This window comes from Citrobacter sp. RHBSTW-00029, from assembly GCF_014104295.1.
In the GTDB taxonomy this organism is placed as follows: domain Bacteria; phylum Pseudomonadota; class Gammaproteobacteria; order Enterobacterales; family Enterobacteriaceae; genus Citrobacter; species Citrobacter youngae.
The window spans coordinates 4,481,871-4,711,078 of the sequence record NZ_JABXRT010000001.1 but is presented as its reverse complement, the minus strand read 5'-3'; the positions used below and the strand labels follow the sequence as shown (position 1 = coordinate 4,711,078).

The 229,208-nt window shown below is 52.4% G+C and carries 235 protein-coding genes, 1 tRNA gene and 4 rRNA genes (2 of these 240 cut by a window edge); 81 read left to right on the top strand and 159 right to left on the bottom strand.

Annotated features, from left to right (window positions below; genetic code table 11):
- The 4 genes from gltB to HV041_RS22800 all read left to right on the top strand — a co-directional run.
- Positions 1 to 557, top strand: the 3' portion of a protein-coding gene (gene gltB / locus HV041_RS22815) for a glutamate synthase large subunit (RefSeq protein ID WP_182294288.1). It extends 3,904 nt beyond the left edge of the window; the window shows 557 of its 4,461 coding nt (coding positions 3,905-4,461); its start codon lies beyond the left edge, outside the window; the stop codon is at positions 555 to 557.
- A gap of 12 nt (positions 558 to 569) precedes the next feature.
- Positions 570 to 1,988: a glutamate synthase small subunit gene (locus HV041_RS22810; RefSeq protein ID WP_016151062.1), complete on the top strand. Its 1,419-nt coding sequence runs from the start codon at positions 570 to 572 to the stop codon at positions 1,986 to 1,988.
- 352 nt (positions 1,989 to 2,340) lie between these two features.
- Complete coding sequence (codB, locus tag HV041_RS22805; protein ID WP_121585115.1) at positions 2,341 to 3,591, top strand: cytosine permease; 1,251 nt, start codon at positions 2,341 to 2,343, stop codon at positions 3,589 to 3,591.
- A complete protein-coding gene (locus tag HV041_RS22800; RefSeq protein WP_040234146.1) occupies positions 3,581 to 4,861 on the top strand; it encodes a cytosine deaminase in 1,281 nt (426 codons plus the stop codon). Before codB ends, HV041_RS22800 begins: the two co-directional genes overlap by 11 nt.
- A gap of 67 nt (positions 4,862 to 4,928) precedes the next feature.
- Here HV041_RS22800 and nanQ read toward each other — a convergent pair whose 3' ends face one another.
- From nanQ to nanR, 6 genes are all read right to left on the bottom strand, one after another.
- The gene (gene nanQ, locus HV041_RS22795; RefSeq protein ID WP_040234182.1) at positions 4,929 to 5,396 is read right to left on the bottom strand and encodes an N-acetylneuraminate anomerase; all 468 of its coding nucleotides are present in this window, start codon (positions 5,394 to 5,396) and stop codon (positions 4,929 to 4,931) included.
- 2 nt (positions 5,397 to 5,398) lie between these two features.
- Complete coding sequence (gene nanK, locus HV041_RS22790) at positions 5,399 to 6,268, bottom strand: N-acetylmannosamine kinase (protein WP_005121341.1); 870 nt, start codon at positions 6,266 to 6,268, stop codon at positions 5,399 to 5,401.
- Positions 6,265 to 6,954 carry an N-acetylmannosamine-6-phosphate 2-epimerase gene (locus tag HV041_RS22785; RefSeq protein WP_005121342.1) on the bottom strand — a complete coding sequence of 230 codons (690 nt, stop codon included), beginning with the start codon at positions 6,952 to 6,954 and terminating at the stop codon, positions 6,265 to 6,267. Before HV041_RS22785 ends, nanK begins: the two co-directional genes overlap by 4 nt.
- 47 nt (positions 6,955 to 7,001) lie before the next feature.
- Positions 7,002 to 8,492: an MFS transporter gene (locus HV041_RS22780; RefSeq protein WP_121585116.1), complete on the bottom strand. Its 1,491-nt coding sequence runs from the start codon at positions 8,490 to 8,492 to the stop codon at positions 7,002 to 7,004.
- A 111-nt stretch (positions 8,493 to 8,603) separates the two neighbouring features.
- Positions 8,604 to 9,497: an N-acetylneuraminate lyase gene (gene nanA, locus HV041_RS22775; protein WP_121585117.1), complete on the bottom strand. Its 894-nt coding sequence runs from the start codon at positions 9,495 to 9,497 to the stop codon at positions 8,604 to 8,606.
- Between the two features lie 259 nt (positions 9,498 to 9,756).
- The gene (gene nanR, locus HV041_RS22770) at positions 9,757 to 10,548 is read right to left on the bottom strand and encodes a transcriptional regulator NanR (RefSeq protein ID WP_040234156.1); all 792 of its coding nucleotides are present in this window, start codon (positions 10,546 to 10,548) and stop codon (positions 9,757 to 9,759) included.
- 360 nt (positions 10,549 to 10,908) lie between these two features.
- On the opposite strand from nanR, the gene dcuC reads away from it, so the two are divergent.
- Positions 10,909 to 12,276 (top strand): anaerobic C4-dicarboxylate transporter DcuC, encoded by a 1,368-nt coding sequence (gene dcuC / locus HV041_RS22765; RefSeq protein WP_121585118.1) that lies wholly within the window; start codon positions 10,909 to 10,911, stop codon positions 12,274 to 12,276.
- 44 nt (positions 12,277 to 12,320) lie between these two features.
- Here the strand turns inward: dcuC and sspB are convergent, their stop codons facing one another.
- The 5 genes from sspB to zapE all read right to left on the bottom strand — a co-directional run bounded on the left by sspB (position 12,321) and on the right by zapE (position 15,961).
- Positions 12,321 to 12,818 (bottom strand): ClpXP protease specificity-enhancing factor, encoded by a 498-nt coding sequence (gene sspB, locus HV041_RS22760; protein WP_005121347.1) that lies wholly within the window; start codon positions 12,816 to 12,818, stop codon positions 12,321 to 12,323.
- A gap of 5 nt (positions 12,819 to 12,823) precedes the next feature.
- Entirely contained in the window at positions 12,824 to 13,462 is a 639-nt protein-coding gene (gene sspA / locus HV041_RS22755; protein ID WP_003025132.1) for a stringent starvation protein SspA, read from the bottom strand.
- 316 nt (positions 13,463 to 13,778) lie between these two features.
- Complete coding sequence (gene rpsI / locus HV041_RS22750) at positions 13,779 to 14,171, bottom strand: 30S ribosomal protein S9 (RefSeq protein WP_003025138.1); 393 nt, start codon at positions 14,169 to 14,171, stop codon at positions 13,779 to 13,781.
- A 15-nt stretch (positions 14,172 to 14,186) separates the two neighbouring features.
- Positions 14,187 to 14,615, bottom strand: a complete 429-nt coding sequence (gene rplM, locus HV041_RS22745) for a 50S ribosomal protein L13 (RefSeq protein ID WP_003025141.1) — start codon at positions 14,613 to 14,615, stop codon at positions 14,187 to 14,189.
- A gap of 218 nt (positions 14,616 to 14,833) precedes the next feature.
- Entirely contained in the window at positions 14,834 to 15,961 is a 1,128-nt protein-coding gene (gene zapE / locus HV041_RS22740; RefSeq protein WP_121585119.1) for a cell division protein ZapE, read from the bottom strand.
- A 192-nt stretch (positions 15,962 to 16,153) separates the two neighbouring features.
- On the opposite strand from zapE, the gene zapG reads away from it, so the two are divergent.
- From zapG to degS, 3 genes are all read left to right on the top strand, one after another.
- Entirely contained in the window at positions 16,154 to 16,552 is a 399-nt protein-coding gene (gene zapG, locus HV041_RS22735) for a Z-ring associated protein ZapG (RefSeq protein ID WP_005121352.1), read from the top strand.
- 168 nt (positions 16,553 to 16,720) lie between these two features.
- On the top strand, positions 16,721 to 18,076 hold the full coding sequence (gene degQ, locus HV041_RS22730) for a serine endoprotease DegQ (protein ID WP_121585120.1): 1,356 nt from the start codon (positions 16,721 to 16,723) through the stop codon (positions 18,074 to 18,076).
- Between the two features lie 89 nt (positions 18,077 to 18,165).
- Positions 18,166 to 19,233 (top strand): outer membrane-stress sensor serine endopeptidase DegS, encoded by a 1,068-nt coding sequence (degS, locus tag HV041_RS22725; RefSeq protein ID WP_005121354.1) that lies wholly within the window; start codon positions 18,166 to 18,168, stop codon positions 19,231 to 19,233.
- Positions 19,234 to 19,375: 142 nt separating this feature from the next.
- Here the strand turns inward: degS and mdh are convergent, their stop codons facing one another.
- Positions 19,376 to 20,311, bottom strand: coding sequence for a malate dehydrogenase (gene mdh / locus HV041_RS22720; RefSeq protein WP_040234161.1), 936 nt, complete (start codon positions 20,309 to 20,311; stop codon positions 19,376 to 19,378).
- Between the two features lie 436 nt (positions 20,312 to 20,747).
- Here mdh and argR point away from each other — a divergent pair, with 436 nt between their 5' ends.
- Together argR and yhcN are read left to right on the top strand one after the other, a co-directional pair.
- Positions 20,748 to 21,218 carry a transcriptional regulator ArgR gene (gene argR / locus HV041_RS22715; RefSeq protein WP_003025162.1) on the top strand — a complete coding sequence of 157 codons (471 nt, stop codon included), beginning with the start codon at positions 20,748 to 20,750 and terminating at the stop codon, positions 21,216 to 21,218.
- Positions 21,219 to 21,595: 377 nt separating this feature from the next.
- Complete coding sequence (yhcN, locus tag HV041_RS22710) at positions 21,596 to 21,862, top strand: peroxide/acid stress response protein YhcN (protein WP_005121357.1); 267 nt, start codon at positions 21,596 to 21,598, stop codon at positions 21,860 to 21,862.
- A 49-nt stretch (positions 21,863 to 21,911) separates the two neighbouring features.
- Here yhcN and HV041_RS22705 read toward each other — a convergent pair whose 3' ends face one another.
- Positions 21,912 to 22,196, bottom strand: coding sequence for a hypothetical protein (locus HV041_RS22705; protein ID WP_048213449.1), 285 nt, complete (start codon positions 22,194 to 22,196; stop codon positions 21,912 to 21,914).
- 418 nt (positions 22,197 to 22,614) lie between these two features.
- On the opposite strand from HV041_RS22705, the gene xapA reads away from it, so the two are divergent.
- Genes xapA through HV041_RS22690 form a run of 3 tightly spaced genes read left to right on the top strand, consistent with a single transcriptional unit; the run spans position 22,615 to position 25,665 of the window.
- Positions 22,615 to 23,448, top strand: a complete 834-nt coding sequence (xapA, locus tag HV041_RS22700) for a xanthosine phosphorylase (RefSeq protein ID WP_048213450.1) — start codon at positions 22,615 to 22,617, stop codon at positions 23,446 to 23,448.
- A gap of 50 nt (positions 23,449 to 23,498) precedes the next feature.
- The gene (gene tsgA / locus HV041_RS22695; RefSeq protein WP_061068701.1) at positions 23,499 to 24,704 is read left to right on the top strand and encodes an MFS transporter TsgA; all 1,206 of its coding nucleotides are present in this window, start codon (positions 23,499 to 23,501) and stop codon (positions 24,702 to 24,704) included.
- A 58-nt stretch (positions 24,705 to 24,762) separates the two neighbouring features.
- Positions 24,763 to 25,665 carry a LysR family transcriptional regulator gene (locus HV041_RS22690; protein ID WP_048213452.1) on the top strand — a complete coding sequence of 301 codons (903 nt, stop codon included), beginning with the start codon at positions 24,763 to 24,765 and terminating at the stop codon, positions 25,663 to 25,665.
- Between the two features lie 40 nt (positions 25,666 to 25,705).
- On the opposite strand, the gene aaeB is transcribed toward HV041_RS22690, so the two are convergent.
- Genes aaeB through aaeX form a run of 3 tightly spaced genes read right to left on the bottom strand, consistent with a single transcriptional unit; the run spans position 25,706 to position 28,825 of the window.
- Positions 25,706 to 27,676, bottom strand: coding sequence for a p-hydroxybenzoic acid efflux pump subunit AaeB (aaeB, locus tag HV041_RS22685; RefSeq protein ID WP_048213453.1), 1,971 nt, complete (start codon positions 27,674 to 27,676; stop codon positions 25,706 to 25,708).
- A gap of 5 nt (positions 27,677 to 27,681) precedes the next feature.
- Positions 27,682 to 28,614 carry a p-hydroxybenzoic acid efflux pump subunit AaeA gene (gene aaeA / locus HV041_RS22680; protein ID WP_121585121.1) on the bottom strand — a complete coding sequence of 311 codons (933 nt, stop codon included), beginning with the start codon at positions 28,612 to 28,614 and terminating at the stop codon, positions 27,682 to 27,684.
- Positions 28,615 to 28,621: 7 nt separating this feature from the next.
- The gene (aaeX, locus tag HV041_RS22675; RefSeq protein WP_003025177.1) at positions 28,622 to 28,825 is read right to left on the bottom strand and encodes a p-hydroxybenzoic acid efflux pump operon protein AaeX; all 204 of its coding nucleotides are present in this window, start codon (positions 28,823 to 28,825) and stop codon (positions 28,622 to 28,624) included.
- Positions 28,826 to 29,009: 184 nt separating this feature from the next.
- Between aaeX and aaeR the strand changes: the two genes are divergently transcribed.
- The gene (gene aaeR / locus HV041_RS22670) at positions 29,010 to 29,939 is read left to right on the top strand and encodes an HTH-type transcriptional activator AaeR (RefSeq protein WP_182294271.1); all 930 of its coding nucleotides are present in this window, start codon (positions 29,010 to 29,012) and stop codon (positions 29,937 to 29,939) included.
- A gap of 86 nt (positions 29,940 to 30,025) precedes the next feature.
- On the opposite strand, the gene tldD is transcribed toward aaeR, so the two are convergent.
- The 8 genes from tldD to csrD form a co-directional block, all read right to left on the bottom strand.
- Positions 30,026 to 31,471: a metalloprotease TldD gene (gene tldD, locus HV041_RS22665; protein WP_003025183.1), complete on the bottom strand. Its 1,446-nt coding sequence runs from the start codon at positions 31,469 to 31,471 to the stop codon at positions 30,026 to 30,028.
- 162 nt (positions 31,472 to 31,633) lie between these two features.
- Positions 31,634 to 35,434, bottom strand: coding sequence for an AsmA2 domain-containing protein YhdP (gene yhdP / locus HV041_RS22660; RefSeq protein ID WP_115642776.1), 3,801 nt, complete (start codon positions 35,432 to 35,434; stop codon positions 31,634 to 31,636).
- Positions 35,435 to 35,545: 111 nt separating this feature from the next.
- A complete protein-coding gene (gene rng, locus HV041_RS22655; protein ID WP_003828822.1) occupies positions 35,546 to 37,015 on the bottom strand; it encodes a ribonuclease G in 1,470 nt (489 codons plus the stop codon).
- Positions 37,005 to 37,598 (bottom strand): nucleoside triphosphate pyrophosphatase, encoded by a 594-nt coding sequence (locus HV041_RS22650; RefSeq protein ID WP_061068704.1) that lies wholly within the window; start codon positions 37,596 to 37,598, stop codon positions 37,005 to 37,007. Before HV041_RS22650 ends, rng begins: the two co-directional genes overlap by 11 nt.
- Positions 37,599 to 37,606: 8 nt before the next feature.
- Complete coding sequence (gene mreD / locus HV041_RS22645; protein WP_040234168.1) at positions 37,607 to 38,095, bottom strand: rod shape-determining protein MreD; 489 nt, start codon at positions 38,093 to 38,095, stop codon at positions 37,607 to 37,609.
- Positions 38,096 to 39,118, bottom strand: a complete 1,023-nt coding sequence (mreC, locus tag HV041_RS22640) for a rod shape-determining protein MreC (RefSeq protein ID WP_040234170.1) — start codon at positions 39,116 to 39,118, stop codon at positions 38,096 to 38,098.
- 63 nt (positions 39,119 to 39,181) lie between these two features.
- Positions 39,182 to 40,225, bottom strand: a complete 1,044-nt coding sequence (mreB, locus tag HV041_RS22635; RefSeq protein WP_000913396.1) for a rod shape-determining protein MreB — start codon at positions 40,223 to 40,225, stop codon at positions 39,182 to 39,184.
- 306 nt (positions 40,226 to 40,531) lie between these two features.
- Positions 40,532 to 42,472: an RNase E specificity factor CsrD gene (gene csrD, locus HV041_RS22630; RefSeq protein WP_182294270.1), complete on the bottom strand. Its 1,941-nt coding sequence runs from the start codon at positions 42,470 to 42,472 to the stop codon at positions 40,532 to 40,534.
- A gap of 225 nt (positions 42,473 to 42,697) precedes the next feature.
- Between csrD and HV041_RS22625 the strand changes: the two genes are divergently transcribed.
- The 10 genes from HV041_RS22625 to fis all read left to right on the top strand — a co-directional run bounded on the left by HV041_RS22625 (position 42,698) and on the right by fis (position 51,951).
- Positions 42,698 to 43,672 (top strand): MDR family oxidoreductase, encoded by a 975-nt coding sequence (locus HV041_RS22625; RefSeq protein ID WP_116361144.1) that lies wholly within the window; start codon positions 42,698 to 42,700, stop codon positions 43,670 to 43,672.
- 119 nt (positions 43,673 to 43,791) lie between these two features.
- The gene (msrP, locus tag HV041_RS22620; protein WP_165712956.1) at positions 43,792 to 44,796 is read left to right on the top strand and encodes a protein-methionine-sulfoxide reductase catalytic subunit MsrP; all 1,005 of its coding nucleotides are present in this window, start codon (positions 43,792 to 43,794) and stop codon (positions 44,794 to 44,796) included.
- Positions 44,797 to 45,396, top strand: a complete 600-nt coding sequence (msrQ, locus tag HV041_RS22615; protein WP_048213461.1) for a protein-methionine-sulfoxide reductase heme-binding subunit MsrQ — start codon at positions 44,797 to 44,799, stop codon at positions 45,394 to 45,396.
- Between the two features lie 392 nt (positions 45,397 to 45,788).
- Entirely contained in the window at positions 45,789 to 46,259 is a 471-nt protein-coding gene (gene accB / locus HV041_RS22610) for an acetyl-CoA carboxylase biotin carboxyl carrier protein (protein ID WP_005121378.1), read from the top strand.
- A gap of 10 nt (positions 46,260 to 46,269) precedes the next feature.
- Entirely contained in the window at positions 46,270 to 47,619 is a 1,350-nt protein-coding gene (gene accC, locus HV041_RS22605; protein WP_003025213.1) for an acetyl-CoA carboxylase biotin carboxylase subunit, read from the top strand.
- Between the two features lie 107 nt (positions 47,620 to 47,726).
- Positions 47,727 to 47,969, top strand: a complete 243-nt coding sequence (locus tag HV041_RS22600; protein WP_048213462.1) for a YhdT family protein — start codon at positions 47,727 to 47,729, stop codon at positions 47,967 to 47,969.
- Positions 47,959 to 49,410, top strand: a complete 1,452-nt coding sequence (gene panF, locus HV041_RS22595) for a sodium/pantothenate symporter (protein ID WP_121585123.1) — start codon at positions 47,959 to 47,961, stop codon at positions 49,408 to 49,410. Before HV041_RS22600 ends, panF begins: the two co-directional genes overlap by 11 nt.
- A gap of 11 nt (positions 49,411 to 49,421) precedes the next feature.
- Positions 49,422 to 50,303, top strand: a complete 882-nt coding sequence (gene prmA / locus HV041_RS22590; RefSeq protein ID WP_005121381.1) for a 50S ribosomal protein L11 methyltransferase — start codon at positions 49,422 to 49,424, stop codon at positions 50,301 to 50,303.
- 360 nt (positions 50,304 to 50,663) lie between these two features.
- Positions 50,664 to 51,629 carry a tRNA dihydrouridine synthase DusB gene (gene dusB / locus HV041_RS22585; RefSeq protein ID WP_003025224.1) on the top strand — a complete coding sequence of 322 codons (966 nt, stop codon included), beginning with the start codon at positions 50,664 to 50,666 and terminating at the stop codon, positions 51,627 to 51,629.
- 25 nt (positions 51,630 to 51,654) lie between these two features.
- Entirely contained in the window at positions 51,655 to 51,951 is a 297-nt protein-coding gene (gene fis, locus HV041_RS22580) for a DNA-binding transcriptional regulator Fis (RefSeq protein ID WP_000462905.1), read from the top strand.
- A 157-nt stretch (positions 51,952 to 52,108) separates the two neighbouring features.
- On the opposite strand, the gene HV041_RS22575 is transcribed toward fis, so the two are convergent.
- The 10 genes from HV041_RS22575 to HV041_RS22535 all read right to left on the bottom strand — a co-directional run bounded on the left by HV041_RS22575 (position 52,109) and on the right by HV041_RS22535 (position 58,591).
- Positions 52,109 to 52,417: a DUF3892 domain-containing protein gene (locus tag HV041_RS22575; RefSeq protein WP_001547818.1), complete on the bottom strand. Its 309-nt coding sequence runs from the start codon at positions 52,415 to 52,417 to the stop codon at positions 52,109 to 52,111.
- Between the two features lie 150 nt (positions 52,418 to 52,567).
- Positions 52,568 to 54,229, bottom strand: a complete 1,662-nt coding sequence (locus HV041_RS22570; RefSeq protein WP_019077807.1) for a terminase large subunit — start codon at positions 54,227 to 54,229, stop codon at positions 52,568 to 52,570.
- Complete coding sequence (locus tag HV041_RS22565) at positions 54,213 to 54,569, bottom strand: phage terminase small subunit P27 family (RefSeq protein WP_174328896.1); 357 nt, start codon at positions 54,567 to 54,569, stop codon at positions 54,213 to 54,215. The genes HV041_RS22570 and HV041_RS22565 overlap by 17 nt, the downstream gene beginning before the upstream one ends.
- 3 nt (positions 54,570 to 54,572) lie before the next feature.
- Positions 54,573 to 54,716, bottom strand: a complete 144-nt coding sequence (locus tag HV041_RS25155) for a terminase (protein ID WP_233620337.1) — start codon at positions 54,714 to 54,716, stop codon at positions 54,573 to 54,575.
- Complete coding sequence (locus tag HV041_RS25150) at positions 54,698 to 54,850, bottom strand: hypothetical protein (RefSeq protein WP_233620335.1); 153 nt, start codon at positions 54,848 to 54,850, stop codon at positions 54,698 to 54,700. The genes HV041_RS25155 and HV041_RS25150 overlap by 19 nt, the downstream gene beginning before the upstream one ends.
- On the bottom strand, positions 54,843 to 55,286 hold the full coding sequence (locus tag HV041_RS22555; protein ID WP_174328895.1) for an HNH endonuclease: 444 nt from the start codon (positions 55,284 to 55,286) through the stop codon (positions 54,843 to 54,845). The genes HV041_RS25150 and HV041_RS22555 overlap by 8 nt, the downstream gene beginning before the upstream one ends.
- Entirely contained in the window at positions 55,286 to 55,579 is a 294-nt protein-coding gene (locus tag HV041_RS22550) for a head-tail connector protein (protein ID WP_048213272.1), read from the bottom strand. The genes HV041_RS22555 and HV041_RS22550 overlap by 1 nt, the downstream gene beginning before the upstream one ends.
- Positions 55,576 to 56,811, bottom strand: a complete 1,236-nt coding sequence (locus HV041_RS22545; protein WP_174328894.1) for a phage portal protein — start codon at positions 56,809 to 56,811, stop codon at positions 55,576 to 55,578. Before HV041_RS22545 ends, HV041_RS22550 begins: the two co-directional genes overlap by 4 nt.
- A gap of 1 nt (position 56,812) precedes the next feature.
- A complete protein-coding gene (locus HV041_RS22540) occupies positions 56,813 to 57,373 on the bottom strand; it encodes an HK97 family phage prohead protease (protein WP_001547826.1) in 561 nt (186 codons plus the stop codon).
- Between the two features lie 51 nt (positions 57,374 to 57,424).
- Complete coding sequence (locus HV041_RS22535; RefSeq protein ID WP_001547827.1) at positions 57,425 to 58,591, bottom strand: phage major capsid protein; 1,167 nt, start codon at positions 58,589 to 58,591, stop codon at positions 57,425 to 57,427.
- Between the two features lie 262 nt (positions 58,592 to 58,853).
- On the opposite strand from HV041_RS22535, the gene HV041_RS22530 reads away from it, so the two are divergent.
- Complete coding sequence (locus HV041_RS22530) at positions 58,854 to 59,366, top strand: hypothetical protein (protein WP_001547828.1); 513 nt, start codon at positions 58,854 to 58,856, stop codon at positions 59,364 to 59,366.
- A gap of 47 nt (positions 59,367 to 59,413) precedes the next feature.
- On the opposite strand, the gene HV041_RS22525 is transcribed toward HV041_RS22530, so the two are convergent.
- The 6 genes from HV041_RS22525 to HV041_RS22500 all read right to left on the bottom strand — a co-directional run bounded on the left by HV041_RS22525 (position 59,414) and on the right by HV041_RS22500 (position 63,524).
- A complete protein-coding gene (locus tag HV041_RS22525; protein WP_023293261.1) occupies positions 59,414 to 59,749 on the bottom strand; it encodes a hypothetical protein in 336 nt (111 codons plus the stop codon).
- 341 nt (positions 59,750 to 60,090) lie between these two features.
- On the bottom strand, positions 60,091 to 62,226 hold the full coding sequence (locus HV041_RS22520) for a DUF927 domain-containing protein (RefSeq protein ID WP_046275058.1): 2,136 nt from the start codon (positions 62,224 to 62,226) through the stop codon (positions 60,091 to 60,093).
- The gene (locus HV041_RS22515) at positions 62,226 to 62,591 is read right to left on the bottom strand and encodes a hypothetical protein (RefSeq protein ID WP_001549749.1); all 366 of its coding nucleotides are present in this window, start codon (positions 62,589 to 62,591) and stop codon (positions 62,226 to 62,228) included. The genes HV041_RS22520 and HV041_RS22515 overlap by 1 nt, the downstream gene beginning before the upstream one ends.
- Positions 62,588 to 62,956, bottom strand: a complete 369-nt coding sequence (locus tag HV041_RS22510) for a hypothetical protein (protein WP_040194363.1) — start codon at positions 62,954 to 62,956, stop codon at positions 62,588 to 62,590. The genes HV041_RS22515 and HV041_RS22510 overlap by 4 nt, the downstream gene beginning before the upstream one ends.
- 117 nt (positions 62,957 to 63,073) lie before the next feature.
- Entirely contained in the window at positions 63,074 to 63,262 is a 189-nt protein-coding gene (locus tag HV041_RS22505) for a hypothetical protein (RefSeq protein ID WP_044597561.1), read from the bottom strand.
- Entirely contained in the window at positions 63,255 to 63,524 is a 270-nt protein-coding gene (locus tag HV041_RS22500) for a host cell division inhibitor Icd-like protein (protein ID WP_119174737.1), read from the bottom strand. The genes HV041_RS22505 and HV041_RS22500 overlap by 8 nt, the downstream gene beginning before the upstream one ends.
- Positions 63,525 to 63,717: 193 nt before the next feature.
- Here HV041_RS22500 and HV041_RS22495 point away from each other — a divergent pair, with 193 nt between their 5' ends.
- Both HV041_RS22495 and HV041_RS22490 read left to right on the top strand, forming a co-directional pair.
- Positions 63,718 to 63,903: a YlcI/YnfO family protein gene (locus tag HV041_RS22495; protein ID WP_063930681.1), complete on the top strand. Its 186-nt coding sequence runs from the start codon at positions 63,718 to 63,720 to the stop codon at positions 63,901 to 63,903.
- 8 nt (positions 63,904 to 63,911) lie between these two features.
- The gene (locus HV041_RS22490; protein ID WP_023309427.1) at positions 63,912 to 64,145 is read left to right on the top strand and encodes a hypothetical protein; all 234 of its coding nucleotides are present in this window, start codon (positions 63,912 to 63,914) and stop codon (positions 64,143 to 64,145) included.
- A 166-nt stretch (positions 64,146 to 64,311) separates the two neighbouring features.
- On the opposite strand, the gene HV041_RS22485 is transcribed toward HV041_RS22490, so the two are convergent.
- From HV041_RS22485 to HV041_RS22470, 4 genes are all read right to left on the bottom strand, one after another.
- Positions 64,312 to 65,091, bottom strand: a complete 780-nt coding sequence (locus tag HV041_RS22485) for a phage antirepressor KilAC domain-containing protein (RefSeq protein WP_174328893.1) — start codon at positions 65,089 to 65,091, stop codon at positions 64,312 to 64,314.
- A gap of 8 nt (positions 65,092 to 65,099) precedes the next feature.
- A complete protein-coding gene (locus HV041_RS22480) occupies positions 65,100 to 65,384 on the bottom strand; it encodes an AlpA family phage regulatory protein (RefSeq protein ID WP_174328892.1) in 285 nt (94 codons plus the stop codon).
- A 94-nt stretch (positions 65,385 to 65,478) separates the two neighbouring features.
- Entirely contained in the window at positions 65,479 to 66,297 is an 819-nt protein-coding gene (locus tag HV041_RS22475; RefSeq protein ID WP_127348256.1) for a hypothetical protein, read from the bottom strand.
- Positions 66,298 to 66,389: 92 nt separating this feature from the next.
- The gene (locus HV041_RS22470; RefSeq protein WP_174328891.1) at positions 66,390 to 67,616 is read right to left on the bottom strand and encodes a site-specific integrase; all 1,227 of its coding nucleotides are present in this window, start codon (positions 67,614 to 67,616) and stop codon (positions 66,390 to 66,392) included.
- A gap of 276 nt (positions 67,617 to 67,892) precedes the next feature.
- Between HV041_RS22470 and yhdJ the strand changes: the two genes are divergently transcribed.
- Both yhdJ and HV041_RS22460 read left to right on the top strand, forming a co-directional pair.
- On the top strand, positions 67,893 to 68,777 hold the full coding sequence (gene yhdJ, locus HV041_RS22465) for an adenine-specific DNA-methyltransferase (protein ID WP_121585124.1): 885 nt from the start codon (positions 67,893 to 67,895) through the stop codon (positions 68,775 to 68,777).
- Positions 68,778 to 68,859: 82 nt separating this feature from the next.
- Positions 68,860 to 69,024 carry a DUF2556 family protein gene (locus HV041_RS22460; RefSeq protein ID WP_003025279.1) on the top strand — a complete coding sequence of 55 codons (165 nt, stop codon included), beginning with the start codon at positions 68,860 to 68,862 and terminating at the stop codon, positions 69,022 to 69,024.
- A 45-nt stretch (positions 69,025 to 69,069) separates the two neighbouring features.
- Here HV041_RS22460 and envR read toward each other — a convergent pair whose 3' ends face one another.
- A complete protein-coding gene (gene envR, locus HV041_RS22455; protein ID WP_121585125.1) occupies positions 69,070 to 69,726 on the bottom strand; it encodes an acrEF/envCD operon transcriptional regulator in 657 nt (218 codons plus the stop codon).
- Positions 69,727 to 70,134: 408 nt separating this feature from the next.
- On the opposite strand from envR, the gene HV041_RS22450 reads away from it, so the two are divergent.
- The 7 genes from HV041_RS22450 (at position 70,135) to HV041_RS22420 (ending at position 79,527) form a co-directional block, all read left to right on the top strand.
- Complete coding sequence (locus tag HV041_RS22450; protein WP_121585126.1) at positions 70,135 to 71,295, top strand: efflux RND transporter periplasmic adaptor subunit; 1,161 nt, start codon at positions 70,135 to 70,137, stop codon at positions 71,293 to 71,295.
- Positions 71,296 to 71,306: 11 nt separating this feature from the next.
- Positions 71,307 to 74,420 carry an efflux RND transporter permease subunit gene (locus HV041_RS22445; RefSeq protein ID WP_121585127.1) on the top strand — a complete coding sequence of 1,038 codons (3,114 nt, stop codon included), beginning with the start codon at positions 71,307 to 71,309 and terminating at the stop codon, positions 74,418 to 74,420.
- Between the two features lie 269 nt (positions 74,421 to 74,689).
- Entirely contained in the window at positions 74,690 to 74,911 is a 222-nt protein-coding gene (locus HV041_RS22440) for a membrane protein (protein WP_048213468.1), read from the top strand.
- Positions 74,912 to 75,371: 460 nt separating this feature from the next.
- Complete coding sequence (locus HV041_RS22435) at positions 75,372 to 76,397, top strand: amino acid ABC transporter substrate-binding protein (protein ID WP_005121390.1); 1,026 nt, start codon at positions 75,372 to 75,374, stop codon at positions 76,395 to 76,397.
- Between the two features lie 69 nt (positions 76,398 to 76,466).
- A complete protein-coding gene (locus HV041_RS22430; RefSeq protein ID WP_121585128.1) occupies positions 76,467 to 77,648 on the top strand; it encodes an amino acid ABC transporter permease in 1,182 nt (393 codons plus the stop codon).
- Between the two features lie 9 nt (positions 77,649 to 77,657).
- A complete protein-coding gene (locus HV041_RS22425; protein ID WP_048213471.1) occupies positions 77,658 to 78,761 on the top strand; it encodes an amino acid ABC transporter permease in 1,104 nt (367 codons plus the stop codon).
- Between the two features lie 7 nt (positions 78,762 to 78,768).
- On the top strand, positions 78,769 to 79,527 hold the full coding sequence (locus HV041_RS22420; protein ID WP_048213472.1) for an amino acid ABC transporter ATP-binding protein: 759 nt from the start codon (positions 78,769 to 78,771) through the stop codon (positions 79,525 to 79,527).
- 150 nt (positions 79,528 to 79,677) lie between these two features.
- Here HV041_RS22420 and rrf (HV041_RS22415) read toward each other — a convergent pair.
- From rrf (HV041_RS22415) to HV041_RS22395, 5 genes are all read right to left on the bottom strand, one after another.
- Positions 79,678 to 79,793 (bottom strand): 5S ribosomal RNA (gene rrf / locus HV041_RS22415).
- A gap of 39 nt (positions 79,794 to 79,832) precedes the next feature.
- Positions 79,833 to 79,908 (bottom strand) — tRNA-Thr (locus HV041_RS22410).
- Positions 79,909 to 79,922: 14 nt separating this feature from the next.
- Positions 79,923 to 80,038, bottom strand: a 5S ribosomal RNA gene (gene rrf, locus HV041_RS22405).
- Positions 80,039 to 80,137: 99 nt separating this feature from the next.
- Positions 80,138 to 83,044 (bottom strand): 23S ribosomal RNA (locus HV041_RS22400).
- A gap of 235 nt (positions 83,045 to 83,279) precedes the next feature.
- A 16S ribosomal RNA gene (locus HV041_RS22395) occupies positions 83,280 to 84,821 on the bottom strand.
- The 16S, 23S and 5S rRNA genes sit together here with 1 tRNA gene alongside, the layout of an rRNA operon.
- Positions 84,822 to 85,294: 473 nt before the next feature.
- On the opposite strand from HV041_RS22395, the gene HV041_RS22390 reads away from it, so the two are divergent.
- Positions 85,295 to 85,849, top strand: a complete 555-nt coding sequence (locus HV041_RS22390; protein WP_121585129.1) for a gamma carbonic anhydrase family protein — start codon at positions 85,295 to 85,297, stop codon at positions 85,847 to 85,849.
- Here HV041_RS22390 and HV041_RS22385 read toward each other — a convergent pair.
- The 6 genes from HV041_RS22385 to dprA are packed head-to-tail and all read right to left on the bottom strand — an operon-like array spanning position 85,825 to position 89,617.
- Positions 85,825 to 86,082: a DUF1488 domain-containing protein gene (locus tag HV041_RS22385; protein WP_121585130.1), complete on the bottom strand. Its 258-nt coding sequence runs from the start codon at positions 86,080 to 86,082 to the stop codon at positions 85,825 to 85,827. The two genes, HV041_RS22390 and HV041_RS22385, sit on opposite strands and share 25 nt — an antisense overlap.
- A complete protein-coding gene (gene aroE / locus HV041_RS22380) occupies positions 86,079 to 86,900 on the bottom strand; it encodes a shikimate dehydrogenase (protein ID WP_121585131.1) in 822 nt (273 codons plus the stop codon). Before aroE ends, HV041_RS22385 begins: the two co-directional genes overlap by 4 nt.
- Position 86,901: 1 nt before the next feature.
- Positions 86,902 to 87,474, bottom strand: coding sequence for an L-threonylcarbamoyladenylate synthase type 1 TsaC (tsaC, locus tag HV041_RS22375; RefSeq protein ID WP_121585132.1), 573 nt, complete (start codon positions 87,472 to 87,474; stop codon positions 86,902 to 86,904).
- Positions 87,475 to 87,478: 4 nt separating this feature from the next.
- Positions 87,479 to 88,021 carry a type I DNA topoisomerase gene (locus HV041_RS22370; protein ID WP_121585133.1) on the bottom strand — a complete coding sequence of 181 codons (543 nt, stop codon included), beginning with the start codon at positions 88,019 to 88,021 and terminating at the stop codon, positions 87,479 to 87,481.
- 26 nt (positions 88,022 to 88,047) lie between these two features.
- On the bottom strand, positions 88,048 to 88,521 hold the full coding sequence (gene smg / locus HV041_RS22365; protein WP_121585134.1) for a DUF494 family protein Smg: 474 nt from the start codon (positions 88,519 to 88,521) through the stop codon (positions 88,048 to 88,050).
- On the bottom strand, positions 88,493 to 89,617 hold the full coding sequence (gene dprA / locus HV041_RS22360) for a DNA-protecting protein DprA (protein WP_121585135.1): 1,125 nt from the start codon (positions 89,615 to 89,617) through the stop codon (positions 88,493 to 88,495). The genes smg and dprA overlap by 29 nt, the downstream gene beginning before the upstream one ends.
- A 129-nt stretch (positions 89,618 to 89,746) precedes the next feature.
- Between dprA and def the strand changes: the two genes are divergently transcribed.
- The 5 genes from def to mscL all read left to right on the top strand — a co-directional run bounded on the left by def (position 89,747) and on the right by mscL (position 94,514).
- On the top strand, positions 89,747 to 90,256 hold the full coding sequence (gene def / locus HV041_RS22355) for a peptide deformylase (RefSeq protein ID WP_121585136.1): 510 nt from the start codon (positions 89,747 to 89,749) through the stop codon (positions 90,254 to 90,256).
- A 14-nt stretch (positions 90,257 to 90,270) separates the two neighbouring features.
- Positions 90,271 to 91,218 carry a methionyl-tRNA formyltransferase gene (gene fmt, locus HV041_RS22350; protein WP_048213518.1) on the top strand — a complete coding sequence of 316 codons (948 nt, stop codon included), beginning with the start codon at positions 90,271 to 90,273 and terminating at the stop codon, positions 91,216 to 91,218.
- A gap of 53 nt (positions 91,219 to 91,271) precedes the next feature.
- Positions 91,272 to 92,561, top strand: coding sequence for a 16S rRNA (cytosine(967)-C(5))-methyltransferase RsmB (rsmB, locus tag HV041_RS22345; protein WP_121585137.1), 1,290 nt, complete (start codon positions 91,272 to 91,274; stop codon positions 92,559 to 92,561).
- A gap of 21 nt (positions 92,562 to 92,582) precedes the next feature.
- A complete protein-coding gene (gene trkA, locus HV041_RS22340) occupies positions 92,583 to 93,959 on the top strand; it encodes a Trk system potassium transporter TrkA (RefSeq protein WP_003031153.1) in 1,377 nt (458 codons plus the stop codon).
- A gap of 141 nt (positions 93,960 to 94,100) precedes the next feature.
- Entirely contained in the window at positions 94,101 to 94,514 is a 414-nt protein-coding gene (mscL, locus tag HV041_RS22335) for a large-conductance mechanosensitive channel protein MscL (protein WP_003031152.1), read from the top strand.
- Here mscL and arfA read toward each other — a convergent pair.
- The 31 genes from arfA to rpsJ all read right to left on the bottom strand — a co-directional run bounded on the left by arfA (position 94,511) and on the right by rpsJ (position 109,348).
- Complete coding sequence (gene arfA, locus HV041_RS22330; RefSeq protein WP_048213520.1) at positions 94,511 to 94,729, bottom strand: alternative ribosome-rescue factor ArfA; 219 nt, start codon at positions 94,727 to 94,729, stop codon at positions 94,511 to 94,513. The two genes, mscL and arfA, sit on opposite strands and share 4 nt — an antisense overlap.
- Before the next feature lie 57 nt (positions 94,730 to 94,786).
- A complete protein-coding gene (zntR, locus tag HV041_RS22325; RefSeq protein WP_048213521.1) occupies positions 94,787 to 95,212 on the bottom strand; it encodes a Zn(2+)-responsive transcriptional regulator in 426 nt (141 codons plus the stop codon).
- Between the two features lie 10 nt (positions 95,213 to 95,222).
- Positions 95,223 to 95,591 carry a DUF1992 domain-containing protein gene (locus HV041_RS22320; RefSeq protein WP_048213522.1) on the bottom strand — a complete coding sequence of 123 codons (369 nt, stop codon included), beginning with the start codon at positions 95,589 to 95,591 and terminating at the stop codon, positions 95,223 to 95,225.
- 107 nt (positions 95,592 to 95,698) lie between these two features.
- On the bottom strand, positions 95,699 to 96,082 hold the full coding sequence (rplQ, locus tag HV041_RS22315; protein WP_001216370.1) for a 50S ribosomal protein L17: 384 nt from the start codon (positions 96,080 to 96,082) through the stop codon (positions 95,699 to 95,701).
- Between the two features lie 40 nt (positions 96,083 to 96,122).
- Positions 96,123 to 97,112, bottom strand: a complete 990-nt coding sequence (gene rpoA / locus HV041_RS22310; RefSeq protein ID WP_003031139.1) for a DNA-directed RNA polymerase subunit alpha — start codon at positions 97,110 to 97,112, stop codon at positions 96,123 to 96,125.
- 25 nt (positions 97,113 to 97,137) lie between these two features.
- Positions 97,138 to 97,758: a 30S ribosomal protein S4 gene (rpsD, locus tag HV041_RS22305; RefSeq protein WP_003031138.1), complete on the bottom strand. Its 621-nt coding sequence runs from the start codon at positions 97,756 to 97,758 to the stop codon at positions 97,138 to 97,140.
- A 33-nt stretch (positions 97,759 to 97,791) separates the two neighbouring features.
- Positions 97,792 to 98,181, bottom strand: coding sequence for a 30S ribosomal protein S11 (gene rpsK / locus HV041_RS22300; protein ID WP_003031137.1), 390 nt, complete (start codon positions 98,179 to 98,181; stop codon positions 97,792 to 97,794).
- A gap of 16 nt (positions 98,182 to 98,197) precedes the next feature.
- On the bottom strand, positions 98,198 to 98,554 hold the full coding sequence (rpsM, locus tag HV041_RS22295) for a 30S ribosomal protein S13 (RefSeq protein WP_003031135.1): 357 nt from the start codon (positions 98,552 to 98,554) through the stop codon (positions 98,198 to 98,200).
- Positions 98,555 to 98,700: 146 nt separating this feature from the next.
- Entirely contained in the window at positions 98,701 to 98,817 is a 117-nt protein-coding gene (gene rpmJ / locus HV041_RS22290) for a 50S ribosomal protein L36 (RefSeq protein ID WP_000868187.1), read from the bottom strand.
- A gap of 30 nt (positions 98,818 to 98,847) precedes the next feature.
- Complete coding sequence (secY, locus tag HV041_RS22285) at positions 98,848 to 100,179, bottom strand: preprotein translocase subunit SecY (protein ID WP_001118864.1); 1,332 nt, start codon at positions 100,177 to 100,179, stop codon at positions 98,848 to 98,850.
- A 7-nt stretch (positions 100,180 to 100,186) separates the two neighbouring features.
- On the bottom strand, positions 100,187 to 100,621 hold the full coding sequence (gene rplO, locus HV041_RS22280; RefSeq protein ID WP_003031132.1) for a 50S ribosomal protein L15: 435 nt from the start codon (positions 100,619 to 100,621) through the stop codon (positions 100,187 to 100,189).
- 3 nt (positions 100,622 to 100,624) lie between these two features.
- A complete protein-coding gene (gene rpmD / locus HV041_RS22275) occupies positions 100,625 to 100,804 on the bottom strand; it encodes a 50S ribosomal protein L30 (protein WP_001140434.1) in 180 nt (59 codons plus the stop codon).
- 3 nt (positions 100,805 to 100,807) lie between these two features.
- The gene (rpsE, locus tag HV041_RS22270) at positions 100,808 to 101,311 is read right to left on the bottom strand and encodes a 30S ribosomal protein S5 (RefSeq protein WP_003031131.1); all 504 of its coding nucleotides are present in this window, start codon (positions 101,309 to 101,311) and stop codon (positions 100,808 to 100,810) included.
- 14 nt (positions 101,312 to 101,325) lie between these two features.
- Positions 101,326 to 101,679, bottom strand: coding sequence for a 50S ribosomal protein L18 (rplR, locus tag HV041_RS22265; protein ID WP_000358960.1), 354 nt, complete (start codon positions 101,677 to 101,679; stop codon positions 101,326 to 101,328).
- Positions 101,680 to 101,688: 9 nt separating this feature from the next.
- The gene (gene rplF / locus HV041_RS22260) at positions 101,689 to 102,222 is read right to left on the bottom strand and encodes a 50S ribosomal protein L6 (RefSeq protein WP_048213523.1); all 534 of its coding nucleotides are present in this window, start codon (positions 102,220 to 102,222) and stop codon (positions 101,689 to 101,691) included.
- Positions 102,223 to 102,234: 12 nt separating this feature from the next.
- Positions 102,235 to 102,627 carry a 30S ribosomal protein S8 gene (rpsH, locus tag HV041_RS22255; protein ID WP_003031127.1) on the bottom strand — a complete coding sequence of 131 codons (393 nt, stop codon included), beginning with the start codon at positions 102,625 to 102,627 and terminating at the stop codon, positions 102,235 to 102,237.
- Positions 102,628 to 102,657: 30 nt separating this feature from the next.
- The gene (gene rpsN / locus HV041_RS22250) at positions 102,658 to 102,963 is read right to left on the bottom strand and encodes a 30S ribosomal protein S14 (protein WP_003031125.1); all 306 of its coding nucleotides are present in this window, start codon (positions 102,961 to 102,963) and stop codon (positions 102,658 to 102,660) included.
- Positions 102,964 to 102,977: 14 nt separating this feature from the next.
- Positions 102,978 to 103,517, bottom strand: a complete 540-nt coding sequence (gene rplE, locus HV041_RS22245; protein WP_003031123.1) for a 50S ribosomal protein L5 — start codon at positions 103,515 to 103,517, stop codon at positions 102,978 to 102,980.
- A 14-nt stretch (positions 103,518 to 103,531) separates the two neighbouring features.
- Complete coding sequence (gene rplX / locus HV041_RS22240) at positions 103,532 to 103,846, bottom strand: 50S ribosomal protein L24 (protein WP_003031122.1); 315 nt, start codon at positions 103,844 to 103,846, stop codon at positions 103,532 to 103,534.
- A gap of 10 nt (positions 103,847 to 103,856) precedes the next feature.
- Positions 103,857 to 104,228 (bottom strand): 50S ribosomal protein L14, encoded by a 372-nt coding sequence (gene rplN, locus HV041_RS22235; RefSeq protein ID WP_000613954.1) that lies wholly within the window; start codon positions 104,226 to 104,228, stop codon positions 103,857 to 103,859.
- Positions 104,229 to 104,391: 163 nt separating this feature from the next.
- Positions 104,392 to 104,646 (bottom strand): 30S ribosomal protein S17, encoded by a 255-nt coding sequence (rpsQ, locus tag HV041_RS22230; RefSeq protein ID WP_003031120.1) that lies wholly within the window; start codon positions 104,644 to 104,646, stop codon positions 104,392 to 104,394.
- Positions 104,646 to 104,837 (bottom strand): 50S ribosomal protein L29, encoded by a 192-nt coding sequence (gene rpmC / locus HV041_RS22225; RefSeq protein WP_000644742.1) that lies wholly within the window; start codon positions 104,835 to 104,837, stop codon positions 104,646 to 104,648. The genes rpsQ and rpmC overlap by 1 nt, the downstream gene beginning before the upstream one ends.
- A complete protein-coding gene (rplP, locus tag HV041_RS22220) occupies positions 104,837 to 105,247 on the bottom strand; it encodes a 50S ribosomal protein L16 (protein ID WP_000941208.1) in 411 nt (136 codons plus the stop codon). The genes rpmC and rplP overlap by 1 nt, the downstream gene beginning before the upstream one ends.
- A 12-nt stretch (positions 105,248 to 105,259) precedes the next feature.
- Positions 105,260 to 105,961 (bottom strand): 30S ribosomal protein S3, encoded by a 702-nt coding sequence (gene rpsC, locus HV041_RS22215; RefSeq protein ID WP_000529945.1) that lies wholly within the window; start codon positions 105,959 to 105,961, stop codon positions 105,260 to 105,262.
- A 17-nt stretch (positions 105,962 to 105,978) separates the two neighbouring features.
- Entirely contained in the window at positions 105,979 to 106,311 is a 333-nt protein-coding gene (gene rplV / locus HV041_RS22210) for a 50S ribosomal protein L22 (protein ID WP_000448832.1), read from the bottom strand.
- 14 nt (positions 106,312 to 106,325) lie between these two features.
- Positions 106,326 to 106,604 carry a 30S ribosomal protein S19 gene (gene rpsS, locus HV041_RS22205; RefSeq protein WP_001138115.1) on the bottom strand — a complete coding sequence of 93 codons (279 nt, stop codon included), beginning with the start codon at positions 106,602 to 106,604 and terminating at the stop codon, positions 106,326 to 106,328.
- Positions 106,605 to 106,620: 16 nt separating this feature from the next.
- Positions 106,621 to 107,442, bottom strand: a complete 822-nt coding sequence (gene rplB, locus HV041_RS22200; protein ID WP_000301869.1) for a 50S ribosomal protein L2 — start codon at positions 107,440 to 107,442, stop codon at positions 106,621 to 106,623.
- Positions 107,443 to 107,459: 17 nt separating this feature from the next.
- Complete coding sequence (gene rplW, locus HV041_RS22195) at positions 107,460 to 107,762, bottom strand: 50S ribosomal protein L23 (RefSeq protein WP_000617546.1); 303 nt, start codon at positions 107,760 to 107,762, stop codon at positions 107,460 to 107,462.
- Positions 107,759 to 108,364 carry a 50S ribosomal protein L4 gene (gene rplD, locus HV041_RS22190; RefSeq protein ID WP_003031119.1) on the bottom strand — a complete coding sequence of 202 codons (606 nt, stop codon included), beginning with the start codon at positions 108,362 to 108,364 and terminating at the stop codon, positions 107,759 to 107,761. Before rplD ends, rplW begins: the two co-directional genes overlap by 4 nt.
- A gap of 10 nt (positions 108,365 to 108,374) precedes the next feature.
- Positions 108,375 to 109,004: a 50S ribosomal protein L3 gene (gene rplC, locus HV041_RS22185; protein ID WP_003031117.1), complete on the bottom strand. Its 630-nt coding sequence runs from the start codon at positions 109,002 to 109,004 to the stop codon at positions 108,375 to 108,377.
- 32 nt (positions 109,005 to 109,036) lie between these two features.
- The gene (rpsJ, locus tag HV041_RS22180) at positions 109,037 to 109,348 is read right to left on the bottom strand and encodes a 30S ribosomal protein S10 (protein WP_001181005.1); all 312 of its coding nucleotides are present in this window, start codon (positions 109,346 to 109,348) and stop codon (positions 109,037 to 109,039) included.
- Between the two features lie 380 nt (positions 109,349 to 109,728).
- Here rpsJ and HV041_RS22175 point away from each other — a divergent pair, with 380 nt between their 5' ends.
- Complete coding sequence (locus HV041_RS22175) at positions 109,729 to 110,196, top strand: A24 family peptidase (protein WP_048213524.1); 468 nt, start codon at positions 109,729 to 109,731, stop codon at positions 110,194 to 110,196.
- Here HV041_RS22175 and bfr read toward each other — a convergent pair.
- From bfr to fkpA, 11 genes are all read right to left on the bottom strand, one after another.
- The gene (bfr, locus tag HV041_RS22170; RefSeq protein WP_040232010.1) at positions 110,193 to 110,669 is read right to left on the bottom strand and encodes a bacterioferritin; all 477 of its coding nucleotides are present in this window, start codon (positions 110,667 to 110,669) and stop codon (positions 110,193 to 110,195) included. The two genes, HV041_RS22175 and bfr, sit on opposite strands and share 4 nt — an antisense overlap.
- Before the next feature lie 71 nt (positions 110,670 to 110,740).
- Entirely contained in the window at positions 110,741 to 110,935 is a 195-nt protein-coding gene (gene bfd, locus HV041_RS22165) for a bacterioferritin-associated ferredoxin (protein WP_003031111.1), read from the bottom strand.
- A gap of 185 nt (positions 110,936 to 111,120) precedes the next feature.
- Complete coding sequence (gene tuf, locus HV041_RS22160) at positions 111,121 to 112,305, bottom strand: elongation factor Tu (protein WP_003031109.1); 1,185 nt, start codon at positions 112,303 to 112,305, stop codon at positions 111,121 to 111,123.
- Positions 112,306 to 112,374: 69 nt separating this feature from the next.
- Positions 112,375 to 114,489 (bottom strand): elongation factor G, encoded by a 2,115-nt coding sequence (gene fusA, locus HV041_RS22155; RefSeq protein ID WP_003023659.1) that lies wholly within the window; start codon positions 114,487 to 114,489, stop codon positions 112,375 to 112,377.
- A 96-nt stretch (positions 114,490 to 114,585) separates the two neighbouring features.
- Positions 114,586 to 115,056 (bottom strand): 30S ribosomal protein S7, encoded by a 471-nt coding sequence (gene rpsG, locus HV041_RS22150; protein WP_003023657.1) that lies wholly within the window; start codon positions 115,054 to 115,056, stop codon positions 114,586 to 114,588.
- Between the two features lie 95 nt (positions 115,057 to 115,151).
- Positions 115,152 to 115,526, bottom strand: a complete 375-nt coding sequence (gene rpsL / locus HV041_RS22145) for a 30S ribosomal protein S12 (protein WP_003023654.1) — start codon at positions 115,524 to 115,526, stop codon at positions 115,152 to 115,154.
- Between the two features lie 125 nt (positions 115,527 to 115,651).
- The gene (gene tusB / locus HV041_RS22140) at positions 115,652 to 115,939 is read right to left on the bottom strand and encodes a sulfurtransferase complex subunit TusB (protein WP_008786292.1); all 288 of its coding nucleotides are present in this window, start codon (positions 115,937 to 115,939) and stop codon (positions 115,652 to 115,654) included.
- A 7-nt stretch (positions 115,940 to 115,946) separates the two neighbouring features.
- Complete coding sequence (gene tusC, locus HV041_RS22135; RefSeq protein ID WP_121585138.1) at positions 115,947 to 116,306, bottom strand: sulfurtransferase complex subunit TusC; 360 nt, start codon at positions 116,304 to 116,306, stop codon at positions 115,947 to 115,949.
- Complete coding sequence (gene tusD / locus HV041_RS22130) at positions 116,306 to 116,692, bottom strand: sulfurtransferase complex subunit TusD (RefSeq protein ID WP_005121677.1); 387 nt, start codon at positions 116,690 to 116,692, stop codon at positions 116,306 to 116,308. The genes tusC and tusD overlap by 1 nt, the downstream gene beginning before the upstream one ends.
- Entirely contained in the window at positions 116,692 to 117,414 is a 723-nt protein-coding gene (locus HV041_RS22125) for a transcriptional regulator (RefSeq protein ID WP_003023643.1), read from the bottom strand. Before HV041_RS22125 ends, tusD begins: the two co-directional genes overlap by 1 nt.
- Before the next feature lie 167 nt (positions 117,415 to 117,581).
- On the bottom strand, positions 117,582 to 118,400 hold the full coding sequence (gene fkpA / locus HV041_RS22120) for an FKBP-type peptidyl-prolyl cis-trans isomerase (protein ID WP_048213527.1): 819 nt from the start codon (positions 118,398 to 118,400) through the stop codon (positions 117,582 to 117,584).
- 232 nt (positions 118,401 to 118,632) lie between these two features.
- Here fkpA and HV041_RS22115 point away from each other — a divergent pair, with 232 nt between their 5' ends.
- Entirely contained in the window at positions 118,633 to 118,851 is a 219-nt protein-coding gene (locus HV041_RS22115) for a protein SlyX (RefSeq protein WP_003023639.1), read from the top strand.
- Positions 118,852 to 119,050: 199 nt separating this feature from the next.
- Here the strand turns inward: HV041_RS22115 and slyD are convergent, their stop codons facing one another.
- The 4 genes from slyD to kefG all read right to left on the bottom strand — a co-directional run bounded on the left by slyD (position 119,051) and on the right by kefG (position 122,317).
- Positions 119,051 to 119,656 (bottom strand): peptidylprolyl isomerase, encoded by a 606-nt coding sequence (gene slyD / locus HV041_RS22110; RefSeq protein ID WP_003023634.1) that lies wholly within the window; start codon positions 119,654 to 119,656, stop codon positions 119,051 to 119,053.
- Positions 119,657 to 119,750: 94 nt separating this feature from the next.
- A complete protein-coding gene (locus HV041_RS22105) occupies positions 119,751 to 119,951 on the bottom strand; it encodes a YheV family putative zinc ribbon protein (protein ID WP_048213528.1) in 201 nt (66 codons plus the stop codon).
- 9 nt (positions 119,952 to 119,960) lie between these two features.
- A complete protein-coding gene (kefB, locus tag HV041_RS22100; protein ID WP_048213529.1) occupies positions 119,961 to 121,766 on the bottom strand; it encodes a glutathione-regulated potassium-efflux system protein KefB in 1,806 nt (601 codons plus the stop codon).
- Entirely contained in the window at positions 121,766 to 122,317 is a 552-nt protein-coding gene (gene kefG, locus HV041_RS22095; protein WP_048213530.1) for a glutathione-regulated potassium-efflux system ancillary protein KefG, read from the bottom strand. The genes kefB and kefG overlap by 1 nt, the downstream gene beginning before the upstream one ends.
- Positions 122,318 to 122,449: 132 nt before the next feature.
- On the opposite strand from kefG, the gene HV041_RS22090 reads away from it, so the two are divergent.
- From HV041_RS22090 to HV041_RS22075, 4 genes are all read left to right on the top strand, one after another.
- A complete protein-coding gene (locus HV041_RS22090; protein ID WP_048213531.1) occupies positions 122,450 to 124,351 on the top strand; it encodes an ABC transporter ATP-binding protein in 1,902 nt (633 codons plus the stop codon).
- Between the two features lie 203 nt (positions 124,352 to 124,554).
- Positions 124,555 to 125,577 (top strand): hydrolase, encoded by a 1,023-nt coding sequence (locus tag HV041_RS22085; protein ID WP_121585139.1) that lies wholly within the window; start codon positions 124,555 to 124,557, stop codon positions 125,575 to 125,577.
- Positions 125,574 to 125,792 (top strand): YheU family protein, encoded by a 219-nt coding sequence (locus HV041_RS22080; RefSeq protein WP_048213533.1) that lies wholly within the window; start codon positions 125,574 to 125,576, stop codon positions 125,790 to 125,792. The genes HV041_RS22085 and HV041_RS22080 overlap by 4 nt, the downstream gene beginning before the upstream one ends.
- A gap of 53 nt (positions 125,793 to 125,845) precedes the next feature.
- Positions 125,846 to 126,715, top strand: a complete 870-nt coding sequence (locus HV041_RS22075; protein ID WP_048213534.1) for a phosphoribulokinase — start codon at positions 125,846 to 125,848, stop codon at positions 126,713 to 126,715.
- Between the two features lie 98 nt (positions 126,716 to 126,813).
- On the opposite strand, the gene HV041_RS22070 is transcribed toward HV041_RS22075, so the two are convergent.
- A complete protein-coding gene (locus tag HV041_RS22070) occupies positions 126,814 to 127,218 on the bottom strand; it encodes an OsmC family protein (RefSeq protein ID WP_043018552.1) in 405 nt (134 codons plus the stop codon).
- Positions 127,219 to 127,524: 306 nt separating this feature from the next.
- Between HV041_RS22070 and crp the strand changes: the two genes are divergently transcribed.
- Together crp and HV041_RS22060 are read left to right on the top strand one after the other, a co-directional pair.
- The gene (gene crp, locus HV041_RS22065; RefSeq protein ID WP_000242758.1) at positions 127,525 to 128,157 is read left to right on the top strand and encodes a cAMP-activated global transcriptional regulator CRP; all 633 of its coding nucleotides are present in this window, start codon (positions 127,525 to 127,527) and stop codon (positions 128,155 to 128,157) included.
- A gap of 51 nt (positions 128,158 to 128,208) precedes the next feature.
- Positions 128,209 to 130,296 (top strand): YccS/YhfK family putative transporter, encoded by a 2,088-nt coding sequence (locus tag HV041_RS22060; protein ID WP_121585140.1) that lies wholly within the window; start codon positions 128,209 to 128,211, stop codon positions 130,294 to 130,296.
- 43 nt (positions 130,297 to 130,339) lie between these two features.
- On the opposite strand, the gene HV041_RS22055 is transcribed toward HV041_RS22060, so the two are convergent.
- The 5 genes from HV041_RS22055 to ppiA all read right to left on the bottom strand — a co-directional run bounded on the left by HV041_RS22055 (position 130,340) and on the right by ppiA (position 133,676).
- The gene (locus HV041_RS22055) at positions 130,340 to 131,557 is read right to left on the bottom strand and encodes an aspartate aminotransferase family protein (RefSeq protein ID WP_121585141.1); all 1,218 of its coding nucleotides are present in this window, start codon (positions 131,555 to 131,557) and stop codon (positions 130,340 to 130,342) included.
- An 85-nt stretch (positions 131,558 to 131,642) separates the two neighbouring features.
- Positions 131,643 to 132,206 carry an aminodeoxychorismate synthase component 2 gene (pabA, locus tag HV041_RS22050; RefSeq protein ID WP_121585142.1) on the bottom strand — a complete coding sequence of 188 codons (564 nt, stop codon included), beginning with the start codon at positions 132,204 to 132,206 and terminating at the stop codon, positions 131,643 to 131,645.
- Between the two features lie 31 nt (positions 132,207 to 132,237).
- Entirely contained in the window at positions 132,238 to 132,840 is a 603-nt protein-coding gene (locus HV041_RS22045) for a putative adenosine monophosphate-protein transferase Fic (protein WP_061068723.1), read from the bottom strand.
- Entirely contained in the window at positions 132,830 to 132,997 is a 168-nt protein-coding gene (locus HV041_RS22040) for a YhfG family protein (RefSeq protein ID WP_071887396.1), read from the bottom strand. Before HV041_RS22040 ends, HV041_RS22045 begins: the two co-directional genes overlap by 11 nt.
- A gap of 106 nt (positions 132,998 to 133,103) precedes the next feature.
- Positions 133,104 to 133,676, bottom strand: a complete 573-nt coding sequence (gene ppiA, locus HV041_RS22035; protein WP_121585143.1) for a peptidylprolyl isomerase A — start codon at positions 133,674 to 133,676, stop codon at positions 133,104 to 133,106.
- Positions 133,677 to 133,940: 264 nt separating this feature from the next.
- Here ppiA and tsgA (HV041_RS22030) point away from each other — a divergent pair, with 264 nt between their 5' ends.
- The 6 genes from tsgA (HV041_RS22030) (at position 133,941) to HV041_RS22005 (ending at position 141,158) form a co-directional block, all read left to right on the top strand.
- Positions 133,941 to 135,122 (top strand): MFS transporter TsgA, encoded by a 1,182-nt coding sequence (gene tsgA, locus HV041_RS22030; protein ID WP_048213538.1) that lies wholly within the window; start codon positions 133,941 to 133,943, stop codon positions 135,120 to 135,122.
- A 271-nt stretch (positions 135,123 to 135,393) separates the two neighbouring features.
- Entirely contained in the window at positions 135,394 to 137,937 is a 2,544-nt protein-coding gene (nirB, locus tag HV041_RS22025; protein WP_101743306.1) for an NADPH-nitrite reductase large subunit, read from the top strand.
- Positions 137,934 to 138,260 (top strand): nitrite reductase small subunit NirD, encoded by a 327-nt coding sequence (nirD, locus tag HV041_RS22020; protein WP_005121659.1) that lies wholly within the window; start codon positions 137,934 to 137,936, stop codon positions 138,258 to 138,260. Before nirB ends, nirD begins: the two co-directional genes overlap by 4 nt.
- Positions 138,261 to 138,535: 275 nt before the next feature.
- Positions 138,536 to 139,345 carry a nitrite transporter NirC gene (nirC, locus tag HV041_RS22015; protein ID WP_003023587.1) on the top strand — a complete coding sequence of 270 codons (810 nt, stop codon included), beginning with the start codon at positions 138,536 to 138,538 and terminating at the stop codon, positions 139,343 to 139,345.
- A 15-nt stretch (positions 139,346 to 139,360) separates the two neighbouring features.
- Entirely contained in the window at positions 139,361 to 140,734 is a 1,374-nt protein-coding gene (gene cysG, locus HV041_RS22010; protein ID WP_115601370.1) for a siroheme synthase CysG, read from the top strand.
- A 256-nt stretch (positions 140,735 to 140,990) separates the two neighbouring features.
- Positions 140,991 to 141,158 (top strand): YhfL family protein, encoded by a 168-nt coding sequence (locus HV041_RS22005; protein ID WP_048213798.1) that lies wholly within the window; start codon positions 140,991 to 140,993, stop codon positions 141,156 to 141,158.
- Positions 141,159 to 141,228: 70 nt separating this feature from the next.
- Here HV041_RS22005 and trpS read toward each other — a convergent pair whose 3' ends face one another.
- The 12 genes from trpS to HV041_RS21945 all read right to left on the bottom strand — a co-directional run bounded on the left by trpS (position 141,229) and on the right by HV041_RS21945 (position 151,400).
- Positions 141,229 to 142,233 (bottom strand): tryptophan--tRNA ligase, encoded by a 1,005-nt coding sequence (trpS, locus tag HV041_RS22000; RefSeq protein ID WP_061068725.1) that lies wholly within the window; start codon positions 142,231 to 142,233, stop codon positions 141,229 to 141,231.
- Positions 142,226 to 142,984: a phosphoglycolate phosphatase gene (gene gph, locus HV041_RS21995; RefSeq protein ID WP_003837920.1), complete on the bottom strand. Its 759-nt coding sequence runs from the start codon at positions 142,982 to 142,984 to the stop codon at positions 142,226 to 142,228. Before gph ends, trpS begins: the two co-directional genes overlap by 8 nt.
- Complete coding sequence (rpe, locus tag HV041_RS21990) at positions 142,977 to 143,654, bottom strand: ribulose-phosphate 3-epimerase (protein WP_040231743.1); 678 nt, start codon at positions 143,652 to 143,654, stop codon at positions 142,977 to 142,979. Before rpe ends, gph begins: the two co-directional genes overlap by 8 nt.
- A 17-nt stretch (positions 143,655 to 143,671) precedes the next feature.
- The gene (gene dam / locus HV041_RS21985) at positions 143,672 to 144,508 is read right to left on the bottom strand and encodes an adenine-specific DNA-methyltransferase (RefSeq protein ID WP_048213543.1); all 837 of its coding nucleotides are present in this window, start codon (positions 144,506 to 144,508) and stop codon (positions 143,672 to 143,674) included.
- Between the two features lie 117 nt (positions 144,509 to 144,625).
- Complete coding sequence (gene damX / locus HV041_RS21980) at positions 144,626 to 145,918, bottom strand: cell division protein DamX (RefSeq protein WP_086523480.1); 1,293 nt, start codon at positions 145,916 to 145,918, stop codon at positions 144,626 to 144,628.
- Positions 145,919 to 146,014: 96 nt separating this feature from the next.
- The gene (gene aroB / locus HV041_RS21975) at positions 146,015 to 147,103 is read right to left on the bottom strand and encodes a 3-dehydroquinate synthase (protein ID WP_048213545.1); all 1,089 of its coding nucleotides are present in this window, start codon (positions 147,101 to 147,103) and stop codon (positions 146,015 to 146,017) included.
- A gap of 57 nt (positions 147,104 to 147,160) precedes the next feature.
- The gene (aroK, locus tag HV041_RS21970) at positions 147,161 to 147,682 is read right to left on the bottom strand and encodes a shikimate kinase AroK (protein ID WP_003023552.1); all 522 of its coding nucleotides are present in this window, start codon (positions 147,680 to 147,682) and stop codon (positions 147,161 to 147,163) included.
- A gap of 404 nt (positions 147,683 to 148,086) precedes the next feature.
- Positions 148,087 to 149,325, bottom strand: a complete 1,239-nt coding sequence (gene hofQ, locus HV041_RS21965) for a DNA uptake porin HofQ (RefSeq protein ID WP_121585144.1) — start codon at positions 149,323 to 149,325, stop codon at positions 148,087 to 148,089.
- Positions 149,237 to 149,641, bottom strand: a complete 405-nt coding sequence (locus tag HV041_RS21960) for a HofP DNA utilization family protein (protein WP_075551437.1) — start codon at positions 149,639 to 149,641, stop codon at positions 149,237 to 149,239. Before HV041_RS21960 ends, hofQ begins: the two co-directional genes overlap by 89 nt.
- Positions 149,631 to 150,098, bottom strand: a complete 468-nt coding sequence (locus tag HV041_RS21955; RefSeq protein WP_048213547.1) for a hypothetical protein — start codon at positions 150,096 to 150,098, stop codon at positions 149,631 to 149,633. Before HV041_RS21955 ends, HV041_RS21960 begins: the two co-directional genes overlap by 11 nt.
- The gene (locus HV041_RS21950; RefSeq protein ID WP_048213548.1) at positions 150,082 to 150,621 is read right to left on the bottom strand and encodes a PilN domain-containing protein; all 540 of its coding nucleotides are present in this window, start codon (positions 150,619 to 150,621) and stop codon (positions 150,082 to 150,084) included. The genes HV041_RS21955 and HV041_RS21950 overlap by 17 nt, the downstream gene beginning before the upstream one ends.
- A complete protein-coding gene (locus tag HV041_RS21945) occupies positions 150,621 to 151,400 on the bottom strand; it encodes a hypothetical protein (RefSeq protein WP_048213549.1) in 780 nt (259 codons plus the stop codon). The genes HV041_RS21950 and HV041_RS21945 overlap by 1 nt, the downstream gene beginning before the upstream one ends.
- Before the next feature lie 120 nt (positions 151,401 to 151,520).
- Between HV041_RS21945 and mrcA the strand changes: the two genes are divergently transcribed.
- Entirely contained in the window at positions 151,521 to 154,073 is a 2,553-nt protein-coding gene (gene mrcA, locus HV041_RS21940) for a peptidoglycan glycosyltransferase/peptidoglycan DD-transpeptidase MrcA (protein WP_161958613.1), read from the top strand.
- 112 nt (positions 154,074 to 154,185) lie between these two features.
- Here mrcA and nudE read toward each other — a convergent pair whose 3' ends face one another.
- Complete coding sequence (gene nudE, locus HV041_RS21935) at positions 154,186 to 154,746, bottom strand: ADP compounds hydrolase NudE (protein WP_048213799.1); 561 nt, start codon at positions 154,744 to 154,746, stop codon at positions 154,186 to 154,188.
- A gap of 322 nt (positions 154,747 to 155,068) precedes the next feature.
- Between nudE and igaA the strand changes: the two genes are divergently transcribed.
- The 4 genes from igaA (at position 155,069) to hslO (ending at position 159,250) form a co-directional block, all read left to right on the top strand.
- Complete coding sequence (igaA, locus tag HV041_RS21930; protein ID WP_048213551.1) at positions 155,069 to 157,204, top strand: intracellular growth attenuator protein IgaA; 2,136 nt, start codon at positions 155,069 to 155,071, stop codon at positions 157,202 to 157,204.
- A gap of 62 nt (positions 157,205 to 157,266) precedes the next feature.
- Positions 157,267 to 157,935: a GMP/IMP nucleotidase gene (gene yrfG / locus HV041_RS21925; protein ID WP_048213552.1), complete on the top strand. Its 669-nt coding sequence runs from the start codon at positions 157,267 to 157,269 to the stop codon at positions 157,933 to 157,935.
- Positions 157,936 to 157,945: 10 nt separating this feature from the next.
- The gene (hslR, locus tag HV041_RS21920; RefSeq protein WP_048213553.1) at positions 157,946 to 158,347 is read left to right on the top strand and encodes a ribosome-associated heat shock protein Hsp15; all 402 of its coding nucleotides are present in this window, start codon (positions 157,946 to 157,948) and stop codon (positions 158,345 to 158,347) included.
- A gap of 24 nt (positions 158,348 to 158,371) precedes the next feature.
- On the top strand, positions 158,372 to 159,250 hold the full coding sequence (gene hslO, locus HV041_RS21915) for an Hsp33 family molecular chaperone HslO (protein WP_121585509.1): 879 nt from the start codon (positions 158,372 to 158,374) through the stop codon (positions 159,248 to 159,250).
- 94 nt (positions 159,251 to 159,344) lie between these two features.
- Here the strand turns inward: hslO and HV041_RS21910 are convergent, their stop codons facing one another.
- Positions 159,345 to 161,063, bottom strand: a complete 1,719-nt coding sequence (locus HV041_RS21910) for a DUF4153 domain-containing protein (RefSeq protein ID WP_121585146.1) — start codon at positions 161,061 to 161,063, stop codon at positions 159,345 to 159,347.
- Between the two features lie 378 nt (positions 161,064 to 161,441).
- Between HV041_RS21910 and pckA the strand changes: the two genes are divergently transcribed.
- Positions 161,442 to 163,064: a phosphoenolpyruvate carboxykinase (ATP) gene (gene pckA, locus HV041_RS21905; protein ID WP_048213555.1), complete on the top strand. Its 1,623-nt coding sequence runs from the start codon at positions 161,442 to 161,444 to the stop codon at positions 163,062 to 163,064.
- Positions 163,065 to 163,175: 111 nt separating this feature from the next.
- Here pckA and envZ read toward each other — a convergent pair whose 3' ends face one another.
- A complete protein-coding gene (gene envZ, locus HV041_RS21900; RefSeq protein ID WP_048213556.1) occupies positions 163,176 to 164,528 on the bottom strand; it encodes a two-component system sensor histidine kinase EnvZ in 1,353 nt (450 codons plus the stop codon).
- Positions 164,525 to 165,244 (bottom strand): two-component system response regulator OmpR, encoded by a 720-nt coding sequence (ompR, locus tag HV041_RS21895; protein ID WP_001157751.1) that lies wholly within the window; start codon positions 165,242 to 165,244, stop codon positions 164,525 to 164,527. The genes envZ and ompR overlap by 4 nt, the downstream gene beginning before the upstream one ends.
- Positions 165,245 to 165,469: 225 nt before the next feature.
- On the opposite strand from ompR, the gene greB reads away from it, so the two are divergent.
- From greB to feoC, 5 genes are all read left to right on the top strand, one after another.
- A complete protein-coding gene (greB, locus tag HV041_RS21890) occupies positions 165,470 to 165,943 on the top strand; it encodes a transcription elongation factor GreB (protein WP_003023524.1) in 474 nt (157 codons plus the stop codon).
- Between the two features lie 98 nt (positions 165,944 to 166,041).
- On the top strand, positions 166,042 to 168,375 hold the full coding sequence (locus HV041_RS21885; RefSeq protein WP_182294269.1) for a Tex family protein: 2,334 nt from the start codon (positions 166,042 to 166,044) through the stop codon (positions 168,373 to 168,375).
- A gap of 374 nt (positions 168,376 to 168,749) precedes the next feature.
- On the top strand, positions 168,750 to 168,977 hold the full coding sequence (feoA, locus tag HV041_RS21880; protein ID WP_003023519.1) for a ferrous iron transporter A: 228 nt from the start codon (positions 168,750 to 168,752) through the stop codon (positions 168,975 to 168,977).
- A gap of 18 nt (positions 168,978 to 168,995) precedes the next feature.
- Positions 168,996 to 171,314 (top strand): Fe(2+) transporter permease subunit FeoB, encoded by a 2,319-nt coding sequence (feoB, locus tag HV041_RS21875; RefSeq protein ID WP_003023518.1) that lies wholly within the window; start codon positions 168,996 to 168,998, stop codon positions 171,312 to 171,314.
- Between the two features lie 11 nt (positions 171,315 to 171,325).
- Positions 171,326 to 171,562, top strand: coding sequence for a [Fe-S]-dependent transcriptional repressor FeoC (feoC, locus tag HV041_RS21870; RefSeq protein WP_003023516.1), 237 nt, complete (start codon positions 171,326 to 171,328; stop codon positions 171,560 to 171,562).
- Between the two features lie 96 nt (positions 171,563 to 171,658).
- Here the strand turns inward: feoC and bioH are convergent, their stop codons facing one another.
- On the bottom strand, positions 171,659 to 172,438 hold the full coding sequence (gene bioH / locus HV041_RS21865; RefSeq protein WP_048213559.1) for a pimeloyl-ACP methyl ester esterase BioH: 780 nt from the start codon (positions 172,436 to 172,438) through the stop codon (positions 171,659 to 171,661).
- 37 nt (positions 172,439 to 172,475) lie between these two features.
- Here bioH and gntX point away from each other — a divergent pair, with 37 nt between their 5' ends.
- The 3 genes from gntX (at position 172,476) to gntT (ending at position 175,475) form a co-directional block, all read left to right on the top strand.
- Positions 172,476 to 173,159 (top strand): DNA utilization protein GntX, encoded by a 684-nt coding sequence (gene gntX / locus HV041_RS21860; RefSeq protein WP_121585148.1) that lies wholly within the window; start codon positions 172,476 to 172,478, stop codon positions 173,157 to 173,159.
- A gap of 58 nt (positions 173,160 to 173,217) precedes the next feature.
- The gene (gene nfuA / locus HV041_RS21855) at positions 173,218 to 173,793 is read left to right on the top strand and encodes a Fe-S biogenesis protein NfuA (protein WP_003023509.1); all 576 of its coding nucleotides are present in this window, start codon (positions 173,218 to 173,220) and stop codon (positions 173,791 to 173,793) included.
- Between the two features lie 365 nt (positions 173,794 to 174,158).
- Positions 174,159 to 175,475 (top strand): gluconate transporter, encoded by a 1,317-nt coding sequence (gene gntT, locus HV041_RS21850; RefSeq protein ID WP_003023507.1) that lies wholly within the window; start codon positions 174,159 to 174,161, stop codon positions 175,473 to 175,475.
- 45 nt (positions 175,476 to 175,520) lie between these two features.
- On the opposite strand, the gene malQ is transcribed toward gntT, so the two are convergent.
- Both malQ and malP read right to left on the bottom strand, forming a co-directional pair.
- Positions 175,521 to 177,608 carry a 4-alpha-glucanotransferase gene (gene malQ / locus HV041_RS21845; RefSeq protein ID WP_121585149.1) on the bottom strand — a complete coding sequence of 696 codons (2,088 nt, stop codon included), beginning with the start codon at positions 177,606 to 177,608 and terminating at the stop codon, positions 175,521 to 175,523.
- 9 nt (positions 177,609 to 177,617) lie between these two features.
- Positions 177,618 to 180,011 carry a maltodextrin phosphorylase gene (malP, locus tag HV041_RS21840; RefSeq protein WP_121585150.1) on the bottom strand — a complete coding sequence of 798 codons (2,394 nt, stop codon included), beginning with the start codon at positions 180,009 to 180,011 and terminating at the stop codon, positions 177,618 to 177,620.
- A gap of 618 nt (positions 180,012 to 180,629) precedes the next feature.
- On the opposite strand from malP, the gene malT reads away from it, so the two are divergent.
- Positions 180,630 to 183,335 (top strand): HTH-type transcriptional regulator MalT, encoded by a 2,706-nt coding sequence (gene malT, locus HV041_RS21835; RefSeq protein WP_121585151.1) that lies wholly within the window; start codon positions 180,630 to 180,632, stop codon positions 183,333 to 183,335.
- A gap of 40 nt (positions 183,336 to 183,375) precedes the next feature.
- Here the strand turns inward: malT and HV041_RS21830 are convergent, their stop codons facing one another.
- The 3 genes from HV041_RS21830 to glpE form a co-directional block, all read right to left on the bottom strand.
- Positions 183,376 to 184,134 (bottom strand): DeoR/GlpR family transcriptional regulator, encoded by a 759-nt coding sequence (locus HV041_RS21830; protein WP_003023499.1) that lies wholly within the window; start codon positions 184,132 to 184,134, stop codon positions 183,376 to 183,378.
- A gap of 15 nt (positions 184,135 to 184,149) precedes the next feature.
- Positions 184,150 to 184,980 carry a rhomboid family intramembrane serine protease GlpG gene (gene glpG, locus HV041_RS21825; RefSeq protein WP_121585152.1) on the bottom strand — a complete coding sequence of 277 codons (831 nt, stop codon included), beginning with the start codon at positions 184,978 to 184,980 and terminating at the stop codon, positions 184,150 to 184,152.
- Between the two features lie 75 nt (positions 184,981 to 185,055).
- The gene (gene glpE / locus HV041_RS21820; RefSeq protein WP_016157651.1) at positions 185,056 to 185,382 is read right to left on the bottom strand and encodes a thiosulfate sulfurtransferase GlpE; all 327 of its coding nucleotides are present in this window, start codon (positions 185,380 to 185,382) and stop codon (positions 185,056 to 185,058) included.
- 198 nt (positions 185,383 to 185,580) lie between these two features.
- On the opposite strand from glpE, the gene glpD reads away from it, so the two are divergent.
- The gene (gene glpD / locus HV041_RS21815; protein ID WP_121585153.1) at positions 185,581 to 187,089 is read left to right on the top strand and encodes a glycerol-3-phosphate dehydrogenase; all 1,509 of its coding nucleotides are present in this window, start codon (positions 185,581 to 185,583) and stop codon (positions 187,087 to 187,089) included.
- Between the two features lie 90 nt (positions 187,090 to 187,179).
- Here glpD and glgP read toward each other — a convergent pair whose 3' ends face one another.
- From glgP to asd, 6 genes are all read right to left on the bottom strand, one after another.
- On the bottom strand, positions 187,180 to 189,627 hold the full coding sequence (glgP, locus tag HV041_RS21810; protein WP_048213566.1) for a glycogen phosphorylase: 2,448 nt from the start codon (positions 189,625 to 189,627) through the stop codon (positions 187,180 to 187,182).
- Positions 189,628 to 189,646: 19 nt separating this feature from the next.
- Positions 189,647 to 191,080 (bottom strand): glycogen synthase GlgA, encoded by a 1,434-nt coding sequence (gene glgA / locus HV041_RS21805; protein WP_121585154.1) that lies wholly within the window; start codon positions 191,078 to 191,080, stop codon positions 189,647 to 189,649.
- On the bottom strand, positions 191,080 to 192,375 hold the full coding sequence (gene glgC / locus HV041_RS21800; RefSeq protein WP_182294268.1) for a glucose-1-phosphate adenylyltransferase: 1,296 nt from the start codon (positions 192,373 to 192,375) through the stop codon (positions 191,080 to 191,082). The genes glgA and glgC overlap by 1 nt, the downstream gene beginning before the upstream one ends.
- A 13-nt stretch (positions 192,376 to 192,388) precedes the next feature.
- On the bottom strand, positions 192,389 to 194,365 hold the full coding sequence (gene glgX, locus HV041_RS21795) for a glycogen debranching protein GlgX (protein ID WP_121585155.1): 1,977 nt from the start codon (positions 194,363 to 194,365) through the stop codon (positions 192,389 to 192,391).
- Entirely contained in the window at positions 194,362 to 196,548 is a 2,187-nt protein-coding gene (gene glgB, locus HV041_RS21790) for a 1,4-alpha-glucan branching enzyme (protein WP_121585156.1), read from the bottom strand. Before glgB ends, glgX begins: the two co-directional genes overlap by 4 nt.
- A gap of 273 nt (positions 196,549 to 196,821) precedes the next feature.
- Positions 196,822 to 197,928, bottom strand: coding sequence for an aspartate-semialdehyde dehydrogenase (gene asd / locus HV041_RS21785; protein WP_003837862.1), 1,107 nt, complete (start codon positions 197,926 to 197,928; stop codon positions 196,822 to 196,824).
- Between the two features lie 318 nt (positions 197,929 to 198,246).
- Here asd and yhgN point away from each other — a divergent pair, with 318 nt between their 5' ends.
- Positions 198,247 to 198,840, top strand: coding sequence for an NAAT family transporter YhgN (gene yhgN, locus HV041_RS21780; RefSeq protein WP_003023480.1), 594 nt, complete (start codon positions 198,247 to 198,249; stop codon positions 198,838 to 198,840).
- Between the two features lie 1,024 nt (positions 198,841 to 199,864).
- A complete protein-coding gene (locus tag HV041_RS21775; protein WP_048213571.1) occupies positions 199,865 to 200,311 on the top strand; it encodes a hypothetical protein in 447 nt (148 codons plus the stop codon).
- Positions 200,312 to 200,393: 82 nt separating this feature from the next.
- Here the strand turns inward: HV041_RS21775 and gntU are convergent, their stop codons facing one another.
- From gntU to HV041_RS21750, 5 genes are all read right to left on the bottom strand, one after another.
- Positions 200,394 to 201,734: a gluconate transporter gene (gntU, locus tag HV041_RS21770; RefSeq protein WP_003023477.1), complete on the bottom strand. Its 1,341-nt coding sequence runs from the start codon at positions 201,732 to 201,734 to the stop codon at positions 200,394 to 200,396.
- The gene (gntK, locus tag HV041_RS21765; protein ID WP_003023475.1) at positions 201,734 to 202,264 is read right to left on the bottom strand and encodes a gluconokinase; all 531 of its coding nucleotides are present in this window, start codon (positions 202,262 to 202,264) and stop codon (positions 201,734 to 201,736) included. The genes gntU and gntK overlap by 1 nt, the downstream gene beginning before the upstream one ends.
- Positions 202,265 to 202,405: 141 nt before the next feature.
- Positions 202,406 to 203,401: a gluconate operon transcriptional repressor GntR gene (gene gntR / locus HV041_RS21760; protein WP_003023473.1), complete on the bottom strand. Its 996-nt coding sequence runs from the start codon at positions 203,399 to 203,401 to the stop codon at positions 202,406 to 202,408.
- 297 nt (positions 203,402 to 203,698) lie between these two features.
- On the bottom strand, positions 203,699 to 204,394 hold the full coding sequence (gene yhhW / locus HV041_RS21755; RefSeq protein ID WP_115642739.1) for a quercetin 2,3-dioxygenase: 696 nt from the start codon (positions 204,392 to 204,394) through the stop codon (positions 203,699 to 203,701).
- Between the two features lie 123 nt (positions 204,395 to 204,517).
- Positions 204,518 to 205,555 (bottom strand): oxidoreductase, encoded by a 1,038-nt coding sequence (locus HV041_RS21750; RefSeq protein WP_121585157.1) that lies wholly within the window; start codon positions 205,553 to 205,555, stop codon positions 204,518 to 204,520.
- A 458-nt stretch (positions 205,556 to 206,013) separates the two neighbouring features.
- On the opposite strand from HV041_RS21750, the gene yhhY reads away from it, so the two are divergent.
- On the top strand, positions 206,014 to 206,502 hold the full coding sequence (gene yhhY, locus HV041_RS21745) for an N-acetyltransferase (RefSeq protein WP_048213575.1): 489 nt from the start codon (positions 206,014 to 206,016) through the stop codon (positions 206,500 to 206,502).
- A 63-nt stretch (positions 206,503 to 206,565) separates the two neighbouring features.
- On the opposite strand, the gene ggt is transcribed toward yhhY, so the two are convergent.
- A complete protein-coding gene (ggt, locus tag HV041_RS21740; RefSeq protein ID WP_016151116.1) occupies positions 206,566 to 208,311 on the bottom strand; it encodes a gamma-glutamyltransferase in 1,746 nt (581 codons plus the stop codon).
- Positions 208,312 to 208,429: 118 nt separating this feature from the next.
- Here ggt and HV041_RS21735 point away from each other — a divergent pair, with 118 nt between their 5' ends.
- Positions 208,430 to 208,870, top strand: coding sequence for a DUF2756 family protein (locus HV041_RS21735; protein ID WP_003023456.1), 441 nt, complete (start codon positions 208,430 to 208,432; stop codon positions 208,868 to 208,870).
- Here HV041_RS21735 and ugpQ read toward each other — a convergent pair.
- The 11 genes from ugpQ to livK form a co-directional block, all read right to left on the bottom strand.
- Entirely contained in the window at positions 208,867 to 209,610 is a 744-nt protein-coding gene (gene ugpQ / locus HV041_RS21730; protein ID WP_048213577.1) for a glycerophosphodiester phosphodiesterase, read from the bottom strand. The genes HV041_RS21735 and ugpQ overlap by 4 nt on opposite strands.
- The gene (locus HV041_RS21725; RefSeq protein WP_115642737.1) at positions 209,607 to 210,677 is read right to left on the bottom strand and encodes a sn-glycerol-3-phosphate import ATP-binding protein UgpC; all 1,071 of its coding nucleotides are present in this window, start codon (positions 210,675 to 210,677) and stop codon (positions 209,607 to 209,609) included. The genes ugpQ and HV041_RS21725 overlap by 4 nt, the downstream gene beginning before the upstream one ends.
- A gap of 2 nt (positions 210,678 to 210,679) precedes the next feature.
- Positions 210,680 to 211,525: a sn-glycerol-3-phosphate ABC transporter permease UgpE gene (ugpE, locus tag HV041_RS21720; RefSeq protein ID WP_003023450.1), complete on the bottom strand. Its 846-nt coding sequence runs from the start codon at positions 211,523 to 211,525 to the stop codon at positions 210,680 to 210,682.
- Positions 211,522 to 212,409, bottom strand: a complete 888-nt coding sequence (gene ugpA, locus HV041_RS21715; protein WP_003837841.1) for a sn-glycerol-3-phosphate ABC transporter permease UgpA — start codon at positions 212,407 to 212,409, stop codon at positions 211,522 to 211,524. The genes ugpE and ugpA overlap by 4 nt, the downstream gene beginning before the upstream one ends.
- A 100-nt stretch (positions 212,410 to 212,509) precedes the next feature.
- Positions 212,510 to 213,826 (bottom strand): sn-glycerol-3-phosphate ABC transporter substrate-binding protein UgpB, encoded by a 1,317-nt coding sequence (gene ugpB, locus HV041_RS21710; RefSeq protein ID WP_016154831.1) that lies wholly within the window; start codon positions 213,824 to 213,826, stop codon positions 212,510 to 212,512.
- Between the two features lie 246 nt (positions 213,827 to 214,072).
- Complete coding sequence (locus tag HV041_RS21705; RefSeq protein ID WP_121585158.1) at positions 214,073 to 214,354, bottom strand: hypothetical protein; 282 nt, start codon at positions 214,352 to 214,354, stop codon at positions 214,073 to 214,075.
- 102 nt (positions 214,355 to 214,456) lie between these two features.
- Positions 214,457 to 215,170, bottom strand: a complete 714-nt coding sequence (gene livF / locus HV041_RS21700; RefSeq protein WP_086523486.1) for a high-affinity branched-chain amino acid ABC transporter ATP-binding protein LivF — start codon at positions 215,168 to 215,170, stop codon at positions 214,457 to 214,459.
- A 17-nt stretch (positions 215,171 to 215,187) separates the two neighbouring features.
- On the bottom strand, positions 215,188 to 215,955 hold the full coding sequence (gene livG / locus HV041_RS21695; RefSeq protein WP_048213581.1) for a high-affinity branched-chain amino acid ABC transporter ATP-binding protein LivG: 768 nt from the start codon (positions 215,953 to 215,955) through the stop codon (positions 215,188 to 215,190).
- Positions 215,952 to 217,229 (bottom strand): branched chain amino acid ABC transporter permease LivM, encoded by a 1,278-nt coding sequence (gene livM, locus HV041_RS21690; protein ID WP_121585159.1) that lies wholly within the window; start codon positions 217,227 to 217,229, stop codon positions 215,952 to 215,954. The genes livG and livM overlap by 4 nt, the downstream gene beginning before the upstream one ends.
- The gene (gene livH / locus HV041_RS21685) at positions 217,226 to 218,152 is read right to left on the bottom strand and encodes a high-affinity branched-chain amino acid ABC transporter permease LivH (RefSeq protein WP_003023435.1); all 927 of its coding nucleotides are present in this window, start codon (positions 218,150 to 218,152) and stop codon (positions 217,226 to 217,228) included. Before livH ends, livM begins: the two co-directional genes overlap by 4 nt.
- Positions 218,153 to 218,213: 61 nt before the next feature.
- Positions 218,214 to 219,323, bottom strand: coding sequence for a high-affinity branched-chain amino acid ABC transporter substrate-binding protein LivK (livK, locus tag HV041_RS21680; protein WP_086523487.1), 1,110 nt, complete (start codon positions 219,321 to 219,323; stop codon positions 218,214 to 218,216).
- A 423-nt stretch (positions 219,324 to 219,746) separates the two neighbouring features.
- Here livK and panM point away from each other — a divergent pair, with 423 nt between their 5' ends.
- On the top strand, positions 219,747 to 220,130 hold the full coding sequence (gene panM / locus HV041_RS21675) for an aspartate 1-decarboxylase autocleavage activator PanM (protein ID WP_115602373.1): 384 nt from the start codon (positions 219,747 to 219,749) through the stop codon (positions 220,128 to 220,130).
- A gap of 195 nt (positions 220,131 to 220,325) precedes the next feature.
- On the opposite strand, the gene livJ is transcribed toward panM, so the two are convergent.
- The 5 genes from livJ to ftsY all read right to left on the bottom strand — a co-directional run bounded on the left by livJ (position 220,326) and on the right by ftsY (position 226,057).
- Positions 220,326 to 221,429: a branched chain amino acid ABC transporter substrate-binding protein LivJ gene (gene livJ / locus HV041_RS21670; RefSeq protein WP_140168316.1), complete on the bottom strand. Its 1,104-nt coding sequence runs from the start codon at positions 221,427 to 221,429 to the stop codon at positions 220,326 to 220,328.
- Positions 221,430 to 221,700: 271 nt separating this feature from the next.
- The gene (gene rpoH, locus HV041_RS21665) at positions 221,701 to 222,555 is read right to left on the bottom strand and encodes an RNA polymerase sigma factor RpoH (RefSeq protein WP_003023425.1); all 855 of its coding nucleotides are present in this window, start codon (positions 222,553 to 222,555) and stop codon (positions 221,701 to 221,703) included.
- Between the two features lie 253 nt (positions 222,556 to 222,808).
- Entirely contained in the window at positions 222,809 to 223,867 is a 1,059-nt protein-coding gene (gene ftsX / locus HV041_RS21660; protein WP_182294267.1) for a permease-like cell division protein FtsX, read from the bottom strand.
- Positions 223,860 to 224,528 carry a cell division ATP-binding protein FtsE gene (ftsE, locus tag HV041_RS21655; protein WP_006687468.1) on the bottom strand — a complete coding sequence of 223 codons (669 nt, stop codon included), beginning with the start codon at positions 224,526 to 224,528 and terminating at the stop codon, positions 223,860 to 223,862. Before ftsE ends, ftsX begins: the two co-directional genes overlap by 8 nt.
- Positions 224,529 to 224,530: 2 nt before the next feature.
- Positions 224,531 to 226,057 carry a signal recognition particle-docking protein FtsY gene (gene ftsY, locus HV041_RS21650; RefSeq protein ID WP_121585160.1) on the bottom strand — a complete coding sequence of 509 codons (1,527 nt, stop codon included), beginning with the start codon at positions 226,055 to 226,057 and terminating at the stop codon, positions 224,531 to 224,533.
- Between the two features lie 151 nt (positions 226,058 to 226,208).
- Here ftsY and rsmD point away from each other — a divergent pair, with 151 nt between their 5' ends.
- Together rsmD and HV041_RS21640 are read left to right on the top strand one after the other, a co-directional pair.
- On the top strand, positions 226,209 to 226,805 hold the full coding sequence (gene rsmD, locus HV041_RS21645; RefSeq protein WP_048213587.1) for a 16S rRNA (guanine(966)-N(2))-methyltransferase: 597 nt from the start codon (positions 226,209 to 226,211) through the stop codon (positions 226,803 to 226,805).
- The gene (locus HV041_RS21640; RefSeq protein WP_121585161.1) at positions 226,795 to 227,070 is read left to right on the top strand and encodes a DUF1145 family protein; all 276 of its coding nucleotides are present in this window, start codon (positions 226,795 to 226,797) and stop codon (positions 227,068 to 227,070) included. Before rsmD ends, HV041_RS21640 begins: the two co-directional genes overlap by 11 nt.
- Positions 227,071 to 227,170: 100 nt before the next feature.
- On the opposite strand, the gene HV041_RS21635 is transcribed toward HV041_RS21640, so the two are convergent.
- Positions 227,171 to 227,530 carry a DUF2500 domain-containing protein gene (locus HV041_RS21635; protein ID WP_115601351.1) on the bottom strand — a complete coding sequence of 120 codons (360 nt, stop codon included), beginning with the start codon at positions 227,528 to 227,530 and terminating at the stop codon, positions 227,171 to 227,173.
- Positions 227,531 to 227,671: 141 nt separating this feature from the next.
- On the opposite strand from HV041_RS21635, the gene HV041_RS21630 reads away from it, so the two are divergent.
- Positions 227,672 to 228,298, top strand: coding sequence for a lysoplasmalogenase (locus HV041_RS21630; protein ID WP_101742580.1), 627 nt, complete (start codon positions 227,672 to 227,674; stop codon positions 228,296 to 228,298).
- Between the two features lie 74 nt (positions 228,299 to 228,372).
- On the top strand, positions 228,373 to 229,208 hold the beginning of the coding sequence (zntA, locus tag HV041_RS21625; protein ID WP_121585162.1) for a Zn(II)/Cd(II)/Pb(II) translocating P-type ATPase ZntA. 1,363 nt of this gene lie beyond the right edge of the window; only the first 836 of its 2,199 coding nucleotides appear in the window; the start codon lies at positions 228,373 to 228,375; its stop codon lies beyond the right edge, outside the window.

Here is a 229,208-nt window from a genome sequence, read left to right as displayed (position 1 = left end):
TGGCGGGTGGTCTGCTGGCAGTGCGTCCTCCGGTTGGCTCTGCTTTCCGTAGCCATGAGGCGAGCATCATCGGTAACACCTGCCTGTATGGCGCCACCGGTGGTCGCCTGTTTGCTGCGGGTCGTGCGGGTGAGCGCTTTGCAGTGCGTAACTCCGGCGCAATCACCGTGGTTGAAGGGATTGGCGACAACGGCTGTGAATACATGACCGGCGGCATCGTCTGTATTCTCGGCAAAACCGGCGTTAACTTTGGCGCAGGCATGACCGGCGGATTCGCCTACGTGCTCGACGAAGACGGTGAATTCCGCAAACGCGTAAACCCGGAACTGGTCGAAGTGCTGAGCGTGGACTCGCTGGCGATCCACGAAGAGCACCTGCGCGGCCTGATTACCGAGCACGTACAGCATACCGGCTCTTCTCACGGCGAAGAGATCCTGGCTAACTGGCCAGCATTCTCGGCGAAATTCGCGCTGGTAAAACCAAAATCCAGTGATGTGAAAGCACTGTTGGGTCACCGTAGTCGTAGCGCAGCAGAGCTGCGTGTGCAGGCGCAGTAAGGGGTAGCAGCAATGAGTCAGAACGTATACCAATTTATCGACCTGCAGCGTGTTGATCCGCCGAAGAAGCCGCTGAAGATCCGTAAGATCGAGTTTATCGAAATTTACGAGCCGTTTTCCGAAGGTCAGGCCAAAGCACAGGCAGATCGCTGCCTGTCCTGCGGTAACCCGTACTGCGAGTGGAAGTGCCCGGTGCATAACTACATCCCGAACTGGCTGAAGTTGGCGAATGAGGGACGTATTTTTGAAGCGGCAGAGCTTTCGCACCAGACCAACACCCTGCCGGAAGTCTGTGGCCGTGTATGCCCGCAGGACAGGCTGTGTGAAGGATCCTGTACGTTGAACGATGAATTTGGCGCGGTAACTATCGGCAACATCGAGCGCTATATCAACGATAAAGCATTCGAGATGGGCTGGCGTCCGGATATGACCGGCGTTCGCCAGACGGACAAGCGCGTGGCGATTATCGGTGCGGGTCCGGCGGGCCTGGCCTGTGCTGATGTGCTGACCCGCAACGGCGTAAAGGCGGTGGTATTTGACCGTCACCCGGAAATCGGCGGCTTGCTGACCTTCGGTATCCCAGCCTTCAAGCTGGAAAAAGAGGTCATGACCCGTCGCCGTGAAATCTTCACCGGCATGGGCATTGAGTTCAAACTGAACGTGGAAGTGGGCCGTGACGTACAGCTCAACGATTTGCTGAAGGATTACGACGCTGTGTTCCTGGGCGTCGGAACCTATCAGTCAATGCGCGGCGGGCTGGAAAACGAAGACGCTGAGGGCGTGTTTGATGCCCTGCCGTTCCTGATTGCTAATACCAAGCAATTGATGGGTTTTGGCGAAAGCAGCGACGAGCCATACATCAGCATGGAAGGCAAACGCGTCGTCGTGCTCGGCGGTGGCGATACCGCGATGGACTGCGTGCGCACTTCGGTTCGCCAGAATGCTGCACACGTCATTTGCGCCTATCGTCGCGACGAAGAGAACATGCCGGGTTCGAAACGCGAAGTGAAAAACGCGCGCGAAGAAGGCGTCGAGTTCCAGTTCAACGTCCAGCCGTTAGGTGTGGAAGTGAATGCCAACGGGAAAGTGTGCGGCGTGAAAATGGCGCGCACTGAAATGGGCGAACCGGATGCGAAGGGACGTCGCCGTGCGGAGATCGTCGCTGGCTCCGAGCACGTTGTTCCGGCTGATGCGGTGGTCCTGGCGTTTGGTTTCCGCCCGCACAGCATGGAATGGTTGAAAGAGCACAGCGTCGAACTGGATTCACAGGGGCGCATCATTGCCCCGGAACGTAGCGACAACGCTTTCCAGACCAGCAACCCGAAAATCTTCGCCGGTGGCGACATCGTGCGCGGTTCGGATCTGGTGGTCACCGCGATTGCCGAAGGTCGTAAAGCGGCAGACGGGATCCTAAATTACCTGGAAGTGTAATACTTCTGGCTCCCCTGACGCTGATGGATGGGGAGCCAATATTCCTCCACTAAATACATGCGGAATCATTTTTCGAAAGCCGCTCACAAATACAGCTGTATATTCAGTACATTGAAATTCCGCAGACAGTGTCTGCAGAATCTTACCATTTGGCGTAACTGACTTAATCTTTTCCACTACCCTGGTCGGCGTTTGTCCGCTTCTTATCGGTTAAAAATGTCGAGCCCAAAAATCAACGCAATCATCAACACCATAAATAATAACCATGTAAAGATTATACGTAATCGTTTGCTTTATTCTGAGAACTGTATATGATGCGGCGGATTTTTTGGGCAAAATTCAAGGAGGCGTTGTGTCGCAGGACAACAATTATAGCCAGGGCCCCGTCCCTCTGGCGGCGCGGAAAGGCGTGGTTCCACTAACATTTGTCATGTTGGGGCTTACATTTTTTTCCGCCAGTATGTGGACCGGTGGCACACTCGGTACCGGTCTTTCCTATAATGATTTCTTCCTGGCAGTTCTCTTCGGTAATCTTCTCCTCGGTATTTACACTGCATTTCTCGGTTTTATCGGCGCAAAAACAGGGCTCTCAACCCACCTTCTGGCGCGTTACTCATTTGGTTTGAAAGGTTCATGGCTTCCCTCACTGTTGTTAGGCGGCACACAGGTGGGCTGGTTTGGCGTCGGCGTGGCAATGTTCGCCATCCCGGTGGGTAAAGCGACGGGTATTGACGTCAACATCCTGATTGCAGTTTCCGGTCTGCTGATGACCATGACCATCTTCTTTGGTATCTCGGCACTCACCATTTTGTCCATCATCGCCGTCCCCGCCATCGTCGTTCTTGGCAGTTACTCTGTCTGGCTGGCAGTGAGCGATGTGGGGGGATTGGATCATTTAAAAGCAATTGTGCCACAGACACCGCTGAATTTTTCCACAGCACTGGCGCTGGTCGTCGGATCGTTTGTCAGCGCAGGAACATTAACCGCCGACTTCGTTCGCTTTGGTCGCAACGCCAAAGGCGCAGTGCTGATCGCCATGGTGGCGTTTTTCCTTGGCAACTCGCTGATGTTTATCTTCGGAGCCGCCGGAGCCGCCGCGGTAGGACAGGCGGATATCTCTGACGTGATGATTGCCCAGGGACTGCTGCTGCCCGCGATCATCGTTCTCGGCCTGAATATCTGGACAACCAATGACAACGCGCTGTACGCCTCCGGTCTGGGATTTGCCAATATTACCGGCCTTTCCAGCCGTACGCTGTCGGTGGCTAACGGTATTATCGGCACATTGTGCGCGCTGTGGCTTTACAATAACTTTGTCGGCTGGCTGACCTTTCTGTCGGCAGCAATTCCCCCCATTGGCGGGGTGATCATCGCCGACTATCTGCTGAACCATCGCCGCTATGCCGACTTCAGCAAAGCGCAATTTATTTCCGTAAACTGGATAGCGATCCTGTCCGTTGCATTGGGCATCGCCGCCGGTCACTATATTCCCGGTATTGTGCCGGTCAACGCCGTACTTGGCGGCGTATTCAGCTATATCCTGCTGAACCCACTTTTCAATCGCAGCCTTGCTAAATCCCCGGAGGTCAGCCATGCAGAATAACACCATCACCCTAACTCAAACCCGTCTGCAGGGGCGTGAAGGATTGTGGCAAATCACGATTGAAAACGGGCGTTTTAGCCGTATTGCCCCCCAGGAAACAGCATCTGCGCCACAGGGCGAGGTGCTTGATGCTGAAGGCGGGCTGGCCATTCCCCCTTTCGTTGAACCACACATCCACCTCGACACAACGCAAACGGCAGGGGAGCCCAGTTGGAACCAATCGGGTACGTTGTTTGAAGGTATTGAGCGCTGGGCCGAACGCAAGGCGATGCTCACCCACGAAGACGTGAAGACCCGCGCCATGCAGACCCTCAAGTGGCAGATGGCCAACGGCATCCAGTATGTCCGAACTCACGTAGACGTTTCCGATCCTACGCTGACGGCACTGAAAGCCATGCTGGAGGTGAAGCAAGAAGTCGCGCCGTGGGTAGAGCTGCAAATTGTCGCCTTCCCGCAAGAGGGTATTCTTTCTTACCCCAACGGCGAAGCGCTGTTAGAAGAAGCCGTGCGTTTGGGTGCCGACGTCATTGGCGCAATTCCTCACTTTGAATTCACGCGTGAATATGGCGTTGAATCGCTGCACAAAACTTTCGCCCTGGCGCAGAAGTATGACCGACTTATCGATGTGCACTGTGACGAGATTGATGATGAGCAATCGCGCTTTGTTGAAACCGTCGCGGCGCTGGCACATCGCGATGGCATGGGATCGCGCGTGACAGCCAGCCACACCACGGCGATGCATTCCTACAACGGCGCATATGCTTCCCGCCTTTTCCGTCTGTTAAAAATGTCAGGTATTAACTTCGTAGCGAATCCGCTGGTGAATATTCACCTGCAAGGACGTTTTGACACCTATCCTAAGCGCCGTGGCATCACCCGCGTCAAGGAGATGCTGGAGGCGGACATCAATGTTTGCTTTGGCCATGATGACGTTTTTGACCCGTGGTACCCGTTGGGAACCGCGAATATGCTGCAAGTTCTGCATATGGGATTACACGTGTGTCAGTTGATGGGGTACGGACAAATCAATGATGGGCTAAATCTCATCACCACCCACAGCGCGAAAACCCTACACTTACAGGACTACGGTTTAACTATTGGAAATTCCGCTAACCTGGTGATTTTACCTGCAGAAAATGGATTTGATGCGGTTCGCCGCCAGACACCGGCACGTTATTCAATTCGCCATGGGCGGGTTATTGCCGAGACCGTGCCAGGTCAGACAACGCTCCATCTGGCACAGCCAGAAGCAGTAACGTTTAAGCGCTAGATTTTCTTTTCGGAAATAGCCGCAGACTCACAGCCTGCGGCAAAAACTTATGGCGAAATATTTTCTGTCAGGCAGCTAACAAACTGGCGCGCACCTTCACAACAACTTTTTTGATTTCCGCTGGAGTCCCCGCCACACAGCCCGGTTTATGTGGTTCACCCGGCATGAAAATTGCGAACGTACCAGGGATGAGCGTAATGGCCTGTTCATCATGAATTTCAGCGCACAGCTGGTAATCCTCTGCAATATGCATCTCTTCACACTGCCGGGCAGACCCCGTCATACCAAACAGAATACGCTCTTCACCCGCCAGCAGTACCTGAATATCAATATATTGCTCGTGCAACTCCGCTTTCTTTTGCTCCGGTTGCTGCGTAACAAACTGCATAACGTTCATAAAGACATTCTCGCCTTGCAGCTCATAGCGCCCCGGTGCTTTATCCTGCGGTTTTGCCGCAACAGCCTGCGTTAATGCCTGCTGCAATACCGGATGCAATCCAGCAGAAAGCTGAGACTGTAAATCCCCTGACATCATCATCATTCTCCCTGGGCCAACAGCGCGGCCCCCAGTAGTCCAGCGTCATGACGGTAATGTGCCGCCAGTAATTTCACGTGATAAGCCGCGGGTTCCTGTACCAGCCAGGCTTTCACCTGCGCCAGATAACCTTCAGCCAACCCGACGCTTCCGCCAATAACAACGCACTGGCAGTCGGTTGTTGCCTTCACATCGGCAATCAGACGTGCCAACGTGCATGCCGATCGTTGGATCAATTGACACGCCTGCTCGTCCCCCTGTCCGGCCCGGCTAAAAATAGTTTTTGCATCACATCCAGCAAGTGAGCCTTCGGCTGCCGCTGCAATCCCACGGCCAGAAGCGATAGCTTCCACGCACCCCACACGTCCACAACCACATTGCGGGCCATTCGGATCCGCCAGTGTATGACCTACATGCCCCGCCAGCCCCCCGGCCCCGGTTAACAACTTTCCGTTGCTAACCACGCCGCCACCAACACCGGTCGAGACAGTAATAAACGCCATATCGTGGTATTCCCCGCCAAGTGCATGATATTCAGCCCACGCAGCGGCCTGTGCGTCATTCACCGCCAACGTCGGGAGACCGGTGAGAGACTCCAGCGTTTGCACCAGCGGGAAATGCATCAATCCCCCCAGATTTAATGGATTCAGTGCCAGGAGCGCGCCCTCACGGATGATGCCGGTCGAGGCAATCGCCACGCGCTGAGCCTGCGCCAGCAACGGCTCAATCAGCGCTTCCAGGGCAGCTCGCAGCGCTTGTGGTGTTTTGCTGGCGGGTGTCGGAAGTTCGTGACGGTCACGCATTTGCAGGCGACCATCCACCAGTGCAGCGGCCAGTTTAGTGCCGCCGATATCAATCGCCAGGGTGGTCATAGCGCGGCCTTCTTCATCGCCGTGGTGTACCACTGGCAAATGTGTTCCAGTCGGGTAATAGCAGAACCCACTGTCACCGCCCAGGCCCCGTGACGCATGGCTTCAGCTGCTTGTGCTGGCGTGTTATAGCGTCCTTCGGCTATCACCCGACACCCGGCATCACGTAACGCTTTCACCAGCGCCAGATCCGGCTCATCTGGTGTTTCTGGTGTCGTATAACCCGACAGCGTCGTACCAATAATTTCCGCGCCGAGTTGCCGGCAGGCCAGGCCGTCTTCCAGCGATGAACAGTCGGCCATGGCCAGACAGTGATGTTGATGAATTCGTGCCAACAGTGCGGCGACGGGAACAGGGCGCACGCGGTCTGTACCATCAATCGCTATAATGTCAGCGCCCGCCTGCGCCAACGCATCGACATCATCTAAAAATGCAGTGATGCGTACCGGGGAGTCAGCAAGATCGCGTTTCAGAATACCTATAATTGGCAGCGAAACGACCGCCCGGGTCGCCCGCAGGTTCTCCACGCCTTCAATACGCAGCGCCACCGCACCCGCCTGCTCGGCTGCCAGCGCCATGGCGGCGACAATTTCAGGTTTATCCAGCGGGCTGTCAGGAACGGGCTGGCAGGAGACAATCAGTCCGCCATCAGCGGCAATTTTTTTATCCAGTAGCTCAAGTAACGACATACATCTTCCCTTTCGAATCTTGCCCGGCTCAACGCCGGGCAAGCGGATTAACTTTTTGATTTCACCATGGTGCTTTTATCGCCGCCAAACGGCACTGCCCCACTAAACGGTTTACCATCAATGGCATCATGTGTACGTAGTGCTTCAGGCCGCAGCCAGCGCTGTACACGAGACGGCATATCAAGACCAATCAGCAGGATCACGACAAAGGTCAGGCCGAAAGAGAGCGATCCCAGCGCAGTACCCAGATCCAGACGTTGTGCAATCAGCGCTCCGATGATCGGCGCCAGTGCCCCACCAAGTGCCCCGACGTTGTAGGTAAACCCCAGGCCTGCGGCACGTTGGTCGGTATCGAAATAACCACCAATGAGTTTTGGTAAGATCCCGGAGATCCCCTGCCCAAGCATTTGCTGGAAAAACAGCAGTAAACCCAGGACCCAGACGTTGGCTCCGCCAATCGCAAACACAGGGATAATCAGCAACTGCGAGGCCAGCAGACTGCACACATAAGCCTTACGGGTACCCAGCCAGTCGCCAAGGAAACCACCGACGCAGCAGCCAACCGCCGCACCAAAGCCGCTAAAGAACAGGACCCTGGCAACCGTTGAAGGGTCATACATCAGTTCAGTTTTCAAATACGTTGGCAGCAGCGCCTGAATCGGCCACGAGTAGAGAAACGCGAACAGCACGACAACCATCAACATCACCCCCGTCGGCCAACGTTTACCGCTGCTTTGCACCATAAAGCTAATGAAGATGAAGGCACACATCAGCCCGAGGATCGCCACGATTGCCGCATTTTGCAGGTCGCCCGCAAAACAAAACCACAGCGCAGTCGCCGCTACGATGGTCATCAAGATATTGATTACCCGATGTTCGCCCCGATAGAGAATGTCCACCATCGTGCGTACCGGCGCTTTACCTTCGTGTTTTTCTTTCCAGTCCTCTGCCTCCGGAATATTTTTACGCAGCCAGAGGGCAAAGATAATCGGCAGAATGCCGATGAAGAACAGCGCACGCCATCCCCAGACCGGAACCACCAGGCTATAAACCTGGGCGGCAATCACTGCGCCAACGGAGAAACCGGAAATCAGGAAGCCACTGGCTTTGTTTCGCAGGTGCTTAGGCCAGCTTTCAATAACGTAGGTGGCGCTGGAGCCGTACTCGCCGGCCATTCCCATACCGATAACCAGGCGGGCGATAAACATGGTGGTGTAGCCCGGTGCGAAGCCGCAAGCCAGCGTCCCCACAGAGAATAGAATGATGCTGGTGACCATTGCCAGGCGACGTCCATAGCGGTCGCCCATCGCCCCCAACATTAACCCGCCAAACCAGCGGGAGATAAAGGCGGCGGAGATCAGACTGGCCGCCTGCACCGTCGTCAGTCCGAATTCGCCTTGTACTTCCGTCAGTACAAGGGCGATTAATACAAAATCAAAACCATCAAGCAAATATCCCAGCCAGGCGGCGGAGAATGCCCGCCATTGTGCCCGATTGAGATGGCGATACCACGGGATGCTCTGGGTAGAAGTACTCATTTTACTCTCCCGACGATCTTTGTTGTTGAGCCGGATGGCGGCTTTGCCTTTTTCCGGCCTACGGTCGAAAAATCCAGGCCGGGCAAGCAAAGCGCCCCCGGCTACCCGCGGTTACGCTTTTTCCGCCAGCAGTTGGTTTGCCAGCGCTTTCAGCTCCGGCAAGTATTGTTCATCTACCGGGGCAAATGGTTTACGGCACAGAGGAACAGAAACCACGTCCATATAGTGCAGTACCGTTTTCAGGCCGCGGAACACGCCAACTTTAATGAGCAGATCGATAACCTTATTGCACTCGGTTTGCAGCTTTTGTGCCGTCCGGATGTCGCCTTCTTTGAGCGCTTTCACAATTCCCTGATAACGCCACCCCATGATGTTGTAAGTGCTACCGATACCCCCATCTGCACCCGCCAACAGACCCGAAGCGAAGATCTCGTCATAGCCGTTATAAAGCACCAGATCGGGGTGAGCGCGGCGGATCTGTTCCATCTGATAGAGATCGCCTGAGGTTTGCTTCAGCGCGCCAACGCCCGGCAACGTCACCAGCGTGTTGATCTGATCCAGCGTCAGTTTTACGCCGCTCAGTGCCGGGATGTTATAGACCACCATCGGTAAGCCATCGGCGGAATCAATAATTGCGCGGTAGTGATCGCAGTGCTCTTCAAAGCTGAACGGATAGTAAAACGGCGTGACGGCCGAAACCGCATCAAATCCGTAGCGATGCGCAGCGCTCGCCAACTGCTGGCTCTCTTCGGTGCTCACCGTGCCGACGTGGGCGATCAGCGTCACCTTACCTTTTGCTTCTTCAGCAACAATTTCCAGAACCTGCTCTCTTTCAGCGCGGTTTTGGACAAAGGCCTCACCCGTTGAGCCACCGACATAGAGCCCATCGATCCCCTGCCCAATGTTGAAACGCACCAGACGGCGCAAGCTCTCGATGTCCAGTTTCTGTTGGTTATCGAATGGAGTTAACAACGCTGGCATTACGCCTTTTAAATTTCTTGCCATGACGACCTCTGACGATGATTAGTGTTATCTGACTGCATACCTTTATACCTGTTATACCAGATCAAATAAGCAGCAATACAATACAGAACGCTTATAGTGCGATCTACCTCACTAAACACTTCATCCTTCGAGCCGCCTCTGCGTTGGTTGCGTTCGCTCCCCCCTGTCACAGAGTTATCTATGCTCCAGGGGGCTCGCTCTCTTGCCGCCTTGATGCAGCTTGAATGATTTTGTGTTTAAACGATCGTCGGGATCGCGATCACTTACGCAATTTTTTGTTTTTACTGAGGGCGTGCCAGGTGGCGGAAACGCTGTTGAGATGTTCTTGTAATGCGCGGTCGGCTTCATCAGGATCATGCTGACGAATAGCCTCAACAATATCAATGTGTTGTTGATAACTCACGTTATTGTGCTCGTACAGCTCTTGATCGGGGACGGTTGGACGTGCGGCAATCAGCCAGTCCAGCAGCGCGACGTGGATCGCCATAAAGATAGGATTACCGGGGATCTCTGCCAGCACACGGTGGAAGTCAACGTCTGAACGGATGAAGAGCGCATTGTCTTCCAGCGACTGACTGTTGATCTCCAGTGCTTTCGCCAGTCTGTCGATTTGCTCGTCAGTGGCATGCTCTGCGGCATAACGCACCAGGCTGGATTCAAAGAACAAGCGCAGCTGCTCAAAATGGGAAATACCACCAGGATGTGAGAGAAAATCTTTCGCCATGCCGGACAGTTCACTGATAATCGTATCGGCCGAAGGACGTGAAACGCGGGCGCGTTCACCGTTGTTAATTTGCACCAGACCTTTGCGTTTTAACGCGGCCAGGGCTTCTCGTACAGAAGGACGGCCAACATTGAAGAAAGCCATCAGTTCTCGTTCTGACGGCAACTGTTCCCCTTCGCCAAATTCCCGACGGCGAATCATCTGCTCCAGTTCTTCTTCAACCATTTCAGACAGTTTTTTACGCGCCAGCGGGCGGCTGCGTAAGCTACGGCCAATGGTGGATGGAGAGTCTTCAGCTTGCGAATCAAATGCGTTCATAGGGTCCATTCAGCTAAGTCGTGGTGACAAATAACAGCGGGTTCATCGTAACACAGGATCGAAAGCAGGGTGAAATGGTGGTCAGTGGGGGATAAGCTCATACAAATAATATATAAAATTTCTATATTTAAATATGAATGATTGAGTGGACAGTTTTTTATTACCATGGAGGAAAACTAACTTTATGAAATCTGCGAATATGATCTTTAAAATAAATCATAAAGCACTATTTTTAAACGAAAAATAACCAATGCTCGATTATAAAAACACGATATCCACTCCAAAATACATGCCAGAAAAAATATAACATCCGCATTTAAAACAGCGTTATTACCGGATTTATCTTCTTCTCTGGCATGGAGTGAAAAAATGTTCGGCATTATTATCTCTGTCATCGTTTTATTAACGATGGGTTACCTGATCCTCAAAAACTACAAACCACAGGTAGTACTGGCAGCAGCCGGGATCTTCCTGATGATCTGCGGCGTCTGGTTGGGGTACGGCGCACTGGTCGCCAGCGACAAAAGCAGCGGTTATCTGCTGGTCGATATTTATAATGAAATTCTACGTATGCTTTCAAACCGGTCGGCAGGCCTTGGGCTGTCCATCATGGCAGTAGGCGGTTATGCCCGCTATATGGACAGAATGGGAGCCAGCCGGGCAATGGTCAGCCTGTTGAGCCGCCCACTCAAGCACATCCGCTCACCCTATATTGTGCTTGCCGCGACGTATGTAATTGGTCAAATCATGGCACAGTTCATCACCAGTGCTTCCGGATTGGGCATGCTGCTGATGGTTACGCTCTTCCCAACGCTGGTCAGCCTGGGCGTGAGCCGTTTATCCGCGGTAGCGGTCATTGCCACCTCGATGTCGATTGAATGGGGCATTCTGGAAACTAACTCAATTTTCGCCGCACAGGTTGCGGGGATGAAAATAGCCACTTATTTCTTCCACTACCAACTTCCTGTCGCATCCTGCGTCATCATCGCCGTCGCCATCGCACATTTTTTCGTTCAACGCCGGTTTGATCAAAAAACACAACCAGACAGCACAGGCTTCAGTGAACAAAAGACGCTGGAAGATGTGCCGCCACTCTATTACGCCATTTTACCGGTGATGCCGCTGCTCCTGATGTTGGGTTCGCTGTTGCTGGCGCATATGGGATTAATGCAGGCAGAGTTGAATCTGGTGGTGGTGATGCTAATGAGCTTGACGCTGACCATGTTTGTGGAGTTTCTTCATAAACATAATCTGCGTGAGACTATGGATGATGTGCAGGCGTTTTTTGACGGCATGGGAACACAATTTGCCAACGTCGTCACACTGGTGGTGGCCGGTGAGATCTTTGCCAAGGGTTTAACCACTATCGGCACCGTTGATGCGGTGATTAAAGGTGCGGAACACTCCGGGCTTGGCGGTATCGGTGTGATGATCATTATGGCCGTGGTTATCGCCACCTGTGCAATTGTAATGGGATCCGGGAATGCACCGTTTATGTCATTCGCCAGTCTGATCCCGGATATTGCTGCGGGGCTGCATATTCCTGCGGTTGTGATGATTATGCCGATGCACTTCGCCACCACGCTGGCACGTGCGGTTTCACCGATTACCGCTGTGATTGTCGTGACATCCGGTATTGCTGGCGTGTCGCCTTTTGAGGTAGTAAAACGGACAGCCATCCCAATGGCGATAGGATTTGTGGTCAATATGATTGCCACTATCGCGCTGTTTTATTGATATCTGACGCAGAATGCAAAACAGGCCCGCAAGGGCCTGTTTGATTATTTCACTACGCGTAGCGCCGGACGCCCACCGCGAGGAGGCGGCGGTGTGTCGTCAGGATCGTCATCGTGATTATCCGGTTTATCGCCATCAATCACCGACATCACCGTTTCGTTTTCGCCTTCCGGCACGACATCGTCATCATTGAGGCTGTCGACATCTTCGTCATAGGCCGCTTCAGGTTCAAACATCGTTCCTGCGCCGTTTTCACGGGCATAGATCGCGAGTACCGCCGCCAGTGGTACGGAAACGTTGCGCGGCACGCCGCCAAAGCGCGCGTTAAAGCGCACTTCGTCGTTTGCCAGTTCCAGATTGCCCACGGCACGCGGCGCAATATTCAAAACAATTTGCCCGTCACGTGCATATTCCATCGGAACCTGCACGCCCTGGAGCGTCACATCCACCACCAGGTGCGGCGTGAGCTGGTTGTCTAGCAACCACTCATAGAATGCGCGCAGCAGATACGGACGGCGTGGTGTTAGCTGTGGCAAATCCATACAGGTTAACCCCGGCCCAGACGCATTTCACGTTCAGGCTCAGTCAGAGAAGCCAGGAAAGAGTCACGTTCGAAGACGCGAGTCATGTACCCTTTCAGTTCTTTCGAACCTGCACCGTTGAATTCAATACCCAGCTGCGGTAAACGCCACAGCAGCGGCGCCAGGTAGCAATCTACCAGGCTGAACTCATCGCTCAGGAAGTAAGGTTTCTGGCCAAATACTGGCGCAATTGCCAGCAGTTCTTCGCGCAGACGCTTACGCGCGACTTCGGCTTCAGAAGCAGAACCGTTCACGATGACGTTCATCAGCGTGTACCAGTCTTTTTCAATACGCTGCATGTACAGGCGGCTCTCACCACGCGCAACCGGGTAAACCGGCATCAGCGGCGGATGCGGGAAACGCTCATCCAGGTATTCCATAATGATGCGAGATTCCCACAGGGTCAGCTCACGATCCACCAGTGTCGGGACGCTCTGATTCGGGTTGAGGTCGATCAGATCCTGCGGTGGATTGTCCTTTTCCACGTGCTCAATCTCGAAACTAACACCTTTTTCAGCCAGCACGATGCGGACCTGATGGCTATAGATGTCAGTAGGACCAGAAAACAGCGTCATTACCGAACGTTTGTTGGCAGCGACAGCCATGAAAACCTCCAGGTATATTCAGAATTTTTACTGCTACCAGCCACTATGTGACCAGCCAGAAGTGATGTCACCCAGATTCGGGAAAGTCATTACTGTTCAAAATACAAACAAAAAATGAACAATACCGGATATTTGGGCAGAAAATTGGATGATAGTTTACCAGATTTTGTGACCTTTGTGGTGAGTCGATTCTGGAAATGGGGAAAAAGAGGTGGCAATCAGCGGATTACCGTGGTTCTACGCGGAGAAATAACCATAAAAAAACCCGCCGAGGCGGGTTTTTTTGCAAATTGTCGTCTGCCGGAGCAGAGTACAATTAACGTTTGGAGAACTGAGGACGACGGCGTGCTTTACGCAGACCGACTTTCTTACGTTCAACCTGACGAGCATCACGGGTAACGAAGCCAGCTTTACGCAGTTCGCCACGCAGGGATTCGTCGTACTCCATCAGAGCGCGGGTGATACCGTGACGGATCGCACCAGCCTGACCAGAGATACCACCACCTTTAACAGTGATGTACAGATCCAGTTTCTCAACCATGTCGACCAGTTCCAGCGGCTGACGAACTACCATGCGGGCAGTTTCACGACCGAAGTACTGTTCCAGAGAACGTTGGTTGATTACGATTTTACCACTGCCCGGTTTGATGAAAACGCGAGCTGCGGAACTTTTGCGGCGACCAGTGCCGTAGTATTGATTTTCAGCCATTGCCTATAATCCCGATTAGATGTCAAGAACTTGCGGTTGCTGTGCCGCGTGGTTGTGCTCGTTGCCAGCGTAAACTTTCAGTTTACGGAACATAGCACGACCCAGCGGGCCTTTTGGCAGCATGCCTTTAACCGCGATTTCAAGCACACGCTCAGGACGGCGAGCAATCATCTCTTCAAAGGTCGCTTGTTTGATACCACCGATGTGGCCGGTGTGGTGATAGTACACTTTGTCAGTACGCTTGTTGCCGGTTACAGCAACTTTGTCAGCGTTCAGAACGATGATGTAATCACCGGTATCTACGTGCGGAGTGTATTCCGCTTTGTGCTTACCGCGCAGGCGCAGAGCCAGTTCGGAAGCCAGACGGCCCAGAGTTTTACCGGTCGCGTCAACAACATACCAGTCGCGTTTTACGGTTTCTGGTTTAGCTGTAAAAGTTTTCATTAAAAGCTTACCCAAATAAATAAGTTACACGTTGGTGAACACCCAAACGTTTTGTCAGTTGAGGTTCACACGACATTGTCCAGCAAACCTACCCCTTCGAATAGCCTATGCCGGCGCATAGAAAGTTTTGGGAAAAAAACTCTCTCGTAACGTGGGGTCGCAAGATTATAGAGAAGTCAGGGTCAAAGATCGACCCCTTTATGTGATTTGCGGCAGGTTTAACCGGCTAAATGTTCCCGCTTCAGATACTCCTCGCTTTGCATCTCCTGCAAACGCGACAAACAACGCTGGAATTCAAACTTCAGGCGCTCGCCCTGGTAGATTCCATATAAAGGCGCTGCGGCGCTGACCACCAGCTTAACGTGGCGTTCGTAGAACTCATCAACCAGCGCGATAAAGCGTCGTGCCTCACTCTCCATCAGCGTCGTCATGACCGGTACATCAAACAACAGCACAGTGTGGAACAGGCGCGACAGTGCAATGTAGTCATGCTGGCTACGCGCATCGACACAGAGCGTAGTGAACGATACCGCCAGCGTTTGGTTCTCAACGGCCAGCGTCTGCATCGGACGATGATTGATCTCCAGCATCGGCGCATGTTCACCTTTGGTTCCCGCTAATGCCAGCCAGAGTTTATCCATCTGTTGGCGGGTTTCCTCATTCAGTGGCGACAGCCACAAATGCGCCTGCGTTAAGGTGCGCAGACGATAATCGACGCCAGCATCAACATTCATGATGTCGCAATGCTGTTTGATAGCATCAATGGCAGGAAGAAAACGCGCACGTTGCAAACCGTTACGATACAGTTCATCTGGCGGAATATTGGAGGTCGCGACCAGCGTAATGCCACGGGCAAACAGCGCCTTCATCAGGCCGCCGAGCAGCATGGCATCGGTGATGTCAGAAACAAAAAACTCGTCAAAGCACAGCACATCCGTTTCGGTTTTGAAGCGGTCAGCAATCACTTCCAACGGGTCGGTCTGGCCTTGCAGAGCCGTCAGCTCTTCATGCACGCGCAGCATGAAGCGGTGAAAGTGCAAACGCTGTTTACGTCCGCCAGGCAGGCTATGGTAGAACAAATCCATCAGCCAGGTTTTCCCGCGCCCTACGCCCCCCCACATATACAGACCACGCACTGGCGTGTTTTCTTTCGGCTCACGTTTACCCAGCAATTTACCAAAGCGGGCCATCAGTCCACTCTCCTGCGCCGCTGGAGGTGCAATCGTCGTGAGCTCCTGGTAAATCGTTTCCAGTCGATTCACCGCTTCTTGTTGTACGTTGTCGGGTTGATGGCTGCCGTCGTTAAGGGCCTGCAGGTATCGCGATGTCGGGGAAAGGCTTTGCATGATGTTATTGTTATTCCTTGAGAATCGATGTGCCGTCGCTCACGGTTGACGAAAAAAAGGCCGTTCTACATTACGTGATATAAACACGGGATTCCACTTCTACGGGATTAGCGGTTATAGTGGCATAATCAGGCGCAGGCATGGAGCCTAAAGCCAACACCCTACGGAAACACAAGACAACGGGAGATGTTCATGACCTGGGAATATGCGCTAATTGGGTTAGTCGTCGGTATCATTATTGGTGCTGTAGCCATGCGTTTTGGTAATCGTAAATTACGCCAACAGCAGGCATTACAGTACGAACTGGAAAAGAACAAAGCTGAACTGGAAGAGTACCGCGAAGAGCTGGTGAGTCATTTCGCCCGCAGCGCTGAGCTACTGGATAACATGGCTGATGATTATCGTCAGATCTATCAGCATATGGCGAAAAGCTCCAGCAGCCTGCTGCCGGGCATGTCAGCGGAAAACAACCCATTCCGCAATCGTCTGGCTGAGTCTGAAGCAGGTAACGATCAGGCGCCGGTTCAGATGCCGCGTGACTATTCCGAAGGGGCTTCCGGCCTGCTGCGTAGTGGCGCAAAGCGCGACTAACCGCACATCGTTAAGAAATTTATTGGGCGCAGCAATTGCGCCCTCCGCTTCTCTTCCCGTCCCAGCTATTATTTAGTCGTTAGCCTCATTGTGACCAAACCGAAAATTCAATAACATCAAACTGTTTTGAATCATCTTCCGTTTACTCAAGGTACGAGAGCAGGATCCATGAAAAAACAAACCCAGCTGTTGAGTGCATTAGCGTTAAGTGTCGGGTTAACTCTCTCGGCGCCATTCCCGGCCGCAGCGTCGATTCCCGGTCAGGCTGCGCTCCCCAGCCTCGCCCCGATGCTGGAGAAAGTGTTACCTGCCGTGGTGAGCGTAAGGGTCGAAGGTACCGCCACTCAGGGGCAGAAAGTCCCGGAAGAGTTCAAAAAGTTTTTTGGTGATGATCTTCCCGATCAACCTTCCCAACCTTTTGAAGGGTTAGGTTCCGGGGTCATTATTGATGCCGCCAAAGGCTACGTCCTGACCAATAACCACGTCATTAACCAGGCGCAAAAAATCAGCGTCCAGCTTAATGATGGCCGTGAGTTCGACGCTAAGCTTATCGGCAGCGACGATCAGAGCGACATCGCTCTGCTGCAAATTCAGCATCCCAGCAACCTGACGCAAATTGCCATTGCCGACTCCGACAAACTCCGCGTGGGTGACTTTGCTGTCGCCGTCGGTAACCCGTTTGGCCTGGGACAAACTGCCACCTCTGGCATTGTATCGGCTTTGGGGCGCAGCGGGTTGAACCTCGAAGGTCTGGAAAACTTTATTCAGACTGACGCTTCCATCAACCGGGGTAACTCTGGCGGTGCATTGCTTAACCTCAACGGTGAGCTGATTGGTATTAACACCGCGATTCTGGCTCCCGGCGGCGGCAGCATTGGGATCGGCTTTGCTATCCCCAGTAACATGGCGCGTACGCTGGCGCAGCAGTTAATGCAGTTTGGCGAAATCAAACGCGGTCTGTTGGGTATTAAAGGGACTGAAATGACCGCTGACATCGCTAAAGCATTCAAACTGGATGTACAACGTGGCGCGTTTGTCAGCGAAGTTCTGCCTAACTCTGGCTCCGCAAAAGCGGGGGTGAAATCCGGTGATGTTATTACCAGTCTTAACGGCAAACCGCTCAGTAGTTTCGCCGAACTGCGTTCACGTATTGCGACAACCGAACCGGGGACCAAAGTCAAACTGGGCCTGCTGCGTAACGGTAAACCACTGGACGTTGAAGTGACGCTGGATACCAGTACATCATCTTCCGCCAGTGCGGAAATGATTGCTCCGGCGTTGCAAGGAGCCACGCTCAGCGACGGGCAGCTAAAAGATGGTGCCAAAGGCATTCGAATTGATAACGTTGAAAAAAGTAGCCCAGCTGCACAGGCCGGCCTGCATAAAGATGACGTTATCATCGCCGTTAACCGCGATCGGGTGAACTCGATTGCCGAAATGCGCAAAGTGCTGGAAACGAAACCGTCAATCATTGCTCTGCAGGTCGTTCGTGGAAACGAGAGTATTTACCTGCTTTTGCGTTAACCAGGACAACCGGACATCAGCCCCCCGTGTGATGTCCGGTAAACTCGTGATATGCTGCTGCCGTTCCCTTTTTTAATGACGCCGCCATCATGTTTGTGAAGCTTTTACGTTCGGTCGCGATTGGTTTAATCGTCGGCGCCATTCTGCTGGCCGCGATGCCCTCTTTGCGAAAAATTAATACGCTTACCGCACCACAGTTCGACAGCACAGATGAAACACCTGCCAGCTATAACCCGGCAGTTCGCCGTGCTGCGCCTGCCGTGGTCAACGTGTACAACCGCAGTATGAACAGCACGACGCATAACCAGCTTGAGATCCGCACGCTCGGTTCAGGCGTGATCATGGATCAGCGCGGCTATATCATCACCAACAAACATGTCATTAATGATGCCGACCAAATCATCGTCGCATTGCAGGATGGGCGTGTCTTTGAAGCGTTGCTTGTTGGCTCCGATACCTTAACCGACCTTGCGGTGCTGAAAATCAACGCAGCAGGCGGGCTGCCGACGATCCCGATTAATAACAAACGTGTACCGCATATTGGTGATGTCGTGCTTGCCATTGGTAACCCGTACAACCTCGGGCAAACCATCACTCAGGGGATCATCAGCGCCACGGGTCGTATTGGCCTGAACCCAACGGGTCGGCAAAACTTCCTGCAAACAGATGCATCCATTAACCATGGTAACTCTGGCGGTGCGCTGGTTAATTCTCTGGGTGAGTTGATGGGGATTAACACACTGTCGTTTGATAAAAGCAATGATGGTGAAACGCCGGAAGGGATTGGCTTTGCCATTCCGTTTCAGTTGGCGACGAAAATCATGGATAAGCTGATCCGCGACGGGCGCGTTATTCGTGGCTACATCGGCATCAGCGGGCGTGAAATTGCACCGCTGCATGCACAAGGTAGCGGCATGGATCAAATTCAGGGAATTGTCGTGAACGAAGTGGCACCGGATGGCCCTGCGGCCCAGGCCGGAATTCAGGTCAACGACCTCATCATTTCGGTAAATAATAAACCGGCAGTATCAGCGCTGGAGACCATGGATCAGGTCGCTGAGATTCGCCCCGGTTCGGTTATCTCCGTGGTCGTGATGCGCGATGACAAGCAGTTGACGCTGCAGGTCACGATTCAGGAATATCCGGCGACGAACTAACGCGGATATAAAAAAACCGGAAATCATCCGGTTTTTTTAACATTTCGATGGGCTTGTAGGCCAGATAAGGTGTTTACACCGCATCCGGCATCTGTATGCCTGATGGCGACGCAAAACGTCTTATCAGGCCTACCGAAAAGAGTTATTTAACGAACTCTTCGCCCAGCGTGATATCTTTCTTCAGCGTATCCAGCATGCCTTCCAGCGAGCTTTGTTCGAACGCGCTCAGTTTACCGATGGACTGACGTTCTTCTACGCCATTTTTGCCCAGCAGCAGCGGCTGAGAGAAGAAGCGAGCATACTGGCCATCGCCTTCAACGTAAGCACATTCCACCACACCTTTTTCGCCGCTCAGCGCGCGAACCAGTGACAGACCGAAACGTGCCGCAGCCTGACCCATAGACAGGGTTGCAGACCCGCCACCGGCTTTTGCTTCCACAACTTCAGTACCCGCGTTCTGGATACGTTTGGTCAGGTCGGCCGCTTCTTGTTCAGTGAAGCTTACACCAGGGATTTGTGACAGCAGCGGCAGAATGGTCACACCAGAGTGTCCACCGATAACCGGGACTTCAACGTCGCCAGGCTGCTTGCCTTTCAGTTCCGCCACAAAGGTGTTGGAGCGGATGATGTCCAGCGTAGTTACGCCAAACAGTTTGTTCTTATCGTATACGCCTGCTTTTTTCAGCACTTCAGCAGCAATAGCAACGGTCGTGTTCACTGGGTTAGTGATGATACCGATACACGCTTTCGGGCAAGTTGTAGCAACCTGCTGCACCAGATTCTTCACGATGCCAGCATTCACGTTAAACAGGTCAGAACGGTCCATACCTGGTTTACGTGCAACACCCGCAGAAATCAGCACCACGTCAGCACCTTCCAGTGCAGGGGTCGCATCTTCACCGCTGAAGCCTTTGATTTTCACAGCAGTAGGGATATGGCTCAAATCAACGGCCACACCAGGCGTTACTGGAGCGATGTCGTACAGGGAGAGTTCTGAACCTGAAGGCAGTTGGGTTTTTAACAGTAATGCTAGCGCCTGACCGATACCACCAGCAGCGCCGAGGACTGCAACTTTCATCCTAAACTCCTTATTATATTGATAAGCAAAATGTCTATTGCTCCGCGGCGGCGACCTTAATTCACAAATCCAACGAATTCAATAACCACGCGTCAAGAATGCGTAGTCACGCAAATTTGGCTTTTATGCATTTAACTTACGTAAAATAAAACCTAAGTTACGTAATTCAAAACCACTCGCACAGTAGAGCAACTTTCCAACAGGTGCTGACAATATACCCTACAGCCATCTCAAAACAACATCAATTTGATAACATTTAATTTACTTTTAATCTTATTTGCGAGCCGTGACACAGGCATGTTTCTTGATAACGAAATTTGATAAAATTCCGCTCTTTCATAACATTATTTCAGCCTTGAACGAGGCAGACCGTTTGCATAAAAATTCATCTGTATGCACAATAATGTTGTTTCTACCGCCATATTACGGGTGACTTATGCGAAGCTCGGCAAAACAAGAAGAATTAGTAAAGGCGTTTAAAGCGCTGCTTAAAGAAGAAAAATTCAGCTCTCAGGGCGAAATCGTCCTCGCGTTGCAGGATCAGGGCTTTGATAATATCAACCAGTCCAAGGTTTCACGCATGCTGACCAAGTTTGGTGCCGTGCGTACCCGCAATGCGAAAATGGAAATGGTGTACTGTCTGCCTGCAGAGCTGGGAGTCCCGACAACGTCAAGCCCGTTGAAAAATCTGGTGCTGGATATCGACTACAACGATGCCGTTGTCGTTATTCATACCAGCCCAGGCGCTGCGCAGCTAATTGCCCGCCTGCTGGATTCACTGGGTAAAGCAGAAGGTATTCTTGGAACGATTGCTGGTGACGATACCATCTTCACCACACCGGCCAAAGGTTTTACGGTCAAAGACCTGTACGAAGCCATTCTGGAACTGTTTGAACAAGAACTGTAATCCCCTTCCCCGTCACGCCCTGTGGCGGGGAAAAATCTCTCTTTTCTGCTCCCCTTCTCAACTTTCCACTACCGAACATTTAACAAATAGTGCGTTTCACCGCCAAAATACATTCACACAGTGAATGATCCCAATCAAAAACGCACAATTTGCAAAATATCATATCCTCATGAATTTATTGATTTTATTTTCAAAAATAAGTTCTAACCTGTATTTTTAATTCCATATAGTTATAAAAAAAAATTTTTTTAACACTTGATTACCATAGAAACAATTAGCGTGGTATTAATTTATCGCGTGATTAGTGTATACTTGATTTTGTGATGAGGGTCACGAAACAAAGACCCCTAGTAAAAGAATTCGACGAGGTAAGTATCATGAAAATCAAAACCACTGTTGCAACTTTAAGCCTTCTCTCAGTTCTCTCTTTCGGTGCAAGCGCCGCTGTTAATCAGGTGAACTCGCAAGAAGCACAGAATCTGCAATCCATGGGTACCATCTCTGTATCTCAGATCGGTAGCTCACCAATGGATATGCGTCAGGCAATCGCCGCTAAAGCAGAAAAAGCGGGCGCCAGCAGCTATCGTGTCACTGAACTCCGTGAAGGTGCTCACTGGCATGCAACCGCAGAATTGTACAAATAAACCCTCGTCGTCTAGTCCGACGACTTGCCCCCGCCTGCCGGGGGCTTTTTTATACCTGTTTTGAGTGACGAACGTTAAAGCGTAACTGTCCTTCGAGCTCTTCTTCTGCTTCATCGAACAGTAAAATCAGCGCGCCATATCGCCTGCGTAACTTATCCGGTAAATGAACAAATTCGATTTCCAGAGGTAAAGGCAAGATTTCCCCAACCACAACCTCCCACAAAGAATCTAAATCAACCACCTTTTCCCGGGCCAGACCGAATGTACGTGCAAACTCACGGTAGAAATCACTCTGATTTTCAATCTCGTCAAAATCAAACGTATAGATATTCATCTATAGCCACCATCCCGACGCCAGTTACTCCACAGACCACCGATATGCAGGGTCTTCCTCAACCTGTTTCCCCTATCCCGCCAGCAAAATTTTATATTCCTGCGGTCCAGGCATCGTTTACCACCCCCAGCTAAATACTCGTCTTAAGTATAGCCCTGCCTCAGTGTGCGTAATACGTCAGGAATGAACTGTTCATCGTTTAGACAAAGAGAGATACATCACATTTTTGTGCAATCCTATGACTGCGTTTCGGAAACAGTATGAAACAGGTTGGCCATAACTTTCTGAAAAATAATAGATCCGATATTTATCTGATTTTTTCAATATAAAAATCATATCAATAACCGCATTTATCATATTGGATTTGTAATTGAAGCCTCCACAAAATGCATGCAACTGAATAGTCTCTGGAGTCGATATGTCCATGTCTGTTGTCAACGATACCCCGTATGAAGCGGCTGAAATTCTGCGTTCTGCAAAACCCAATTTTCATCCACGTATCGCTCTGATACTTGGGTCAGGTCTGGGGGCACTTGCCGATCGCATGGAAAATAAAACCACGCTTTCATATCAACAATTACCTGGGTTTCCGGTCAGCACCGTAATCGGCCATGCCGGGGAAGTGGTGATGGGAACGCTTTATGGTATCGACCTCATCTGCATGAAGGGACGTGGGCATTTTTATGAAGGGCTGGGAATGGGCATCATGACCCATGCCGTACGTACCTTTAAACTGTTGGGCTGCGAATTTTTATTCTGTACCAACGCCGCGGGTTCGCTGAACGTAGATATTCCTGCAGGTAGTCTGGTCGCCCTCAACGATCACATCAACACCATGCCATCTACCCCACTTGTCGGGCCGAACGATGAACGCTTTGGTCCTCGCTTCTTTAGCCTCGCTAACGCATACGATCGCGAACTGCGCCAGCAGCTTCACGGTGCCGCAGAGCAGTTGGGTATCACGCTTCATGAAGGGGTTTTTGTCTCTTATCCTGGACCTAATTTTGAGACGGCTGCGGAGATTCGCATGATGCAGCGTATGGGCGGCGATGTCGTCGGTATGTCGGTGGTACCGGAAGTGATAGCTGCACGCCACTGTGGCCTGAAAGTACTGGCCGTTTCAGCCATCACAAATATGGCTGAAGGTCTCAGTGATGTTGAGCTTTCCCATGAACAAACGCTGAAATGCGCTGCCATGGTAACCGAAGATTTTATTCGTTTGATCAGCCAGTTCCTCAAGCAGTACGCCTGATCGTGGTTCCGTAGACGGACAGGTCGCCCTGCTCCATCTGGAGAAAAGTTATGCCAGACAATCAGTTTTCTCGCGCAAATCTCAATGCCGTTTCGTACCTGAGCTATTACTTTGTTGGCGCACTGGTGTCGACACTGGGGATTGTGCTTGGGCCACTTTGTGCCGCTTTTCATAAAGACCCCAGCTTTATCGGGCAGGTCTTTACTCTGATGAACATCGGAATGTTTGTGCCTATTATGCTTGGCGGCATTCTGATGAAAAAATGGGGGCTGAAAAAACCATTAGTTATTGCTGCAACGCTCACCGTGATTATCAGCGTAGTACTTTTTATCCAACCAACCTTAACGCTGTTTAGCGTTGCAGTGGCCGGAATTGGTGCCTGCGGGGGCGTGTTTATGACCATCGGCAGTTATCTGGTGGTCCGTATTAATCCCGATGAAAAGAGCCGCTCTTCCAGCCTGATTTTTACCGATTTCTTTTTCAGCTTTGCCGGAGCAACCCTTTCCTTACTGTTAGCCTGGATGTTTAAACTGGGTGCCAGTTGGATTGCGATGTATGGGATTATGGGCGGTCTGGGCGCGTTGATGTTGGCTCTTACTCTGCGTTGTCGCTTCCCATCGACAGAGGCTGCGCAGCCGCAGCAACACGAGAAAACGGAAGAGTCAGAACCCTGGGGGATCTCTGTCTATTTGATCTGTTTTACTCTCTTTGCTTTCCTGCTGGCTGAACCCATTTTTACCATGTGGACACCGGGCTACCTGCAATCGCGTTTTACACTTCAGGCGCAGGATGCCGCGCTATTCACTACTGTGTATTGGGTGACGAAAGCCATTGGCCTGTTCCTGAATCAGTTCACCGTGAAATGGATGAAACTGCGCACTTTCCTGCTGATCTGCGCAAGCATTGGTCTGGTCTCTATTGCGCTGATTGCCAACAGCAACAATACCACGCTGATTCTGATAGCGTGCGGCGTGTTTGGTTTCTTTAACTCCGGTTTATTCTCCGGCCTGATGAGCTATGGTTCACTGCAGGTGAGTCGCAGTTCACCAACCTTGATCTCCGCCTTGTTGACGTGCGGCACAGTGGGCACGCTACTGTTTGCCAGCGTCTCCTCCATGGTAAACAGCCACTTTGGTCTGCAGGGGGCGGTGAATACGTCAACTGTCGCCTATTGTGTGTTACTGCTGACGCTGGTTATCGCTGTCACCTGCAGCCAGGCCGAGCGTCTCGCCCGCCCGCCATCCGCTGCGGTTTGACAAGCTTTGGGGAGGACGGCATGATGCCGTTTCTCTCCCTCTCTTACGCGTAACCAGCATGATTGATCTCCAGGCCAATAGCCGAATTCGTCTTCGAACATTGCGTTATTTTCAGGTTCTCGCTGACGAGCTGCACTTTGGCCGGGCCGCGGCCCGGTTAAACATCTCTCAACCGCCGTTGAGTATGCAGATTAAAGAACTGGAAGAGATCCTTGAAACGACGCTATTTGAACGTACCAGCCGTAAAGTGGTTCTCACGCGAGCCGGGCAGGTATTGAAAACGGAAGTCGATCGTATCCTGAGTACCACCGATCAATCCCTCAATTATGTGCGACAGATTGGCCGTAGCGAACATCAGCATTTCAACATTGGGATAGTCGGTAGCGCATTGTGGGGAACGCTGCTGACACGTCTAAAGGACTTTAAGAAGCAACAGCCGTACGTAAACTGGAGTTTGCAGGAGCTTTCCCAACATCAGCAAATTGAAGCCTTGCATGCCCGGACGATTGATATTGCGATTAGCCGGAACGTACTGCCCCAATCCGAGACGAATATTCGTAGCCAATTGATTTCCCGCGAAGCGGTTGCTCTCGCCGTACCTGAACACGATCCTCTCTGCCAACACCAAAGCGTCTCACTGGCGATGCTCGCTGAACGCCCCATCATTTCGCTTTCATTCAATCAAAGCAATTTCGCCCGTCAGGTACATGACCGCTGTGTTGAGGTAGGATTTTATCCTCTGATTACCCACCAGGTTAACGAACCGCAAACAGCGCTGGCGCTGGTTAGCGCAGGAATTGGTCTCTCTTTGCTGCCAGAAACCTGCGGATTGATCCACTGGCCAGGCGTTCGTTTCTTACCGTTGAATGACCCTATTCCAGCCGATCTTTATGCCTACTGGTACGACGAACAGCTCTCCACATTAATGAACGCGTTTATCATGACATTACAGGGGCGGTAAAACTGAAACCGGAAGAGATATCCTCTTCCGGTTAGATGAGTTATGAATTGCTGGTCAGCGCATGCTGGTATTTGTGCAACATTCCCGTGAGTCGTTTCACTGGCTCCGTCACCTGAGGCGGGGCTTCCCAAAGCGTTAATTTTTCCTGGTAGATATCAAGCTCCTCCAGCAACTGACCAAAGTAGCGTCGGCGTTTGTCATCATTGACTGCAGAAATAACTTGATCGGCGGTACGGCGAAGCTGGCGATGAAACGCCGATAAATCGTCGTTTACCGGTACAGGCGCATCACGTAAACGCTGGTGAGCAATAATCATCGTCAGTGCCAGGCGGAACTTTGCCAGATCGCCGGGGAATTTGTTCATCAGTAAAAACAGCTGCTGATACAACGCCGGAAGGTGGTTTTCTTTACGGCGCACAACATTGGTGGTCATTGCGGAAACCGCTGCCGACACAAACTGGTTAAGCAACACACGACCTGTTCTGTCACGCGAGTTATCCCGCACCAACAGAATAACGATAAACGCCAATACGCAGCCGACAATCTGCCCCAGTGCACTGTCGAGGAACTGACTAAAGTGGAACGTCATCGGGTTATCAAGCACGATAATGTTAATGGTGCTCGCCAGCGCCCCCATTGAGCCCAGACGCCGCTTCTGCACCTCAATACCCAGAAAGAATCCCAGCACCGCCAGACTCAGACACAGCAACAACATGCTTTGCTGGGTATTGGGGATAATCACCAGAAAATAGAGCGCCCCCAACGGCAATGCTGCCAGCGTGCCATAGATAAAGTCGATGGCCACCATGCGGGGGTTAGGCAAACGCATGGCCAGCGAGGTGACGACTGCTATCATGACCATCGCGCCGCTACCTGATGTCCAGCCGGTCCACAACCAGAATAAGGTTCCCAGCACACAGGACAGCGTAGTACGCCAGAAGTTGACCAGCGCATGGTGATGTTCGGCGGATTCCACCTTCACCACCGGTTCGCCTTGCAGGATCTCTTCTTCAATAGCGCTAATTTTGGTATTGCTGACCACACCGCGTTTCAACAGCAGGTAGCGCGTCGCCGCGCCGGCCCAGCTATAGATCGTCACTGGCGTATCACGCTCACCGGTCCAGACAATCACGCGGCGCATCCGCTTCAATTGTTTATGTACGTCCTGCACCGTTTCAACCGGCGTATCAAACAACTCGCGGAAGGTATCTGTAATCAGTTCTGGTCGCGTATTCTGAATAAGATAGGTTTCGCAGGACTGCGTGATGAGTGTGAGCGACAGCGTATTCAATGCCTTGAGTCTACGATTGGCGCGCACCCAGCGTGAGGATTCCATGTTCAGGTTGCTGCGCATACCTTCCAGCGCCGCCGTACGACGAACTAAAGCGCCCCAGGCCTTGTCCACCTCTTCGCTATCGCCATGCTTTATACACAGTTGCATAAGCTGATATTGCGCCACCAGAAGACTGTCTAACTCGACATCTATCTCCTGTTTCACTGAACGGGGCGAAAAGAGCAGGTCGGCGATGATAGCGCAGACAATCCCCATCACAATCTCGCTGCAGCGTTCAAGCGCAAATTGTGGCGTCAGCAGAGGCTCCGCCTGAATGGTAATGACGATAATCAGAGCCGTGTAACCCGAAAGCCCCCAGGCATAGGAGTTTTCGATCTTTACCAGTGAAGAGATCCAGGTACAAAAACCGGCCCAGATACAACACACCAGGATCATCAATAGCGGGGCGCGGATCATGCTGATGATAATGATCAGTGCGGCAATACAGCCGATAAATGTCCCGACAATACGCAACATGCCGCGATAGCGGATAGCGCCTGAATAAGGTTCTCCGCCAGCGGCAAAGGCCGGGCCTGCCGCCACAATGGCTGCGGTCAGTACCGCCCAGCGAGGGGTCTCAAGCTGGAAGTGAAAGCCAACGAACAGCGCCAGTACAATCGCGCAGGCCAGTTTTACCGCAAAGCGGATATGCTGGTTGGCAATGGAGAAAATACCCATCGCGATTAACCAAACTCGCGCAGGCGGTGCGCCATTTTACGGAAGAAAGATTCCTGGCTGGCATCGCGATCCTGCTTGCCGGTAATGACGACGGTCGCCGTCGTCCCGGCAGGCCACAAGGTTCCCTGCTGCTCATCAAGACGAATTCGCACCGGCACGCGCTGCGCCAGACGCACCCATTCAAGATTGGAATCAATGGTCGCCATACCCTTTGCGTCCCGCGTGCTGCTGGCATTCGTTACGCCAGCCGCCACGCTATCAACGGTGCCTTTCAGCACATTATTACTGCCAAGCGGGATGATTTCAGCGCGATACCCTGGGCGAACGCCTTCCAGTTTGGTCTCTTCCATATACGCCAGTACATAGAATGAGTGCTGTTTTACCAGTGCCACCGCCGTGGAGCCGCGCGTAATAAATTCACCGCTATAGACGTTCAGGTTAGTCACCCATCCGTCTGCAGGCGCACGGATAACGGTACGTTCCAGATCTAATTTTGCCAGGTCGCGGGTCGCTTGTGCTTTCGCAAGCTGGTGTAATACGGTTTGCAGGACGTTGTTTGACTGGTCGATCTCTTCGCGAGACATAGCCTGCACGCCCAGTCGGTTACGACGACCGGCCTCCTGGCGCTTTTCCTGCGCCAGAACCTGATAATAAGCGACGTCAGCTTCGGCCTGCTCAAGGGCTTTCTTATAGCGTGGCTGGTCGATGGTGAACAGGATCTGATCCTTTTTCACCAGTTGGTTATCATGGATGTTAACGTTGGTAATAAGCCCCGCAACATCCGGCGCAATCGCGACGACATCGGCGCTGAAACGCGCATCACGCGTCCACGGCGACTCGGTGTAGAACACCCATGCGCGGAAAATAGCGATGAAGGCCAGAATGACCAGTATCACGGTAATGGCCGTGCGGGAGAGTTTTCTTGTTAGTGTTTTCACTTCAACCTCAAACGAACAGGCGCGTTATTAAATAGAACAGACAGCAATACAGCGCAGTGTTAAACAGAGCCGGATGCCAGACAAAATCATAGATGCCAGTCGGAACAAGCACCCGGCGCACCAGCCAGAAAATCGCCAGTGACAAAAGTAATTCGAAAAAAATCGGTGGGAAGGACAGACCAAACACCACGATAACGGGAAACAGACTCATGTTGACCTTGGTAACGTAAGAGAGTGCAGATGATAGATTTTCTAGCGTATGTCACCGCAGAGAAGGGCAAGGATGAGCCAGGCGAGAGCGACATAGCCGTTATTTGAATAATAATATATTAACGTAACTGTTATGCTGTTATCTATATTATGTGATCTAAATCACTTTTAAGCCAGAGTGAACAATGGAACGATTAAAACGTATGTCGGTGTTCGCCAAAGTTGTCGAACTGGGCTCCTTCACCGCCGCCGCAAGACAGCTACAAATGAGCGTTTCATTGATAAGCCAGACGGTCTCAAAACTGGAAGATGAGCTACAGGTCAAGCTGCTAAACCGCAGCACGCGTAGCATTGGGCTAACTGAAGCCGGTAAAATTTATTATCAGGGCTGCCGCCGGATGCTGCACGAAGCGCAGGATGTTCACGAGCAACTGTATGCTTTTAACAACACGCCCATCGGCACGCTGCGCATTGGTTGTTCTTCAACCATGGCACAAAATGTCCTCGCCGGACTGACCGCAAAAATGCTCAAAGAGTATCCTGGGCTGACGGTAAATCTGGTGACGGGAATACCGGCACCCGACCTGATTGCCGACGGTCTGGACGTGGTTATCCGCGTGGGTGCCCTGCAGGACTCCAGCCTTTTTTCGCGTCGTCTGGGGGCTATGCCGATGGTGGTCTGCGCGGCAAAAAGTTATCTCGCCCAGTTTGGTGTCCCGGAGAAACCCGCCGATCTCAGCAATCATTCGTGGCTGGAATACAGCGTTCGTCCGGATAATGAGTTCGAATTAATTGCCCCGGAGGGGATTTCTACCCGTCTGATCCCAGAGGGACGTTTTGTGACCAACGATCCGATGACATTGGTGCGCTGGCTGGCCGCAGGCGCGGGCATTGCCTATGTACCGCTGATGTGGGTGATCAATGAGATCAACCGCGGCGAAGTGGAGATCCTGCTCCCCCGCTACCAGTCAGATCCACGTCCGGTGTATGCGTTGTATACCGAAAAGGATAAGCTGCCGCTCAAGGTGCAGGTGGTGATTAACTATCTGACAGACTATTTCGTCGATGTGGCGCAGCTGTTTCAGGGAATGTACGGTCGGGGAAAAGAGAAATAAAAAGAGTCCAGGCCAGATAAGGCGTTGACGCCGCATCTGGCAAGATGCCCGATAGCACTGGTGCTTATCGGGCCTGAATCATGATGTTACGCGGTGCCACCTACGGTCAGGTTATCCACCTTCAGCGTCGGCTGGCCCACGCCAACCGGCAGACTCTGTCCTTCTTTACCGCAAACACCCACGCCGTTATCCAGTTTCAGGTCGTTACCCACCATCGAAATCTGCTGCATTGCTTCGATACCGGAGCCAATCAGCGTCGCGCCTTTCACCGGTTTGGTCACTTTACCGTTTTCAATCAGATACGCTTCGGAGGTAGAGAAGACGAATTTCCCGGAGGTGATATCCACCTGGCCACCGCCGAAATTAGGCGCATAAATACCGTATTCAACGGATTCGATGATTTCCTGCGGCGTGGATTTGCCCGGCAGCATATAGGTGTTGGTCATACGCGGCATGGGCAGATGCGCGTAAGATTCACGACGACCGTTACCCGTTGGCGCCACGCCCATCAGGCGCGCATTGAGTTTGTCCTGCATATAGCCTTTCAGAATGCCGTTTTCGATCAGCACGTTGTACTGACCCGGCGTTCCTTCGTCATCAATGGCTACTGAACCACGACGATCAGCCATCGTGCCATCATCAACGACGGTACACAATTCTGACGCCACCAGCTCACCCATGTGACCGCTGAATACCGACGTGCCACGGCGGTTAAAGTCACCTTCCAGACCATGACCGACCGCTTCATGCAGCAGAACGCCCGGCCAGCCAGCGCCGAGTACCACCGGCAGCGTACCGGCAGGCGCGGCTACCGCAGAGAGATTGACCAGCGCCATGCGTACGGCCTCTTTCGCCCATGCGTCAGCACGAACTTCGCCATCAAGGTCGCCAAGGAAATAGTCATAGCCAAAACGACCGCCGCCACCGCTGGCGCCACGCTCGCGTTTGCCATCCTCTTCAACCTGTACGCTTACGGACAAACGCACCAGAGGACGGACGTCAGCGGCCAGCGTACCGTCGGTCGCCGCCACCAGAATCAGTTCATACACACCGGTCAGGCTCGCCGTCACTTCCTGCACACGCTTGTCGGCGGCACGCGCCACGCTGTCTACGCGGCGCAGAATATCCAGCTTCTCTTCGCGGCTCATGCTCTGCAGGGGATCGACTGAGGTATAAAGCGCCTGATGCTCTACCGCCCCCAGCGTTTTTACTTTGCCATCACCGCTGTCGCGCACGATAGTACGCGCGGCATGAGCACTTTGCTCCAGCGCCAGCAGGCTAATCTGGTCTGCATAGGCAAACCCGGTTTTTTCGCCGCTGATGGCGCGCACGCCAACGCCCTGATCGATATTGTAAGAACCATCTTTAATGATGCGGTCTTCTAAAACCCAGGATTCGTGATAGCTCGACTGAAAATAGAGATCGCCGTAATCAAGACGGCGTTCGGCCAGTTGGCCCAGGATGGCAAACAGATCCTGATGTTTCAGGCCATTCGCCGCTAGCAATTGTTCACTTACCAGGTTCAGACTCATCGTTTTGCTACTCATTAGTTACTGTTGTAGGCCTGATAAGACGCGCCAGCGTCGCCATCAGGCGCTTCAATGCCCGGATGGCGGCGTAAACGCCTTATCCGGCCTACGGACTGCGGTAGAAGTTCTATGTTGAGATTGGGGCAATTACTCGCCCCCGTCAAATCATTGCTGGCTTTCTTTGCGCGGCTGGCGCAGAACTTCGTTGATCTGTGGCTTATCGACCGGACCGGTAATGCGATAGCGCAGAATTGAAACTTTGCTCCACAGCGGTCCCAAAACTTTACTGGCGGCAAATACCGCCGCGCCGACAATTGGGTTGACGGCAAACGCCGCGGCCACCCCAACGGTGGCAGAAATTTCAGGTGCGACAACGGCTTCCATATCCAGTTCGCGACGCACCAGATTCACCGAACCTTTCATGGCGATGTCAGCTTCCAGGCCATCCACCAGCGTATCATCAGTGTGCATCACACCGTCTTTGATCCACGCCGTACTGCGGATAGAGTCAAAGTAAAAACCTTCGCTGAACGTATCGCTAAAATCAAAACGCAGTTTACGTAATAGCGCATCAAAGCTCAGCAGACGTAACAGTTGTCCCGCATGTCCGGTGCTAAGTTCAGTCAATTCACCTTTGCCCAAACGGGTACGCAAAATCCCATTCAGTGAAGCTTCATCCGGATCCCAGGGCGGATTACGCCAGTGCAGATCGTACTCGACGTTAAAGGAAGAGTTACGAATCGGGGTAGATACGCCAAAGAAACCCGCGGCTGAATCAATCTTGTTGCCATTCAGCTTTCCTTTCAGTGACGTACGCTCCTTGCCCGGCACATTGACCCATTCGCCATCGGCGGTCAGCCGGGCAAACCCGGTATCCAACAGACCATTGCTCAACGTTAATGTGTCACCTTTTATCGCGACATCGGCATCAATGCGCCCATACTTTTGCCCCCACATCCAGCACTCTTCGCAGCGTATCTGCGCATCCGGCCAGCCACGGAAACTGACGTTACTGATAGCAGAGAACGGCGAGGCTGGTGTTGTATTTGGCGATGACGTTGCAGCGTTCGGGTTGTAATACAGGTACTTGATATTGGCAAGCCACGGAGCATTATTGCGCATAGCCAATGTGGCGTTAATCTCACGCCCCTGTGCCCGTACGCTGGTACCATTAAGCCCAGGTTCAGACACAATGCTCAGGTTATTCCACTGCTGGCCGCCCAGGGATAAAGAAGGCGTGCGCACCGCAATACGCTGCGGGAAGTTCGCATTACTTCCGACGTTATCTGCCGCGCCTTTCTGGAACAATGCCAGCCATTGCGCACCGTCCATGGGCGGAAGATTAAGTTCGATGCCCTGCTGGTCAGGAAGCGCTGGCACGGTACGGCTTTCCGAAGTCCAGATTGCGCGGTCAAGCGTCAGTTTCTGATTCAGCAACCAGTGGCTGTTAAAGTGGTTCTTGCTTCCGGCGTTACCGGTCAGATCGAAGCTGCGCAGGTTACCATCTGCCTTAACATTAACCGGTAGCGACTCACCGGCGACTTTGTTTAACGGAGCAGGTAAGTGACTGCTTACATTTTTCAGGTCGCCTTTCAGCTCAATGTTGTAGGTCGCTCCGGCATGATATGGCAGGTCAATGCCAACCTTACCGTTCCACGCCATACTGCCGCTTAAGGCATCATTCACCTGTGCGGGGAGTATCCCCATGCGAGTTGGCTGCCAGTCACCGTTCAGATTCACAGCAACCTGGTAAGCTTTTGCACCCTCGGTAGTGGAAAAGTCGACGTTCAGCGGCTGATTAAACCAGTTCGCCGTCATCGGCTCACTCTTGAGATCGCCGTTGATAAAGCTGAATTTACCGTTCAAATTCTTCAGCGTGCTATCAAGCGGCTTGATAAACAGACTGTTATTACGCAGGTTCACGTCGCCTTTGGCCGTAACCAGCGAACCATCTAACGGGATATCAAGATGTAAGCGAGCACTCACATCACCGTCAATTTGCAGCTGTTCCAGCGTGGCACCAAGCGACTCTTTCAGCGGTGTTTCGTCGAAATAAGGCCCAACCGCTTTGCCCGGCCCGTTGATGTCGGCATCAATCAGCAGTTTTTCTTTTGCGTAGTCAGGGATATTTGCCGTCAGGTTAGTGGCTTTTACCCCCCCTAAATTGACGCTATCCGTCTTCATCCACAGGCCATCGTTAATGAAGTTCAGTTCAATATTGAGGTCAGTCAGTGCGGGCCAGTCCGGCTGGAAGGCAAATTTTGCATTACGCAGCGGCACCAGCACCTGGAACTGACCTTCGTTATGCAAATACGGGAACAGATGTGGGTTACCGCCATAAACCAGTGTTGCGTTATCCGCCTCACCGCCCTGAATTGCCCCACTGAGATAATCAACCAGCTCTTTTCCCATCAGATTTTCCGGGAAATAGCGCCAGGCCTGGGAGCCATCGTGAGTGCTAATCCCCGCCAGAATCCCCAGCCACGGTTCATCACCGGTTGGTTGCAGATAACGAAAACCGCCGCGCGCATGTACCGCTTTCGCTTTAACGTCAATATTGCGCCCGTCTAGCTGAAAGCCATTTTCATTCTTCAGCCAACTGAGCGTTGCCACGCCATCTTCTATCTCCAGCGGGGCACGAAAGACGGTTTCATACGGCATTTTTGCCTGCTTCATGGAGGCCGTTAATGCGCCATTTTCCACGCTGCCAGACAATGTACCGGAGAAATGTTCTGCCCCCGGCAGCAGCTTCCACTGTTTCCAGGCCAGATCGGTCCACGAGGACTGGAAACGGGTTTTTTCGGTCGCCTGTAACGGGATATCCAACGCCAACACGTTTATCTTGCCGCTCGGTTGCGTGGCCCGCCAGATATCACCCAATGCCGGAGATAACTTAGCGGCCATCGGGCGTAGCCCCTCTAACCCGGCTAGCTCCAGGTTACTGGCGCGAATACGTAATTCGTCGCTGCGCTTATTATTGGCGCCCCCCACTTCCTGCCCGGGGAACCAGGCCAGCGTTAATGCCCCACTCGGCCAGGGTTTGTCATCCATCGTGATGCGCGTATCCGGGATAGCAAACAACCAACCGGAGTGCTCACGGCTGATATGCGCAGTCAGGTTATCGACGGACAGCGTGTGGATGTTGCTCTCTCCCTTCCAGCTTGCGCCGCCCTTTTTCAACCAGACATCGCCACCAGAGATTTCGCCTTTGTTGAGCGTCATCCAGCCTTCCAGGCTAAAGCGCGCAGTTTGCAGCGCAACATTATCCTGCATCCATTTTCCCAACCACGGCTTAACGTCGATGTCGTCAGCCTGCAGCCAGACTCGACCATTATTCAGCAGGCCGTCATCATCACGCAGATCCATACGCACCTGCATAACACCGTGCTGCCCGGTCAGGCTGGAGAGGCTGACCTGGCCTTCAGCACGATGCCGGTTTTTACCGTTCAACCAGGTTAGCTGAGGGATCGCCAGTTCCGCACGCTGGCCTGACAGGGTCAAAAAACTAACCTGGCTGTCGCGAAGATCAAAATGATCAAACTGGCGCAGGAACAGATCGCTGATGTGGCTGGTTTCAATCCCGTCGCCGCTATCGCTGCGCTGGATCGGTGTATTGGTGCGCAACTGCAGTTGCCAGAAGGTGAGATCGCGAAACTGCCAGCGCATGTGCAGCAAACTTTGCCAGACATCCAGCGCCAGCGTGACACGCTTTACCGAGAATTCGCCACCGTCTTTCAGCTGTGCATGAATATCGCGAGCTTCGAGCGTAGGGCCAAAATTTTGCCAGTTAGCAGAAAGCTGGCTGGCGGAAACGGGCATACCGGTGGCAGATTCGATCTTGCCCAGAATGGTCGGACGCCAGCTATCGAGATGCGGTAGAGCAAGGCGCAGCCCACTGACCAGCAGCGCTGCGATGACAACGAATGCGGCTCCAGTGAGCAGTAAAATCCCCGGCAATCGCCTCACGCGCCTCTCCTTGTCTGCCAAAAAATGTGACTCACACCCCTTGAGTGAATATTGCCGGATAGCGGCGTTTGTGCCTTATCCGGCCTACATGCGCGGGTGCCACTACACGATTTACATCATTACCACGTCAAACTGCTCCTGGTTATAGAGCGGTTCGACTTGTACTTTGACCTGTTTGCCGACAAAGATTTCCACTTCCGCCAGCGCATGCGACTCTTCCCCTTTCAGGGTTTCAGCCACTGCCGGAGACGCATACACCAGGAAACGATCGGAGTCGTAAGCATGGTGCACGCGGACGATTTCACGCATGATTTCATAACATACGGTTTCGACCGTTTTCACCGTGCCACGTCCGTGGCAGGTTGGGCACTCGTTACACAGCACATGCTCCACGCTTTCACGCGTGCGCTTACGTGTCATCTCTACCAGACCCAGCTGTGAAAAACCGTTAATGCTGGTTTTTACGCGATCCTTGCTCAGCGCCTGCTCCAGAGAGTGCAGCACCCGGCGGCGGTGATCTTCATTATTCATGTCGATAAAATCGATAATGATTATGCCGCCCAGATTACGCAGACGCAGCTGACGAGCAATGGCCTGCGTTGCTTCAATATTAGTATTAAAGATAGTGTCGTCGAGATTACGATGCCCAACAAATGCGCCGGTGTTGATGTCGACGGTAGTCATCGCTTCGGTTTGGTCGATGATCAAATAGCCGCCGGATTTCAGCTCAACCTTGCGCTCCAGCGCGCGTTGGATTTCATTCTCAACGTCGAAGAGATCGAAAATCGGTTGGCGTCCGCTGTAATGTTCCAGTTTGCTGGTCATCTCCGGGATGTATTCCGCCGTAAATTCCAGCAACGCTTCATAAGTCAGACGGGAATCAACGCGAATTCGGTCTAACTGAGCATCAGCAAAATCACGCAGAACGCGCTGTGCCAGTGCCAATTCACCATACATCTGGTAGCGCGTTTGTGGCCGCTTCTTACGCTCCATGACCTTCGTCCAGACACGCTTCAGGTAGGCAGCATCCGAAGCCAGATCCTCTTCACAGACGCCTTCAGCCGCCGTACGAATGATGAATCCGCCCTGTTCGTCGCAGTAATCCGCCACCACCTTTTTCAGGCGTTCGCGTTCGGTTTCGCTCTCGATTCGCTGAGAAACCCCCACGTGCGACGCCCCCGGCATAAAGACGAGATAACGGGAAGGTAGCGTGATGTCCGTTGTCAGGCGTGCGCCCTTCGTGCCCAGAGGATCTTTCACCACCTGTACCATCAGGTCTTGCCCCTGACGCACAAGTTCGGAGATATCGCGTACAGTGAACTGTTTTTGTTCTTCACCCGCTACGCATTCGGTATGCGGCATGATGTCTGATGCGTGGAGAAATGCGGCTTTATCCAGCCCAATATCTACAAAAGCCGCCTGCATACCCGGAAGTACACGACTTACACGACCTTTGTAGATATTGCCTACGATTCCGCGTCGCGCCTCACGTTCAATATGAATTTCCTGCAGAATACCGCCATCAATGTACGCCACCCGCGTTTCCGATGGCGTTACGTTTACCAACAATTCAGCCGTCATGTTTATCCCTTTTCTCACGCAGTGCGTTAAAATTGCTCAGCAACTCATACGTTTCTACCAGCGGTAAGCCGACTACGGCGTGATAGCTGCCATTGATCTTCCTGACAAAACAGCCACCCAACCCTTGAATACCGTATGCACCTGCTTTATCCATAGGCTCACCGCTGGCAACATAACCGGCGATGTCCTCATCTGTTAGTGTTCTGAATGTCACTTCCGTCACCACCAGACAGTCCAGGTTGTGCTGGCGATCGGCTAATGCGACAGCCGTCATGACCTGATGCGTTTTGCCTGACAGTTTGTGCAGCATCGCTGCTGCATGGTCGGCATCATGCGGTTTTTCCAGCACTTCGCCATTAAGGATAACAATGGTATCCGCCCCCAGCACAGGTAAATCGCGCACAGCCATTGCTACGCCTGCCTGCGCTTTTTCACGCGCCAGACGAACAACATACTGCTGAGCGCTTTCCTGCGGGTGCCGCTGTTCTTCAATTCCAGGAACCAGCCGTTCAAACGTAACACCAAGCTGAGCGAGCAACTCCTGACGACGTGGAGAACCTGAAGCAAGATACAGAGTATTCATATCAACCTTTATTGCACCGCAAACTGCTGGCGGACTTTACGCATCAGTAAGAATAGCCATGGCCAAAGCACACCATTTACTACACTACTCCAGAACACTTCAGGTCTGAAAGAGACGTTGATCACTAAAAACTCGGCCCAGAAAACAATAATATCCACGACCAGTGACAACAACATAACTACCAGCGCCTGCTGCCAGAGCGCGAGGTTACGGAAGAGCTGAAATTTCAGTGCGACCAGATAAGCAATGATACTCATCGACAATGCCCGCACACCAAGCGTAGAGCCGCTAATGAGATCCAGTATGGCACCCACGATAAATCCTGTGCCCACATTTACGCGATGCGGCAGCGCCAGGATCCAGTACAGCAGAATGAGCAGCACCCAGTTCGGCCGGAAAACGAGGATCTCGTCCGGCCAGGGCATGACTTGCAGCAGAAATGCAATTAGGAACGAGAGCCAAATGACCCAACGTCCCTGGTGACGGATGCTTGCCACTTACTGTCCTCCCGGCTTACGCGGAGCAGGTTGTGACGGCGTGGTTGTTGCAGGAACCGGCGTTACACCTGTCGCCGGAGCAGGAACTGGCGCAGGAGGCCCCATGGCATCCGGTGCCGGCAGGACTTGCGGCATCATTTGCATCAGACGTTCATTAGCTACACGGTGCACTTCTTCTGGCGTCATCGGGTTAGCACCATTACGATCGGCTCCCCACAGCAGCAGCAGATAGCGCAGACGCTGCAAACCCGCCGTCGGGCGCGCCTGAATCACGGTGTATGCGCGCTGGGTATCCAGCTTCACAGAGGAAACGACACCGACTGGATAGCCTTCAGGGAAACGCCCACCCAGACCGGAGGTAACCAGCACATCGCCAACGCGAATGTCAGTATTAGCCGGCAGGTGTTCAAGCTGAAGATCGTCCGTGCAGCCGTTACCGGCAGCGATCACGCGAATATCGTTACGCAATACCTGGATTGGCAGTGCATGCGTCGCGTCACAAATCAGCAGTACGCGGCTGGTCAGTTTGGCCACCGCAACAACCTGGCCCACTACGCCTTTATCGCTGATGACTGGCTGACCTTCATAAACGCCGTTAACACTCCCTTTGTCGATCACCACCTGATCGCTGTAAGGATCGTTAACCGTTGAGATGACCTGCGTCACCATTTTTTGTTCGTCCTGGCGCAGCGGCGATCCCAGCAGCTCACGCAAACGCGCGTTCTCCTGTTTATATTGCCCCAGCATCAGCAGTTCACTGTTTTTCAGCAGCAGTTCCTGACGCAACGCCCGGTTTTCAAGTTCGAGTTGGTCACGAGAAGCCAGCGTTTGCGACACGCCGTCGAGTAATTCACGGGGACCATTAGAGATAAAGTAGAAAGGACTGACGGCGGTATCCATGTACGTTCGGATTTGACTAAACGTACCCAGGCGGCTGTCGGCAATAATAACGCCGAGCGCCACCAGCACCGCCAGAATAAGGCGAATCTGTAGCGACGGGCCACGGCTAAAAATTGGCTTCATAGTCTATGCGTATTCTCGCATCAGAGCGGAAGAGCAACCCAGGGCTACCCTTCCTGCATCCGATTACTCTTCGCTGAACAAGTCGCCGCCGTGCATATCGATCATTTCCAGTGCTTTACCGCCACCGCGAGCCACACAGGTCAGCGGATCTTCGGCAACAACAACTGGAATACCGGTCTCTTCCATTAACAGACGGTCAAGGTTACGCAGCAGCGCACCGCCGCCGGTCAGGACCATACCGCGTTCTGAGATGTCAGACGCCAGTTCTGGCGGACACTGTTCCAGTGCAACCATCACCGCGCTTACGATACCGGTCAGGGGTTCCTGCAGCGCTTCAAGGATCTCGTTAGAGTTCAGGGTAAAGCCACGTGGAACACCTTCTGCCAGGTTACGACCGCGAACTTCGATCTCGCGTACTTCGTCGCCAGGATAAGCAGAACCGATTTCGTGCTTAATACGTTCCGCGGTAGCTTCACCGATCAGAGAGCCGTAGTTACGGCGAACATAATTAATGATGGCTTCGTCGAAGCGGTCACCACCAATACGCACGGAGGAGGAGTAAACTACGCCGTTCAGAGAGATAACGGCGACTTCTGTGGTACCACCACCGATATCGACAACCATTGAGCCGGTTGCTTCAGAAACTGGCAGGCCCGCACCGATCGCTGCCGCCATCGGCTCTTCGATCAGGAACACTTCACGTGCACCTGCACCCTGAGCGGATTCACGGATGGCACGGCGTTCAACCTGAGTTGCTCCAACCGGTACACACACCAGTACGCGCGGGCTTGGGCGCATGAAGCTATTGCTGTGCACTTGTTTAATAAAGTGCTGGAGCATTTTTTCAGTCACGAAGAAGTCAGCGATAACGCCATCTTTCATTGGGCGAATTGCAGCGATATTGCCCGGCGTACGACCCAGCATCTGCTTCGCATCATGACCTACTGCAGCCACGCTTTTCGGCGAACCGGCACGATCCTGACGAATGGCCACAACGGAAGGCTCATTCAATACGATGCCTTGTCCTTTTACATAAATAAGGGTATTCGCGGTACCCAGGTCAATGGACAGGTCATTGGAAAACATGCCACGAAATTTTTTCAACATACTAAGGGATAATCCTGAAAGCTGGGGCGGAAAACAAAATCCGCTTACTTTACCAACCACACGCAGCAGCGACAAGGCGCAAAAATCATCTGCTACGGTGAAAATTAGTGCAGTTCGTTTCCTTTGTTACAAAACCGGCCTGAGTCCATCAGGGCTGAAAAACTCAGCAGCAGTCCTCGCTTTTGTTTGCAACCTGTCAAAGGTCATTCACCTGCATGTTTGCTGTTACAACCTGGCGAGCAGACAAGCACACCCCCAGAAGGCACAGCGCGCGTTATTCTACGTGAAAACAAATTAAACGGCAGGTTAAACCGAGTATCTTTGCGAATATTTTTTCACGTTTGTGTCAAGTGGCTGTGATGCGGCAAAAAAATCACCCTGCCCACCCGCGACTCCACGTTCTGTCAGGGTATGCCACTCGCTGCGCGAACGTACGCCCGTGGCATAAACCTGCGTTGGCGTTCCGGTACACGTCTCTACCAGGCTTTGAACCAGCAGCTGATTTTCCGTTCGCTTATCAATGTTTCTCACCAGACTGGGATGAAGCTTCAACAATTCGACATTCAGCTCTTTGATCCAACTGGTACTCACCAACGTTAAACCGGCCTGCGTAACGGCAATACGTACGCCAAGCGCATCCATCAATCGGATAACCGGTTGTAACCGGCTGATGTGTTGACAAACATCCGCCTCAGCAAGTTCAATAATTATGCGTTTACGTAGCGATTTTTCGCACTGCATCAGCGTATCTCGCAGCCAACGCTGAAAACGTGGGCGAATGAGCGATTCAACCGTCGTCTGCATCGCCAGGCTTTCCTGCGGCCAGTACCCCAACAACAGGATCAAACGGCTGATTTGCAGACGGTCATACTCTTCCGCCAGACCAAATTGCAGCACCATCGGCATATATTCCGCCGAAATAACCTCTTCGCTGCCATCGAAAATACGGCACATCAGCTCGCGATGGTGCACCCGCCCTTCACGCGTTACGGCAGGTTTTTGATAAATTCGCGGTCCGCCCCGACTGAGCATCTGTTCAATCAGCGTTCGCCAGCGCACATTGCCCCGGCCTTTTTCCGGCAGAGAGTCGTCATACACCGACCAACTGTTCCCGCCTTGTAATACTGAATTCCGGGTGGCGGCTTCAGCGTGATCCATAACTTGTTCAGTCGACTGACCGCTGCGACAGACACAAATGCCAATATGAACCATATCGGCACGATCGATCATTTTGTTAGCCGGAAGTGCATCCACCGCCTTTAAGAGTTGCCCGGCGATACTTTCCGCTTCTTTTAACGTGCGGTGTGGCAGCAGGATGGCAAAATCGCTTCGGTGGTAACGCGCTAACAGTGCGCCCGGATAGCGCATCATAAAGGTAGACAACAAATTGATAAGCGTTGAAATTTGTTCTTCCGCCTGGGTAATGCCCCAGCTCTCGCGTAGCAGCGTAAAGTCCGGCAAACGAACCATCATCACCACACCATGCGAGCCGACTTTTTCCTGATCTTCCAGCAGCGTCGCCAGTTGGTTATCAAAGAACAAGCGGTTGCTCAGCCCCGTTTTTGTATCCTGCGCGACATAGGAGCGAATTAGCGTATCCAGCCTGCTGCGCTGCTCACGAGCATTTTGAATTTCGGTCAGTAGCATGTCGAGCGCACTACTGGTACGCGCTGGCCACTCATAGACCGTTCCCCGCACGTTTGGCCCGCGTTCACCGTTGAGGATCCGCGTTGAACGAATCTCCAGTAATTCCTGTCCGGAAAGTTGACGTTGAAGCCAGCGCACCGACAAAAACAGCATCAGGATAATAAAGCCTATCGATAGCGTGAGCGGTGCCGTAGTCATCAACGAATGGAAATAGTTGCCCATCGGATCCTGGTAAACCATACGCAGCGACATCCCCGGATGCTTGACCAATGGCACGGTGAGATTGCGATAAAGGTTATTCGTCCCCGCCGGGCGGTAGCTACTGGTTCGGGAATGGCTATAAACAACGCAGTCATCCTGAAGCAATTCAATACGGACGATATCAACCGAAATCATCAGTTCATCAATTTGCGGCGTTAAGGACACGACATCCCTGGTGACCAGATGGGTATCGATCGCCGTCGCGACGGCATGGACGCGGGTGGTGAACTTATATTGAATAGCGTTATAGAAACTCAGCGAGCAACCTATCAGCGTCACGAAAATCGTTAACCCGGTAAGCAGCGTGACAAAGGCTGAAAATTTCGTCGTTAATCGCATCCTTGTGTTAACTCCGACAGTGATGAATCAGGTGTGAAAGTGAAAAAGCGACACGAAAATGCAAAACTGAACGCGAAATCCGTCAATTTACACAAATAATGTGGGCATACTACCAAATCAGGTATATCTGGCAATTTATTGCGCAGAATCGGCATCATGTTTTAATTAGCGAGTATAGTCTTCACAGATAATTTTCCAATCCACTATATGAATTGAGGACAGGTTATGCAGGCTTTGATCTTAGAACAGCAGGACGGAAAAACCCTCGCATCCGTTCAACCCCTCGACGAAAATCAGCTACCTGAAGGCGATGTGACGGTGGATGTTCACTGGTCGAGCCTGAACTATAAAGATGCCCTCGCCATCACCGGTAAGGGTAAAATTATCCGCAATTTTCCGATGATTCCTGGTATCGATTTCGCCGGTACCGTACGCGCAAGTGAAGATCCTCGTTTTCATGCAGGTCAGGAAGTCTTACTGACCGGATGGGGCGTGGGTGAGAATCATTGGGGGGGACTGGCCGAACGCGCTCGTGTGAAAGGCGATTGGCTGGTTGCGCTGCCAAAAGGACTGGACGGTCGCAAATCCATGGTCATCGGTACCGCCGGTTTTACTGCCATGCTGTGCGTCATGGCGCTTGAAGATGCCGGTATCCGCCCGGAAGACGGCGAAATCGTCGTCACTGGTGCCAGCGGTGGCGTAGGCAGTACTGCCGTTGCGCTGCTGCACAAACTGGGTTACCAGGTTGCGGCAGTATCGGGCCGCGAAAGCACCCACGACTACCTGAAAAGCCTGGGAGCCAACCGCATTCTGGGTCGTGATGAGTTTGCTGAATCTCGTCCGCTGGAAAAACAACTGTGGGCGGGTGCCATTGATACCGTTGGCGACAAAGTGCTGGCAAAAGTACTGGCGCAGATGAACTATGGCGGTTGTGTTGCCGCCTGTGGTCTGGCTGGCGGTTTTGCGCTACCCACCACGGTGATGCCGTTTATTCTGCGCAACGTGCGCTTACAGGGCGTCGACTCCGTGATGACGCCTCCGGATCGTCGTGCACAGGCCTGGCAACGTCTGGTTAACGACCTGCCAGAGTCGTTCTTTACCCAGGCAGCGACAGAAATCACGCTTGCCGATGCGCCGAAGTTCGCCGATGCCATCATCAATAACCAGGTGCAGGGCCGTACGCTGGTGAAAGTGAAATAAAACAATTTGCAGATACAAATTTACATTTAATTAACTAAATTTCTCTGCACATTGACGGACTCCCTGCCATAGTAACTACGCGCCAGTATGAGCCTTTGCGCGTATGTCGGGAGTCCGTTATGAAGAAAATACGTCCATTCACTGAAGCCGATGTAACAGCCGAGTCGGCTTTTTTTATGCAGCGCCGCCAGGTGCTGAAAGCGCTGGGTATCAGCGCCGCCGCTTTGTCTTTGCCCTTTTCTGCCGAGGCCGATCTTCTGAGCTGGTTTAAAGGCAATGACCGTCCGCCCGCGCCTGCCGGTAAACCCCTTGATTTCACCAAGCCGGCAGCCTGGCAAAATACACTTCCTTTAACACCAGAAGATAAGGTTTCTGGCTATAACAACTTCTACGAATTCGGCCTCGACAAAGCCGATCCTGCAACCAATGCCGGCAGTCTGAAAACCGATCCCTGGACGCTGAAAATCAGCGGTGAAGTCGCTAAACCGTTGACGCTCGATCATGATGCCTTAACCACCCGCTTCCAACTGGAAGAGCGTATATATCGAATGCGCTGTGTTGAAGCCTGGTCGATGGTCGTACCGTGGATTGGTTTTCCTTTACATAAACTGTTAGCGCTGGTTGAACCCACCAGCAATGCAAAATATGTCGCGTTCGAAACACGTTATGCCCCTGAAGAGATGCCGGGACAGAAAGATCGCTTTATTGGCGGTGGGTTAAAATATCCTTATGTTGAAGGGCTACGTCTGGATGAGGCCATGCACCCGCTCACGCTGCTTACAGTGGGCGTGTATGGCAAGGCACTTCCACCACAAAATGGTGCCCCTATTCGCTTAACGGTGCCATGGAAATACGGGTTTAAAGGCATTAAGTCGATCGTCAGTATTAAACTGACGCGTGAACGCCCGCCAACCACCTGGAATATGGCTGCGTCCGATGAATACGGTTTTTATGCCAATGTGAATCCTCATGTCGATCATCCCCGCTGGTCACAAGCGACTGAACGCTTCATCGGCGCGGGCGGCATACTGGATGTACAGCGCCAGCCCACGTTGCTGTTTAACGGCTATGCAAAGGAAGTCGCTTCCCTGTACCGAGGTCTCGATCTGCGGGAGAATTTTTAAGTGCGCTTGACTGCAAAACAGATTACCTGGCTGAAAGTTTGCCTGCATCTTACCGGACTTTTACCGTTTCTCTGGCTATTTTGGGCGGTAAATCATGGGGGACTGAGCGCCGATCCGGTCAAAGACATTCAGCACTTTACCGGTCGGACAGCTCTGAAATTCCTACTGGCTACCTTGCTGGTGGCGCCGTTGGCGCGCTACGCTAAACAGCCATTATTGATACGCACTCGTCGCCTGTTAGGGCTATGGTGTTTCGCCTGGGCGACGTTACATTTAACCAGCTATGCGCTACTGGAATTAGGCATTAATAACCTGGCATTGCTGGGGCGGGAACTTACTACTCGACCTTATTTGATGTTGGGTATTTTCAGCTGGGTCATTTTATTCGCCCTCGCCTTGACCTCTACACAGGCAGCCCAGCGAAAACTGGGTAAATATTGGCAGTATCTGCACAACTTCGTCTATCTTGTGGCGATCCTGGCACCCATACATTATTTGTGGTCGGTAAAAATTATCTCTCCGCAACCGATTATTTATGCCGCACTTGCAGCGGTGCTGTTAGCCTGCCGCTACAAGAAGTTTCGCCAGTGGTGGCGGTAGTTACACGATATGTGCAGTACGTTGCAAAACACAGACGAACCCATGTTCTTTACATGCCAGCGGTTGATTATCTTCCCTGATAAGACCAGTATTTAGCTGCCAATTGCTACGAAATAGTTATAATGTGCGCCTTTGCTCTCCCCGGTAGCGTTTTTACAGCGCAGAAAGGGTGACAATCGCATATTGAAGGTATATTTTGTCTTTTACCCGAAAATGGCAGAAGATAGCCGCACAATGACTAACAAGTCTGGCAATCTCATATAATGGCCGCAGCACGCAGTGCAACGCCTGAGATGCGTGGCATCTTGTCACTCACTGTTATAAAAATGCTATACAGACGGCGGTAAAACGCCTGTCACAATCTCACTAAACAAAGAGTACGGAACCCACTCATGGATATTCGTAAGATTAAAAAACTGATCGAGCTGGTTGAAGAATCAGGCATCTCCGAACTGGAAATTTCTGAAGGCGAAGAGTCTGTACGCATCAGCCGTGCAGCGCCAGCTGCAAGTTTTCCAATGATGCAACAGGCTTATGCTGCACCAGTGATGCAGCAGCCAGCTCTGTCTAACGCTGTCGCACAAACTGCCACTCCAAGTATGGAAGCGCCGGCAGCAGCGGAAATCAGTGGTCACATCGTACGCTCCCCAATGGTTGGTACGTTCTACCGCACCCCGAGCCCGGATGCTAAAGCGTTCATCGAAATCGGCCAGAAAGTGAATGCGGGCGATACCCTGTGCATCGTTGAAGCCATGAAAATGATGAACCAGATCGAAGCCGACAAATCCGGCGTAGTGAAAGCGATTCTGGTAGAAAGTGGTCAACCGGTAGAATTTGACGAGCCGCTGGTCGTCATCGAATAACGAGGCGAACATGTTGGATAAAATTGTCATCGCTAACCGCGGCGAGATTGCCTTGCGTATTCTTCGTGCCTGTAAAGAACTGGGCATCAAGACTGTCGCCGTGCACTCAAGCGCGGATCGCGATTTAAAACACGTATTGCTGGCGGATGAGACGGTCTGTATTGGCCCGGCTGCGTCCGTAAAAAGCTATCTGAACATCCCGGCAATCATTAGCGCCGCTGAAATCACCGGCGCAGTGGCAATCCACCCGGGTTATGGCTTCCTCTCTGAGAACGCCAACTTCGCTGAACAGGTAGAACGTTCTGGTTTTATCTTCATCGGCCCGAAAGCCGACACTATCCGCCTGATGGGCGACAAAGTGTCCGCGATCACCGCGATGAAGAAAGCTGGCGTACCGACCGTTCCAGGCTCTGACGGCCCGCTGGGCGATGACATGGACGCTAACCGCGCTCATGCTAAACGTATCGGCTACCCGGTTATCATCAAAGCCTCCGGCGGCGGCGGCGGTCGCGGTATGCGCGTCGTGCGCAGCGATGCCGAACTGGCACAATCCATCTCCATGACCAAAGCGGAAGCGAAAGCGGCTTTCAACAACGACATGGTTTACATGGAGAAGTACCTGGAAAACCCACGCCACATCGAAATTCAGGTGCTGGCTGACGGTCAGGGTAACGCGATTTATCTGGCTGAACGTGACTGCTCCATGCAGCGTCGTCACCAGAAAGTCGTCGAAGAAGCACCTGCGCCGGGTATTACCCCGGAACTGCGTCGCTACATCGGCGAGCGTTGCGCCAAAGCGTGCGTTGATATCGGCTATCGCGGGGCAGGTACTTTCGAGTTCCTGTTCGAAAACGGCGAGTTCTACTTCATTGAGATGAACACCCGTATTCAGGTTGAACACCCGGTAACCGAAATGATCACCGGCGTTGACCTGATCAAAGAGCAGCTGCGTATCGCGGCAGGACAACCGCTGTCCATCAAGCAGGATGAAGTTGTGGTTAAAGGCCATGCGGTAGAATGCCGTATCAACGCCGAAGACCCGAACACCTTCCTGCCAAGCCCGGGTAAAATCACGCGTTTCCACGCGCCGGGTGGCTTTGGTGTGCGCTGGGAGTCTCATATTTACGCAGGCTACACTGTACCTCCGTACTATGACTCAATGATCGGTAAGCTGATTTGCTACGGCGAAAACCGCGACGTAGCGATCGCCCGTATGAAAAACGCATTGCAGGAACTGATCATCGACGGTATCAAAACCAACGTTGATCTGCAGATCCGCATCATGAATGACGAGCACTTCCAGCATGGTGGAACCAATATCCACTATCTGGAGAAAAAACTCGGACTTCAGGAAAAGTAAGCATGTGTTAACCGAAAAGGCCGGAAATTCCGGCCTTTTGTTTTTCTCCCCTCCCGAACGCGCCATAAGGTACAATCCCCGCTTTCTTTATCCACAAGGGACAAAAAATGGACGCTCGTTTTGTTCAGGCCCATAAAGAGGCGCGCTGGGCGCTGTGGCTGACCCTTTTATATCTTGCCACATGGTTAGTAACCGCTTACTTACCAGATTCCACGCTCGGTTTTACCGGCTTACCGCACTGGTTCGAAATGGCCTGCCTGCTAACGCCGCTGGTTTTCATCGTACTGTGCTGGGCGATGGTGAAGTTTATCTATCGCGACATTCCGTTGGAGGATGACGATGCAGCTTGAAGTTATTTTGCCGCTGGTCGCCTATCTGTTGGTGGTCTTCGGTCTCTCTGTTTACGCTATGCGTAAGAGATCGACCGGTACTTTCCTGAACGAATATTTCCTCGGCAGCCGCTCGATGGGCGGGGTCGTGTTAGCCATGACGCTAACGGCAACCTACATTAGCGCCAGTTCGTTTATTGGCGGCCCTGGCGCGGCTTATAAATACGGATTGGGATGGGTATTACTGGCGATGATCCAGTTGCCTGCCGTCTGGCTCTCTTTGGGGATCCTCGGGAAGAAATTCGCCATTCTGGCGCGCCGTTATAATGCCGTTACCCTTAACGACATGCTGTTTGCCCGCTACCAGAGCCGTCTACTGGTGTGGCTGGCAAGTCTTAGCCTGCTGGTCGCGTTTGTCGGAGCAATGACTGTACAGTTTATTGGCGGCGCACGTTTGCTGGAAACGGCTGCGGGTATTCCTTACGAAACCGGTTTGCTGATCTTTGGCGTCAGTATCGCTTTATACACGGCATTCGGCGGATTTCGCGCCAGCGTACTGAACGACACCATGCAAGGCATGGTAATGCTGATTGGGACTATCGTTCTGCTGGTCGGCGTCGTTCATGCCGCCGGCGGCCTTAGCAATGCGGTAGTAACCCTGCAAACCATCGACCCGAAACTGGTCTCACCGCAGGGCGCGGATGACATTCTGTCACCCACGTTTATGACCTCATTCTGGGTACTGGTGTGTTTTGGCGTGATTGGACTTCCGCATACGGCGGTACGCTGTATCTCCTATAAAGACAGTAAAGCGGTACACCGTGGGATTATCATCGGCACCATCGTGGTGGCGATCCTGATGTTTGGCATGCATCTGGCGGGTGCGTTGGGACGTGCGGTGATCCCTGACCTGACGGTACCGGATCTGGTGATCCCGACCCTGATGGTCAAAGTGTTGCCACCGGTAGCTGCCGGGATCTTCCTCGCGGCACCCATGGCCGCGATCATGTCAACGATCAATGCCCAATTGCTGCAAAGTTCCGCTACGATCATTAAGGATCTGTACCTGAACCTTCGTCCGGAACAGTTGAAAAACGAAACCCGGCTGAAGCGCATGTCCGCTGTGATCACCCTACTGCTGGGCGCGTTACTGCTGCTGGCCGCCTGGAAACCGCCAGAGATGATTATCTGGCTCAACCTGCTGGCGTTTGGCGGGTTGGAAGCGGTCTTCCTGTGGCCGCTGGTGCTGGGCCTGTACTGGGAGCGCGCAAACGCGGCAGGCGCATTGAGCGCGATGATTGTCGGCGGCGTGTTGTATGCCGTACTCGCGACCTTTAACGTTCAGTACCTGGGCTTCCATCCGATCGTGCCCTCGTTGCTGATAAGCTTGCTGGCTTTCCTGATCGGCAACCGTTTCGGTTCCACCGTTCCGCAAGCCACCATATTGACTACTGATAAATAAAGAGTTTTGCCATGCCATGGATCCAACTAAAACTGAACACGACCGGTGCCAACGCTGAAGAGTTAAGCGATGCGTTGATGGAAGCGGGCTCCGTTTCCATCACTTTCCAGGATACGCATGATACGCCAGTGTTCGAGCCTCTGCCGGGCGAGACTCGCCTGTGGGGCGATACCGATGTTATCGGCTTGTTCGACGCAGAAACCGACATGAAAGAAGTCGTTGCCATTCTGGAGCAGCATCCGCTGCTGGGTGAAGGCTTCACGCATAAAATCGAACAGCTTGAAGATAAAGACTGGGAACGCGAATGGATGGATAACTTCCATCCGATGCGCTTTGGCGAACGCCTGTGGATTTGCCCGAGCTGGCGCGATGTCCCGGATGAGAACGCCGTCAACGTGATGCTGGACCCGGGTCTGGCGTTTGGTACCGGCACTCACCCCACCACCTCTCTGTGTCTGCAATGGCTGGATGGTCTCGATCTTAACGGCAAAACGGTTATCGACTTTGGCTGCGGCTCCGGCATTCTGGCCATTGCGGCACTGAAACTGGGCGCAGCGAAAGCCATCGGCGTGGATATCGATCCACAAGCGATTCAGGCCAGCCGTGATAACGCCCAGCGTAATGGCGTTTCTGAGCGTCTGGAGCTTTATCTGCCGAAAGACCAGCCAGAAGCGATGAAAGCCGACGTAGTGGTCGCCAACATCCTCGCGGGCCCATTACGTGAACTGGCGCCGTTAATCAGCGTACTGCCCGTTGAGGGAGGTTTACTGGGGCTTTCAGGCATTCTTGCCAGCCAGGCTGACAGTGTCTGCGAAGCCTATGCCGATCTCTTTACGCTCGATCCGGTCATCGAAAAAGAAGAGTGGTGTCGTATTACCGGTCAGAAAAAATAATCTTCACTCGTTACTATCGCTAGCCCCAAAATCGCTTTCGTTTTCGCAAAATGATTTGCGGAAATGAGAGCGAGATCGCATTACAAAGTCACTATTTGTTCACAAAAACAGCTTTTTATCCTGATATCCTGAGCCTGAGCGCAATAAAAAAAGAGAAGTTTTCGGAATTTATAAACAGATGATAAATCAGCGCAACTACGTATCCAAATGATTATTAAAGCTTTTAATTTGAAACTGTGTACTTAGTCAGCAATTCATTGATCCACCTCAGTGGATTGGTCAAAGTTTGGCCTTTCATCTCATGCAAAAAATGCGTAATATACGCCGCCTTGCAGTCACAGTATGGTCATTTCTTAACTCATGCGCATCGGACAATACCAGCTCAGAAATCGCCTGATCGCAGCACCTATGGCTGGCATCACTGACAGACCATTCAGGACGCTGTGCTATGAGATGGGAGCAGGATTGACGGTATCCGAGATGATGTCTTCTAACCCGCAGGTTTGGGAAAGCGACAAATCTCGTTTACGTATGGTGCACGTTGATGAGCCAGGAATTCGCACGGTGCAAATTGCCGGTAGCGACCCTGTTGAGATGGCTGATGCCGCACGTATTAACGTGGAAAGCGGCGCCCAGATTATTGATATCAATATGGGGTGTCCGGCTAAAAAAGTGAATCGTAAGCTCGCAGGTTCAGCCCTCTTGCAGTACCCGGATTTAGTGAAATCGATACTAACCGAGGTCGTCAATGCAGTGGACGTTCCTGTCACACTCAAGATTCGCACCGGCTGGGCTCCGGAACACCGTAACTGCGTAGAGATTGCCCAACTGGCTGAAGACTGTGGCATTCAGGCTCTGACCATTCATGGACGCACCCGCGCCTGTTTGTTCAATGGAGATGCTGAGTACGACAGTATTCGGGCAGTTAAGCAGAAAGTTTCCATTCCGATTATCGCGAATGGCGACATTACTGACCCGCATAAAGCCAGAGCTGTACTCGACTATACGGGGGCGGATGCCCTGATGATAGGACGTGCAGCTCAGGGAAGACCCTGGATCTTTCGGGAAATCCAGCATTATCTGGACACTGGGGAGCTGCTGCCCCCGCTGCCTCTGGCAGAGGTGAAGCGCTTGCTTTGTGCGCATGTTCGGGAACTGCACGACTTTTATGGTCAGGCAAAAGGGTACCGAATTGCGCGTAAACACGTATCCTGGTATCTCCAGGAACACGCTCCGGATGACCAGTTTCGGCGCACATTCAACGCCATTGAAGATTCCAGCGAACAGCTGGCGGCGTTGGAGGCATACTTCGAAAATTTTGCGTAAACAGAAATAAAGAGCTGACAGAACTATGTTCGAACAACGCGTAAATTCTGACGTACTGACCGTTTCTACCGTTAACTCTCAGGATCAGGTAACTCAAAAACCCCTGCGTGACTCGGTTAAACAGGCACTGAAGAACTATTTTGCTCAATTGAATGGTCAGGATGTTAACGATCTCTATGAGCTGGTACTGGCTGAAGTAGAACAGCCCCTGTTGGACATGGTGATGCAATACACCCGCGGTAACCAGACCCGTGCTGCCCTGATGATGGGCATCAACCGTGGTACGCTGCGTAAAAAACTGAAAAAATACGGCATGAACTGATACATTTCAGCTATGTTATTGAATAAAAAGGCGCTACTCGGCATGGGGATGCGCCTTTTTTATTATTGTTTATACAGATGTTTATACAGCTTTGGCTGAACAAACAAAAAAGCACCAGAACAATTCTGATGCTTTATGCCTTTAGTAACCAAAGTGTTTAGTACTCAGGAAGGTTTTCTAAGTTATCCTTGGATGTACCATTAGGTCTAGTAGTAATGTAATCAGTACCGTTGACACGGTCCTTAACCACTTTTTGACCTTTCTTCCACTTACCGTCATCACCTTTGAAAATGGTGTAAAAGGTATAGCCGCTATCGATTTTATTCACTACCCACTGCCGTGTTTCTGATGTCCCTTCTCCAACAGTATCGCCATTATCGACATGCACATACACATGGGTAATGTGAGTGTGTTTATCGTTATATCGGACTTTAGAAATAAGGTAATCAGCCCATTTATCAGTCATATTTCACCAGAAGTTTGAACAGGAAAAGCCCTGCAATACATTTATAAACAACAAAACAGACTCTTCCTATTCCACGACAGCAATGTAGTGATCTAGAGCAATTTTATATTCCTGATAACCTCAAGATAATTCTGCCTTTACGCTTTATGCTCAAATCCCATTAAATAAAGCCAGTCGCTCTTTGTGACTGTCGCTCATATCGAAAGCAAAATCTTCGTGTTCTGCCAGGAATGTGCCGAACGCCATGAGTGCAGAAACCGCCGGGTCTATCTTGTTGGAGGATTTCTTTTTGTTAGGTTTGATATTGGCGTTGGCATCGGACTCCATCACCACGTTACCAATCGCCCAGGCCAGAACCGGATCGCCACGATGGCGCACCACCTTGCGGTTAACAAAAACCTCAAAAGATTTCGCTACCGGACTGAATTTCAGATAGGTTTGCGGGAACGGCTCCACATCGAGGCCAGCCCCCTGTAACTGGGTTCGCAAGTGTGTCGCGTTCCACGTATCAAAGCCCACCAGCCGGATATTGAATATTTCAGCGTCGCGCAGGATATCGTCACGGATGCGATCATAGTCAATACAGTCGCCGGGGGTGGTGCGTATCCAGCCCGCTTTTACCCACTGCCGATAGATGGCGCGGTTTTTGTTAGCAACGTTAAGTAGTTGTGCTTCGGGCAGATAGTGCCGGGTAAGAAGCCTGATCTCGCGTTCAAACGGGAAAGCGTAACTCACACTGGTAATATCGCTGGTTGAGGACAGGTCAAATCCGGCGTAACACTCCATCCCGGACAGATCTTCTTCGGCATAATCGAGTGCACAGGCATCCCATGCCCCGGCACCCATCCACGGAGTGGAACCCTGACACCAGATATTGAAACGCTTGGTCAGCATCTCCACCCATTGTGACGGTATACCCCGCGCTTTTTGGATGGTGGATTCCAGCTTCGCCGCGTCAACGGACACATGCAGGTTAGGGTTGGCCTTGATCCACATTTCAGGCTGCTCAACCTCGCTTTCGTCGTCCAGTTCGTAGATCAGGACAAACAGCGAATCGTTGCTCTCTTCCCCGGCCAGAATCTGACAGCAGTAGTCGTAATGCTGTTTACAGGCTGAGACAACGTTACTCCCGGCGGTCGTTATGGCGAACAAAATAGCCTCAGGACGTGCGCCCATACCCAGCTCAAGGGCGGAATAAACGCCGTTATCCGGGTGAAGGTGGTACTCATCGACAATCGCTAGGCTGGGGTTAGTCCCTTCAATGGTGGCCGCTTTCGCCGCCAGCGGCTTTAGCAGGCTGTTGCTCTTCGGGAAAATGACCTTATGCGCCTGAATATTGACGCGCTTTTTCAGCGGTTTTGACAGCAGGCACATCTGGCGGGCATCGTCGAACACAATCCGGGCCTGATCCCGGCTCACCGCCGCCGTGTAGATATCCTGCTGCCCCTTCTCCATCACAAGAAACCAGTTAGCCAGCATCGCAGCCACGGTGGATTTGGCATTCTTGCGCGGTACTTCGATAAAGGCGCTGCTGTACTTCCGGCGACCTGACTCCCTGACCTTAAAGCCCAGCAGGTTAGCAAAAGCGAACTGCTGCCACGGTTCCAGTTCGATTGGCTGGCGGCGCAACGGGCCTTTGACGTGTGGGCAGAGCCGAGAGAACGCAATAAATCGCTCGACAGTCGCTGTATCGAACTCATAACGGGAGTCATTCAGGTCTGAAAAGTACCTTTCCACGGCCTGTTTAACCCGCTTACAGGCCGGAATTTCTCCAGATTTAATGGCGTTTGCGTAATCATTCCAGACGGTCAATCTCGTCTTCCTCTTCCGTTTCTACCTGGTTACGGCGACGGCTTACCGGATCAAAGCCCAGCAGCGACGACATTTTAATCATGATTTTTTCAGCATCAGCCTTTGCACTCAGTGCCGGGTTCCGGCTCTCTCCGCCCTGGCTGTTCACAATGCTGAACCCACGGCTGGCAAGGTCTTCCACGGCTTTGCGGTACATCGAATAGTTGACGCAATAAAGCTCAAGGCTGTTCCAGTCGGCAGGCGTCAGATCACCACGTTCCGCCAGTTGCTTCGCCTTTGCTTTCCACTGCTGCGCCGCGATTTCATCAAGGTAAGCGGGCGGTTTTGGTGGTCTTGGCATAACTCACTGTTTTCCTTTTCGTTTTATTTTCAAAAAAATCACCGTGCATAAAAATTTGAGGGGGCGGGCGGTGCCTTGCAGCAGCGGGTTTGTCTTTAAAACCTCCCCCACCCCATCCATGCGTCCTGTCATCGGTTGCGAAAGCATTCCATAAGCTCCCGGTCACGCTGGCTCATACGCTTTGCTACGGGCTTCGTATGCGCTCTCTGTCTGACTGGTTGCCATGCCTCGCGCTGCTTTATAAGCCCACTAATCAGCCGCTGCTGTTCCTGCTCAATCATTGTCAGCCTCATACATCCAGTCATTGCGATGGGCTGCACGCTCTTCCTGCTCACGGTACAGCCCTGCTTTGCGCTTCGCTTTGGTGGTTGGGTCTTGCTGTGTGGTCTTCTGGTTATGATGTGTCTGGCATAACGGCTGGTGATTCCACTCAGGCCAGAACAGAACATCATCACCGCCGTTGATAGGGATGATGTGATCGACAATCTTTGCAGGTACGTAGAGGTCCAGCTTCAGACACTCAACGCATAGCGGATAGCGCTTAAGGTACTGAGTACGGTACTTCTCCCATGATGCTGAGTAACCACGGGCGCGACGGTGGCCGCGTCTGGCATCCTCTGCCCGCCAGGCTTCCCGCTTATGCTCATCACACTTGCCGGATTTCACCCGCTTATTACATCCCGGCTCTGTGCACCGGCGCAACGGCTGCCACGGCATCAGTAGATCCCCACATCACGATAGACTGACCACAAAGCTGAGATAGTCAGGGGCACCTCTGTAGACTCAACATCGCTAATCATCGTGCGATATTCATACAGCTGAGAGACGTATAGCAGACAGCCAATCTTGATCGCCGGTGTAAACTCCAGACCTTTATCAAATCGCTTGCCTATATGCTTCTGACAGACCTCCAACGCCGCAGCGATATAAGCCTGGATCAACACGTCTTCATAGTTGTCATCAATCCGACAATGCATCTTTGCTTCATCAAGGGGGATTAACTCGCTCATTCGTCGCCTGCCTTATCGTCTTTGCTGACCTTAAATTCCTGTTTCCATGCCTGGCTGAACTCGTCGCCACCGTCGCGCGGCGGCATACCTTCGCGTTCTCGGGCTTCGTTAGGGTTCATGATCCCGTTCTTAATGCCGCGCTCATAAGTTGCGTAACGTTCGGTTGGAGTGGCTCGAAGAAGATCGGCAGAGTCGAACTCCACCTGATAACGAATTCCGGGTACAGGCGATGCCACCAGCAACGCGGATTTAATCTGCTGCTCAAAGTTCGCCAGCCACGGACGCATCGTCATGGTGAGAAATGCGCGGCTCGCCTCACTAAAGTTGCTGTAGGTGCTGTTGCTGTATTCCTGCAGGAAGATGGGGGACACGTTGAACATGCGGGCAATGTCTTCAATGGAGAAGCGCCGGGAGGCCAGCCACTCAGCATCCTGATTGCTCATGCCAAGCTGCTTATAGTCCATGCCACCTTCAAGGATCGGTGTTTTACCGGCATTTCTGGCACCTTTGTAGCGCTCAAGCGCGTCCAGCGCCTGTTTACCCTTCACACTATCGAGCCATTCAGCAGTAGTGACTACGCCCGCCGCCATCATGCCATCTTTCATAATGCTGGCGCCGTGGCGCTGCTGGGCCAGACCTAACCCCAGCGCCTCACGGCAGATGGTGATCGGCGAGCGCCCCAGAAAACCATCATCGGTCGAGTAACGCAGGTGCAGAATCTCTTCCTGCAGGTAGGTGCGCACTGCCCCGGTAAACGGTTCAGTAACGGTGTATTTGTACTTATGCTGGCCGATACGCTCAGGAACAACCGCCCCCGGCGCATACGGATGCAGGGATTGCGGCTGGCCGTCACGGCCCCACTGGATCACCGCATAGGCGTTACCATTCAGCAGGCAATGACGCATCATCGTGCGCTTGAACTGGTAAGGCGTCTGACAGTCGTTCGGTTGCTCGTTAAGGAGAAAATCCACCGGGTGATTGCTTAGCCACTCCCGCGCTTCTCGGCCGTTATCGTTGCGCACGCGGTAGAGGTAGCAGGGCATTGTTGCCACTGCCTCGCTGATAACTGATATGGCGTTCATGACCGCCGGCAGAGATTCCGCAGTACCGGCAGACACATATTCGCCTGATCCGGTATTTGGAATCCCTGCCATCGCCAGAAACTCATCAATCGTCATGCTGCGCTGTTCGGATGGCTCAGATTTACGGCCAAAAGGCCAGATATTCCACATATCACAGCCCCGCTAAGTCAGCCCAGCGTCGGCGGTTATCACCAGCACGGCGCAGTTCAGGATGTTGGGAGAACAGAGAACGGTGCGCAATTTCCACGCCGGACTCAGGGTAAGCAGGCATAGAAGTAACGGTGATCTCCCGCAGCTCGGCAGCGGTAACAGTGCGAATATACGGTGTAGGAGTAATATCCCAGGACTCTTTCAGCGCACGGAATCCGAAGCTCATGCCGGAAATGTCTCCACGCTCCACCAGCTCCAGCACATCATTGCCAAGTTGGGTGTTTGGCGGGGTCAGCTCGAAACGCAGCCCGGTATCATCTTCGGACAACACCAGCGTGCCGGATTTGGTACGCCCCAGCAGTTGGGTATAGTTATGCTCGTACAGTGCACGCACATCGCTACCGGATGCCAGGCTGTCTTTAAACGCCCCCGGCGCAAACTGCTCGCGGAACTCATCCCAGATCACCTCTGACAGGCTGTTCCAGCGCACGGCATAGCCCACCAGCTTTTTGTTGCTGGCGCTCAGTTCGGAGGTACGGATTTCAAAATCGATTGTTTTCATTGTTGGACTCCACAGAGGGCAAAAAGGGGCCGAAGCCCCTTAAACGTCAGATCAGGAACCGGAACCGGAAAGCTCAAGCACCTTGATGGCGTTGGAGTCCACCACACCACCGCCTAGGTATTTATCGGTGTGCACCTTGTAGAAACCAGGTTCGGTGATGTTGTCGGGGCGGGTACGCACGCCAGTGGTGTGATCCACGATGAAGTAACCGCGCTTAAAGTCGCCGACTGCCAGGAACGCTTCACCCGCAGCCGCATCAGGCATGGTTTCCAGGTATTGAACCGGACGGCCAAGGAGGGTATCGGGAGAGTCAGCGACGAGACGATCACGCCAGATGTAATCCCCGTTGCCGTTTTTCAGCTTTTGCAGCGTAGCGGCAGTGTTGGAGTTCATCACCCATACGGCATTTTTGCGGTATTTGGCTTTCAGCTTATACAGCAGGTCGATAAGACCATCAGAGGAAACGGCAGCAGCCTCCATCTTCTCCAGCGTGCCGAACGGACGGGTTTTATCGCTGGTGGCCGCACGCGGATAGGACAGGAACCCTTTGGATTTTTTATCACCGTCGCCGTTCACAAAGTCGGTTTCTTCGGTAGCAGTGAAGGTGTCGGTAATTTCGGAAGACAGCCAGCCCAGAATATCAACTTCGGAGAAGTCGAGAATTTCCTGAGTGGTTTTCGGGTAGGCGTAGATCGGGTTGAGTTTGATATCAACGCGCTCCATCTTCGGTGTGCTGGTTTCGGTACGCGCTTCGCCTTCGGTGCCGCGCTTAACGGTAGTGCCGCCCACTGACACCAGCTTCTGGTATTCGTTGGTTTTGGTGGTCTTCACCGTGGCGATGGAGCGCATAACGCTGTCATCCTGCAACTGGCGCATGATCTCTTTGTCCAGCTCAGGGATAACGGTATAGCCGCCGTCAGCCTGCACTAACGTGGAGAGAGAGCGGGTATCGCCGGTCATGATGTAGTGGCGCAGCTCATCGTTGCTTACACCTTTACCTTCAACAGAAGTACCAGGCAAATTGCGCTGATCATCAGCGACAGCTTCAAGGCGGGTAATTTCAACTTCAAGCGCATCAGCCTGGGCGCGGAGTTCGTCGAACTGCTTTCCCTCTTCATCGTTCAGGCTTCGCTTTTCGCTGTCAGCTTTTTCCAGCATGGAACGCATCTGGGTTTTGAGTGCGGTTTTCTGCTGGCGTAATTCAAGTAATTTCTTCATGGAGTGGTTTCCGTAACAATTAATGTTGAGACGTGAAACCTGCGCTTGGAGGGATGTCCACCTGGAAAGGAAACCGTCGCAGAACGGGAAAAAACCAGGTGGACAGTGGCGGCTCACGTCTGAGTGCCACTCTTCAAGATATACATAATAATCAATGAGTAAACAGCTCTATGTTGTCGCAAACAGCAGCGAAAACAGGAGAACAAATAATTTACAAAGTTTGATAATATGAACGGGAAAAAAACCACTTCTGGGGGATTTTATGGACTTCGATTTTGATGATATGGCATACCCGGATATTTTTTTAATTTCCGGCGAGGAGTTTAAAGGAAGCCGGAACACAGGAAAAAATCAGGTAGATATCCCGTTTACTGACGAACCGCAAATTGAATTGGGCGATATTCTGATTCAGAAGATTGGAAGCCGTGAGTTAAGCCTTAAAGTTGTCGATCTTTCAATATCAAAGAATGGAACGCTGAACGTGGGTACAACGCATCCTCACTTACTTACGTTATCCGTAGAGAATCTTTCTTCCAACGCACACAGGACAGCAAAGAGTATGAATACTTTTAATATTGGCTCCGTCAGTGGTGAGCAAGTTCAAATAGGTGAAAGTAATCATATGCTGGTGAATATCAGTATTACTGAACTTGTCGAGAAAGTGGCTAACTCTGGCGATCCACAGGCTAAATCAATGTTGAAACAGTTACTGGAAAATAGCACCGTTGCCAGTATCGTTGGCGCTGGCGCTTCTGCGCTATTAGGTCTGCTTTAAAATATGGCCTGGGAAAAACCAGGCCTTTAGCTTATATGGCTGGATGATTATTCTTTATCCAGCCCCCACTGATAGAAAGCCCAGCTTGCCGTTGATTGTGCGCTATGGATAGCGTTCTCAAGGCCAGAGGTTGGGTACGACAAATCAGCCGCCATCCTCTGTAGAAGATCGAGGTAAGCGCTGGCGTCTTTCGACAACTCTTGCCCCCCTTCTTCCAGCCCAGACTGGTACGATTCCAGATCAAGCTTTTCAGAAGTGACAAACGCACTCAGAGCCAGAAAATCCGTCACTGTAATCTCATCTTTATTTGAAAGCTCATCAACGGCGCTGTAGAGAAACTTAAGATCGCTCATATGCCCGTTATCTTTGCCAATCAGTTTCATTAATGACCTCTTTATTTTTCACGTATATATACAGAACTATGTTGGTTCAGTTAGTTCAGTTGGTTCAATTTGTAAAGATGATTGTTTTATAATGATTATTTCCCGTTGAGTGAACCAACAAAGCCCCGATTTGAACCAACATTGGGTATTTTCATGTTGGTTCAGTCCATGAGGTTCTAAAATGTTGGTTCAAACTGCCCGTTTGTTGGTTCAAAACTGCTATTTGTTGGTTCAGTGTTGGTTCATTTTTTGACATTAAACCCATATAAAACAGCCACATGAACATAACCCATAGACACTGAACCAACTGAACCAACATTAATAACCCTCACATGTGTAATTTATTCTTCTCCATCTTCCGCAACCTGGTGAAGCACATAAACGTTGATTTGACGCCCATCAATACGCGGGGATTTCTGCTGGTATCCACGCCCGCTGGACGGCTCAGAAAGCAAGCCAGCAGCGGCAAGCACGCGGGCAAACTGCCTGGCGTTAAAGCCCTGAGCTATCTCCTTCTCAAACGTTGCGGGGAACGTATAGAACACCAGCGGCGAATCATCATGGCTGCTTTTGCGCTTTCGATACCCGGCCAGATCGCGAATCGGCATACTGGACGGATCATAGGGCAACGGTGCAAAGCGGCTTAAACCGTAGGCATTCAGGAACGCCTCGCACTGCTCGATGATCTGCTGGTGCTCTTTGTTACCCGTGCCGAACTCTTTCACCCAGGCGTTAAAGCTATGCTGGATAGCGTCACGGCTGGCCTGTTCACTCCATCCGGTGATTGATGCACCAGTTACCAGCGCGGCTTCGAGGATTGCAAAGCGTTCGGCCACGCGGTGTACCTGCTCACCGTAATCCGCCGGGATGAGGCCGCGCCAGCGCGTTTGCGCGTCACGCACCGCCTGTTTAGCCTCCTGCTGGTTAGCCGCCAGCCATTTAACCCACTCACGCCCCGCCGCCCCGTGGTTATCAATCCAGGCTTCTTTCAGTGCGTCAGCATGAGCCTTGCCGTTTGGCAGACCGTTAAAGGCCGTCGATTTCTCCATAGGGATGTTGAGCAAGCGCACCAGTTGGCCCGCTTTCACTTTCAGCCCACCAGCAGCCAGGAAGGTTTCAATATCCATTTCCCCGGTGCTGATCGCCACAGTGCGCCAGCGTTTAAGCTCCCGATTGCCGCCCTCTTTGGCTCCCTGCAACTTTCCGGCACCGTTAAACAGGGTGTAAGCAGACGTGGCAACATCTTTGGCACTGCTGCCCTGTCCTACCTCATCAAGCGGTAACAGGCTGTCGTTATGCGCCTCCGCTTCGTTTGCTATGCCAAGCGCAGTACCGTACCAGGTAAGCCGCAACGCATCAGGCTCACCCCACAGGCTGCTCGCAATATTGGCGGTAGTGGTCTTACCGGCGCTCGACTGCTCGAACAAATGGACGCCGAAACCATCAGCACCCACCAGGCCAATAAGCGGCGCGGATAATGCCGCTGCCACGCCCAGCATCATGGACGGATTGCCCCCGGCCAGACGGGCGACGGAATCCCGCCAGGTGGCAGCTGTACCAGCAATGGCATACCCGGAAGATGCAGCGCTGCGACCGTTAAAGAGAATGGGCGTCTCTGGATCACCAATCACTTCACCATCAGGCATGATATATGCGCCATGATGCCAGCCAGTGGTATGGGTGATAATCCATTCCCGATCAGTGCCGCTTTGCTGCAACCAGTCGGCCAGAATCGCCCGGAAGGTGCTTTTAGTGGTCACATTCACCCCACCAGCTTTAAGTGAGCGCCAGCCGTCGCGCTCACCGATATCAGCACAGGGGATCGCCCTGGTAATATCTTCGTGGCCACGCGGCGAACGCCAGCGCAAAACAAGATAGCGCTCTGCCCCGTCACTACCGGAACCGACTACCTCAAGAGGCGAGCACAGCCACGTTTCGTTATTGATGATCTCGCCACTATCCTTGTCCACCTTTGGCGTGATCCAGTACAGACCATCGCTGCGGCTTTCCACGCGGGGTTTGAGTTCATCGCCCGGTTCAGGCTTTGGCTCCCGTTTTTTCACAGGCAAGTTCACCACAATACTTTCCCCGCGTTCGGCCTCTTCTTTGAGAAGTGGAAGCCTGCCCGTCCAGTCCTCCTTCGGCTGAGGCTCAAACATGCCATTAAACAGCCGGGCCTCTTTCACATCCGCCAGCGCCAGTTTGGTTGCGATAGTGCTTATCTGCATTTCGGAAAGCTCGCCAGCGCGGATCACACGAACACTGCGACGGCCGTTATCAACGATGTTTAATCGTTCCAGTTCTGCCAGTTGCCTTTTGCCCAGATAAACAGGCGGCACATCATCCCACGCCCTTTTACCTTCGCTCTCGATCCAGTGCTGCACATGTGAATAGGCATCTTCACCCGCAAAGATAATCGCCTCAGTAAATTTATCTTTCGGCAGAAATTTGATATTCGGGGCATTCTTCATCTTCATCAGTGCAACACCTTATTGGACATATCCGCGCCCAGGTCTTCATGCAGGTACTCAAGGTGGCAGCTTTTCACTATCTGCAACCCCATTTCGTTAATATCGCCATCGTCGGTAAAGCAGGTCAGCAGAATATCCCGCAAACGCCTTAACCCCTCATCGCGCCCGAATTCTTCAAAGCAGCCAAAAATCATATATTTCATCAATACGTTTTCAGTTACGCGCGGCTCCAGCGTGAAGCGATAGCGGGCCATATACTTATCGCTTTCCACCAGCAAGGTTGCCGAACCGGTTTCCGCTATCTGGTGAGCAATACAGGTTTCGGTCAGTTTGCGGAACAATGGGCCTATCACTTCAAAAATATCGGTCATTGCGGGATACCTCCGCTCATCTGAAATTTGCCAAGTAATGGGTGATACCAGTACGCCGATCCATATTTGCGCTTCGCGCTGCGCAGAACCTGCCTCGCCACCTCTCTGAACTTGTTATCCGGCGCGATAAAGCCACCAGCTTTCATTCTGACCAGCATCACGCCCGTGTTTTTTGCCAGCTCTTCGGCTTTTTTCGTCGATATGCCGAACTCAGCCGCCAGCGTGGCGACCGGAGCCATACCGGGAGGAATATCTCCCCCCTGGCTTTCGGTGAGTGTGCGCACCTGCTGCTCTAACTCCAGAACGCGGTTAACCAGCAAATCGACTCGGTTTTCAAGCTCGTTAAATTTCAAGTGACTGATCATGATTGCTCCCCTGCTTTATTACGCTGGGTACGCACATAATCCGCAGCATCACTACTCTGATTGAGTGCTTGCGCCATTCTGGGAAGGTGACGCAATGCATGGCTTACAAGGATCAAATCACGCATGGGTCACCTCACTTGCCGCTTTTAGTTCACGAATGCGGGACAACGACATACTGATCAGATCCATCGCAACGCTGTACTCGGTTTCATCATCAAAATTCATATACAGCGATGTTGAGAGCAACGCTTCCAGGCGGCGCAGTTCATCTTCAATGTCAATTTCCGACCATTTGACCTTACGCATGGCGCACCTCCTGAATCGCGGCACTGTCGAACTCCCAGCCACGGCGGGTGGTGTAATCGAAGAAGGCAACGCGGCAAGGAGCCTGAGCACGGATTTTGGCGGCAAAAACTAAATCCCAGCCGGGAAAAGCAGCGCGGGCTTTATCTTCCGTATCAGCATCAAAGCGAAGCACTACTGGTGTGCATTCAGGAGTGTGATCGGGGGTTGCCAGGAATAACCATGTAAATTCCGGGCGAGTTTGGGTAGACTGATTGTCAGCCATAACTGTTACCTCACTTAACGGTTTGTGGTTAGACGCCTCGGTACTGCTCCAACAGTCCGGGGCGTTGCCATTTCTGCACCTTGCTTTAATCAAGGTGCTATTCACCATATTACTAGGTGAATAGCACGTCAAGCATTGAATATGATTTTTTTTTGCGTATAGTGAATAGCACCTAACGCATGGAGATCCAGTAATGGCAACGGGTTCAATAAACAACAAATCAAAACAAGTAAATGTTCGAGTTCCGCATGAAGTGTTAGAGGATATCGAGTCAGTGAAAGATAACGGTGAGAGTACCGCCGGTTTTCTTATCGCCGCCGCCATGGGCGAGATCAAACGCCGCCAGCGCAAGCTGTCAAAAAAATCCACAACGGAGTAAAAATTACAATGGCTAAGATTACCCGTAATCAAGCAATTGAAATTATTAAAAATTATTTCCTTCCACTTGAAGTGATAGACGATGGAAATACTAATGAGGGTGATCCGATTTCCTTTTGTGTTTACCTTTCCGAAAACAGTGATGAACGTATTGGGCCTTTTTCCATAAATCGCACAGATTTTATAATTCAGGAAAGGCTGATAAAAGGCATTGAATTTATTAAGAAAGATCGCATCAAATAACGAACATTGTTCGTTTGATGTGATATTTTTTTTAACTCTCTGATTTCGTTGCAAAGCGTATTCTTGCGCTCTGTTTAGACTTTGACCACCAGCATTAACCCTGGTATGCTTAATCTGTTTCGGTTTTTCGTAGTGACATTGGCAGCTCTGCAAAGCTGCCTTTGTTTTATTCAGCGTCAGCATTCGGCACCTCCGGCAATACGCCACCAGCGATCAGTTTCTTCGTTAACCACTGCTCACCCTTCCCCGTCAGCATCGTTGTGAATGAGGCTCTTACCTCGCCATTCGTTTCATACGTTCCCTGGCGAACGGCAAAATAACCGCTATCGATATAACGCTGCATAGGCAGGTTGTGGCGCTGGCCGCCGTTGATGAGAATCCCCTGTTGCCTCATCCAGCCGAATAATTTGATGGGGCCAAGCCCTACGGCTTTGGCATAGTTGGGAATGGAAATACCCTTGCTGATCTCCGCCACGCGATCAGCGAAATCAACCTTTGGCGCAGCGGCCACCAGCCGGTTTTCAAGTTCGCTTGCCTTTTCGGCCAGATCAGCAGCAAGGCGCAGGGCTTCCGGCAACGTCTGGGGGATATTAGCGGCGGCTTTTGCCTGGCGTTCGCAGCTGATGAAGTAGCGGCGCACCTCCCGCCCTTTTTCGTTGCGCTCAACCATTGCCAGCTCTTTGCCCATATCAATAGTGATCAGGTAGTCATGTTCCATCTGCTGCCGAGATTTTGCGCTCGCCCGTTTTGGCGTGCTCAAACTTTCAACAATGATGTAATCGACTCCAGTAGTGAAGCTGTACTGGCTAATACGCCCTTTAATCCAGTTGGTGAAATCACGCCCAACGCCGAGAAACTCATGGAGTTTTTTTGCACTGACCAGCGATACCGTCACACCGCCAATATTTCCGGGGTTAACCGGAACCAGCTCATTTAATTTTTGCATAGCGCCCCCTACGCAGATCTACGGTTGTAAGGGGTATTGACGTTCTCAACAGCAGGTGGATTACGAACCCACCAGAGCACATCCGAAAGAAGCCAGGCACAGCTATTGCGGCCAAAGTGGCAGCGGGGAGGAAAGCGGCCCTCTTGCTCCATCTTCCAACGGCTGGAACGGGAAAGACTGGTCATTTCACTGCACTCATCTTCACGAATACGGCGATCGAACTTGAATCCGTACTCTTCCAGAAGGCTGCGGCGTTGCTCAGGATTTGGCGGGGTAAAGATGATATTTGACATGTTGCCTCCACTGTTTCTGCGTTTTGTGGAGGCTATTGTTACGTCTAGAAAAATGCTCTGCTGGAATTTTCCGGAAAATTACTGGATTTTCCAGTTATGATTTTCCTTCAATGAAGGGAATATCAACCATACTTAACCAAGCTTGCACAGTCCTGCCATTGGGAGCCTTTATTCCTTTTGCTTTAAAAAGCTCACTTATTTCACTATCAGGATTATCAAAGTATTTTCTTGGATTTTCAGCAACATCAGAATCGTACATTGTGTATAAAAGTGACTTGATAAATTGCGCACGGCTATTTATTGTTTTGGTCGATAATTTATCTTCATGTCTCACCAATAATTCACCATTGGGCTTAACATTGATATTATCGATATGTTCATCCGATCTATCAGGCAATCTCTTCCCTGCATAATTTATAATTTTTTCGATGTCAGCACCTAATATATACATATCTTCCGGTTGTATGTTTAATAATTGTTCAACACCCCACTCCGAACCGGGAAAATCTAGAATTGCAAGAAATGGCCTGTCAGTACCAGTCAAGACCACCATACCTTCACAGGGAATTTGTGTAAATGGTTGACCAAAATCAGAACAACGCAACATACCCCACAGGCCACTGATAAAAGCAGGAATTCTAAACTCATATTCATAATCCTCTGCATGTTCCATTGGTTCATCAACAGTCACAAACTCAGAGTATTTTCCGCGAGAAGACCATTCTGCTTCAATATCATAAACGGTTTCTTCATCTTTTTTGAAGACATGAACCATTGCCTTTGTTGATGAAGGTACTTTAATACAAATAGTTACCGTACCAATCTCACCAAAATGTAGTAAGTCGCCAATCTCACAGCCAATTAACTTTGATGCTCGCTCTAAAGTACAATATTCTGGTATTGGAATATTCATGACGCCACCCTCAACGCCCCTAAATAACTTGCGAGCCAGACGGGTAGGGTTTCCCGCTTTTCGGTTGGCCGACCTAGACCCGCAATATCAGTTTAATCTCTATTCATTACAGGTAACAGAACCACATTTTGATGATTACCCGCAAGAAGTTCTAAGCGGTCATACCACTTGTTCAGCGCGTCCAGCTTCTCTGGCAAGTACAGACTACGGTTATAAATCGCCATAACTCCCGGCATTGAATGGCCCAGCAACTGTTCAACAACGTGCGGAGCGATACCCATATTATTCATATGCGTTGCAAGCGTTCGCCGTAGATCATGCAATGTCCAGGGTTCAGAATGCCCCAGTTTTTTATAAACACTACGGCCCCACTGGCTAACCGCTTCGCTATTCTTCACAACCCCAAGAAGGTAACCGGATGATTTTGTTTCATCGTGGAGCATTTCAATAAATGAACGCATCGCCTCAGGAACTGGACGCACAATCTTTTCACCACCTTTACTATGCGCTTTTGGTACTGTCCACACCCACGCCTCCATATCCCATTCGGCCCACTCTGACAATCTGGCCTCCTGGGTGCGGCAACCAAACAAAGTAGTGATCCTGAGCAAGTTTGTGTAGTAAGGCAGAAAAACATCGCCGGACGATATAGCAGCCCACAATCCCCCAACCTCTTTATCTTTCAGTACACGATCTTTTTTCGCCTGCTTTTTACCAACATCGGGAATACTCAAATCTTCAAGGGCGGTACTGACGGCGTAACGGCGAACGCGGCAGAATTTCAGAGCCTGCTTACACATCTGGAATACATAACCAGCAGCAACCGGCGTTTTCTTTTTCATCCTGTCAAAGCAGTCAAGCCAGTAACGGGTTTCGCAGTCAGCGAGCGCCATTTTCCCAATATAAGGGTAAATGTGTTTGCGCAGCTCCGCTTTATGCCGCTCAACGTTCGCACGGTTTTCTTCCGCATATTCGCGTATCCAGTATTCGATAGCTTCCTGCACCGTGACCGGTTTAAGCGTTTCCTGAGTAGTTAGCGCCAACTGGTGCTTTGGGTCTTTACCAGAGGCCAGCCACTGACGACATTTATCACGCGAGGAACGGGCCTCTTTGAGACTCATATCAGGGTAGCGCCCCAGAGTCAGCCGATGCAGCTTCTGCCCGTCGAGTCGGTAAGTAAACACCCAGCTAATGCCACCAGCTTTCGTTACCTTAGCGCTCAACCCGGCACCATCAGCATAAAACTCAATCTTACTGGCCGGGATGCCATGTAATCCCTTTAACTTCCTGTCGCTCAGTTTGTTAAGTTCGCCAGCCATAGACCATCACCCAGCCCAAAGTGTTTATACAAATGTTTATACAGAATTGCTTGCATAATAGCATAAACAACAAAAAGCACTGGAACAATATACAGTTACATTTTCATTTAACTGATTGATTTTAAATAAAATATAAAAACCACCGCAAAGCATGAAAACAGCTAATCTGACAGTACGGCATGAACTGATACTAATCAGTTAAGTGTTTGTTTTAAAAGGCGCTACTCGGCATGGGGAAGCGCCTTTTTTATTGACGTCATACGGGAGGCTTTGGCGATGAACGCGAGATGTGAACCTGTCTATTTTGGCGATGAATCTAAAAAGATAATCCTGGGTGATGCGCTGACCGAACTGAAAAAGCTGCCGTCTGAAAGCGCCGAGCTCGTTTTTGCCGACCCACCTTATAATATCGGTAAAAACTTTGACGGAATGGTGGAATCCTGGGATGAAGAGAGCTTTTTGGCATGGCTGTTTGAATGCATTGACGAGTGTCATCGGATTCTCAAACCACACGGCACCATGTACATCATGAACAGTACGGAGAACATGCCGTACATCGACCTCAAATGCCGCCAGCTTTTTACCATCAAAAGCCGTATTGTGTGGGCCTATGATAGCTCAGGGGTGCAGGCCAAAAAGTACTTTGGTTCGATGTATGAACCGATCCTGATGATGGTAAAAGATCAGAAAAACTATACGTTTAATCGCGATGATATTCTGGTGGAAGCCAAAACGGGCGCTCAACGCGCGCTGATAGACTACAGAAAGAACCCACCCCAGCCATACAATCAGAAAAAAGTGCCTGGCAATGTCTGGGAGTTTCCCCGCGTTCGCTATCTGATGGACGAATACGAAAACCACCCCACGCAGAAACCCAAAGCCCTGCTGGAGCGCATCATTCTGGCTTCCTCCAACCCAGATGACAAAGTGCTGGATCCGTTTGCCGGTAGCTTCACAACCGGTGCCACTGCCGTGGAATTAGGTCGCAAGTTTGTCGGGATTGAAATCAATGCCGAATACGTAAAAATGGGGCTCAGAAGATTGAGTATTGGTTCTCATTTTTCAGAGATTGAACTTGCAAAGGTGAAAAAGCGTAAGACCAAAAATCTGTCTAAAAAGAGTCGATTACCAGAAAAGAGCGGTGAAATTTCAGCAAAGTAAAAGCATTGTAAGTCTGCTTTTCAGCTTTTAGATTTCGTGTATATTCCCTGCACGCTTGGGCATGAATACACAGGATTTGGTAATGATTCGCAAGTATTGGTGGCTGGTTGTTTTTGCGGTTTTCGTTTTTCTTTTTGATGCGCTACTTATTCAGTGGATAGAGCTGATGACGACAGAGCACGACAAGTGTCGGAATATGAACTCGGTGAATCCCCTTAAGCTGGTCAACTGCGTCGATCTCGAATAGCGCCACCAACCCCGCTTCAGCAGCCGTCAGGCCTGGCGGCTAAAACTACCCTACCTGACTCTCACTCTGCGTTAATTGCCTTACGATACCATCTGGGTTTAACATTTTTAATACATTATCAACTAATACTGGCGCTTGTTTATAAAGATCATAACTCATTGGATTAATGAGCCAGTTTTTAACGATGCCACTAAAACTGCCATGAAGAATAATTATTATAATGTCTAAATCAAGACCGGTGGCGATAAGCCCGTCGTCCATACATTTCTGCAAGGCAATACGCATACCAAGATGGTTGATACCAATTTTTTCACGAATAGCCTGTTCCGATATCATATCATTATGGAATTCACATTTATGATATAAAATCTGCATTAATGCCTGCTGTCGAGGATTCTCAGCAATATATTGCAAACCCACAACTAATCTTTCTTGTAGCCGCTGTAATGGGTTATCTCCCCAACGGCCCACAAGCCGCTCTTGAATAAGATCGCGCAAGGGCGGCTGCTGTAACCAAAGCTCATTAAAAAGCTGCGTTTTATTTTCGAAATGCCAATAGAGCGCTCCCCGGGTAACGTTGGCCGCATCCGCGATGTCGTTGAGCGTCGTATTACTCACACCACGCGCGGCGAACTGTACAATCGCTGTTTCAATCAGGAGCTGACGCGTTTTGAGGGCATCAGCTTTCGTTTTTCTGACCATAGTTTCGAATGCCTGAGGCAGAGTAGAGAATGATTAACTTTCTTATTTAATATTTACTATACGGAATAAATGTACCACCGGGCAATTATTTAAACGAGTTCTAAACTATTTCATTGCGTGGATTACACACAAATAATCAAAACGAATAAAAAACATCAATCCATTCACCAATTATATAATCATTTCAATATGTATTTATACGCATCATAACATTGCGATTAACAACATAATAAATCAGTACTTGATTACTCTTTTTTGTTTTTATGTGCCGTGCATCGTCCCCGTAAATAAGTATTGCTTACATCGCAAGCTAATAATTTGTAGGATAGCCAACTATTATTTTTGTGCACGTTATCTCCCTTGCCTCACCCGGTAAATAACGAGCTTTCGGTTTTTTAAGGAATCGTAATGACGAAAAATGCCAGGTTCTCACTCCTGCCCTCATTCATCATCATCTCCGCTGCATTACTCGCCGGTTGTAACGATCAGGGGGATACACAAGCTCATCCTGCCGAGCCACAGGTTACTGTCCATGTCGTTGAGTCGGCCCCTTTAGCCGTGACGACTGAATTACCGGGACGAACAACCTCATTCCGTATTGCTGAAGTCCGTCCTCAGGTCAGCGGGATTGTACTTAAACGGAATTTCACCGAAGGGAGTGATGTTGAAGCAGGTCAATCGCTTTATCAGATCGATCCCGCAACCTACCAGGCAGACTATGACAGCGCCAAAGGTGAGCTGGCGAAGAGTGAAGCGGCTGCTGCAATTACGCATTTAACGGTAAAACGTTATGTTCCGCTGGTTGGCACTAAGTACATCAGCCAGCAAGAGTACGATCAGGCCATTGCTGATGCCCGCCAGGCCGATGCATCCGTAATAGCAGCAAAAGCCGCGGTCGAAAGTGCACGTATTAACCTGGCCTACACCAAAGTGACATCGCCCATTAGCGGACGGATCGGTAAATCTAACGTCACCGAAGGCGCATTAGTCACGAATGGTCAGGCAACAGAGTTAGCCACCGTTCAGCAACTTGATCCTATTTATGTCGATGTCACGCAGTCCAGCAACGACTTTATGCGCCTCAAGCAATCAGTTGAGCAAGGGAGCCTGCATAAAGACGATGCCAGCAGTACCGTCGAACTGGTGATGGAAAATGGCCAGTCGTACCCGCTGAAAGGCTCTTTGCAATTTTCTGACGTGACGGTTGATGAAAGCACCGGTTCGATCACCCTCAGGGCCGTATTCCCTAACCCGCAGCACACGCTGCTACCGGGCATGTTTGTGCGCGCGCGCATTGATGAAGGCGTCCAGCCGAATGCCATTCTTGTTCCGCAACAGGGAGTAACGCGTACGCCTCGCGGCGATGCCACCGTGATGATCGTTAACGACAAGAGTCAGGTTGAGTCTCGCGCCGTCGTTGCCGCACAAGCCATTGGCGACAAGTGGCTCATCAGCAAAGGCCTGCAACCGGGAGACAAAGTTATCGTGAGCGGCTTACAGAAAGCACGCCCTGGCGTTCAGGTTAAAGCAACCGCCGATACCGAAACCCCAGCCACGAAAGCCCAATAAGGTAACCGGACATGGCTAACTTTTTTATCAGGCGTCCTATTTTTGCCTGGGTACTGGCCATCATTCTGATGATGGCGGGGGCTCTGGCAATCATGCAACTCCCTGTGGCACAGTACCCGACCATTGCTCCCCCTGCGGTTGCCATTACCGCCACCTATCCAGGTGCGGATGCGCAGACGGTACAGGACACTGTTACGCAGGTTATCGAACAGAATATGAACGGTATCGATAACCTGATGTATATGTCCTCCACCAGCGACTCCGCCGGGAGTGTGACCATCACGCTGACCTTCCAGTCTGGTACCGACCCCGATATCGCCCAGGTTCAGGTGCAAAACAAACTGCAACTCGCCACGCCGTTACTGCCGCAGGAAGTCCAGCAGCAGGGGATCGGCGTTGAGAAATCCAGCAGCAGCTTTTTAATGGTCGCGGGGTTTGTTTCTGATAACCCGCAAACCACGCAGGATGACATTTCCGACTACGTCGCCTCAAACGTTAAAGACTCAATCAGCCGTCTTAATGGCGTGGGTGACGTGCAACTGTTTGGCGCGCAGTACGCTATGCGTATTTGGCTGGATGCGAACTTGTTGAACAAGTACCAGCTTACGCCGGTTGATGTGATCAATCAGTTGAAAGTCCAGAACGATCAAATTGCCGCGGGTCAGTTAGGGGGGACGCCTGCATTACCTAACCAGCAGCTTAACGCTTCTATCATTGCGCAAACGCGACTGAAAGATCCTGAAGAGTTCGGCAAAGTCACTTTACGTGTGAACAGCGATGGTTCGGTTGTTCACCTGAAGGATGTTGCGCGGATCGAGTTGGGTGGTGAGAACTACAACGTCGTGGCGCGTATTAACGGTAAGCCTGCATCTGGCCTCGGTATTAAGCTGGCAACCGGGGCAAACGCGCTGGATACCGCTAACGCCATCAAAGCCAAGCTGGTTGAGCTGCAACCGTTCTTCCCGCAGGGAATGAAGGTAGTCTATCCGTACGACACCACGCCGTTTGTGACCATCTCCATTCATGAAGTGGTGAAAACGCTGTTTGAGGCGATCGTACTGGTGTTCCTGGTCATGTATTTGTTCCTGCAGAACATCCGGGCAACACTCATTCCAACTATCGCGGTACCCGTCGTGTTGTTGGGTACATTTGCCGTACTTGCCGCGTTTGGCTACTCGATAAACACCCTGACGATGTTCGGGATGGTGCTCGCCATTGGTCTATTGGTCGATGATGCGATAGTGGTGGTGGAAAACGTCGAACGTGTGATGATGGAAGATAATCTGCCTCCTAAAGAGGCGACGGAAAAATCCATGTCACAAATTCAGGGAGCGTTGGTCGGTATCGCCATGGTGTTGTCTGCGGTCTTTATCCCGATGGCCTTCTTTGGCGGATCAACCGGGGCTATCTACCGGCAGTTCTCCATCACCATCGTCTCCGCCATGGCGCTTTCTGTACTGGTCGCACTGATCCTGACTCCCGCACTTTGCGCAACGCTGCTGAAGCCGTTATCAGCCGAGCATCACGAGAAAAAAAGCGGTTTCTTTGGCTGGTTTAATGCCAAATTTGATCACAGCGTCAATCACTACACCAATAGCGTCAGCGGTATTGTGCGTAAAACCGGGCGTTACCTGGTTGTCTACCTGATCATCGTGATCGGCATGGCGGTGCTGTTTATGCGTCTGCCGACCTCCTTCCTGCCGGAAGAAGATCAGGGCGTATTTATGACCATGATCCAGCTCCCGGCGGGGGCAACACAAGAGCGCACCCAGAAAGTGCTGGATCAGGTCACCCAGTATTATCTGAACAATGAGAAAGCTAACGTCGCAAGCGTCTTCACGGTTAACGGCTTTAGCTTCAGCGGTCAGGGGCAAAACTCCGGTCTGGCGTTCGTCAGCCTCAAGCCCTGGAATGAGCGTAGCGGAGAGGAAAACAGCGCCGAAGCGGTCATTGCGCGCGCCACTCGCGCCTTCAGCCAGATCCGCGATGGCCTGGTCTTCCCCTTCAACATGCCGGCTATTGTTGAGCTGGGTACCGCAACCGGCTTCGACTTCGAGCTGATCGATCAGGGTGGTCTGGGACATACGGCGTTAACGCAAGCACGTAACCAACTGCTGGGTATGGTGGCAAAACACCCAGATTTGTTAGTCCGCGTGCGTCCGAACGGCCTGGAAGATACTCCCCAGTTCAAACTGGACGTCGATCAGGAGAAAGCGCAAGCGCTGGGCATTTCGCTGTCGGACATTAACGAGACGATCTCTGCATCGTTGGGCGGCTATTACGTCAATGACTTTATTGACCGCGGCCGGGTGAAGAAAGTGTACGTTCAGGCGGATGCTAAATTCCGCATGCTGCCAACGGACATCAGTAATCTGTATATCCGCAGTGCCAATGGTGAGATGGTTCCGTTCTCTGCGTTCAGCGCATCGCATTGGATCTATGGTTCACCCCGCCTGGAGCGTTACAACGGTATGCCATCCATGGAAATACTGGGGGAAGCCGCGCCGGGTCGAAGTACCGGTGAAGCGATGGCGCTGATGGAAAGCCTGGCGGAAAAACTGCCAAATGGCATTGGTCATGACTGGACGGGTATGTCCTATCAGGAACGACTGTCAGGTAACCAGGCGCCTGCGCTGTATGCCATCTCGCTAATCGTTGTCTTCCTTTGCCTTGCTGCATTATATGAAAGCTGGTCGATTCCCTTCTCGGTTATGCTGGTTGTACCGCTCGGTGTGGTTGGTGCGTTGTTAGCTGCATCGCTGCGTGGGATGAATAACGACGTCTACTTCCAGGTGGGTCTGCTAACCACTATTGGACTCTCGGCTAAAAACGCCATCCTGATCGTTGAGTTTGCCAAAGACCTGATGGATAAAGAGGGCAAAGGGTTGATCGAAGCCACTCTGGAGGCATCGCGCATGCGTCTTCGCCCTATTCTGATGACATCCCTGGCATTTATTCTGGGGGTTATGCCACTGGTTATCAGCCATGGTGCAGGTAGCGGTGCGCAGAATGCTGTTGGTACCGGTGTTATGGGGGGGATGCTCACCGCAACATTGTTAGCGATCTTCTTCGTTCCCGTCTTCTTCGTTGTCGTTAAACGGCGTTTTAGCCGGCACCACGAATAATTTGTAAAAAAAGGCGTCCATGGACGCCTTTTTACATGGTGATGAGTTCTTTATTTATTAATAAGATAGACATTTAATTCTGCTGAAACATTGCAGAAAGAACTTTCAGGCGCACCCATTTCATCCATTATATTTACAATCCACATGAATTGAGATTATTCCTCATGTCAGTCTTTTTTTAAGCAGTGGTAAAATAGAGATCGAGTTCGCAGATGGCTGAGCGTTTACCTTTGCTCAATTAGCGAAACGCTTATTTTTGAGGTAACACCATGAAAAGATTAATACCCGTTGCACTGCTTACCGCATTACTGGCTGGCTGTGCACACGATTCCCCTTGCGTGCCTGTCTATGACGATCAAGGGCGTCTGGTTCATACCAATACCTGTATGAAAGGCACCACGCAGGATAACTGGGAAACTGCAGGCGCGATAGCCGGTGGTGCAGCCGCAGTTGCCGGCTTGACGCTTGGGATAGTTGCCTTGACGAAATAAATAATCATAAAAGCGCGGCCGTTGCCGCGCTTTTAGCCATAATGATTAAATCTTTATATAAGACAAAACGTTGGTTCATAGCATCGCTCATAAAATAAAATTATTATAGATTCGCTTCACATATCCATGACCTCAAATTAGCATTTTCTCTATTCTTCGTTATAACGCACATCCCTTTCATTATTCTCACGCTACGGATATTCACGCCCGAAATTGTTATCATGCGTCCAGTCTGATTTTTAAATTTTTTGCGCCAAAATGTGGCTTACGTTTCAATTTTGCACCACTTCAGGGCGCTGCATTTATTTTTTCCTGTCTACACTCTGCATATTGCGTCGAATAATCGTGCGCAAAAACCTGGCACTACCTTTGCTTAGAAGAGTATGGCCATAGCCACAGACAGGAAAAAGACGTTTTCAGAACGTTTCCATAACAATAATTCCTCCACACAGGATGCTCTATGAAAAAGATGATAATAGCCAGCCTGGCTACGGCCGGCGTGCTGCTTGCGGTTGCAAATCAGGCACATGCCGGCGCAACTCTCGATGCCGTAAAGAAAAAGGGGTTTGTGCAGTGTGGTATCAGTGATGGCCTGCCTGGTTTTTCTTACGCTGATGCAAGCGGTAAATTCTCTGGTATTGATGTCGATGTATGTCGTGGCGTTGCCGCTGCCGTATTTGGTGATGACAGCAAAGTAAAATATACCCCACTCACCGCCAAAGAACGCTTTACCGCACTACAATCTGGCGAAGTCGACATGCTCTCTCGTAATACCACATGGACCTCCTCTCGTGATGCAGGAATGGGAATGTCTTTCACTGGCGTAACGTATTACGACGGCATTGGTTTTCTTACCCACAATAAAGCGGGCCTGAAGAGCGCTAAAGAACTGGATGGCGCAACGGTTTGTATTCAGGCAGGAACAGATACTGAACTGAATGTGGCCGACTACTTTAAAGCCAATAACATGAAGTATACCCCTGTCACCTTTGATCGTTCTGATGAGTCCGCTAAAGCGCTGGAATCAGGGCGCTGCGATACGCTTGCTTCCGACCAGTCTCAGTTGTACGCCCTGCGGATCAAACTGAGCAACCCCGCAGAATGGATTGTACTGCCAGAAGTTATTTCTAAAGAACCACTGGGGCCAGTCGTGCGTCGTGGTGACGATGAGTGGTTCTCGATTGTTCGCTGGACGTTGTTCGCTATGCTGAACGCCGAAGAGATGGGTGTTAACTCAAAAAATGTTGACGAAAAAGCGGCAAATCCTGCAACACCGGATATGGCGCACCTGTTAGGTAAAGAGGGGGACTATGGCAAGGATCTGAAACTTGATAACAAATGGGCTTACAACATTATCAAGCAGGTAGGTAACTACTCGGAGATCTTTGAACGTAACGTTGGATCGGAAAGCCCGTTGAAGATCAAGCGTGGACAGAACAACCTCTGGAATAACGGCGGCATTCAATATGCGCCACCAGTGCGCTAATGCGTAGTGATGTAATGGGCGCCGCTTCCGCGGCGCTCAGTCCAGAGTCATAGTTACCGAGGTTTTCTTATGTCCCATCGCCGCTCAACCGTAAAAGGATCGTTATCCTTTTCTAACCCTGCGGTCCGCGCCTGGTTATTTCAAATACTCGCTGTGATTGCAGTCGTTAGCATTGCGGTCTATCTCATTCATAACACCATTAATAACCTGAGCAGTCGCGGTATTACCTCGGGCTTTTCTTTTCTCGAACGCAGTGCCGGATTTGGTATCGTCCAGCATCTGATTGATTACGAGCAAGGCGATACCTATGGCCGCGTCTTTATCGTCGGTCTGCTTAACACACTGCTAGTCTCCGCATTGTGCATTGTTTTCGCATCATTTCTTGGCTTTTTTCTCGGACTGGCAAGGCTGTCGGATAACTGGTTACTGCGAAAGCTCTCTACGATTTATATCGAAACGTTCCGCAATATCCCGCCATTGCTGCAGATCTTCTTTTGGTATTTTGCCGTATTGCGGAATTTGCCCGGACCGCGGCAGGCTGTTAGTACCCTGGATCTGGTCTTTCTGAGCAATCGCGGGCTCTACATTCCGGCACCACAGATGGGAGAAGGTCTGATTACCTTCTGTGCCGCAATCATGCTTGCCGTCATCATCACCATTGGGTTATTTCGCTTCAACAAAATGCACCAGACCAAAACAGGCCAGTTGCGCCGAACATGGCCAACAGCCCTGATGCTAATCGTGTTTCTACCGATGATTTCACATTGGATTTTCGGTGCGGCGCTGCACTGGGATATCCCTGAACTGCGCGGGTTTAACTTCCGTGGCGGTATGGTGCTTATTCCCGAACTGGCTGCCCTGACGCTGGCGCTTTCGGTGTATACCTCAGCGTTTATTGCTGAAATTATCCGGGCGGGGATTCAGGCTGTTCCTTATGGCCAACATGAAGCAGCACGCTCGCTGGGCCTGCCAAATCCGGTAACGCTGCGCCAGGTGATCATCCCACAGGCGCTGCGCGTCATCATTCCCCCATTGACCAGCCAGTATCTGAATATCGTCAAGAACTCGTCTCTCGCAGCCGCCATTGGCTATCCGGATATGGTGTCATTGTTTGCCGGTACTGTGCTCAATCAAACAGGACAGGCCATCGAAACTATCGCCATCACCATGTCGGTGTACCTGATCATCAGCCTGAGCATTTCTCTGTTGATGAATATTTATAACCGCCGCATCGCACTGATTGAGCGCTAAGGAGCCATGATGACAAAAGCACTGCTGTCTCGCCCCGCGCGCCCGAGCAGTAACCAGGCAAGTCGCATTCTATTTTGGGTACGTAAAAACCTGTTCTCTAGTTGGTCAAACAGCCTGCTCACATTGCTATGCGTGTGGCTTATTTGGTCGTTCCTTCCCCCGCTGTTGAACTGGGCATTCCTGCAGGCCAACTGGGTCGGTTCTAGCCGGGCCGATTGTACAAAAGCAGGGGCTTGCTGGGTTTTCATCCATGAACGCTTCGGGCAATTTATGTATGGACTGTATCCACACGATCAACGCTGGCGCGTCAATCTGGCTCTGATTATTGGTCTGCTTTCCTTCATCCCGATGTTCTTGAAAATCATCCCCCACCGTGGCCGCTATATCGCCGTCTGGGCCGTCATTTATCCAGTGGTGGTTTGGTGGCTGATGTACGGGGGTTTTTTCGGGCTTGAGCGCGTAGAAACTCGCCAGTGGGGTGGATTAACACTGACGCTTATCATCGCATCCGTGGGTATTGCAGGCGCGCTTCCGTGGGGCATTTTACTGGCGTTAGGCCGCCGTTCTCATATGCCGATCGTGCGTGTTTTATCGGTCATTTTCATTGAGTTCTGGCGTGGTGTGCCGCTTATAACCGTCCTGTTTATGTCCTCAGTCATGCTCCCGCTATTTATGTCAGAGGGTACAACTATCGACAAACTTATTCGGGCACTGGTTGGTGTCATTCTCTTCCAGTCAGCCTATGTTGCTGAAGTGGTACGCGGAGGATTACAGGCCTTACCAAAAGGTCAATATGAAGCGGCTGAATCACTGGCGCTTGGGTACTGGAAAACGCAGGGGTTGGTTATTCTTCCCCAGGCGCTGAAGCTGGTCATTCCCGGCCTGGTCAATACCATCATCGCGCTATTCAAGGATACCAGCCTGGTCATTATCATCGGCCTGTTTGATCTCTTTAGCAGCGTCCAGCAAGCAACTGTCGACCCGGCCTGGCTGGGAATGTCGACAGAAGGATATGTTTTCGCTGCACTGATTTACTGGGTTTTCTGTTTCAGCATGTCGCGTTATAGCCAGCATCTGGAAAAACGTTTTAACACCGGGCGTACACCGCACTGAGGAATTTATGAGCCAAATAGTAATGCCATCCACTGACGCGATGATTACGCTGGAAAACGTCAACAAATGGTATGGGCAGTTTCATGTCCTGAAAAATATCAACCTACAGGTAAAACAGGGAGAGCGTATCGTATTGTGTGGGCCTTCTGGTTCCGGAAAATCGACGACTATTCGCTGTATTAACCATCTGGAAGAACATCAGCAAGGGCGTATTGTCGTGGATGGAATCGAGCTCAACGAAGATATCCGCAATATCGAACGTGTCAGACAGGAAGTTGGCATGGTCTTTCAGCACTTTAATCTCTTCCCTCATTTAACGGTTCTGCAAAACTGCACACTGGCTCCTATTTGGGTGCAAAAGATGCCGAAGAAAGAAGCCGAAGTGCTGGCAATGCACTACCTTGAGCGTGTCCGCATTGCTGAACATGCACATAAATATCCCGGGCAAATTTCCGGTGGTCAGCAACAGCGTGTCGCTATTGCGCGCTCGCTGTGTATGAAACCCAAAATCATGCTGTTTGACGAACCCACGTCAGCGTTAGATCCCGAAATGGTAAAGGAAGTGCTGGATACGATGATTGGCCTGGCGCAATCGGGAATGACAATGCTGTGTGTAACACATGAAATGGGGTTCGCCCGCACGGTAGCGGATCGGGTGATCTTTATGGATCTTGGAGAGATTGTCGAACAGGCGCCTCCAGATGAATTTTTTGCCCATCCTAAATCCGAACGAACCCGTGCCTTTTTATCGCAGGTTATACATTAACGCCCAATTGCCTGCACGTATCAGACCGACAGAAATATCAACCTCGTGGGGCCGGGTAAAGCGTTTACGCGTATCCGGCCTCTTTTCCGTGATACGTTAAAGACGCAAAAAGGCCCGGTCTTTCGACCGGGCCTTTCGCTTTTATTTGATGCCTGGCAGTTCCCTACTCTCGCATGGGGAGACCCCACACTACCATCGGCGCTACGGCGTTTCACTTCTGAGTTCGGCATGGGGTCAGGTGGGACCACCGCGCTACAGCCGCCAGGCAAATTCTTTACTAAGTGCCAAACTTTAACCCGAAAAACTGGTGCTGATACCCAGAGTCGAACTGGGGACCTCACCCTTACCAAGGGTGCGCTCTACCAACTGAGCCATATCAGCACACTAAATTTGATGCCTGGCAGTTCCCTACTCTCGCATGGGGAGACCCCACACTACCATCGGCGCTACGGCGTTTCACTTCTGAGTTCGGCATGGGGTCAGGTGGGACCACCGCGCTACAGCCGCCAGGCAAATTCTGTTTATCAACACACCTCTTGGGCATGTCGATGTAATCTGTAATCAAGCTGAAATCGATGTCTGTCTTTCGCCAAAACACCTTCGGCGTTGTAAGGTTAAGCCTCACGGTTCATTAGTATCGGTTAGCTCAATGTATCGCTACACTTACACACCCGACCTATCAACGTCGTCGTCTTCAACGTTCCTTCAGGAGACTTATAGTCTCAGGGAGAACTCATCTCGGGGCAAGTTTCGTGCTTAGATGCTTTCAGCACTTATCTCTTCCGCATTTAGCTACCGGGCAATGCCATTGGCATGACAACCCGAACACCAGTGATGCGTCCACTCCGGTCCTCTCGTACTAGGAGCAGCCCCCCTCAATTCTCCAGCGCCCACGGCAGATAGGGACCGAACTGTCTCACGACGTTCTAAACCCAGCTCGCGTACCACTTTAAATGGCGAACAGCCATACCCTTGGGACCTACTTCAGCCCCAGGATGTGATGAGCCGACATCGAGGTGCCAAACACCGCCGTCGATATGAACTCTTGGGCGGTATCAGCCTGTTATCCCCGGAGTACCTTTTATCCGTTGAGCGATGGCCCTTCCATTCAGAACCACCGGATCACTAAGACCTGCTTTCGCACCTGCTCGAGCCGTCACTCTCGCAGTCAAGCTAGCTTATGCCTTTGCACTAACCTCCTGATGTCCGACCAGGATTAGCTAACCTTCGTGCTCCTCCGTTACTCTTTAGGAGGAGACCGCCCCAGTCAAACTACCCACCAGACACTGTCCGCAACCCGGATTACGGGTCCACGTTAGAACACCAGCCATTAAAGGGTGGTATTTCAAGGTTGGCTCCATGCAGACTGGCGTCCACACTTCAAAGCCTCCCACCTATCCTACACATCAAGGACCAGTGTTCAGTGTCAAGCTATAGTAAAGGTTCACGGGGTCTTTCCGTCTTGCCGCGGGTACACTGCATCTTCACAGCGAGTTCAATTTCACTGAGTCTCGGGTGGAGACAGCCTGGCCATCATTACGCCATTCGTGCAGGTCGGAACTTACCCGACAAGGAATTTCGCTACCTTAGGACCGTTATAGTTACGGCCGCCGTTTACCGGGGCTTCGATCAAGAGCTTCTCCTTACGGATAACCCCATCAATTAACCTTCCGGCACCGGGCAGGCGTCACACCGTATACGTCCACTTTCGTGTTTGCACAGTGCTGTGTTTTTAATAAACAGTTGCAGCCAGCTGGTATCTTCGACTGATTTCAGCTCCATGAGTAAATCACTTCACCTACATATCAGCGTGCCTTCTCCCGAAGTTACGGCACCATTTTGCCTAGTTCCTTCACCCGAGTTCTCTCAAGCGCCTTGGTATTCTCTACCTGACCACCTGTGTCGGTTTGGGGTACGATTTCGTGTTACCTGATGCTTAGAGGCTTTTCCTGGAAGCAGGGCATTTGTTACTTCAGCACCGTAGTGCCTCGTCATCACACCTCAGCGTTAGTAGTGTTCCGGATTTACCTAAAACACCCGCCTACATGCTTAAACCGGGACAACCGTCGCCCGGCTAACATAGCCTTCTCCGTCCCCCCTTCGCAGTAACACCAAGTACAGGAATATTAACCTGTTTCCCATCGACTACGCCTTTCGGCCTCGCCTTAGGGGTCGACTCACCCTGCCCCGATTAACGTTGGACAGGAACCCTTGGTCTTCCGGCGTGCGGGTTTTTCACCCGCATTATCGTTACTTATGTCAGCATTCGCACTTCTGATACCTCCAGCATGCCTCACGACACACCTTCAACGGCTTACAGAACGCTCCCCTACCCAACAACACATAGTGTCGCTGCCGCAGCTTCGGTGCACAGTTTAGCCCCGTTACATCTTCCGCGCAGGCCGACTCGACCAGTGAGCTATTACGCTTTCTTTAAATGATGGCTGCTTCTAAGCCAACATCCTGGCTGTCTGTGCCTTCCCACATCGTTTCCCACTTAACTGTGACTTTGGGACCTTAGCTGGCGGTCTGGGTTGTTTCCCTCTTCACGACGGACGTTAGCACCCGCCGTGTGTCTCCCGTGATAACATTCTTCGGTATTCGCAGTTTGCATCGGGTTGGTAAGTCGGGATGACCCCCTAGCCGAAACAGTGCTCTACCCCCGAAGATGAGTTCACGAGGCGCTACCTAAATAGCTTTCGGGGAGAACCAGCTATCTCCCGGTTTGATTGGCCTTTCACCCCCAGCCACAAGTCATCCGCTAATTTTTCAACATTAGTCGGTTCGGTCCTCCAGTTAGTGTTACCCAACCTTCAACCTGCCCATGGCTAGATCACCGGGTTTCGGGTCTATACCCTGCAACTTAACGCCCAGTTAAGACTCGGTTTCCCTTCGGCTCCCCTATTCGGTTAACCTTGCTACAGAATATAAGTCGCTGACCCATTATACAAAAGGTACGCAGTCACCCCATAAAGAGGCTCCCACTGCTTGTACGTACACGGTTTCAGGTTCTTTTTCACTCCCCTCGCCGGGGTTCTTTTCGCCTTTCCCTCACGGTACTGGTTCACTATCGGTCAGTCAGGAGTATTTAGCCTTGGAGGATGGTCCCCCCATATTCAGACAGGATACCACGTGTCCCGCCCTACTCTTCGAGTTCACAACCTGTGCATTTTGGTGTACGGGACTATCACCCTGTACCGTCGGACTTTCCAGACCGTTCCACTAACACACAAGCTGATTCAGACTCTGGGCTGCTCCCCGTTCGCTCGCCGCTACTGGGGGAATCTCGGTTGATTTCTTTTCCTCGGGGTACTTAGATGTTTCAGTTCCCCCGGTTCGCTTCATTACGCTATGGATTCACGTAATGATAGTGTGACGAATCACACTGGGTTTCCCCATTCGGAAATCGCCGGTTATAACGGTTCATATCACCTTACCGACGCTTATCGCAGATTAGCACGTCCTTCATCGCCTCTGACTGCCAGGGCATCCACCGTGTACGCTTAGTCGCTTAACCTCACAACCCGAAGATGTTTCTTTCGATTCATCATCGACTTGCAAAAATTTGAGAGACTCGAACACACTATTTTTCATTTCTTATTACGGAGAAATGAAACAGTGTGTCGTTTCAATTTTCAGCTTGATCCAGATTTTTAAAGAGCAAAACTTCTTAATGCACTCGAAAGTACATTCAGAAGTTCATCATTCATCAGACAATCTGTGTGAGCACTACAAAGAACGCTTCTTTAAGGTAAGGAGGTGATCCAACCGCAGGTTCCCCTACGGTTACCTTGTTACGACTTCACCCCAGTCATGAATCACAAAGTGGTAAGCGCCCTCCCGAAGGTTAAGCTACCTACTTCTTTTGCAACCCACTCCCATGGTGTGACGGGCGGTGTGTACAAGGCCCGGGAACGTATTCACCGTGGCATTCTGATCCACGATTACTAGCGATTCCGACTTCATGGAGTCGAGTTGCAGACTCCAATCCGGACTACGACGCACTTTATGAGGTCCGCTTGCTCTCGCGAGGTCGCTTCTCTTTGTATGCGCCATTGTAGCACGTGTGTAGCCCTACTCGTAAGGGCCATGATGACTTGACGTCATCCCCACCTTCCTCCAGTTTATCACTGGCAGTCTCCTTTGAGTTCCCGGCCGAACCGCTGGCAACAAAGGATAAGGGTTGCGCTCGTTGCGGGACTTAACCCAACATTTCACAACACGAGCTGACGACAGCCATGCAGCACCTGTCTCAGAGTTCCCGAAGGCACCAATCCATCTCTGGAAAGTTCTCTGGATGTCAAGAGTAGGTAAGGTTCTTCGCGTTGCATCGAATTAAACCACATGCTCCACCGCTTGTGCGGGCCCCCGTCAATTCATTTGAGTTTTAACCTTGCGGCCGTACTCCCCAGGCGGTCGACTTAACGCGTTAGCTCCGGAAGCCACGCCTCAAGGGCACAACCTCCAAGTCGACATCGTTTACGGCGTGGACTACCAGGGTATCTAATCCTGTTTGCTCCCCACGCTTTCGCACCTGAGCGTCAGTCTTTGTCCAGGGGGCCGCCTTCGCCACCGGTATTCCTCCAGATCTCTACGCATTTCACCGCTACACCTGGAATTCTACCCCCCTCTACAAGACTCTAGCCTGCCAGTTTCGGATGCAGTTCCCAGGTTGAGCCCGGGGATTTCACATCCGACTTGACAGACCGCCTGCGTGCGCTTTACGCCCAGTAATTCCGATTAACGCTTGCACCCTCCGTATTACCGCGGCTGCTGGCACGGAGTTAGCCGGTGCTTCTTCTGCGAGTAACGTCAATTGCTAAGGTTATTAACCTCAACACCTTCCTCCTCGCTGAAAGTACTTTACAACCCGAAGGCCTTCTTCATACACGCGGCATGGCTGCATCAGGCTTGCGCCCATTGTGCAATATTCCCCACTGCTGCCTCCCGTAGGAGTCTGGACCGTGTCTCAGTTCCAGTGTGGCTGGTCATCCTCTCAGACCAGCTAGGGATCGTCGCCTAGGTGAGCCGTTACCCCACCTACTAGCTAATCCCATCTGGGCACATCCGATGGCAAGAGGCCCGAAGGTCCCCCTCTTTGGTCTTGCGACGTTATGCGGTATTAGCTACCGTTTCCAGTAGTTATCCCCCTCCATCGGGCAGTTTCCCAGACATTACTCACCCGTCCGCCACTCGTCACCCAAGGAGCAAGCTCCTCTGTGCTACCGTTCGACTTGCATGTGTTAGGCCTGCCGCCAGCGTTCAATCTGAGCCATGATCAAACTCTTCAATTTAAGTTTGATGCTCGTGAATTAAACTTCGTAATGAATTACGTATGTTCACTCAAGAGACTTGGTATTCATTTTTCGTCTTGCGACGTTAAGAATCCGTATCTTCGAGTGCCCACACAGATTGTCTGATAAATTGTTAAAGAGCAGTTGCGACGCGCTTTAGCGCTCTGTCGCGAGGTGGCGTATATTACGCTTTCCTCTTTCAGAGTCAACCTCTTATTTTCAGGTTTTTCTCTTCAACCGAACCGGCTGTTTGTGTGAAGTGATTCACATCCGCCGTGTCGATGGAGGCGCATTATAGGGATCCCATTTTTTAGCACAAGTGTTTTTTGGATCTTTTTTGCCGAATGTTTGTTTTTCACTCCTTTCGCTACATTCCTGTGCAATTTGGCTGATTTTTGATAACTAAATCACTTGCGCAGTCTCAATAATCCAACCAAAGTCTTCATTACCGCCCTATTTTCATTGAGGTAAACATGTCTGATGTACTGCGTCCTTATAAGGATCTTTTCCCACAGATCGGCAAACGCGTCATGATCGATAGTAGTAGCGTTGTCATTGGTGATGCTCGTCTGGCTGATGATGTCGGGATTTGGCCACTGGTTGCGATTCGTGGCGACGTGAACTACGTACAGATTGGTGCCCGTACAAACATTCAGGATGGCAGCGTGCTGCATGTCACACATAAATCCACATCTAATCCGCAGGGTAACCCTCTGATCGTAGGCGAGGATGTGACTGTAGGTCATAAAGTCATGTTGCACGGCTGCATCATTGGCAACCGCGTTTTAGTCGGTATGGGATCGATTTTGCTGGATGGCGTAGTAGTAGAAGATGACGTCATGATCGGAGCGGGAAGTCTGGTCCCGCAAAACAAGCGCCTGGAGAGCGGATATCTGTATCTGGGAAGCCCGGTTAAACAAATCCGCCCACTAACTGATGAAGAGAAAGCAGGCCTACAGTACTCTGCTAACAACTACGTAAAGTGGAAAGATGAGTATTTAGGTCAGGATAACCAGACCCAACCTTGATAATCTTCCTGCTGGGCCAGGATCAATGCTTCAGCCTCTTCTTCCAGATCCCAGCGATATTCGCGAAAATTTTCAAGCCACTGTTCAGGCGTGTCGCCGCCAAAGCGATGCGCCAGCGTCTCTCCTTTGATGGCACATTTTAGCTGCATACCATGAACCATCGCCGGGAAGACGACGGAATTAATATCCGCTACCCACTCTTCCCTATCAGGAAATTGAATCGCCTGATTCATGCAGAAAGTTCCTGTTGCAGTGTTTTGATCACAGGCTCAATCTCCGGCAGTACACCATGCCAGAGCAAAACAGCATGTGCCGCTTGCCCCACCAGCATTCCCAAACCATCGGCACAATGTTTTGCACCATGTGATACGCACCAGGAAAGGAACGGGGTATTCCCCTTTTGGTAGAACATGTCGTAGCAATAAACCGAAGAATGAATAAGCGATGCAGGAATGGCTGGAACATCACCGCTAATACCACTGGACGTTGCGTTGATGATCAGATCGAAGGCATCATTATCCAGATCATCCATTCCCACCGCCTGAACGCTGCCGGTATGGGAGAAGATCTGCGCCAATTCTTCAGCACGTGAGGCGGTACGATTAACAATAGTCACCGCGCAATCCATAGAGAGGAGGGGCAGCAACACGCCACGGGACGCTCCACCAGCCCCAATCAGCAGGATACGAGACCCGGGATGAATGAAAGACAAACGCTCAAGATCGCTAAGCAGGCCGATACCATCGGTGTTATCACCCAGTAAACGCCCATCATCCAGCCGTTTTAGAGTATTGACCGCCCCAGCCAGCGATGCCCGCTCTGTGAGTTCATCAGCGCGCGCAAACGCCTCTTCTTTAAAGGGAACGGTAACATTAGCCCCTTTCCCCCCACCAGCAAAAAAGGCATTGAGCGTATTCACAAAGTTATTGATGGGCGCCAACACCCGACCATAAGAGTGATCAATCTTCAGCTGCTCTGCAAATTGCTGATGAATAAAAGGCGATTTGCTGTGCGCTACCGGATTACCAAAAACAGCATAGGCTTCTTTCATATTACCCCTGTCGAAACTGTTCACCCGTCAAAGCATCTCTGATTTCCGAGGGATTCAAACGTCCGCCGGTATGACCTTCAACCACTGGAAAATCTTCCCCGAACTGCGCTCGTACTTCCTCTACCGTTCTGCAGGGTGGCAGTCCACTCAGGTTGGCACTAGTAGAAACTAACGGCTTGCCATAAGCCTGGCACAATGCAACCACCAGCGGGTGATCCGTGACGCGCACGGCGAGCGAATCAAAACGGCCGGTCAGCCAACGCGGCGTTGTCGCAGGCGCCGGGAACACGAAGGTGACAGGGCCAGGCCAGCGCGCGAAAACAGCTTCACGTTGAGCATCGGTGAGCATGCTGTCATCAATATACGGTTTGAGTTGATCAAAGTTTGCCGCAATCAAAATCAAACCCTTATCTATTGGACGTTGTTTGAGTTCCAACAAACGCGTTACCGCCGTTTCACTGTCAGGATCACACCCGACACCAAAAACGGCTTCTGTTGGATAAGCGATGACATTTTCTTGTTGCAGAACCTCTATCGCGGCAGCGATGGGGTCCGTGGGCAGGTTTTTATTCACTTTTTTATTCCGCCGGGATCGGCTTTCCACATTGTTTACTGGCACAGAAATGCTTCACACCCTGCGCGGTTTTCTTTTCGATGAGAAGCGGATAATGACACTCAGGACATTCTCCGGATAACGGTTTGAAGTTAATGACAAACTGGCACTCCGGATAGCGATCGCAGGAGTAAAAGGTTTTGCCATAGCGGGAACGCCGCTGGACAAGATGACCAGTCTGGCATTGAGGACAGACAATTGCTGTTTCATCAGGCTTGTCGATGAGCTCGGTGTGCTCGCACGCAGGATAGTCACTGCATCCAATGAACATACCGAATCGTCCCTGTCTCAGCACCAGTTCAGCGCCACATGCAGGACAAAGCTTACCCTCCAGAACTTTGACAATATGTCCGTCCGCGGAAGATTTCAGCGGACGGATGTAATCGCATTCTGGATAGTGTGAACAACCGAGAAACGGACCGTGTTTCCCGGAACGAATAACCAATTCAGCTCCGCATTGTGGGCAGGGCTCATTTTTACGCACCGTGAACAGTGCTGATTTAGCCATAACAACTCATACTGAATGAAGATTGATTAATGCAGCATACCTTCATTCACTTCAAAGAGTAATTCTTCCATTTGCTGATAGGCATTTTCACAACCTGGAATGTTGAATAGCACCATCAGGATTACCCACTTCAGGTCTTCCAGATCGAACTCTGCCGTATCCAGCGCGAGTACGCGCTCAATGACCATTTCTCGCGTTTCGAGGTTTAGCACCTGAATCTGCTCCAGGAATAGCAGGAATCCTCTACAGCTTGCATCCAGTCGATCGCACTCTTCCGCAGTATAAATACGTAAAGAAAGAGGGTCAGATGCCAGCTGCATAGGTTCAGCAAGACCATCCTGATAGTCAGCAAGCTTTTCCAGCCAAAGTAACGCGTTGTAAATGTCTTCACGATCAAAACCAGCGTCGGTAAGATCCCGTTCCAGTTTGTCCTGATCCACACGCAGCTCAGCTTCGTTATGGATATATGTCTCAAACAAATACATTAGTACGTCGAACATGGCATGCCCTCCTCAATCGGACATAGCCGCCGGGTACAGCTGCGATCCACCCTGCTAACTCCAGTTCGAGCAGTTGAGCCACTACCTCTGGCACAGGTTGGCCGGCACGTTCAGCGACGACGTCAACAGGTGTTACCTCATCTCCTACGTTAGCCAGGAGCTCCGGAAATGGCAATGCCACCTCTTCGTGATCTGGCGAATAAATTGATTTTTCAGGTTCATCTGGCAACCATTGCAGCCCATATTGCAAATTTTCAAGAATTTCCTCTGGTGTCGTCACAAGCATGGCTCCCTGCTGAATAAGCCAATGCGGGCCTTCACTTCCTGGGCTCCCAATGGGCCCTGGTAAAGCAAACACCTCCCGCCCTTGTTCCAGTGCACAGCGAGCAGTAACCAGTGACCCACTACGCTGTGCAGCTTCGACGACCAGTACACCTTTACTTAGACCACTGATAATGCGATTTCGTCGGGGAAAATTGCGTGGCAAAGGGAGCGTATCTAATGGGAACTCAGACACCAGTGCGCCACCTGCCTCAATCAGTCGCTGAGCAAGACGGATATGCTGTCGTGGGTGAATGGTCTCAAGTCCATTTCCCAGCACCGCAATACTTGTGCCTTGTCGGTTTATCGCAGCATTGTGCGCCACGCCATCAATTCCCCGGGCCAGACCGCTGGTGATCGTCACACCACATGCTGCAAGCTTTTCACAAAACAATCGCCCCCAGCGTTCGCCATACCAGGAGTGCTGTCTGCTGCCGACAACGGCCACCTGGAACGAACGGAGACATGCGGGATTTCCTGCGACAAAAAGCCCCCCAGGATAATCCTCAATTGCACGGAGCTGTCGCGGATAATGCTCACTGTCTGCAACCACAAAATGGTGGTTAGGCTGTTCAAGCCAGTGCAGCGTTTTTTCCAGCGTCAGATCCGAAAAGGTTAAAAAGCGCCTTGCCTGGCGTGGAGAGAATCCTGCCTGCAGGAGTACCGCGTTGCTAATCGACGGTTGAGTATTGAGCCAGTGGGCAATGCGCACCATCTCATCACCATACAGTTCATTCACTTGCGCTAAACGTAGCCAAATTTCGATTTGGGTCATCCCTGTCCCCTTGCCACAAGCAGTCCTGGCAATCTTTGCGATTGGTCACTGATGCTGTCAATCAGAGGGGGTTTTGTCTAGAATAGAGGTAATAATCTTTTCAACTCCTGAACACAACTCTGGATAACTATGTCAGTTTTGCAAGTGTTACATATTCCGGACGAGCGCCTTCGCAAAGTCGCAAAACCGGTCGAAGAAGTGAATGCAGAAATTCAGCGTATCGTTGATGATATGTTCGAAACGATGTATGCCGAAGAAGGTATCGGTCTGGCAGCAACACAGGTTGATATTCATCAGCGCATCATTGTTATTGATGTCTCTGAAAATCGCGACGAGCAGTTGATACTCATTAACCCAGAACTGCTGGAGAAAGACGGCGAAACCGGCATTGAAGAAGGCTGTCTGTCTATTCCTGAACAGCGTGCGTTAGTACCGCGTGCAGAGAAAGTAAAAATTCGTGCGCTCGATCGCGATGGCAAATCTTTTGAACTGGAGGCCGATGGCCTGTTGGCTATCTGCATCCAACATGAAATGGATCACCTGGTCGGTAAACTGTTTATCGATTATCTGTCTCCGTTGAAGCAACAACGTATTCGTCAGAAAGTTGAAAAACTCGACCGCCTGAACGCCCGAGCTTAAGGACAAGAATCAACGTGTCAGACTCACTACGTATTATTTTTGCGGGTACACCTGACTTTGCAGCGCGTCATCTCGACGCGCTGTTGTCTTCTGGACATAACGTCGTTGGGGTGTTTACCCAACCGGACCGCCCTGCGGGACGTGGTAAAAAGCTGATGCCCAGCCCGGTAAAAGTGCTGGCGGAAGAAAAAGGGATACCCGTTTTCCAACCTGTATCTCTTCGTCCCCAGGAAAACCAACAACTGGTTTCTGATCTGCACGCTGATGTAATGGTGGTGGTGGCATATGGCCTGATTCTGCCAAAAGCCGTACTGGACATGCCGCGTCTGGGTTGCATCAACGTTCATGGTTCTCTGCTTCCACGCTGGCGTGGGGCCGCACCGATCCAGCGTTCATTGTGGGCAGGCGACACCGAAACAGGTGTAACCATCATGCAGATGGATGTCGGTCTGGACACCGGAGATATGCTGCTTAAGCTGTCTTGCCCGATTACGGCGGAAGATACCAGCGGTTCGTTATACGATAAGCTGGCAGATTTGGGGCCGCAGGGGCTGATTGAAACGCTAAAACAGCTTGCTGCTGGCACAATAAAACCAGTTGTTCAGGATGAATCTCTGGTTACGCATGCAGAAAAACTCAGCAAAGAAGAGGCACGTATCGACTGGTCGCTTTCGGCCACTCAGTTGGAACGCTGTATCCGCGCCTTTAACCCGTGGCCAATGAGCTGGCTTGAAATCGAAGGTCAGCCAGTGAAAGTCTGGAAAGCTTCTGTTATTGCTGTGAACACACAGTCTGCACCAGGCACCATCCTCGAGGCGACAAAGCAGGGCATCCAGGTCGCAACAGGCGACGGCATCCTGAATCTCATCGCTTTACAGCCTGCCGGTAAGAAAGCGATGAGCGCACAGGATCTGCTCAATTCGCGTCGGGAGTGGTTTGTGCCCGGGAATCGTCTGATCTGACGGTTCATCTCTTTTAAAGCCCGGAGCCTCCGGGCATTTTTATTTTTGCGCTTATGAAAAAACATCTTAATTTACGCAGTATGGCGGCCCAGGCTGTCGAACAGGTTGTCGAAAAGGGCCAATCGTTGAGTAACGTACTGCCCGCCATGCAGCAAAAAGTAGCCGACAAAGATAAGGCGCTGTTGCAGGAACTTTGCTTCGGCGTATTACGCACGCTCTCCCAACTGGAGTGGATGATCCAGCAACTGATGGAACGTCCAATGACGGGCAAACAGCGCACCGTTCACTATCTGATCATGGTGGGCTTCTACCAGCTACTGCATACCCGTATTCCACCGCACGCTGCGCTGGCTGAGACTGTCGAAGGTGCGGTTGTCATAAAGCGTCCGCAGCTTAAAGGGTTGATCAACGGCGTGTTGCGCCAGTTTCAGCGTCGTCAGGATGAACTGCTGGCCGAGTTCGCGCAAAGCGATTTACGTTTCTTACACCCTTCCTGGCTGGTGAAACGTATTAAGGCCGCTTATCCGCAGCAGTGGGAAGCTATTCTTGAAGCCAATAATCAGCGACCACCGATGTGGCTGCGTGTCAATCGTAACCACCATACGCGCGACGCCTGGCTGGACCTGCTTAGCGAAGCAGGATTAACCGGCTTCCCACATCCGGATTATCCGGATGCAGTGCGTCTGGAAACACCGACTCCTGTACACGCCCTCCCAGGCTTTGATGAAGGCTGGGTGACCGTCCAGGATGCTTCAGCTCAAGGATGCGCAACCTATCTGTTGCCGGAGGACGGCGAACAGATCCTTGACCTGTGCTGCGCGCCGGGCGGTAAAACGACGCACATTCTGGAAGTTGCTCCGCAAGCTAACGTGATGGCCGTCGATGTCGATGAGAAACGCTTATCGCGCGTTTACGACAATCTGAAACGCCTCGGCATGAAGGCAACCGTAAAACAGGGTGATGGTCGATATCCACAACAATGGTGTGGCGAACAACAGTTTGACCGTATTTTGCTGGATGCTCCGTGTTCTGCCACCGGGGTGATTCGTCGCCATCCGGATATCAAATGGCTGCGCCGCGACCGGGATATTGCCGAACTTGTCCAATTGCAGGCCGAGATCCTGAATGCAACCTGGTTACATCTTAAACCTGGCGGCACGCTGGTTTATGCAACGTGCTCTATCCTGCCAGAAGAAAACCAGCTGCAAATTGCTGCCTTCCTGGCACGCACGCCGGATGCGGTATTAAGCGAAACCGGTACGCCGGAAAAACCCGGACGTCAGAATTTACCAAGTGCGGAAGATGGCGATGGCTTCTTTTACGCTAAGCTAATCAAAAAGTGATGAGATAACGGGTCGCGACTGATGAAAATTATCATTCTGGGCGCAGGGCAAGTTGGCGGTACGCTGGCTGAAAACCTGGTCGGAGAAAACAACGATATCACGGTAGTCGATACCAATGGTGAACGCCTGCGCAGCCTGCAGGACAAGTTTGATCTCCGCGTCGTGCAAGGGCACGGTTCACATCCTCGCGTACTGCGTGAAGCTGGGGCCGACGATGCCGATATGCTGGTTGCCGTAACCAGCTCAGATGAAACAAATATGGTTGCCTGCCAGGTAGCTTATTCACTGTTTAATACGCCTAATCGCATCGCCCGTATTCGTTCACCGGATTATGTTCGTGATGCGGACAAGCTATTCCAATCCGATGCGGTACCTATCGATCACCTGATTGCGCCGGAGCAACTGGTTATCGATAGCATTTATCGACTGATTGAATATCCGGGTGCATTACAGGTAGTCAATTTTGCCGAAGGTAAAGTCAGTCTGGCAGTAGTAAAAGCCTATTACGGCGGACCATTGATCGGCAATGCACTGTCGACAATGCGCGAACATATGCCACACATCGATACCCGCGTTGCGGCGATTTTCCGTCATGATCGACCAATCCGTCCACAAGGTTCTACGATCGTTGAAGCGGGTGATGAAGTGTTCTTTATTGCGGCATCACAGCATATTCGCGCCGTAATGAGTGAACTGCAGCGTCTGGAAAAACCCTACAAGCGTATTATGTTAGTGGGTGGCGGTAATATCGGTGCTGGTCTGGCCCGACGTCTGGAAAAAGATTACAGCGTCAAACTGATCGAGCGCAATCAGCAACGGGCATCCGAGCTTGCGGAGAAATTGCAAAATACGATCGTCTTTTTCGGTGATGCCTCGGATCAAGAGCTGCTGGCTGAAGAACATATTGATCAAGTTGATCTGTTTATCGCAGTGACCAACGATGATGAAGCGAATATCATGTCGGCGATGCTTGCCAAACGGATGGGTGCCAAGAAAGTGATGGTGTTAATCCAACGCAGAGCATACGTCGATCTGGTGCAAGGTAGCGTGATCGATATTGCTATTTCACCGCAGCAGGCGACCATCTCCGCGCTGCTCAGTCACGTACGTAAAGCTGACATTGTCGGCGTTTCTTCACTACGCCGTGGCGTCGCGGAAGCCATTGAAGCCGTCGCACACGGGGATGAAACAACATCTCGGGTTGTGGGACGCTCAATTGATGAAATTAAACTTCCACCCGGTACCATTATTGGTGCGGTAGTGCGAGGTAACGACGTGATGATAGCCAATGACAACCTGCGTATTGAGCAGGGTGATCACGTTATCATGTTCCTGACAGACAAAAAGTTTATTACTGACGTCGAGCGACTATTCCAGCCAAGTCCTTTCTTCCTGTAATAATTTGGGCGCGAATACAGCGCCCTTTTTATTTCCCTTTATATTTCATGGTCTAATAAATTTTCCTTTCGGCAATACATAAATGGAAATTGCCTAAACATTTGTTAAACTTATAAACGTCAGCTGCATAGGGAGAATAAAATGAGCATTATTAAAGAGTTTCGCGAATTCGCGATGCGCGGGAATGTTGTCGATTTGGCAGTGGGTGTCATTATTGGTGCGGCATTCGGTAAGATTGTTTCATCGCTGGTTGCCGATATCATCATGCCGCCACTGGGGTTGTTAATTGGTGGGATCGATTTTAAACAGTTTGCTTTGACATTACGCGATGCGCAGGGAGACATCCCGGCTGTCGTTATGCATTACGGTGTATTTATTCAGAACGTATTTGATTTCATTATTGTGGCGTTTGCTATCTTTATGGCAATCAAACTGATCAACAAACTGAATCGTAAAAAAGCGGAAGAGCCGGCTGCACCGCCAGCTCCCTCGAAAGAAGAAGTATTGCTGAGTGAAATTCGTGACCTGCTGAAAGAACAAAATAACCGTTCTTAAGCACTCACTGAAACCAGAAGGCCAGTGGTAAAAAAGTGATTCACTTTCTTGCCACTGGCCTCCCAGTTACCCCGATTGCCATGTTTACCTTTACGCAGATAACTACCTTTACCTTTTTTATTCTTCTCAACGCGCTGTCTGAACAGTGGGTCATGCAGAAGCGCCTCAATGGCGTTGTCTTTTATCTGCCCTTTGGTGTGCTGATAACGACTCATAATATCTCCAGTTTGTAGTAATTTACGCCGCGAGTGTAGACCCGGCAGTTCAAGAAATCAACAGCCTGATATTGTTCCACTGGCGCCTTGCTCAAGAGCTTCAAGAATAGAGCAGTACACGCTGCTATGTGCCTTGCCGCAGCATGCATCATTCAATCGCTGCAGAGACCGCTGCATCGTCTGAAGTTCGGCAATACGTGCTTCGACTTCTTGCAGTCTTTCCTGGACGATCCCTTTTGATTCCTGACAGGTATGGTGTTCGGGATCAACACGGATCGAAAGAAGCTCACGGATCGATTCCAGAGTGAAACCAAGCTGGCGGGCATAACGAATAAACTTCAGGCGCTGAAGATCGCTTTCTGTATAGAGGCGAAATCCGCCTTCAGTACGCACTTCATGCTCCATCATCTGCTGCTTTTCATAGTAGCGGATAGTATCTGGCGTCACGTCAGCCAGTTTCGCTATTTCACCAATTCGGTACATGCTCTCTCCGCTATTCATCGTTGATCTTTTTTAGCAGCTTATCTGCGTAGTCACCGCGCAAAAACTCGATACTGAGTCCAGCCTGCCGAAGTTTAAGTTCCAGCAGTGACAGTCTTCGGCTCACCTCCGGATAACTTGGATCATCTTTGCGGATCCCCGCGAGTATTTCAAGCAGCTGTATTGCTTCTCTGCGTTGCTCGAGCTCAGGAGGGAGGCAACCTGCATTTTTTAATAAACGGTATCCGGCTCGCAGTTCAGGCGGGACATGGGAGTCATCGTCAAGAGTCAGCGGTTCGCCCGTTCCCGGTAAATCATCAAACTCGCCTTTAGCTTGTGCATCAATAATATGGCGCTCTGCCCACTGGTCCAGTAACCACATACAACACTCCAGGGGATGAACAAAAAGAGTACAGATATTGTAGATAAGTGGGGATATGACGGATATAAAAAAACCCGCCTAGGCGGGTTTTTTTACGTTACTACAGATTACTCTGCAGCAGCTTCTGTTTTCTCTGAACGATCAACCAGCTCGATGTATGCCATCGGCGCGTTGTCGCCTGCACGGAAGCCACACTTCAGAATGCGAGTGTAACCACCGGCGCGGCTCGCGAAACGCGGGCCCAGTTCGTTAAACAGTTTTGCCACGATCTCGTTATCACGAGTGCGGGCGAATGCCAGACGACGATTAGCTACGCTATCAGTCTTGGCAAGAGTAATCAGCGGCTCAACTACGCGACGCAGCTCTTTCGCTTTCGGCAGAGTCGTCTTGATGATTTCATGACGAACCAGTGAACCTGCCATATTGCGGAACATAGCCTGGCGATGGCTGCTGTTGCGGTTCAGTTGACGACCACTCTTACGATGGCGCATGACCTTATCCTTCTCAGTAAAACCTTAACCTGTGATCCGGTTACTCGTCAGCGATGCTTGCCGGTGGCCAGTTTTCCAGGCGCATGCCCAGAGACAGTCCACGGGAAGCCAGCACGTCTTTAATCTCGGTAAGAGATTTTTTACCAAGGTTAGGCGTCTTAAGAAGCTCAACCTCAGTACGCTGTACCAGATCACCGATATAGTGGATAGCTTCTGCTTTGAGGCAGTTAGCAGAGCGGACAGTCAATTCCAGATCGTCAACAGGGCGCAGCAGGATCGGATCGAATTCTGGTTTCTCTTCTTTAACTTCCGGCTGACGTACATCACGTAAATCAACGAAAGCTTCCAGTTGTTCAGCCAGAATGGTCGCCGCACGACGAATCGCCTCTTCAGGATCGATTGTGCCGTTGGTTTCCATTTCGATGACCAGCTTGTCCAGGTCGGTACGCTGTTCTACACGCGCTGCTTCAACATTGTAGGCAATACGCTCTACAGGGCTGTAGCATGCGTCGACCAGCAGACGGCCGATTGGGCGCTCATCTTCTTCCGAATGAATTCGGGTAGAAGCCGGCACATAACCACGACCGCGCTGAACTTTGATACGCATGCTAATAGATGCATTCTCATCGGTCAGGTGGCAGATCACGTGCTGTGGCTTGACGATTTCGACATCCCCATCATGGGTAATGTCGGCTGCAGTCACAGGGCCAATGCCAGATTTATTCAAGGTAAGAATAACGTCATCTTTACCCTGAACTCTCACCGCCAGCCCTTTCAGGTTGAGCAGGATTTCCAGGATATCTTCCTGAACGCCTTCTTTGGTGCTGTACTCATGTAGTACACCATCAATCTCAACCTCGGTCACCGCGCAACCCGGCATCGATGAGAGCAGAATACGGCGCAGTGCGTTACCCAAAGTATGGCCAAAGCCACGCTCTAAAGGCTCAAGGGTCACCTTGGCGTGCGTCGAACTCACTTGCTCGATATCTACCAGGCGCGGTTTTAGAAACTCTGTCACAGAACCCTGCATTGTGTCCTCTCTTTGGTACTAAGCTTTACTTGGAGTAAAGCTCGACGATCAGGTGTTCGTTAATGTCCGCAGACAGATCAGAACGCTCCGGCTTACGCTTGAACGTACCTTCCATCTTGCCAGCATCAACTTCCAGCCAGGTTGGCTTTTCACGCTGCTCAGCCAGCTCCAGAGCGGCTTTCACGCGAGACTGCTTCTTCGCTTTCTCACGAATGCTAACAACGTCATTCGGACTAACCTGATAAGAAGCGATGTTAACAACACGACCGTTTACCATAATTGCTTTATGGCTGACCAGCTGACGTGCTTCTGCACGAGTGGCACCGAAGCCCATACGGTATACAACGTTGTCCAGACGACCTTCCAGCAGACCCAACAGGTTTTCACCGGTGTTGCCTTTCAGACGCGCTGCTTCTTTGTAGTAGTTACGGAACTGACGCTCCAGCACACCGTAGATACGGCGAACTTTTTGCTTTTCACGCAACTGCACACCATAGTCAGACAGACGCGGTTTACGCGCACCGTGCTGGCCAGGAGCTTGTTCAATTTTACACTTGGTATCGATCGCGCGAACGCCAGACTTAAGGAATAAGTCAGTGCCCTCACGACGGCTCAGCTTGAGCTTAGGACCCAAATATCTTGCCATTTTCTTTCTCCAACAATCCTAGAAACGACAGCGTTATACGCGACGTTTTTTCGGCGGACGACAACCGTTATGAGGGATCGGAGTCACATCAGTAATATTAGTGATGCGGAAACCAGCGGCGTTCAGAGCACGAACAGTAGATTCGCGACCTGGACCCGGTCCTTTGACCATAACTTCCAGATTCTTGATACCGTATTCTTTTACGGCTTCAGCGCAACGCTCTGCTGCAACCTGAGCTGCAAACGGAGTGGATTTGCGAGAACCACGGAAACCGGAACCACCGGCTGTTGCCCAACCCAGTGCGTTACCCTGACGATCAGTAATGGTAACGATGGTGTTGTTAAAAGAAGCATGGATATGAGCCACGCCGTCAGAGACTTGTTTTCTTACACGTTTACGTGCACGAATTGGTGCCTTTGCCATTATTCAATCACCCCGATTATTTCTTGATCGGTTTGCGCGGACCCTTACGGGTACGTGCGTTGGTCTTGGTACGCTGACCGCGAACCGGGAGACCACGACGATGACGCAAACCGCGATAGCAACCAAGATCCATAAGGCGCTTGATGCTCATGCTAACTTCACGGCGCAGATCACCTTCAACGACAAATTTGGCAACTTCGTCACGCAGCGTGTCGATTTGTTCTTCAGACAGCTCACTGATCTTAACATCTTCAGCGATACCCGCGGCAGCCAGAATGGCTTTAGAACGGGTCTTGCCGACGCCGTAGATCGAAGTTAATGCGATCACAGCATGTTTCTGATCAGGAATGTTAATGCCTGCTATACGGGCCACTATGCACTCCTACTATTTAATATGTACGCACCATGCTGAAAAGCCCGTTTTCAGGATACTCAAATGGAAACGCACAGACATACAAAAGATTGGCTGGCTAATCTAGCCAGCTCAACCCAACTTTGCAAGAAAAATATGCGAATAAATCAGCCTTGGCGCTGTTTATGCTTCGGCTCGGCACTGCAAATCACACGGATGACACCATCACGCTTAACGATTTTGCAGTTACGGCATAATTTCTTGACGGAAGCACGAACTTTCATTTTTACTCTCCGTAACTTCTCGGGCGACTGTTAACGGCCGTAGCCTTTCAGATTCGCCTTCTTCAATGCAGACTCGTACTGACTTGACATCATCAGAGTTTGCACTTGAGCCATAAAGTCCATAATCACGACAACAACGATAAGCAGTGAGGTCCCACCGAAGTAGAACGGTACTTTCATTGCATCACGCATGAACTCCGGGATCAGGCAGATAAAGGTAATGTAGAGCGCACCAACCAGAGTCAGGCGGGTCATTACTTTATCGATATACTTCGCCGTTTGCTCTCCCGGACGAATTCCTGGTACAAATGCACCGGACTTCTTCAGGTTATCTGCTGTTTCACGCGGGTTGAAAACCAACGCCGTATAGAAGAAACAGAAGAAGATGATTGCAGACGCATAGAGTAACACATAAAGCGGTTGCCCAGGCTGCAAATACAGCGAAATTGTTGTCAGCCAGTTCCAACCAGTCCCGCCCCCGAACCATGACGCGATGGTCGCCGGGAACAGAATAATACTGGAAGCGAAGATTGCCGGGATTACCCCCGCCATATTCACTTTCAGCGGTAAATGTGTGCTCTGTGCAGCATAGACACGACGACCTTGCTGACGTTTCGCGTAGTTTACCACAATGCGGCGTTGACCACGCTCAACAAATACAACAAAGAACGTCACTGCGAATACTAATACTGCAACCAACAGCAACACGAGGAAGTGCAGGTCGCCTTGACGCGCTTGCTCGATAGTATGGGCAATGGCTGGCGGGAGTCCCGCGACAATACCGGCGAAGATAATGATTGAGATACCGTTGCCGATACCACGTTCAGTAATCTGTTCACCCAACCACATCAGGAACATCGTCCCTGTAACCAGACTTACAACAGCGGTGAAATAGAATGCAAAGCCTGGGTTCATCACCAGGCCCTGCATACCAGGCATATTCGGCAGACCGGTAGCAATACCGATCGACTGGAATATAGCCAGCACCAGAGTACCGTAACGGGTGTACTGGCTGATCTTACGACGACCAGACTCCCCTTCTTTCTTAATTTCTGCCAGCGTTGGATGAACCACCGTCAGCAGCTGGATAATGATCGACGCCGAAATATACGGCATGATCCCCAGAGCAAAGATAGAAGCACGGCTGAGTGCACCACCAGAGAACATGTTAAACATTTCAATGATGGTGCCTCGCTGTTGCTCAAGCAGTTTGGCAAGTACAGCGGCATCAATACCAGGGATCGGAATGAAAGAGCCAATACGGAACACAATCAGCGCGCCGATTACAAACAGCAGTCTGCGTTTCAGCTCGCCTAAGCCACCTTTGGCACTTTGAAAATCTAATCCCGGTTGTTTAGCCATCTGCTACTTATTCCTCGATTTTACCGCCAGCAGCTTCGATAGCAGCACGAGCGCCTTTAGTAACACGCAGGCCACGAACAGTTACCGGAGTAGTGACTTCACCAGCCAGGATCACTTTCGCGAACTCGATCTGGATACCGATAATGTTGGCTGCTTTCAGCGTGTTCAGGTCTACAACACCGCCTTCAACTTTAGCCAGGTCAGACAGACGAACTTCGGCTGTAATCGCTGCTTTACGTGAAGTGAAGCCGAATTTCGGCAGACGACGGTACAGAGGCATCTGACCACCCTCGAAACCGCGACGTACGCCACCGCCAGAACGAGACTTCTGACCTTTGTGACCACGACCACCGGTTTTACCGAGGCCAGAACCGATACCACGACCCAGGCGGCGAGCCGCTTTTTTAGAGCCTTCGGCCGGAGACAGAGTATTTAAACGCATCTCTTACTCCTCAACTTTAACCATGAAGGAAACCGCGTTGACCATACCACGAACAGCAGGAGTATCCTCGCGCTCTACGGTGTGACCAATACGACGCAGACCCAGGCCAAGCAGCGTTGCCTTGTGTTTCGGCAGACGACCGATTGCACTGCGGGTTTGAGTAATTTTAATAGTCTTTGCCATGGTTTATTTCCCCAGAATTTCTTCAACGGATTTACCACGCTTGGCAGCGACCATTTCCGGAGATTTCATATTTTCCAGACCATCGATAGTTGCACGAACCACGTTAATCGGGTTAGTGGAACCATACGCTTTAGCCAGAACGTTACGAACTCCAGCGACTTCCAGAACGGCGCGCATTGCACCACCGGCGATGATACCGGTACCTTCGGAAGCCGGCTGCATGAAGACACGAGAACCCGTGTGAGTACCCTTAACCGGGTGCTGCAGGGTGCCGTGGTTCAGCGCGACGTTAATCATATTGCGACGGGCTTTTTCCATCGCTTTCTGGATCGCTGCTGGAACTTCACGCGCTTTACCGTAACCAAAACCAACGCGACCGTTACCATCACCAACTACAGTCAGAGCTGTGAAGGAGAAAATACGACCACCTTTAACGGTTTTAGATACGCGGTTAACCGCGATCAGCTTTTCCTGCAGTTCGCCAGCTTGTTTTTCGATGTGAGCCATCTTACACCTCTACCTTAGAACTGAAGGCCAGCTTCACGGGCAGCATCTGCCAGTGCCTGGACACGACCATGATATTGGAACCCGGAACGGTCAAAGGATACATCTTTGATGCCTTTTTCCAGAGCGCGTTCAGCAACAGCTTTACCTACAGCTGCAGCAGCGTCTTTGTTACCGGTGTACTTCAATTGTTCAGCGATAGCTTTTTCTACAGTAGAAGCAGCTACCAGAACTTCAGAACCGTTCGGTGCAATTACCTGTGCGTAAATATGACGCGGGGTACGATGTACCACCAGGCGAGTTGCACCCAGCTCCTGGAGCTTGCGGCGTGCGCGGGTCGCACGACGGATACGAGCAGATTTCTTATCCATAGTGTTACCTTACTTCTTCTTAGCCTCTTTGGTACGCACGACTTCGTCGGCGTAACGAACACCCTTGCCTTTATAAGGCTCAGGACGACGGTAGGCGCGCAGATCTGCTGCAACCTGACCGATCAGCTGTTTATCAGCGCCTTTCAGCACGATCTCAGTCTGAGTCGGACATTCTGCAGTGATTCCCGCAGGCAGCTGATGGTCAACTGGGTGAGAGAAACCTAAAGCCAGGTTTACTACATTCCCTTTAACCGCTGCACGATAACCTACACCAACCAGCTGAAGCTTCTTAGTGAAGCCTTCGGTAACACCGACAACCATTGAGTTCAGCAGGGCACGCGCGGTACCAGCCTGAGCCCATCCATCTGCGTAACCATCACGCGGACCGAAGGTCAGTGCATTATCTGCATGATTTACTGCAACAGCATCGTTGAGAGTACGAGTCAGCTCGCCGTTTTTACCTTTGATCGTAATAACCTGACCGTTGATTTTTACATCAACGCCGGCAGGAATAACGACCGGTGCTTTAGCAACACGAGACATTTTTTCCTCCGATTAGGCTACGTAGCAGATAATTTCGCCACCAAGACCAGCCTGGCGCGCTGCACGATCAGTCATAACACCTTTAGAGGTAGAAACAACTGCGATACCCATGCCAGCCATAACTTTCGGCAGCTCGTCTTTACGCTTATAAATGCGCAGACCTGGGCGACTGACACGCTGAATGCTTTCTACAACAGCTTTACCCTGGAAATACTTGAGAGTAAGTTCCAGTTCCGGCTTGGTGTCGCCTTCAACTTTAAAATCTTCAATAAAACCTTCTTCCTTCAGCACGTTGGCAATTGCCACTTTCAGCTTGGAGGAAGGCATGGTGACCGCAGCTTTATTCGCGGCCTGACCGTTACGGATACGGGTCAGCATATCCGCGATCGGATCTTGCATGCTCATCTGTCTTTACTCCCGTGATTCAATTGGTAATTACCAGCTAGCCTTTTTCAAGCCTGGTACTTCACCGCGCATGGCGGCTTCACGCAGTTTGATACGGCTCAACCCGAACTTGCCCACATAGCCATGCGGACGACCTGTTTGACGGCAGCGGTTACGCTGACGGGACGGGCTGGAATCACGCGGCAGAGACTGCAGCTTGAGAACTGCGTTCCAACGATCTTCGTCGGTCGCGTTCACATCAGAGATAATAGCTTTCAGTTCAGCGCGTTTTGCGAAGTACTTATCAGCTAAAGCTACGCGCTTTACTTCGCGTGCTTTCATTGATTGCTTAGCCATTCAGTAACCCTACCTTACTTGCGGAACGGGAAGTCAAAGGCAGCCAGCAGAGCACGGCCTTCTTCGTCAGATTTCGCAGTAGTGGTAATGGTAATATCCAAACCACGCACGCGGTCGACTTTATCGTAGTCGATTTCTGGGAAGATGATCTGCTCACGGACACCCATGCTGTAGTTACCACGACCGTCGAAAGACTTAGCGGACAAGCCACGGAAGTCACGGATACGTGGAACAGCAATAGTGATCAGGCGCTCAAAGAACTCCCACATGCGTTCGCCACGCAGAGTTACTTTACAGCCGATCGGATAGCCCTGACGGATTTTGAAGCCTGCAACAGATTTGCGTGCTTTGGTGATCAGCGGTTTTTGACCGGAGATTGCTGTCAGGTCAGCTGCTGCGTTATCCAGCAGTTTCTTGTCAGCGATCGCTTCACCAACACCCATGTTCAGGGTGATCTTCTCGACCCGAGGGACTTGCATGACAGAATTGTAGTTAAACTCAGTCATGAGTTTAGCGACTACTTCGTCTTTGTAGTAATCATGCAGTTTCGCCATCGTACTACTCCAAATTACTTGATAGTTTCGCTGTTAGATTTAAAGAAACGGACTTTTTTGCCGTCTTCGAATCTAAAGCCTACACGGTCAGCCTTGCCGGTTGCCGCGTTGAAGATAGCAAGGTTAGAGATCTGAATAGCTGCTTCTTTCTCTACGATGCCGCCTGGTTGGTTCAGGGCCGGAACCGGCTTCTGATGTTTCTTAACCAGGTTGATACCTTCAACAATGACCTTGCCGGAAGACAGGACATTCTTAACTTTACCGCGTTTACCTTTATCTTTACCGGTTAACACGATAACTTCGTCATCACGACGGATCTTCGCTGCCATGATTCGCTCCTTAGAGTACTTCTGGTGCCAGAGAGATAATTTTCATGAACTTCTCGTTACGAAGTTCACGAGTTACCGGCCCAAAAATACGCGTACCGATAGGTTGCTCGCTGTTATTGTTTAAAATAACGCATGCATTTCCATCGAAGCGAATGACAGAACCGTCCGGGCGACGAACACCCTTCTTGGTGCGCACCACTACCGCCTTCAGCACATCACCTTTTTTGACCTTACCACGCGGAATTGCTTCCTTGATGGTGATCTTGATGATATCGCCGACGCCTGCGTAGCGACGGTGCGAGCCACCCAGAACCTTGATACACATTACGCGACGTGCACCGGAGTTGTCGGCGACGTTCAGCATAGTCTGTTCTTGGATCATTTTAGTGCTCCGCTAATGTCAACTACTACTGAGACCCGAAAATCAGGTCGTTAAAAAAGCCCCATATCGGGGGCGCGGCATTATAACACCGCTTCAACGATATGGGTAGAAAAAATAAACGGCTCATCGCTGAGCCGTTTATTCGTTGAGAATGCCTACTGTATTACAGAACGGCTTTCTCTACAACGCGAACCAGCGTCCAGGACTTGGTCTTGGACAGCGGACGGCATTCGCGGATTTCAACCACGTCACCAGTACCGCATTCGTTGTTCTCGTCATGTACGTGCAGTTTGGTCGTACGCTTAATGAATTTACCGTAGATCGGGTGTTTCACAAAACGTTCGATAGCAACAACGATGGATTTCTCCATTTTATCGCTAACAACGCGACCTTGCAGAGTACGGATTTTATCGGTCATTACGCACCCGCCTTCTCAGTCAGTAAAGTCTTAACGCGTGCGACGTCACGACGCACTTGCTTCAACAGGTGAGACTGTTGCAGCTGGCCACTTGCAGCCTGCATACGCAGGTTGAACTGCTCACGCAGCAGATTCAGCAGCTCGGTGTTCAGCTCTTCAACACTCTTCTCACGCAGCTCTTTTGCTTTCATTACATCACCGTCTTAGTTACAAAGGTGGTTTTAATCGGCAGTTTCGCTGCTGCCAGCTTGAATGCTTCACGGGCCAGCTCTTCCGGTACGCCGTCCATTTCATACAGGACTTTACCCGGCTGAATCAAGGCAACCCAATACTCCACGTTACCTTTACCTTTACCCATACGCACTGCCAGCGGCTTTTCAGTGATCGGTTTGTCCGGGAATACACGGATCCAGATCTTACCTTGACGCTTAACTGCACGGGTCATAGCACGACGTGCTGCTTCGATCTGACGGGCAGTCAGACGACCACGGCCAACAGCTTTCAGACCGAAGCTGCCGAAGCTAACATCCGCGCCAGCAGCCAGACCGCGGTTACGGCCTTTGTGCATTTTACGGAATTTTGTACGCTTTGGTTGTAACATCAGCGACGCTCCTTATTTACGGCCTTTACGCTGCTGCTTTTTAGGTTGCGCAGCCGGTTTTTCCGGTTGTTCAACAGCAGCCATACCACCCAGGATCTCGCCTTTGAAGATCCACACTTTAACGCCGATTACACCGTAAGTGGTGTGCGCTTCAGAGGTGTTGTAGTCGATGTCAGCACGCAGAGTGTGCAGAGGTACGCGACCTTCGCGGTACCATTCGGTACGTGCGATTTCCGCGCCGCCCAGACGGCCGCTAACTTCAACTTTGATACCTTTAGCGCCCAGACGCATTGCGTTCTGTACAGCACGCTTCATAGCACGACGGAACATAACGCGACGTTCCAGCTGAGAAGTGATGCTGTCAGCAACCAATTTTGCGTCCAGTTCAGGCTTACGCACTTCGGCGATATTGATCTGAGCAGGAACGCCAGCAATATCCGCTACGACTTTGCGCAGTTTTTCTACGTCTTCGCCTTTCTTACCGATAACGATACCCGGGCGAGCAGTGTGAATGGTCACACGGATGCTCTTAGCCGGACGCTCGATAACGATACGAGATACAGACGCTTTCGCCAGTTCCTTAGTCAGGTACTGACGTACTTTAAAATCGCTGTCCAGGTTGTCAGCGAATTCTTTGGTGTTCGCAAACCAGGTTGAGTTCCATGGTTTTACAATACCCAGGCGAATACCATTAGGATGTACTTTCTGACCCATTGCTAGTCTCCAGAGTCTCAGCGATCGGACACAACCACAGTAATGTGGCTGGTGCGCTTCAGGATGCGATCTGCACGACCTTTTGCACGCGGCATAATGCGCTTCATGCTCGGGCCTTCGTCTACGAAAATTTTCGTAACTTTCAGATCGTCAATGTCAGCGCCATCGTTGTGTTCAGCGTTAGCAATGGCAGATTCCAGGACTTTCTTAACCAGTACAGCCGCTTTCTTATTGGTGTAGGTCAGAATATCAAGGGCCTGCGACACTTTCTTACCGCGAATCAGGTCTGCAACAAGGCGAACCTTCTGAGCAGAAGAACGAGCATGGCGATGTTGAGCTAAAGTTTCCATCTCTTCCTCCTACCTTATTTCTTCTTCGCTTTTTTATCAGCAGCGTGGCCGCGATAAGTACGAGTCGGTGCGAATTCACCCAGTTTGTGACCGACCATTTCGTCGGAAACAAATACCGGAACGTGCTGACGACCATTATGGACAGCGATGGTCAAACCGATCATGTTAGGAAAGATCGTTGAACGACGGGACCAAGTGCGCAGGGGCTTCTTGTCTCCGCTTTCCACCGCTTTCTCTACCTTCTTCAGCAAGTGCAGGTCAATAAAAGGACCTTTCTTGAGAGAACGTGGCATGGCTTATCCTCTAAAATTATTTGCTACGGCGACGTACGATGAATTTATCAGTACGCTTGTTGCTGCGGGTCTTCTTACCTTTGGTCTGAACGCCCCACGGAGTTACCGGGTGCTTACCAAAGTTACGACCTTCACCACCACCATGTGGGTGGTCGACTGGGTTCATCGCAGTACCGCGAACGGTAGGACGAACACCACGCCAGCGTGCAGCACCTGCTTTACCCAGAACGCGCAGCATATGCTCAGCATTGCCAACTTCGCCCAGAGTCGCACGGCAATCTGCTTCGACTTTACGCATTTCACCAGAACGCAGACGCAGGGTGACATAAGCACCATCACGAGCAACGATCTGAACGTAAGTACCAGCGGAACGTGCCAGCTGACCGCCTTTACCTGGTTTCATTTCTACGTTATGAACGGTAGAACCAACCGGGATATTGCGCATCGGCAGGGTGTTACCTGCTTTGATTGCAGCATCAACGCCAGACTGAATCTGGTCGCCAGCTTTCAGGCCTTTAGGGGCCAGAATGTAACGGCGTTCACCGTCTTTGTACAGAACCAGCGCGATGTTCGCGGAACGGTTCGGATCGTACTCAAGACGTTCAACAACTGCCGGGATACCGTCTTTGTTGCGTTTGAAGTCAACAATACGATAAGCCTGCTTGTGACCACCACCGATGTGACGAGTGGTGATGCGGCCATTGTTGTTACGACCACCGGATTTGCTGTTTTTTTCAACCAGCGGAGCAAAAGGTTTGCCCTTGTGCAGCTCTGGGTTGACCACTTTAACAACGTGGCGACGACCCGGAGATGTCGGTTTACATTTAACAACTGCCATTGTATTACTCCTCCGACTTACTCAGCGCCGCCGACGAAGTCCAGATTCTGGCCTTCCTTCAGGGTGACGTAAGCTTTTTTCCAGTCGCTACGACGACCGATACGCTGTCCGTGACGTTTAACTTTCCCTTTAACTACCAGGGTGTTAACGACTTCGACTTCGACTTCAAACAGTTTCTGCACAGCAGCTTTGATTTCTGCTTTGGTCGCGTCTTTAGCAACTTTGAGAACGATGGTGTTAGTTTTTTCCATCGCAGTAGACGCTTTTTCAGAAACGTGCGGTGCGCGCAGCACTTTCAGCAGACGTTCTTCACGAATCATGCCAGCATCTCCTCAACTTGCTTAACAGCATCAGCAGTCATTACGACTTTGTCGAAGGCGATCAGGCTAACCGGGTCGATACCAGTTGCATCGCGTACGTCAACCTTGTGCAGGTTGCGCGCAGCCAGGAACAGGTTCTCGTCCAGCTCACCGGTGATGATCAGCACATCTTCCAGAGCCATGTCTTTCAGTTTCTGTGCCAGCAGCTTAGTTTTAGGCGCTTCAACAGAGAATGATTCGACAACGATCAGACGATCCTGACGTACCAGTTCGGACAGAATGCTTTTCAGCGCGCCGCGGTACATCTTTTTGTTTACTTTTTGACTGTGGTCCTGTGGACGAGCAGCGAAGGTCACGCCACCTGAACGCCAGATCGGGCTCTTGATAGAACCTGAACGCGCACGGCCGGTACCTTTCTGGCGCCACGGCTTTTTGCCTGAACCAGTTACTTCAGCACGAGTCTTCTGAGCACGAGTACCCTGACGAGCACCAGCTGCATAAGCAACAACAACCTGGTGAACCAGCGCTTCGTTGAAATCACGACCGAAGGTAGTTTCGGAAACAGTCAGCGCGCTCTGCGCGTCTTTCAATACTAATTCCATTGCTATCCCCTTACGCCTTCACAGCTGGTTTAACGATCAGGTCGCAACCGGTCGCACCCGGAACACCACCTTTAACCAGCAGCAGGTTGCGCTCAGCGTCAACACGTACTACGTCCAGGCTCTGAACGGTTACACGTTCGTTGCCCAGCTGACCTGCCATTTTCTTGCCTTTGAACACTTTGCCCGGAGTCTGGTTCTGACCGATAGAACCCGGAACGCGGTGAGACAAGGAGTTACCGTGAGTAGCGTCCTGGGTACGGAAGTTCCAGCGCTTAACGGTACCAGCGAAACCTTTACCTTTAGAGGTACCGGTTACGTCAACTTTTTTAACGTCAGCAAACAGTTCAACGCTAATGTTCTGACCAACGGTGTATTCTTCACCATCTGCCAGACGGAACTCCCACAGGCCGCGGCCAGCTTCTACGCCAGCTTTAGCAAAGTGGCCAGCTTCCGGCTTAGTTACGCGGTTAGCTTTTTTAGCACCGGTGGTAACCTGAACAGCGCGATAGCCATCGTTAGCCAGATCTTTAACCTGAGTAACGCGGTTTGCTTCAACTTCGATAACGGTTACTGGGATAGATACGCCATCTTCAGTGAAGATGCGGGTCATACCCACTTTTTTACCGACTAAACCAATCATTGTATCAACCTCTCAATCGCTCGATGACCTGATTAACCCAGGCTGATCTGCACGTCTACACCGGCAGCCAGGTCCAGACGCATCAGAGCATCAACGGTTTTTTCAGTTGGCTCAACGATGTCAACCAGACGCTTGTGAGTACGGATCTCGTACTGATCACGCGCGTCTTTGTTGACGTGCGGGGAGATCAGAACGGTGAAACGCTCTTTGCGGGTCGGCAGCGGGATCGGACCACGAACCTGCGCACCAGTGCGCTTGGCAGTCTCGACGATTTCCGCGGTTGATTGATCGATCAGACGATGATCAAACGCTTTCAAACGGATACGGATTCTTTGGTTCTGCATGAGACCAGAGCTCCAATTATTTTATAGACGAAATAGTTACTCCTCAAACCCATTACGATTGATGGGAGAGTGTAACCGTTCTTACAGAGTTCCCCGATTGGGAACATTGTCTGGTATTGCTTTCGCAGTACCGGTGGCTCATATCGAACCGCTGTCAATATTAGACAAGCCCGCGCATTATACGTAAATCTCAGTCTTAAGCAAGTGCCGCGTAGAAATTAATCACTCTTACGCAGATGCGAGTGCTATTCCACTCTGATTGTATACGCTTTTACGCGGCGCAAATTCCCTGGAAAGACGCCAGCAAAATGGATATTCGGGCGTTGTGCAGTTAGCGCTACTTGCCTGATAGTTAGCTCTTTCTCGCATCGGATTGAGACATGAATACTGAACTTCCCTTTTTGCTGATTTATATCTCTCTATCCGGACTGCTTGGGGTTCAGGATTTGCGTACTGGCCTATTGCCCGACAAATTCACCTGCCCTCTTCTCTGGAGTGGTCTTCTTTTTCATCAATGTTGCAACCCCACACAGTTGTCCGATGCACTTTGGGGAGCCATTGCAGGGTATGGTGTATTTTCTCTGTTCTATTGGGGATACCGCCTGGCATGGCATCAAGAAGGATTAGGCTATGGAGACGTAAAATTTCTCGCCGCACTTGGCGCGTGGCATCGATGGGACTCATTACCTCTGTTGATCTTACTTGCCGCCGGGCTGGCTTGCTGCATGACAGGTGTAGCATTTATAACGCATGGAAAAAAGAAACTAAAAAACCCGCTGCCTTTTGGGCCATATCTGGCGGCTGCGGGTTTTGTTGTTGGCTGGCTAAATCTGATACAGGGCGGTTAGTCGCTGACCTTAATTTGCGATTGCAGATAGTTTTGCAATCCAAGTTTTCCAATCAGATCCAACTCCGTTTCGAGCCAATCGATATGCCCTTCTTCTTCGGTCAGGATCTCAATCATCATGTCCCGACTAACATAGTCATGAACGCTATCGGCGTAAGCAATGGCTTCGCGTAAATCTTTCGCACCATCAAGCTCGAGTCGAAGATCGGATTGCAGCATCTCTTCAACATCTTCACCAATCCCCAACTTACCTAGATCTTGTAAGTTTGGGAGACCTTCTAAGAATAAAATACGCTCAATATATTTATCAGCGTGTTTCATCTCATCGATAGATTCATGGTACTCAACATCATTGAGGCGAGTCAGTCCCCAGTTTTTAAACATACGAGCATGGAGAAAATACTGGTTGATCGCGACAAGCTCATTTCCCAATAGTTTATTGAGATAATTTATGATTTTAACATCACCTTTCATTTTATAGTCCCTCCGCTTCCACTCTTAGAGCGTAGATGGGGCTACAGGGATGTCAAAAAAAAGAGTGTGACTTAGGCGATCTCTTTAAATTCTGGCATTTGAGTTAATTCATCCTGCATGACTTCACGCGCAGCACGAATGCACTTACCGCACTGATTTCCAACAGGAATAAACTTACGTAATTGCTGAAAGGACTGAGGATGAAACTGGCGAACAGCCTGACGAATTTTTTTATCACTTATCGCATTACACAAACAAACGTACATGATCGCTCCCGTTCAATTTCTGCGCAAAGTGTAAATGAGAATAGTTATGATTACAATAGCACAACGCTATTTACGCGGCGGGAGAATGAATAAAAAATGCGAATAAATATGACAGCTACTAAATTGCAGGCAGCAAAAAGGGCGCCTAAGCGCCCTTTTTAAGCTCAAAGCCAATTAATCAATAATTAGCTCATTACTTTAGCAACAACGCCCGCACCTACAGTACGGCCGCCTTCACGGATTGCGAAACGCAGACCGTCGTCCATCGCGATCGGGTGGATCAGGGTAACAACCATTTTGATGTTGTCGCCCGGCATTACCATCTCTACGCCTTCCGGCAGTTCGATGGTACCAGTCACGTCAGTAGTACGGAAGTAGAACTGCGGACGGTAGCCTTTGAAGAACGGAGTATGACGGCCGCCTTCGTCTTTGGACAGAATGTACACTTCAGATTCGAACTTGGTGTGCGGCTTGATAGAGCCCGGCTTAGCCAGTACCTGACCACGTTCGATTTCTTCACGTTTGATACCACGCAGCAGAACACCAACGTTCTCACCAGCACGGCCTTCGTCCAGCAGTTTGCGGAACATTTCAACGCCAGTACAGGTAGACTTAGCAGTCTCTTTGATACCAACGATTTCAACTTCTTCACCAACTTTGATGATACCGCGTTCTACACGACCGGTAACAACGGTACCACGACCGGAGATGGAGAATACGTCTTCGATTGGCAGCAGGAACGGCTTATCGATAGCACGTTCTGGTTCCGGGATGTAAGAATCCAGGAAGCCAGCCAGTTCGATGATTTTCGCTTCCCACTCTGCTTCGCCTTCCAGCGCTTTCAGAGCAGAACCACGAACGATCGGAGTGTCGTCGCCCGGGAAATCGTACTGAGACAGAAGTTCACGAACTTCCATTTCTACCAGTTCCAGCAGCTCTTCGTCATCAACCATGTCGCATTTGTTCAGGAACACGATGATGTACGGAACGCCTACCTGACGACCCAGCAGGATGTGCTCACGAGTCTGCGGCATCGGGCCGTCAGTCGCAGCAACAACCAGGATCGCGCCGTCCATCTGCGCAGCACCGGTGATCATGTTTTTAACATAGTCGGCGTGGCCCGGGCAGTCTACGTGTGCGTAGTGGCGAGTCGGGGTGTCATATTCAACGTGAGAAGTGTTGATGGTGATACCACGAGCTTTTTCTTCCGGCGCGTTATCGATCTGGTCGAATGCACGAGCAGCACCGCCGTAGGTTTTAGCCAGTACGGTAGTGATTGCAGCGGTCAGGGTAGTTTTACCGTGGTCAACGTGGCCGATGGTGCCGACGTTAACGTGCGGTTTTGTACGTTCAAATTTTTCTTTAGACACGGCTATATTCCTTACTATAGTGCTCTCCCCTATGGAGAGAGCACGGGACTTAGGTTTTAATCCTGTGGATTATTTACCACGGGCTTCAATAACGGCCTGAGCAACGTTGTTCGGCGCATCGTCGTACTTCAGGAACTCCATGGAGTAAGAAGCACGGCCTTTGGTCAGAGAACGCAGCTGGGTTGCATATCCGAACATTTCAGACAGCGGAACTTCAGCATGGATAACAACGCCAGTGACGTTGGATTCCTGACCACGAAGCATACCACGACGGCGGCTCAAGTCACCGATTACGTCACCGGTGTTCTCTTCCGGAGTCTCTACTTCAACCTTCATGATAGGCTCAAGCAGAACTGGTTTCGCTTTCTTAAAGCCATCTTTGAAGGCGATAGAAGCGGCCAGTTTAAACGCCAGCTCAGAGGAGTCAACGTCATGGTAAGAACCGAAGTGCAGACGCACGCCCAGATCAACAACCGGGTAACCAGCCAGCGGGCCAGATTTCAGCTGTTCCTGGATGCCTTTATCAACGGCCGGGATGTATTCGCCAGGAATTACACCACCTTTGATGTCGTTGATGAACTCGTAGCCTTTCGGGTTTGAACCCGGCTCCAGCGGGTACATGTCGATAACAACATGACCGTACTGACCGCGACCACCAGACTGCTTAGCGTGTTTACCTTCGATATCGGTAACTTTCGCGCGAATCGCTTCACGGTAAGCAACCTGAGGTTTACCGACGTTCGCTTCAACGTTGAATTCACGCTTCATACGGTCAACGATGATGTCGAGGTGCAGCTCACCCATACCAGCGATAATGGTCTGGTTAGATTCTTCGTCAGTCCATACGCGGAATGACGGGTCTTCTTTAGCCAGACGGCCCAGAGCCAGACCCATTTTTTCCTGGTCAGCTTTGGTTTTCGGTTCTACCGCGATGGAAATTACCGGCTCAGGGAATTCCATACGTTCCAGAATGATCGGGTGATCCGGGTCACACAGAGTGTCACCAGTGGTCACGTCTTTCAGACCGATAGCAGCAGCGATATCGCCCGCGCGAACTTCTTTGATCTCTTCACGTTTGTTAGCGTGCATCTGTACGATACGGCCGAAACGTTCACGTGCAGTTTTCACGGAGTTCAGGATGGTGTCACCGGAGTTAACCACACCAGAGTACACGCGGAAGAAGGTCAGGTTACCCACGAACGGGTCGGTAGCGATTTTGAATGCCAGAGCAGCAAACGGCTCGTCATCGCTAGCATGACGCTCAGCAGGAGTATCTTTACCGTCGTCCAAAATACCGTTGATCGCAGGTACGTCGACTGGGGATGGCAGGTAATCAATTACCGCATCCAGCATCGCCTGAACACCTTTGTTCTTGAACGCAGAACCACAGGTTACCAGGATGATTTCGTTGTTCAGAACACGCTGACGCAGAGCTTTTTTGATCTCTTCTTCAGTCAGTTCTTCACCACCCAGGTATTTCTCCATCAGCTCTTCTGAAGCTTCCGCAGCGGACTCGATCAGGTTCTGGTGCCATTCTTCAGCCAGTTCCTGCATGTCAGCCGGGATATCTTCATAAGTGAAGGTTACGCCTGCATCTTCTTCGTTCCAGTTGATGGCTTTCATTTTCACCAGGTCAACAACACCGGTGAACGCTTCTTCAGCGCCAATTGCCAGCTGCAGCGGAACAGGGTTCGCGCCCAGACGGGTTTTGATCTGACCAACAACTTTCAGGAAGTTCGCACCCATACGGTCCATTTTGTTAACGAACGCAATGCGCGGAACTTTATATTTGTTTGCCTGACGCCATACGGTTTCAGACTGAGGCTGAACACCACCAACTGCGCAGTAAACCATTACTGCACCATCAAGCACACGCATGGAACGTTCTACTTCGATTGTGAAGTCAACGTGCCCCGGGGTGTCGATGATGTTTACGCGATGCGGTTCGTACTGCTTAGCCATACCAGACCAGAATGCAGTAGTCGCTGCGGAGGTGATAGTAATACCACGCTCCTGCTCCTGCTCCATCCAGTCCATGGTGGCTGCGCCGTCATGAACTTCACCGATTTTATGGTTTACACCGGTGTAGAACAGAATACGTTCGGTAGTAGTGGTTTTACCGGCGTCGATGTGCGCACTGATACCGATGTTACGGTAGCGCGCGATGGGTGTTGTACGAGCCATTTGATTCCTCGTTTATCTTTTAGGCGTTCAATTTAAGTAGCCCAAAGCGGGCTGCTTACTAGAAGCGCCCGCCTGGTGACTAAAACTCCGAAGGGATTACCAACGGTAGTGTGCGAACGCCTTGTTGGCTTCTGCCATACGGTGAACGTCTTCACGTTTCTTAACTGCAGTACCTTTGTTTTCTGCAGCATCAGAAAGTTCGTTCGCCAGGCGCAGAGCCATGGATTTATCACCGCGTTTACGAGCAGCTTCAACGATCCAACGCATTGCCAGAGCATTACGACGGACCGGACGGACTTCAACTGGTACCTGATAAGTAGAACCACCAACGCGGCGAGACTTAACTTCGACAGTCGGGCGCACGTTTTCGAGAGCTACTTCGAAAGCTTCCAGTTCGTTTTTACCAGAACGCTGAGCCAGGGTCTCCAGCGCGCTGTATACGATAGTTTCGGCAGTAGATTTTTTACCATCTACCATCAGGATATTTACAAATTTAGCCAGCAGTTCTGATCCGAACTTCGGATCCGGCAGAATTTTACGCTGACCAATGACGCGACGACGTGGCATGGAAATACTCCGTTGTTAATTCAGGATTGTCCAAAACTCTAAGAGTTTAGTTTGACATTAATATAAAACGTTTGGCCTTACTTAACGGAGAACCATTAAGCCTTAGGACGTTTCACGCCATACTTGGAGCGTGATTGCTTACGGTCTTTAACGCCGGAGCAGTCAAGCGCACCACGAACGGTGTGGTAACGAACACCCGGGAGGTCTTTTACACGACCGCCACGGATCAGGATCACGGAGTGCTCCTGCAGGTTGTGACCTTCACCACCGATGTAGGAAGTCACTTCAAAACCGTTAGTCAGACGAACACGGCAAACTTTACGCAGTGCGGAGTTCGGTTTTTTAGGAGTGGTAGTATATACACGAGTACATACGCCACGTTTCTGCGGGCATGCTTCCAGCGCAGGCACGTTGCTTTTTGCAACTTTGCGTGCACGTGGTTTGCGTACCAGCTGGTTAACTGTTGCCATTAAATAGCTCCTGGTTTTAGCTTTTGCTTCGTAAACACGTAATAAAACGACCTCATACAATATGAGGACGCAGAATTTTAGGTCGGTGTCGAAAAGGTGTCAAGAAATATACAACGATCCCACAATTACCAGGACATCTGGCTGGGATGCTTCACCGTAAGTCTGACGAAGTCAGTATAGCTAACCCTGACGACACTGTCTGAAATTTGACCACTCAAACCGCGAGCCTTAATGTCTTCTTCCAGCACATAAACCTTAATGGAGGCATTTTGCAGACTTTCAAGGAAACGGCTTCCTTCGATTGCTGCCGTCACGCCATCCTGGAGCAATAAAAGCTCATCGTCTTTATCTACCAGGCGAAGAAGAGAGGAGAAATCGGTAAGCCACGCGGAGCGATGTAGTGTGTGCAGCATGGGAGTCTCAAAACCTTAAAATGACGTCATAGTTGCCTAACTCACGGCGTAAATCTTCCGGTTCAAGCGCCGTCGCATCAACCACAAAATTCGCCCCCTCTGCCAGGCCTCGCTCACGCAATGAGGCCGCACAAAGCCAGCATTGTTCTATATCGTACAATCCTAACAGTTTGAAAGTAGCAATATAGTCTCGCGCCAGAACGACATCCGGTTGTTGACCCTGGAGGATCTGGAAGACACCATCACCGATAAAGAACACGCCGAGATCTTCCGTTAATGCAGATGTCGCCAGTAAAGCATCCAGTCCTTCGCGGCCGGATGCGCTGCCGTGCGGCACAGTAGAAAAAACAAAGGCAACACGTTTCATTAAAACTGCACCACGCGATCGCACGTCAGGGATGCTTCAGCCAGCGATCCAAGACCGCTGAGAGTAAATCCTGATTGTAAATTAGCACCAGACAACCCTAGCCGTGTTGCTTCAGTCTCATCAACAACACCACGCCGCAAGGCTGCCGCAACACAGATATTCAGCGCCACACCATGCTGTTGGTGAAGCTTTTGCCAGGCTCGAACTAAATCAAATTCATCACTGGCGGGCGATGTCAGAACGTTCGCGTTATACACGCCCTCACGATAAAAGAAAACGCTACACAACTCGTGTCCTTCTTCGAGTAGCGCATGCGCAAATTGCAATGCGCTACTCGCTTGCTGTGTGCCGTAGGCGGGCCCGGTTACCATGATGGCAAAACGCATTACTTATCTTGCCCCTGGAAATCACCGCTTTTGAACTGGCGAATATAGAGGTAGACCGTGTGCTTAGAGATGTTCAGACGATCGGCGACCTGGTTGATGGCATCTTTAATATCGAAGATGCCTTTCTCATACAAATTCAGGACGATCTGGCGGTTCTTCGCGTTGTTGGAAACATTGCGATCGGCATTTACTTCTTCGATTGTGAATTCCAGCGTCTGGGTAACCAGATCTTCCACCGAAGAAGCGAAGTTGACGGCAGAGCCCACTTCCGGGGTTTCCGGTGGGATAAAGGTATTCATTATCTGCGAGAAAGGGACATCAAGGTTCATGTTGATGCACAGCAGACCAATCACGCGATGCTCACGGTTGCGAATGGCAATCGTCACCGACTTCATCAAGACACCGCTTTTCGCGCGTGTGAAATAACACTTCGACACGCTGCTATCCGCACCCGTCATATCATGCAGCATACGCAACGCAAGGTCGGTAATCGGCGAGCCAATTTTACGGCCCGTGTGTTCACCGTTAGCGATGCGAATGGCCGAGCATTTCAAATCCTGCAAAGAGTGCAATACGATTTCACAATGGGAACCAATGAGCATCGCCAACCCGTCCACTACCGCTTCATAGGATTTAAGGATATCGAAGTCGGTTTGATCGAAAGGACGTTGATCCAGTAAATCTAGCTCACTGGTTTCGTTGGTTAAAAGCGACCTGGACATGAAAAAAAGCACTCCTTTTCAGGAGCCTGTCGTTATGTTGTCAGGGCAGGCTCATCACTATTATAGGGGCATCTAAAGTAATACAGCGCACAAGGCGCTTTCCAGTATTAATTATATCCTGTCGATAATAAAAAACCGCCGCCCTGTGGGCGGCGGTTTTTGTTCTCTTACTTTTTGCTGCTGTCTGCAGCTTTATCAGCCGGTGCAGCTTCTGGCTGCGCATCGGCTTTTGGTGCCGGTTTGATATCTAACAGCTCAACATCAAAGACCAGCGTGGAGTTTGCCGGGATGCCCGGAACGCCAGTTTTACCGTATGCCAGATCCGGTGGGATAACCAACTGGATTTTGCCGCCTTTCTTGATGTTTTTCAGGCCTTCAGTCCAGCCCGGGATCACGCCGTCAAGACGGAAAGAGAGCGGCTCACCACGGGTGTAAGAGTTATCAAACTCTTTACCATCGATCAGCGTACCTTTGTAGTTTACGACTACAGTATCGCTGTCTTTCGGAGCGGCACCGGTACCTTCTTTCTCTACTTTGTAGACCAGGCCAGTGGCAGAGGTTTTAACGCCTTTCTCTTTAGCAAATTTCTCGCGGTATACTTTACCTTTGGCTTCGTTGTCAGCCGCGTCTTTTTCCATTTTTGCCTGAGCGGAGCTCTTCACGCGCGCTTCAAATGCCTGCAGAGTTTGTTCGATTTCCTGGTCAGACAGTTTGCTCTTATCTGCAAACGCATCCTGAACACCCGCGATCAACTGATCTTTATCCAGTTTGATGCCCAGTTTTTCCTGTTCTTTCAGGGAGTTTTCCATATAACGACCCAGGGACGCGCCCAGCGCGTAAGCGGCTTTTTGGTCGTCATTTTTGAATGCTGCTTTGCTGTCAGCAGTAGCGGCTGGTTTCGCGGCATCAGCAGCGAAGGTGATCGGGGCATGCAGTGCAACGGCCATTGTGGTCGCCAGCAGCGTTACTTTAAACAGTGATTTCATCCATCTCTCCAGGGCCGGGGCATCTCACCCCAGGGTTAACTAACATAAAAATGTACTATAAAGCGTTGCAGAACAAATCAACATACAGGCACGCCCTATTATCACCACTTTTCAGACTCTTTTTGTTTAAATTAGTTTCGTGACCGAAGATTGTGTGCTGTGCAAACAGGCAAAGTTAAGTAGAATTCGCCGCAGTCCGCGATCTGCCGGAGAAAAACAGAAGAGGTGAATCATGCAGGATACAACGATGGAAACTCGCCTGGCTGAGCTGGAGAGTCGCCTGGCGTTTCAGGAGATAACCATTGAAGAGCTGAACGTAACCGTGACCGCGCATGAACTGGAAATGGCCAAACTGCGCGACCATCTGCGTCTGCTGACAGAGAAGCTCAAAGCCACTCAGCCGTCTCATATCGCGTCACAGTCTGAAGAGACCCCTCCGCCACATTATTGAGACGTAAAAAAAGCGGGGATATCCCCGCTTTTTTTGTGTCCGAAAGCGCTAACACTTATCGGATCTACTCACATATACCCAAAGGATTTCAAATCACAGCAAGGCGGCAAGCTTGAGGAAGTCCTGGGAGCATAGATAACTATGTGACCAGGATTCGAAAGCGCAGCCAACACCGCTGTGGGTTGAAAGACGAAGGGTATTAGTGGCAACCGCAGCCGCCGCCGTTACCTTTACCACCACCGCCGCAGCAGCCTTCGCCGCCGTGCTCGTGACCATGGTCGTGACCGTGACCACCGCAGCAACCGTCATGACCGTGGTCATGATCGTGGTCGTGGCCGTGCGCGCCGTGAACGTGGCCATGAGCCAGTTCTTCTTCGGTCGCTTCGCGGATCGCGACAACTTCGACGTTGAATTTCAGATTCTGGCCAGCCAGCATGTGGTTACCGTCAACCACAACGTGGTCGTCTTCCACTTCGGTAATTTCTACCGGTACCGGCCCCTGGTCAGTTTCAGCCAGGAAACGCATGCCAACCTGCAGTTCGTCAACGCCCATGAAGACGTCTTTAGGAACGCGCTGCACCAGATTTTCATCATACTGACCGTAAGCGTCGTTTGCGCCTACAGCAACGTCGAATTTATCGCCAACTTCATGACCGTCCAGCGCTGTTTCCAGGCCAGAAATCAGGGAACCGTGACCATGCAGGTAGTCCAGCGGTGCACTCACCGGAGACTCATCAACCAACACACCGTCTTCTGTACGTACCTGATAGGCCAGGCTGACCACCAGGTCCTTTGCTACTTTCATGATATCTCCTGAGCATGGAAAGAATAGTGGCGCAGATTGTAGCGGAATTCTGCACCCGTGTACCCTCTAGCTTAAAAAAAGCTGCGGCATATCGCTAGTCCGGATGAAAAATCCCGATCACTTGCTCTTCTTTGCGAACGTGCTCGCGGGCCTGTTTATCGGCCTCGCGCATCTGATGACCGCACTTAACACACTCAACAATATCGATATTATTTTCACGCCACATCGCCAGCGAATCCTGCGCCTGGCAGGACGGACATTTTGCACCTGCAATAAAACGTTTACGAATTGCCATGGTTATCCTCTACTCAAATTCATCCCAGCCATCCAGTTGGCGCCGTTCTTTCTGCATCTCCCGCTGGAAAATCTCCTCCAGCTCGCGTCGGGCCTCTCTGGCACGAGAGATTTGCACCGTATCGGTGTGCATTGGGATCAATTCCCGTAGCATGTGCATATCGAGTCGACGAAAATGCAACTGGGCACGCTGCGCCTGATGCGGATGCATCCCCAACGACACCAGCGCTTTGCGCCCCAGTTCCAGTGCGCTCGAGAAAGTTTCACGGGAAAACTGCGTGACACCTGCCTGTAATAACTCATGCGCCTCTACACGTCCGCGCGCTCGCGCAAGAATATGCAGATGCGGAAAATGTTGTTGGCACAATTCCACCAGCTTCATCGTGTCTTCAGGTTCATTGCAGGTGATCACAATAGACTGCGCCGCCTCTGCGCCAGCGGAACGTAAAAGCTCCACCTGTGTGGCATCGCCGTAATAGACTTTATAGCCATATTTACGCATCAGATTCACCGCACTAATATCCCGTTCCAGAACGGTAATACGCATCTTATTGGCCATTAACAGGCGACCGATGACCTGACCAAAGCGCCCAAACCCCACCACAATAACCTGCGGCTTATCGTCTTCCACCCAGGGTTTTTCATCTTCTTCATCCGGGCCGTTAAACTGGCGGGAGAGCCATTTATCAATCAGCTTCATCAGCAGTGGCGTGGTCATCATCGACAGCGTGACGGTTACCAGCAAAAGTGCCATTTGATCGCCCTGAAACAGCCGCTGGGAAGATGCTGTTGAAAAAAGCACGAAGGCAAATTCTCCGCCCTGGCTTAGCACCCCCGCAAATTGCATCCGCTCCGAGCTTCTCATGCCGTTCAGTCGCGCCAACACATAGAGCACCAGCGTCTTCACGATGACCAGTACTATCACGCTCGCCACTACCCACAAAATATGGGTATAAAGCACGCCAAGGTTAAGTGACATCCCCACAGAGATGAAAAATAACCCGAGCAAAAGCCCTTTAAAGGGATCAATCGCCGTTTCCAGTTCATGTCGGTATTCGCTTTCCGCCAGCAGCACGCCAGCGATAAACGTTCCCAGCGCCATCGACAGCCCCAGCGCATCCATAAATAAAGCAGAACCCAGCACCAACAGCAGCGTCGCAGCGGTGAATACTTCCCGCACGCCGGACCCCGCAATAAAGCGAAATACAGGACGCAGCAGATAGCGTCCGCCAATCAACATGCCAGCAAAAGCCAACACTTTCATGCCCACTTTGATCCAGTCAAAATGTTCATCGGCTGATCCTGCTAACAGCGGAACCAGCGCCAACGCCGGGATCACCGCCAGATCCTGGAACAACAGCACCGAAAAGCCCAGTTGTCCGGATTCGCTGCGGTTCATCCCTTTTTCCCGCATCAGCTGTAACGCCATTGCGGTCGATGACATCGCCAGACCAATGCCGCCAACCACTGCCGCCTGCCAGGAAAAGTCAGTGAGCATCAATAACCCTGCCAGGACAAGCGCGCTAAGTAACACCTGCGCGGCACCGACACCAAAAATTGAACGCCGCAATTGCCATAGTTTGGCCGGGTTAAGTTCCAGCCCGATGATGAACATCAGGAAGACCACGCCCAGCTCGGAGAAGTGCAGAATTTCATCCACATCGCTGATGAATCCAAGTCCCCATGGGCCAATAGCGATCCCCGCCAGCAAATAACCCAACACCGGTCCAATACCCAGCCGCGATGCCAACGGCACCGCAGCCACCGCCGCGAAAAGGAACAGCACTCCCGCAGTCAATAAATCAGAACCTTCCATCAGCGGCCTCCCACAGGGATCGGATTCGCCAGCCAGTCACCATACGCTTTCGCATGGCTGTCCAGCTCCTGCTTCGTTTGCCGTCTGGCCCAGTAAACGATGATGGGGCTCATCCAGTGCATCCGGCACATTCCTGCCGTCAGCTCGAAAGGGCGTAGCACATCACTCATCGGATAGCGGTTTAGCGCGTCATAGCGGTAGGCGCTTTCCGGTTCGCCGGTAGTGATCACACTCCGCCAGTACTTTCCCGCCAGTTGATTCCCTCCGGGGCCACTGGCAAACCCGCGGCTCAGTACGCGGTCAAGCCACTCCTTTAGCAGGGCCGGGCAGCTATAGGTATAGAGCGGATGTTGAAAAACAATCACATCATGCTCACGCAGCAGTTCCTGCTCGTGAGAAATATCGATAAAAAAATCGGGATAGTGCGCGTATAGGTCGTGCACGGTAACATTACTGAGCTGTATGGCCGGTTTAAGCAGAACCCGGTTCGCGACCGAGTCCTGAGATTCCGGATGGGCATACAGCAGCAACACTTTCGCTGGCTGGGACATCATCCCCCTCCCGGTTTTGTCTTTTGTCTATTTTCGGCGTTTTGGGCTACCATTGCGCCTCGGTGCGGCAAACGGCCCACACATTACATTATCATAATGATAAATTAACATAGTCTGAACATACGGCGCCTTATGATTGTTTTCTCATCGTTACAAATTCGTCGCGGCGTGCGCGTCTTGCTGGACAATGCCACGGCCACCATTAATCCCGGGCAGAAGGTTGGCCTGGTGGGTAAAAATGGCTGCGGTAAATCTACCCTGCTGGCATTGCTGAAAAATGAAATCAGCGCTGACGCCGGCGGATTTACGTTCCCGGGAAACTGGCAGCTCGCATGGGTGAATCAGGAAACGCCTGCGTTACCACAGCCTGCGCTGGAATACGTGATTGATGGCGACCGCGAATATCGCCAACTGGAAGCCCAGTTAAACGATGCCAACGAACGTAACGATGGACACGCCATTGCCACCGTCCATGGAAAACTGGATGCCATTGACGCCTGGACCGTACGTTCACGCGCCGCCAGTCTGCTGCATGGCCTCGGCTTCTCCAACGAACAGCTCGAGCGCCCGGTCAGCGACTTCTCCGGTGGCTGGCGTATGCGTCTCAACCTGGCACAGGCGCTGATTTGCCGTTCAGACCTGCTGCTGCTCGATGAACCGACCAACCACCTCGATCTCGACGCGGTGATCTGGCTGGAAAGATGGCTGAAAAGCTATCAGGGCACGCTGATTTTGATCTCCCACGACCGCGACTTCCTCGATCCGGTGGTGGATAAAATTATCCATATCGAACAACAAACCATGTTCGAGTACACCGGCAACTACAGCGCGTTTGAAATCCAGCGTGCGACCCGCCTCGCGCAGCAACAGGCCATGTACGAAAGCCAGCAGGAGCGTGTGGCGCATCTGCAAAGCTATATCGATCGTTTCCGTGCTAAAGCCACCAAAGCAAAGCAGGCGCAGAGCCGTATCAAAATGCTGGAGCGTATGGAGCTTATCGCTCCAGCCCATGTCGATAACCCGTTCCATTTCAGCTTCCGTGAACCTGAAAGCCTGCCTAATCCGCTGCTGAAAATGGAAAAAGTGAGTGCTGGCTACGGCGATCGCACAATCCTCGACTCCATCAAACTGAATCTGGTGCCGGGTTCTCGCATCGGCCTGTTAGGCCGCAACGGTGCGGGTAAATCAACGCTGATTAAGCTGCTGGCCGGCGAACTGGCCCCCATCAGCGGCGAGATTGGCCTGGCGAAAGGCATCAAGCTGGGCTACTTCGCTCAGCACCAGTTGGAGTTTTTACGCGCCGATGAATCGCCTATCCAGCACCTGGCGCGCATGGCGCCGCAGGAGCTTGAGCAGAAACTGCGAGACTACCTCGGCGGATTCGGCTTCCAGGGCGATAAAGTCAGCGAAGAGACTCGCCGCTTCTCCGGTGGCGAAAAAGCGCGTCTGGTGCTGGCGTTGATCGTCTGGCAGCGCCCGAACCTACTGCTGCTCGATGAACCGACCAACCACCTGGATTTAGATATGCGTCAGGCGCTGACCGAAGCGCTGATCGATTTCGAAGGCGCGCTGGTCGTGGTTTCGCACGACCGTCACCTGATTCGCTCCACCACCGACGACCTCTATCTGGTACACGACAAGAAAGTCGAGCCGTTTGACGGCGATCTGGAGGATTATCAGCAGTGGCTGAGCGATGTGCAAAAACAGGAAAGCCAGGGCGACGAACCGGCGAAAGAGAGCGTTAACAGCGCCCAGGCGCGCAAAGACCAGAAGCGTCGCGAAGCGGAGCTGCGCACCCTGACGCAACCGCTGCGTAAAGAGATTACTCGTCTGGAAAAAGAGATGGAGAAACTGCACGCACAGCTGGCACAGGCGGAAGAGAAACTCGGCGACAGCGAACTGTACGACCAAAGCCGTAAAGCTGAGCTCACGGCATGTCTGCAACAACAGGCAAGCGCGAAGTCCGGGCTGGAAGAGTGTGAGATGGCCTGGCTGGATGCGCAGGAACAGCTTGAGCAGATGCTGGCCGAGTAGCCCTGCCGGATAAAGCGAAGCTGCCATCCGGCACCGGAGCCGAAAATGCCTGATGGCGACGTTCGCGCGTCTTATCAGGCCTACGTTTCGGTCCCGGCTCGCGTAACCTGCTGACTGACTGGCGACAAAATCACATATTGGCTAACCCGCACGCGCTGCGCACGGTATAGTTATTCTTTCCGATTATTAATTGCTCTGGTGTTATGGTTGAAATCACGTCCACAGAAATGACCCCACCTACCGACGATTCGCGAGAATTCCGCCCGATGCGCGGTATCAGTAACCGTCATTTACAGACGATGCTGCCGCGTTTAATTCGCCGCAAGGTGAAGTTCGATGCCCACTGGCAGCGTCTGGAATTGCCTGATGGTGACTTTGTCGATCTGGCATGGAGCGAAGATCCGCAACAGGCGAAACACAAGCCGCGCCTGGTGGTTTTTCACGGTCTGGAAGGCAGCCTGAACAGCCCGTACGCCCACGGCCTGATTGAAGCAGCAAAAAAGCGCGGCTGGCTGGGCGTGGTGATGCATTTTCGCGGCTGCAGCGGTGAACCCAATCGTCTGAACCGAATTTATCACTCCGGTGAAACAGAAGACGGCACCTGGTTTTTACACTGGCTGGAGCGTGAGTTCGGTCGTGTACCCACCGCTGCGGTTGGCTATTCGCTCGGTGGAAACATGCTGGCCTGCCTGCTGGCAAAAGAAGGGAACACGATCCCCATTGATGCCGCGGTTATCGTCTCCGCGCCTTTCGTGCTGGAAGCCTGTAGTTACCATATGGACAAAGGATTCTCCAAGGTCTATCAGCGCTACCTGCTTAACCTGTTGAAAGCCAATGCCTCGCGTAAGCTTGAGGCTTATCCTGGCTCGCTGCCGGTGAGTCTGGCCCAGTTGAAATCTCTGCGTCGCATTCGCGATTTTGACGATCTGATCACCGCCAAAATTCACGGTTTCGCCGATGCGATAGACTATTACCGTCAGTGTAGCGCCATGCCGCTGCTTAATCAGATAGCCAAACCCACGCTGATTATTCATGCCAAGGACGATCCGTTTATGGATAGTCATGTGATCCCTGAACCGGAAAATCTGCCCTCACAGGTGGAATATCAACTCACCGAACACGGCGGCCATGTCGGATTCATTGGCGGTACGATACGCCATCCGGAGATGTGGCTGGAATCCAGAATCCCGGACTGGCTGACAACGTATCTGGAGGCGTCATCATGATCATCCCCTGGCAAGACATCTCCCCGGACGCGCTGGACAATCTGATTGAAAGCTTTGTCTTGCGCGAAGGCACCGATTATGGTGAACATGAACGCTCGCTCGAACAAAAAGTCGCCGACGTCAAACGCCAACTACAATCAGGTGAGGCCATGCTGGTGTGGTCCGAACTGCATGAAACGGTCAACATTATGCCGAGGAAGCAGATTCACGAGTAACCCGTAGCCGCCGGCCGACTTTACTATAATTACAACCATTTCATGGAGTTGTTATGTCTGCCAAACATCCGGTGATTGCGGTAACAGGATCCAGCGGCGCGGGGACCACCACCACCAGCCTTGCGTTTCGTAAAATTTTCGCGCAGTTAAATCTGCGCGCCGCCGAGGTGGAAGGTGACAGTTTTCATCGCTATACCCGTCCGGAAATGGACATGGCGATTCGCAAAGCACGCGATGCCGGGCGGCATATCAGCTATTTCGGCCCCGAAGCTAACGACTTCGGTCTGCTGGAGCAAACCTTCATTGAATACGGCCAGACGGGCAAAGGTCAGTCGCGTAAATATCTGCACACCTACGATGAGGCCGTACCGTGGAATCAGGTTCCGGGGACATTTACGCCCTGGCAGCCGCTGCCTGAACCGACGGATGTCCTGTTCTATGAGGGACTTCACGGTGGCGTTGTCACCCCACAGCAAAACGTGGCCCGGCATGTTGATCTGCTGGTTGGCGTGGTGCCGATCGTAAACCTGGAGTGGATCCAGAAGCTGACCCGCGATACCAGCGAACGCGGGCATTCACGTGAAGCGGTAATGGACTCGGTGGTGCGCTCAATGGACGATTACATCAATTACATCACCCCACAGTTTTCCCGCACGCATATTAACTTCCAACGCGTACCGACCGTCGATACCTCTAATCCCTTTGCCGCCAGGAGCATTCCGTCACTGGATGAAAGCTTTGTCGTGATTCATTTTCGTAATCTGGAAGGCATCGATTATCCCTGGCTACTGGCCATGCTGCAGGGCTCATTCATTTCGCATATCAATACGTTGGTCGTACCGGGCGGCAAGATGGGTCTGGCGATGGAATTGATTATGCTACCGCTGGTCCAGCGACTGATGGAAGGTAAAAAGATAGAGTGAGATGTGGAAAGCGCCGGATGGCGCTTCGCTTATCCGGCCTACGACTCAACATCATCCTGTAGGCCGGATAAGGCAACGCCGCCATCCGGCATCAGCAATTACGCGGCAACGACTTCATAAGAATGGGTAATGTTCACCGCCTTTTCCAGCATCAGCGCTACGGAACAATACTTCTCCGCCGAGAGGTCAACTGCGCGAGACACAGACGCATCTTTCAGGTCGTTACCCGTTACAATGAAATGCAGGTTGATATGGGTGAACAGGCGCGGCGCTTCATCACGACGCTCGGAGGTCAGCTTCACTTCGCAGTTGGTCACATCCTGACGCCCCTTTTGCAGGATCGACACCACATCAATTGCGCTGCAACCGCCCGCAGCCATTAAGACCATTTCCATCGGGCTCGGCGCTTTATCACCAGAGTTACCGTCCATCAAAATTTGGTGGCCTGAGGCGGACTCACCGAGGAAGGTTAACCCCTCAACCCACTTTACACGCGCTTGCATATTTCGTAACTCCAATGTTTCAATTTTCCTGACAGATTACGCGTACATAACAATTCTCGCAATGGAAGGCGACCTGCGTCATGCTGAAGCGAGACACCAGGAGACACACGGCGAAAGCTATGCTAAAACAGTCAGGATGCTACAGTAATACATTGACGTACTGCATGTATGCAGAGGACATCACATTACAGGCCGTCGCACGTATTGACAGCCCCCTTCCCAGGTAGCGGGAAGCACATTTTTGCAAACCCAGAGACAGGTTGTTTTTTGGCTCTGGAGACAGCTTATAACAGAGGATAACCGCGCATGGTGCTTGGCAAACCGCAAACAGACCCGACTCTCGAATGGTTCTTGTCTCATTGCCATATTCATAAGTACCCATCGAAGAGCACGCTGATTCACCAGGGTGAAAAAGCGGAAACGTTGTATTACATCGTTAAAGGCTCAGTGGCAGTGCTGATCAAAGATGAAGAAGGGAAAGAAATGATCCTCTCTTATCTGAATCAGGGCGATTTTATTGGTGAATTAGGCCTCTTCGAAGAAGGCCAGGAACGTAGCGCCTGGGTACGTGCCAAAACCGCATGTGAAGTCGCTGAAATTTCCTACAAAAAATTTCGCCAATTAATCCAGGTCAACCCAGATATTCTGATGCGTCTGTCTTCTCAGATGGCTCGTCGTCTGCAGGTAACGTCTGAAAAAGTAGGCAACCTTGCCTTCCTCGACGTAACTGGTCGTATCGCCCAGACTCTGCTGAATCTGGCGAAACAGCCTGACGCAATGACTCACCCGGACGGCATGCAGATTAAAATTACCCGCCAGGAAATTGGCCAGATCGTTGGCTGTTCCCGTGAAACCGTCGGTCGTATTCTGAAGATGCTGGAAGATCAGAACCTGATCTCCGCACACGGTAAGACCATCGTCGTCTACGGCACACGTTAACCCCATCGAAGTGGCGCGTTACCCCGTAATGCGCCACTTTTGTTTGCTCCGATGTGGCGAAGACTGATATACCACCCAGAGATCAACTACGCACTACGACAAACGCTGGTGCTATGTTTACCTGTGGCCGTCGGTCTTATCATCGGTCAGCTTCATCTGGGACTCCTCTTTTCCCTCGTCCCTGCCTGCTGCAATATTGCCGGTCTTGATACCCCGCATAAGCGCTTTTTCAAACGCTTAGTGATTGGCGCGTCTTTGTTTGCCGGATGCAGTCTGATCATGCAGTTACTGCTGGCAAAAGATATACCGCTGCCGCTGATCCTCACCGGCCTGACGCTGATTCTTGGTGTAACCGCAGAATTAGGCCCTCTGCATGCGCGACTACTACCTGCCTCGCTTATCGCGGCAATTTTCACGCTCAGCCTGGCCGGGAACATGCCCGTCTGGGAGCCACTGCTGATCTACGCGCTGGGCACATTGTGGTACGGCCTGTTCAACTGGTTCTGGTTCTGGATGTGGCGCGAGCAGCCGCTGCGTGAGTCGCTCAGCTTGTTGTACCGCGAATTAGCCGATTACTGTGAGGCCAAGTACAGCCTGCTGACCCAACATGCCGATCCCGAAAAAGCGCTTCCTCCCCTGCTAGTGCGCCAACAAAAAGCGGTGGATTTGATTACCCAGTGCTATCAGCAAATGCATATGCTGTCGGCGCATCGCAACAACGATTATAAACGCCTGCTACGTGCCTTTCAGGAGGCGCTCGATTTACAGGAACATATTTCCGTCAGCCTCCACCAGCCGGAAGAGGTGCAAAAGCTGGTCGAACGCAGCCACGCCGAACAGGTGATTCGCTGGAATGCGCGCACCGTCGCCGAACGCCTTCGCGTTCTGGCCGATGACATTTTGTATCACCGTTTGCCGACGCGTTTTTCAATGGATAAACAAATTGGCACGCTGGAGAAAATCGCCAACCAGCATCCGGACAATCCGGTGGGTCAATTTTGCTACTGGCACTTCAGCCGTATTGCCCGTGTGCTACGCACCCAGCGACCACTGTATGCCCGGGATTTAATGGCTGACAAGCAGCGTCGACTGCCGCTGATCCCTGCCCTGAAAAGCTATCTGTCGTTGAAATCCCCGGCGCTGCGCAATGCCGGACGCATCAGCGTCATGTTGAGCATTGCCAGCCTGATGGGCAGCGCCTTACACCTGCCAAAACCCTACTGGATTTTGATGACAATCCTGTTCGTCACGCAAAATGGCTATGGGGCGACCCGGGTACGTATTTTACACCGTTCAGTAGGGACGCTCGTCGGCCTGGTGATCGCCGGCGTCACACTGCACTTTCATATTCAGGAAGGTTACACGCTGGCAGGCATGCTGATGATAACCCTGGTGAGTTATCTGACCATCCGCAAAAACTACGGCTGGGCTACCGTCGGCTTTACGGTCACCGCGGTATATACCCTGCAACTGCTGACGCTGAACGGGGAACAGTTTATCGTGCCGCGGTTTATCGATACGGTCACTGGCTGCCTGATCGCCTTTGGCGGAATGCTCTGGCTGTGGCCGCAGTGGCAGAGCGGTTTGCTGCGTAAAAACGCCCACGATGCGTTAGAAGCCGATCAGGAGGCTATTCGCCTGATCCTGAGCAACGATCCCCAGGCCACACCGCTGGCGTATCAACGCATGCGGGTCAACCAGGCGCATAACACGCTGTTCAACTCACTTAACCAGGCGATGCAGGAGCCTGGGTTCAACTCGCACTATCTGGCGGACATGAAACTGTGGGTTACGCATAGCCAGTTCATCGTCGAACACATCAACGCAATGACTACGCTGGCAAGGGAACATACGATGCTGACGCCGGATTTGGCGCAGCGGTATCTGGAGTCCTGTGAAATTGCGATCCAGCGCTGTCAGCAGCGGCTGGAATATGACGGACCCGGAAGCTCCGGCGATGTGAATATTCTCGAGGCGCCAGAGATGCTGTCCCATGGGCCTTTAAGCACTCTTGAGCAGCATCTGCAGCGGGTTTTAGGGCATCTAAACACCATGCATACCATTTCGTCGGTAGCATGGCGTCAGCGACCGCACCATGGGATCTGGCTGAGCCGCCGACTGCGGGATATGAAGGGTTAAGAGAGTTGCCGGATGGCGGCGTAACGCCTTATCCGGCAATCCATCAACCCACCACTTTCGCCACGGCCTGCGCGAAGCGCTGCATCCCTTCATCGATATCAGTCTGCTCCACCACCAGCGACGGCGCAAAACGCATCACGTCCGGCCCGGCATTAAGTACCATCACGCCTTCATTCGCCGCGGCGTACAAGAAATCACGCGCCCGGCCTTTAAACTGCGGCTTAAGTTCGGCGCCAATCAGCAATCCCATCCCGCGAATATCACTGAAAATGTCGAACTGTTGGTCAATTTTCTGCAAATGCTGAACAAACGCCTGGCGTTTGGCCTGAATACCGTCCAGCACGTCCGGCGTGTTGATGATATCAAACGCCGCTCCCGCAACCGCGCAGGCCAGCGGATTACCGCCGTAAGTGGAACCATGCGAGCCCACGTGGAACGCCGAGGCAATCTCCTGGGTGGTTAGTACCGCGCTCACCGGGAAGCCGCCGCCGAGCGCCTTGGCGCTGGTCAGGATATCCGGCGTCACGCCGTAGTGCATATAGGCAAACAGTGAGCCGGTACGCCCCATTCCGCTCTGAACTTCATCAAATACCAACAGTGCCTGGTGCTGATCACAAAGTTCACGCAAGCCTTGCAGGAATGCCGGCGTTGCCGCAGTAACGCCACCCTCGCCCTGAATAGGTTCGATCACCACCGCACAGGTGTGATCGTCCATTACCGCTTTGACTGCATGGAGATCGTTAAACGGTACATGGATGATATCCGCCGGTTTGGGTCCAAAGCCGTCGGAGTATTTCGGCTGCCCGCCGACGGATACGGTAAACAGCGAACGACCGTGAAACGCGTTATGGAAGGCAATAATCTTGGTTTTGAACGGGCTATGGCGCACGCAGGCATAGTGGCGCGCCAGCTTAAAGGCGGTTTCGTTAGCTTCGGTACCGGAGTTCATGAACAGTACGCGTTCGGCGAAGGTTGCATCAATGATTTTACGGCCTAAGCGCAACGCCGGTTCGTTGGTAAAAACATTGCTGGTATGCCACAGGGTTTCGCCCTGAGCTTTTAACGCCTCAACCAGCGCCGGATGGCAATGCCCTAACGCGGTAACTGCAATACCACCCGCGAAATCAACGTACTCTTTACCCTGTTGATCCCATACTCGACTCCCTTTCCCTTTTACAGGGATAAACTCAGCCGGTGCATAAATCGGCAGAATCACTTCATCGAATGTCGCGCGTGTAATTGCAGTTTGTTCAGTTGCCATGTCATTACCACCCTGTTAAGCAGAAATGCTAGTGAAATTATAATCACAAAATATGAATAAAAAATCACTGAATAGCAACCACAAATCATCGGCTGAGGAAATTAGCCAGCAGCTGATGCCCCTGTTCGCTGAGAATACTCTCCGGGTGAAACTGCACCCCTTCCATATCCCACTCCCGGTGGCGAATACCCATGATCTCCTGCGTTTCACTCCAGGCGGTCACCTCAAAGCACTCAGGCAACGTCTCAGGTGCGACCACCAGAGAATGGTAGCGCGTTACCGTTAATGGATTGGCGAGCCCCTGAAAAACGCCCTGCCCGTTATGCGTAATCGGCGACGTTTTACCATGCATCACTTTCGCTGCCCGCACCACGGTCGCGCCAAAGGCCTGCGCCATCGCCTGATGGCCCAGACAAACACCCAGCAGAGGGATCTTCCCTGCGAAATAGCGAATAACCTCCAGCGAAATACCGGCGTCATCCGGCGTACAGGGTCCCGGGGAAATCACTATTTTCTGCGGATTCAGCGCATCAATTTGCGCCAGCGTCAGCGCGTCGTTGCGCCTGACAAGGACATCTGCGCCCAGTTCGCAGAAGTATTGATACAGGTTCCAGGTAAAAGAATCGTAGTTATCGATAAGCAGGATCATGGCGGCTCCGGTACAGAAGAACCGCGCTATTCTACTCAGTTTCCAGGGCTTCGCTTACCACTTTACGAAATATCGCCTGCAGTGCGGACAGGTCCCCCATGGCACCGCTTTGATTTGCCTGGTTCCACTCCTCAACCTGGATGCCCTCCCAGTTGAGTATATACCCGGCATGAATCGCCAACTGTTCGAAGAAAATACGCTGCGCCAGACCACTGCCGATGCGAAACGGGTGCAGCACATTAATTTCACAGTAGTAGTGTGCGAGGCGGTCGACAAACTTTTCTTGCGACAACCCCACCAGCCAGGACTCGTCTTCCAGGTCCTGCATCAGCGCATTGCCCTCTTTCTCGATATAAGCGAAATGGCAAAAGCGGGTATCGCCCTGGTAGATATCGACTTCTCGCAGATGTCCCGCCCAGTCAAAAATATCCTGATAGAGTTGGCGATGAATAGCACACAGATGCGGCAAACCCCGTTTAAGCGGGCCCAATTCGATAGTTGCCGCGCGCAGCGCCGTCAACTCATAAGCTGCCTGCGCCAGACGCTGCGCCTGATGAACCCCCAGCCGGTTACGCATGACATTCAGGCCCGGATACAAATAGGGGTCACGTCCATCACCGAATTTATCGCTCATAGTGCCTCCGCAATTCTTCAAGACGCGCCAGGGCGTCTTCAGCGCTCAGAGTAACCCGTGGAATATCCACGCCTTCCAGTCGCCGGCTTGCCTGGAAATTGGCATTTCGCCGTTGTTCCCAGATCCTGGACTTTTGTTTATCGGTGAGTTTTTTCACGTGACCTCCCTGAATGAGCCGACACTTGCCACAAGTATAAGCAGCAATTTCGGGTTACGCAGAGAAGGGAGAGAACGCGGGCAAGCGCTGCCCGCGCAAAATACGATTACGGCAGGACTTTGGCTGAAAGGATAACAATCGGTTTTGACGGAACATTCTGGTAAGGACCGACATCGTGGGTCTGAACCTGAGAGATCTTATCCGCGACATCCATACCTTTCACAACTTTACCAAAGACAGCGTAGCCAAAATCACGCTGGCCGTGATCGAGGAATGCATTGTCCGCAATGTTGATAAAGAACTGGCTGGTCGCGCTGTCTTTATCCGCAGTGCGCGCCATAGCAATCGTGCCGCGGGTGTTACGCAGTCCGTTATCGGCTTCATTCTTGATTGGCGGGTTAGGTTTCTTCTGCTGCATCTGCTCGGTAAAACCACCGCCCTGCACCATGAAGCCAGGGATCACACGGTGGAACGTAGTGTTGTTATAGAAACCACTGTTGACATAATCGACAAAGTTTTGCACTGAAACCGGGGCTTTCTGACTGTTCAGCTCCAGCTCAATGTTACCAGCAGAGGTTGTCAGCAGAACATGAGGGTCACCTTTTGCTGCCAGTGCTGCGGGAGAGAGAGCAGAAAGAGCGAGAACAGCTGTAACAGCCGCCAGAGTCGATTTGAGCATGAGAATTCCTTAACAAGAGCAGAAATGAAGCAAGTGAATTGATTCTAAAGAGCCTTCAAGGACAAGGCCATCCCTTTACTTAATTTTACGTACCTGAAACAAATGTAACCTCATGGCTGCAAGTATCAATGTGATCACGATCACATAGAAAAATGTAACGCGCCAAGTTATTACCAATAAACATTTAAATGCGTCACTAAAGCGCCTAAAATCTGCCCGCTCACGGCGCAGTCAATGCGCCTTACTCTTCTATACAGGCCAGTCATGACTAACAGCAATCGCATCAAGCTCACATGGATTAGCTTTCTCTCCTACGCCCTGACAGGTGCGTTGGTAATTGTCACCGGGATGGTGATGGGAAACATCGCAGATTACTTCCATTTGCCCGTTTCCAGCATGAGTAACACCTTCACCTTCCTGAATGCCGGCATTCTGATCTCTATCTTTCTGAATGCATGGCTAATGGAAATCGTGCCGCTGAAAACGCAATTGCGTTTTGGCTTCATCCTGATGGTCCTGGCGGTCGCCGGACTGATGCTCAGCCACAGCCTGGCCTTGTTCTCTGCGGCCATGTTTGTATTGGGTGTGGTGAGTGGTATCACCATGTCGATTGGTACGTTCCTGGTAACTCAAATGTACGAAGGTCGCCAGCGCGGTTCCCGCCTGCTGTTTACCGACTCCTTCTTCAGCATGGCGGGGATGATTTTCCCGATGGTGGCAGCGTATCTGTTAGCGCGCAGCATCGAATGGTATTGGGTCTATGCCTGCATCGGCCTGGTCTACGTCGCCATTTTCCTGCTGACCTTTGGCTGCGAATTCCCGGCGCTGGGTAAACACGCGCAGCAACCGGACGCCCCGGTAGTGAAAGAAAAATGGGGTATTGGCGTGCTGTTCCTGGCGATCGCCGCGCTGTGCTACATCCTCGGTCAGTTGGGCTTTATCTCCTGGGTACCGGAATACGCTAAAAGCCTGGGCATGAGCCTGAACGATGCGGGTAAACTGGTCAGCGACTTCTGGATGTCTTACATGGTTGGCATGTGGGCGTTTAGTTTTATCCTGCGATTCTTCGATCTGCAGCGCATCCTGACCGTACTGGCAGGTCTGGCCACCGTTCTGATGTATCTGTTCATCACCGGCACGCCGGAACATATGCCGTGGTTCATTCTGACGCTGGGCTTCTTCTCCAGCGCGATTTATACCACCATTATTACCCTCGGCTCACAGCAGACGAAGGTCGCCTCACCAAAACTGGTTAACTTCGTTCTGACCTGCGGCACCATCGGTACTATGCTCACCTTCGTGGTCACCGGTCCTATTGTGGCGCACAGCGGCCCGCTGGCGGCATTGCAGACGGCGAACGGTTTGTATGCCGTCGTATTCGTGATGTGCTTTATTCTTGGGTTCGTCACGCGTCATCGCCAGCATAACGCGCCAGCCACGCATTAATCTCACTGCCGGATGGTATCTGTGCTATCCGGCACACTCTCGCGCCCTCTTCCTTTCACTGGTCATGTAGGCCAATTCTTACAAAAACCCCTTAAATTGTGCGCTTTTTATACAAACACGAAAAGCCAGTTAATTCCGTAACTTATAAAAATGCAGTTAAATCAGTCATATACCCCTTAAGGAGTATATAAGGCCGAATTTGATTTGTATCAATAAGTGCGGTTGCTGAATCGTTAAGGTAGGCAGTAATAGAAAAGAAATCGAGGCAAAAATGAGCAAAGTCAGACTCGCTATTATCGGTAATGGTATGGTCGGCCATCGCTTTATTGAGGATCTTCTTGATAAATCCGACGCTGCCAATTTTGATATTACCGTCTTCTGTGAAGAACCCCGCAAAGCGTACGACCGTGTACACCTGTCTTCCTACTTCTCCCACCACACCGCCGAAGAGCTTTCTCTGGTGCGTGAAGGATTCTATGAGAAGCACGGCGTTAAGGTGTTAGTGGGCGAACGCGCAATTACCATCAACCGCCAGGAGAAGGTAATCCACTCCAGCGCAGGTCGTACGGTCTATTACGATAAGCTGATCATGGCGACGGGCTCTTACCCGTGGATCCCACCGATTAAAGGTTCGGAAACCCAGGACTGCTTCGTTTACCGTACCATTGAAGACCTCAACGCCATTGAATCTTGCGCGCGCCGTAGCAAACGCGGCGCCGTTGTCGGTGGCGGCCTGCTGGGTCTGGAAGCCGCTGGTGCCCTGAAAAACCTCGGCGTTGAAACTCACGTCATTGAATTCGCCCCAATGCTGATGGCTGAACAGCTGGATCATATGGGTGGCGAGCAGTTACGTCGCAAAATTGAAAGCATGGGCGTGCGTGTGCACACCAGCAAAAACACCAAAGAGATCGTCCAGGAAGGCACCGAAGCGCGCAAAACCATGCGTTTTGCCGACGGTAGCGAACTGGAAGTTGATTTCATCGTCTTCTCTACCGGTATTCGTCCACGCGACAAACTGGCAACTCAGTGCGGCCTGGACGTCGCGCCGCGCGGCGGGATCGTGATCAACGATTCTTGCCAGACCTCTGACCCGGATATCTATGCGATTGGCGAATGCGCCAGTTGGAACAACCGCGTGTATGGTCTGGTGGCCCCGGGCTACAAAATGGCACAGGTTGCCGTTGACCATATTCTCGAAACCGAAAACGCTTTTGAAGGCGCGGACCTGAGCGCCAAGCTGAAGCTGCTCGGCGTGGATGTCGGCGGGATTGGCGATGCGCACGGTCGTACACCGGGAGCGCGTAGCTATGTTTACCTCGACGAAAGCAAAGAAGTCTACAAACGCCTCATCGTTAGTGAAGATAACAAAACCCTGCTGGGTGCGGTTCTGGTCGGTGATACCAGCGATTACGGCAACCTGCTACAGCTGGTGCTGAACGCCATCGAACTGCCAGAAAACCCGGACTCACTGATTCTGCCAGCACACGCGGGCAGCGGTAAGCCGTCTATCGGCGTGGATAAACTGCCGGACAGCGCGCAGATTTGTTCCTGTTTTGACGTCACCAAAGGCATGCTGATTGCCGCTATCAACAAAGGTTGCCACACCGTTGCGGCGCTGAAAGCCGAAACCAAAGCCGGTACCGGCTGCGGCGGTTGTATCCCGCTGGTAACGCAGGTCCTGAACGCCGAACTGGCGAAACAGGGTATCGAAGTGAATAACAACCTGTGTGAACACTTCCCGTATTCACGTCAGGAACTGTTCCACCTGATCCGCGTAGAAGGCATTAAAACTTTCGAAGAGTTGCTGGCTAAACACGGTAAAGGTTACGGCTGTGAAGTGTGCAAACCTACCGTCGGTTCCCTGCTGGCGTCCTGCTGGAATGAGTACATCCTCAAACCACAGCACACGCCGCTGCAGGACACCAACGACAACTTCCTGGCCAATATCCAGAAAGACGGTACTTACTCCGTGATCCCGCGCTCTGCGGGCGGTGAAATTACCCCGGAAGGCCTGGTAGCTGTCGGTCGTATCGCGCGCGAATTTAACCTGTACACCAAAATTACCGGTTCTCAGCGTATCGGCCTGTTCGGCGCGCAGAAAGATGACCTGCCGGAAATCTGGCGTCAGCTGATTGAAGCCGGTTTTGAAACCGGTCACGCGTATGCCAAAGCGCTGCGTATGGCGAAAACCTGCGTAGGTAGCACCTGGTGCCGTTATGGCGTCGGCGATAGCGTCGGTTTCGGCGTGGAACTGGAAAATCGCTACAAAGGTATTCGTACCCCACACAAAATGAAATTCGGCGTCTCCGGCTGTACCCGTGAATGTGCGGAAGCTCAGGGCAAAGACGTGGGTATTATTGCCACCGAGAAAGGCTGGAACCTGTACGTTTGTGGTAACGGCGGGATGAAACCGCGTCATGCAGACCTGCTGGCGGCCGATGTCGATCGTGAAACGCTGCTCAAGTACCTTGACCGCTTTATGATGTTCTACATCCGTACTGCGGACAAACTGACCCGTACTGCACCGTGGTTAGATAACCTGGAAGGCGGCATCGAGTATCTGAAATCAGTCATCATCGACGACAAACTGGGGTTGAACCAGCACCTGGAAGAAGAGATGGCTCGTCTGCGTGAAGCGGTAGTGTGTGAGTGGACAGAAACGGTTAACACCCCATCCGCACAGGTTCGCTTTAAACACTTTATCAACAGCGATCAACGCGATCCGAATGTTCAGGTTGTACCTGAGCGCGAACAACATCGTCCGGCTACGCCTTATGAGCGTATTCCGGTGACTCTGGTGGAGGAAAACGCATGAGCCAGTGGAAAAACATCTGCAAAATCGATGACATTCTGCCTGCGACAGGCGTCTGCGCCCTGTTAGGTACTGAGCAGGTTGCTATTTTCCGCCCGTATCACAGCGATCAGGTGTTTGCGATCAGCAATATCGACCCATTCTTTGAGTCCAGCGTACTGTCGCGTGGGTTGATTGCTGAACATCAGGGCGAATTGTGGGTCGCCAGTCCGCTGAAGAAACAACGCTTTCGTTTAAGCGATGGGCTGTGCATGGAAGACGAACAATTCTCCGTGAAACATTACGAAGCGCGAGTGAAAGACGGCACGGTACAACTGCGCGGTTAATTAATTTTTGGGAGGCGCAACGCCTCCCCTTTTTTGTATTTTTTTCATTGTAATTGTTATCACAAAATCATTTGTGCTGCATCGCGGCGGCAACTGAGCAAACCCCCAGTCACATAGTTCACTATGTGACTGGGGTGAGCGACAAATCTGTCAGGAACAGATTTGAACGTCGCACAGCGACGGCCCGTAAGGGCGAGTCTCAGGACGAGACGAGTAACTCAGTAGCCAACAAAGACGCAGTGCAAAGGATGAAGTGAGAAAAGGATAATCAACACATGTTCACAGACACTATCAATAAGTGTGCGGCTAACGCTGCGCGCATCGCACGCCTGTCGGCAAATAACCCGCTCGGGTTCTGGGTCAGTTCGGCAATGGCAGGGGCCTACGTTGGCCTCGGCATCATCCTTATTTTTACCCTCGGTAACCTGCTCGACCCGTCCGTACGTCCGCTGGTGATGGGTGCAACCTTTGGTATTGCATTGACGCTGGTGATTATTGCCGGTTCCGAACTATTCACAGGCCATACGATGTTTCTGACGCTCGGCGTGAAAGCGGGCACCATCAGCCACGGCCAAATGTGGGCTATCCTGCCGCAAACCTGGCTGGGAAATCTGGTCGGATCCGTGTTTGTCGCCCTGCTTTATAGCTGGGGAGGCGGCAGTCTGCTGCCGGTCGATACCAGCATCGTCCATTCGGTCGCGCTGGCGAAAACCACCGCGCCTGCAACAGTGCTGTTCTTTAAAGGCGCGCTATGTAACTGGTTGGTTTGTCTGGCAATCTGGATGGCAATCCGCACCGAAGGCGCGGCAAAATTCCTCGCTATCTGGTGGTGTCTGCTGGCGTTTATCGCTTCAGGCTACGAGCACTCGGTGGCCAACATGACGCTGTTTGCCCTTTCCTGGTTCGGTCATCACAGCGAAGCTTATACCCTGTCCGGAATTGGTCATAACCTTCTGTGGGTGACACTCGGTAATACTTTGTCCGGTGTCGTATTCATGGGATTGGGTTATTGGTATGCTACGCCAAAATCGGAGCGTCCGGCTCCGGCAAAAATCAACCAGCCAGAGGCTGCTGCCAATAATTAATTAAGGGGTAATGTCGTGGACCATTTGCCTATATTTTGTCAACTACGTGACCGCGACTGCTTGATCGTCGGCGGTGGTGATGTCGCAGAACGCAAAGCGCGGTTACTGCTGGAAGCTGGCGCCCGTTTAACGGTTAATGCACTGGCGTTTATTCCGCAGTTCAAAGTATGGGCAGATGAAGGCATGCTGACGCTGGTTGAGGGACCGTTCGATGAGTCCCTGCTCGACACCTGCTGGCTGGCTATTGCCGCCACCGATGACGATGCCGTCAACCAAAGCGTCAGCACCGCCGCGGAGTCACGCCGTATCTTCTGCAACGTGGTCGACGCGCCAAAAGCAGCAAGTTTTATCATGCCCTCCATTATCGACCGCTCGCCGCTGATGGTGGCGGTCTCCTCCGGCGGGACATCGCCGGTGCTTGCCCGTCTGCTGCGTGAAAGGCTTGAATCCGTACTGCCTCAGCATTTGGGCCAGGTCGCACAATATGCCGGCAAGTTGCGCTCCCGGGTGAAGCAACAGTTTGCCAGCATGGGTGAACGTCGCCGCTTCTGGGAAAAATTGTTCGTGAATGACCGCCTGGCGCAGTCGCTGGCGAACAATGACCTGAAAGCCATCGAGGAAACCACCGAGCAGTTGCTCAGTGAACCTCTGGACCATCGTGGTGAAGTGGTGCTGGTTGGCGCCGGTCCTGGCGATGCCGGCCTGCTGACGCTGAAAGGGCTACAGCAGATCCAGCAAGCGGATGTCGTGGTCTATGACCGCCTGGTTTCCGACGACATCATGAACCTTGTACGCCGCGATGCAGACCGGGTGTTCGTCGGCAAACGTGCGGGCTATCACTGCGTACCGCAGGAAGAGATCAATCAGATCCTGCTGCGTGAAGCACAACAGGGCAAGCGCGTGGTGCGACTGAAAGGTGGCGACCCGTTCATCTTTGGCCGTGGTGGCGAAGAGCTGGAAACGCTGTGCCATGCCGGTATTCCATTCTCTGTAGTGCCTGGTATTACCGCAGCCTCTGGTTGTTCTGCCTATTCCGGCATTCCACTGACCCACCGTGATTACGCTCAGAGCGTGCGTCTGGTTACCGGACACCTGAAAACTGGCGGTGAGCTGGACTGGGAAAACCTGGCAGCCGAGAAACAAACGTTGGTGTTCTATATGGGACTGAATCAGGCGGCAACGATTCAGGAAAAACTCATCGAGTTTGGTATGCAAGCCGATATGCCGGTTGCTCTGGTCGAGAATGGTACTGCCGTAACACAGCGCGTCGTCAGCGGTGTGCTGACACAGCTCGGTGAACTGGCAAAACAGGTTGAAAGCCCGGCGCTGATTATCGTGGGTCGTGTTGTGGGATTACGCGATAAGCTGAACTGGTTCTCGAACCATTGATTCACATCAGCGAAATAACCAACGGTATACCGTTCTGAAATCGTTCCGCTAATTAACACAAACGGCAGTCCTGGAATCTCTTTCCTGACTGCCGTTTTTATTTCTCACCTGTTTTTCAAAGCATATTTCCTTGTCTTTGAGTAGTCCTTATCTGGACTACCTCCTTGTTCCATTACTTGATATTTTCACCGGCGGAAAATGGATTTTTTCCATTTTTTTCATATATATAAATAGTTATATCTACAAGGATTTCGTTATGCTTAAGATTGCAAAAATTGCCCTTGTGGCAGGGATTCTGACGACGTTGACCGCTTGTACGGGTCATATTGAAAACCGTAATAAAACCTGCTCGTATGATTACCTGCTGCACCCGGCAATTTCAATTTCTAAAATGATTGGCGGTTGCGGCGCAGTGGCTGAATAATCAATAAATCTCTTTGCGCAGATACAAAAAAACCGGGAAATTCCCGGTTTTTTCAGCAATGCAAAAAGTATTACGGCTTGGCAACAAAGCCAATAGCCTCATACACGGCTTTCAGCGTAACAGAGGCACGCGCGCTGGCTTTTTCCGCGCCCTCCTTCATCACTTTCTGCAGGAAGGCTTCATCGTTACGGAAACGGTGATAGCGCTCCTGAAGCTCGGTCAGCATACCGGAAACGGCCTCTGCGACTTCACCTTTCAGATGACCATACATTTTGCCTTCAAAGTGCTGTTCCAGCTCAGGAATGCTCTGGCCAGTAACGGCAGAGAGGATATCCAGCAGGTTGGAAACACCCGCTTTATTCTGCACGTCGTAGCGCACAACCGGCGGCTCTTCCGAGTCGGTCATCGCGCGTTTGATTTTCTTAACCACTGATTTCGGATCTTCCAGCAAGCCGATCACGTTATTGCGGTTGTCATCCGACTTGGACATTTTCTTCGTCGGTTCCAGCAGCGACATGACGCGCGCACCGGATTTCGGAATAAACGGCTCAGGCACTTTAAAGATATCGCCGTACAGGGCGTTAAAACGTTGAGCGATATCACGGCTCAGTTCCAGATGCTGTTTCTGATCTTCACCAACCGGTACCTGGTTGGTCTGATACAACAGAATATCCGCCGCCATCAGCACCGGGTAATCAAACAGCCCGGCGTTGATGTTCTCCGCATAGCGTGCGGATTTATCTTTGAACTGGGTCATACGGCTCAGCTCGCCGAAATAGGTGTAGCAGTTCAGCGCCCAACCTAACTGTGCGTGTTCCGGCACATGAGACTGGACGAAAATGGTGCTTTTTTCAGGATCGATACCGCATGCCAGGTACAGCGCCAGCGTATCCAGCGTTGCTTTACGCAACTGCTGAGCGTCCTGACGAACAGTGATAGCATGTTGGTCAACGATGCAGTAGATGCAATGGTAGTCATCCTGCATGCTCACCCACTGACGCAGCGCACCCATATAGTTGCCAATGGTCAATTCACCTGAGGGCTGTGCGCCACTAAAAACGATGGGCTTAGTCATTTTTTGATTCCTGATTTTCGCTATGCGGAAGCCCGAGAGCGGGCAGTAGTTCATTAATACGGTCGTAAATAACGTCGGGCTGGCTCAGCGCGATCGACTCACCGTAGTTGTAGCCATAGGTCAGGCCAACGGACGGGCAGCCAGCAGCTTTTGCCGCCTGAATATCATTGCGTGAATCCCCTACGAAGAGCATTTGCTCAGGCTTGATGCCAAGCTTGCTTGCCACCAGCAGCAGCGGATCCGGATGCGGTTTTTTATTCTGCACGTCGTCACCACCGATGACCACGCTAAAGTATTTGGCGATATCTAATGCTTCGAGTAATGGCGCGACAAACGGGGTCGGTTTGTTGGTCACCAGACCCAGCGGCAATCCTTTCGCATGCAGCGCGCCCAGCGTGTCGGCAACATCAGGGAACAGGAATGTCCCCTCTTCTGCGACATCACCGTAGTATCTGTCGAACAGCTTACGCAAAATACGTACCTGTTCCTCAGCGGGAATATCATCATCAACGGGCGGTTTACCCATCGTTTTACGTAATGTCGCGCGCTCCTGACGAGACCACGCCAGCGCGCGCTCCATCAGTACGTCTGCGCCATTGCCAATCCAGGTGATAACGCGTTCTTCACCGGCTACCGGCAGTTCCAGCGCATACAGCGCCATATCCACCGCTGCGGCTAATCCCGGCGCACTGTCGACCAGCGTGCCGTCGAGGTCAAACGCAGCGCCCCGAATATCCTGAAACTTATCCATGACTTACCTTCGCCAGTTCATTGCGCATTTCATCAATAACTTTTTTGTAGTCTGGTTGGTCGAAAATAGCAGAGCCTGCGACAAACATATCCGCACCGGCAGCCGCGATTTCACCAATGTTGTTCACCTTAACGCCGCCGTCCACTTCCAGACGGATGTCATAGCCAGATTCATCAATGCGACGGCGCACTTCGCGCAGCTTATCCAGCGTTTGCGGGATAAAGGACTGTCCACCAAAGCCTGGGTTAACGGACATCAGCAGGATCACGTCGAGCTTATCCATGACGTAGTCCAGATAACTCAGCGGTGTTGCCGGGTTGAACACCAGCCCCGCTTTACAGCCATGCTCTTTGATCAGCTGTAAAGTGCGATCGACGTGTTCGGAGGCTTCCGGGTGAAAAGTAATGATGCTGGCGCCAGCGGCGGCGAAGTCCGGGACAATACGATCAACGGGCTTCACCATCAGATGAACATCAATCGGAGCGGTGATGCCATATTTACGCAGCGATTTCAGTACCATCGGGCCGATGGTCAGGTTCGGCACGTAGTGGTTGTCCATGACGTCGAAGTGAACGACATCAGCACCCGCGGTCAGCGCTTTCGCGGTGTCCTCACCCAGGCGGGCAAAATCAGCCGACAGAATTGAGGGGGCAATCAAATACTGTTTCATCCGCTTCTCCTTGAGAATTATTTTTTCGCAGGCGTTGCGACTCCTGGTTTGTATAGTGCCAGCAGTTCGTTCACCTTTTTACGTGTGCCGCCGTTGCTGCTTATACTGCGCCGCACTTTGACCTGAAAATGTTTCGCCGCTCGATACCATTCGCGGGTATCCGGCGTGTCATGATTCGAAATTAACACCGGGATCTGCTTACTGACCAGCTTTTCTGCCATCTCGGCCAGATGCGCCTGCTCTTTCGGGCTAAAGCTGTTGGTATGATACGCGGTGAAATTTGCCGTCGCCGAGAGCGGTGCATATGGCGGGTCACAATAGACCACAGAGTTGCTATCCGCGCGATCCATGCACTCTTCATAGGAGAGGCAATGGAACTCTGCATTTTGCGCTTTTTCAGCAAAATGGTACAACTCGGCTTCCGGGAAGTAAGGTTTTTTATAACGACCAAAGGGGACGTTAAACTCACCACGCAGGTTATAACGGCATAACCCGTTATAGCCAAAACGGTTGAGATATAAGAACAGCACTGCACGTCGGAACGGGTCCTGGCAGGCATTAAATTCTTCCCGGAACTGGTAGTACACCTCAGCCTGATTCGTTTCAGGCATAAACAGCTCACGTGAAGCCTGCACATACTCATCGGTACGCGTCTTCACGATGTTATAGAGACTGATAAGGTCGCTGTTGATATCGGCAAGAATATAACGAGAAAAGTCGGTGTTGAGAAACACCGACCCGGCACCCACGAAGGGTTCAATCAGGCATTCACCCTGAGGTAAATGCCGTTTGATGTCATCAAGCAGGGGATATTTCCCCCCTGCCCATTTCAAAAAAGCGCGATTTTTTTTCATGCTGACTAACTAATTACACCTTCTCCGGCTGTGGAGAAAGCTCCGACAGCATCCTGCGCTTTAGTCTTTGTCCCGCAATTGGGCGAAACAGCAAACCATTGCAGAACATATCCTATCTTACTTCAAATCGGCCTGAACCTGGTGCAGCGGTTTTGCCCACGGGTTTTTCGCCTGAATGTCGGCGGGTAACGTAGACACTGCACGTTTTGCATCTTCTTTAGACGCATACACGCCCGTCACCAGAACATACCACGGTTGACCGTTACGCGTCGTCTGGTACACCACGTAGTTCTTCAGGTTCTCTTTCTTCGCCCAACCATTCAGGTTGTCGTAGTTAGAGGAACTGCTGAGCTGCAGCGTGTAGTGACTGGATGGCGCTGATTTTAACGCGCCAACGTTCCCTGCACTTTTCGCACCACCCGCAACCGGTGTTGCTGTCGTTGGTGCAGGTGTTGCAGTCTGGGCTGGCGTCGTCGCGGTTGCTTTCGGCTCAACAGTCGCTTTCGGCGTAGCAGCTACCACCGGCGCTTTGGTTGTGGTCGTCGGCGCAGTTGCGGTTGGTTTAGCCTGAGCAACAGGTTTTGGCTCTGTCGGCGTCGCTTTTACCGTGGTCTGCGGCTTGCTCTTCGGCTCAATAACAGCCTGTTTGCGTTCCTGATGTGCAACTGCAGTACGTTCTGCTGGCTCAGTCTTCGCAGTCTGACGCCCTGCATTGCCATTGCGAACTGGTGCTACGGTAGCAGGTTCAGTTGGCAGCGTAGAGTTGACTACGACGTTGTTAACCTGTGCCTGACCTTGCGGCTGCGTCAGTGCATTGTTCAGATCGCCCTGAACTTCGACGCGCTGCTGACCTTCCGCTGTGGCAGGTGCCTGGCCTTGAGTCGGGGTAGAGGAAATCGGCGGCAGAGAAACATCCTGCTGCGTATTGCCAGCGGTCTGCTCAGCACCCGTCGCAGGCATTGTGGTGTTCGCCTGATCCGTCGCATTGCTGCCAGAAAGATCGATGCTCTTCTCACCAGACGCAGCCTGCTCGCTGGAAGAGGAAGATGAGGGGGCCTTCAGCGCAGAACCGATACCGACAATCAGCAGCAGAAGTACCAGAACACCCACACCCATCATAATGTACTGACGGGAGGCTGGTTTACTGACCGCTTTTTTACGCTTGCGTGGGCGACGTTCTACACGTTCTTCATCCACAACATCGTCATCAGATTCATAGTCTTCTTCAATGTCCTGCTCTTCATCACGCTCTTTACGTGCCCGCGCAGGACGGCGATCGTCGGCATCCAGATCAACATCATCAAAATTGATTTGCGGCTCATTATCGCGTTCAGACGATTGACGAGAACGACCAGTACGACGATCGCTGGGATCGGGTTTCAGCTCGTCTTCTGGTTTGAATTCATCCATTTAACACCCCACTCAAAGGTTAATGCTTACGACTTTGCACATAACCTGAAGCTAAAAGACTTACGCTTTACAACGCAAGTCTGACCTTTCTTGTTGTTACGCCTGCTGGCAATCAGCAATCGCGTTAAGAACCACCTCGTGCGACACTCCGCCGCGCACTTCACTCTTCCCTATCGCCTGCGGAAGCACTAAACGAATCTCTCCCGCCAACACTTTTTTATCTCGCAGCATGTGCGGTAAATAAGCCTGTGTAGACATTTCACGCGGCCCATTCACCGGTAAACCTGCGCGCTGCAACAGCGTAATAATGCGCTGCGTTTCAGCGGAGGTAAACTGGCCCAAACGTTCTGACGTGCGGGCAGCCATTACCATACCTGCTGCGACGGCTTCACCATGTAACCAATTGCCATAACCCATTTCAGCTTCGATAGCATGGCCAAACGTGTGTCCCAGATTCAGTAAAGCACGTAAGCCCATTTCGCGCTCGTCCGCTGCGACAACTTCTGCTTTCAGCTCACAACAACGGCGAATACAGTACGCCATTGCCGGACCATCCAGACGCAACAACGCATCCAGATTGTCTTCCAGCCAGCTAAAAAATTCACCGTCAAGGATGATGCCGTATTTGATCACTTCCGCCAGGCCCGATGCCAATTCACGCGCAGGAAGCGTTTTCAGACAGTCGAGATCCACCACCACGGAAGCAGGTTGGTAAAACGCGCCAATCATGTTTTTACCGAGGGGATGGTTTACGGCGGTTTTACCGCCTACGGAGGAGTCAACCTGCGACAACAGCGTTGTCGGGACTTGAATAAAACGAACACCACGCTGATAGCTGGCTGCTGCAAAACCGGTAAGATCGCCAATCACGCCGCCGCCAAGTGCGACCAGCGTGGTATCGCGACCATGCGGTTTTTGCAGTAACGCAGTGAAGACCGTATCCAGCACCGCCAGGCTTTTATACTGCTCGCCATCGGGAAGGATAACGCTATCAACGTTAACACCCGCCTGTTCAAGTACGCCGCGAACCTTATCGAGATAAAGGGGAGCCAGGGTTTCGTTGGTCACCAACATAACCTGATCGCCCGATTTCAGCGGTAAGAATGAAGCTGGCTCATCAAACAAACCAGCCGCGATGGTGATAGGGTAACTACGTTCCCCGAGAGTGACTGTAATCCTCTCCATTACGCGACATCCACCTTAGTTACTTGTACCCGCAGACGAGTGTGTATTCAGCCAGAATTAGTTGCTTTCCAGCATATGAATAATCTGGTTTGCTACGACTTTCGCGCTCTGATCATCGGTGCGAATGGTCACGTCGGCAATCTCTTCATACAGAGGGTTGCGTTCGTCGGCCAATGCTTCCAGAACTTCACGCGGCGGCGATTCTACCTGCAGCAGCGGGCGTTTCTTGTCACGTTGAGTACGTGCAAGCTGTTTTTCAATTGTCGTTTCAAGATAGACCACGACGCCACGCGCGGAAAGACGGTTACGTGTTTCACGTGATTTTACAGAGCCACCGCCAGTTGCCAGCACAATACCCTGTTTTTCCGTCAACTCGTTGATGACTTTTTCTTCGCGATCACGGAAGCCGTCTTCACCTTCTACATCGAAGACCCAGCCCACATCAGCTCCGGTTCGTTTCTCAATCTCTTGATCAGAATCGTAAAATTCCATATTGAGTTGTTGAGCTAACTGGCGCCCAATAGTGCTTTTTCCGGCACCCATAGGCCCAACCAGAAAGATATTGCGTTTCTCTGCCATTTTTTCGGTACTACTAAGACTATTCGTTAATGGTAAACCCGCTTCGCAGACACCCAGCGCAGCAGGACATGAACTGAAACCTCATAAGATATTGCGAGAGTCAGACTGAAAATTATCTCAATACTCAAGCGGGTTTGGCAACTGAATAAATCACCAAACCTTACGCATTTCTGGTCGTGGCAGGCATGCTACCCTGCAAACATCTGACCTGATGACGTATCGTGTAGCCAAATGACGCCAAATAAGCCTATGACACACCACCGGAAAGGCGAAGCGTATTCACTGCTGCATAAGTAAAGAAAAGTACCGACGCTCAAATCGGTACTCCTTGTATGCTAAATACACCCGCACGTCAAATCCCAGAAACGTGTTCAGCGCGAAAACAACGGGTTTTCATGCATAAGTTATTCTATTGGGACCAGTCTGGGCGTGATAAAAACCACTAACTCACGCCGCTCATCTTCTTTACCATCATGACGAAAAAAATGACCGAGCAACGGAATGTCGCCGAGTAACGGCACACTGTCAGCTGCTGATTTATTTTTATGTGAAAAAATCCCGCCCAACGCGATCGTTTCGCCGCTCTTAACCTCCACCAGGGTTTCAATTTCCTGCTTATCGATGGCCAGCACTTCACCATCCGCTTGCTGTAGCACCTGCCCGGGGACATTCTGGCTAATATGCAGTTTCAGTCTGATCCGCCCTTTCTGCAGCACGGTCGGCGTTACCTCCATCCCCAGCACCGCTTCCTTAAATTCGACGGAAGTCGCGCCGCTTTCACCGCTGGAGACCTGATACGGGATTTCACTGCCCTGCTTAATACTGGCAGGTTGCAGATGAGAAGCCAGTAATCGAGGACTGGCAATGATGTCGAGCTGCTGTTTTTGCTCCAATGCGGACAACTCAAGCTCCAGCAAACGACCATTAATGCGGCCAATATTAAATCCCACCCGCGATGTTGCAGTAGACACAGAAAGGTCGCTGGCAAGCGTGGTGACATTCCCCACCGCCCCTGGCAATTGTGCATCTGCCAGCGACCACTTAACCCCCAGCTCACGCAAACTTTTTTCATTAATCGTGACGATATGCGCCGCCAGCTCGACCTGTTCAACGGGCAAGTCCATTTGCGCCACCCACTGTTCCAGTGTGTTTAGCGCAACAGAATTGTCTCGCAGCAGTAAGCGGTTGGTACGTTTATCGACCGTTATACTTCCTTTAGTACTCAGCAGTTTTTCACCGGCTTTGGCCAACTCGGATGCATCGGCATAGTGCAAAATGATGCTGCGATGTTCCAGCGGCAAGCTGGCCTGAATCCGTGCCTGCTCGTTTTCCTGGCGGGCCGCATTTTCACTCTGCCATTGAACAGAATGCACATGCAGAATATTACCCTCCTGGCGTAATACCAGCCCGGCGCTTTTCACAACTGTCTGCAATGCCTGTTTCCAGGGCACATTCGTCAGATGCAATGACAGCACACCGCTAACATCCGGTGACACCACCAGATTTTTCTTCTCCTGCACCGCCAGCGCCTGCAGCACCTGTACAACGGGCACATCATCGACCACCAGCGTCACGTTTTGTGCTTTCCCAGCCAGCACGCTGGGTATTACGGTCATCAGCACGATGACTATCCACCGCTTCATTCGCCTCTCCTTGTCGTTGCCACTGCCACCGTGATGGCTCACAATCATTCCCTGTGTCGATAGTTACGCTTTGGGCTGTCACCTGAGATACCCTCCAGATGCCATTCAGAACATCTCGCTGCTCGACCCTCCGCCATTTGTGTTGACCATCCTGCATAAAACCAATTGAGCGTCCTCCCTGGATCACCGCCCCCTGATAACGCCATGCCGACAACTCAGCCATCCGGCAGAGATCCTCTGGCGGCTGAAAGGGATTGCGCATGCCGGTCAACAACAGCACGCTAAAACACGCGAACAGCCAGCGCTTAGTCATCATTCAGACGCTCCAGGTGTATCGTCAACAACACATCAGCATCTTCTGCACTAAGAGAAAACTGACTCGTACTCATTCCCTGTTCCGCCAGTAGGGCAAACACGTGTGGGACTGCATCCCACGCAGTTTTCAGCGCCAGTTCGCCTCCCCGTACGGAGGGCTGCCAGTGGATCAGACGTGTAAGAGAGCTTTGATATACCAATGGGGAAAAAGGAACCGGCCTCGCTTCAGAGGGAGAAAAGGGTTGTTCAACCGATGACGCCAGCAGATACAGATTGCGCCATTGATCTTGAATCGCCACGCGTTGACGGACTAATGCTGCCTGCTGCACTTTCCGTTGTTGCTCTACAGGATAAAGGCACAACAGCGCAGCCGCGATCAGAACCAACATCCAGCCGCCCCAGCACAAAAGTCGAAACCGCGGCGTCTGCGCTAACCAGCCATCACAAAGCGCCTGCATGCATAACGCTCCGTATCAGACGATAGTGAAACTGCCAGTGTCCCTGCGCATCTTGTCGCGTTTCCCCTGAGCTTCCCAACTGAAACCCAGGGTGTTTACGTAATTGCGTCTCCAGTCTATGAAGCGCAGCAACGTTCAGCGTCAGCCCTGTCAGCTCCAGCGTATCCTGCTGCCAGGTCATTCCTGTTAACCACGCCTGTTCTGGCAGCAACTCGGCCACCCCTTGTAAAACAGACTGCCAGCTTCGCATCTGTTCACGCCGTTTTTCTCTTTGTTGCGCCTGCTGCCATTGTTGTTGACGCTGTTGCAGGCGCGGCTTGAGCGCTATCAGGGTTTCAGCCCGCATTTTTTCGGCATCAGCCAGCAGTAAATCGACCCGATTATCTACGCGAGAAAGCGCGTAATAACCCAACGCGATACCCACAATAACCAGTAAAGATCCACTCAATAATGCTCCCCACCATTGCAGACGGGCATACCGCCGCGACTGACGCCAGGGCAAAAGGTTGATGTTCGCCGCCATCAGTACACACCTCCCATCGCCAGCCCAAGCGCAACAGCAAAGTTGTGGCTTTCCGTTGGAATCGGTGGCTGGCGGACGGACACCGCATTAAAGGGATCAAAGCCACCAGCGTCACATAGCGCAATATCCACAGGGCAAAGAGATAATGCCGCGGCAAGCGCGTCAATATCGTCAATTTCCCCCGTCGATTTACGTCCCCATGCCGTGCGGCTCGCCCAGAGCCATTGGGTATCGTCACGCCATGCCAGACACGATTGATGCACGGGTAAATAAGGAATTAATCGCTGCAAGGCACTGGCATCCGGCGTAATGGCCGTAACCTGTACTTTCAGGGGATGCATCAGTGTCAGGAGTGCCGATATTTCTTTGCTTTGTGCCGCCGTCACGTTAAACGCCGGGCTTAGCGTGTCTTCGCTATAATCAAACTGCAGCGCATCCGGCTCCATATCCAGTTCGCGAGCCATTGCCCCAGACAACCATGCCGTTTGCTCTGGTTCGCGTAGGGTCATTGCTGGACGGGGTAACTTTTTTTGTAACGTCCTGTTGGCAGGAAAAGAAAGGTGAATATGGTGCCTGTGCGGTAGTTCACGGCTCCACGGCAGGAGCACCGCAGTAAGCTGTTCCGGCTCACGAATGTGCCCATCGACGACAACCTGATGTGCCAGCGGCATACGCCACCAGCGTTGTAGGACCCAACCGGATGCGTCACGAACGATAGCGACAGCCAGCGCATCATGTTGCTGAATATGCAGACCAATTTTCCATATACGAAAAGCCATTGCTGATGATCTCCTTATCACCCGTTCCTTCAACGGGTATATCAATGCGTCTGGCTTGCCTTTATACTACCGCGCGTTTGTTTATAAACTGCCCAAATGCCACTAAATGGGAAATCTCCAGTGAAGTTCGTAAAGTATTTATTAATCCTTGCAGTATGTTGCATCCTGCTGGGAGCAGGCTCGATCTATGGCCTTTATCGCTATATCGAGCCACAATTACCTGACGTCGCGACGCTAAAAGATGTGCGTCTGCAGATCCCAATGCAGGTTTACAGTGCTGACGGCGAACTCATCGCGCAATATGGCGAGAAACGTCGAATTCCGGTTACGCTGGATCAAATGCCGCCGGTAATGGTTAAAGCCTTTATCGCCACAGAAGACAGCCGCTTCTATGAGCACCACGGGGTGGACCCGGTGGGGATCTTCCGTGCGGCCAGCGTCGCGTTGTTCTCCGGCCACGCCTCACAAGGGGCCAGTACCATTACCCAACAGTTGGCGAGAAACTTCTTCCTGAGTCCGGAACGTACGCTGATGCGTAAGATCAAAGAAGTGTTCCTGGCTATTCGTATTGAGCAATTGCTGAGTAAAGACGAGATCCTCGAGCTTTATCTGAACAAGATCTATCTGGGGTATCGCGCCTATGGCGTGGGTGCTGCCGCGCAGGTCTATTTCGGCAAGACAGTTGATCAACTCAGCTTAAGTGAAATCGCGGTGATCGCCGGTCTGCCAAAAGCGCCGTCAACCTTCAACCCGCTCTATTCAATGGACCGGGCAACTGCGCGCCGTAACGTTGTACTGTCGCGTATGTTGAGCGAAAACTACATCACCCAGGCCCAATACGATCAGGCACGTAGTGAAGCGATCAATGCCAACTATCACGCGCCGGAAATCGCTTTCTCAGCCCCTTATCTGTCTGAGATGGTGCGCCAGGAGATGTATAACCGTTATGGCGAGAAAGCCTATGAAGACGGGTATCGCATCACCACCACCATTACGCGTAAAGTACAGCAGGCGGCTCAGCAGGCAGTACGTAACAACGTGATGGATTACGACATGCGCCACGGCTACCGCGGCCCGTCGAACGTGCTGTGGAAAGTGGGCGAAAGCAGTTGGGACAGCAAAAAAATCACCGATACGCTAAAAGCGCTACCGACCTACGGCCCGCTGCTGCCCGCGGTTGTCACCAGCGCCAACCCACAGGAAGCGACCGCTGCGTTGGCGGATGGAACATCGGTGTCATTACGTATGGAAGGTATGCGCTGGGCGCGTCCTTATCGTTCGGATACTCAACAAGGCCCAACACCGCGTAAAGTGACCGACGTAGTACAGACTGGCCAGCAAATCTGGGTACGCCAGGTGGGAGATGCCTGGTGGCTGGCGCAAGTGCCGGACGTTAACTCCGCACTGGTTTCTATTAACCCGCAAAACGGCGCAGTGCTGGCACTGGTGGGGGGTTTTGATTTCAACCAGAGCAAGTTTAACCGTGCAACCCAGGCGTTACGCCAGGTGGGTTCTAACATCAAACCTTTCCTGTATACCGCCGCGATGGATAAAGGCCTGACGCTGGCAAGTATGCTGAATGACGTACCGATTTCCCGCTGGGATGCCGGTGCTGGTTCTGACTGGCAGCCAAAAAACTCACCGCCGCAATATGCTGGCCCTATCCGCTTACGTCAGGGGCTCGGCCAGTCGAAAAACGTGGTGATGGTTCGTGCCATGCGCGCAATGGGTGTGGATTACGCGGCAGAGTATCTGCAGCGTTTCGGCTTTCCGGCACAGAATATTGTGCATACTGAATCACTGGCGCTGGGCTCAGCCTCGTTCACTCCGCTGCAGGTTGCTCGCGGTTACGCGGTAATGGCAAACGGCGGGTTCCTGGTCGACCCGTATTTCATCAGTAAGATTGAAAGCGATATGGGTGGCGTTATCTTTGAGGCGAAGCCAAAAATTGCCTGCCCGGAATGTGATATCCCGGTAATTTACGGCGATACGCAGAAGTCTAACGTGCTGGAAAACAGTAACGTTGAAGATGTTGCGGTATCTCAGGAACAACAAAACGCCGCCGTGCCAATGCCACAGCTTGAGCAAGCTAACCAGGCGCTGGTCGCACAAAGCGGCACGCAAGAATACGCACCGCACGTCATCAACACGCCGCTGGCCTTCCTGATCAAGAGCGCGTTGAACACCAATATCTTTGGTGAACCAGGCTGGATGGGAACCGGCTGGCGTGCAGGACGCGATTTACAGCGCCATGACATCGGCGGGAAAACCGGGACAACCAACAGCTCGAAAGATGCATGGTTCTCCGGCTACGGCCCAGGGGTGGTGACCTCGGTATGGATCGGGTTTGATGATCATCGCCGCGATCTCGGACATACGACGGCATCCGGCGCGATCAAAGACCAAATCTCCGGCTACGAAGGCGGTGCCAAGAGTGCGCAGCCTGCATGGGATGCCTACATGAAGAGTGTATTAGAAGGTGTTCCTGAGCAGCCGCTGACACCACCACCGGGTATCGTTACGGTCAATATCGATCGTAGCACCGGCCAACTGGCAAACGGCGGTAACAGCCGTGCAGAGTATTTCATTGAAGGTACTCAGCCAACGCAACAGGCGGTACATGAGGTGGGGACAACCATTATTGATAATGGTGAGACGCACGAGTTGTTCTAATCTTTTGCCGGATGACGCTTCGCTTATCCGGCCTACATTTTCGGCACAATTGTTTGATATTGCTGGATTTTGTAGGCCGGATAAGGCGACATCCACCATCCGGCAATGTCGATTAAAACCGCCCCTGCCCTTTCAGCCATTCGCGTACCAGGAACAGCGCACTGACATTACGCGCTTCGTGGAAGTCAGGGTCTTCTAACAGATCCATCAAATGCGCCAGCGGCCAGCGCACCTGTGGCAATGGCTCGGGCTCATCACCTTCCAGCGACTCAGGATAAAGATCCTCAGCGACCACAATATTCATCTTGCTGGAGAAATAGGAAGGCGCCATGCTGAGTTTTTTCAAAAACGTCAGGTCCTTCGCACCGTATCCCACTTCTTCTTTCAGTTCCCGGTTAGCCGCTTCAAACACGCTTTCACCCGGATCGATTAACCCTTTGGAAAAACCAAGCTCGTAGGATTCAGTTCCGACCGCATATTCGCGAATGAGGATCAGGTGGTCATCCACAATCGGCACAATCATTACCGCTTCGCGCGTGGATGGGCGCATACGCTCATAAACACGACGTACGCCGTTGCTGAACTCAAGGTCCACGCTTTCGACTTTAAATAGCCGGGATTGTGCGACGGTTTCCACTTTCAAAATCGTGGGCTTTTGTAATGATTTGCTCATCATGAGGATCTTTGCTGTGAAATCTGGGGTTATTGTGCGATATACAGCACGGTTTCGGCAATGTGAATTGCCGTTTATTTACATTTATGTAACGTACTAAAAGTTAATCCCTATTTCAAATTAAAAGTCAATAGGTTGAAATAACTCCAGGAATTTGCTGATATTCCGTTTTTGGTGATTTTGCTATTATTCGCATTTATTGGGCTGTACTTAAAGATGCTCAAGTTCAACTCCACACTTGCCGATAGCCAACCACAGAATCACGAATATTGAACAGGGTGCGACTGACCACGCCTGACAGACTAAGTAAGATGGGGAAAGCATGAGCACCATTCTGATTTTTTTAGCTGCTTTGCTGGCCTGCTCATTGCTTGCAGGGTGGCGATTCAGATCAAAATTCAGACAACAAAAATTACCGTTGAGCAACGTCTTCTCTGACGCCTCTAAGCGTAAACTAACACCCGAAGAACGTGGCGCGGTCGAAAACTATCTCGAAAACCTCAGTCAAATTCAGCAGGTACCTGGCCCAACAGGTGCCAGTTCGGCACCGGTATCGTTAACCCTGAATGCCCAAAGTAATAGCGTCATCGTACTGACGCATTCAATTACGCGCTATGGCATCACCACCGACGATCCGAATAAATGGCGCTACTATCTCGACTCCGTCGAAGTGCATTTGCCTCCCTTCTGGGAACAATACATCAATGACGAAAACAGCGTTGAGCTGATCCACACCAATACGCTGCCGCTGGTTATCTCGTTGAACGGTCATACGTTGAAAGAGTATATGCAGGAAGCGCGCGGCTACGCCCTACAGCACACCGCATCTACTCAGGCATCTATTCGTGGTGAAGAAAGCGAGCAGATTGAACTGCTGAATATTCGTCAGGAAACGCATGAAGAATATGCTCTCAGCCGCCCGTCGGGATTGCGCGAAGCGTTACTGATTGCTGCCTCATTCCTGCTGTTCTTTTTCTGTTTAATCATGCCAGACACGTTCGTACCGTGGACCGCCGGTGGCGCGGTGTTGCTGCTGGCTGCGGGTCTGTGGGGCCTGTTTGCACCACCGTCTAAAACGGCTCTACGAGAAATCCACTGTCTGCGTGGCACTCCACGTCGCTGGGGGCTGTTTGGTGAAAACGATCAGGAGCAAATTAATAATATCTCCCTGGGTATTATTGACCTGATTTATCCACCACACTGGCAACCTTACATTGCACAGGACCTTGGCCAGCAAACGGATATTGATATCTATCTGGATCGCCATGTTGTCCGCCAGGGGCGTTTTTTATCTTTGCATGACGAGGTGAAAAACTTCCCGTTGCAACACTGGCTACGCAGCGCCGTCATTGCCGGCGGTTCGTTGCTGGTATTGCTAATGCTGCTGTTTTGGGTCCCGTTGGATATGCCAATTAAACTTACGCTTTCCTGGATGAAAGGGGCGCAAACTGTTGAGGCCACCAGCGTTAAGCAACTGGAAAAGGCAGGCGTTCGCGTGGGCGACACGCTGCATCTGAGTGGCACGGGGATGTGTAACATCCACACTCAGGGGAGCTGGAACGCACAACCCGCGACACCTTTTATGCCATTTGATTGTTCGCAGATTATCTGGAATGACGCGCGCGCCCTGCCGCTGCCTGAGTCCGACCTGGTCAATAAGGCGACCGCACTGACCCAAAGCGTTAGCCGCCAACTGCATCCCAAACCCGACGATGACTCTCGCGTCAGCTCATCATTACGCTCAGCCATTCAGAAGTCCGGCATGGTATTGCTGGATGATTTTGGCGATATTGTCCTGAAAACCGCCGATTTGTGTGCCGCCGAAGATGAATGCGTACGCCTGAAAAATGCCCTGGTTAACCTGGGTAACAGTAAGGACTGGAACGCTCTGGTTAAGCGAGCAAACGCCGGGAAACTGGATGGTGTGAATGTGCTGTTGCGCCCGGTAAGCGCCGAATCACTGGATAACCTGGTGAATACTTCTACGGCACCGTTCATTTCACGCGAGACCGCCCGGGCGGCTCAGGCACTGAATAGCCCTGCCCCCGGTGGTTTCCTGATTATCAGTGACGAAGGCAGCGACCTGGTTGATCAGCCCTGGCCGGCGACCTCGTTGTACGACTATCCGCCACAAGAGCAATGGAACGCTTTCCAGCGCCTTGCCCAGATGTTGATGCAAACGCCATTTCGCGCTGAAGGGATTGTCACCAACATCTCGACCGACGCCAACGGTACCCAGCACATTGGCCTGCACCGGATCCCGGATCGTTCAGGTTTATGGCGTTACCTTGGCACCACGCTGCTGATGCTCTCCATGCTGGGATGCGCTATCTACAACAGCGTTCAGGCATTCAGACGCTACCAGCGTCATCGTTCGCGCATCGCGGAAATTCAGGAATATTACGAGAGTTGCCTGAATCCAACGCTGCTTGAAGACCCAGAAAGCCTGATTCGATAACACGCCCGCGCGACGGAATATGCTACCCTGTCGCGCATCTTATTTTCCTCTGGGGAGTTTCCATGCACATAGATATTGCCTGGCAGGACGTCGACACCGTTCTGCTGGATATGGACGGTACGCTGCTCGATCTGGCATTCGATAACTATTTCTGGCAAAAACTGGTGCCGGAAACCTACGGCGCGCAGCAGGGTATCTCTCCCCAGGAAGCCCAGGAATTTATTCGTCAGCAGTATCATGCCGTACAGCATACGCTAAACTGGTACTGCCTGGATTACTGGAGCGAACGTCTGGGTCTGGATATATGCGCCATGACAACCGCACAGGGACCACGCGCCGTACTGCGTGAAGATACGGTACCGTTCCTTGATGCCCTAAAAGCGAGCGGCAAACGTCGTATTTTGCTCACCAATGCGCATCCGCATAACCTGGCGGTGAAGCTTCAGCATACCGGTCTGGCCTCACACCTTGATTTATTACTTTCCACCCACACATTTGGTTATCCCAAAGAGGATCAGCGGTTATGGCACGCTGTCGCTGAAGAAACGGGAATGAGTGCAGAGAAGACGTTGTTTATTGACGACAGCGAACCAATTCTCGACGCCGCTGCTCAATTCGGCATTCGTTACTGCCTCGGCGTAACCAATCCCGACTCAGGTACAGCGGAAAAACAGTACGCACGCCATCCGTCACTGAATGACTACCGCCGACTGATCCCCTCACTGATGTGAAGGAGACGCCATGAAAGAGAAGCCCCCTGTCGAAGTCAGGCTGGATAAATGGCTGTGGGCAGCACGCTTTTATAAAACGCGCGCAGTCGCCCGCGAAATGGTTGAAGGCGGTAAGGTGCATTACAACGGGCAGCGCAGCAAGCCGAGTAAGATTGTCGAGCTAAATGCCACCCTCACCCTGCGCCAGGGAAATGACGAACGAACGGTCATTATTAAAGCCATTAGCGAGCAGCGTCGCCCGGCAACTGAAGCCGTTATGCTGTATGAAGAAACCGCGGAAAGCGTGGAAAAACGCGAAAAAATGGCGCTGGCGCGTAAACTTAACGCGTTAACCATGCCGCACCCGGACAGGCGACCGGACAAAAAAGAGCGCCGCGACCTGTTACGATTTAAACACGGCGACAGCGAGTGACTGTCACCTGCAAGAGAGATGATTATGCCGCAACATGACCAATTACATCGTTATCTGTTTGAAAACTTTGCCGTGCGCGGCGAACTGGTAACCGTTTCGCAAACCCTGCAACAGATCCTCGAAAATCATACTTACCCACAGCCGGTCAAAACCGTGCTGGCGGAGCTGCTGGTTGCCACCAGCCTGCTGACCGCGACGCTGAAGTTTGCCGGTGATATCACCGTACAACTGCAGGGCGACGGTCCGTTGAGCCTGGCGGTCATTAACGGCAACAACAACCAGCAGATGCGCGGCGTGGCTCGTATACAAGGCGATATCCCTGAAGATGCCGATCTGAAAACACTGGTTGGCAACGCCTATCTGGTGATCACTATTACACCGGAAGAAGGCGAACGCTATCAGGGCGTGGTCGGTCTGGAAGGTGACACGCTGGCGGCCTGCCTGGAAGATTACTTCATGCGTTCAGAACAGCTGCCGACGCGTCTGTTTATCCGCACTGGCGACGTCGACGGTAAACCTGCTGCTGGCGGTATGCTGTTGCAGGTCATGCCAGCGCAAAACGCACAGGCAGATGATTTCGATCACCTTGCCGCACTGACAGAAACCATCAAAGCCGAAGAGTTGCTGACGCTGCCAGCCAACGAAGTTCTGTGGCGTTTGTACCACGAAGAAGAAGTCACCCTCTACGATCCTCAGGATGTTGAGTTCAAATGCACCTGTTCACGCGAACGCTGCGCGGGCGCTCTGAAAACGCTGCCGGATGAAGAAGTTGACAGCATTCTGGCAGAAGAAGGTGAAATCGATATGCACTGCGATTATTGCGGTAGCCACTATCTGTTTAACGCCATGGATATTGCAGAGATCCGCAGCAACGCCTCCCCTGCCGATCCACAGGTGCATTAATCCCCGTTTTGCCCGGTGGCGCAACGCTTATCGGGCCTACGGTAAAACTTTTGTCGGCCGGATGAGGCGCTCGCGCCGCCATCCGGCAACAGATTCACTCATTGTAATAAGTCATCGGCAGTCGTTTGCCATTAATGGTGATATCCCGCCAGACTCTTGAAGCCGAATCCAGTTGATGATTCGCCAGCGCCTGCAGCAGTTGATCCTTATTGAATCCCTCCGGTAGCCGGGCTGTCGCGATCAACACCCATTTGTTTTCCTTAACGCCAAAGACCAGGCTCTCCCCATCGCCAAAAGCATACAATACTTGCTCGGGCTGCCCATCCGCGTTGAGATCCTGATCCACCAACACACACGCATCCTGCTCAATACAGGAGGCGATCCGGTAGCGCTGCCCCTTTAAAAACGTCCAAAACGCGTCATCGGGCTTCTTGCTTCCCGGTGCAATCATCACCTTCGGCGCTAACTGCGTTGCTGTCAGCTCATTTACCGGATCGCGATGCCCCCGCAGGATGGCATTTAAATCACGCCTGCGCTTGCTGTCTTTGTTGAATGCATCGTCTTTTTGCAATGCTTCCAGTGCGGCGCGACCGGGTTTTCCGCTGTGATCCAGCATATACAGACTGACCTGGTCAGCCGTAATTTTCCCGCTGTAGTAGCGCCCCATATGGCTGTTGACGCTAATACGCCAAACATCAATGACCGGCGACGTCAGCAGAATCAACAGGCCCAATGTCAGGAGCGAAACGCCAAGAATGACCTTTCCCTGAATATCGAGCGGGTTGCCTCCAGCGCGCAAAATACTGACCAGATAGCCGAGGGACCACACCAGTAATACAAAGACCACCAATGCGCCATACAAACGCTCAGGCGTCCAGCCATACTGATGAATTCTCAGCCACATTGCCCAACTGGCAATCAGCATATAGAGAGGAGCAACAACCAGTGAAGCGTTAATCAAGTAACATAATGCGCCAGGATAAGGTAACGCCTCTTTGTGCGGCTCGCGCACAATGGCCATCAGCAACAGGAAGATCAGCGTCAACGTGGACATCAGGCCAGCCGCTGACACGCGCTGTGAGATAGCGTCCAGTCCGGTAAAAGGCAGGGTCATCATAAACATCAGCGCTAACAGTGCAACCAGCGGGAGTAAACCTGTGGCAAGGAACGTCAGCAACTTTTGCACCGCAGCAACCAGACGCGACTGCGTACGTGCCAGCACTACTGCCAGTGCGGTGATCAGACCTAAAGCCAAATAAACAAACCAGTCAGTCTCAAAGAAAAGCGTGTTGAAGAAGGTGATTCCGACCAGTTGAAACATTTCACTCCACAGCAGGAGCACCAGCCAGAACAGGCCGTTGGCCACAAAAGCGATCAGCAGCGTCAGCGAGTTAAGCCACAGGTAGGTATAAAACTGCGGATAGCGAGCCTGTTCACGACGGGCATGAAGTTGATATTGAATCCACGGCAAAGCCAGCATCGCCATCAACAGTAAGCGCCAGCCGTAGGCAAAAAAAATGTCATCCTGCCGCCATCTGTCACTGTCTGCCACACTCCATTTCAGCCACACACTCATCGCCAGCACAACCACACAGATCAACGCCATCCAGCACCATAGAGCACGTTGCTTAAATGAGACGACAGTCAGCAAAAGCGCAGAGGAGAGCGCAATCGTTACGGGCATCCCGTAGAACAGCCAGTCACTGTTCTGCGGCGCAAGATACGCCATCAGCAGGTAGCACACACACCCTTGTAGCAGTCCGATAAAGATCATGCCCCAGCGGGTCGTTGGTGAAAGCTCAACACTGTCCATGTCGTTTTCCAGAAAGAAGAGAAAATCTAATTATCGCATCAACTTCACAAATATGAGTATTTGTCGGTCCATTTCGGAGCCCAACTGCGCGAGGTGAATCGATATTGTTTATGTTTGAGTTACGTTTTTTTCTTACATGAATGCGATTACACTCACAAGATTCCCGCCAAAAACACTCTCTATTAACGTTTTAAGAACATTTTCCACAACAAAAAAGGGTTTCCTGCCATAATATCCGCCTCTTTGTGACAGGAGTCGCAGCGTATTCGGTTATTCGTGGAATCACCGGATGCGTAAATCTATGAGCCTTGTCGCGGTTAGCAATCCCTAAAAAACCTTACTATTCCAGGTAATACATATTGGCTAAGGAGCAGTGAAATGCGTGTGAACAACAGTTTAACCCCGCAAGATCTCAAGGCTTATGGTATCAATGACGTTCAGGATATCGTTTACAATCCAGACTACGACACGCTTTATCAGGAAGAACTTGATCCAAACCTGGAAGGTTATGAGCGTGGCGTGTTAACGAATCTGGGCGCCGTTGCCGTTGATACCGGTATCTTTACCGGACGTTCGCCAAAGGATAAGTACATTGTCCGTGACGACACCACACGAGATACACTCTGGTGGTCCGACAAAGGTAAAGGTAAGAACGACAACAAACCGCTTTCCCAGGAAACCTGGCAGCATTTGAAAGGGTTAGTCACCCATCAACTCTCCGGCAAACGTCTGTTTATCATTGATGCTTTCTGCGGTGCTAATGCGGATACCCGTCTTTCCGTGCGCTTCATTACCGAAGTCGCCTGGCAGGCACATTTTGTCAAAAATATGTTCATCCGCCCGAGCGACGAAGAACTGGTTGATTTCAAACCTGATTTCATCGTGATGAACGGTGCAAAATGCACTAACCCGCAGTGGAAAGAACAAGGTCTGAACTCCGAAAACTTCGTGGCGTTTAACCTGACTGAACGCATTCAGTTAATTGGCGGCACCTGGTACGGCGGCGAGATGAAGAAAGGTATGTTCTCCGTCATGAACTACCTGCTGCCGCTGAAAGGCATTGCATCCATGCACTGCTCGGCAAACGTCGGTGAAAAAGGGGATGTGGCGGTCTTCTTTGGCCTGTCCGGTACCGGTAAAACCACGCTGTCCACCGACCCGAAACGCCGCCTGATTGGCGATGACGAACACGGCTGGGATGACGACGGCGTATTTAACTTCGAAGGCGGTTGCTACGCGAAGACCATCAAACTGTCTAAAGATGCTGAGCCGGAAATCTACAACGCGATCCGCCGTGATGCCCTGCTGGAAAACGTCACCGTGCGCGAAGATGGTTCTATCGACTTCGATGATGGTTCCAAAACCGAGAACACCCGCGTGTCCTACCCGATTTATCACATCGACAATATCGTTAAGCCGGTGTCAAAAGCGGGTCATGCAACCAAAGTCATCTTCCTGACCGCCGACGCATTTGGCGTACTGCCACCGGTTTCTCGCCTGACGGCGGACCAAACCCAGTACCACTTCCTGTCTGGCTTTACCGCCAAACTGGCTGGCACCGAGCGTGGCGTCACTGAGCCTACGCCAACCTTCTCTGCCTGTTTCGGCGCGGCATTCCTGTCGCTGCACCCAACGCAGTACGCAGAAGTACTGGTAAAACGCATGCAGGCGGCTGGTGCACAGGCTTATCTGGTGAATACCGGCTGGAACGGCACCGGCAAGCGTATCTCAATCAAAGATACCCGTGCGATTATCGACGCCATCCTGAACGGATCTCTGGATAACGCGGAAACGTTCCGTCTGCCGATGTTTGACCTGGCAATCCCAACCGAGCTGCCGGGTGTGGATACGCGTATTCTCGATCCTCGTAATACCTACGCATCCCCGGAGCAGTGGCAAGAAAAAGCCAACGCACTGGCGAAACTGTTTATCGAGAACTTCGAGAAGTACACCGACACCCCTGCGGGCGAAGCGCTGGTTAGCGCCGGACCGAAGCTGTAACGAAAAGTGCCGGATGGCGGCTTCGCCTTATCCGGCCTACTGCAACTGATAAGCTCAGCGACATCAGGCGGTTAGCGAAATAAAAAGGGAGGCATTTAGCCTCCCTTTTTTCTACGCGTCTTTCGTTGTCCCCTGCGTGCGCGTGAATGGAACCGGAAGCCAGGCGCGTATCGACAGCCCGCCTCGCTCACTGGTGCCAATTTCCAGCATACCGTTATGGTTATCAATAATACGCTGTACAATCGCCAGACCCAGCCCCGTGCCGCTGGTACTCCGCGCGCTGTCACCGCGCACAAACGGCTGGAACAGGTGTTGACGCTGTTCCGGTTTGATACCCGGCCCGTCATCTTCGACCTGGAACCAGGCGCGATGCGCTTCCATACCGCTACTGACCTTAATCCAGCCATTACCGTAGCGAGCGGCGTTAACCACCATATTAGCAACCGCGCGCTTGATAGACAGTGGGTGCATCTTCACCTGAATGACGCCTGGGCGTAATGCAGTATCAATTTCACGCTCGTAACCACTTTCTGCCGCGATCACTTCACCTAATACCGAGTTCAGATCGGCCATCTCCATCGGCATCTCCTGACCCGTGCGCAGATAATCGATGAACTGTTCGATAATGGCATTACACTCTTCAATGTCCTTATTGATGGACTCCGCGAGGTATCCGTCTTCTTCGCCCATCATTTCCGTCGCCAGACGGATACGCGTCAGCGGGGTGCGTAAATCATGGCTCACGCCCGCCATTAACAGCGTACGGTCATCGGCCAGCTGTTTTACGCCGGCGGCCATATGGTTGAAGGCTCGGGTAACAGAGCGCACCTCAGAGGCGCCGTACTCGCGCAGCGGCGGCGGAATAATGCCTTTCCCCACCTGTAACGCCGCATGTTCAAGATCCACCAACGGTCGGTTCTGAATACGGATAAACAGCCACGCGCCACCGATAGCCAGCAGCATAATCGCCAGCGTATAGCGGAACAGCGGTGAGAAATCACCCTGATGGATTTCCGTAAGCGGCACGCGTACCCAGATGTTGGGCGACAGCCAGGTTTTCAGCCACACGACCGGCGAGCTCTTGTTCACCTCAACGCGGACTTCCGTCGGGCCGCCCAGTTGCTGCGCCATCTGGTGGCTTAAGAATTCATAGTGTTGCGCCCAACGCAGACCGGCTTCTTCAGCGGCCTCGTTGGAATAGAGGGAAATACCGAGCTCACGGTAAATTTCCCGACGAAATGCAGGTGGCACTACCAGTTGCGTACCGTCCTCCAGTTGCAGTTTATCAGTCATCAGCATACGGACTTCGTAGGCCAGGACCTTATTAAACTGCTGGAGGCTCGGCAGAATCGCGAAGTTCAGCACCACAAGGTAGGTCGTCACCAGGCTTGCAAACAGCAAGGTGACGATAAGCAATAACGTGCGAGCAAACGAACTTCGTGGCGAGAAGCGCATTCGCCTCATGCTTTAGAACCATCCGGAACAAAGACGTAGCCCAGACCCCATACGGTCTGAATATAACGAGGGTGCGCCGGGTCTTCTTCCACCATACGACGCAGACGAGAAATCTGCACGTCGATGGACCGCTCCATCGCCGAGTATTCACGACCACGGGCCAGGTTCATCAACTTGTCGCGGGACAGCGGTTCACGTGGGTGGCTTACCAACGCTTTCAGCACCGCAAATTCACCGCTGGTGAGCGGCATAGGCTCATCTTCGCGGAACATTTCACGCGTACCGAGGTTCAGTTTGAACTTACCAAACGCAATGACCGCTTCTTCCTGGGAAGGCGCGCCCGGCAGTTCGTTTGCCTGACGACGCAGTACAGCGCGGATACGCGCCAGCAGTTCACGCGGGTTAAACGGTTTCGGAATGTAATCGTCAGCGCCGATTTCCAGTCCAACAATACGGTCCACTTCTTCGCCCTTCGCCGTCACCATAATGATCGGCATCGGGTTGCTTTGGCTGCGCAGGCGGCGGCAAATAGACAGACCATCTTCTCCCGGCAGCATTAAATCCAGCACCATCAGGTGGAAAGACTCACGGGTCAGCAGACGATCCATCTGCTCAGCGTTTGCGACGCTTCGAACCTGGAAGCCCTGCTCGGTCAGATAACGTTCCAGAAGCGCACGCAAGCGCATGTCGTCATCGACCACCAGAATCTTATAGTTCTCTTGCATTGTTATTACTCCCAAAGGTTCGCAACAATTAAGTGTATATTCTTAAGAAAGCTAGCGTGAGTCACCAGCGAATTCTGGTATGAATTCCAGGCTAAATTGTTACAAAGCATATTAAACAGCAGCTTAAGTATACAATGTTTCTCGCAATACATTATTTATTCTGTTGATATGCTCATGTAATACTAATTGTGCGCATCATCACAGAGTCGAAGGCAAAACAATAAGATGAAAACGCCCCTGATAACCCGTGAAGGGTATGAAAAACTCAAACAAGAGCTGAATTATCTCTGGCGTGAAGAGCGCCCGGAAGTCACCAAAAAGGTTACCTGGGCCGCAAGTCTGGGTGACCGCAGCGAAAATGCTGACTACCAGTATAATAAAAAGCGCCTGCGTGAGATCGACCGCCGCGTCCGATATTTGACCAAGTGCATGGAGAATCTGAAAATCGTCGATTACTCCCCGCAGCAGGAAGGCAAAGTTTTCTTTGGCGCATGGGTTGAGATTGAAAATGACGATGGCGACATCCGCAAATTCCGTATTGTTGGCTACGATGAGATCTTCGGTCGTAAAGATTACATCTCTATCGACTCACCAATGGCGCGGGCGCTGCTGAAAAAAGAAGTCGGCGATCTCGCAGTAGTAAACACCCCTGGTGGCGAAGCCAGCTGGTACGTGAACGAGATTGAATACGTTAAGTGAGACCGGAACAATCCGAAGCCCCCGTAGATGACTGGCATTTTTGTCAGTCAATCCGTATAACTATCCCCTGATTTTTTATCCTATAGACGAAGCTATCCATGATGAATGATTCTTTCTGCCGCATTATCGCAGGTGAAATTCAGGCTCGTGCTGAACAGGTAGAAGCTGCCGTTCGCTTGCTTGACGAAGGGAACACCGTGCCGTTTATCGCACGTTATCGTAAGGAAATCACCGGCGGTCTGGATGATACGCAACTGCGTAATCTGGAAACCCGTCTGGGATATCTGCGTGAACTGGAAGACCGCCGTCAGGCAATCCTGAAATCTATCGGCGAGCAAGGCAAACTGACCGACGATCTGGCGAAAGCGATCAACGGCACGTTAAGTAAGACCGAACTCGAAGATCTCTATCTGCCGTACAAACCTAAACGCCGTACCCGTGGGCAAATCGCCATTGAGGCCGGACTGGAGCCGCTGGCAGACCTGTTGTGGAACGAACCGTCTCACGACCCGGAAACGGAAGCCGCTAAATACCTCAACGCCGACAACGGCGTGACGGATACCAAAGCCGCACTCGACGGCGCACGCTACATTCTGATGGAGCGCTTCGCAGAAGACGCCGCCCTGCTGGCGAAAGTGCGTGATTACCTGTGGAAAAACGCCCACCTGGTCTCCACCGTGGTAAGCGGTAAAGAAGAGGCAGGCGCGAAGTTCCGCGACTACTTCGATCACCACGAACCGATCTCTACCGTGCCGTCTCACCGTGCGCTGGCCATGTTCCGTGGCCGTAACGAAGGCGTGCTTCAGCTTTCGCTGAATGCCGATCCGCAATTCGATGAGCCGCCAAAAGAGAGCCACGGCGAACAGATTATCCAGAACCACCTGGGACTGCGCCTGAACAACGCCCCTGCCGACAGTTGGCGTAAAGGCGTGGTCAGTTGGACATGGCGAATTAAGGTGCTGATGCACCTCGAAACCGAGCTGATGGGCACCGTGCGTGAACGTGCCGAAGATGAAGCGATTAACGTCTTCGCCCGTAACCTGCACGATCTGCTGATGGCCGCGCCTGCGGGTCTGCGTGCCACCATGGGCCTCGATCCCGGTCTGCGTACCGGCGTGAAGGTGGCGGTTGTTGACGGCACCGGCAAGCTGGTCGCGACCGACACCATTTATCCACACACCGGTCAGGCCGCCAAAGCCGCCGTTGCTGTAGCGGCGCTGTGTGAAAAATACAACGTTGAACTGGTGGCGATTGGTAATGGTACGGCGTCGCGTGAAACCGAACGTTTCTTCCTCGACGTGCAGAAACAGTTCCCGAAAGTCACCGCACAGAAAGTGATCGTCAGCGAAGCCGGGGCATCAGTTTACTCTGCTTCCGAGCTGGCGGCGCAGGAATTCCCGGATCTCGACGTTTCATTGCGTGGCGCGGTGTCTATAGCCCGTCGTCTGCAGGACCCGCTGGCTGAGCTGGTGAAAATCGATCCGAAATCGATCGGCGTGGGCCAGTATCAGCACGACGTTAGCCAGACGCAGTTGGCGCGTAAGCTGGATGCGGTGGTGGAAGACTGCGTAAACGCCGTCGGCGTCGATCTCAATACCGCCTCCGTTCCGCTGTTGACCCGCGTGGCCGGCCTGACGCGCATGATGGCGCAAAACATCGTCGCCTGGCGCGATGAGAACGTTCAGTTCCAGAACCGTCAGCAACTGCTGAAAGTCAGCCGTCTGGGGCCAAAAGCCTTTGAACAGTGCGCGGGCTTCCTGCGCATCAACCATGGCGATAACCCACTGGATGCCTCCACCGTTCACCCGGAAGCCTACCCGATCGTGGAACGCATTCTGGCCGCCACCGAGCAATCGCTGCGTGACCTGATGGGCAACAGCGACGAACTGCGCAATCTGAAAGCTGCCGATTTCACCGATGAACGTTTCGGGGTACCGACCGTCACCGACATCATCAAAGAGCTGGAAAAACCGGGCCGCGACCCGCGTCCTGAATTTAAAACCGCACAGTTTGCCGATGGTGTAGAAACCATGAACGACCTGCTGCCGGGGATGATTCTGGAAGGGGCGGTCACCAACGTCACCAACTTCGGCGCGTTTGTGGATATCGGCGTTCATCAGGATGGACTGGTGCATATCTCTTCATTGTCGAATAAGTTCGTCGACGATCCACACACCGTGGTGAAAGCGGGCGACATCGTGAAGGTGAAAGTGCTGGAAGTTGACCTGCAACGCAAGCGTATCGCGCTGACCATGCGCCTGGACGAGCAGCCGGGTGAAACCAATGCGCGTCGCGGCGGCGGGAATAACGATCGCACTCAGGGCAATCGCCCAGCGCCAAAAGCGGCGAAACCGCGTGGTCGTGACGCCCAGCCTGCGGGCAACAGCGCGATGATGGATGCGCTGGCGGCGGCAATGGGTAAAAAACGCTAAGTTTGGATCATGTGCCGGATGGCGGTGTAAACACCCTGTCCGGCATATTTAATATATTATCTTCTCTCCGCCCCTTATATTTATCACCTCATTAACAAATAAAACCTTAATTAAACATTAAGAAAGTCAATAATGACACTGCAGAAACATTCATTCCAAAGCGGAATAAATGTTGAGAAATATCAAAATTGGCTCAAATTATTGTTCAATTCTACATTCCGTCACATTTATTCTATTGATGATAGAAACCATTCTCATTATCATTGTTTTGTTGATTATTTACTCTTTCCTTACGTTGGCTAATCATCTGGTCTCATGCCGCCCTGTCGCCCCATGAGGTAATCATCCAGTTAGCGAGATATAAGTAGGTCCCTATGCAATTCACTCCTGACAGTGCGTGGAAAATTACCGGCTTTGCCCGTGAAATCAGCCCGGCTTATCGTCAGAAACTGTTGTCACTTGGCATGCTGCCCGGCTCCTCCTTCAACGTGGTACGCGTCGCCCCGCTCGGCGATCCTATCCATATCGAAACGCGTCGCGTAAGCCTGGTATTGCGTAAGAAAGATCTGGCGTTATTAGAAGTGGAAGCGGTTTCCTGTTAATACAGTGAGTCTATAAAAATGAAAAAACTAACCATTGGTTTAATTGGTAATCCTAATTCCGGCAAGACAACCTTATTCAACCAGCTCACCGGCGCGCGCCAGCGTGTAGGTAACTGGGCTGGCGTTACCGTTGAGCGTAAAGAAGGTCATTTCGCCACAACGGACCATCAGGTCACGCTGGTGGATTTACCTGGCACCTATTCACTGACGACAATCTCATCCCAGACCTCTCTCGATGAGCAAATTGCCTGTCACTATATTTTGAGCGGCGACGCAGATCTGTTGATCAACGTGGTCGATGCTTCAAACCTTGAACGCAACCTCTACCTGACGTTGCAACTGCTTGAGTTGGGCATCCCCTGCATCGTCGCGTTGAATATGCTGGATATCGCTGAAAAGCAGCAAATCCGTATTGATATCGACGCCCTCTCAGCACGTCTTGGCTGCCCGGTGGTTCCGCTGGTTTCCACCCGCGCCCGCGGCATTGAAGCGCTGAAGCTGGCGATCGACCGCTACAAAGAAAACGACACCGTCGAACTGGTCCATTATGCCCAGCCGTTGCTGCAGGAAGCGGACTCCCTCGCCGACGCGATGGCCAAAGACATGCCACTGAAACAGCGCCGCTGGCTGGGTCTGCAGATGCTGGAAGGCGATATCTACAGCCGCGCTTACGCCGGTGATGCCGCGCAAAACCTGGATGCTTCCATCGCACGCCTGAGCGAGACTATGGACGATCCGGCGCTGCACATCGCCGATGCGCGCTATCAGTGCATTGCCGCTATCTGCGATACCGTCAGCAATACTCTGACGGCAGAGCCGAGCCGTTTCACCACCGCGGTAGATAAAATCGTCCTTAACCGCTTCCTCGGGCTACCGATTTTCCTGTTCGTGATGTACCTGATGTTCCTGCTCGCCATTAACATCGGCGGCGCACTGCAACCGTTGTTTGACGTCGGCTCCGTGGCGCTCTTTATCCATGGTATTCAGTGGATTGGCTACACGCTGCACTTCCCGGACTGGCTAACCATCTTCCTGGCCCAGGGCCTTGGCGGCGGGATTAACACTGTGCTGCCGCTGGTACCGCAAATCGGCATGATGTACCTGTTCCTCTCCTTCCTTGAAGACTCCGGCTACATGGCGCGCGCCGCGTTTGTGATGGACCGTCTGATGCAGGCGCTGGGACTGCCGGGCAAATCGTTTGTGCCGCTGATCGTCGGCTTTGGCTGTAACGTACCGTCCGTGATGGGCGCACGTACGCTGGACGCCCCGCGTGAGCGTCTGATGACCATCATGATGGCGCCGTTTATGTCCTGCGGCGCACGTCTGGCGATTTTCGCCGTCTTTGCCGCAGCATTCTTTGGTCAGAACGGCGCACTGGCGGTCTTCTCGCTGTACGTACTGGGTATCGTGATGGCGGTGTTGACGGGACTGATGCTCAAACACACCATCATGCGTGGTGAAGCAACGCCGTTCGTGATGGAGCTGCCGGTATACCACGTGCCGCACATCAAGAGTCTGATCATTCAAACGTGGCAACGCCTGAAAGGCTTCGTTCTGCGTGCGGGTAAAGTCATCATCATCGTCAGCATTTTCCTCAGCGCGTTTAACAGCTTCTCGCTGAGCGGAAAAATCGTCGACAACATCAACGACTCTGCGCTGGCCTCCGTTAGCCGTGTTATTACTCCAGTGTTTAAACCGATTGGCGTTCACGAAGATAACTGGCAGGCAACCGTAGGTTTGTTCACCGGCGCGATGGCGAAAGAAGTGGTAGTTGGTACACTGAACACGCTCTATACCGCAGAAAACATTCAGGAAGAAGAGTTCAATCCGGCAGATTTCCACCTTGGCGACGAGCTGCTCGGTGCGGTGGATGAAACCTGGCAAAGCCTGAAAGACACCTTCAGCCTGAGCGTACTGGCCAACCCTATCGAAGCCAGCAAGGGCGACGGAGAAATGGCGACGGGTGCAATGGGCGTGATGGGTGAGAAATTTGGCAGCGCCGCCGCCGCGTACAGCTACCTGATCTTTGTTCTGCTATATGTACCGTGCATTTCAGTGATGGGTGCTATCGCACGTGAATCCAGCCGTGGCTGGATGAGCTTCTCGATTCTGTGGGGCCTGAATATCGCCTACTCTCTGTCGACGCTGTTTTATCAGACGGTCAGCTACAAAGAGCACCCGACCTACAGCCTGGTGTGCATTTTAGCGGTCATCCTGTTTAACATCGTGTTGCTGGGCCTGCTGCGTCGAGCTCGCAGCCGCGTGGACCTCGCACTGCTGGCAACCAACAGAACGGCGAGTTCCTGCTGTTCCAGCACGACTGGCGATTGCCACTAAGGTTATCGACAATGGCATCACTTATTCAGGTTCGTGATTTATTGGCTTTGCGGGGGCGCATGGAGGCGACACAAATTAGCCACACGCTGCACACCCCGCAGCCGATGATTGACGCCATGCTGAATCAGTTAGAAAAGATGGGCAAAGCGGTGCGGATTCAGGAAGATGCCGACGGGTGTCTTTCCGGAAGCTGCAAAAGTTGCCCGGAAGGTAAAGCCTGCCTGCGCGAATGGTGGGCTTTACGCTAATCAGATGCTCTTTGCCGGATGGCGCTACGCTTATCCGGCCTACAAATGATGCAAACGTCCAGGCCGGATAATTCGTTTATGCAGATATCCGTTACTTTAGAAACAATTCAGTTTCTGTTTTAACGCCACCAGCGCTGCGCAAAACTCGGCGGGATGCGAGATAAACGGTGCATGCGCCGCCTTAGCAAACACCAAAGACTCGCTCTGCGGCCAGAGGGCATCGAGCATTGGGACGACTTTGCGCGGAACCAGCCCGTCAAGATAGCCGTACAACCGCAGGAAAGGCATTTCCACCGAGCACAACGGCTCACGCAAATCGACCGTTTTCAGGATCTCCAGCCCGCCATTAAGTACCTCGACGTCCGGCATGGGTAATGCCAACACCGTTTTCTTCAGCGCTCGCGCATCCTGACGTGCGGTTTCCGTGCCCATCGTTTGCAACGCCAGAAAACGCTCCACTGTACGCTGGAAATCTTCGCTCAGCTGCTGCTGGAAGCCTGCCAGCACTTCTGGCTTGATGCCTGGCCACTCCTCGCGCGCGCTAAAGCAAGGGGAAGAGGCCACGGTCACCAGCGCCTGAACACGCTCAGGATGGGTTAACGCCACCTGGCTTGCAACCAGCCCGCCCAGGCTCCAGCCGAGCCAAATGGCTTTCTCCGGTGCCTGTTTTAATACTCGCTCAGCCATCTCTTCCAGCGACATCGCGCCGAAACCCTGGCTGCGGCCAAATCCCGGTAAGTCGACAAGATGCAGCGTGAAATGCGAGCTCAGTTCCTCGCTTATGCAATGCCACACCTCTGCATTCAGTCCCCATCCGTGCAGCAGCACAAGATGGCAATTTCCCGAACCCTGGGTCTGCCACCAGATGTCATTCATCAGTTACTGTTCTCTTTTAGCTAACAAGGATGTCTCTATGCTAACAGTACCAGGATTATGCTGGCTATGCCGAATGCCGCTGAGGTTGGGGCATTGGGGAATTTGCTCTGTCTGCACACGGGCAGTACGCCAGCATGACAGCCTGTGCCCACAGTGCGGGCTACCGGCCATTTACACCTCGCTTCCCTGTGGTCGTTGCCTACAAAAACCACCGCCGTGGCAGCGCCTGGTTTCAGTCAGCGATTATGTTCCGCCAGTAAGCGGGCTTATCCACCAGCTTAAATTTTCACGGTACAGTGAAATAGCCCCTGCGCTGGCACGTCTGCTGTTGCTGGAGGTATTGCAGGCACGGCGCGTCAGCGCTCTTCCTCTGCCAGACAGGCTCATCAGCGTACCGCTCTGGCAGCGACGGCACTGGCGCAGGGGGTTTAATCAGAGCGAATTACTGTGTCGCCCACTGGCGCGCTGGCTGGGCTGCGACTGGGACAGCCGGATCATATCGCGGGTTCGGGCAACCACCACGCAGCACCATCTCAGCGCCCGATTGCGTAAACGTAACCTGAAAAACGCCTTTCGCCTTGAATTGCCGGTGCAGGGACTCCATATGGTTATTGTGGATGATGTCGTCACTACCGGAAGTACCGTCGCGGAAATCGCGCAGCTGCTTTTACGCAACGGCGCGGCGACTGTCCAGGTATGGTGCCTGTGTCGAACCTTGTAGAGCCTCGATGATGGGCGTATTATAACCAAGTAAAATAGTCAACTATTAGGCCATTACTATGATCCATATTTCCGATGCTGCACAAGCGCACTTTGCCAAACTGCTGGCAAATCAGGAAGAAGGGACACAAATCCGTGTATTTGTGATTAATCCCGGCACGCCTAACGCTGAATGCGGCGTTTCTTATTGTCCGCCGGACGCCGTGGAAGCAACCGACACCGCCATTAAATTTGACCTGCTGACCGCATATGTTGATGAACTGAGCGCACCGTATCTGGAAGATGCAGAAATCGATTTCGTTACCGACCAGTTAGGCTCCCAGCTGACCCTGAAAGCACCAAACGCCAAAATGCGTAAAGTTGCCGATGATGCGCCGCTGATGGAACGCGTGGAGTACATGCTGCAATCGCAGATCAACCCACAGCTGGCTGGCCACGGTGGTCGCGTATCTCTGATGGAAATCACCGATGAAGGCTACGCCATTCTGCAGTTTGGCGGCGGCTGTAACGGCTGTTCAATGGTCGATGTGACGCTGAAAGAAGGTATCGAGAAGCAGCTGCTGGCTGAATTCCCTGAACTGAAAGGCGTTCGCGATTTAACCGAACACCAGCGCGGCGAGCACTCTTACTACTAACGACCAGACTTGTAGGCCCGGTAAGACGCATCCGCGTCGCCACCGGGCATCGATGCCGGATGGCAGCGTAAACGCGGTCTCCGGCTTCCCCCCCCTTTCCTGGCATCTATCCTGCAACAATCCCCCTCATAATTTGACCAGCCTCTCATAATTTAAATTTTGCCTGCCCAGGTGATTTTCAAGCGCCACATGTTACCCGTATCATTCGTATCAGCACCTAATACACACATAATAGCCAGCTAAACTGATTAGTTTTGCAGGCAACCAGCATTGGTGCTGAGAATACTCTGTTCCCGGTCGGGACAATCGGAATTTGTCATCTAAACACTGACGTTACCCATAACAAAGTAAAGGCCAGGTAAATCATGCCATTAGTCATCGTTGCTATCGGTGTAATCTTGTTACTCCTCCTGATGATCCGTTTCAAAATGAACGGTTTCATCGCTCTCGTCCTGGTGGCGCTTGCTGTCGGATTGATGCAAGGGATGCCACTGGATAAAGTCATCGGTTCAATTAAAGCCGGCGTCGGCGGAACCCTTGGCAGCCTCGCCCTGATTATGGGTTTTGGCGCCATGCTGGGCAAAATGCTGGCGGACTGCGGCGGCGCACAGCGCATCGCAACCACCCTGATTGCTAAATTCGGCAAAAAACATATTCAGTGGGCGGTGGTATTAACCGGCTTCACCGTTGGTTTTGCCCTGTTCTACGAAGTTGGTTTCGTACTGATGCTGCCGCTGGTGTTCACCATTGCCGCTGCTGCCAATATCCCGCTGCTGTACGTTGGCGTGCCAATGGCTGCGGCACTGTCCGTAACGCACGGCTTCCTGCCACCGCACCCGGGTCCAACCGCTATCGCCACCATTTTCCACGCAGATATGGGTAAAACCCTGCTGTTTGGTACGATTCTGGCAATCCCGACCGTTATTCTCGCCGGTCCGGTATACGCACGTTTCCTGAAAGGCATTGATAAGCCAATCCCGGAAGGTCTGTACAGCGCAAAAACCTTCACTGAAGAAGAGATGCCAGGCTTTGGCGTCAGCGTCTGGACCTCTCTGGTCCCGGTTATTCTGATGGCAATGCGCGCCGTGGCGGAGATGATTCTGCCAAAAGGTCATGCTTTCCTGACGGTTGCAGAATTCCTCGGTGACCCGGTCATGGCAACGCTTATTGCAGTGCTGATTGCGATGTTCACGTTTGGTCTGAACCGCGGACGTTCGATGGATCAGATTAACGACACGCTGGTGTCTTCAATCAAAATCATCGCGATGATGCTGTTGATCATCGGTGGTGGCGGAGCCTTCAAACAGGTTTTGGTTGATAGCGGCGTGGACAAATACATCGCCTCAATGATGCACGGCTCTAACGTGTCTCCTCTGCTGATGGCATGGTCTATCGCTGCAGTACTGCGTATCGCACTGGGTTCTGCAACCGTTGCGGCAATCACCGCTGGCGGGATTGTGGCACCACTGATTGCAACAACCGGCGTAAGCCCTGAGCTGATGGTTATTGCAGTTGGTTCCGGTTCCGTCATCTTCTCCCACGTGAACGATCCAGGCTTCTGGCTGTTCAAGGAGTACTTCAACCTGACTATCGGTGAAACCATCAAGTCATGGTCAATGCTGGAAACCATTATCTCCGTCTGCGGTCTGGTTGGGTGTCTGCTGCTGGGTATGGTGGTTTAACAACACACGTTTTAGACAAGAAAGCCGGGGAAATCCCCGGCTTTTTTACTTCTTCTTCGCTGCCGCTTTTCGGCGCTTATCCAAATCCTTAATCAGCTTATTCACTCTCTCATCGGCAAACATCTGCTCCAGCGTGGCGGTGAGCTTACGCCGCCAGTTTTTGTACTGGTCGCTGGTCCCCGGAATGTTGACCGGTTCAGCCATATCCAGCCAGTCTTCCGGTTGCAGGCCCAGCAGCGCACTGTTGCTGTCAGCGATGTAGCGTTGCATGCCACGATTAAGAATCGGCGTCATCGACATCAGGGATGCCTTGTGACCGGCACGTTTTGGCAGGCAGCCGTATTTGTGCAGCGCGTCCAGCAGCCCCTGCTTCGCCAGTTCCCGGTCCTGATACAACCCGCGCAGCACGACTTCATCCGGGTACAGGCCCAGCGCCTTACCCAGCGTCAAATCGCCGCTATCCCAATAACCTTTAAGCGTAGGAAGGTCATGCGTCGCCGCGACTGCCATTGATTGTTCCGGGTACGCTTTCGGCGCACGGAAGTTTTTCTCATGGTCATTCTCGAAATAAAGCACTTTGTAGGAGTACACGCCGCTGTCGCGCAGCTTGCTGACGATCTCCACCGGCACAGTACCCAGATCCTCACCAATTACCATGCAGTGATGACGTTTACTCTCCAGCGCCAGAATTGAAAGCAGGTCATCGACCGGATAGTGCACGTAAGCGCCGTGATCGGCAGTTTCACCGTAGGGGATCCACCACAGACGCAGCATCGACATAACATGGTCGATACGCAGCGCGCCGCAGTTCTGCATATTGGCGCGCAGCAGTTCGATAAACGGTTCGTAGGCCCGTGCCGTGATGATGTGCGGATCCATCGGCGGCAGCCCCCAGTTTTGCCCAAGCGGCCCAAGAATATCCGGCGGCGCGCCAACTGAGGCTTTCAGACAATACAGTTCACGGTCACACCAAGTCTCTGACCCACCTTCTGCCACACCAACCGCCAGGTCGCGATACAGTCCAATCGGCATCGCAAAACCCTGGCTGGTTTTCCAGCAGTCAGCAAACTGGGTATACGCCAGCCACTGCAGCCACAGGTAGAAATCCACCTCATCACGATGCTCTGCGCAGAACTGTTTGACCTCCGGCGAATCTACCGACTGAAAAGCTTCCGGCCACACCGGCCATCCCCAGCGCAACGCATCCTCTTGCACCTGATGCGCATGCAACGCGTCAAAGGCTGCCTGCCAGTACAGGCTATCTCCTTCCTGAGCCACAAACTGGCGAAATGCCGCCATCTGCTCATCGTCACGTGCAGAGAAATTTTTCCACGCCATGCGCAGCGCGGTCATCTTCAGTGCGGTAACAGCAGAATAATCAACCCACTCACTATCGCGCGCACGTTGCAGGGTTTGCTGAGTCGCGGGTTTCTGCCACCAGCTTTGCGCCTCTTTGCTCAGATGAAAATCTTCCACTGCGTTGACGTCGATATATATGACGTTCAACCAGCGACGTGATGACGGGCTGTACGGGCTGGCGCTTTCCGGGTTCGCCGGATACAGCGCGTGAATAGGATTAAGCCCGATAAACGCGCCGCCGCGTTGCGCCACATCTACCAGCATGGCGCGGAGATCGCCAAAGTCGCCAATCCCCCAGTTTTTCTCTGAACGCAGGGTGTAGAGCTGAACGCATGCGCCCCACAGTTTTTGCCCCTCCAGCAGCGCCTGCGGTTCATAGCAGCGCTTTGGCGCCACGATGACACGACAGTGGGTGCGCAGCTCGCCCTGCGTCAATGTCAGCGTGTGATAGCCCTCCGACAGTTTCGTCGGAAGGTGAAAAGATTTGCCGCCGATGGCATGCCCTTTGTGCTGTACGCCATCTTCAGTGGTCAGCAGCCAGCTAAACTCTCCGCTTCCCTCAACCGCCAGCGACATTTTCTTACCGGCGGTATAAACCATGACATTCGGCACTGGCGTCACCGCCACCTGCGTGGCGGCGGTGGTGCGATGCATGGCTTCAAGCAAACGCCGCTTGGTTTCGGCGCCAATAGACTGCGGTTTGCCGTGAGCGTTAATGTAATTGGGGCTGATCCCCGCCGCCAGCGCGGCATTATCCAGACGTTTGCTTTCCATCGCGATTCCTTAACGTTTCGCCTGCCAGATACGGGCCTGATAATCGCGGATGGAGCGATCCGAGCTGAACATGCCGCAACGTGCGGTATTCAGAATCGCCGCCCGGGTCCAGGCTTCCTGGTCACGATACAACACGTCAACCTGCTTCTGAGCTTCAACGTAGGCCGCGAAGTCCGCCATCACCAGATACGGGTCGCCGCCCTGCTTGCCGATACTGTGCAGCATCTGGTCAAAGGCATGCTTGTCGCCGTCGCTGTATTTCCCACTTTCCAGCTCTTTCAGGACCGCATCCAGCACTTTGTCTTTCTTACGCCATTTCACCGGATCGTAACCTTTGGCCTTGAGCGCCTTCACCTCTTCCACGGTATGACCAAAGATAAAGATATTCTCGTCGCCCACTTTTTCGGCGATTTCGACGTTTGCGCCATCCAGCGTACCGACGGTTAAGGCGCCGTTCAGCGCCAGCTTCATGTTGCCGGTGCCGGAAGCCTCTTTCCCTGCAGTTGAGATCTGCTCAGAGATATCCGCCGCCGGGATCAGCATTTCCGCCGCTGAGACGCAGTAATCCGGCAGGAACACGACCTTCAACTTATCGCCAACTTTCGGGTCGTTATTGATGGTTTCCGCCACCTTGTTAATGGCGAAGATGATATTTTTCGCCAGGTAGTAACCCGGAGCCGCTTTCGCCCCAAACAGGAATACGCGCGGCACGCGATCGGCCTGCGGGTTCTCACGGATTTCTTTGTACAACGCCAGAATATGCAGCAGGTTCAGGTGCTGACGCTTGTACTCATGCAGACGTTTAATCTGAATATCAAAAATCGCGTTAGTCGTTATCTCAATACCGGTTCGCGCTTTAATAAACTTCACCAGACGCGCTTTGTTCTCCAGCTTGATGTCACGATACTGCTGACGGAACTTCGCGTCGTCAGCGTATTTTTCCAGATTAATCAGCTGGTCGAGATCGTTGGCCCACTCTTTTTTCAGCGATTTATCCAGCAGCGCAGCCAGCGCCGGGTTGCACTGCTTAATCCAGCGACGTGGGGTAATCCCATTGGTGACGTTGTAGAATTTGTTCGGCCACAGTTGGTGATATTCCGGGAACAGATCTTTCACCACCAGATCGGAGTGCAGCGCCGCCACACCATTAACCGCAAAGCCGCTGACCACGCACATGTTGGCCATGCGCACCTGTTTGTTGTGCACCACCGCCAGCTTCGCCCAGACTTCAGCATCACCCGGCCAGGTTTTATCGACCAGCGTCTTAAAGCGGTCGTTAATCTCTTTGATGATTTGCATATGGCGCGGTAATAGCGCTTTCACCAGCTTCTCATCCCAGCACTCCAGCGCCTCTGGCATCAAAGTGTGGTTGGTATACGCAAACGTCTTGCTGGTGATCGTCCACGCATCGTCCCAGCTCATCTGGTGCTCATCGATCAGCACGCGCAGCAGTTCAGGGATCGCAATAGTCGGGTGGGTGTCGTTCAGTTGAATAACTTCGTAGTCGGCCAGTTCGTGCAGTTTACGTCCCGCCAGATGATGGCGGCGCAGAATATCGGCTACGGAGCAGGCGCACTGGAAGTACTGCTGCATCAGGCGCAGCTTTTTACCCGCGGTGTGGTTATCGTTCGGGTACAGCACTTTCGTCAGTTTTTCGGCGTCGATACCCTGCTGCTCGGCGCGCAGGAAATCACCGTCGTTAAATTTGGTCAGGTTAAACGGATGCGCGTGGCTGGCCTGCCACAGACGCAGCGGTTGCGCTACGCCGTTACGGTAGCCGAGAACTGGCAGATCCCAGGCCTGACCGGTGATGGTAAAACCTGGCTCCCAGTGGCCTTCTTTGCTGACCTTGCCGCCAATCCCCACCTGCACATCCAGCGCTTCGTTGTGGCGGAACCACGGGTAGCTACCGCGATGCCAGTCGTCCGGAGCTTCCATCTGCTGCCCATCGGCAAAGGACTGACGGAACAGGCCGTACTGGTAATTGAGGCCATAGCCCGTCGCCGACTGGCCGACTGTCGCCATCGAATCAAGGAAACAGGCTGCCAGGCGCCCCAATCCACCGTTACCCAACGCCGGATCGGTTTCTTCTTCCAGCAGGTCGGTCAGGTTGACGTCATGCGCTTTCAGCTCATCGCTTACCCCCTGATACCAGCCCAGGTTGAGTAAGTTGTTGCCGGTCAGACGGCCAATCAAAAACTCCATCGAGATGTAGTTAACGTGACGCTGATTTTTTGCCGGTTTCGCCGCGGGCTGGGCGCTGAGTAACTCAGCCAACGCCCCACTCACTGCCTGCCACCACTGGTGCGACGTCATTTCTTGAGCCGACAGTAAACCGAATCGCTGCCACTGACGCGTCAGGGCAGCCTGAAATTGATCTTTGTTGAAAGTAGGCTGTGACATAGGGGTTCCAGATCCTTAGGTAATAAAACAACGTTATCGCTAGTTTGCCTGGCTCGTTGTTGACATTCCTCATCCTGGCACGGATTAGGGAGGGAGGAGGAGCGGGGATGAGCATAAAAGTGTGATCACCGCCACTTAAAGGGGGCGTAATCACCCGTAAATTCGCGCAAACCGCGCATAACGCCCTTTGGATGACGCATTAATAACAAAGGATTAATCGACAATATCAAATAGTGGAATGACGATGAGAAACAATATGTAAATAGAGAAATAGTTTCTAACCTGAAATATCTATGCCGAGTAAGATAATTCACATAAAACTTTTAAGTCGGCCACAAAATTCGTCGATTTTGATTAGTCGCCCGAGTAACCATATAAAAATAGAGGGATTTTTCGACACATTAAAAATTACAACGGATCCAGTCGCCATGCCTGTTGCGACTCTTTAAAACATTTATTGCAATAGATGTATAGATTTGTGACATAGTGCAAAATCAGACACACAAAAAGTCCGCTTAGCTTGCATAAAACACCAATCTGGCCGACCTTATATCTATTAATTACGAAGCGCAAAAAAAATCATTCTTCCCTATTTTCACACAGTGAAGTGACTAACTTATGTTGATTCCGTCTAAATTAAGTCGTCCGGTTCGACTCGACCATACGGTGGTTCGTGAGCGCCTGTTGGCTAAACTTTCCGGCGTGAACAATTTCAGGCTTGCCCTGATAACAAGTCCTGCTGGTTATGGAAAAACAACGCTGGTTTCACAATGGGCGGCGGGGAAGAACGACTTAGGCTGGTACTCTCTGGATGAAGGCGATAATCAACAAGAGCGCTTTGCCAGCTATCTGATCGCCGCCATCCAACAGGCAACGGGTGGACATTGCACCACCAGCGAAGCGATGGTGCAAAAGCGCCAGTACGCCAGTCTGACGTCACTGTTTGCCCAGCTATTTATCGAATTGGCCGAGTGGCACCGTCCGCTCTACCTGGTGGTGGATGATTATCATCTGATCTCCAATCCGGCTATTCACGAAGCGATGCGTTTCTTCCTGCGTCACCAACCTGAAAACCTCACGCTGGTCGTACTGTCGCGCAACCTGCCGCAGTTGGGTATTGCCAACCTGCGGGTGCGCGATCAACTGCTGGAGATAGGCAGCCAACAGCTGGCCTTTAACCATCAGGAAGCCAAACAATTTTTCGACCGACGTTTGTCCTCCCCCATCGAAGCGGCGGAAAGCAGCCGGATGTGCGATGACGTCGCGGGCTGGGCCACGGCGTTACAGCTGATTGCCCTCTCCGCCCGCCAGAACAACCATTCGGCACACCAGTCCGCGCGCCGTCTTGCGGGGATCAACGCCAGCCATTTGTCCGATTATCTGGTTGATGAAGTGCTGGACAGCGTCGACCTCGGCACCCGTCACTTCCTGCTGAAAAGCGCCATTCTGCGTTCCATGAACGATGCGCTGATCGTCCGCGTTACCGGGGAAGAAAATGGCCAGATGCGGCTGGAAGAAATTGAGCGCCAGGGGTTATTCCTGCAGCGGATGGATGACGTTGGCGAGTGGTTCAGCTATCACCCGCTGTTTGGCAGCTTTTTACGCCAGCGCTGCCAATGGGAGCTGGCGAACGAACTGCCCGAAATACACCGCGCCGCCGCTGAAAGCTGGATGGCGCAAGGTTTTCCGACCGAAGCCATCCACCACGCGCTGGCGGCAGGCGACGCCCATATGCTGCGCGACATTCTGCTCAATCATGCGTGGGGGCTGTTTAACCACAGCGAACTGGCATTACTTGAAGAATCATTGAAAGCTCTGCCGTGGGAAAGCCTGCTGGAAAATCCGCGTCTGGTTCTGCTGCAAGCCTGGCTGATGCAAAGCCAGCACCGCTACGGCGAGGTGAATACCCTGCTGGCGCGCGCTGAGCAGGAAATGAAAGGCGATATGGAACAGACGCTACATGCTGAATTTAACGCCCTGCGAGCGCAGGTCGCGATTAACGACGGAAATCCTGATGAAGCCGAGCGTCTGGCGAAACTGGCGCTGGATGAATTACCCATCGCCTGGTTCTATAGCCGAATTGTCGCCACCTCGGTACACGGCGAAGTTCTGCACTGTAAGGGCGACCTCACGCGTTCTCTGGCGTTGATGCAGCAAACCGAACAAATGGCGCGCCATCATGACGTCTGGCATTACGCCCTGTGGAGTCTTATTCAGCAAAGTGAAATCTTGTTTGCCCAGGGCTTTTTGCAGGCCGCCTGGGAAATCCAGGAAAAAGCGTTCCAGCTGATCAAAGAGCAGCACCTCGAACAGCTGCCGATGCACGAGTTCCTGGTGCGCATTCGTGCGCAGCTCCTGTGGGCATGGGCGCGCCTGGACGAAGCGGAAGCGTCTGCCCGCTCGGGTATTGAACTACTTTCCACCTTCCAGCCGCAGCAGCAGCTACAGTGTCTGGCGCTGCAGGTTCAGTGTTCGCTGGCGCGTGGCGATCTGGACAACGCCCGTAGCCTGCTCAACCGTCTGGAAAACCTGCTGGGTAATGGCCACTATCACAGCGACTGGATCTCGAACGCTGATAAAGTCCGGGTGATTTACTGGCAAATGGTCGGTGACAAAAATTCAGCCGCCAACTGGCTGCGCCACACGCCGAAACCGGAATTCGCCAATAACCACTTCCTGCAAGGACAATGGCGCAACATCGCCCGTGCGCAGATCCTGCTGGGCGAGTTTGAACCGGCTGAGATTGTGCTGGAAGAGTTGAATGAAAATGCGCGCAATCTGCGCCTGATGAGCGATCTGAACCGTAACCTGCTGCTGCTTAATCAGCTCTATTGGCAGGCAGGGCGCAAAAATGACGCCCAGCGTGTGTTACTCGACGCTCTACAGCTGGCGAACCGCACCGGGTTTATCAGCCACTTTGTTATTGAAGGTGAGGCCATGGCGCAACAACTGCGTCAGCTGATTCAGCTCAACACCTTACCAGAACTCGAGCAGCACCGCGCCCAGCGCATTTTGCGTGAGATTAACCAGCATCATCGCCATAAATTCGCCCACTTCGATGAAGGGTTCGTTGAGCGTCTGCTTACGCATCCGGAAGTACCGGAGCTTATCCGCACCAGCCCACTGACCCAGCGCGAATGGCAGGTTCTGGGACTGATTTATTCGGGCTACAGCAACGAGCAGATCGCCGCAGAGCTGGCCGTTGCGGCAACGACCATCAAGACGCACATCCGCAATTTGTACCAAAAGCTCGGCGTCGCACACCGCCAGGATGCGGTGCAACATGCGCAGAAGCTGCTGAAAATGATGGGATACGGCGTTTAGTTAATGCCTGTACGCGAGGCTTATCAGGCCTGGAATTACCTTAGCACAGCTCTAACTGAATATGATGGTCAGCAATCACCTGCATCACGCCAGCGGGCGGCAGCGTGTCGGTATACACCGCATCCACCATGCTGATGCTGCCCATATTCACCATCGCGTTACGCCCAAACTTCGAGTGATCCACCACCAGCATCACATGCCGTGAATTTTCAATAATGGCGCGTTTGGTGCGAACTTCGTGATAATCAAATTCCAGCAGGGAACCATCGCTGTCGATACCGCTGATGCCTAAGATACCGAAGTCCAGACGGAACTGAGAAATGAAGTCGAGGGTCGCTTCGCCCATAATACCGCCGTCGCGGCTACGCAGTTCGCCACCGGCGAGGATTATGCGGAAATCCTCTTTCGCCATCAGCGTATTCGCCACATTGAGGTTGTTGGTCACAATGCGTAAATTGCTGTGATTAAGCAGCGCGTGAGCCACCGCTTCCGGCGTGGTTCCGATATCAATAAACAGCGTAGAACCGTTCGGGATCTGCGTGGCAACTTTGCGGGCAATGCGCTCTTTTTCCGCCGTCTGCGTTGCTTTACGGTCATGCCACGGGGTGTTAACCGAGCTGGATGGCAACGCCGCGCCGCCGTGATGGCGCAAAATCATGTTCTGATCGGCCAGATCGTTGAGATCGCGGCGAATCGTCTGCGGGCTGACGGAGAAATGCTCCACCAGCTCTTCAGTACTGACGTATCCCTGTTTTTTTACCAGCTCGATGATCGCGTCATGTCGTTGTGTTTGCTTCATTATTGTTCCCTGAAATTACGTTCGTTTTCGTACATTTATAGTATCGGCAAACGCCATTGCCAGACCCACGGCCAACCCGGCGATATGAGCGCCATTCGCCATCGACATGCCGAATAGATCAAACCAGCCGGCAACAATCCAGATCAAGGCAAAGAAAATCAAACCACGCTGCAGGAAAATACCGCTCTGCGGATCGCGCTCGCCGCGCAACCACACGTAGCCCATCAGCGCATATACCACGCCAGACAGTCCACCAAACCACGGGCCGCTAAATTTCTGCTGAACATAGCCGCTCAACAGGGCGCTGATCACGGTAATAACAATCAGTTTTCCACTGCCCAGACGCTTTTCAACCGCACCGCCGAGATACCACCACCACAGCAGGTTGAACAGAATATGCATCAGCGAGAAGTGCATAAAAGCGTGGGTGAAATAACGCCAGAATTCAAATTTCAGCGAAGGGTCAAACGGCCATGCCAGCCAGAGCATCACCGCCTGGTCGCCCAGCACGTTCATCGCGATAAACACCAGCACACACGCGGCCATCACCAACCAGGTTACCGGACCTGCGCGTTCGCGCAATGTGGCCAGGAACGGATAACGTTGGTAGCGCAAACCGCTGTCGGTCTGACCCGATTGCCAGCTTGCCGCGAGGTAGCGCGGATCGCCCGGATTCTCCAGAAACCGCACCAGTTCAGCGTGCACGCGCTGAGCCTGGGACTCATCCGCCAGCCAGACATCCGTTTGCTGATGTTGTTGAATCGTCAGGATAACGCCCTGTGTCGCCATATAATCAACGAATGCCTGCGCCACGCGGGGGTTAGCAAAAGAGGTAATCATCAACATGGTTGCTGTCGCTTATTCCACACAAAAGAGGACAGTATATCTATCCTGCCCGTTTCAGGCTGCATCTTTGTTAGCTTACGAACCGTATGCCACTTCTGCCGGAAAATGTCGATGCCAGGCATCGAAGCCGCCGTCAACGCTGTAAACCGCGTCATAGCCCTGCTGCAGAAGATATTGCGCCGCGCCTTTACTGCTGTTGCCGTGATAACACATCACCAACACAGCTGTGTCGAAATCATGCTCGCGCATAAATGACCCCAGCGTGTCGTTCGTCAAATGAAATGCCTGTGGGGCATGGCCCATTGCATAGCTTTGCGGGTCGCGAATATCCACTAACACCGCCGTCCCCTGATGCAGCTTCTGATGCGCTTCTTCGACATTAATACATTCAAACTGATCCATTGCTCTCTCTTCTTTATATGGCAGGTGACGCTTTTCGGACATGTTACTGCTTAGTGTACGTCCCGACGGCAGTTAAACGCCATAATGTTATATGTATCACTGTAAATTGTTTATCCGATGTTACCAATGGCGCGATTCTTTGCTATTATGCTCGATAACGAACATTAATGAGCTATAACGAAAGTGCGAGAGGCCAGCATGGAAACCAAAGATCTGATTGTGATAGGTGGAGGCATCAACGGTGCCGGTATCGCGGCAGATGCCGCTGGACGCGGTTTATCCGTGCTGATGCTGGAAGCGCAGGATTTAGCCTGCGCCACCTCTTCCGCTAGCTCCAAACTCATCCACGGTGGCCTGCGCTACCTGGAACACTACGAATTTCGTCTGGTGAGCGAAGCGCTGGTCGAACGTGAAGTGCTGTTGAAAATGGCACCACATATCGCCTTCCCGATGCGCTTTCGTCTGCCCCACCGCCCGCACCTGCGTCCGGCGTGGATGATCCGCATTGGTTTGTTTATGTACGATCATCTGGGCAAACGCACCAGTTTGCCAAGTTCTACCGGTTTGCGTTTTGGCGCAGATTCCGTAATGAAACCTGAGATTGTGCGCGGTTTCGAATATTCTGACTGCTGGGTAGACGATGCACGACTGGTTTTGGCAAACGCCCAAATGGTTGTACGCAAAGGCGGAGAAGTATTAACCCGCACTCGCGCCACCTCTGCTCGCCGTGAAAACGGTTTGTGGATTGTTGAAGCTGAAGATATCGATACCGGCAAAAAACACACCTGGCAGGCGCGTGGCCTGGTCAACGCCACCGGTCCGTGGGTGAAAGAGTTCTTCGACGACGGTATGCACCTGCCATCGCCGTACGGTATTCGCCTGATCAAAGGCAGCCACATCGTGGTGCCGCGCGTACATACCCAGAAGCAGGCTTATATTCTGCAAAACGAAGATAAACGCATTGTGTTTGTTATCCCATGGATGGACGAATTCTCGATCATCGGGACGACAGACGTTGAATACAAAGGCGATCCGAAAGCGGTGAAAATTGATGAAAGCGAGATCAATTACCTGCTGAAGGTTTACAACGCGCACTTTAAGAAGCAGCTGGGCCGTGATGATATCGTCTGGACTTACTCGGGCGTGCGTCCGCTGTGCGATGACGAGTCTGACTCACCGCAGGCGATCACCCGTGATTACACGCTGGATATCCACGACGAAAACGGCAAAGCGCCGCTGCTGTCGGTCTTTGGCGGTAAGCTGACGACCTATCGTAAGCTGGCTGAGCACGCGATGGAAAAACTGGCATCGTACTATCAGGGCATTGGTCCGGCGTGGACGAAAGAGTGCATTCTGCCAGGCGGTGACATTGGCGGCGATCGCGAAGACTACGCGGCCAAACTGCGCCGTCGCTACCCGTTCCTGACCGAGTCGCTGGCGCGCCATTATTCTCGCACCTACGGCAGCAACACCGAATGGGTCATCGGCGAAGCCACCTCGCTTGCCGAGTTAGGTGAAGACTTTGGCCATGAGTTTTATGAGGCCGAGCTGAAATATCTGGTCGATCACGAATGGGTTCGTCGTGCGGAAGATGCGTTGTGGCGCCGTACGAAAGAAGGTATGTGGCTGAACGCTGAGCAGCAGTCACGCATGACCCAGTGGCTGGCTGAATACATTGAGAAGCACCAGCTGTCGCTGGCGTCCTGATAAAAATGCCGGATGGCGGCGACGCCTTATCCGGCCTACAAAAGTGCATAAACGTAGGCCGGGCAAGCGAAGCGCCCCCGGCCTCGTGTGTTACAACCGTACCGAATCAATATGCCAGATGTTTTCGGCGTACTCTTTGATCGTCCTGTCCGACGAGAAATAGCCCATGTTGGCGATATTAATCATCGACTTGGTGGTCCACTCTTCCGGATGACGATACAGTTCATCAACCTTATCCTGGCAATCAACGTAGCTGCGATAATCCGCCAGCACCTGATAGTGGTCGCCAAAGTTAATCAATGAGTCCACCAGGTCGCGATAGCGTCCCGGCTCCTCAGGACTAAATACGCCGCTGCCAATCTGCGTCAGCACCTGGTGCAGCTCTTCGTCTTTCTCGTAATACTCACGCGGCTTGTAACCCTGACTACGCAGCGCCTCCACTTCTTCCGCCGTATTACCAAAGATAAAGATATTTTCTGCGCCCACATGCTCCAGCATCTCAACGTTAGCGCCATCCAGCGTACCGATGGTCAGCGCGCCATTCAGCGCAAATTTCATGTTACTGGTCCCGGAGGCTTCGGTCCCGGCCAGTGAGATTTGCTCAGACAGGTCGGCGGCAGGAATAATCACCTGCGCCAGGCTGACGCTGTAATTAGGGATAAACACCACTTTCAGTTTGTCGCCAATTTGCGGATCGTTGTTGATCACTTTTGCGACGTCGTTAATCAGGTGAATGATGTGCTTCGCCATGTAATAGGCCGAAGCCGCCTTACCGGCAAAAATATTCACACGCGGCACCCACTCGGCGTCAGGATCGGCCTTAATGCGGTTGTAGCGGGTGATCACATGCAGCACGTTCATCAACTGACGCTTGTACTCGTGAATACGCTTGATCTGCACATCAAACAGCGATTTCGGATTCACCACCACATTCAACTGCTGCGCGATGAGCGTCGCCAGTCGCTTTTTGTTCTCCAGCTTCGCATGACGCACCGCCTGATTTACCAGCGGGTAATCGCAGTGTTGTTCCAGTTCGCTGAGCTGACTGAGATCGGTGCGCCAGGTACGGCCAATGTTCTCATCCAGCACATTGGAAAGCGCCGGATTCGCCAGCGCCAGCCAGCGACGCGGCGTCACGCCGTTGGTAACGTTGCAAAAACGGGTCGGGAAGATCTTCGCAAAGTCAGCAAACAGCGACTGTACCATCAGGTTGGAGTGCAGTTCCGACACGCCGTTAACCTTGTGGCTCACCACCACCGCCAGCCATGCCATACGCACCCGGCGGCCGTTGGATTCATCGATGATCGACGTCCGCCCCAACAGACCCGTATCGCTCGGATACTGCTCCTGCAGCGTTTTCAGGAAGTAATCGTTAATCTCAAAGATAATTTGCAGGTGGCGCGGCAGAATTTTACCCAGCATATCCACCGGCCAGGTTTCCAGCGCCTCGCTCATCAGCGTATGGTTGGTATACGAGAAGACCTGACAGCACACCTCAAAGGCATCGTCCCAGCTAAACTTGTGCTCATCAATCAGCAGACGCATCAGCTCAGGGATCGACAGCACCGGATGGGTGTCATTGAGGTGAATAGCAATTTTGTCCGCCAGGTTGTCGTAGGTTTTGTGCAGTTGGTAATGACGACTCAGGATATCCTGCACCGTGGCGGAGACCAGGAAATACTCCTGACGCAAGCGCAGCTCGCGTCCCGAATAGGTGGAGTCATCCGGATAGAGCACGCGGGAGACGTTCTCGGAGTGGTTTTTATCTTCCACCGCCGCAAAGTAGTCGCCCTGGTTAAATTTACCGAGGTTGATCTCGCTACTGGCCTGGGCATTCCACAGGCGCAACGTGTTGGTGGCGTCGGTGTCGTAACCGGGGATAATCTGGTCGTAGGCAACTGCCAGGATCTCTTCGGTTTCTATCCAGCGCGTTTTCTTGCCTTCCTGCTGAATACGCCCGCCAAAACGCACTTTGTAGCGCGTATTGTGGCGTTTGAACTCCCATGGGTTACCGTATTCCAGCCAGTAGTCCGGCGACTCTTTCTGTCGGCCATCAACAATGTTTTGCTTGAACATGCCGTAGTCATAGCGAATACCGTAGCCACGTCCCGGCAGTCCCAGCGTTGCCAGCGAGTCCAGGAAGCAGGCCGCCAGGCGCCCGAGGCCACCGTTGCCAAGACCCGGGTCGTTTTCTTCGTCGATCAGATCTTCAAGATCCAGCCCCATGCCTTCCAGCGCATTTTTGACATCGTCATAAATCCCCAACGATAACAGTGCATTGGAAAGCGTGCGGCCAATCAGGAACTCCATAGACAGGTAATAGACCTGTCGAGTTTCCTGGGATAATTGCGCACGATTAGAACGCAGCCAGCGCTCCACGAGACGATCGCGCACCGCGAACAATGTGGCGTTCAGCCACTCATGTTTATTGGCAATGACCGGGTCTTTACCAATCGTGAACATCAGCTTGTAGGCAATAGAATGCTTAAGTGCCTCTACGCTGAGTGTGGGCGATGCATAAGTAAATGGAGCATTCATATAGGTGATTCCTGGATAACTATTTCAAGCGATAGTAAAGCTCACGGTATGACTTCGCCGCGACTTGCCAGCTAAAATCCATGGTCATGGCCTGACGTTGTACAAACCGCCACAGCGAAGGCCGGGACCACAATACGAAAGCACGCCGGATCGCCCGTAGCAGCGACCAGGCATTACTATCTTCAAATACAAACCCACTGGCGATACCGTCCGCCAGGTTCTCCAGCGAACTATCAGACACCGTATCAGCCAGCCCACCGGTACGTCGCACCAGCGGCAACGTGCCGTACTTCAGTCCATACAATTGTGTTAAGCCACACGGCTCAAAACGGCTGGGAACCAATATCACATCGGCCCCACCCATGATGCGGTGCGAGAAGGCTTCGTGATAGCCGATCTGCACACCCACCTGCCCCGGATGTTCCGCCGCCGCGGCGAGAAAACCTTCCTGCAACACCGGATCGCCCGCGCCAAGTAACGCCAGCTGTCCACCCTGCTCTAACAGACCCGGCAGAGCCTCCAACACCAGATCCAACCCTTTCTGACTGGTCAGGCGGCTCACGACAGCAAACAGCGGCACTTTATCGTTAACCTTAAGTCCCATCGCGATCTGTAGCTGCCGTTTGTTCTCCGCCTTCTCTTCCAGCGTGTCACGCGTATAGCGCGACGCCAGCAGCAGATCGGTTTCCGGGCTCCAGATTTTTTCATCAACGCCGTTCAGCACACCGGAAAGACGCCCTTCGCGATGGCGCTGCTGCAACAAACCTTCCATGCCGTAGGCGAACTGCGCCTCGGTAATTTCCCGCGCGTAGGTCGGACTGACCGCCGTAATGTGGTCGGCGTAGTACAACCCGGCCTTCAGGAACGAAATCTGGCCGTTAAACTCCAACCCGTGCACATTAAAGAACGACCATGGCAATTGGATGTCATCCATATGCTTTGCATAAAACATGCCTTGATACGCCAGGTTGTGTACGGTGAACACCGATTTCGCCGGATGGCCACGCGCCGCCAGATATGCCGGTGCCAGGCCAGCGTGCCAGTCGTGCGCATGCACCACATCCGGGCGCCAGAATGGGTCAAGGCCGCAGGCCATTTCACATCCGGCCCAACCCAACAGCGCAAAACGCAGCACGTTATCGGTATACGCAAACAGGTTGGTGTCGTGATACGGGCTCCCGGGACGGTCATAGAGATGTGGCGCATCAACGAGGTAAATTCCGACGCCGTTGTAATGCCCGAACAGCAGCGTAATTCTGCCTGCAAAGGTATCGCGACGCGTCACCACCTGAGCATCAGGAATGCCGCGGCGGATATCAGGAAACGCCGGGAGCAGCACGCGGGCATCTACACCGTCCGCAATTTGCGCGGCAGGTAACGCCCCAATAACATCCGCCAGTCCCCCGGTTTTTAACAGGGGAAACATCTCTGAACAAACGTGTAAAACCTGCATTATCGCTCCTGTTTGATCTGCAGTTTGCGCAGCATTTCACGCGTGACCAGCACAATGCCTTCCTCTGAACGGTAGAAACGACGTGCATCTTCTTCCGCGTTTTCACCGATTACCATGCCTTCAGGAATAACGCAGGCGCGGTCAATAATGCAACGACGTAAGCGGCATGAACGTCCCACCCACACTTCAGGTAATAACACTGCCGAATCAATGTTACAGAATGAATTCACCCGCACCCGCGGGAACAGAACGGACTGCACCACCACCGAACCCGAAATAATACAGCCGCCGGAAACCAGCGAGTTCAGCGTCATTCCGTGGCTACCGGAACGGTCCTGCACAAATTTCGCTGGCGGCAGCGATTCCATATGCGTACGGATTGGCCAGTCCTGGTCGTACATATCCAATTCAGGCGTCACCGAAGCCAGATCGAAGTTCGCTTTCCAGTAGGCTTCCAGCGTCCCCACATCGCGCCAGTACGGTTCGGATTCCGGGTCAGACTGCACGCAGGACAACGGGAATGGATGCGCATATGCCATGCCAGCTTCGGTGATTTTTGGAATGATGTCTTTGCCAAAATCGTGACTGGATTTTTCATCGAGATCATCTTCCGCCAGCAGTTCATACAGATAATCGGCGTTGAAGATGTAGATCCCCATACTGGCAAGCGATTTGGTCGGATCGCCAGGCATCGCTGGCGGGTTGGCGGGTTTTTCAACGAACTCGATAATTTTATCGGTGTCGTCCACGTCCATCACGCCAAACGCGCTGGCTTCTTCGATCGGCACTGGCATACAGGCCACGGTGCAGCGCGCGCCTTTCTCGACGTGGTCGATCAGCATGCGTGAGTAGTCCTGCTTATAAATATGATCGCCCGCGAGGATCACCACGTATTCCGCTTTATAGCGTCGAATGATATCCAGGTTTTGGGTCACCGCATCCGCCGTGCCGCGATACCAGTTTTCACCCTGCATTCTCTGCTGGGCAGGCAGCAGATCGACGAACTCGTTCATCTCTTCGCTAAAGAACGACCAGCCGCGCTGAATATGCTGCACCAGCGTGTGGGACTGGTACTGCGTGATTACGCCGATACGGCGGATCCCGGAGTTAATACAGTTGGATAAAGCAAAATCGATAATGCGGAACTTACCGCCAAAGTGCACGGCAGGCTTGGCTCGTTTGTTGGTTAAATCTTTCAGACGGGTTCCGCGGCCACCGGCCAGGATCAGGGCAACAGATTTTAATGGCAGCTGGCGCGCCAACATTACACGATCGTTCTTCTCTAAACTCACCATGACTAACTCCTTTTTATCTTCTCTGGAACACACACAGTCCGTGCGCAGGTCCCTGCCAGACAGCCGTAAGCACCGGATTATCCTCTCCGGCAAATGGGGGAATGGCGTGCCATTCCCCTTCAGGTAAAACGATATCTGTCACCTCAAGCGTGGCGTTTATTGCAATCAGAAAACGGTCTGAAAGCTGGATTTGCATCTGCCTCGGGCCGTTTTGCCACTCATCCGCACTTAAGGGTTGTGCGTACTTATTCAGCCAACGAACATTGCCATCACCCTCTTCCCACCAGCAATCCCCCGTTAATGCGGGTATTTGCCGGCGCAGATGAATCAGCGCGGCAGTAAATGTGGTTAGTCCACTGTTTGCCTGCTGCCAGTCCAGCCACGTTAAGGCGTTATCCTGGCAGTAAGCGTTATTGTTGCCGTGCTGGCTATGACCATGCTCATCGCCCGCCAGCAACATCGGCGTCCCCTGGGAGAGCAACAGCGTGGTTAACAGCGCATGAATGCTGTCGCGCCGCCGTTCAATCAGGTCCAGCGTGCCGCCTAATCCTTCTTTACCATGATTGTCGCTGTAGTTATTGCTAGTGCCGTCGCGATTTTCCTCACCATTCGCTTCATTGTGCTTATTTGTGAAGCACACACAGTCGCGTAGCGTAAAACCGTCGTGCGCGGTCACCAGATTGACCGTGGCGCTGGGTTTGCGGCCATTGCGTTTAAACACATCGCTGGATGCAGCGAAACGTCCGGCAAACTCACCTAAAGACAGATTACGCTGAAGCCAGAAGCGTCGACTTGCGTCGCGAAAATGGTCATTCCACTCGGCAAACGGTGGTGGGAAATTCCCCACCTGATACCCGCCTTCACCAATATCCCACGGTTCCGCAATCAGTTTGACGCGAGAGAGCAGCGGACAGTTTTGGATCGCGGTAAACAGCGGCGCATCCTGACGAAACGCAGGTGTACGCCCCATGACGGAAGCCAAATCAAAGCGAAAGCCATCCACATGGCAGGTTTCAACCCAGTAACGCAGGCATTCACATGCGTATTCCACAACGCCAGGATGGCTCAGATTGAGGGTGTTCCCACAACCGGTCCAGTTGTAGTAATCACCATCATCCCTGATCCAATAATAGCTACGGTTATCAATTCCGCGCAGCGAGAAGACGGGACCGTCGAGATCCAGCTCGGCGCTGTGGTTCAAAACGATATCGAGAATGACCTCAATTCCCGCTTTGTGCAGCGCTTTTACCGCGTCGCGAAACTCATCCAGCGCACTCTCCGGCGAGCAGGCATAGGCCGGATGCAGCGCGAACATCGCCACTGGGTTGTATCCCCAGTAGTTCGACAGGCCCAGCCGCTGAAGTCGCGGTTCGCTGGCAAAATGCGCCACCGGCAGCAGCTCCAGCGCGGTAATGCCGAGACGCTTGAAGTAATCGATCATCACTGGATGCCCCAGCGCTTTGTAGGTTCCGCGAATCTCTTCCGGCAGGTCAGGATGCAAATACGTCAACCCTTTGACATGCGCTTCGTAAATCACGGTATTGCCCCACGGCGTGCGCGGCGGGGCATCATCCTCCCAGTCATAATGGTCGGACACCACCACGCCCTTCAGCGCGATGGCGGCGTTATCATGACGATCCGGTTCATTTAGCCCGCCGTGCAGCAGCGGGTTATCTTTTAACTCGCCCTCGACCCGACGAGCGCAAGGGTCGAGCAGCAGTTTCGCCGGGTTAAACCGGTGGCCCTGCTGCGGTTGCCATGGGCCATGGACGCGATAGCCATAGCGCAGACCGGGCCGGGCGTTGGCCAGATAGCCGTGCCAGACATCGCCGCTACGCCCCGGCAGGTCATAGCGGAGTTCGCAGCCTTGCTCATCGAATACGCATAATTCAACGCGCTCAGCGTGAGCCGAGAAGAGTGTGAAATTAACGCCATGGCCGTCATACGTTGCACCATGGGGGGTGGCGTTGCCGGTTGCCAGTTGCGTCATTCCCCCTCCCGAACCAGCCAGATCGTTGCCAACGGCGGCAACGTGAGGCTCAGTGAATGCTGACGACCATGACTTGCGATTTCATCACTGTGCACCGCACCGCCGTTGCCAGTGTTGCTGCCGTGATAATGCATCGAATCAGTATTGAGGATTTCGCGCCATTTCCCCGGCTGATTGATACCGAAGCGATAGCCGTGGCGGGGCACAGGCGTAAAGTTACTGACCACGATGATTTCATTGCCGACCTTGTCACGACGCACGAAAGCCAGCACCGAACGTTCTTTGTCATCCACCACCAGCCACTCAAAGCCATAGGCGTCAAAGTCGAGCTCGTGCAGCGCTTTGTGATGACGATAGGTGTGGTTCAGATCACGCACCAGACGCTGTACGCCGTGATGCCAGTTATCGCCGCCTTCCAGCAGGTGCCAGTCGAGGCTGGCGTCATGGTTCCATTCACGTCCCTGCGCAAACTCGTTGCCCATAAACAGCAGTTTCTTGCCTGGGAAGGCCCACATCCAGCCGTAGTAGGCGCGCAGGTTGGCAAACTTCTGCCACGCATCGCCCGGCATGCGGTCGAGAATCGATTTCTTGCCGTGCACCACTTCATCGTGCGACAACGGCAGGACAAAGTTCTCGGTGTAGTTGTACAGCATGCCGAAGGTCAGCTTATCGTGGTGATGTTGGCGATAAACCGGATCCAGTTTCATGTAGTCCAGCGTGTCGTGCATCCAGCCGAGGTTCCACTTATACCAGAACCCTAAACCGCCCATGTCCTGCGGTCTTGAGACACCAGCAAAGTCGGTGGACTCTTCCGCCATGCTCACCGCACCAGGCACCTGTTCGCCAAGAATACGGTTGGTATTGCGTAAAAATTCAATAGCCTCCAGGTTTTCACGACCGCCAAATTCGTTCGGGACCCATTCCCCTTCTTTACGGCTGTAGTCGCGATAAATCATCGATGCCACGGCATCCACGCGCAGCGCGTCGATACCAAAACGTTCAATCCAGTACAGGGCATTACCCACCAGGTAGTTGCTGACTTCACGGCGACCGTAGTTGTAGATCAGCGTGTTCCAGTCCTGATGATACCCTTCTCGCGGGTCGCTGTGCTCATACAGCCTGGTGCCATCAAACTCTGCCAGACCAAAGTCGTCCGACGGGAAATGGCCCGGCACCCAGTCGAGAATGACGTTCAGCCCCGCCTGATGCGCGGCATTCACAAAATAGCGGAAGTCATCGCGCGTACCAAATCGACGGGTCGGCGCATACATGCCGGTAGGTTGGTAACCCCAGCTACCGTCGAACGGATGCTCGTTAATCGGCAACAGTTCAAGGTGGGTAAAGCCCATCCACCTGGCGTAAGGCACCAGTTGATCCGCCAGCTCGCGGTAGCTCAGCCAGAAGTTGTTATCGGTATGACGACGCCATGACCCCAGGTGCACTTCATAGATAGAAATCGGCGCATCAAACTGGTTGGCTTTTTTACGCTCCTCGCTTTGCACCACTTTTTCCGGCAGACCACAGATAAGCGACGCGGTTTCCGGGCGCATTTGCGCTTCGAAGGCGTAAGGGTCCGCTTTGATTCGCAGCTTACCGTTGGCATCGATCATCTCATATTTATACAGTTGACCATGCTGCGCGCCGGGGATAAACAGCTCCCAGATACCGCTTTCTTTGCGCAGGCGCATCGGATGGCGACGGCCATCCCAGTAGTTGAACTGCCCAACCACTGACACGCGTTGAGCGTTAGGTGCCCAGACGGAAAAGCGCGTGCCGGTTACGCCATCCATAGTATCCGCATGCGCACCCAGCGTTTCGTAAGGTCGCAGGTGCGTACCTTCAGATAACAGCCAGGCATCCATATCCTGGATCAGCGGACCAAAACGATAAGGGTCATCAATCAGATTCTGCTGTCCATGCCAGACAACGGCCAATTGATAGCGAAAGAAATTTTTACGGCGGGGAAGTACTGCACAGAAAAAACCACGAGAGTCGAGGCAATCCAGCTTGCCGACTTTGCGTCCGGTTTTGGGTTCGATCACCCACACTTCGGTGGCGTCAGGTAATAGGGCGCGGACTTCAAGTCCAGCGTCAGTTTGGTGCATACCGAGTACGGAAAAAGGATCCGCAAAATGGCCTGCAATTAGCGCATTAATCACGTCTCTATCGATACGAACGGACATGGTTGTCATCCTGTTTTATGGTGTCACCCCTTCCAACTGATTTTCGACATCAGGTAGCGACACTTTTTTTGACCTGAACGGCGCAGCACAATTGTGCATCCTCTCTGCGTCGTCCCACCTTCAGGCAACAACTTAATACCTCCGGTACTAAGTCACCCTTAAAGAATAGCCAATGCTTTATCTTACTCCTGGTAAAAAATGAAACATCTGCGCTTACTCCTGTATTACGCAAAAAAAAGGGTGACTCAGCACCCTTTGATCATTAACAAACCATTACGCCAGTTGACGCAACATGCGGCGCAATGGCTCCGCAGCACCCCAAAGCAGCTGGTCGCCTACGGTAAAGGCTGACAGGAACTCAGGTCCCATATTCAGCTTACGCAGACGGCCTACTGGCGTGGTCAACGTGCCGGTAACGGCCGCCGGGGTTAACTCACGCATGGTAATTTCACGATCGTTTGGTACTACTTTCGCCCACGGGTTGTGCGCCGCCAGCAGTTCTTCCACGGTCGGAATAGACACATCTTTTTTCAATTTGATGGTGAACGCCTGGCTGTGGCAGCGCAGCGCGCCGACGCGCACGCACAGACCATCAACCGGGATCACGGAAGACGTGTTGAGAATTTTGTTGGTTTCCGCCTGTCCCTTCCACTCTTCACGGCTCTGACCGTTATCGAGCTGTTTGTCGATCCACGGAATCAGGCTACCGGCCAGCGGTACACCAAAGTTATCAACCGGCAGTTCACCGCTACGGGACAGGGTCGTCACTTTACGTTCGATGTCGAGAATAGCAGAGGAAGGGGTCGCCAGCTCCTCGGCCACATGGCCATACAGATGACCCATCTGAGACAACAGCTCGCGCATATGGCGCGCGCCGCCGCCGGAAGCCGCCTGATAGGTCGCCACGGAGACCCAGTCGACCAGGTCATTAGCAAACAGGCCACCGAGGGACATCAGCATCAGGCTAACGGTGCAGTTACCGCCGACAAAGGTCTTAATACCTTTATTCAGGCCATCGGTGATGACATCCTGGTTAACCGGATCGAGAATAATGATGGCGTCGTCTTTCATACGCAGCGAAGAGGCCGCGTCAATCCAGTAACCCTGCCAACCGCTTTCACGAAGCTTTGGATAGATTTCGTTGGTATAATCGCCGCCCTGACAGGTCACGATGATATCGAGCGCCTTCAGCGCATCCAGATCAAAAGCGTCCTGAAGCGTGCCGGTCGCGGTTCCACCGAATGTCGGTGCCGCCTGCCCGAGCTGGGAAGTAGAAAAGAAAACAGGGCGAATGGCGTCGAAGTCACGCTCCTCAACCATGCGTTGCATGAGAACAGAGCCGACCATACCGCGCCAGCCGATAAAACCAACATTTTTCATAGCGTTTTTTTCCTGCAGAGATGTGTGCTGTGTTTATACGTAAAATCATTCAAAATGCATCGAGGCGGCAAGCGAAGAAATCCCCATGAGCATAGAAAACTATGCGATTGGGGTTTCTGAGTGAAGCCAACAAAGAGGCAGTTTGAAGGATGATGCGTATATGTATGCCAGTGTCCTGGTGGCATATCCTTCACCATACAAAATGCAGCCAAAGTCGCAAGTGAAATTAATCAATGATAGCGAAGCCATCAGTAATGCGACTTATCCCGCTGCGCAAGCAAGCAGAAAGTCCGTGGTAATTATCAGGGAATTTGAGTTATGAATGAAATCATTTCAGCGGCAGTTTTGTTGATCCTGATTATGGATCCGCTCGGAAATTTGCCCATTTTCATGTCCGTATTGAAACATACCGAACCAAAACGCCGCCGCGCGATTATGATTCGCGAGCTGTTCATTGCGCTGTTGGTGATGCTGATATTCCTGTTTGCGGGCGAGAAAATTCTGGCATTTCTGAATCTGCGCGCGGAAACCGTGTCGATCTCCGGGGGCATCATTTTGTTCCTGATCGCCATTAAGATGATTTTCCCCAGCGCCACCGGGAATAGCACCGGGCTTCCGGCGGGTGAAGAGCCGTTTATCGTCCCGCTGGCGATTCCGCTGGTAGCCGGTCCAACAATCCTGGCTTCATTAATGCTGTTGTCGCATCAGTACCCGAACCAGATGGGGCATCTGGTGATTGCGCTGCTGATCGCCTGGGGCGGTACGTTTGTGATTCTGTTGCAGTCGTCGCTGTTTTTGCGTCTGCTGGGGGAGAAAGGGGTGAACGCGCTGGAGCGCCTGATGGGGCTGATTCTGGTGATGATGGCAACCCAGATGTTCCTTGATGGCGTACGGATGTGGATGAAGGGGTGACCGTTTTGAAGCTGGAGAGCATGGCATTTCAGAGAACGATTCCGTTCACGTTATGTTCATTGCTTCTCTGAGATCTCGTCACCAGTGAACGTGTTAAGGGGGCTACGCAGCCCCCTTAACAATCCCGGCTCCCGGCAGGAAAATTGCCACTTCGTGGTTCCCTCCACTTATTCCTCCAGGCTACCGGGCCGGGCGCGAGGTAGCGTCCATGCAAAACGCGCCCTGAACCCGCATCCCTGCGGGTTCTCCCGGCCTTACGGAAACGCGTCGGCAATTTTCAGCCGGACCAGCCCACACCTGACCACCTGAGCTTTTACTTGAATACCTCTGAACAGCAAAACGGATATAGCTGAAAGCCAGATCGCTGAAGCGACACCCTGGTCCGGCTGAAAATCGATGAGGCGTTGACGGCTGACCGGGGCTGCCCGCAGGGATGCGGGCAGAGGGGACGGCCTGCAGGGACGCAGGCTCGGCCCCGACCCGACAGGCAGACGGAATAAGACGAATAACTCGCGCAGCGACGATTTTCCCGCCGGGAGCCTGGGTTGCAAGGGAGGCGGCGGTGAGCCTCCCTTGCACGTTCACGGGTATCAGCGCTTCAGAGAAATGACACCACTGAGGTGAACGGAAACCTGAGCAATAATCACATGTTCACCCTACATGTTTAACTGAACGGCATTGCGCTGTAATTTCAGGTATTCCTTATGCTTTTAAGTCGCTGATATAACGTATTTTCATTTCTGCGAGGTGCCTTCCGGAATGCCCTCTTGTCAGCATCGCGGATAAGCATTATCTTCTCGCTGCACCTGCATAATCAGGTGCCAGGATTGGTCCCCTGATTACCTCATTCGCGATAAAATTCACTTTTATCGTGCGACCAGCTACACCTCAATGGTGGGCTGGACGGTGGCGTCGTAAGGCGCGCCGGTATCCAATGAGGCCGGTAGGACCAACTCCGTTCAGCCCGCCACCCAAAGGTTGGTCCCTTCGGTGGTGGTAAATTTCACTCATTGGAGGCTGCCCTATGGCGACTACCCCTCTCTTTTCACACTCTTTATTTACCCTGCCCTTTAGCCATGCCACGGATTTCACCGAGCTGGCGGATAACTGCGAGCGTTTTGTCGAAGGACTGGTTGAATGCCATGACCCGGTTGAAAAGCTGGCGATTTGTGCACGTCTGTCGGCCTGTCTCGTGTTATTGCAACCGACCTTAACGGAGCCTGTACCGCAGCATCTGCAGGCCAGTCTGACGGTAGAAACATTCCCGACCCGTTTTCCCCTTTTCGAGCCTGAGCCAGACCAGATGGGGCGTTACTGCCAGCTTTTGACGCATTTGCTGATGAGCAAAACGCTTTCTGATGATATGGAGCGAGTAGCGGGTGATTTGCTGCAGGATTTGGTGGGCTATTTCGCCGACACGCTGAAAGCGCCGCGCTGGTTGAAAACAGATGAAGGCATGGTAATGCTGTAAAAAAGCCGGGTGACGCTTACCCGGCTTACGGTGTGCAATGAATTCAGGCCCGGTAAGCGCAAGCGCCACCGGGCAACAAGACTCAGCTCAACAGCTGGAAGGCAATCATACCGACAATTGCGCCGACCGTGCCGAGGATGGTTTCCATCATCGTCCAGGTCTTCAGCGTTTGTGCTTCCGTTGCGCCGGTAAATTTACCGAACAACCAGAAACCAGCGTCGTTAACGTGGCTTACGACGATAGAGCCGCCCGCGATACAAATAGACAGTGCCGCCATCTGCGCACCGGAGAAGTTCAGCTGTTCAATCACCGGCATCACCAGACCAACCGCCGTTAAGCACGCCACGGTCGCGGAACCCTGAATGATACGCACCGCTGCCGCCAGCACGAAGCAGGTAATGGCAATCGGCAGACCCATTCCGGTTAACGCTTCGCCCAGCGCCGGACCGACGCCGGAATCAACCAGCACCTGTTTAAACACGCCACCTGCACCAATCACCAACAGGATAATCCCCGCCGGTTGCAGCGCATGACCGCAGATCTCCATCACTTTGTCTTTTGGCATACCCTGGCGAATCGCCAGACCGTAAATCGCCACCAGACATGCAACCAGAATCGCGGTAAACGGGTGACCGATAAACTCAAACCATTCGTAAGTTGAAGAACCAACCGGCACAAAGCGTGCGGCGATGGTTTTCAGACCAACCAATACCAGCGGCAGCAGGATCAGCGACAAGCTAAAGCCGAAGGACGGCATTTTACCTTCGCCCAGATGCGGCTCGGTAATGTCATCAGGAATGTTCAGCTCAACGTAACGGCTGATGAAATTGCCCCACAGCGGTCCGGCGATAATCATGCCCGGAATCGCGGCGCACAGGCCAATCAGGATCATCCAGCCAAAGTCGGCGTGCATCTGTGAAGCCAGCAGCATCGGCGCAGGTCCCGGCAGGAGAAACGCTGCAGCCGCCGCCACACCCGCAAACAGAGGAATGACGAGTTTAACCAGGTTGGTACCGGTGTGACGCGCCATCGAGAACGCTACGCTAATCAGCAGCACAATCGCCACCTCAAAGAACAGCGGCAGCGCGCAAATCAGACCGGCCAGGCCAATCGCGTAATGCGCGCGGCTGTGGCCGAAGGATTTCAGCATTTTGACGGCAATTTGATCGACTGCGCCGGTCTCATGCAAAATCTTGCCGAACATCGCCCCCAGCGCCACAACAATCGCCAGGAAACCGAGCGTGCCTCCCATCCCTTTTTCCATAGTCGCGGCGATTTTATCGAGCGGCATACCGGAAAAGAGACCTGCACCAATAGACACCACCATCAAAGCAAGGAAGGCGTGCATACGCGCCTTCATCACTAAAAACAGCAGCAATAAAACGGACCCTACTGCTGTTAAAACAAGCGTTAATGTACTCACTACTTACTGCCCTGGTTAATAACCTCAATGGTGCTGGCGACCACACCGTCCAGTGGTTGATCGATATCGACCACCAGTACATCGTTTTCATTCGCACCTGGTTCTTCCAGCGCTTCAAACTGGGTCACCAGCATCTGCGTTTTGAAGAAGTGGCCTTTACGCGCTTTCAGACGGCTTTCGATAACGTCAAAATCCCCTTTCAGATAGATGAAAGAGAGGTTCGGGTTACCGTCGCGCAGCTGGTCGCGATAGACTTTTTTCAGAGCGGAACAGACGATCAGCGAAACCTTGTTGGTACGCTGCATCGCAAAAGCGGCGTCATTCAGCGCCTGTAACCACGGTTTACGGTCGTCATCGTTGAGTGGCTCACCGGAAGCCATTTTCATGATGTTGCTGCGCGGATGGAGAAAATCGCCATCAAGAAACGCGGCCTGCAGTTGATGCGCCACTTCGCTGGCGACAGCAGATTTACCGCTGCCCGATACGCCCATCAGAACGTAAACGTGGTGATCATGATTAGTCGTGCTCAAAGCGTTGCCCCCACTGGTACAAGAATCTGGAAATTGTTACGGGTAACTGTTATCGGTAACATTGTCCAGCCGGATAAATAGAGAAGCAATATCCATTCGTGCTCGAAGTGTATAAGTGTGAGCTACTTCAAACTTGTTGGCTTAAATAGATCCGCCCGGTGACAAGGTGAAACCTAAATCTAACATTTTAGGTGTGACTGCTTCACCACGGATGCGCGCCAGCAGACGTTCAGCACCAATGCTGCCCATCCGTTCACGCGGCGTGAGCACGCTCGCCAGACGCGGCTCCATCACCTGCCCGATGTCGTGACCGTGGAATCCGGCAATCGCCATGTCATCCGGGATTTTCAGCCCTAAACGCTGGCATTCGAAGGCCGCCCCTACCGCCAGGTCATCGTTGGTACAGAAAATGCCGTCGAGCTGCGGATATTCGCGCCGCGCCTGACGGATGAGTTCAATACCGGAGGAGTAGGAAGAAGACTGTTCCACCATCACGCTGTACGGCACCAGGTTGGCATCGCGCATTGCCTGCTCGTAGCCTCTCTGTTTGATGATAGTACGTTCATCAAGACGTGCGCCAAGATAGGCAACATGACGGTGCCCGCGGGCGATGATAGCGGCAGTCATCTGGCGCGCGGCTTCGAAGTTGTCGAAACCGACGGCGATATCCAGACACGGGGACTGGCTGTCCATCAGCTCAACCACCGGGATACCGGCGACCTCAATCATTTTCAGCGTACGAGGCGTATGGCTACGTTCGGTGAGGATCAGGCCATCGATATTCCACGACAGCATCGATTCCAGACGCTCTTGTTCCATTTCGGGCTTATAGCCGTAGTGCGCGAGCATAGTTTGATAACCATGAGCGTCGGTGACGGCCTCAATGCCGCGTAACACTTCAGCAAAAACCTGGTTAGTGAGAGACGGTAACAACACGCCGATAGCGCGGCTGGTAGCGTTAGAAAGGATATCAGGAGCGCGATTGGGAATATAACCCAGCTCATCAAGTGCAGCGGCAATTTTGCCCCGCAGCGCCACGGAGACCTGCTCCGGGTTACGCAAAAAGCGACTGACCGTCATTTTGGTCACGCCCACGCGGTCGGCTACATCCTGAAGTACGGGTCTTTTCTTTTTCATCGTCCTGAAGCGTTAAAAAGGGATAGATTCCCCCAGTTTACCACGGACGTGCATGAACCTTTGCAGAGAAAAAAAGGAGTTTTTATTGTGAGAAATACACAAAATCATTCGAGTTGCATCAAGGCGGCGACGCAGTGAATCCCCGGGAGCGTACATTAAGTACGCGACCGGGGTGAGCGACAAATCTGCCGGGAGCAGATTTGAACGCTGCTTGCAGCGGCCCCGAAGGGGCGAGGCCTATGGATGGGCCGAGTAATAAAGCCAACACAGATGCGGCTTGAAGGATGCCGTGTATTTTTATACAGGCGGCAGGTCAAACAGTAACACTTCGCTGTCGCTGTCGGCATGAATAGAAATTGCCTGTTCATCCCAGATTGCCAGACCATCACTGGTGGTCGCTTTGATTCCGTTAATGGTGACATTGCCTTTAACAACCTGGATCCAGACGCGACGTTCAGCGGCAATCTGATGTACCGACTGCTCATCTTTGAGTAACGCCCAGCGGTACAGCTCCATATCCTGGTACACTTTCAGCGAGCCATCGCGGGCATCAGGCGACAGCACCAGTTGTTTACCCTGAGCAGCATCGAAACGGCGCTGTTCATAGCGCGGCGTAATACCGTTTTCCTGCGGCATGATCCAGATCTGATACAGATGCAGCTTCTCAGTATTGCTCGGGTTGTACTCCGAGTGACGGATCCCCGTCCCGGCGCTCATAATCTGGAACTCACCGGCAGGAACCTGCTCTTTGTTGCCCATGCTGTCCTGATGTTCTACTGCGCCTTCCAGCACGTAGGTCAGGATTTCCATGTCTTTATGGGGGTGAGTGCCAAAGCCCTGACCTGCGTCAATCACGTCATCGTTAATCACGCGCAGTGCCGAGAACCCCATAAAGTTCGGGTCATAGTAGTTGGCAAAAGAGAAGGTATGCCAGGAATCGAGCCAGCCATGATTCGCATGACCGCGGTCGTTAGCTTTGCGTAAATAGATCATTGTGTTCACCCCCAGATGTTTTCGATGGAGTAAGTGTGGACTCAATCCGTCTGGGATCATAGAGGGTGAAAATTGACTCCTCTGTTCAAAAAATATGAATAAACCCAGAAGAGTCGATTAACGCTATTTGGCGAGGGTTATCGTCGCCGGAGATGCCTGTTCGAAGGCGCGTTCGAGGATCTCCAGGTTGGTTAGAACTTCAGATTCCTTGACGTAATTAGGCGTACCGGCGGTCAGCGTCTGGTACAGCGCATCATAGACGCGACCGTAATCCCCCATCTCCGTCTTCACCTCTTCTTTTACTGTGATGCCGTCATCGTTGACATACTCCAGCATTCCGATGGAATCATCAGCAGCGAAACCTGGCTCACCCGGCATGATATTGGCCTTCAGACTGGTTTCCTGCTGGTCGATGCCGTACTTCACAAACGAGCCTTTGGTGCCATGGACGATAAACTTCGGATAGTCGATTTTCACCAGATGACTGGTTTTAACAATGGCTTTCAGGTCGCCGTAAAACAGTTGCGCTTCAAAGGTATCGTCCGGGTTCGCTTTATTACGCAGGCTGCGGATGTCATAAGCCACATGATCGGGGCGTCCGAACAGCGAAATAATCTGATCCATGGTGTGTACGCCCAGGCCATAAAACGCGCCGTCCTGTGGCAATCCCGGCTTAGTTTCCGCCTCGGGACGGTAATAATCAAAATGGCTTTCAACCTCAACAATCTTGCCGAGTTTGCCGCTCTCAATCGCCTTTTTGGCGGTAAGGAAGCAGGAGTCAAAACGGCGATTCTGGTACGGCGTAACGGTCAGCCCTTTGCTTTGCGCCAGTTCGAACAGCACTTTTGCTTCTGCCAGCGTCGGCGTGAACGGTTTCTCAACCAGCACGTTTTTACCCGCCTCCAGCGCACGTTTGGCGTAGTCAAAATGGCTGTCAGCATGGGTACAAACGATCACTAACTTCACCTGCGGATCGTTTAAGATCTCGTCGAGGTCACTGGTGAAGTGAATATGTGAATACTGCGGCGCCTGCTCTTCCGGCCTGGCGTTACGGCGGAAAATGTGCGCGACATGCCAGCTATTTTTGCGGTTGAGGACGTACGGCAAATGGTAGCGAGTGGTACTTTTACCAAAACCAATAAATGCGCAGTGTAAGGTCATGAGACAGTCCTTTTGAAGATGATTATCTACACCATAGCGCAAAGCGGCTGGAGACTGAATGTTGGATCTTTGCCGGATGGCGTTTGAACTGCACCACAGGTGCGACAGGATCGGCCGTCGGCGTCGCGGTCATTTTATTCACGGCAAGCGCGCAGGGCCCGGAGCGTACTAAATGTACGTGAGGAGCACGAGCACTTCCCGGGGACAAAATGACAAGTAAGCCAGGCTGAAACAAAACCCCAAAAAAAAAAGCCAGCAAAAGCTGGCTAAAGTAATACTGGAAGCAATGTGAGCAATGTCGTGCTTTCAGGTTCTCCGTAGGGGTTCCCCTGAACGCAGAGCAATAATAATCATTCTCATTCGCACTTGTCTACTTCTTTTTGCAAAAAAAATGCAGTTGACGGAATTTTCTTTCTCAGCGAGGGTAAAGACTCAATTAACCCTGAAGGAGATAAGGAATGAGTGAGATAGTGATACGCCACGCTGAACAGAAAGATTACGACGCAATTCGTCAGATCCATGCCCAGCCGGAGGTGTATCACAACACGCTACAGGTTCCTCATCCTTCCATGGAGATGTGGCAAGAACGACTAACCGAACGGGTCGGAATCAAACAACTGGTCGCGTGCATTGACGATATCGTCGTGGGGCACCTCTGTATTGAGGTCGCGCAGCGCCCGCGCCGCAGCCATGTCGCCGATTTTGGTATCTGCGTTGATGCCCGCTGGCAGAATCGCGGCGTTGCCAGCGCGCTTCTCCGTACGATGATCGACATGTGCGACAACTGGCTGCGCGTCGACCGTATCGAGTTAACGGTGTTTGTTGATAACGAACCTGCGATTGCGGTCTATAAAAAGCATGGCTTTGAGATCGAAGGCACCGGTAAGAAATACGGCCTGCGCAACGGCGAGTACGTGGATGCGTACTTTATGGCGCGCGTGAAATAACGGGTAAGAAACCGTCAGGAAGCACTCGCCGGGCCTGCATCAACGGCAGACCCGGCAATACCATCAGTATCCCGCCGTTAAATCATCCACGGAACGTGGGTCGGACGCGCCATACAGTGCGCCATCCGGTCCTACCATAATGCTCTGCGTGCTGCCCATCGCTTCCTTCAGCGCGACTTTCTGCCCTTTCTGCTCCAGCAGCTTAATGGTGTCCGGGCTAAACCCTTTCTCAACGCGCAGTTCATCGGGCAACCACTGATGGTGGAAACGCGGCGCGTTGGTCGCTTCGGCGACGTTCATTCCAAAATCAATGCTGTTAACCACCATTTGCAGCACAGTCGTGATGATTCGGCTCCCGCCAGGGCTGCCGGTAACCAGCCAGGTTTTCCCGTCTTTTACCACAATAGTCGGCGACATTGATGACAGCGGACGCTTCTTCGGCCCAACCGCGTTAGCATCGCCGCCCACCAGCCCATAAACGTTCGGCACGCCCGGCTTGGCGGAGAAATCATCCATTTCGTTATTCAGCAGAATGCCGGTGTTACCCGCCACAATCCCGGTGCCGAAGGTGGTGTTCAGCGTATACGTCACCGCCACGGCATTACCGTCTTTATCCACCACCGAGAAATGGGTGGTCTGATTGCTTTCATACGGCGCGAGCTTGCCAGGTTTGATCTGGCTGGAAGGCTTAGCCTTGTTGATATCAATTTGATCGGCAAGCGATTTGGCATAGGCTTTATTGGTCAGCGCCTGCCACGGCACCTTCACAAAATCCGGGTCGCCCAGATACTCCGAGCGGTCGGCGTAGGCATATTTCTCCGCTTCAGCCATTACCTGCATGGCGTCGGCGCTGCCAAACCCGTACTTCTTCATATCGAAGTTTTCGAGAATATTGAGGATCTGCACGATGTGAATCCCGCCTGAGGACGGCGGCGGCATAGAGAATACCTGATACCCGCGATAGTCGCCGCTAATCGGCGTACGCTCCACGGCTTTATAGGCGGCTAAGTCCTCTTTGGTCATCAGCCCGCCGTTTTTCTGCATTTCCTCCGCAATCTGATCGGCAATCGCCCCTTTATAAAACGCATCCGGACCGTTCTCGGCAATCATCTCCAGGCTTTTCGCCAAGTTCGTTTGCACCAGCTTGTCGCCCTTTTTCAGCGGCTCGCCGTCTTTCCAGAAAATGGCTTTGCTGTTCTCGTGATTAGGGAGCACTTCGCTGCCATAGGTTTTCAGATCGTCGGCCAGCGCGTCGTTAACCACAAAGCCTTCTTCCGCCAGCTTCATCGCCGGGCGCACGACTTTGTTCAGCGGCATCGTGCCGTATTTCTCCAGCGCCAGCGAGAAACCCGCCACGGTACCCGGCGTACCGGATGCCAGATGTGAGGTTAGCGACTTTTTCGCATCGGCGTTGCCCTGTTCATCAAGGAACATATCACGGGTCGCGCCAGCGGGAGCCATTTCACGAAAATCGATCGCCGTGGTGTTACCGTCTTTGGTACGCAGCAGCATAAACCCACCGCCGCCCAGATTACCCGCCTGCGGATGCGTCACCGCCAGCGCGTAGCCCACGGCAACAGCGGCATCAACGGCATTCCCGCCCTGTTTCAGAATATCCACCCCAACCTGGGTGGCTAAAGCATCTACGGAAGCCACCATCCCCTGTTGCGCGCGAACGGGATGGAACACATCTTCCTCGACACCGTAGGATACCGGCGGTGGCGCAGCCGGCGCGGCAGCCACGCTAAAACAACTTCCTGAGAGCAGAGCAGCAATGGCTACCCGGCGTAAAAACGTCGGTTTTATCATCGTTATTCTCCAGATGTACGGGGGTCGGCCCCCACTAAGCCTGGTGCATAACTCTGAAATAATCATCGTAACGGCGAGAAAGGAGTAAACTTAAACGATCCCCGAGAGGAGAAAAGCGATGAAACGACTCTTACTTTTAGCCATGCTCTTGCCGTTTGCTGGCTTTGCACAGCCCATCAACACCATGAATAACCCGAATCAACCCGGTTATCAGATCCCGAGTCAGCAGCGTATGCAAACCCAAATGCAATCACAGCAGATTCAGCAGAAAGGGATGCTCAACCAGCAGTTGCAAACGCAGACGCGCATGCAGCAACAGCATATGGAAAACCAAATCAACACGAACACCCAGCGCGTGCTGCAGTCTCAGCCGGGCGAGTTGAATCCTGGACAGCAGCAAATGCTGCCTAACAGTAACGGTGGGATGTTGAGTGGAACCCGTAATCCGGACAGCTCGCTCAATAAGCAACATATGCTGTCGGAGAAAAAGAACGGCGACATGCTGAAGCCCTCCAGCACGCCGCAGCCTAACGTTCCGTTAAAAACGATTGGGCCTTAACAGGGCTGGAAATCCGGGCCAATCGTATCAATGGCATCGGTACAGATGCAGTCCACACCCCAGCGCAGCAGTTCCGCCGCGCGCTGGGGTCGGTTGACGGTATACACCAGAATACGTAGCCCAGCATCGCGCAGCGCATCCACGCGCGCCTCATCCAGCAGCTTATGATTAAGATGAATAGAGACGCAGCCAAGCCGCGTGGTCAGCTCGCGCCAGTCTTCGCGCCATTCATCCAGCAGCAAACCTCTCGGCAGTTCAGGCACCGCCTGCTGCGCCGCTTCTAGCGCATCAATTTCAAAGGATGACAACAGTGGTGGCGTCATTCCCGCCCACAGTTCCCGCGCGGCCAGCGCCACGACCTTCCCGGTGAGCGCCCCCGTCCCGGTGGTGGGTTTGATCTCAATATTTGCCATCATGCCGTGCTGGCGACAGCGCTCAGCAACTTGCGAGAGCAGCGGCAACGGTTCGCCTTTAAACTCACCGCTAAACCAGCCGCCTGCATCCACGTGCAATAAATCCTGCCAGTTCAGCTCGCCAGCCACGCCCCAGCCGTTGCTGGTGCGTTCCAGGTTGTCGTCATGCAGTAAGAAGATCTCACCGTCTTTCGACAATTTGGCGTCAAACTCAATCATGGTATGCCCGTATCGCGCCCCCACGTCGATCGCCGCCAGGGTGTTTTCCGGGGCTAACTTACCGCCGCCGCGATGGGCGACAATATGGGGGTAAGGCCAGTTATTCATACGCGTTGTCCTGTTTCGCCATCAAAAAGATGCAGATGATTTTCCGGCAGATGCAGCCACAGCGTGCTGCCTGCCGTCGGGCGATGCTGATGCGCCAGTCGCACCACCAGCTTTTGCTCGCCCCAGCGTCCGTGTGCCAGGTTATCTGCACCCAGCATTTCCAGCGTGTCGACGACCAGCGGCACGCCACCTTCGGCCTGCGAGCTTAGCGCAATATGCTCCGGGCGGATACCCAGCGTCATGTTACGCCCAATACACTCCCTGGCGCTTCTGCCAATGGGCAACGTCATGCCGCCCTCCAGCTCAAAATGGGTACCCGTAGAGCTGATGCGCCCATCGAGCAGATTCATCGCCGGGCTGCCGATAAAGCTTGCCACAAAGCGACTGGCAGGCTTTTCATACACCTCAACCGGCGTCCCTACCTGCTCGGCAATGCCTTTGTTCATCACCATAACCCGCTGGGCGAGGGTCATCGCTTCAACCTGATCGTGCGTCACGTACAGCGAGGTGGTTTTCAGTCGGCGATGCAGATGTTGTAACTCCAGACGCATCTGTACGCGCAGCTTGGCGTCAAGGTTAGAAAGCGGCTCATCGAACAGGAATACCGCCGGGTCACGCACAATCGCTCGTCCCATCGCTACGCGCTGGCGCTGGCCGCCGGAAAGTTCGCGCGGACGACGTTTGAGCAGCTCACCCAGCTCGAGAATACGCGCCGCCTCTTTCACCCGCTCAGCAATATGCTCCTTGCCCATCCCGCGGATTTTCAGCCCCCAGGCCATGTTTTCTTCCACGCTCATATGCGGGTAGAGAGCATAGTTTTGAAAGACCATCGCAATGCCGCGATCCTTCGGCTCCATCTCGGTGACGCGTTTATTATCAATCCAGATATCGCCGCCGCTTACCCGTTCAAGCCCGGCCACCATCCGCAACAGCGTAGACTTTCCGCAGCCGGATGGGCCAACCATCACGATAAATTCCCCGTCCGCGACGTCCAGCGTCAGCGGTTTAATCACCTGGGTTTTGCCGTCCCAGCTTTTGGTTACTGCCTGTAGTTTTAAACCAGCCATTTTTATTTCTCACTGTCCACTAAACCACGCACAAACGCGCGCTGCATGGCTAACACGATGATTACCGGAGGGATGAGCGTCAGCAGCATGGCTGCCATTACCTGGTTCCACTGCGTGGTGCCTTCACCGGTGGCAATCATGCCTTTGATACCCGCCACCGCAGTGCCCAAATTGACGTCGGTAATAATTAACAACGGCCACAGATACTGGTTCCAGCCGTAGATAAAGGTGATCACGAACAGCGCCGCCAGATTGGTTTTTGACAACGGTAGTACGATATCGCGGAAAAAACGCATCGGTGACGCGCCGTCAATACGCGCCGCCTCAACCAGTTCATCCGGTAGGGTCATAAAGAACTGACGGAACAGGAAAGTCGCTGTCGCAGATGCCATCAACGGCAGCGTCAGACCCGCATAGCTGTCGAGCATCTTTAGGTTGGCGATCACTTCTACCGTCGGGAAAATACGCACCTCAACCGGTAGCATCAGGGTGATAAAAATCATCCAGAAGAACAGGTTGCGCAGCGGAAAGCGAAACCAGACGATGGCGAATGCGGAGAGCATAGAGACGGTAATTTTCCCTACCGTAATGCTGAACGCCATGATGAAACTGTTGAGCATCATCAGCCAGAACGGTGCGCTATTCACGCCCACGCCGTTGACCCAGATGTATTTCATGTTTTCCAGCAGTTGCGTGCCGGGAACCAGCGTCATCGGCGTCTCAAACACCGCTTTGTTGTCCAGCGTCGCCGCGACAAACGCGACGTACAACGGAAACAGGATCACCATGATCCCCATAATCAACATGGCATGGCTGAATATTGTCAGCCCACGACGGTTCTCAATCATTGGTAACGCACCTTACTTTCCACATAGCGGAACTGCACCACCGTCAAAATAATGACCAGGAACATCAGCACCACCGATTGTGCAGCGGAAGAAGCCAGATCCAGCCCGACAAAACCTTCGCGATAGATCTTATAAATCAGCGTCGTGGTCGCCTGTACCGGCCCGCCTGCAGTGGCAGCATCAATCACCGGGAAGGTGTCAAAGAAGGCATACACCAGATTCACCACCAGCAGGAAGAAGCTCACCGGGGCAATGAGCGGCAGCGCCAGCTTAAAGAAGCGGCGAACCGGCCCCGCACCGTCAATCGCGGCGGCTTCGATCAGCGAACGAGGAATAGACTGCAGTGCGGCAAAGAAGAACAGGAAGTTGTAACTAATCTGCTTCCAGACCGACGCAAACACCACCAGGAACATCGCCTGACCGCTGTTTTGCGCATGGTTCCAGTCATAGCCAAACTCACCGAGAAAATGGGTAATCAGCCCGCGTCCGGGGTTAAACAGGAAGATCCACAATACGGCGGCAACGGCGGGCGCAACGGCGTAAGGCAACAGCATCAGCGTTTGGTAAAAACGGCTGCCGCGCACCACGTAATTCACCAACGCCGCAAAAAATAACGACACCAGCAGACCGCTTACCGTGACTAACGTACTGAACTTAATGGTGGTCCAGAATGAGTCGAGGTAGTACGGGTCATGAAACAGCGCGACAAAGTTTTCCAGTCCGACAAACTGGCTGGAAAGACCAAACGGATCAACGGATTGTAGCGAGTACCACAGCGCTTCACCGGCGGGCCAGATAAAGAAAATAACGGTGATAACCAGCTGCGGAGCCACCAGTAAATAGGGAAGCCAGCGCGAACGGAACACCGGACGGGATGAAGACATGGAAGTTTGATTCCTGAACAGCGCCGGATGGCGCTACGCTTATCCGGCCTACGCGCATTTGTAGGCCGAGTAAGGCGCAGCCGCCACCCGGCATTTCACATTACGATTTGGTCGATTGCTCAAAGCGGCGCAGTAACTGATTGCCACGCTCAACGGCGGCATCCAGCGCCTGCTGCGGGGTTTTCTTCCCGGTCCAGACGCTTTCCAGCTCTTCATCCACAATGGTACGGATCTGCGGCATGTTGCCCAGACGCAGCCCTTTGGTGAACGGCAACGGCGGCTTGTTCAGCATCTGGCGGGTGGCGATATCAGCCCCAGGGTTCTTATCATAGAAGCCCTGCTCACGGGTCAGGTCGTAGGCAGCTGTGGTGATCGGCAGATAGCCGGTCTTCTGGTGCCATTCGGCAGCAATTTCAGGCTTCGCCAGGAAGTTGAGGAACTGCGCCACGCCTTCGTAGGTTGCTTTATCTTTACCCTGCATCACCCAAAGACTGGCCCCACCGATAATTGCGTTCTGCGGCGCGCCCTTCACATCGGCATCGTACGGCATCATCCCGACGCCATAGTTGAATTTCGCGTAGTGGCGGATATCAGCCAGCGAACCGGAAGAGGCGGTGGTAATGGCACAATCCCCGTTATAGAACTTCTCGGTGGATTCATCTTTACGCCCGAAGTAGCTGAAATCGCCTTTTTTGTTCAGCTCTTCCAGCAGGGCGATATGCTTCACTTGTTCCGGTTTATTGAACTCCAGCACCGCGTCAGTACCGTCAAAGCCGTTGTTTTTGGTGGCGACCGGCAGACCGTTCCAGGCGCTGAAGTTTTCAATTTGAATCCAACCCTGCCAACCGCTGGCGTAGCCGCACTTCATGCCTGCCGCTTTCAGTTTCGCGGTGTATTCCGCCAGATCCTGCCAGGTTTTCGGCGGCTGCTCAGGGTCTAAACCGGCTTTTTTGAAGGCATCTTTGTTGTAGTACAGCACCGGAGTGGAGCTGTTAAACGGTTGAGAAAGCAAATGTCCGCTTTTAGAGTCGGTGTAATAGCCGGAAACCGTCGGTACGAATTGAGACTCATCGAAGTTAATGCCAGCCTCTTTGAATACTTCATAGACCGGTTTAATAGCTTTCGAAGCCATCATCGTTGCCGTACCCACTTCATAAACCTGCAGCAGCGCAGGCGCGTTTCCGGTACGGAAAGCGGCAATACCTGCGCTCAGGCTCTGCTCGTAGTTGCCTTTGTACTGCGGAACAATTTTGTAGTCGGGATTGGCGGCATTAAAACGTTGCGCCAGAGAATCAACTTCTTTACCCAGTTCGCCTTCCATTGAGTGCCAGAATGGGATGGTGGTGACCGCCAGTGCCTGACCTGCAAACGCCAGGCTAAGTGCCAGTCCTAAAGCTGTATGTCGTAACGATATCATCGGTTATCTCTCTTGTTGTGCCGGATGCGCGATATCACGCGTTTTATGCTCGCGGGGGTAACATGACATGCTCGAATGACAGAAAAATAACTTTTTTATTACAAAAAAAAGATAATAAGGCGACAAACAGATGGCAAGGCGGTGAAAGCGTAGTGACAGGAAAATGCGGAGTGGTGCACAACAAAGCCGGGTAGCGCTATGCCTTATCCGGCCAGGATGGCGTTATCTGTTGCTGCAGGAGAAAGATTAATCTCTGCGCCAGCGTCGTTCATATTCATTCTGTAAACGCTGCTGTTCACGCCGCTCGCGTTCACGTTGGATATCTGATTTATCATCTTCCCAGCCCGGGCATACCGAGCTGGTAAACACTTCGCAGGGCGAGTCGGATTGCGCTAACGGGTTGTCCGGTTTCTCTTCCCAGATAGCGGGGTCGCGGGGGTCGAACGCTGGCGATGTTGAGGCCAGGGTAGTTAAAGAAAGCGTCAAAAACAAACTGCCAATCATCATGCAGGTACCTGAACGTATCATCCTTTCTCCATGTTCATTTTTTATTATTGATAACCATTCTCAATAATAACATAGCGCAATAAAAAGGGGCCACAGTGGGCCCCTTGTCTATTCAGAGAATGATTAACCGCCCAGATACGCGCTGCGCACCGCTTCGTTAGCCAGTAGCGCATCGCCGGTGTCTTCCAGCACCACATGACCGTTTTCCAGCACGTAGCCGCGATCGGCGAGCTTCAGCGCCTGGTTGGCGTTTTGTTCGACGAGGAAAATCGTCATCCCCTGCTCGCGCAGTTGCTCAATGGTGTTAAAGATCTGCTGGATGATAATCGGCGCCAGACCCAGCGACGGTTCATCAAGCAGTAGCAGCCTCGGCTGGCTCATCAGCGCACGGCCTATCGCCAGCATCTGCTGTTCGCCGCCGGACATGGTTCCCGCACGTTGAATACGGCGCTCATGCAGGCGAGGAAACAGGTCATACACCCACTTGATGCGTTCCTGAAACTGGCCTTTCTCGGCAAAGAAACCGCCCATCGCCAGGTTCTCTTCCACCGTCATACGGGAAAACACGCGACGCCCTTCCGGGACAATCGCCACCGCTTCACGCATGATTTTTGCCGTCTGCCAGTCGGTAATATCTTTACCATCAAAGACAATACGCCCACTTGTTGCCCGAGGATCGCCGCACAGCGTCCCGAGCAGCGTGGTTTTCCCCGCACCGTTGGCACCGATAAGCGTCACGATTTCACCCTGGTTGATATACAAGCTGACATCGTGCAGAGCCTGGATCTTGCCGTAGTGGGCGTTGACGTTGTCAAAAGACAACATGACTTTTTCCATCTTATGCCTCACCACCATTATGCTTCGCCTAAATAGGCGCGGATCACGTCCGGGTTGTTACGAATCTGCTCCGGTGTCCCGTTCGCCAGCGGCGTCCCCTGGTTCACCACGTAAATACGGTCTGAAATGCCCATCACCAGCTTCATGTCGTGCTCAATGAGCAGGATGGTGGTGTCGTGATGGTCGCGCAGCTCAGCAATCAGCTCATCCAGCTCTTTGGTTTCTTTCGGGTTAAGACCCGCAGCAGGTTCATCGAGCATCAGAATTTCCGGCTGAGTGACCATGCAACGGATAATCTCAAGACGGCGCTGGTCGCCATAGGCCAGGTTGCTCGCCTGTCGGTTAGCATGCTGCAGCAGGCCGATACGATCAAGCCAGGTGGCGGCGCGGTCCAGCGCTTCATCCTGCGCGCGGCGAAAAGCAGGGGTTTTTAGCAGCCCGGAGAAAACCCCAGCTTTCAGTTGCTGATGCTGCGCCACCAGCAGATTTTCAATCACCGTCATTTCGCGAAACAGACGCACGTGCTGGAAGGTACGCACCACGCCCATACGCGCAATTTGCTGGCCCGGCAGCCCTTCAAGGTGCTGGTCGCGCAGCTTAATCGTCCCGCCGGTCGGCTTATAGAACCCGGTCAGGCAGTTGAAGACCGTGGTTTTCCCCGCGCCGTTCGGGCCAATCAGGGAGACTATCTCTTTTTTATGCAAATCCAGAGACACATTGTTGACTGCCAGCAGGCCGCCAAAACGCATCATCAGGCCGCTAACCGATAATAATGGCTGACTCATGCCTGCTCTCCTTTTGCTTCCCCGTTTTTCAGCTTCAACTGTGGACGGGTCATCGGCAGCAAGCCCTGCGGACGCCAGATCATCATCAGTACCATTAAACCACCCAGCATTAACATGCTGTATTCATTGAAATCACGCATCAGCTCGCGTGACACCACCAGCAGGATGGCCGCCAGGATCACCGCAAACTGTGAGCCCATTCCGCCCAGTACCACAATCGCCAGCACAAAGGCCGACTCGGCAAAGGTGAAGGATTCCGGGCTGACAAAGCCCTGGCGCGCGGCAAACAACGTACCGGCAAAACCGGCGAACGCGGCGCTGATGGTAAAGGCGGTCAGCTTGATGCGCGTAGGGTTTAAGCCCAGTGAACGGCAGGCGATTTCATCTTCACGCAACGCTTCCCATGCACGGCCCAGCGGCATACGCAACAGGCGGTTGATGACAAACAGCGAGAAGACCACTAGCAGCAGCGCCACCAGGTAGAGGAAAATCACACGGTCAGAGGGATCGTATTTCACGCCAAAGAAGTTGCTGAAGGTATCCCAGCCGCCCTCACGGGCGCTACGGCTGAATTCAAGACCGAAAAAGGTCGGTTTCGGGATCTGGCTGATACCGTTCGGGCCACCGGTGACTTCAGTATTATTGAGCAACAGGATACGCACGATTTCGCCAAAGCCTAAGGTCACTATTGCCAGGTAGTCGCCGCGCAGACGCAGAACCGGGAAGCCAAGCAGGAATCCTGCCGCCGCCGATACCAATCCCGCCAGCGGCAAACAGGTCCAGAAACCAAGACCGTAATAGTGGTTCAGCAGCGCAAAGGTGTACGCACCAATGGCATAGAAGCCGCCATAGCCCAGCACCAGCAAGCCGGAAAGGCCGACCACCACGTTTAAACCGAGGCCAAGGATGATATAAATCATCGTCAGCGTGGCGATATCCACCGTGCCGCGCGACACCATAAACGGCCACGCCACGGCAATCACCAGCAGCGCCACCAGGAACAGCTTCTGTTTAACGGTGGAGCCGTCAATCGCCGGCAGAATAAACTTCGGCCCGGAGACGCTCTTCAGGCTCTTCTGGAAAACGGGACGCAGCAACTGGAAGAGGAAGACCACGCCAGTACCAATAAACACCCACTGCCAGCGAATATCCGCCGCGGAATCCACCACCAGTTTGGTGCCGTCAAGCTCTAACTGAACGCCCATAAAGACGCCCGCCAGGACGAAGAACATGGCGGCAGAGAGCAGCGCCATTGCAAAATGCATCGGTTTCATACTTTCTCTACCTCCGGGCGACCCAGAATACCGGTCGGCATCACCAGCAGCACCAGAATCAGCAGCGCGAATGAAACGACGTCTTTGTATTCAGTACTCAGATAAGCAGAGGAGAGCGCTTCCGCGACGCCCAGAATCAGGCCGCCGATCATCGCCCCTGGAATGCTGCCGATGCCGCCAAGCACCGCTGCAGTAAAGGCCTTCATCCCGGCCATAAAGCCAATATAGGGGTTAATTACGCCATAGAATTGACCGAGTAGCACGCCCGCTACCGCCGCCATTGCCGCGCCAATCACAAAGGTCAGCGCAATCACGCGATCGGTGTTGATGCCGAGCAGGCTGGCCATTTTCAGGTCTTCCGCGCAGGCACGGCAGGCGCGCCCCATACGGGAATAACGGATAAACAGCGTCAGCGCCAGCATCGCCAGGAAGGTTACAATCCAGATAACCAGCTGCATGGTGGTGATGGAAGCAGAGAAGTTTTCGCTACTGCCAACGGTCCACTGGCCATTAAACAGGCTGGGCAGTGCCACATCGCGCGAGCCTTCAGTGAGGCTGACGTAGTTTTGCAGGAAGATGGACATCCCGATAGCGGAAATTAGCGCAATCAGGCGCTTGGAGCTGCGCACGGGCCGATACGCCACGCGTTCAATGCTCCAGCCGTAGGCGCTGGCAATCACAATCGCGCCGACGAAGCCCGCCGCGACCAGTAGCCAACTGGAATCAATGCCCATCATCATTAGCGCGGCGATGATCATAAAGGAGACATAACTGCCGATCATATACACCTCGCCGTGGGCGAAGTTGATCATGCCGATAATGCCGTACACCATCGTGTAGCCGATGGCGATCAGCGCGTAGGTGCTTCCCAGCGTGACGCCGTTAAACATCTGCTGCAAGAAATAGAGGAACTGCTCGGACATAAGGTAACCTTTCTTAACCCGCCCGTTTTACACGGGCGGTGGGATAACTCGTCTTCAGGTATTACTTCGCGACGGTCGATGAACCGTCCGCATGCCACTGGAAGACACCAAACTCAAATCCCTTCAAATCGCCTTTTTCGTCCCATTTCAGCGGCCCAATCACGGTATCAGCCCCGTGTGCTTTCAGATCTTTCACCAGGTCCAGCGGCTCTTTGCTACCGCTACGATCCATTGCGGTCGCCAATGACTGGACTGCTGCATAAGTGATCCACACGTACGGTCCAGTTGGATCTTTCTTGTCAGCTTTGAGCGCATCGACGATAGCTTTATTCGCCGGATCCTGGTCATAGCGTTTTGGCATGGTCACCAGCATGCCTTCAGCGGCATCACCGGCAATGTTAGACAGCGACGCATTGCCGACGCCCTCTGGTCCCATAAACTGGGTTTTCAGCCCGACGGAACGTGCCTGGCGCAGCATTTGCCCCATTTCCGGGTAGTAGCCGCCGTAATAAACAAAGTCGATATTTTCTTTTTTCAGGCGAGCGATCAGCGCAGAGAAATCTTTTTCCCCGGCGGTGATACCGTCAAAGAAAACGATGTTGGCTTTACCTGCTTTCAGGCTGTCCTGCACCGAACGCGCCAGGCCTTCACCGTACTGCTGTTTGTCATGAATGATGGCGATACGCTGTGGCTTCACCTGCTCCAGGATGTATTTCGCGGCAGTCGGCCCCTGAGAGGAGTCCAGACCCGCGGTGCGCATGATGTGCGCGTAACCACGCTGCGTCAGCTCCGGGTTAGTCGCGCCCGGAGAAATCATCAGAATGCCTTCGTCTTCGTAAATATCTGATGCCGGTTGAGTCGATGAAGAACACAGGTGGCCAATTACGTACTGAATGCCGTCGTTGACGATTTTGTTCGCGACGGCAACGGCCTGTTTCGGATCGCAGGCATCGTCATATTCCACGGCGACCAACTTGTCGCCTTTGATCCCACCTTTGGCATTGATATCTTTAATCGCCTGACGTGCGCCATTAAATTCCATATCGCCCCACTGCGCGACCGGACCTGACATCGCGCCAACAACAGCGACCTTGATATCTTCCGCCATGACCGCGTGTGACATTGCCAGTGCTATCACCCCTGCGATGATTGTTTTCGCATTCCGTTTCATTACCTGAATCCCCATTCGTGACGTAATTAATATTTTGTATTTATGTGGTTAAAAAGCAGTCTGTGCTTTTTTTGAACTGCACTATTTTTACCAGTCTCATTAATGGTTTAGCGCAGTCATTTAAGCAAAATAAGGCTAAAATCTCTATTTTTCAGTCGATTAAGAAAAGATAATATTCTGCTTTTCACTATAGATAAACAAAAAAAAGCACGTTTGTCAGCATAAAATAACGGTACAAAGAGCGGAATAAAATGCTGCATTCCAGGGTATTATTCTGCCTGTTTTTCAATCTCTACGGTTTCAAACTGTCATTACTGTTGTTACAAAATTATTAATCTGGTTATTCACATAAAAAAGAGAAAGCATCCGGACGAATTATTTCGGTACACTCATTCCATCTTTTGTGATTTGGACATGCTGTTAATGAAGCTGACCATCGTTCGTTTAGAAAACTTCAGTGATCAGGATCTCATCGATCTTGGCAAAATCTGGCCGGAATATTCCGCCTCATCATTAAGCGTAGATGAAACGCACCGGATCTACGCCGCGCGCTTTAACGAGCGTCTGTTAGGCGCAGTTCGCGTAACCCTGAGCGGCACACAAGGCGCATTGGATTCATTGCGCGTACGCGATATCACCCGCCGTCGTGGTGTGGGCCAGTATTTGATCGAAGAAGTCATCCGGGAAAACCCTGACGTGAGTTCATGGTGGATGGCGGATGTTGGCGTTGAAGACCGCAGCGTGATGGCCGCGTTTATGCAGGCGTTAGGGTTTACAGCCCAGGAGAATGGCTGGGAAAAAAGATAAAAAAGCCGGATGGCGCTGACGCTTATCCGGCCTACATGCTGGGAGCAAAAAATAAAAAACCATCTCGCAATTTTCCAAGAATTTCACGTTGCAGGAAGGCGGCAAGTTATGAAGTCCCCGGGAGCTTACATAAGTAAGTGACCGGGGTTGAATAACGTAGCCAACGCATCTGCAGCGCGAAAGGCGCCGGGAAAATTATTTGGCGTCTGTCGCCGTACCATTAGCATGCCAGTCAAACACGCCAAATTCGAAGCCTTTCAGGTCGCCCTTCGCATCCCATGACAGAGGCCCCATTACGGTTTCCACTGAGTTTGCTTTCAGGTATTTGGCAATTTCAGCCGGGTCGTCAGACTGGTTCAGACCGGCCTGCAAGGATTGCAGCGCGGCGTAGGTGGTCCATACGAATGCACCGCTCGGATCCTGTTTCTTGGCTTTGATCGCATCCACAATCGGTTTGTTTGCCGGAACCTGATCGTAGTTCTTCGGTTTCGTTACCAGTAAGCCTTCTGCAGACTCACCCGCGATGTTAGACAGCGACACGTTCGCTACCCCTTCAGGTCCCATAAACTGAGTTTTCAGACCCGCGGCGCGAGACTGGCGCAGGATCTGCCCCATTTCCGGATGGTAACCGCCGTAGTAAACGAAATCGATATTCTCTTTCTTCAAACGCGCCACCAGCGTAGAGAAATCTTTCTCACCGGCGGTGATCCCGTCAAAGAACACCACGTCAGCGTTAGCCTTCTTGAGGTTGTCCTGCACGGAACGCGCCAGGCCTTCACCGTACTGCTGTTTGTCATGCACGATCGCAATGCGCTTCGGCTTCACTTTTTCAACGATATATTTGGCGGCCGTTGGGCCCTGATCGGAATCCAGACCAGTGGTACGTAACACCAGGTTATAGCCGCGTGCGGTCAGCTCTGGCGCCGTTGCCGCTGGGGTAATCATCAGAATGCCTTCGTCTTCATAGATATCTGACGCAGGCTGAGTGGAGGAAGAACACAGGTGGCCGATAACGTATTTAATCCCGTCGTTGACCACTTTGTTAGCAACCGCTACCGCTTGTTTCGGATCACAGGCATCGTCATATTTCACCATGACCAGTTTGTCGCCTTTCACGCCGCCTTTGGCATTGATATCTGCAATCGCCTGCTCTGCGCCAGTAAATTCCTGATCGCCATACTGCGCCACCGGGCCGGACATCGCGCCGACGACAGCAACTTTAATATCCTTAGCAAACGCCATATTGCTCAAAGACAGGGCGATACATCCTGCCAATAACGCTTTACCCTTCATATTCATCCTGACAATCCCCATTATTGTGGTTATTACGTGTGTTGTGATGTTGTTTTTCAGCACTTTATTTCGATTATTGGATAGCCACCCGTGCTTTAGCAGCATACTCTGCTAAAACATACCCGATTTTTATTATTTTGGAATAGCTAAATTTGACATGCAGATAACAACTTGATGACAAAAAGCATAGAACGTCAGGAGAGAGCAGGAGAGATAAAAACAAAAAACCCCGGATTTTCATCCAGGGTTTATCAGCATTTTCAGTTTGGCAGAAAGTTTACGCTTCGATCGCCGCACGCAGTTTTTTCATCGCGTTCTTTTCAAGCTGACGAACACGTTCAGCGGAAACGCCGTAGCGATCGGCCAGTTCCTGCAACGTCGACTTGTTGTCTTCGTCCAGCCAGCGGGCACGAATGATGTCCTGGCTACGCTCGTCCAGACCTTCCATTGCGTGGGTCAGTTTGTTCGCGGCCTGATCTTCCCAGTTATCCTCTTCAATGCCATCAGCAAAGTTGGAGGATTTATCCTGCAGATACAGAACCGGAGCCATCGGCTGGCTGTCGGACTCGTCGTCCGAAGACATGTCAAACGTCATGTCCTGCGCCGCCATACGGGATTCCATTTCGCGCACGTCTTTGCTGGAAACACCCAGCTCGCGAGCAACCATTTCCACTTCATCCTGGTTAAACCAGCCCAGACGCTGCTTGGTTTTACGCAGGTTAAAGAACAGCTTACGCTGCGCTTTAGTGGTCGCGACTTTCACGATACGCCAGTTACGCAGAACGTATTCGTGGATCTCGGCTTTGATCCAATGCACGGCGAAGGAGACCAGGCGCACACCCACTTCCGGGTTGAAACGGCGCACGGCTTTCATCAGGCCGATATTACCTTCCTGAATCAGATCCGCCTGCGGCAGGCCATAGCCCGCGTAGTTACGAGCAACATGAACAACAAAGCGCAGGTGAGACAGGATCAGCGTTTTAGCTGCTTCCAGATCGCCCTGGTAATGCAGCTTTTCAGCCAGCGCCCGCTCCTCGTCAGCCGACAACATCGGCCACGCGTTCGCAGCCCGGATGTAAGACTCCAGGTTACCAACAGGGGCTAAAGCTAAATTTTGCATTTCTTTGGTCATTCAAATCCTCTCAATCTTTGTCATCTGGCGTTGGTAAAAACCAATAGCAACAACCATGCCAGAGCTTATGAGCAACGAGAATATCATTCAATCTTTTATCAGACAGTGATTTTATCCACAAGTTCCATGTCGTAATGTGTATAAATTACGCACAAAATGTGACATCACGATGAATGCGCCGGGAAGAGAAAACAGGGCTCTTTCCCTGCAGAGCGAACTACTCAGTGCAGGGAAAGATTATACCAGAGATTTTTTAATCGGGGGTAAAGTGGCGTAAATGTTGAACCGTGGCAAGCCAGGCTGCCACCCAGCCAATCATTGAGCATACCAGCAGGAGTAGCAAGCACTCATCGAATGATAAGCCGTTGATATCAAACTTCGTTCCGAAAACCTGTGCCACTTCAGTCACCGCTGATGACAGTCGCATCACCAAAATTTCTGACAAAATCAGTGAAAGAAATGCGCCGGAAAAACCCAGCAGCGCGCCGCCGTAAAGGAACGGACGCAGGATAAATCCATCCGTCGCACCAATCAGTTTCTGTACGTTAATGGTATCGCGACGCGCAAAAATGCTCAGACGCACGCTGTTACCGATGACGAGGAAGACCGCCACCACCATCAGCACGCCAATCATCGCGGAAACGCGTCCGACCAGGCCCGTTAACGCCGCCAGTCGTGCAAACCAGCTGTCATCCATGCGTACTTCATCGATACCGTTGATTTGTGCAATACGATCACGCAGCGTGTTCAGTGATTCCGTGCCCTGGAAATCCAGTTTCGGGATCACCACCGCCACGGCGGGCAGCGGGTTCTCTTCCAGCATATCCAGCGCGCCGCCAAAGCCAGACCAGTTACGGAATTCGCCCAGCGCATCGTCACGGGAGAGGTAATTCACTTTCTCCACGCCCTGTTCGGCCTGTAACTGCCCCACCACACGTGCCGCCGCATCATCATCCAGCGTTTTTTGCAGATATACGGTGATCTGCGGGGACGGGTAATACTGGCTTGCCGCCTGGTTCACGTTCTTGTAGACCATGTAACAAACACTTGGCAACGTCAGTGAGATAGCGATAACCATTACCGTCAGAAATGTCGCCAGCGGTTTACTTTTCAGGTCCTGTAACGCGCCCTGGAACGCATAACGTACCTGCTCGTTAAAGACGTTGGTTTTACGCGAGTTCGGTTTTGGCGACGCTTTCGCACGTTTTGGCGCGTTGCGACCGCCATCACCCGGTGCGCCGCCCGATTTACGAAAGCGATCCAGTCGTCCACCGAACTGTTTGATTTGATTGATAGCGTCACGCCTATTCATGCGCCAGGCCTCCATGCAGGTGTCCGTCACTCAGGACAAGCTGGCGATAAGAACGACGGGAGATCAGCCCAATATCGTGCGTCGCCATTAATACCGTTACCCCGACGCGATTAAACTCTTCGAACAGACGCAGGATCCCTTCTGACAGCGCGTCATCCAGGTTCCCCGTCGGTTCATCCGCCAGCAGTACCGCAGGCTTGTTCACCACCGCGCGGGCGATGCCCACACGCTGCTGTTCACCGCCGGAGAGTTGAATCGGGAAGTTCTTCGCTTTGTCCAACAGCCCGACCTTATCCAGCGCCGCTGACACGCGACGACGAATATCGTCCCCGCTGGCACCCGCAATGATCAGTGGGATTGCCACGTTGTCGAAGACGGTTCTGTCCATCAACAGGTGGTGATCCTGAAAAATCATGCCGATCTGGCGACGCAGAAACGGCACTTCACGGTTTTTCAAACGGCTGATGTCATGCCCGCTAAAGTAGATTTTCCCGGCGCTGGGCCGTTCAATTCCACAAATCAGCTTCAGCAGGGTACTTTTCCCCGCGCCGGAGTGGCCGGTCAGAAACGCCATCTCGCCAGGCTGCATATGGAATGTGACTCCCTGCAGCGCTTGTCTCCCACCGAGATAGGCCTTGCTGACATGTTCAAAGCGAATCATTGTTAATCCTCTCGGGCAAAAAGTGCCTCTATAAAATCGCCCGCTTTAAACGGACGTAAATCCTCGATACGTTCGCCCACACCGATATAGCGGATAGGGATGCCAAACTGATCGGCAACCGAGAAAATGACCCCGCCCTTCGCCGTACCATCCAGCTTGGTCAGAGTGATACCGGTTAAGCCCACCGCTTCATGGAACAGTTTGGCCTGGCTTATCGCATTCTGCCCGGTGCTGGCGTCGATAGTCAGCATAACTTCATGCGGCGCATCAACGTCCAGCTTCTTCATCACGCGAACGATTTTTTTCAATTCTTCCATCAGGTGCGATTTATTCTGCAAACGCCCTGCGGTATCAGCGATCAGCACGTCTACGTTACGCGCTTTCGCCGCCTGGATGGCGTCAAAGATAACGGACGCAGAATCTGCGCCGGTGTGCTGAGCAATCACCGGAATATTGTTACGCTGACCCCATACCTGCAGCTGTTCTACCGCCGCCGCACGGAAAGTATCGCCCGCCGCCAGCATCACCGATTTACCCTGCTGCTCAAACTGACGCGCCAGCTTACCAATAGTGGTGGTTTTGCCCACACCGTTGACGCCAACCATTAAGATAACAAATGGTGTTTTGCCCTCAACGTTCAGCGGTTCGTCAACCTTCGCCAGAATCTCGCCCATCTCTTCTTTCAGCAGGCCGTACAGCGCTTCCGCATCTTTAAGCTGCTTGCGGCTGGCACCTTCAGTCAGATTCGCAATGATCTTACGGGTCGTTTCTACGCCCACATCGGCGATCAGCAGCTGCTCTTCCAGCTCTTCAAACAGATCATCGTCGATCTTTTTACCACGGAACAGACTGATAAATCCGGAACCGAGGTTTTCTTTTGTTTTCAGCAGGCTGCGTTTCAGGCGCGCAAAGAAACCTTCTTTGGTTGGTTTTTCCTGCTCCTGGACCACCTCTTCTTCTACCGGTTCTTCTACAGCAGGTTCTTCTGGCGGCTCCACTATGACGGCTTCTTCAGCGGCCTCAGCGGCCAGCGCCTGCGCTTCCAGCTCTTCGTCGGTCAGTTGCGGTTCGTTTTCGGCTTCTTCTTCAACCGCCTCAACGATTTCTACGGTTTCCGCTTCGGCCTGCCACTCTTCGGCAGAAACGTCTTCGGTTTTCACCTCTTCCGGCAGCGGTAATTCTTCGTGTTCGATAACCACCGCCGCTGGCGTTTCCACTACAGTTTCAGCAACGGGTTCAACAACCGGCTCAATTTCCGGCTGCGCTTGTTCGGCGACAGGTTCTTCTTCCGGCTGCAGTTTTTCGATTTCCGCAACCTGTTCAGTGACTTCAACGACTTCAGCTGCAAAGGCTTCTGTTTCCGCCTCGCTATGCGTTTCCTGCGCGCGTGACGGCTCATCAACGACGGTAGCTTCTTCAGTAACCGGTTGTTGTTCTTCGTTTTTTACTTCTGTCTCGTTTTCCGGTGCCTGCTCTTTTTGACCAAAGCCCAGCCAGGAAAAAAAGCCACGTTTTTTCTCTTTCGCCATTTGCGACTACACTCCCCCGCTGTTGCTTCATGGCACAGCGTCAACGCTATGTACATAGCAGCTAAAAAAATGATGAAATAGTCTATCACTTAACTTAACTCACATCACCGCCTGGAATGACACGTCAGCAGCGGATTGAGCAATAATTGAAATGAAAAAACCGAATCACTCTGGTAGCGGCCAGATCCGCATTATTGGCGGGCAATGGCGTGGCCGTAAACTCCCGGTTCCGGACAGCCCCGGCCTGCGTCCGACCACCGACCGTGTACGCGAAACGCTGTTTAACTGGCTGGCCCCGGTGATGGTCGATGCCCGTTGCCTTGATTGCTTTGCCGGCAGCGGCGCGTTGGGTCTGGAAGCACTCTCCCGCTATGCGGCAGATGCCACGCTGCTGGAGATGGATCGCGCGGTATCTCAGCAGTTGCAAAAGAATCTCGCCACACTGAAAGCACCCCATGCCCGCGTGGTCAACACCAATACCCTGACATTTTTGGCTCAGGCCGGTACGCCGCATAACGTGGTGTTTGTGGATCCGCCGTTTCGTAAAGGATTACTGGAAGAAACATTAACTCTTCTGGAAACTCGCGGCTGGCTGGCAAACGAAGCGTATATTTACGTGGAAAGCGAAGTTGAAAACGGTTTGCCGCCGGTTCCGGTTAACTGGTCGTTATACCGAGAAAAAGTGGCTGGGCAGGTTGCTTATCGTCTGTATCAACGTGAAGCACAAGGAGAGCAACATGCTGATTAATCTGGGACGTCTGTTGATGCTGTGTGTCTGGGCATTCCTGCTACTGAATATTTTTCAACCGTTCCCACGTCCGCTCAATATCTTCGTGAATGTGGCTCTGGTGTTTATGGTGCTGATGCACGGCATGCAGTTGGCGCTACTGAAATCAACCATGCCGAAAGATGGCCCACAGATGACCAGCGGCGAGAAAGTGCGTATTTTTCTGTTTGGCGTCTTTGAGCTACTGGTGTGGCAAAAGAAGATTAGAGATCAGTTGAAGAAGTAATGGTGCTCACTTTGCCTGGTATCGCATAGCGAGCCGGGACGACAAAACCAGGAGGCCGGATAAGGCGTAAACCGCCATCCGGCATCAGCCAAATGAAACCTTAGCGTTCAAGCGTAAAATCAACAAAACGTGAACCTTTGTAGCTCAGTATACCTTTGTCGCCAACCGTTAACGCATGATACTGCTGGGCATCCAGACGAAATGTCTGCTCCAGGCCGCCGCTTTGCGGTTTGAAGCTGGCTTCATAGCGCATGCTGGTGCCCGCCGGGCTCACTTCCTGTTGACGGGAGCGTCGGTCGTTTAGCGGCTTTTCCCGCTTATTCGTCACCACCACCTGCTTTTGCACCAGCGGCGCGGCATCATTATCCGCTTTTTCACGTCGCTGCTGAACAAAGCGAAACGACGCGGCGACAACGATTAAGACAATGATAACAATGAAAAAAAGTGGTGGCTTGCTCATATTATTAACCCATCAGAAAATGCGGAAATAAGCATACATTGCCCGTTATGGTGTTGTCATCTGGCAGTATCGACCTCTACACTGGACAATAGAGCCGTAAGCACCCCGCTTACGAAAAAATAACGAATTCAAGGAACTAAGATGCTTTGGTCGTTTATCGCTGTCTGCCTTTCCGCATGGTTGTTCGTGGATGCTTCCTATCGTGGGCCTGCCTGGCAACGCTGGGTCTTTAAACCCCTGACGTTACTCCTGCTGGCGCTGCTGGCCTGGCAGGCGCCAATGTTTAACGCTATCAGTTACCTGGTACTGGCCGGCTTGCTGGCTTCACTGCTGGGCGACGCGCTGACGCTATTGCCGCGCCAACGCCTGCTGTACGCAGTTGGGGCATTCTTCCTGTCACACCTGCTGTATACCATTTACTTCGCCAGCCAAATGACGCTGTCGTTCTTCTGGCCTTTACCGCTGGTGCTGCTGGTGTTAGGTGCGTTGCTGATTGCTGTGATTTGGACGCGCCTGGAAGAGTTGCGCATCGCTATTTGTACCTTTATCGGCATCACGCTGATGATGGTCTGGATGGCTGGCGAACTATGGTTCTTCCGCCCAACCGCTCCGGCGCTGTCGGCATTTATGGGCGCATCGCTCCTGTTCATCGGCAATATTGTCTGGCTGGGTAGCCATTACCGTCGCCGCTTCCGCGCCGATAACGCCATTGCCGCCGCCTGCTACTTCGCCGGACATTTCCTGATTGTTCGTTCGTTGTATCTTTAAAATGCTTGACTCTGGAGTCGACTCCAGAGTGTATCCTCCGGTTAATACGAAATGATTATCAACCGGAGGATGCCATGTCGACACCTGATACCAGTGGCAAAAAAGCCCCACAATTCTCTTCTTTCAAGCCAGCGCCTGCGCCAAAGAAGGCTGATGACTGCTGCTGCGAAGGAACTTGCTCCACTACACCACCCGTATCCGATACCGTTGACGGGACTCGCTATTCCTGGAAAGTGGCAGGCATGGACTGCGCGGCCTGCGCCCGAAAAGTAGAGAATGCGGTCCGCCAGGTCAGCGGCGTTAACCAGGTTCAGGTGCTGTTTGCCACCGAAAAACTGGTGGTCGACGCCGGTTCCGATATCCGCAAGCAAGTTGAAAACGCGGTGCAGAAAGCAGGCTATACCCTGCGTGATGAGCAGGCACCAGAAGAAGCCCCCGAATCGCGGTTTAAAGAAAATCTGCCACTGATTTCGCTGATTATCATGATGGCGATTAGCTGGGGGCTGGAGCAGTTCAATCATCCCTTCGGTCAGATAGCGTTTATCGCCACCACCCTGGTCGGTCTGTACCCCATTGCCCGTCAGGCTCTGCGTCTGATGAAAACCGGCAGCTACTTTGCCATTGAAACATTAATGAGCGTGGCCGCCATCGGCGCACTGTTTATCGGCGCGACGGCGGAAGCCGCCATGGTACTGCTGCTGTTTTTAATCGGCGAGCGTCTGGAAGGATGGGCTGCCAGCCGTGCCCGTAAAGGGGTTAGCGCGCTGATGGCGCTCAAACCGGAAACCGCCACGCGCCTGCGTAACGGCGAGCGCGAAGAGGTGGCTATTAATAGCCTCCGCCCTGGCGATGTTATCGAAGTGGCCGCGGGTGGGCGTTTACCTGCCGACGGCAAACTGGTTTCCGGCTT

Coding starts and splice junctions, on each gene's coding strand:
- HV041_RS22810 (WP_016151062.1), top strand. CDS start 570: ATGAGTCAGAACGTATACCAATTTATCGACCTGCAGCGTGTTGATCCG.
- HV041_RS22800 (WP_040234146.1), top strand. CDS start 3,581: ATGCAGAATAACACCATCACCCTAACTCAAACCCGTCTGCAGGGGCGT.
- nanQ (WP_040234182.1), bottom strand. CDS start 5,396: ATGATGTCAGGGGATTTACAGTCTCAGCTTTCTGCTGGATTGCATCCG.
- nanK (WP_005121341.1), bottom strand. CDS start 6,268: ATGACCACCCTGGCGATTGATATCGGCGGCACTAAACTGGCCGCTGCA.
- HV041_RS22785 (WP_005121342.1), bottom strand. CDS start 6,954: ATGTCGTTACTTGAGCTACTGGATAAAAAAATTGCCGCTGATGGCGGA.
- HV041_RS22780 (WP_121585116.1), bottom strand. CDS start 8,492: ATGAGTACTTCTACCCAGAGCATCCCGTGGTATCGCCATCTCAATCGG.
- nanA (WP_121585117.1), bottom strand. CDS start 9,497: ATGGCAAGAAATTTAAAAGGCGTAATGCCAGCGTTGTTAACTCCATTC.
- nanR (WP_040234156.1), bottom strand. CDS start 10,548: ATGGACCCTATGAACGCATTTGATTCGCAAGCTGAAGACTCTCCATCC.
- dcuC (WP_121585118.1), top strand. CDS start 10,909: ATGTTCGGCATTATTATCTCTGTCATCGTTTTATTAACGATGGGTTAC.
- sspB (WP_005121347.1), bottom strand. CDS start 12,818: ATGGATTTGCCACAGCTAACACCACGCCGTCCGTATCTGCTGCGCGCA.
- sspA (WP_003025132.1), bottom strand. CDS start 13,462: ATGGCTGTCGCTGCCAACAAACGTTCGGTAATGACGCTGTTTTCTGGT.
- rpsI (WP_003025138.1), bottom strand. CDS start 14,171: ATGGCTGAAAATCAATACTACGGCACTGGTCGCCGCAAAAGTTCCGCA.
- rplM (WP_003025141.1), bottom strand. CDS start 14,615: ATGAAAACTTTTACAGCTAAACCAGAAACCGTAAAACGCGACTGGTAT.
- zapE (WP_121585119.1), bottom strand. CDS start 15,961: ATGCAAAGCCTTTCCCCGACATCGCGATACCTGCAGGCCCTTAACGAC.
- zapG (WP_005121352.1), top strand. CDS start 16,154: ATGACCTGGGAATATGCGCTAATTGGGTTAGTCGTCGGTATCATTATT.
- degQ (WP_121585120.1), top strand. CDS start 16,721: ATGAAAAAACAAACCCAGCTGTTGAGTGCATTAGCGTTAAGTGTCGGG.
- degS (WP_005121354.1), top strand. CDS start 18,166: ATGTTTGTGAAGCTTTTACGTTCGGTCGCGATTGGTTTAATCGTCGGC.
- mdh (WP_040234161.1), bottom strand. CDS start 20,311: ATGAAAGTTGCAGTCCTCGGCGCTGCTGGTGGTATCGGTCAGGCGCTA.
- argR (WP_003025162.1), top strand. CDS start 20,748: ATGCGAAGCTCGGCAAAACAAGAAGAATTAGTAAAGGCGTTTAAAGCG.
- yhcN (WP_005121357.1), top strand. CDS start 21,596: ATGAAAATCAAAACCACTGTTGCAACTTTAAGCCTTCTCTCAGTTCTC.
- HV041_RS22705 (WP_048213449.1), bottom strand. CDS start 22,196: ATGAATATCTATACGTTTGATTTTGACGAGATTGAAAATCAGAGTGAT.
- xapA (WP_048213450.1), top strand. CDS start 22,615: ATGTCCATGTCTGTTGTCAACGATACCCCGTATGAAGCGGCTGAAATT.
- tsgA (WP_061068701.1), top strand. CDS start 23,499: ATGCCAGACAATCAGTTTTCTCGCGCAAATCTCAATGCCGTTTCGTAC.
- HV041_RS22690 (WP_048213452.1), top strand. CDS start 24,763: ATGATTGATCTCCAGGCCAATAGCCGAATTCGTCTTCGAACATTGCGT.
- aaeB (WP_048213453.1), bottom strand. CDS start 27,676: ATGGGTATTTTCTCCATTGCCAACCAGCATATCCGCTTTGCGGTAAAA.
- aaeX (WP_003025177.1), bottom strand. CDS start 28,825: ATGAGTCTGTTTCCCGTTATCGTGGTGTTTGGTCTGTCCTTCCCACCG.
- aaeR (WP_182294271.1), top strand. CDS start 29,010: ATGGAACGATTAAAACGTATGTCGGTGTTCGCCAAAGTTGTCGAACTG.
- tldD (WP_003025183.1), bottom strand. CDS start 31,471: ATGAGTCTGAACCTGGTAAGTGAACAATTGCTAGCGGCGAATGGCCTG.
- rng (WP_003828822.1), bottom strand. CDS start 37,015: ATGACGGCTGAATTGTTGGTAAACGTAACGCCATCGGAAACGCGGGTG.
- HV041_RS22650 (WP_061068704.1), bottom strand. CDS start 37,598: ATGAATACTCTGTATCTTGCTTCAGGTTCTCCACGTCGTCAGGAGTTG.
- mreC (WP_040234170.1), bottom strand. CDS start 39,118: ATGAAGCCAATTTTTAGCCGTGGCCCGTCGCTACAGATTCGCCTTATT.
- mreB (WP_000913396.1), bottom strand. CDS start 40,225: ATGTTGAAAAAATTTCGTGGCATGTTTTCCAATGACCTGTCCATTGAC.
- csrD (WP_182294270.1), bottom strand. CDS start 42,472: ATGCGATTAACGACGAAATTTTCAGCCTTTGTCACGCTGCTTACCGGG.
- HV041_RS22625 (WP_116361144.1), top strand. CDS start 42,698: ATGCAGGCTTTGATCTTAGAACAGCAGGACGGAAAAACCCTCGCATCC.
- msrP (WP_165712956.1), top strand. CDS start 43,792: ATGAAGAAAATACGTCCATTCACTGAAGCCGATGTAACAGCCGAGTCG.
- accB (WP_005121378.1), top strand. CDS start 45,789: ATGGATATTCGTAAGATTAAAAAACTGATCGAGCTGGTTGAAGAATCA.
- accC (WP_003025213.1), top strand. CDS start 46,270: ATGTTGGATAAAATTGTCATCGCTAACCGCGGCGAGATTGCCTTGCGT.
- HV041_RS22600 (WP_048213462.1), top strand. CDS start 47,727: ATGGACGCTCGTTTTGTTCAGGCCCATAAAGAGGCGCGCTGGGCGCTG.
- panF (WP_121585123.1), top strand. CDS start 47,959: ATGCAGCTTGAAGTTATTTTGCCGCTGGTCGCCTATCTGTTGGTGGTC.
- prmA (WP_005121381.1), top strand. CDS start 49,422: ATGCCATGGATCCAACTAAAACTGAACACGACCGGTGCCAACGCTGAA.
- dusB (WP_003025224.1), top strand. CDS start 50,664: ATGCGCATCGGACAATACCAGCTCAGAAATCGCCTGATCGCAGCACCT.
- fis (WP_000462905.1), top strand. CDS start 51,655: ATGTTCGAACAACGCGTAAATTCTGACGTACTGACCGTTTCTACCGTT.
- HV041_RS22575 (WP_001547818.1), bottom strand. CDS start 52,417: ATGACTGATAAATGGGCTGATTACCTTATTTCTAAAGTCCGATATAAC.
- HV041_RS22565 (WP_174328896.1), bottom strand. CDS start 54,569: ATGCCAAGACCACCAAAACCGCCCGCTTACCTTGATGAAATCGCGGCG.
- HV041_RS25155 (WP_233620337.1), bottom strand. CDS start 54,716: ATGCTTTCGCAACCGATGACAGGACGCATGGATGGGGTGGGGGAGGTT.
- HV041_RS25150 (WP_233620335.1), bottom strand. CDS start 54,850: ATGATTGAGCAGGAACAGCAGCGGCTGATTAGTGGGCTTATAAAGCAG.
- HV041_RS22555 (WP_174328895.1), bottom strand. CDS start 55,286: ATGCCGTGGCAGCCGTTGCGCCGGTGCACAGAGCCGGGATGTAATAAG.
- HV041_RS22550 (WP_048213272.1), bottom strand. CDS start 55,579: ATGAGCGAGTTAATCCCCCTTGATGAAGCAAAGATGCATTGTCGGATT.
- HV041_RS22545 (WP_174328894.1), bottom strand. CDS start 56,811: ATGTGGAATATCTGGCCTTTTGGCCGTAAATCTGAGCCATCCGAACAG.
- HV041_RS22540 (WP_001547826.1), bottom strand. CDS start 57,373: ATGAAAACAATCGATTTTGAAATCCGTACCTCCGAACTGAGCGCCAGC.
- HV041_RS22535 (WP_001547827.1), bottom strand. CDS start 58,591: ATGAAGAAATTACTTGAATTACGCCAGCAGAAAACCGCACTCAAAACC.
- HV041_RS22530 (WP_001547828.1), top strand. CDS start 58,854: ATGGACTTCGATTTTGATGATATGGCATACCCGGATATTTTTTTAATT.
- HV041_RS22525 (WP_023293261.1), bottom strand. CDS start 59,749: ATGAAACTGATTGGCAAAGATAACGGGCATATGAGCGATCTTAAGTTT.
- HV041_RS22520 (WP_046275058.1), bottom strand. CDS start 62,226: ATGAAGATGAAGAATGCCCCGAATATCAAATTTCTGCCGAAAGATAAA.
- HV041_RS22515 (WP_001549749.1), bottom strand. CDS start 62,591: ATGACCGATATTTTTGAAGTGATAGGCCCATTGTTCCGCAAACTGACC.
- HV041_RS22510 (WP_040194363.1), bottom strand. CDS start 62,956: ATGATCAGTCACTTGAAATTTAACGAGCTTGAAAACCGAGTCGATTTG.
- HV041_RS22505 (WP_044597561.1), bottom strand. CDS start 63,262: ATGCGTAAGGTCAAATGGTCGGAAATTGACATTGAAGATGAACTGCGC.
- HV041_RS22500 (WP_119174737.1), bottom strand. CDS start 63,524: ATGGCTGACAATCAGTCTACCCAAACTCGCCCGGAATTTACATGGTTA.
- HV041_RS22495 (WP_063930681.1), top strand. CDS start 63,718: ATGGCAACGGGTTCAATAAACAACAAATCAAAACAAGTAAATGTTCGA.
- HV041_RS22490 (WP_023309427.1), top strand. CDS start 63,912: ATGGCTAAGATTACCCGTAATCAAGCAATTGAAATTATTAAAAATTAT.
- HV041_RS22485 (WP_174328893.1), bottom strand. CDS start 65,091: ATGCAAAAATTAAATGAGCTGGTTCCGGTTAACCCCGGAAATATTGGC.
- HV041_RS22480 (WP_174328892.1), bottom strand. CDS start 65,384: ATGTCAAATATCATCTTTACCCCGCCAAATCCTGAGCAACGCCGCAGC.
- HV041_RS22475 (WP_127348256.1), bottom strand. CDS start 66,297: ATGAATATTCCAATACCAGAATATTGTACTTTAGAGCGAGCATCAAAG.
- HV041_RS22470 (WP_174328891.1), bottom strand. CDS start 67,616: ATGGCTGGCGAACTTAACAAACTGAGCGACAGGAAGTTAAAGGGATTA.
- yhdJ (WP_121585124.1), top strand. CDS start 67,893: ATGAACGCGAGATGTGAACCTGTCTATTTTGGCGATGAATCTAAAAAG.
- HV041_RS22460 (WP_003025279.1), top strand. CDS start 68,860: ATGATTCGCAAGTATTGGTGGCTGGTTGTTTTTGCGGTTTTCGTTTTT.
- envR (WP_121585125.1), bottom strand. CDS start 69,726: ATGGTCAGAAAAACGAAAGCTGATGCCCTCAAAACGCGTCAGCTCCTG.
- HV041_RS22450 (WP_121585126.1), top strand. CDS start 70,135: ATGACGAAAAATGCCAGGTTCTCACTCCTGCCCTCATTCATCATCATC.
- HV041_RS22445 (WP_121585127.1), top strand. CDS start 71,307: ATGGCTAACTTTTTTATCAGGCGTCCTATTTTTGCCTGGGTACTGGCC.
- HV041_RS22440 (WP_048213468.1), top strand. CDS start 74,690: ATGAAAAGATTAATACCCGTTGCACTGCTTACCGCATTACTGGCTGGC.
- HV041_RS22435 (WP_005121390.1), top strand. CDS start 75,372: ATGAAAAAGATGATAATAGCCAGCCTGGCTACGGCCGGCGTGCTGCTT.
- HV041_RS22430 (WP_121585128.1), top strand. CDS start 76,467: ATGTCCCATCGCCGCTCAACCGTAAAAGGATCGTTATCCTTTTCTAAC.
- HV041_RS22425 (WP_048213471.1), top strand. CDS start 77,658: ATGACAAAAGCACTGCTGTCTCGCCCCGCGCGCCCGAGCAGTAACCAG.
- HV041_RS22420 (WP_048213472.1), top strand. CDS start 78,769: ATGAGCCAAATAGTAATGCCATCCACTGACGCGATGATTACGCTGGAA.
- HV041_RS22390 (WP_121585129.1), top strand. CDS start 85,295: ATGTCTGATGTACTGCGTCCTTATAAGGATCTTTTCCCACAGATCGGC.
- HV041_RS22385 (WP_121585130.1), bottom strand. CDS start 86,082: ATGAATCAGGCGATTCAATTTCCTGATAGGGAAGAGTGGGTAGCGGAT.
- aroE (WP_121585131.1), bottom strand. CDS start 86,900: ATGAAAGAAGCCTATGCTGTTTTTGGTAATCCGGTAGCGCACAGCAAA.
- HV041_RS22370 (WP_121585133.1), bottom strand. CDS start 88,021: ATGGCTAAATCAGCACTGTTCACGGTGCGTAAAAATGAGCCCTGCCCA.
- smg (WP_121585134.1), bottom strand. CDS start 88,521: ATGTTCGACGTACTAATGTATTTGTTTGAGACATATATCCATAACGAA.
- dprA (WP_121585135.1), bottom strand. CDS start 89,617: ATGACCCAAATCGAAATTTGGCTACGTTTAGCGCAAGTGAATGAACTG.
- def (WP_121585136.1), top strand. CDS start 89,747: ATGTCAGTTTTGCAAGTGTTACATATTCCGGACGAGCGCCTTCGCAAA.
- rsmB (WP_121585137.1), top strand. CDS start 91,272: ATGAAAAAACATCTTAATTTACGCAGTATGGCGGCCCAGGCTGTCGAA.
- trkA (WP_003031153.1), top strand. CDS start 92,583: ATGAAAATTATCATTCTGGGCGCAGGGCAAGTTGGCGGTACGCTGGCT.
- mscL (WP_003031152.1), top strand. CDS start 94,101: ATGAGCATTATTAAAGAGTTTCGCGAATTCGCGATGCGCGGGAATGTT.
- arfA (WP_048213520.1), bottom strand. CDS start 94,729: ATGAGTCGTTATCAGCACACCAAAGGGCAGATAAAAGACAACGCCATT.
- zntR (WP_048213521.1), bottom strand. CDS start 95,212: ATGTACCGAATTGGTGAAATAGCGAAACTGGCTGACGTGACGCCAGAT.
- HV041_RS22320 (WP_048213522.1), bottom strand. CDS start 95,591: ATGTGGTTACTGGACCAGTGGGCAGAGCGCCATATTATTGATGCACAA.
- rplQ (WP_001216370.1), bottom strand. CDS start 96,082: ATGCGCCATCGTAAGAGTGGTCGTCAACTGAACCGCAACAGCAGCCAT.
- rpoA (WP_003031139.1), bottom strand. CDS start 97,112: ATGCAGGGTTCTGTGACAGAGTTTCTAAAACCGCGCCTGGTAGATATC.
- rpsD (WP_003031138.1), bottom strand. CDS start 97,758: ATGGCAAGATATTTGGGTCCTAAGCTCAAGCTGAGCCGTCGTGAGGGC.
- rpsK (WP_003031137.1), bottom strand. CDS start 98,181: ATGGCAAAGGCACCAATTCGTGCACGTAAACGTGTAAGAAAACAAGTC.
- rpmJ (WP_000868187.1), bottom strand. CDS start 98,817: ATGAAAGTTCGTGCTTCCGTCAAGAAATTATGCCGTAACTGCAAAATC.
- secY (WP_001118864.1), bottom strand. CDS start 100,179: ATGGCTAAACAACCGGGATTAGATTTTCAAAGTGCCAAAGGTGGCTTA.
- rplO (WP_003031132.1), bottom strand. CDS start 100,621: ATGCGTTTAAATACTCTGTCTCCGGCCGAAGGCTCTAAAAAAGCGGCT.
- rpmD (WP_001140434.1), bottom strand. CDS start 100,804: ATGGCAAAGACTATTAAAATTACTCAAACCCGCAGTGCAATCGGTCGT.
- rpsE (WP_003031131.1), bottom strand. CDS start 101,311: ATGGCTCACATCGAAAAACAAGCTGGCGAACTGCAGGAAAAGCTGATC.
- rplR (WP_000358960.1), bottom strand. CDS start 101,679: ATGGATAAGAAATCTGCTCGTATCCGTCGTGCGACCCGCGCACGCCGC.
- rplF (WP_048213523.1), bottom strand. CDS start 102,222: ATGTCTCGTGTTGCTAAAGCACCGGTCGTTATTCCTGCCGGCGTTGAT.
- rpsH (WP_003031127.1), bottom strand. CDS start 102,627: ATGAGCATGCAAGATCCGATCGCGGATATGCTGACCCGTATCCGTAAC.
- rpsN (WP_003031125.1), bottom strand. CDS start 102,963: ATGGCTAAGCAATCAATGAAAGCACGCGAAGTAAAGCGCGTAGCTTTA.
- rplE (WP_003031123.1), bottom strand. CDS start 103,517: ATGGCGAAACTGCATGATTACTACAAAGACGAAGTAGTCGCTAAACTC.
- rplX (WP_003031122.1), bottom strand. CDS start 103,846: ATGGCAGCGAAGATCCGTCGTGATGACGAAGTTATCGTGTTAACCGGT.
- rplN (WP_000613954.1), bottom strand. CDS start 104,228: ATGATCCAAGAACAGACTATGCTGAACGTCGCCGACAACTCCGGTGCA.
- rpsQ (WP_003031120.1), bottom strand. CDS start 104,646: ATGACCGATAAAATCCGTACTCTGCAAGGTCGCGTTGTTAGCGATAAA.
- rpmC (WP_000644742.1), bottom strand. CDS start 104,837: ATGAAAGCAAAAGAGCTGCGTGAGAAGAGTGTTGAAGAGCTGAACACC.
- rplP (WP_000941208.1), bottom strand. CDS start 105,247: ATGTTACAACCAAAGCGTACAAAATTCCGTAAAATGCACAAAGGCCGT.
- rpsC (WP_000529945.1), bottom strand. CDS start 105,961: ATGGGTCAGAAAGTACATCCTAATGGTATTCGCCTGGGTATTGTAAAA.
- rplV (WP_000448832.1), bottom strand. CDS start 106,311: ATGGAAACTTTAGCTCAACATCGCCATGCTCGTTCTTCTGCTCAGAAG.
- rpsS (WP_001138115.1), bottom strand. CDS start 106,604: ATGCCACGTTCTCTCAAGAAAGGTCCTTTTATTGACCTGCACTTGCTG.
- rplB (WP_000301869.1), bottom strand. CDS start 107,442: ATGGCAGTTGTTAAATGTAAACCGACATCTCCGGGTCGTCGCCACGTT.
- rplW (WP_000617546.1), bottom strand. CDS start 107,762: ATGATTCGTGAAGAACGTCTGCTGAAAGTGCTGCGCGCACCGCACGTT.
- rplD (WP_003031119.1), bottom strand. CDS start 108,364: ATGGAATTAGTATTGAAAGACGCGCAGAGCGCGCTGACTGTTTCCGAA.
- rplC (WP_003031117.1), bottom strand. CDS start 109,004: ATGATTGGTTTAGTCGGTAAAAAAGTGGGTATGACCCGCATCTTCACT.
- rpsJ (WP_001181005.1), bottom strand. CDS start 109,348: ATGCAGAACCAAAGAATCCGTATCCGTTTGAAAGCGTTTGATCATCGT.
- HV041_RS22175 (WP_048213524.1), top strand. CDS start 109,729: ATGAATACTGAACTTCCCTTTTTGCTGATTTATATCTCTCTATCCGGA.
- bfr (WP_040232010.1), bottom strand. CDS start 110,669: ATGAAAGGTGATGTTAAAATCATAAATTATCTCAATAAACTATTGGGA.
- bfd (WP_003031111.1), bottom strand. CDS start 110,935: ATGTACGTTTGTTTGTGTAATGCGATAAGTGATAAAAAAATTCGTCAG.
- fusA (WP_003023659.1), bottom strand. CDS start 114,489: ATGGCTCGTACAACACCCATCGCGCGCTACCGTAACATCGGTATCAGT.
- rpsG (WP_003023657.1), bottom strand. CDS start 115,056: ATGCCACGTCGTCGCGTCATTGGTCAGCGTAAAATTCTGCCGGATCCG.
- rpsL (WP_003023654.1), bottom strand. CDS start 115,526: ATGGCAACAGTTAACCAGCTGGTACGCAAACCACGTGCACGCAAAGTT.
- tusB (WP_008786292.1), bottom strand. CDS start 115,939: ATGCTGCACACACTACATCGCTCCGCGTGGCTTACCGATTTCTCCTCT.
- tusC (WP_121585138.1), bottom strand. CDS start 116,306: ATGAAACGTGTTGCCTTTGTTTTTTCTACTGTGCCGCACGGCAGCGCA.
- tusD (WP_005121677.1), bottom strand. CDS start 116,692: ATGCGTTTTGCCATCATGGTAACCGGGCCCGCCTACGGCACACAGCAA.
- HV041_RS22125 (WP_003023643.1), bottom strand. CDS start 117,414: ATGTCCAGGTCGCTTTTAACCAACGAAACCAGTGAGCTAGATTTACTG.
- fkpA (WP_048213527.1), bottom strand. CDS start 118,400: ATGAAATCACTGTTTAAAGTAACGCTGCTGGCGACCACAATGGCCGTT.
- HV041_RS22115 (WP_003023639.1), top strand. CDS start 118,633: ATGCAGGATACAACGATGGAAACTCGCCTGGCTGAGCTGGAGAGTCGC.
- slyD (WP_003023634.1), bottom strand. CDS start 119,656: ATGAAAGTAGCAAAGGACCTGGTGGTCAGCCTGGCCTATCAGGTACGT.
- HV041_RS22105 (WP_048213528.1), bottom strand. CDS start 119,951: ATGGCAATTCGTAAACGTTTTATTGCAGGTGCAAAATGTCCGTCCTGC.
- kefB (WP_048213529.1), bottom strand. CDS start 121,766: ATGGAAGGTTCTGATTTATTGACTGCGGGAGTGCTGTTCCTTTTCGCG.
- kefG (WP_048213530.1), bottom strand. CDS start 122,317: ATGTCCCAGCCAGCGAAAGTGTTGCTGCTGTATGCCCATCCGGAATCT.
- HV041_RS22090 (WP_048213531.1), top strand. CDS start 122,450: ATGATTGTTTTCTCATCGTTACAAATTCGTCGCGGCGTGCGCGTCTTG.
- HV041_RS22085 (WP_121585139.1), top strand. CDS start 124,555: ATGGTTGAAATCACGTCCACAGAAATGACCCCACCTACCGACGATTCG.
- HV041_RS22080 (WP_048213533.1), top strand. CDS start 125,574: ATGATCATCCCCTGGCAAGACATCTCCCCGGACGCGCTGGACAATCTG.
- HV041_RS22075 (WP_048213534.1), top strand. CDS start 125,846: ATGTCTGCCAAACATCCGGTGATTGCGGTAACAGGATCCAGCGGCGCG.
- HV041_RS22070 (WP_043018552.1), bottom strand. CDS start 127,218: ATGCAAGCGCGTGTAAAGTGGGTTGAGGGGTTAACCTTCCTCGGTGAG.
- crp (WP_000242758.1), top strand. CDS start 127,525: ATGGTGCTTGGCAAACCGCAAACAGACCCGACTCTCGAATGGTTCTTG.
- HV041_RS22060 (WP_121585140.1), top strand. CDS start 128,209: ATGTGGCGAAGACTGATATACCACCCAGAGATCAACTACGCACTACGA.
- HV041_RS22055 (WP_121585141.1), bottom strand. CDS start 131,557: ATGGCAACTGAACAAACTGCAATTACACGCGCGACATTCGATGAAGTG.
- pabA (WP_121585142.1), bottom strand. CDS start 132,206: ATGATCCTGCTTATCGATAACTACGATTCTTTTACCTGGAACCTGTAT.
- HV041_RS22045 (WP_061068723.1), bottom strand. CDS start 132,840: ATGAGCGATAAATTCGGTGATGGACGTGACCCCTATTTGTATCCGGGC.
- ppiA (WP_121585143.1), bottom strand. CDS start 133,676: ATGCTCAAATCGACTCTGGCGGCTGTTACAGCTGTTCTCGCTCTTTCT.
- tsgA (WP_048213538.1), top strand. CDS start 133,941: ATGACTAACAGCAATCGCATCAAGCTCACATGGATTAGCTTTCTCTCC.
- nirB (WP_101743306.1), top strand. CDS start 135,394: ATGAGCAAAGTCAGACTCGCTATTATCGGTAATGGTATGGTCGGCCAT.
- nirD (WP_005121659.1), top strand. CDS start 137,934: ATGAGCCAGTGGAAAAACATCTGCAAAATCGATGACATTCTGCCTGCG.
- nirC (WP_003023587.1), top strand. CDS start 138,536: ATGTTCACAGACACTATCAATAAGTGTGCGGCTAACGCTGCGCGCATC.
- HV041_RS22005 (WP_048213798.1), top strand. CDS start 140,991: ATGCTTAAGATTGCAAAAATTGCCCTTGTGGCAGGGATTCTGACGACG.
- trpS (WP_061068725.1), bottom strand. CDS start 142,233: ATGACTAAGCCCATCGTTTTTAGTGGCGCACAGCCCTCAGGTGAATTG.
- gph (WP_003837920.1), bottom strand. CDS start 142,984: ATGGATAAGTTTCAGGATATTCGGGGCGCTGCGTTTGACCTCGACGGC.
- rpe (WP_040231743.1), bottom strand. CDS start 143,654: ATGAAACAGTATTTGATTGCCCCCTCAATTCTGTCGGCTGATTTTGCC.
- dam (WP_048213543.1), bottom strand. CDS start 144,508: ATGAAAAAAAATCGCGCTTTTTTGAAATGGGCAGGGGGGAAATATCCC.
- damX (WP_086523480.1), bottom strand. CDS start 145,918: ATGGATGAATTCAAACCAGAAGACGAGCTGAAACCCGATCCCAGCGAT.
- aroB (WP_048213545.1), bottom strand. CDS start 147,103: ATGGAGAGGATTACAGTCACTCTCGGGGAACGTAGTTACCCTATCACC.
- aroK (WP_003023552.1), bottom strand. CDS start 147,682: ATGGCAGAGAAACGCAATATCTTTCTGGTTGGGCCTATGGGTGCCGGA.
- hofQ (WP_121585144.1), bottom strand. CDS start 149,325: ATGAAGCGGTGGATAGTCATCGTGCTGATGACCGTAATACCCAGCGTG.
- HV041_RS21960 (WP_075551437.1), bottom strand. CDS start 149,641: ATGATGACTAAGCGCTGGCTGTTCGCGTGTTTTAGCGTGCTGTTGTTG.
- HV041_RS21955 (WP_048213547.1), bottom strand. CDS start 150,098: ATGCAGGCGCTTTGTGATGGCTGGTTAGCGCAGACGCCGCGGTTTCGA.
- HV041_RS21950 (WP_048213548.1), bottom strand. CDS start 150,621: ATGGCGGCGAACATCAACCTTTTGCCCTGGCGTCAGTCGCGGCGGTAT.
- HV041_RS21945 (WP_048213549.1), bottom strand. CDS start 151,400: ATGGCTTTTCGTATATGGAAAATTGGTCTGCATATTCAGCAACATGAT.
- nudE (WP_048213799.1), bottom strand. CDS start 154,746: ATGAGCAAATCATTACAAAAGCCCACGATTTTGAAAGTGGAAACCGTC.
- igaA (WP_048213551.1), top strand. CDS start 155,069: ATGAGCACCATTCTGATTTTTTTAGCTGCTTTGCTGGCCTGCTCATTG.
- yrfG (WP_048213552.1), top strand. CDS start 157,267: ATGCACATAGATATTGCCTGGCAGGACGTCGACACCGTTCTGCTGGAT.
- hslR (WP_048213553.1), top strand. CDS start 157,946: ATGAAAGAGAAGCCCCCTGTCGAAGTCAGGCTGGATAAATGGCTGTGG.
- hslO (WP_121585509.1), top strand. CDS start 158,372: ATGCCGCAACATGACCAATTACATCGTTATCTGTTTGAAAACTTTGCC.
- HV041_RS21910 (WP_121585146.1), bottom strand. CDS start 161,063: ATGGACAGTGTTGAGCTTTCACCAACGACCCGCTGGGGCATGATCTTT.
- pckA (WP_048213555.1), top strand. CDS start 161,442: ATGCGTGTGAACAACAGTTTAACCCCGCAAGATCTCAAGGCTTATGGT.
- envZ (WP_048213556.1), bottom strand. CDS start 164,528: ATGAGGCGAATGCGCTTCTCGCCACGAAGTTCGTTTGCTCGCACGTTA.
- ompR (WP_001157751.1), bottom strand. CDS start 165,244: ATGCAAGAGAACTATAAGATTCTGGTGGTCGATGACGACATGCGCTTG.
- greB (WP_003023524.1), top strand. CDS start 165,470: ATGAAAACGCCCCTGATAACCCGTGAAGGGTATGAAAAACTCAAACAA.
- HV041_RS21885 (WP_182294269.1), top strand. CDS start 166,042: ATGATGAATGATTCTTTCTGCCGCATTATCGCAGGTGAAATTCAGGCT.
- feoA (WP_003023519.1), top strand. CDS start 168,750: ATGCAATTCACTCCTGACAGTGCGTGGAAAATTACCGGCTTTGCCCGT.
- feoB (WP_003023518.1), top strand. CDS start 168,996: ATGAAAAAACTAACCATTGGTTTAATTGGTAATCCTAATTCCGGCAAG.
- feoC (WP_003023516.1), top strand. CDS start 171,326: ATGGCATCACTTATTCAGGTTCGTGATTTATTGGCTTTGCGGGGGCGC.
- bioH (WP_048213559.1), bottom strand. CDS start 172,438: ATGAATGACATCTGGTGGCAGACCCAGGGTTCGGGAAATTGCCATCTT.
- gntX (WP_121585148.1), top strand. CDS start 172,476: ATGCTAACAGTACCAGGATTATGCTGGCTATGCCGAATGCCGCTGAGG.
- nfuA (WP_003023509.1), top strand. CDS start 173,218: ATGATCCATATTTCCGATGCTGCACAAGCGCACTTTGCCAAACTGCTG.
- gntT (WP_003023507.1), top strand. CDS start 174,159: ATGCCATTAGTCATCGTTGCTATCGGTGTAATCTTGTTACTCCTCCTG.
- malQ (WP_121585149.1), bottom strand. CDS start 177,608: ATGGAAAGCAAACGTCTGGATAATGCCGCGCTGGCGGCGGGGATCAGC.
- malP (WP_121585150.1), bottom strand. CDS start 180,011: ATGTCACAGCCTACTTTCAACAAAGATCAATTTCAGGCTGCCCTGACG.
- malT (WP_121585151.1), top strand. CDS start 180,630: ATGTTGATTCCGTCTAAATTAAGTCGTCCGGTTCGACTCGACCATACG.
- HV041_RS21830 (WP_003023499.1), bottom strand. CDS start 184,134: ATGAAGCAAACACAACGACATGACGCGATCATCGAGCTGGTAAAAAAA.
- glpG (WP_121585152.1), bottom strand. CDS start 184,980: ATGTTGATGATTACCTCTTTTGCTAACCCCCGCGTGGCGCAGGCATTC.
- glpE (WP_016157651.1), bottom strand. CDS start 185,382: ATGGATCAGTTTGAATGTATTAATGTCGAAGAAGCGCATCAGAAGCTG.
- glpD (WP_121585153.1), top strand. CDS start 185,581: ATGGAAACCAAAGATCTGATTGTGATAGGTGGAGGCATCAACGGTGCC.
- glgP (WP_048213566.1), bottom strand. CDS start 189,627: ATGAATGCTCCATTTACTTATGCATCGCCCACACTCAGCGTAGAGGCA.
- glgA (WP_121585154.1), bottom strand. CDS start 191,080: ATGCAGGTTTTACACGTTTGTTCAGAGATGTTTCCCCTGTTAAAAACC.
- glgC (WP_182294268.1), bottom strand. CDS start 192,375: ATGGTGAGTTTAGAGAAGAACGATCGTGTAATGTTGGCGCGCCAGCTG.
- glgX (WP_121585155.1), bottom strand. CDS start 194,365: ATGACGCAACTGGCAACCGGCAACGCCACCCCCCATGGTGCAACGTAT.
- glgB (WP_121585156.1), bottom strand. CDS start 196,548: ATGTCCGTTCGTATCGATAGAGACGTGATTAATGCGCTAATTGCAGGC.
- asd (WP_003837862.1), bottom strand. CDS start 197,928: ATGAAAAATGTTGGTTTTATCGGCTGGCGCGGTATGGTCGGCTCTGTT.
- yhgN (WP_003023480.1), top strand. CDS start 198,247: ATGAATGAAATCATTTCAGCGGCAGTTTTGTTGATCCTGATTATGGAT.
- HV041_RS21775 (WP_048213571.1), top strand. CDS start 199,865: ATGGCGACTACCCCTCTCTTTTCACACTCTTTATTTACCCTGCCCTTT.
- gntR (WP_003023473.1), bottom strand. CDS start 203,401: ATGAAAAAGAAAAGACCCGTACTTCAGGATGTAGCCGACCGCGTGGGC.
- yhhW (WP_115642739.1), bottom strand. CDS start 204,394: ATGATCTATTTACGCAAAGCTAACGACCGCGGTCATGCGAATCATGGC.
- HV041_RS21750 (WP_121585157.1), bottom strand. CDS start 205,555: ATGACCTTACACTGCGCATTTATTGGTTTTGGTAAAAGTACCACTCGC.
- yhhY (WP_048213575.1), top strand. CDS start 206,014: ATGAGTGAGATAGTGATACGCCACGCTGAACAGAAAGATTACGACGCA.
- ggt (WP_016151116.1), bottom strand. CDS start 208,311: ATGATAAAACCGACGTTTTTACGCCGGGTAGCCATTGCTGCTCTGCTC.
- HV041_RS21735 (WP_003023456.1), top strand. CDS start 208,430: ATGAAACGACTCTTACTTTTAGCCATGCTCTTGCCGTTTGCTGGCTTT.
- ugpQ (WP_048213577.1), bottom strand. CDS start 209,610: ATGAATAACTGGCCTTACCCCCATATTGTCGCCCATCGCGGCGGCGGT.
- HV041_RS21725 (WP_115642737.1), bottom strand. CDS start 210,677: ATGGCTGGTTTAAAACTACAGGCAGTAACCAAAAGCTGGGACGGCAAA.
- ugpE (WP_003023450.1), bottom strand. CDS start 211,525: ATGATTGAGAACCGTCGTGGGCTGACAATATTCAGCCATGCCATGTTG.
- ugpA (WP_003837841.1), bottom strand. CDS start 212,409: ATGTCTTCATCCCGTCCGGTGTTCCGTTCGCGCTGGCTTCCCTATTTA.
- ugpB (WP_016154831.1), bottom strand. CDS start 213,826: ATGATATCGTTACGACATACAGCTTTAGGACTGGCACTTAGCCTGGCG.
- HV041_RS21705 (WP_121585158.1), bottom strand. CDS start 214,354: ATGATACGTTCAGGTACCTGCATGATGATTGGCAGTTTGTTTTTGACG.
- livF (WP_086523486.1), bottom strand. CDS start 215,170: ATGGAAAAAGTCATGTTGTCTTTTGACAACGTCAACGCCCACTACGGC.
- livG (WP_048213581.1), bottom strand. CDS start 215,955: ATGAGTCAGCCATTATTATCGGTTAGCGGCCTGATGATGCGTTTTGGC.
- livM (WP_121585159.1), bottom strand. CDS start 217,229: ATGAAACCGATGCATTTTGCAATGGCGCTGCTCTCTGCCGCCATGTTC.
- livH (WP_003023435.1), bottom strand. CDS start 218,152: ATGTCCGAGCAGTTCCTCTATTTCTTGCAGCAGATGTTTAACGGCGTC.
- livK (WP_086523487.1), bottom strand. CDS start 219,323: ATGAAACGGAATGCGAAAACAATCATCGCAGGGGTGATAGCACTGGCA.
- panM (WP_115602373.1), top strand. CDS start 219,747: ATGAAGCTGACCATCGTTCGTTTAGAAAACTTCAGTGATCAGGATCTC.
- livJ (WP_140168316.1), bottom strand. CDS start 221,429: ATGAATATGAAGGGTAAAGCGTTATTGGCAGGATGTATCGCCCTGTCT.
- rpoH (WP_003023425.1), bottom strand. CDS start 222,555: ATGACCAAAGAAATGCAAAATTTAGCTTTAGCCCCTGTTGGTAACCTG.
- ftsX (WP_182294267.1), bottom strand. CDS start 223,867: ATGAATAGGCGTGACGCTATCAATCAAATCAAACAGTTCGGTGGACGA.
- ftsE (WP_006687468.1), bottom strand. CDS start 224,528: ATGATTCGCTTTGAACATGTCAGCAAGGCCTATCTCGGTGGGAGACAA.
- ftsY (WP_121585160.1), bottom strand. CDS start 226,057: ATGGCGAAAGAGAAAAAACGTGGCTTTTTTTCCTGGCTGGGCTTTGGT.
- rsmD (WP_048213587.1), top strand. CDS start 226,209: ATGAAAAAACCGAATCACTCTGGTAGCGGCCAGATCCGCATTATTGGC.
- HV041_RS21640 (WP_121585161.1), top strand. CDS start 226,795: ATGCTGATTAATCTGGGACGTCTGTTGATGCTGTGTGTCTGGGCATTC.
- HV041_RS21635 (WP_115601351.1), bottom strand. CDS start 227,530: ATGAGCAAGCCACCACTTTTTTTCATTGTTATCATTGTCTTAATCGTT.
- HV041_RS21630 (WP_101742580.1), top strand. CDS start 227,672: ATGCTTTGGTCGTTTATCGCTGTCTGCCTTTCCGCATGGTTGTTCGTG.